Source organism: Pseudoalteromonas rubra (assembly GCF_000238295.3).
GTDB classification, from domain to species: domain Bacteria; phylum Pseudomonadota; class Gammaproteobacteria; order Enterobacterales; family Alteromonadaceae; genus Pseudoalteromonas; species Pseudoalteromonas rubra.
The window spans coordinates 57,672-288,357 of sequence record NZ_AHCD03000027.1 but is presented as its reverse complement, the minus strand read 5'-3'; the positions used below and the strand labels follow the sequence as shown (position 1 = coordinate 288,357).

General features: G+C 49.7%; 183 protein-coding genes, 2 tRNA genes and 1 pseudogene (2 of these 186 only partly in view). 86 read left to right on the top strand and 100 right to left on the bottom strand.

The features are described from left to right. The 5 genes from PRUB_RS26405 to PRUB_RS05620 all read left to right on the top strand — a co-directional run. Positions 1-1,546 carry the 3' portion of a dockerin type I domain-containing protein gene (locus PRUB_RS26405; protein WP_242065217.1) on the top strand. The gene continues 554 nt to the left of window position 1, outside the view, so only the last 1,546 of its 2,100 coding nucleotides appear in the window; its start codon lies off the left edge, out of view; its stop codon occupies positions 1,544-1,546. 142 nt (positions 1,547-1,688) lie between these two features. Beyond that, positions 1,689-5,009 (top strand): dockerin type I domain-containing protein, encoded by a 3,321-nt coding sequence (locus PRUB_RS05635; RefSeq protein ID WP_198452316.1) that lies wholly within the window; start codon positions 1,689-1,691, stop codon positions 5,007-5,009. A gap of 62 nt (positions 5,010-5,071) precedes the next feature. Next, positions 5,072-5,731, top strand: a complete 660-nt coding sequence (locus PRUB_RS05630; protein WP_010384213.1) for a cohesin domain-containing protein — start codon at positions 5,072-5,074, stop codon at positions 5,729-5,731. Positions 5,732-6,024: 293 nt separating this feature from the next. Further along, a complete protein-coding gene (locus tag PRUB_RS05625) occupies positions 6,025-8,124 on the top strand; it encodes a hypothetical protein (RefSeq protein WP_010384212.1) in 2,100 nt (699 codons plus the stop codon). Between the two features lie 57 nt (positions 8,125-8,181). Further along, positions 8,182-8,826, top strand: coding sequence for a cohesin domain-containing protein (locus tag PRUB_RS05620; RefSeq protein ID WP_162144658.1), 645 nt, complete (start codon positions 8,182-8,184; stop codon positions 8,824-8,826). Between the two features lie 28 nt (positions 8,827-8,854). Here PRUB_RS05620 and PRUB_RS05615 read toward each other — a convergent pair whose 3' ends face one another. The 4 genes and pseudogenes from PRUB_RS05615 to ctlX form a co-directional block, all read right to left on the bottom strand. Beyond that, positions 8,855-9,118: a TIGR03643 family protein gene (locus PRUB_RS05615; RefSeq protein ID WP_021032905.1), complete on the bottom strand. Its 264-nt coding sequence runs from the start codon at positions 9,116-9,118 to the stop codon at positions 8,855-8,857. Positions 9,119-10,980: 1,862 nt separating this feature from the next. Then, positions 10,981-11,367, bottom strand: a pseudogene (locus PRUB_RS05610) (alanine:cation symporter family protein); the annotation flags it as partial. 1,538 nt (positions 11,368-12,905) lie between these two features. After that, positions 12,906-14,327: an alanine/glycine:cation symporter family protein gene (locus tag PRUB_RS05605; protein WP_040645430.1), complete on the bottom strand. Its 1,422-nt coding sequence runs from the start codon at positions 14,325-14,327 to the stop codon at positions 12,906-12,908. Positions 14,328-14,369: 42 nt separating this feature from the next. Next, positions 14,370-15,284 carry a citrulline utilization hydrolase CtlX gene (ctlX, locus tag PRUB_RS05600; RefSeq protein WP_010384209.1) on the bottom strand — a complete coding sequence of 305 codons (915 nt, stop codon included), beginning with the start codon at positions 15,282-15,284 and terminating at the stop codon, positions 14,370-14,372. A 245-nt stretch (positions 15,285-15,529) separates the two neighbouring features. On the opposite strand from ctlX, the gene PRUB_RS05595 reads away from it, so the two are divergent. Together PRUB_RS05595 and PRUB_RS05590 are read left to right on the top strand one after the other, a co-directional pair. After that, positions 15,530-17,221, top strand: a complete 1,692-nt coding sequence (locus tag PRUB_RS05595; RefSeq protein WP_010384207.1) for a molecular chaperone HscC — start codon at positions 15,530-15,532, stop codon at positions 17,219-17,221. Further along, the gene (locus PRUB_RS05590) at positions 17,214-17,966 is read left to right on the top strand and encodes a J domain-containing protein (RefSeq protein WP_010384206.1); all 753 of its coding nucleotides are present in this window, start codon (positions 17,214-17,216) and stop codon (positions 17,964-17,966) included. The genes PRUB_RS05595 and PRUB_RS05590 overlap by 8 nt, the downstream gene beginning before the upstream one ends. Positions 17,967-17,977: 11 nt before the next feature. On the opposite strand, the gene PRUB_RS05585 is transcribed toward PRUB_RS05590, so the two are convergent. After that, entirely contained in the window at positions 17,978-18,919 is a 942-nt protein-coding gene (locus PRUB_RS05585) for a bile acid:sodium symporter family protein (RefSeq protein ID WP_010384204.1), read from the bottom strand. Between the two features lie 142 nt (positions 18,920-19,061). On the opposite strand from PRUB_RS05585, the gene PRUB_RS05580 reads away from it, so the two are divergent. From PRUB_RS05580 to PRUB_RS05570, 3 genes are all read left to right on the top strand, one after another. Further along, positions 19,062-20,054 carry a winged helix-turn-helix domain-containing protein gene (locus tag PRUB_RS05580; protein WP_010384203.1) on the top strand — a complete coding sequence of 331 codons (993 nt, stop codon included), beginning with the start codon at positions 19,062-19,064 and terminating at the stop codon, positions 20,052-20,054. Positions 20,055-20,172: 118 nt separating this feature from the next. Continuing rightward, positions 20,173-20,934 (top strand): DsbC family protein, encoded by a 762-nt coding sequence (locus PRUB_RS05575; protein ID WP_010384202.1) that lies wholly within the window; start codon positions 20,173-20,175, stop codon positions 20,932-20,934. Positions 20,935-21,059: 125 nt separating this feature from the next. Further along, positions 21,060-23,291, top strand: coding sequence for a tetratricopeptide repeat protein (locus tag PRUB_RS05570; RefSeq protein WP_010384201.1), 2,232 nt, complete (start codon positions 21,060-21,062; stop codon positions 23,289-23,291). Positions 23,292-23,316: 25 nt separating this feature from the next. On the opposite strand, the gene PRUB_RS05565 is transcribed toward PRUB_RS05570, so the two are convergent. After that, positions 23,317-23,637: an antibiotic biosynthesis monooxygenase family protein gene (locus PRUB_RS05565; RefSeq protein ID WP_040645427.1), complete on the bottom strand. Its 321-nt coding sequence runs from the start codon at positions 23,635-23,637 to the stop codon at positions 23,317-23,319. Further along, the gene (locus tag PRUB_RS05560; protein WP_010384199.1) at positions 23,634-23,966 is read right to left on the bottom strand and encodes an NIPSNAP family protein; all 333 of its coding nucleotides are present in this window, start codon (positions 23,964-23,966) and stop codon (positions 23,634-23,636) included. The genes PRUB_RS05565 and PRUB_RS05560 overlap by 4 nt, the downstream gene beginning before the upstream one ends. Positions 23,967-24,046: 80 nt before the next feature. On the opposite strand from PRUB_RS05560, the gene PRUB_RS05555 reads away from it, so the two are divergent. Further along, positions 24,047-24,748, top strand: coding sequence for an ArsR/SmtB family transcription factor (locus PRUB_RS05555; RefSeq protein ID WP_010384198.1), 702 nt, complete (start codon positions 24,047-24,049; stop codon positions 24,746-24,748). Here PRUB_RS05555 and PRUB_RS05550 read toward each other — a convergent pair. Next, positions 24,726-25,100, bottom strand: coding sequence for a PH domain-containing protein (locus PRUB_RS05550; protein ID WP_010384197.1), 375 nt, complete (start codon positions 25,098-25,100; stop codon positions 24,726-24,728). The genes PRUB_RS05555 and PRUB_RS05550 overlap by 23 nt on opposite strands. An 80-nt stretch (positions 25,101-25,180) precedes the next feature. Continuing rightward, positions 25,181-25,363: an alternative ribosome-rescue factor A gene (locus tag PRUB_RS05545; protein WP_010384195.1), complete on the bottom strand. Its 183-nt coding sequence runs from the start codon at positions 25,361-25,363 to the stop codon at positions 25,181-25,183. 200 nt (positions 25,364-25,563) lie between these two features. Here PRUB_RS05545 and PRUB_RS05540 point away from each other — a divergent pair, with 200 nt between their 5' ends. The 3 genes from PRUB_RS05540 (at position 25,564) to PRUB_RS05530 (ending at position 28,606) form a co-directional block, all read left to right on the top strand. After that, entirely contained in the window at positions 25,564-26,550 is a 987-nt protein-coding gene (locus tag PRUB_RS05540) for an alpha/beta fold hydrolase (protein WP_010384194.1), read from the top strand. Between the two features lie 82 nt (positions 26,551-26,632). After that, on the top strand, positions 26,633-27,670 hold the full coding sequence (locus PRUB_RS05535; RefSeq protein ID WP_021032904.1) for an NAD(P)H-dependent flavin oxidoreductase: 1,038 nt from the start codon (positions 26,633-26,635) through the stop codon (positions 27,668-27,670). A 126-nt stretch (positions 27,671-27,796) separates the two neighbouring features. After that, complete coding sequence (locus PRUB_RS05530) at positions 27,797-28,606, top strand: ABC transporter permease (RefSeq protein WP_010384192.1); 810 nt, start codon at positions 27,797-27,799, stop codon at positions 28,604-28,606. Positions 28,607-28,939: 333 nt separating this feature from the next. Here the strand turns inward: PRUB_RS05530 and PRUB_RS05525 are convergent, their stop codons facing one another. Further along, complete coding sequence (locus tag PRUB_RS05525) at positions 28,940-30,016, bottom strand: ChaN family lipoprotein (RefSeq protein WP_010384191.1); 1,077 nt, start codon at positions 30,014-30,016, stop codon at positions 28,940-28,942. A gap of 287 nt (positions 30,017-30,303) precedes the next feature. Between PRUB_RS05525 and PRUB_RS26715 the strand changes: the two genes are divergently transcribed. The 6 genes from PRUB_RS26715 (at position 30,304) to PRUB_RS05500 (ending at position 39,045) form a co-directional block, all read left to right on the top strand. Beyond that, complete coding sequence (locus tag PRUB_RS26715; protein WP_052026466.1) at positions 30,304-30,588, top strand: DUF6482 family protein; 285 nt, start codon at positions 30,304-30,306, stop codon at positions 30,586-30,588. Positions 30,589-30,997: 409 nt separating this feature from the next. Beyond that, complete coding sequence (locus PRUB_RS05520) at positions 30,998-31,297, top strand: DUF3088 family protein (protein ID WP_010384188.1); 300 nt, start codon at positions 30,998-31,000, stop codon at positions 31,295-31,297. 120 nt (positions 31,298-31,417) lie between these two features. Then, a complete protein-coding gene (locus PRUB_RS05515; protein WP_010384187.1) occupies positions 31,418-31,906 on the top strand; it encodes a 2-thiouracil desulfurase family protein in 489 nt (162 codons plus the stop codon). 536 nt (positions 31,907-32,442) lie between these two features. After that, a complete protein-coding gene (locus tag PRUB_RS05510; RefSeq protein WP_010384186.1) occupies positions 32,443-32,877 on the top strand; it encodes a hypothetical protein in 435 nt (144 codons plus the stop codon). A 372-nt stretch (positions 32,878-33,249) separates the two neighbouring features. After that, entirely contained in the window at positions 33,250-36,633 is a 3,384-nt protein-coding gene (locus PRUB_RS05505) for a leucine-rich repeat domain-containing protein (RefSeq protein WP_010384185.1), read from the top strand. 603 nt (positions 36,634-37,236) lie between these two features. Next, entirely contained in the window at positions 37,237-39,045 is a 1,809-nt protein-coding gene (locus tag PRUB_RS05500) for a cytochrome c peroxidase (protein ID WP_010384184.1), read from the top strand. Positions 39,046-39,198: 153 nt separating this feature from the next. On the opposite strand, the gene PRUB_RS05495 is transcribed toward PRUB_RS05500, so the two are convergent. Together PRUB_RS05495 and PRUB_RS05490 are read right to left on the bottom strand one after the other, a co-directional pair. Continuing rightward, a complete protein-coding gene (locus PRUB_RS05495; protein ID WP_010384182.1) occupies positions 39,199-39,855 on the bottom strand; it encodes a hypothetical protein in 657 nt (218 codons plus the stop codon). A gap of 226 nt (positions 39,856-40,081) precedes the next feature. Next, positions 40,082-40,651, bottom strand: a complete 570-nt coding sequence (locus PRUB_RS05490; RefSeq protein WP_010384181.1) for a hypothetical protein — start codon at positions 40,649-40,651, stop codon at positions 40,082-40,084. 265 nt (positions 40,652-40,916) lie between these two features. Here PRUB_RS05490 and PRUB_RS05485 point away from each other — a divergent pair, with 265 nt between their 5' ends. The 5 genes from PRUB_RS05485 to ykgO all read left to right on the top strand — a co-directional run bounded on the left by PRUB_RS05485 (position 40,917) and on the right by ykgO (position 45,167). After that, a complete protein-coding gene (locus PRUB_RS05485) occupies positions 40,917-41,147 on the top strand; it encodes a helix-turn-helix domain-containing protein (protein WP_010384180.1) in 231 nt (76 codons plus the stop codon). Between the two features lie 122 nt (positions 41,148-41,269). After that, positions 41,270-42,613 (top strand): DEAD/DEAH box helicase, encoded by a 1,344-nt coding sequence (locus PRUB_RS05480; protein ID WP_010384179.1) that lies wholly within the window; start codon positions 41,270-41,272, stop codon positions 42,611-42,613. 553 nt (positions 42,614-43,166) lie between these two features. Next, positions 43,167-44,597, top strand: coding sequence for an ATP-dependent RNA helicase DbpA (gene dbpA, locus PRUB_RS05475; protein ID WP_422623846.1), 1,431 nt, complete (start codon positions 43,167-43,169; stop codon positions 44,595-44,597). A 163-nt stretch (positions 44,598-44,760) separates the two neighbouring features. After that, a complete protein-coding gene (locus PRUB_RS05470; RefSeq protein ID WP_010384175.1) occupies positions 44,761-45,018 on the top strand; it encodes a type B 50S ribosomal protein L31 in 258 nt (85 codons plus the stop codon). A 5-nt stretch (positions 45,019-45,023) separates the two neighbouring features. Next, entirely contained in the window at positions 45,024-45,167 is a 144-nt protein-coding gene (gene ykgO / locus PRUB_RS05465) for a type B 50S ribosomal protein L36 (RefSeq protein ID WP_010384174.1), read from the top strand. 149 nt (positions 45,168-45,316) lie between these two features. Here ykgO and PRUB_RS05460 read toward each other — a convergent pair whose 3' ends face one another. Further along, positions 45,317-46,294, bottom strand: a complete 978-nt coding sequence (locus PRUB_RS05460) for a hypothetical protein (protein ID WP_010384173.1) — start codon at positions 46,292-46,294, stop codon at positions 45,317-45,319. A gap of 306 nt (positions 46,295-46,600) precedes the next feature. Here PRUB_RS05460 and PRUB_RS05455 point away from each other — a divergent pair, with 306 nt between their 5' ends. Continuing rightward, positions 46,601-47,005: an ExbD/TolR family protein gene (locus PRUB_RS05455; protein ID WP_010384172.1), complete on the top strand. Its 405-nt coding sequence runs from the start codon at positions 46,601-46,603 to the stop codon at positions 47,003-47,005. A gap of 35 nt (positions 47,006-47,040) precedes the next feature. Here PRUB_RS05455 and PRUB_RS05450 read toward each other — a convergent pair whose 3' ends face one another. After that, a complete protein-coding gene (locus PRUB_RS05450; protein WP_081694366.1) occupies positions 47,041-47,799 on the bottom strand; it encodes a substrate-binding periplasmic protein in 759 nt (252 codons plus the stop codon). Positions 47,800-47,901: 102 nt separating this feature from the next. Then, positions 47,902-48,288 (bottom strand): hypothetical protein, encoded by a 387-nt coding sequence (locus PRUB_RS05445; protein WP_010384169.1) that lies wholly within the window; start codon positions 48,286-48,288, stop codon positions 47,902-47,904. A 225-nt stretch (positions 48,289-48,513) separates the two neighbouring features. Between PRUB_RS05445 and PRUB_RS05440 the strand changes: the two genes are divergently transcribed. Together PRUB_RS05440 and PRUB_RS05435 are read left to right on the top strand one after the other, a co-directional pair. Beyond that, positions 48,514-49,356: a spondin domain-containing protein gene (locus tag PRUB_RS05440; protein ID WP_021032903.1), complete on the top strand. Its 843-nt coding sequence runs from the start codon at positions 48,514-48,516 to the stop codon at positions 49,354-49,356. Between the two features lie 227 nt (positions 49,357-49,583). Next, positions 49,584-50,798, top strand: a complete 1,215-nt coding sequence (locus tag PRUB_RS05435; RefSeq protein WP_010384167.1) for a serine hydrolase domain-containing protein — start codon at positions 49,584-49,586, stop codon at positions 50,796-50,798. Positions 50,799-50,854: 56 nt separating this feature from the next. On the opposite strand, the gene PRUB_RS05430 is transcribed toward PRUB_RS05435, so the two are convergent. Next, positions 50,855-51,940 (bottom strand): linear amide C-N hydrolase, encoded by a 1,086-nt coding sequence (locus PRUB_RS05430; protein WP_010384166.1) that lies wholly within the window; start codon positions 51,938-51,940, stop codon positions 50,855-50,857. A 217-nt stretch (positions 51,941-52,157) separates the two neighbouring features. On the opposite strand from PRUB_RS05430, the gene PRUB_RS05425 reads away from it, so the two are divergent. After that, complete coding sequence (locus PRUB_RS05425) at positions 52,158-54,641, top strand: family 20 glycosylhydrolase (protein ID WP_010384164.1); 2,484 nt, start codon at positions 52,158-52,160, stop codon at positions 54,639-54,641. On the opposite strand, the gene PRUB_RS05420 is transcribed toward PRUB_RS05425, so the two are convergent. Next, positions 54,638-55,576 (bottom strand): LysR family transcriptional regulator, encoded by a 939-nt coding sequence (locus PRUB_RS05420; protein ID WP_010384163.1) that lies wholly within the window; start codon positions 55,574-55,576, stop codon positions 54,638-54,640. The two genes, PRUB_RS05425 and PRUB_RS05420, sit on opposite strands and share 4 nt — an antisense overlap. Before the next feature lie 106 nt (positions 55,577-55,682). On the opposite strand from PRUB_RS05420, the gene chrA reads away from it, so the two are divergent. The 3 genes from chrA to PRUB_RS05405 all read left to right on the top strand — a co-directional run bounded on the left by chrA (position 55,683) and on the right by PRUB_RS05405 (position 60,680). Continuing rightward, positions 55,683-56,831, top strand: a complete 1,149-nt coding sequence (gene chrA / locus PRUB_RS05415) for a chromate efflux transporter (RefSeq protein WP_010384162.1) — start codon at positions 55,683-55,685, stop codon at positions 56,829-56,831. 163 nt (positions 56,832-56,994) lie between these two features. Continuing rightward, on the top strand, positions 56,995-57,828 hold the full coding sequence (locus PRUB_RS05410) for a mechanosensitive ion channel family protein (RefSeq protein WP_010384161.1): 834 nt from the start codon (positions 56,995-56,997) through the stop codon (positions 57,826-57,828). 131 nt (positions 57,829-57,959) lie between these two features. After that, positions 57,960-60,680 carry a methyl-accepting chemotaxis protein gene (locus PRUB_RS05405; RefSeq protein WP_010384160.1) on the top strand — a complete coding sequence of 907 codons (2,721 nt, stop codon included), beginning with the start codon at positions 57,960-57,962 and terminating at the stop codon, positions 60,678-60,680. On the opposite strand, the gene PRUB_RS05400 is transcribed toward PRUB_RS05405, so the two are convergent. The 3 genes from PRUB_RS05400 to PRUB_RS05390 form a co-directional block, all read right to left on the bottom strand. After that, a complete protein-coding gene (locus PRUB_RS05400; protein ID WP_010384158.1) occupies positions 60,677-61,762 on the bottom strand; it encodes a hypothetical protein in 1,086 nt (361 codons plus the stop codon). The two genes, PRUB_RS05405 and PRUB_RS05400, sit on opposite strands and share 4 nt — an antisense overlap. 147 nt (positions 61,763-61,909) lie before the next feature. Next, positions 61,910-62,158: a hypothetical protein gene (locus tag PRUB_RS05395; protein ID WP_010384156.1), complete on the bottom strand. Its 249-nt coding sequence runs from the start codon at positions 62,156-62,158 to the stop codon at positions 61,910-61,912. Between the two features lie 82 nt (positions 62,159-62,240). Further along, positions 62,241-64,121 carry a monovalent cation:proton antiporter-2 (CPA2) family protein gene (locus PRUB_RS05390; protein ID WP_010384154.1) on the bottom strand — a complete coding sequence of 627 codons (1,881 nt, stop codon included), beginning with the start codon at positions 64,119-64,121 and terminating at the stop codon, positions 62,241-62,243. Positions 64,122-64,454: 333 nt separating this feature from the next. Between PRUB_RS05390 and PRUB_RS05385 the strand changes: the two genes are divergently transcribed. Beyond that, entirely contained in the window at positions 64,455-65,636 is a 1,182-nt protein-coding gene (locus PRUB_RS05385) for an acyltransferase family protein (RefSeq protein WP_010384153.1), read from the top strand. A gap of 431 nt (positions 65,637-66,067) precedes the next feature. After that, the gene (locus PRUB_RS05380) at positions 66,068-66,958 is read left to right on the top strand and encodes a DUF2306 domain-containing protein (protein ID WP_010384152.1); all 891 of its coding nucleotides are present in this window, start codon (positions 66,068-66,070) and stop codon (positions 66,956-66,958) included. 84 nt (positions 66,959-67,042) lie between these two features. Here PRUB_RS05380 and PRUB_RS05375 read toward each other — a convergent pair whose 3' ends face one another. Next, the gene (locus PRUB_RS05375; RefSeq protein WP_242065216.1) at positions 67,043-69,112 is read right to left on the bottom strand and encodes a S9 family peptidase; all 2,070 of its coding nucleotides are present in this window, start codon (positions 69,110-69,112) and stop codon (positions 67,043-67,045) included. A 138-nt stretch (positions 69,113-69,250) separates the two neighbouring features. Between PRUB_RS05375 and PRUB_RS05370 the strand changes: the two genes are divergently transcribed. Both PRUB_RS05370 and PRUB_RS05365 read left to right on the top strand, forming a co-directional pair. After that, positions 69,251-69,766 carry a hypothetical protein gene (locus tag PRUB_RS05370; RefSeq protein WP_010384150.1) on the top strand — a complete coding sequence of 172 codons (516 nt, stop codon included), beginning with the start codon at positions 69,251-69,253 and terminating at the stop codon, positions 69,764-69,766. A gap of 3 nt (positions 69,767-69,769) precedes the next feature. Continuing rightward, positions 69,770-69,982, top strand: a complete 213-nt coding sequence (locus PRUB_RS05365) for a helix-turn-helix domain-containing protein (protein WP_010384149.1) — start codon at positions 69,770-69,772, stop codon at positions 69,980-69,982. Positions 69,983-70,031: 49 nt separating this feature from the next. On the opposite strand, the gene PRUB_RS05360 is transcribed toward PRUB_RS05365, so the two are convergent. Continuing rightward, a complete protein-coding gene (locus tag PRUB_RS05360; RefSeq protein ID WP_010384148.1) occupies positions 70,032-70,826 on the bottom strand; it encodes a putative porin in 795 nt (264 codons plus the stop codon). Positions 70,827-70,995: 169 nt separating this feature from the next. On the opposite strand from PRUB_RS05360, the gene PRUB_RS05355 reads away from it, so the two are divergent. The 7 genes from PRUB_RS05355 to PRUB_RS05325 all read left to right on the top strand — a co-directional run bounded on the left by PRUB_RS05355 (position 70,996) and on the right by PRUB_RS05325 (position 79,471). Beyond that, the gene (locus tag PRUB_RS05355) at positions 70,996-71,667 is read left to right on the top strand and encodes a response regulator (RefSeq protein ID WP_010384147.1); all 672 of its coding nucleotides are present in this window, start codon (positions 70,996-70,998) and stop codon (positions 71,665-71,667) included. After that, the gene (gene creC / locus PRUB_RS05350) at positions 71,664-73,112 is read left to right on the top strand and encodes a two-component system sensor histidine kinase CreC (RefSeq protein ID WP_010384146.1); all 1,449 of its coding nucleotides are present in this window, start codon (positions 71,664-71,666) and stop codon (positions 73,110-73,112) included. The genes PRUB_RS05355 and creC overlap by 4 nt, the downstream gene beginning before the upstream one ends. A 77-nt stretch (positions 73,113-73,189) precedes the next feature. Beyond that, positions 73,190-74,533 carry a cell envelope integrity protein CreD gene (creD, locus tag PRUB_RS05345; RefSeq protein ID WP_010384145.1) on the top strand — a complete coding sequence of 448 codons (1,344 nt, stop codon included), beginning with the start codon at positions 73,190-73,192 and terminating at the stop codon, positions 74,531-74,533. A gap of 290 nt (positions 74,534-74,823) precedes the next feature. Next, positions 74,824-75,141 (top strand): hypothetical protein, encoded by a 318-nt coding sequence (locus tag PRUB_RS05340; RefSeq protein WP_010384143.1) that lies wholly within the window; start codon positions 74,824-74,826, stop codon positions 75,139-75,141. 139 nt (positions 75,142-75,280) lie between these two features. Continuing rightward, positions 75,281-77,158 carry a hypothetical protein gene (locus PRUB_RS05335; protein ID WP_010384142.1) on the top strand — a complete coding sequence of 626 codons (1,878 nt, stop codon included), beginning with the start codon at positions 75,281-75,283 and terminating at the stop codon, positions 77,156-77,158. Then, positions 77,155-78,852, top strand: coding sequence for a HEAT repeat domain-containing protein (locus PRUB_RS05330; protein WP_010384141.1), 1,698 nt, complete (start codon positions 77,155-77,157; stop codon positions 78,850-78,852). The genes PRUB_RS05335 and PRUB_RS05330 overlap by 4 nt, the downstream gene beginning before the upstream one ends. Positions 78,853-79,084: 232 nt before the next feature. Continuing rightward, positions 79,085-79,471, top strand: coding sequence for a winged helix-turn-helix transcriptional regulator (locus PRUB_RS05325; RefSeq protein ID WP_010384140.1), 387 nt, complete (start codon positions 79,085-79,087; stop codon positions 79,469-79,471). 3 nt (positions 79,472-79,474) lie between these two features. Here the strand turns inward: PRUB_RS05325 and PRUB_RS05320 are convergent, their stop codons facing one another. From PRUB_RS05320 to PRUB_RS05310, 3 genes are read right to left on the bottom strand one after another with little or no spacing between them, the layout of a single operon-like run. Further along, positions 79,475-79,678 (bottom strand): tautomerase family protein, encoded by a 204-nt coding sequence (locus PRUB_RS05320; RefSeq protein ID WP_010384139.1) that lies wholly within the window; start codon positions 79,676-79,678, stop codon positions 79,475-79,477. Between the two features lie 2 nt (positions 79,679-79,680). Then, on the bottom strand, positions 79,681-80,064 hold the full coding sequence (locus PRUB_RS05315; protein ID WP_010384138.1) for a nuclear transport factor 2 family protein: 384 nt from the start codon (positions 80,062-80,064) through the stop codon (positions 79,681-79,683). Continuing rightward, positions 80,064-80,678, bottom strand: a complete 615-nt coding sequence (locus PRUB_RS05310; protein WP_242065215.1) for a glutathione S-transferase family protein — start codon at positions 80,676-80,678, stop codon at positions 80,064-80,066. The genes PRUB_RS05315 and PRUB_RS05310 overlap by 1 nt, the downstream gene beginning before the upstream one ends. Positions 80,679-80,860: 182 nt before the next feature. Here PRUB_RS05310 and PRUB_RS05305 point away from each other — a divergent pair, with 182 nt between their 5' ends. Next, entirely contained in the window at positions 80,861-81,760 is a 900-nt protein-coding gene (locus tag PRUB_RS05305; protein ID WP_010384135.1) for a LysR family transcriptional regulator, read from the top strand. A 21-nt stretch (positions 81,761-81,781) separates the two neighbouring features. Here PRUB_RS05305 and PRUB_RS05300 read toward each other — a convergent pair whose 3' ends face one another. Continuing rightward, the gene (locus tag PRUB_RS05300; RefSeq protein WP_010384134.1) at positions 81,782-82,492 is read right to left on the bottom strand and encodes a nitrilase-related carbon-nitrogen hydrolase; all 711 of its coding nucleotides are present in this window, start codon (positions 82,490-82,492) and stop codon (positions 81,782-81,784) included. A gap of 17 nt (positions 82,493-82,509) precedes the next feature. After that, positions 82,510-83,097 carry an alpha-ketoglutarate-dependent dioxygenase AlkB gene (locus PRUB_RS05295; protein WP_010384133.1) on the bottom strand — a complete coding sequence of 196 codons (588 nt, stop codon included), beginning with the start codon at positions 83,095-83,097 and terminating at the stop codon, positions 82,510-82,512. Positions 83,098-83,247: 150 nt separating this feature from the next. Here PRUB_RS05295 and rluA point away from each other — a divergent pair, with 150 nt between their 5' ends. Beyond that, positions 83,248-83,901: a bifunctional tRNA pseudouridine(32) synthase/23S rRNA pseudouridine(746) synthase RluA gene (gene rluA / locus PRUB_RS05290; protein ID WP_040645474.1), complete on the top strand. Its 654-nt coding sequence runs from the start codon at positions 83,248-83,250 to the stop codon at positions 83,899-83,901. On the opposite strand, the gene PRUB_RS05285 is transcribed toward rluA, so the two are convergent. Continuing rightward, complete coding sequence (locus PRUB_RS05285; protein WP_010384130.1) at positions 83,879-85,201, bottom strand: M20 metallopeptidase family protein; 1,323 nt, start codon at positions 85,199-85,201, stop codon at positions 83,879-83,881. The two genes, rluA and PRUB_RS05285, sit on opposite strands and share 23 nt — an antisense overlap. A gap of 174 nt (positions 85,202-85,375) precedes the next feature. Between PRUB_RS05285 and PRUB_RS05280 the strand changes: the two genes are divergently transcribed. Then, complete coding sequence (locus PRUB_RS05280; RefSeq protein ID WP_010384129.1) at positions 85,376-86,578, top strand: cyclic di-GMP phosphodiesterase; 1,203 nt, start codon at positions 85,376-85,378, stop codon at positions 86,576-86,578. 7 nt (positions 86,579-86,585) lie between these two features. Here the strand turns inward: PRUB_RS05280 and PRUB_RS05275 are convergent, their stop codons facing one another. Next, complete coding sequence (locus tag PRUB_RS05275; RefSeq protein ID WP_010384128.1) at positions 86,586-87,689, bottom strand: general secretion pathway protein GspB; 1,104 nt, start codon at positions 87,687-87,689, stop codon at positions 86,586-86,588. Between the two features lie 9 nt (positions 87,690-87,698). Further along, positions 87,699-88,613 carry an ExeA family protein gene (locus tag PRUB_RS05270; RefSeq protein WP_010384127.1) on the bottom strand — a complete coding sequence of 305 codons (915 nt, stop codon included), beginning with the start codon at positions 88,611-88,613 and terminating at the stop codon, positions 87,699-87,701. Between the two features lie 92 nt (positions 88,614-88,705). Between PRUB_RS05270 and PRUB_RS05265 the strand changes: the two genes are divergently transcribed. From PRUB_RS05265 to PRUB_RS05255, 3 genes are all read left to right on the top strand, one after another. Beyond that, the gene (locus PRUB_RS05265; protein ID WP_010384126.1) at positions 88,706-89,821 is read left to right on the top strand and encodes a tRNA nucleotidyltransferase/poly(A) polymerase-related protein; all 1,116 of its coding nucleotides are present in this window, start codon (positions 88,706-88,708) and stop codon (positions 89,819-89,821) included. Positions 89,822-90,149: 328 nt separating this feature from the next. After that, positions 90,150-90,995 (top strand): alpha/beta hydrolase, encoded by an 846-nt coding sequence (locus PRUB_RS05260; protein ID WP_010384125.1) that lies wholly within the window; start codon positions 90,150-90,152, stop codon positions 90,993-90,995. Further along, positions 90,992-91,879, top strand: a complete 888-nt coding sequence (locus PRUB_RS05255) for a TolB-like translocation protein (RefSeq protein WP_010384124.1) — start codon at positions 90,992-90,994, stop codon at positions 91,877-91,879. The genes PRUB_RS05260 and PRUB_RS05255 overlap by 4 nt, the downstream gene beginning before the upstream one ends. 18 nt (positions 91,880-91,897) lie before the next feature. Here PRUB_RS05255 and PRUB_RS05250 read toward each other — a convergent pair whose 3' ends face one another. The 5 genes from PRUB_RS05250 to PRUB_RS05230 form a co-directional block, all read right to left on the bottom strand. Further along, entirely contained in the window at positions 91,898-92,830 is a 933-nt protein-coding gene (locus tag PRUB_RS05250; protein WP_010384122.1) for a glycosyltransferase family 2 protein, read from the bottom strand. Next, positions 92,787-93,926 (bottom strand): polysaccharide pyruvyl transferase family protein, encoded by a 1,140-nt coding sequence (locus PRUB_RS05245; RefSeq protein ID WP_010384119.1) that lies wholly within the window; start codon positions 93,924-93,926, stop codon positions 92,787-92,789. The genes PRUB_RS05250 and PRUB_RS05245 overlap by 44 nt, the downstream gene beginning before the upstream one ends. A 246-nt stretch (positions 93,927-94,172) precedes the next feature. Continuing rightward, entirely contained in the window at positions 94,173-94,856 is a 684-nt protein-coding gene (locus tag PRUB_RS05240) for a sugar transferase (protein WP_021032901.1), read from the bottom strand. A 2-nt stretch (positions 94,857-94,858) separates the two neighbouring features. Next, positions 94,859-96,115 (bottom strand): WecB/TagA/CpsF family glycosyltransferase, encoded by a 1,257-nt coding sequence (locus tag PRUB_RS05235; RefSeq protein ID WP_010384117.1) that lies wholly within the window; start codon positions 96,113-96,115, stop codon positions 94,859-94,861. Positions 96,116-96,282: 167 nt separating this feature from the next. Next, complete coding sequence (locus tag PRUB_RS05230) at positions 96,283-97,032, bottom strand: hypothetical protein (protein ID WP_010384116.1); 750 nt, start codon at positions 97,030-97,032, stop codon at positions 96,283-96,285. Between the two features lie 267 nt (positions 97,033-97,299). Between PRUB_RS05230 and PRUB_RS05225 the strand changes: the two genes are divergently transcribed. The 8 genes from PRUB_RS05225 to PRUB_RS05190 all read left to right on the top strand — a co-directional run bounded on the left by PRUB_RS05225 (position 97,300) and on the right by PRUB_RS05190 (position 107,956). Further along, complete coding sequence (locus PRUB_RS05225) at positions 97,300-98,925, top strand: LruC domain-containing protein (protein ID WP_155946382.1); 1,626 nt, start codon at positions 97,300-97,302, stop codon at positions 98,923-98,925. 12 nt (positions 98,926-98,937) lie between these two features. Next, entirely contained in the window at positions 98,938-99,558 is a 621-nt protein-coding gene (locus PRUB_RS05220) for a hypothetical protein (RefSeq protein WP_010384114.1), read from the top strand. 147 nt (positions 99,559-99,705) lie between these two features. Beyond that, the gene (locus PRUB_RS05215; protein WP_010384113.1) at positions 99,706-101,205 is read left to right on the top strand and encodes a sigma-54-dependent transcriptional regulator; all 1,500 of its coding nucleotides are present in this window, start codon (positions 99,706-99,708) and stop codon (positions 101,203-101,205) included. Positions 101,206-101,457: 252 nt separating this feature from the next. Next, positions 101,458-102,711 (top strand): lipopolysaccharide biosynthesis protein, encoded by a 1,254-nt coding sequence (locus tag PRUB_RS05210; RefSeq protein ID WP_010384112.1) that lies wholly within the window; start codon positions 101,458-101,460, stop codon positions 102,709-102,711. Positions 102,712-102,724: 13 nt separating this feature from the next. Then, positions 102,725-103,747, top strand: a complete 1,023-nt coding sequence (locus tag PRUB_RS05205; RefSeq protein WP_010384111.1) for a glycosyltransferase family 2 protein — start codon at positions 102,725-102,727, stop codon at positions 103,745-103,747. 256 nt (positions 103,748-104,003) lie between these two features. Continuing rightward, complete coding sequence (locus tag PRUB_RS05200; protein ID WP_010384109.1) at positions 104,004-105,272, top strand: polysaccharide biosynthesis/export family protein; 1,269 nt, start codon at positions 104,004-104,006, stop codon at positions 105,270-105,272. Beyond that, positions 105,269-106,660 carry a GumC family protein gene (locus tag PRUB_RS05195; protein WP_010384107.1) on the top strand — a complete coding sequence of 464 codons (1,392 nt, stop codon included), beginning with the start codon at positions 105,269-105,271 and terminating at the stop codon, positions 106,658-106,660. The genes PRUB_RS05200 and PRUB_RS05195 overlap by 4 nt, the downstream gene beginning before the upstream one ends. Before the next feature lie 12 nt (positions 106,661-106,672). After that, the gene (locus tag PRUB_RS05190; protein ID WP_010384105.1) at positions 106,673-107,956 is read left to right on the top strand and encodes an O-antigen ligase family protein; all 1,284 of its coding nucleotides are present in this window, start codon (positions 106,673-106,675) and stop codon (positions 107,954-107,956) included. On the opposite strand, the gene PRUB_RS05185 is transcribed toward PRUB_RS05190, so the two are convergent. Further along, positions 107,890-108,396, bottom strand: a complete 507-nt coding sequence (locus tag PRUB_RS05185; RefSeq protein WP_010384104.1) for a LabA-like NYN domain-containing protein — start codon at positions 108,394-108,396, stop codon at positions 107,890-107,892. The genes PRUB_RS05190 and PRUB_RS05185 overlap by 67 nt on opposite strands. A gap of 25 nt (positions 108,397-108,421) precedes the next feature. Next, a complete protein-coding gene (locus PRUB_RS05180; RefSeq protein ID WP_021032900.1) occupies positions 108,422-108,760 on the bottom strand; it encodes a hypothetical protein in 339 nt (112 codons plus the stop codon). A 172-nt stretch (positions 108,761-108,932) separates the two neighbouring features. Between PRUB_RS05180 and PRUB_RS05175 the strand changes: the two genes are divergently transcribed. Continuing rightward, complete coding sequence (locus tag PRUB_RS05175) at positions 108,933-111,581, top strand: purple acid phosphatase family protein (protein ID WP_010384102.1); 2,649 nt, start codon at positions 108,933-108,935, stop codon at positions 111,579-111,581. Positions 111,582-111,748: 167 nt separating this feature from the next. Beyond that, on the top strand, positions 111,749-113,368 hold the full coding sequence (locus PRUB_RS05170) for an FAD-binding protein (protein ID WP_010384101.1): 1,620 nt from the start codon (positions 111,749-111,751) through the stop codon (positions 113,366-113,368). 45 nt (positions 113,369-113,413) lie between these two features. On the opposite strand, the gene PRUB_RS05165 is transcribed toward PRUB_RS05170, so the two are convergent. Continuing rightward, the gene (locus tag PRUB_RS05165; RefSeq protein WP_010384100.1) at positions 113,414-114,709 is read right to left on the bottom strand and encodes an amidohydrolase; all 1,296 of its coding nucleotides are present in this window, start codon (positions 114,707-114,709) and stop codon (positions 113,414-113,416) included. Positions 114,710-115,032: 323 nt separating this feature from the next. On the opposite strand from PRUB_RS05165, the gene PRUB_RS05160 reads away from it, so the two are divergent. Continuing rightward, the gene (locus PRUB_RS05160) at positions 115,033-116,214 is read left to right on the top strand and encodes an ATP-binding protein (protein WP_010384099.1); all 1,182 of its coding nucleotides are present in this window, start codon (positions 115,033-115,035) and stop codon (positions 116,212-116,214) included. Continuing rightward, on the top strand, positions 116,195-118,657 hold the full coding sequence (locus PRUB_RS05155) for an ATP-binding protein (RefSeq protein ID WP_010384098.1): 2,463 nt from the start codon (positions 116,195-116,197) through the stop codon (positions 118,655-118,657). The genes PRUB_RS05160 and PRUB_RS05155 overlap by 20 nt, the downstream gene beginning before the upstream one ends. 241 nt (positions 118,658-118,898) lie before the next feature. Here the strand turns inward: PRUB_RS05155 and PRUB_RS05150 are convergent, their stop codons facing one another. The 7 genes from PRUB_RS05150 to PRUB_RS05120 all read right to left on the bottom strand — a co-directional run bounded on the left by PRUB_RS05150 (position 118,899) and on the right by PRUB_RS05120 (position 129,854). Then, positions 118,899-120,245 carry a serine hydrolase domain-containing protein gene (locus PRUB_RS05150; protein WP_010384095.1) on the bottom strand — a complete coding sequence of 449 codons (1,347 nt, stop codon included), beginning with the start codon at positions 120,243-120,245 and terminating at the stop codon, positions 118,899-118,901. A 127-nt stretch (positions 120,246-120,372) separates the two neighbouring features. After that, positions 120,373-121,614: a serine hydrolase domain-containing protein gene (locus PRUB_RS05145; protein ID WP_198452315.1), complete on the bottom strand. Its 1,242-nt coding sequence runs from the start codon at positions 121,612-121,614 to the stop codon at positions 120,373-120,375. A 405-nt stretch (positions 121,615-122,019) separates the two neighbouring features. Next, positions 122,020-123,444, bottom strand: a complete 1,425-nt coding sequence (gene lpdA / locus PRUB_RS05140) for a dihydrolipoyl dehydrogenase (RefSeq protein WP_010384093.1) — start codon at positions 123,442-123,444, stop codon at positions 122,020-122,022. Positions 123,445-123,666: 222 nt separating this feature from the next. Next, positions 123,667-125,574: a pyruvate dehydrogenase complex dihydrolipoyllysine-residue acetyltransferase gene (aceF, locus tag PRUB_RS05135; RefSeq protein ID WP_010384091.1), complete on the bottom strand. Its 1,908-nt coding sequence runs from the start codon at positions 125,572-125,574 to the stop codon at positions 123,667-123,669. Between the two features lie 11 nt (positions 125,575-125,585). Next, the gene (aceE, locus tag PRUB_RS05130; RefSeq protein ID WP_010384089.1) at positions 125,586-128,252 is read right to left on the bottom strand and encodes a pyruvate dehydrogenase (acetyl-transferring), homodimeric type; all 2,667 of its coding nucleotides are present in this window, start codon (positions 128,250-128,252) and stop codon (positions 125,586-125,588) included. Between the two features lie 66 nt (positions 128,253-128,318). Continuing rightward, on the bottom strand, positions 128,319-129,068 hold the full coding sequence (gene pdhR / locus PRUB_RS05125) for a pyruvate dehydrogenase complex transcriptional repressor PdhR (RefSeq protein ID WP_010384087.1): 750 nt from the start codon (positions 129,066-129,068) through the stop codon (positions 128,319-128,321). 477 nt (positions 129,069-129,545) lie between these two features. Further along, positions 129,546-129,854 (bottom strand): hypothetical protein, encoded by a 309-nt coding sequence (locus tag PRUB_RS05120; RefSeq protein ID WP_010384085.1) that lies wholly within the window; start codon positions 129,852-129,854, stop codon positions 129,546-129,548. Positions 129,855-130,084: 230 nt separating this feature from the next. On the opposite strand from PRUB_RS05120, the gene PRUB_RS05115 reads away from it, so the two are divergent. Together PRUB_RS05115 and PRUB_RS05110 are read left to right on the top strand one after the other, a co-directional pair. Next, a complete protein-coding gene (locus PRUB_RS05115) occupies positions 130,085-130,414 on the top strand; it encodes a hypothetical protein (protein ID WP_010384082.1) in 330 nt (109 codons plus the stop codon). 397 nt (positions 130,415-130,811) lie between these two features. Further along, positions 130,812-132,461 carry an alpha/beta fold hydrolase gene (locus PRUB_RS05110; RefSeq protein ID WP_010384080.1) on the top strand — a complete coding sequence of 550 codons (1,650 nt, stop codon included), beginning with the start codon at positions 130,812-130,814 and terminating at the stop codon, positions 132,459-132,461. 39 nt (positions 132,462-132,500) lie between these two features. Here PRUB_RS05110 and PRUB_RS05105 read toward each other — a convergent pair whose 3' ends face one another. After that, positions 132,501-133,193 carry a penicillin-insensitive murein endopeptidase gene (locus tag PRUB_RS05105; RefSeq protein WP_010384079.1) on the bottom strand — a complete coding sequence of 231 codons (693 nt, stop codon included), beginning with the start codon at positions 133,191-133,193 and terminating at the stop codon, positions 132,501-132,503. Between the two features lie 313 nt (positions 133,194-133,506). Here PRUB_RS05105 and PRUB_RS05100 point away from each other — a divergent pair, with 313 nt between their 5' ends. From PRUB_RS05100 to PRUB_RS05080, 5 genes are all read left to right on the top strand, one after another. Then, positions 133,507-133,953: a hypothetical protein gene (locus PRUB_RS05100; protein WP_010384077.1), complete on the top strand. Its 447-nt coding sequence runs from the start codon at positions 133,507-133,509 to the stop codon at positions 133,951-133,953. Between the two features lie 370 nt (positions 133,954-134,323). Beyond that, positions 134,324-135,739, top strand: a complete 1,416-nt coding sequence (locus tag PRUB_RS05095) for a PfaD family polyunsaturated fatty acid/polyketide biosynthesis protein (protein ID WP_010384074.1) — start codon at positions 134,324-134,326, stop codon at positions 135,737-135,739. 19 nt (positions 135,740-135,758) lie between these two features. Further along, complete coding sequence (gene fabD / locus PRUB_RS05090) at positions 135,759-136,835, top strand: ACP S-malonyltransferase (RefSeq protein WP_010384072.1); 1,077 nt, start codon at positions 135,759-135,761, stop codon at positions 136,833-136,835. Positions 136,836-136,903: 68 nt separating this feature from the next. After that, positions 136,904-138,643, top strand: a complete 1,740-nt coding sequence (locus PRUB_RS05085; RefSeq protein ID WP_010384070.1) for a carbamoyltransferase family protein — start codon at positions 136,904-136,906, stop codon at positions 138,641-138,643. A 108-nt stretch (positions 138,644-138,751) separates the two neighbouring features. Next, positions 138,752-158,554 carry a non-ribosomal peptide synthetase gene (locus PRUB_RS05080; protein WP_010384068.1) on the top strand — a complete coding sequence of 6,601 codons (19,803 nt, stop codon included), beginning with the start codon at positions 138,752-138,754 and terminating at the stop codon, positions 158,552-158,554. Between the two features lie 128 nt (positions 158,555-158,682). On the opposite strand, the gene PRUB_RS05075 is transcribed toward PRUB_RS05080, so the two are convergent. Together PRUB_RS05075 and serB are read right to left on the bottom strand one after the other, a co-directional pair. Next, positions 158,683-159,018 (bottom strand): hypothetical protein, encoded by a 336-nt coding sequence (locus PRUB_RS05075; RefSeq protein ID WP_010384066.1) that lies wholly within the window; start codon positions 159,016-159,018, stop codon positions 158,683-158,685. A 66-nt stretch (positions 159,019-159,084) separates the two neighbouring features. Continuing rightward, positions 159,085-160,098, bottom strand: coding sequence for a phosphoserine phosphatase SerB (gene serB, locus PRUB_RS05070; protein WP_010384064.1), 1,014 nt, complete (start codon positions 160,096-160,098; stop codon positions 159,085-159,087). Positions 160,099-160,219: 121 nt separating this feature from the next. On the opposite strand from serB, the gene PRUB_RS05065 reads away from it, so the two are divergent. Both PRUB_RS05065 and PRUB_RS05060 read left to right on the top strand, forming a co-directional pair. Further along, entirely contained in the window at positions 160,220-160,840 is a 621-nt protein-coding gene (locus PRUB_RS05065) for an AhpA/YtjB family protein (protein ID WP_010384063.1), read from the top strand. Positions 160,841-161,029: 189 nt separating this feature from the next. Next, positions 161,030-161,221, top strand: coding sequence for a hypothetical protein (locus PRUB_RS05060; protein WP_010384061.1), 192 nt, complete (start codon positions 161,030-161,032; stop codon positions 161,219-161,221). 89 nt (positions 161,222-161,310) lie between these two features. On the opposite strand, the gene PRUB_RS05055 is transcribed toward PRUB_RS05060, so the two are convergent. The 4 genes from PRUB_RS05055 to prfC form a co-directional block, all read right to left on the bottom strand. Beyond that, a complete protein-coding gene (locus PRUB_RS05055) occupies positions 161,311-162,075 on the bottom strand; it encodes a TatD family hydrolase (protein WP_010384058.1) in 765 nt (254 codons plus the stop codon). A gap of 11 nt (positions 162,076-162,086) precedes the next feature. Further along, entirely contained in the window at positions 162,087-162,725 is a 639-nt protein-coding gene (gene pdxH / locus PRUB_RS05050) for a pyridoxamine 5'-phosphate oxidase (RefSeq protein WP_010384057.1), read from the bottom strand. A 93-nt stretch (positions 162,726-162,818) separates the two neighbouring features. Beyond that, the gene (gene argS, locus PRUB_RS05045) at positions 162,819-164,561 is read right to left on the bottom strand and encodes an arginine--tRNA ligase (RefSeq protein WP_010384055.1); all 1,743 of its coding nucleotides are present in this window, start codon (positions 164,559-164,561) and stop codon (positions 162,819-162,821) included. A 197-nt stretch (positions 164,562-164,758) separates the two neighbouring features. Next, on the bottom strand, positions 164,759-166,348 hold the full coding sequence (prfC, locus tag PRUB_RS05040) for a peptide chain release factor 3 (RefSeq protein WP_010384053.1): 1,590 nt from the start codon (positions 166,346-166,348) through the stop codon (positions 164,759-164,761). A 294-nt stretch (positions 166,349-166,642) separates the two neighbouring features. Between prfC and PRUB_RS05035 the strand changes: the two genes are divergently transcribed. After that, positions 166,643-167,383 (top strand): thioesterase II family protein, encoded by a 741-nt coding sequence (locus tag PRUB_RS05035; protein WP_010384051.1) that lies wholly within the window; start codon positions 166,643-166,645, stop codon positions 167,381-167,383. 65 nt (positions 167,384-167,448) lie between these two features. Beyond that, the gene (locus PRUB_RS05030; protein WP_010384048.1) at positions 167,449-168,408 is read left to right on the top strand and encodes a zinc transporter ZntB; all 960 of its coding nucleotides are present in this window, start codon (positions 167,449-167,451) and stop codon (positions 168,406-168,408) included. A 34-nt stretch (positions 168,409-168,442) separates the two neighbouring features. On the opposite strand, the gene PRUB_RS05025 is transcribed toward PRUB_RS05030, so the two are convergent. Then, positions 168,443-168,517, bottom strand: a tRNA-Arg gene (locus PRUB_RS05025). Positions 168,518-168,738: 221 nt separating this feature from the next. Here PRUB_RS05025 and PRUB_RS05020 point away from each other — a divergent pair. After that, entirely contained in the window at positions 168,739-168,921 is a 183-nt protein-coding gene (locus PRUB_RS05020; protein ID WP_010384046.1) for a helix-turn-helix domain-containing protein, read from the top strand. A 96-nt stretch (positions 168,922-169,017) separates the two neighbouring features. Here the strand turns inward: PRUB_RS05020 and PRUB_RS05015 are convergent, their stop codons facing one another. The 16 genes from PRUB_RS05015 to trmJ all read right to left on the bottom strand — a co-directional run bounded on the left by PRUB_RS05015 (position 169,018) and on the right by trmJ (position 182,938). Next, on the bottom strand, positions 169,018-169,806 hold the full coding sequence (locus PRUB_RS05015) for a phosphotransferase (RefSeq protein WP_010384044.1): 789 nt from the start codon (positions 169,804-169,806) through the stop codon (positions 169,018-169,020). Beyond that, the gene (gene pnuC / locus PRUB_RS05010) at positions 169,793-170,413 is read right to left on the bottom strand and encodes a nicotinamide riboside transporter PnuC (protein ID WP_010384042.1); all 621 of its coding nucleotides are present in this window, start codon (positions 170,411-170,413) and stop codon (positions 169,793-169,795) included. Before pnuC ends, PRUB_RS05015 begins: the two co-directional genes overlap by 14 nt. Then, a complete protein-coding gene (locus PRUB_RS05005; protein WP_010384040.1) occupies positions 170,413-170,667 on the bottom strand; it encodes a YkoF family thiamine/hydroxymethylpyrimidine-binding protein in 255 nt (84 codons plus the stop codon). Before PRUB_RS05005 ends, pnuC begins: the two co-directional genes overlap by 1 nt. A gap of 30 nt (positions 170,668-170,697) precedes the next feature. Then, positions 170,698-171,159, bottom strand: a complete 462-nt coding sequence (locus PRUB_RS05000) for a nuclear transport factor 2 family protein (RefSeq protein ID WP_010384038.1) — start codon at positions 171,157-171,159, stop codon at positions 170,698-170,700. A gap of 173 nt (positions 171,160-171,332) precedes the next feature. Next, entirely contained in the window at positions 171,333-172,709 is a 1,377-nt protein-coding gene (locus PRUB_RS04995; protein WP_010384035.1) for a Gfo/Idh/MocA family protein, read from the bottom strand. Between the two features lie 154 nt (positions 172,710-172,863). Next, on the bottom strand, positions 172,864-173,937 hold the full coding sequence (locus tag PRUB_RS04990) for a phosphotransferase enzyme family protein (protein ID WP_040645448.1): 1,074 nt from the start codon (positions 173,935-173,937) through the stop codon (positions 172,864-172,866). Between the two features lie 43 nt (positions 173,938-173,980). After that, positions 173,981-174,865 (bottom strand): NTP transferase domain-containing protein, encoded by an 885-nt coding sequence (locus PRUB_RS04985; protein WP_010384030.1) that lies wholly within the window; start codon positions 174,863-174,865, stop codon positions 173,981-173,983. Between the two features lie 239 nt (positions 174,866-175,104). Continuing rightward, complete coding sequence (locus tag PRUB_RS04980) at positions 175,105-176,541, bottom strand: NAD-dependent succinate-semialdehyde dehydrogenase (RefSeq protein WP_010384028.1); 1,437 nt, start codon at positions 176,539-176,541, stop codon at positions 175,105-175,107. 59 nt (positions 176,542-176,600) lie between these two features. After that, entirely contained in the window at positions 176,601-176,939 is a 339-nt protein-coding gene (gene fdx, locus PRUB_RS04975) for an ISC system 2Fe-2S type ferredoxin (protein ID WP_010384025.1), read from the bottom strand. Position 176,940: 1 nt separating this feature from the next. Next, the gene (gene hscA, locus PRUB_RS04970; RefSeq protein WP_010384024.1) at positions 176,941-178,803 is read right to left on the bottom strand and encodes a Fe-S protein assembly chaperone HscA; all 1,863 of its coding nucleotides are present in this window, start codon (positions 178,801-178,803) and stop codon (positions 176,941-176,943) included. A 57-nt stretch (positions 178,804-178,860) separates the two neighbouring features. Then, the gene (gene hscB / locus PRUB_RS04965; RefSeq protein WP_010384022.1) at positions 178,861-179,385 is read right to left on the bottom strand and encodes a co-chaperone HscB; all 525 of its coding nucleotides are present in this window, start codon (positions 179,383-179,385) and stop codon (positions 178,861-178,863) included. 63 nt (positions 179,386-179,448) lie between these two features. Next, positions 179,449-179,772 (bottom strand): iron-sulfur cluster assembly protein IscA, encoded by a 324-nt coding sequence (iscA, locus tag PRUB_RS04960; protein ID WP_010384020.1) that lies wholly within the window; start codon positions 179,770-179,772, stop codon positions 179,449-179,451. A gap of 9 nt (positions 179,773-179,781) precedes the next feature. Then, complete coding sequence (gene iscU / locus PRUB_RS04955; protein ID WP_010384017.1) at positions 179,782-180,165, bottom strand: Fe-S cluster assembly scaffold IscU; 384 nt, start codon at positions 180,163-180,165, stop codon at positions 179,782-179,784. Positions 180,166-180,218: 53 nt separating this feature from the next. Then, a complete protein-coding gene (locus tag PRUB_RS04950) occupies positions 180,219-181,433 on the bottom strand; it encodes an IscS subfamily cysteine desulfurase (protein WP_010384016.1) in 1,215 nt (404 codons plus the stop codon). 23 nt (positions 181,434-181,456) lie between these two features. Further along, entirely contained in the window at positions 181,457-181,948 is a 492-nt protein-coding gene (iscR, locus tag PRUB_RS04945; protein WP_010384014.1) for a Fe-S cluster assembly transcriptional regulator IscR, read from the bottom strand. A 267-nt stretch (positions 181,949-182,215) separates the two neighbouring features. After that, on the bottom strand, positions 182,216-182,938 hold the full coding sequence (trmJ, locus tag PRUB_RS04940; RefSeq protein WP_010384012.1) for a tRNA (cytosine(32)/uridine(32)-2'-O)-methyltransferase TrmJ: 723 nt from the start codon (positions 182,936-182,938) through the stop codon (positions 182,216-182,218). Between the two features lie 282 nt (positions 182,939-183,220). Here trmJ and suhB point away from each other — a divergent pair, with 282 nt between their 5' ends. Beyond that, positions 183,221-184,024 (top strand): inositol-1-monophosphatase, encoded by an 804-nt coding sequence (gene suhB, locus PRUB_RS04935; RefSeq protein WP_010384011.1) that lies wholly within the window; start codon positions 183,221-183,223, stop codon positions 184,022-184,024. Between the two features lie 68 nt (positions 184,025-184,092). Here suhB and PRUB_RS04930 read toward each other — a convergent pair whose 3' ends face one another. The 4 genes from PRUB_RS04930 to PRUB_RS04915 form a co-directional block, all read right to left on the bottom strand. After that, positions 184,093-185,268, bottom strand: coding sequence for a mandelate racemase/muconate lactonizing enzyme family protein (locus PRUB_RS04930; protein ID WP_010384009.1), 1,176 nt, complete (start codon positions 185,266-185,268; stop codon positions 184,093-184,095). Positions 185,269-185,276: 8 nt separating this feature from the next. Beyond that, a complete protein-coding gene (locus PRUB_RS04925) occupies positions 185,277-186,044 on the bottom strand; it encodes a class II aldolase/adducin family protein (RefSeq protein WP_010384007.1) in 768 nt (255 codons plus the stop codon). Positions 186,045-186,205: 161 nt separating this feature from the next. Beyond that, a complete protein-coding gene (locus PRUB_RS04920) occupies positions 186,206-186,526 on the bottom strand; it encodes a c-type cytochrome (RefSeq protein ID WP_010384005.1) in 321 nt (106 codons plus the stop codon). 101 nt (positions 186,527-186,627) lie between these two features. Next, positions 186,628-187,170 (bottom strand): DUF2058 domain-containing protein, encoded by a 543-nt coding sequence (locus PRUB_RS04915; protein WP_010384004.1) that lies wholly within the window; start codon positions 187,168-187,170, stop codon positions 186,628-186,630. 217 nt (positions 187,171-187,387) lie between these two features. Here PRUB_RS04915 and PRUB_RS04910 point away from each other — a divergent pair, with 217 nt between their 5' ends. After that, on the top strand, positions 187,388-188,551 hold the full coding sequence (locus tag PRUB_RS04910; RefSeq protein WP_010384002.1) for an MFS transporter: 1,164 nt from the start codon (positions 187,388-187,390) through the stop codon (positions 188,549-188,551). A 6-nt stretch (positions 188,552-188,557) separates the two neighbouring features. On the opposite strand, the gene PRUB_RS04905 is transcribed toward PRUB_RS04910, so the two are convergent. Together PRUB_RS04905 and PRUB_RS04900 are read right to left on the bottom strand one after the other, a co-directional pair. Next, positions 188,558-189,073, bottom strand: coding sequence for a prolyl-tRNA synthetase associated domain-containing protein (locus PRUB_RS04905; RefSeq protein WP_010383999.1), 516 nt, complete (start codon positions 189,071-189,073; stop codon positions 188,558-188,560). After that, complete coding sequence (locus PRUB_RS04900) at positions 189,070-189,462, bottom strand: hypothetical protein (RefSeq protein WP_010383997.1); 393 nt, start codon at positions 189,460-189,462, stop codon at positions 189,070-189,072. The genes PRUB_RS04905 and PRUB_RS04900 overlap by 4 nt, the downstream gene beginning before the upstream one ends. Before the next feature lie 128 nt (positions 189,463-189,590). On the opposite strand from PRUB_RS04900, the gene PRUB_RS04895 reads away from it, so the two are divergent. Further along, positions 189,591-189,666, top strand: a tRNA-Ala gene (locus tag PRUB_RS04895). 94 nt (positions 189,667-189,760) lie between these two features. Here PRUB_RS04895 and PRUB_RS04890 read toward each other — a convergent pair. Both PRUB_RS04890 and proB read right to left on the bottom strand, forming a co-directional pair. After that, positions 189,761-191,008, bottom strand: coding sequence for a glutamate-5-semialdehyde dehydrogenase (locus tag PRUB_RS04890; RefSeq protein WP_010383994.1), 1,248 nt, complete (start codon positions 191,006-191,008; stop codon positions 189,761-189,763). Continuing rightward, positions 191,005-192,096, bottom strand: coding sequence for a glutamate 5-kinase (proB, locus tag PRUB_RS04885; protein WP_010383992.1), 1,092 nt, complete (start codon positions 192,094-192,096; stop codon positions 191,005-191,007). The genes PRUB_RS04890 and proB overlap by 4 nt, the downstream gene beginning before the upstream one ends. A 641-nt stretch (positions 192,097-192,737) precedes the next feature. Here proB and PRUB_RS04880 point away from each other — a divergent pair. Beyond that, a complete protein-coding gene (locus PRUB_RS04880; RefSeq protein ID WP_010383990.1) occupies positions 192,738-194,594 on the top strand; it encodes a cation:proton antiporter in 1,857 nt (618 codons plus the stop codon). Positions 194,595-194,606: 12 nt separating this feature from the next. Here the strand turns inward: PRUB_RS04880 and PRUB_RS04875 are convergent, their stop codons facing one another. From PRUB_RS04875 to PRUB_RS04825, 11 genes are all read right to left on the bottom strand, one after another. Further along, entirely contained in the window at positions 194,607-195,221 is a 615-nt protein-coding gene (locus PRUB_RS04875; protein ID WP_010383988.1) for a tetratricopeptide repeat protein, read from the bottom strand. 149 nt (positions 195,222-195,370) lie between these two features. Next, positions 195,371-196,687 (bottom strand): adenylosuccinate synthase, encoded by a 1,317-nt coding sequence (locus PRUB_RS04870; RefSeq protein ID WP_010383986.1) that lies wholly within the window; start codon positions 196,685-196,687, stop codon positions 195,371-195,373. A 248-nt stretch (positions 196,688-196,935) separates the two neighbouring features. Beyond that, positions 196,936-197,814, bottom strand: a complete 879-nt coding sequence (gene hflC, locus PRUB_RS04865) for a protease modulator HflC (protein WP_010383983.1) — start codon at positions 197,812-197,814, stop codon at positions 196,936-196,938. A 5-nt stretch (positions 197,815-197,819) separates the two neighbouring features. Next, the gene (gene hflK / locus PRUB_RS04860; RefSeq protein WP_010383980.1) at positions 197,820-198,983 is read right to left on the bottom strand and encodes an FtsH protease activity modulator HflK; all 1,164 of its coding nucleotides are present in this window, start codon (positions 198,981-198,983) and stop codon (positions 197,820-197,822) included. Between the two features lie 91 nt (positions 198,984-199,074). Then, entirely contained in the window at positions 199,075-200,364 is a 1,290-nt protein-coding gene (hflX, locus tag PRUB_RS04855; protein ID WP_010383979.1) for a ribosome rescue GTPase HflX, read from the bottom strand. A 31-nt stretch (positions 200,365-200,395) separates the two neighbouring features. Beyond that, a complete protein-coding gene (gene hfq, locus PRUB_RS04850) occupies positions 200,396-200,659 on the bottom strand; it encodes an RNA chaperone Hfq (RefSeq protein ID WP_010383977.1) in 264 nt (87 codons plus the stop codon). Positions 200,660-200,737: 78 nt separating this feature from the next. Beyond that, the gene (gene miaA, locus PRUB_RS04845) at positions 200,738-201,628 is read right to left on the bottom strand and encodes a tRNA (adenosine(37)-N6)-dimethylallyltransferase MiaA (protein ID WP_010383976.1); all 891 of its coding nucleotides are present in this window, start codon (positions 201,626-201,628) and stop codon (positions 200,738-200,740) included. 87 nt (positions 201,629-201,715) lie between these two features. Next, positions 201,716-203,608: a DNA mismatch repair endonuclease MutL gene (mutL, locus tag PRUB_RS04840; RefSeq protein WP_010383974.1), complete on the bottom strand. Its 1,893-nt coding sequence runs from the start codon at positions 203,606-203,608 to the stop codon at positions 201,716-201,718. Positions 203,609-203,611: 3 nt separating this feature from the next. Continuing rightward, positions 203,612-204,958 carry an N-acetylmuramoyl-L-alanine amidase gene (locus PRUB_RS04835; RefSeq protein ID WP_010383972.1) on the bottom strand — a complete coding sequence of 449 codons (1,347 nt, stop codon included), beginning with the start codon at positions 204,956-204,958 and terminating at the stop codon, positions 203,612-203,614. Further along, complete coding sequence (gene tsaE, locus PRUB_RS04830; RefSeq protein WP_010383971.1) at positions 204,951-205,427, bottom strand: tRNA (adenosine(37)-N6)-threonylcarbamoyltransferase complex ATPase subunit type 1 TsaE; 477 nt, start codon at positions 205,425-205,427, stop codon at positions 204,951-204,953. Before tsaE ends, PRUB_RS04835 begins: the two co-directional genes overlap by 8 nt. Continuing rightward, positions 205,424-206,917 (bottom strand): bifunctional ADP-dependent NAD(P)H-hydrate dehydratase/NAD(P)H-hydrate epimerase, encoded by a 1,494-nt coding sequence (locus PRUB_RS04825; RefSeq protein ID WP_010383969.1) that lies wholly within the window; start codon positions 206,915-206,917, stop codon positions 205,424-205,426. The genes tsaE and PRUB_RS04825 overlap by 4 nt, the downstream gene beginning before the upstream one ends. A gap of 3 nt (positions 206,918-206,920) precedes the next feature. On the opposite strand from PRUB_RS04825, the gene queG reads away from it, so the two are divergent. Further along, on the top strand, positions 206,921-208,069 hold the full coding sequence (gene queG, locus PRUB_RS04820) for a tRNA epoxyqueuosine(34) reductase QueG (protein ID WP_010383967.1): 1,149 nt from the start codon (positions 206,921-206,923) through the stop codon (positions 208,067-208,069). 81 nt (positions 208,070-208,150) lie between these two features. On the opposite strand, the gene PRUB_RS04815 is transcribed toward queG, so the two are convergent. Both PRUB_RS04815 and PRUB_RS04810 read right to left on the bottom strand, forming a co-directional pair. After that, a complete protein-coding gene (locus PRUB_RS04815; protein WP_010383965.1) occupies positions 208,151-209,293 on the bottom strand; it encodes a response regulator in 1,143 nt (380 codons plus the stop codon). Positions 209,294-209,422: 129 nt separating this feature from the next. After that, positions 209,423-211,366, bottom strand: a complete 1,944-nt coding sequence (locus PRUB_RS04810; RefSeq protein ID WP_010383963.1) for an ATP-binding protein — start codon at positions 211,364-211,366, stop codon at positions 209,423-209,425. Positions 211,367-211,560: 194 nt separating this feature from the next. Between PRUB_RS04810 and PRUB_RS04805 the strand changes: the two genes are divergently transcribed. The 4 genes from PRUB_RS04805 (at position 211,561) to PRUB_RS04790 (ending at position 214,115) form a co-directional block, all read left to right on the top strand. Continuing rightward, positions 211,561-212,127: a glutathione peroxidase gene (locus PRUB_RS04805; RefSeq protein ID WP_010383962.1), complete on the top strand. Its 567-nt coding sequence runs from the start codon at positions 211,561-211,563 to the stop codon at positions 212,125-212,127. A gap of 66 nt (positions 212,128-212,193) precedes the next feature. Beyond that, on the top strand, positions 212,194-212,475 hold the full coding sequence (locus PRUB_RS04800; protein WP_010383960.1) for a peptidylprolyl isomerase: 282 nt from the start codon (positions 212,194-212,196) through the stop codon (positions 212,473-212,475). A 512-nt stretch (positions 212,476-212,987) separates the two neighbouring features. After that, the gene (locus tag PRUB_RS04795; RefSeq protein ID WP_010383958.1) at positions 212,988-213,566 is read left to right on the top strand and encodes a glutathione S-transferase family protein; all 579 of its coding nucleotides are present in this window, start codon (positions 212,988-212,990) and stop codon (positions 213,564-213,566) included. A 198-nt stretch (positions 213,567-213,764) separates the two neighbouring features. Then, on the top strand, positions 213,765-214,115 hold the full coding sequence (locus PRUB_RS04790; protein ID WP_010383956.1) for a DUF2750 domain-containing protein: 351 nt from the start codon (positions 213,765-213,767) through the stop codon (positions 214,113-214,115). Positions 214,116-214,121: 6 nt separating this feature from the next. On the opposite strand, the gene PRUB_RS04785 is transcribed toward PRUB_RS04790, so the two are convergent. From PRUB_RS04785 to ndk, 10 genes are all read right to left on the bottom strand, one after another. Then, positions 214,122-214,505: a VOC family protein gene (locus PRUB_RS04785; RefSeq protein ID WP_010383955.1), complete on the bottom strand. Its 384-nt coding sequence runs from the start codon at positions 214,503-214,505 to the stop codon at positions 214,122-214,124. Between the two features lie 127 nt (positions 214,506-214,632). After that, entirely contained in the window at positions 214,633-216,105 is a 1,473-nt protein-coding gene (der, locus tag PRUB_RS04780; RefSeq protein WP_010383954.1) for a ribosome biogenesis GTPase Der, read from the bottom strand. 74 nt (positions 216,106-216,179) lie between these two features. Continuing rightward, the gene (bamB, locus tag PRUB_RS04775; protein ID WP_010383952.1) at positions 216,180-217,355 is read right to left on the bottom strand and encodes an outer membrane protein assembly factor BamB; all 1,176 of its coding nucleotides are present in this window, start codon (positions 217,353-217,355) and stop codon (positions 216,180-216,182) included. A 9-nt stretch (positions 217,356-217,364) separates the two neighbouring features. Next, complete coding sequence (locus tag PRUB_RS04770) at positions 217,365-217,982, bottom strand: YfgM family protein (RefSeq protein WP_010383949.1); 618 nt, start codon at positions 217,980-217,982, stop codon at positions 217,365-217,367. 74 nt (positions 217,983-218,056) lie between these two features. Continuing rightward, positions 218,057-219,334: a histidine--tRNA ligase gene (gene hisS / locus PRUB_RS04765; protein ID WP_010383947.1), complete on the bottom strand. Its 1,278-nt coding sequence runs from the start codon at positions 219,332-219,334 to the stop codon at positions 218,057-218,059. 133 nt (positions 219,335-219,467) lie between these two features. After that, positions 219,468-220,586, bottom strand: coding sequence for a flavodoxin-dependent (E)-4-hydroxy-3-methylbut-2-enyl-diphosphate synthase (gene ispG, locus PRUB_RS04760; RefSeq protein ID WP_010383945.1), 1,119 nt, complete (start codon positions 220,584-220,586; stop codon positions 219,468-219,470). 5 nt (positions 220,587-220,591) lie between these two features. Beyond that, positions 220,592-221,578: a RodZ domain-containing protein gene (locus tag PRUB_RS04755; RefSeq protein ID WP_010383943.1), complete on the bottom strand. Its 987-nt coding sequence runs from the start codon at positions 221,576-221,578 to the stop codon at positions 220,592-220,594. After that, on the bottom strand, positions 221,575-223,227 hold the full coding sequence (gene pilW / locus PRUB_RS04750) for a type IV pilus biogenesis/stability protein PilW (protein ID WP_010383941.1): 1,653 nt from the start codon (positions 223,225-223,227) through the stop codon (positions 221,575-221,577). Before pilW ends, PRUB_RS04755 begins: the two co-directional genes overlap by 4 nt. 135 nt (positions 223,228-223,362) lie before the next feature. Beyond that, positions 223,363-224,493 (bottom strand): dual-specificity RNA methyltransferase RlmN, encoded by a 1,131-nt coding sequence (gene rlmN, locus PRUB_RS04745; protein ID WP_010383939.1) that lies wholly within the window; start codon positions 224,491-224,493, stop codon positions 223,363-223,365. A 188-nt stretch (positions 224,494-224,681) separates the two neighbouring features. Further along, the gene (gene ndk / locus PRUB_RS04740) at positions 224,682-225,113 is read right to left on the bottom strand and encodes a nucleoside-diphosphate kinase (protein WP_010383936.1); all 432 of its coding nucleotides are present in this window, start codon (positions 225,111-225,113) and stop codon (positions 224,682-224,684) included. 321 nt (positions 225,114-225,434) lie between these two features. On the opposite strand from ndk, the gene trhP reads away from it, so the two are divergent. The 4 genes from trhP to PRUB_RS04720 all read left to right on the top strand — a co-directional run. Next, on the top strand, positions 225,435-226,793 hold the full coding sequence (trhP, locus tag PRUB_RS04735) for a prephenate-dependent tRNA uridine(34) hydroxylase TrhP (RefSeq protein ID WP_010383935.1): 1,359 nt from the start codon (positions 225,435-225,437) through the stop codon (positions 226,791-226,793). 24 nt (positions 226,794-226,817) lie between these two features. Beyond that, complete coding sequence (locus PRUB_RS04730) at positions 226,818-227,069, top strand: YfhL family 4Fe-4S dicluster ferredoxin (protein ID WP_010383933.1); 252 nt, start codon at positions 226,818-226,820, stop codon at positions 227,067-227,069. 183 nt (positions 227,070-227,252) lie between these two features. After that, the gene (locus PRUB_RS04725) at positions 227,253-227,996 is read left to right on the top strand and encodes an EAL domain-containing protein (RefSeq protein WP_010383931.1); all 744 of its coding nucleotides are present in this window, start codon (positions 227,253-227,255) and stop codon (positions 227,994-227,996) included. A 25-nt stretch (positions 227,997-228,021) separates the two neighbouring features. Further along, positions 228,022-230,686, top strand: partial view of a PAS domain-containing protein gene (locus tag PRUB_RS04720; RefSeq protein ID WP_010383930.1) — the 5' portion only. Its footprint extends 17 nt past the window's final position; only the first 2,665 of its 2,682 coding nucleotides appear in the window; it begins with the start codon at positions 228,022-228,024; its stop codon lies beyond the right edge, outside the window.

Sequence of the window (230,686 nt, the reverse complement as noted above, 5' to 3'; positions counted from 1 at the left end):
CGTCGGCTGGTCTGAATACTCATCAGCTGATTCAGATTCATATTCCTTTGCGAGCGTATTTAACAGCAGTGGCGTACTACAAATATCTCAACCCATGCAGAAGTCGGGCGCCTCTTTCCCTGCCATTGCACAAACCAATGACAATGGATTTTTGATGGTCGCAAAGTCCACGCGCAACAATCGCATTATTGGCCAACAGTTTGATGCCAACGGAGACATCAAAGGCGCAGAGTTTTTCGTCAGTACAGCGAGTGGTTTTCCTGAGGGCTCCCCCTCTGTTAACCAGTTAAGCAATGGCGAATTCGTCGTTGTTTGGTCCAGCCTGGATAGAGATGGTCATGCTTCCGGGGTATATGCAAGACATTTTAATTCAAACGCCGTTGCGAAAGGCGCTGACTTTTTGGTCAATACACATACGCAAGATGACCAGACAAGCGCCACCAGCACAGCGCTTGATAACGGCGGCTATCTGATTAGCTGGCAAAGTTGGCAACAAGACGGCAGCCAGGATGGTATTTACGTACAAGCCTTTAACAACGATGGTAGCCGTAATGGGGAAGAGTTTTTAGCCAATACAACCACTGATGACACCCAATTTTTGCCTGCGATTAACGCCGTCAGTGACAATGATTTTGTTGTTAGCTGGACGAGCCTGGTCAACTCAAATGATTACAACATTTATGCGCAACGATTCCAGCTTGAAGCCGTTCAGGCTAATATAATGACAATCACGCCGCCACAAACCACAGTGTTAGAAGGTGACGTGGTCACGCTGCCCCTGCAAGTATCTGGTGCTGACATTTACGGCCTCGATGCCATCGTCAGTCTCAGCGACACCACCAAAGCCCGCGTCTCCGGTGGGGAGTATGGCGAGTTCCTGCCCTCCGATGAGCGTCTATCCGTGCCCATGGGTATCAATGACAATCAATGGGATGGTGCACTGGCCCTGATGGCCCCGGCCACCGCCAAATCGGGCGAAGGTAACTTTGCCACTGTCACCCTGATTGCCGAGCAAGCCGGTACGGTGAACCTCACCTTGCAAGCGCAAATGACCGACCAACAGGGCAATTACCTGAACCAAAGCAATACCGACTATGCGTTTACCATCGAAGAGTCCGTGACTTTAACCGGCAATGTTGCTGACTTAGGCATTGCTGGCGACTTTGTTTACGTCACCCTCTACATCAATGGACAACGCGTCACCATTAACCCGGATGGCAGTTTCTCCGTGCGTGTCGGTCTGGGCGAGGTCACTATGTCCTTAGCTGCCCCCGGCCACCTCACTGCCGAGAAGCAAATCACACTGGCTGCGGGTCAGGCTGATATCGACTTCGGTCAGATTAACCTCGTCGGCGGTGACAGCAATGGCGATAACCTCATCGACATTGCCGACCTGACCCAGTTACTGGGTGCCTACCGCTCTGTCGATGGCCAACAAAACGGTTATGTGATGGCCGCTGACTTTAACCGTGACGGTGCCATTAACCTGCAGGATTTAACCCTGCTGGGTGCCAACTTTGGTAAACAAGGTCCACAAAGCTGGTAGTGAACAGGGGGGCATTTCCCCCCCTCATAATCTAACAAGCCTGATACAACACACACCCAAATAGGGAATTTGTAATTTATCCAGGCTTTTAAACTAAGTGTACTTTTAATTTTTCATACCCATTATATTCAAGGAACCGATAATGAAAATCGTATCTCAAAAAGCAAAACGGGTTGCCCCAGTCCGCTCACTTACTCTCGGAGCGCGTATTGTTCGAGCGACCTTGCCTGTTTTTTTATGTAGCTTGCCTTTTCTCAGCCAGGCACAAACACCACTTAAAGTTGGCGATGAATTTCAGATCAATACTTATACACAAAGCAGCCAGGTTTCATCACAGTTGAGCAGACTCAATGATGGAAACTTTGTTGCTGTGTGGCAAAGCGCAGGCCAGGACGGCAGCGGCACTGGTATTTACGCTCAGCTGTATGACATGTCAGGGACTCCGAGTGGTATAGAGTTCCGTGTAAATACAACCACCTATGAGTCTCAGTCATCACCGAGCCTCGCCACGCTCAATGATGGCAGCTTCGTCGTTGCATGGATAAACAGTTCAGATGGCGGCCCTGGAGGGGAGACCATTTCTGCACAACGCTTTGACGGAAACGGAACCAAATTAGGCAGTGAAATACGTGTGCAATCTAGCCCCACAGAATTTATTGAGGGTCTGTCAGTCACCCCCTTAAACAATGGTGGCTTTGTAGTGGGCTGGGGCGAAATGCAGTTTGGTTATCGCACCAATGCACAAGTTTACAATGCAGATGGCACTACAGCTGGCTCAAAAATCACCGGTAAATCCGGGTCCCGTGAAGTGCAGGTTATGGGCACTCTGGATGGTGGTTTTATGCTTGTTGCCCTTGATTCCAATCGTTTATTTGGGCAACGCTATCTGGCAAATGGAGAAACAAATGGCGCTGAGTTCTTCATCAGTGAGAGCAGTGCCCATTCACAGTCAGGCGCCACAATCAGTCGATTGAGCAACAATGACCTGCTCGTTGTTTGGGAGAGCTTAGGCGAGGATGGCAGCAGCTTTGGTGTCAGTGCCAGACGATTCAATGCAGATGCAACAGCCAAAGGCGCTGAATTCCGCGTAAACACGCATACTCTTAACGGTCAATTCAACCCTGCCAGTACGCCACTGGACAATGGCGGTTACCTAATTAGCTGGCAAAGCACGGATCAAGACGGCAGCCAGGAAGGCATCTATGCACAGGCTTATAACAGCAATGACAGTCGCGATGGCGATGAGTTCTTGGTCAACACGACGACTGAAAACCGTCAGATCACACCCGCTATCAGTGCAATCAGTAACAACGATTTTGTAGTTAGCTGGAGCGGCAGGCTGGCATCCGGTAGTTTCAACATTTATGCGCAACGATTCCAGCTTGAAGCCGTTCAGGCTAATACAATGACAATAACGCTGCCACAAACCACAGTGTTAGAAGGTGACGTGGTCACGCTGCCCCTGCAAGTATCTGGTGCTGACATTTATGGCCTCGACGCCATCGTCAGTCTCAGCGACACCACCAAAGCCCGCGTCTCCGGCGGGGAGTATGGCGAGTTCCTGCCCTCCGATGAGCGTCTATCCGTGCCCATGGGTATCAATGACAATCAATGGGATGGTGCACTGGCCCTGATGGCCCCGGCCACCGCCAAATCGGGCGAAGGTAACTTTGCCACTGTCACCCTGATTGCCGAGCAAGCCGGTACGGTGAACCTCACCTTACAAGCGCAAATGACCGACCAACAGGGCAATTACCTGAACCAGAGCAATACCGACTATGCGTTTACCATCGGAGAGTCCGTAACTTTGACTGGCAATGTCGCCGACTTAGGCATTGCTGGTGACTTTGTTTACGTCACTCTCTATCAATCAGTCTCTGGTGTGTCCATTTCCCCGTTGGCAACCGGTGGATATCTCGTCGGCTGGTCTGAATACTCATCAGCTGATTCAGATTCATATTCCTTTGCGAGCGTATTTAACAGCAGTGGCGTACTACAAATATCTCAACCCATGCAGAAGTCGGGCGCCTCTTTCCCTGCCATTGCACAAACCAATGACAATGGATTTTTGATGGTCGCAAAGTCCACGCGCAACAATCGCATTATTGGCCAACAGTTTGATGCCAACGGAGACATCAAAGGCGCAGAGTTTTTCGTCAGTACAGCGAGTGGTTTTCCTGAGGGCTCCCCCTCTGTTAACCAGTTAAGCAATGGCGAATTCGTCGTTGTTTGGTCCAGCCTGGATAGAGATGGTCATGCTTCCGGGGTATATGCAAGACATTTTAATTCAAACGCCGTTGCGAAAGGCGCTGACTTTTTGGTCAATACACATACGCAAGATGACCAGACAAGCGCCACCAGCACAGCGCTTGATAACGGCGGCTATCTGATTAGCTGGCAAAGTTGGCAACAAGACGGCAGCCAGGATGGTATTTACGTACAAGCCTTTAACAACGATGGTAGCCGTAATGGGGAAGAGTTTTTAGCCAATACAACCACTGATGACACCCAATTTTTGCCTGCGATTAACGCCGTCAGTGACAATGATTTTGTTGTTAGCTGGACGAGCCTGGTCAACTCAAATGATTACAACATTTATGCGCAACGATTCCAGCTTGAAGCCGTTCAGGCTAATACAATGACAATAACGCTGCCACAAACCACAGTGTTAGAAGGTGACGTGGTCACGCTGCCCCTGCAAGTATCTGGTGCTGACATTTATGGCCTCGACGCCATCGTCAGTCTCAGCGACACCACCAAAGCCCGCGTCTCCGGTGGGGAGTATGGCGAGTTCCTGCCCTCCGATGAGCGTCTATCCGTGCCCATGGGTATCAATGACAATCAATGGGATGGTGCACTGGCCCTGATGGCCCCGGCCACCGCCAAATCGGGCGAAGGTAACTTTGCCACTGTCACCCTGATTGCCGAGCAAGCCGGTACGGTGAACCTCACCTTACAAGCGCAAATGACCGACCAACAGGGCAATTACCTGAACCAGAGCAATACCGACTATGCGTTTACCATCGGAGAGTCCGTAACTTTGACTGGCAATGTCGCCGACTTAGGCATTGCTGGTGACTTTGTTTACGTCACTCTCTATATCAATGGACAACGCGTCACCATTAACCCGGATGGCAGTTTCTCCGTGCGTGTCGGTCTGGGCGAGGTCACTATGTCCTTAGCTGCCCCCGGCCACCTCACTGCCGAGAAGCAAATCACACTGGCTGCGGGTCAGGCTGATATCGACTTCGGTCAGATTAACCTCGTCGGCGGTGACAGCAATGGCGATAACCTCATCGACATTGCCGACCTGACCCAGTTACTGGGTGCCTACCGCTCTGTCGATGGCCAACAAAACGGTTATGTGATGGCCGCTGACTTTAACCGTGACGGTGCCATTAACCTGCAGGATTTAACCCTGCTGGGTGCCAACTTTGGTAAACAAGGCCCACAAAGCTGGTAACAAAAACGACAGGGGTTAGGGTCTTACGCTAACCCCTGTCTTGATTTTCAAGGAACCAAAAAATGAAATATATGCTGTACATTGCCACATTGCTGGCAAGTCTTACCACGTTCGCAGATCAAGGGCGAATTTACCTCGAAACTTCTAACCCGCAAATAAAGACCGGCAGTGAATTTTATGTAGATGTGATGGTGGCAGATCTGCCAGATGTGTACGGCACACAGCTTACCCTGAACTATGACAGTCAATCCATCACCTTCATAGATCAAGACACCAAAACTAAAGGTGCTCAGCTAGAGCATGGTAATTTTCTTAACGCTAAAAATCTGTATGTATTGCGAAATCAAGCAAATACGCAACACGGAACAATACAATATATTGTAAGCCAGGTTGCACCGGCAAAAAGCGCATCCGGAGATGGCCGTCTCGCCAGACTCTATTTTACGGCACCAGATAACGCAGCCAGAAACACTATCTCAATTGAAATCGCAGAGTTTGGCACCCGTAACGGAGAAAAATATACGTACAAAACAGATACGCCTCTGAGCTTGCAGTTCGATAGTGGCTATCAAGTTCAGGCTAGCCCGGGTATTGACATACAGGTCTGGACGATAGGCTTGGCAATGGTACTGTCATTGATTGCGCTGACAGTATTCTTCCTGAGATCCAGGGCATTAAAATTAAAGACGAAAAACATCACTGCACGCCAGGCACTCCAGTAAAATCTTATGCCCCCGCACGGGGGCAGGCTCAAATCGCAGTATTCACGCTCCTCCTCACATTGCCAGGCCTGCGCTGCTTCAGTTTTTCCAATTGTCCGTATGAAAAACTGACTTAATGTGTGTGTTAAAATCGTACTGCCTAGTATGCAAGGTTAAAACACCACCATTTGTACTTATTCAATTTAAATCCCCCCCTCTCTTTTCATTAATTTTATGATCAATTATTCTAGCCGGGTGCATACGAACTGGGTCCAAAAAACGGGCCCAACATAATAATGTAAGGAAATAGTACTATGACACTTTTAAATACCCGCTCAAATACGGCTCGCCCCACTTCATCAATCAAAAAGTTTACTCGCAATGCAGTCATGCTCGGCTTACTGGGTCTGCCGTTACTCAGTAACGCGCAAGCCCCTGTGCAAGTTGGTGACCCGTTTGTCGTCAATGATTGGAAAACTCAAAAACAACGCTTCAACGAGACCGTCGTATTAAAAGACGGCAGTTATGTTGCAATTTGGACAGGCAATGACCCAATGTTTGGACAAGACCCGGTGTTTGCTCAACGCTTTAATGCAGATGGCACACTGGCTGGCGGAGAAACTTATTTGAGCTACTCACCATCGCATCGCCACAACTCTGCTGCTATCAGCCCACTCAATGACGGTGGCTATGCTACAGCCTGGGCGCGTTATAAAGACAATTCAACTGATTTGGTTATCCGCACCTTTGATGCGGACGGCACCCCAAGAATCGACGAATTAGTGATTAAATCTGTCCAGATGGACTTACTTGGCAGTCCGACAGTAACCACACTTAGCAACGGTGAGTTTGTTGTGGCCTGGGCCCATGCCAACCCGATCGCAGCCGATAGCGACATCTATGCACAACGTTTTCTCGCCAATGGTACACCAGCCGGTGATGCATTTATTGTTTCCAATACCGTTGAATATGAACAAAAACTTGTTTCGCTAACCGCATTAAACGACGGCAAATTTATGGCCTCCTGGCATGGTCAAGGAATAGGTGATGACCACGGTGTGTTTATTCGTACATTCGCTGCTGATGGCACACCACTTACTGATGAAACCCTGGTCAATGACAATAGCGACGGCCAGCAACAAACCGCAGCAATCGATACGCTGCCAGATGGTAGCGTTGTCGTGACCTGGGTAAGCTTAACAGCTGACAGCACAGACATTATGGTCAAACGTATGAATGCCAATGGTACTGCGGCTGGACAACAAACTTTGGTAGATCAATCGACAGTTAACCTGTTCACCATCCCTTCTGTAGCTGCTCTGAGCGATGGCCGCTATGTGCTGTCCTGGCAGGGAGAAGACGATATTGCCAGCCCCGCTTATCTATATACCCGAGCGTATAATGCCAACGACACCGCGACCGGCGACAAAGTGGCAATATTGAGTACGCACTATGCTGGTGTGCAAAATCAGGTAATCGCACTCTCTGATAAGGACTATATTGTCCACTGGTCAGATGAAAATGTATTTACTGACATGGACGTATTCGGTCAGCACATGACATTAAGTGGTGGACCGGCAACTGCACTGACACTCGAATTACCGCAAACTACAGTCCTTGAGGGAGATACAATTACCCTGCCAATCACCGTATCAGGCAGCGATATCTATGGTATTGATGCGTCAGTCCGTGTCAGTGCGATGTTTGATATAGCCCGTATCACCAGCGGTGAATATGGCGAGTTTTTACCGTCTGATGAACGCCTGTCAGTGCCCATGGGGATCAGTGACAAGCTTTGGGATGGTGCATTGGCTTTAATGGCCCCTGCCACAGCGAAAACAGGTGAAGGCCAGTTTGCCTCTATCCAGTTACTTGCAGAGCAAGCCGGATCGATCGACCTGGTTGTCAACGCTAAAATGACTGACCAAGAGTCTAACTATTTACTGAACAATGAAACCACTTACTCTTTGACTATCAAAGAATCAGTGACCCTAACTGGAAACGTTGCAAGCCTTGGCGTCACAGGTGACTACAGCAATGTTGTGCTTCGCATCAATGGTCAGCTTGTCACCATTAATCCAGATGGTAGTTTCTCGGTACGCTCACCACTGGGTAACGTAACACTGTCACTAGAAGCGCCAGGATATCTGAGTGCCGAGAAGCAACTCAACTTCTCAGCGGGTCAGGAAGATATCGACTTTGGACAGATTGAGCTCGTCGGCGGAGACAGTAACGGTGATAACCTCATTGATATTGCTGACTTGACGCAACTTCTGGGCGCTTATCGTACTAAAAAATCGGACAATAACGGCTACGTTGCTGATGCCGATTTCAATGGAGACAATGAAATCAACATCCAGGACTTAACCTTAATGGGTGCCAACTTTGGCAAACAAGGGCCGCAAAGCTGGTAATACTCTTAAAAAGACCATAGCAATGCTATGGTCTTTGATGCTTATTGGGACAAAAAAATGATAAAGATTTTGATGTTAACCACCTCACTGCTGCTGAGCTTTGTCACCCAGGCAACTGAAGGAAAGGTATTTCTTGAAACCTCCAATACACAAATCAAGACAGCCAGCGAGTTCTATGTTGATGTGATGGTCAAAGACCTGCCTGAAGTATATGGCGTTCAGCTATCGGTCACCTATGATCCACAGACACTAACACTCATTGACCAAAACCCTAAAACCGCAGGGGCACAACTTGAGCATGGCGATTTTCTGGATACCAAGCGCTTGTACACTTTGCGCAACCAGGCAAACCCCAAACTAAGAGAAGTACAGTATATCGTCAGCCAGGTGGCCCCCGCTGAAAGTGTGTCAGGCGATGGACGACTGGCAAGGCTTTACTTTTCTGCGCCAGCAGGCGCAAGCAACACCGATGTTTCAATCAAGCGTGTTGAATTTGGCACCCGAAATGGTGAAAAGCATCGATATCACGCAAGTAAGCCACTCAACCTGAGTTTCAATGCACAGTACCAGGAACAAGAAAAACCCAGCTCAGATATGCCAGACTGGCTTGTGATGCTATCGGCTTTGCTGCCTGCCAGCATCATTGCCATGCTTTTCTGGCGCAAGATGAAAGCACGAGGAAGAACAGAGCAGAGCGCGTAAACAACACCGCTGAAAATGCGTTAAGTACTCATCTGTGCTTGTACTGCGTCGGACAGTACCCTCTCGATACTGAGGCCGGTCGCAGCTTACTGTGCTTGGTTACTCGTGCACTGACACGCTGACGCCATAACCGAAAACTGGTTGGTTTTAGGTTATGGCGCATCAATCGGATAAGTGCTGGTTCACTTAACCCAAATTGATGTTCAATTGCTTCAAACGGCGTTCTGTCCTCCCAGGCCATCTCGATGACTCGGGATAGGTCATAGCTACTTAACTGTATTGTTTTTCCCACGGCATTTTCTCTTGTTATATTGCTGAGCAATACGCACTACAGAGCACCGCGGTTTAATTAAGCCTGCTTTTTTTGCAATGGCCTTGATTAAGATTCTTGCTCTTTTGCGTCACGGCCAATCAATGTAAGCACTCACCATCAATCAATTTCATATTACCAAAGTGACCAGCGCATGGATCTCTCAAATAGCTCATTTCACCTTGCGTAAAGACAGCGCTAAAGCACGACTTTACACGATGGCTGCGAAGCTTTGCTTCGGTCTTGAATAAGCGACGAGTGGATACACGTCCGTGTGGAGGGCTTCCGGCTTAACCTACTCAGCAGTAGTCAAAATGGCTCATTTCACCTTGCGCAAAGACCAAGCTAAAGCTTGACTTTGCACCACAATTCGCAAAAAAAGAGATACTTAATCTCTGGTACGAGTGGACACACGTCCGTGTGGGGGGCTTCCGGCTGCCAAAGTGACCAGTGCATGGATCTCTAAAATGACTCATTTCACCTTGCGTAAAGACCGCGCTAAAGCACGACTTTACACGATGGCTGCGAAGCTTTGCTTCGGTCTTGAATAAGCGACGAGTGGTCACACGTCCGTGTGGGGGGCTTCCGGCTGCCAAAGTGACCAGTGCATGGATCTCTAAAATGACTCATTTCACCTTGCGTAAAGACCGCGCTAAAGCACGACTTTACACGATGGCTGCGAAGCTTTGCTTCGGTCTTGAATAAGCGACGAGTGGTCACACGTCCGTGTGGGGGGCTTCCGGCTGCCAAAGTGACCAGTGCATGGATCTCTAAAATGACTCATTTCACCTTGCGTAAAGACCGCGCTAAAGCACGACTTTACACGATGGCTGCGAAGCTTTGCTTCGGTCTTGAATAAGCGACGAGTGGTCACACGTCCGTGTGGGGGGCTTCCGGCTGCCAAAGTGACCAGTGCATGGATCTCTAAAATGACTCATTTCACCTTGCGTAAAGACCGCGCTAAAGCACGACTTTACACGATGGCTGCGAAGCTTTGCTTCGGTCTTGAATAAGCGACGAGTGGTCACACGTCCGTGTGGGGGGCTTCCGGCTGCCAAAGTGACCAGTGCATGGATCTCTAAAATGACTCATTTCACCTTGCGTAAAGACCGCGCTAAAGCACGACTTTACACGATGGCTGCGAAGCTTTGCTTCGGTCTTGAATAAGCGACGAGTGGTCACACGTCCGTGTGGGGGGCTTCCGGCTGCCAAAGTGACCAGTGCATGGATCTCTAAAATGACTCATTTCACCTTGCGTAAAGACCGCGCTAAAGCACGACTTTACACGATGGCTGCGAAGCTTTGCTTCGGTCTTGAATAAGCGACGAGTGGATACACGTCCGTGTGGAGGGCTTCCGGCTTAACCTACTCAGCAGTAGTCAAAATGGCTCATTTCACCTTGCGCAAAGACCAAGCTAAAGCTTGACTTTGCACCACAATTCGCAAAAAAAGAGATACTTAATTTCTGGTACGAGTGGACACACGTCCGTGTGGGGGGCTTCCGGCTTAACCTACTCAGCAGTAGTCAAAATGGCTCATTTCACCTTGCGCAAAGACCAAGCTAAAGCTTGACTTTGCACCACAATTCGCAAAAAAAGAGATACTTAATCTCTGGTACGAGTGGACACACGTCCGTGTGGGGGGCTTCCGGCTGCCAAAGTGACCAGTGCATGGATCTCTAAAATGACTCATTTCACCTTGCGTAAAGACCGCGCTAAAGCACGACTTTACACGATGGCTGCGAAGCTTTGCTTCGGTCTTGAATAAGCGACGAGTGGTCACACGTCCGTGTGGGGGGCTTCCGGCTCGACGTCCATGTCTCGCGTTCGCAAAAAAAGAGATACTTAATCTCTTTTTTTGCTCACCCAAACATCTTCGTGGAGGGTGCCTTGATAGTTGACTTTAGTGGGGTCGAAGTGGATTTTTTCGGTCGATTTTTTCTGGCTTTGGTAGTCTTTCGTCAAATTCATGATGGTTGGCGTGAGCTGCACAATCGCGTAGATGTTCACCAGTGTCATCAAACCCAATGCCATGTCAGCAAGGCTCCAGACTTGCTGTAAAGTGGCACTGGCGCCCCACAACACCATCGCCAAATATACGGCGGTGTAACCCAGCCGCCCGGCTTTATTATCGAGTTTGAATAAGTGTAAATTGCTCTCCGCGTAGGCGTAATTGGCCACGACAGAGGTAAAAGCAAATAAAGTAATTGCGGCAGCGATCAGGTAATCACCTATTTCACCAAAGTTCACCTTGCGCAAAGACCAAGCTAAAGCTTGACTTTGCACCACAATTCGCAAAAAAAGAGATACTTAATTTCTGGTACGAGTGGACACACGTCCGTGTGGGGGGCTTCCGGCTTAACCTACTCAGCAGTAGTCAAAATGGCTCATTTCACCTTGCGCAAAGACCAAGCTAAAGCTTGACTTTGCACCACAATTCGCAAAAAAAGAGATACTTAATTTCTGGTACGAGTGGACACACGTCCGTGTGGGGGGCTTCCGGCTTAACCTACTCAGCAGTAGTCAAAATGGCTCATTTCACCTTGCGCAAAGACCAAGCTAAAGCTTGACTTTGCACCACAATTCGCAAAAAAAGAGATACTTAATTTCTGGTACGAGTGGACACACGTCCGTGTGGGGGGCTTCCGGCTTAACCTACTCAGCAGTAGTCAAAATGGCTCATTTCACCTTGCGCAAAGACCAAGCTAAAGCTTGACTTTGCACCACAATTCGCAAAAAAAGAGATACTTAATTTCTGGTACGAGTGGACACACGTCCGTGTGGGGGGCTTCCGGCTTAACCTACTCAGCAGTAGTCAAAATGGCTCATTTCACCTTGCGCAAAGACCAAGCTAAAGCTTGACTTTGCACCACAATTCGCAAAAAAAGAGATACTTAATTTCTGGTACGAGTGGACACACGTCCGTGTGGGGGGCTTCCGGCTTAACCTACTCAGCAGTAGTCAAAATGGCTCATTTCACCTTGCGCAAAGACCAAGCTAAAGCTTGACTTTGCACCACAATTCGCAAAAAAAGAGATACTTAATTTCTGGTACGAGTGGACACACGTCCGTGTGGGGGGCTTCCGGCTTAACCTACTCAGCAGTAGTCAAAATGGCTCATTTCACCTTGCGCAAAGACCAAGCTAAAGCTTGACTTTGCACCACAATTCGCAAAAAAAGAGATACTTAATTTCTGGTACGAGTGGACACACGTCCGTGTGGGGGGCTTCCGGCTTAACCTACTCAGCAGTAGTCAAAATGGCTCATTTCACCTTGCGCAAAGACCAAGCTAAAGCTTGACTTTGCACCACAATTCGCAAAAAAAGAGATACTTAATCTCTGGTACGAGTGGACACACGTCCGTGTGGGGGGCTTCCGGCTTAACCTACTCAGCAGTAGTCAAAATGGCTCATTTCACCTTGCGCAAAGACCAAGCTAAAGCTTGACTTTGCACCACAATTCGCAAAAAAAGAGATACTTAATCTCTGGTACGAGTGGACACACGTCCGTGTGGGGGGCTTCCGGCTTAACCTACTCAGCAGTAGTCAAAATGGCTCATTTCACCTTGCGCAAAGACCAAGCTAAAGCTTGACTTTGCACCACAATTCGCAAAAAAAGAGATACTTAATCTCTGGTACGAGTGGACACACGTCCGTGTGGGGGGCTTCCGGCTTAACCTACTCAGCAGTAGTCAAAATGGCTCATTTCACCTTGCGCAAAGACCAAGCTAAAGCTTGACTTTGCACCACAATTCGCAAAAAAAGAGATACTTAATCTCTTTTTTTGCTCACCCAAACATCTTCGTGGAGGGTGCCTTGATAGTTGACTTTAGTGGGGTCGAAGTGGATTTTTTCGGTCGATTTTTTCTGGCTTTGGTAGTCTTTCGTCAAATTCATGATGGTTGGCGTGAGCTGCACAATCGCGTAGATGTTCACCAGTGTCATCAAACCCAATGCCATGTCAGCAAGGCTCCAGACTTGCTGTAAAGTGGCACTGGCGCCCCACAACACCATCGCCAAATATACGGCGGTGTAACCCAGCCGCCCGGCTTTATTATCGAGTTTGAATAAGTGTAAATTGCTCTCCGCGTAGGCGTAATTGGCCACGACAGAGGTAAAAGCAAATAAAGTAATTGCGGCAGCGATCAGGTAATCACCTATTTCACCAAAGTGTGCTTGCATCGCATTTTGAGTCAGGCTGATACCTGCCATCTCTCCACTGACAGATACACCCGACAGTAACACCACCACAGCTGTGCAGCTACATAACACCAGGGTATCAATAAACACGCCCAACATTTGGACATAACCTTGTGCAACCGGATGGTTAGGCACAGGTGTTGCCCCAGCCGCGGCATGGGGCACACTGCCGGCCCCCGCTTCATTGGAATACAAACCTCGTTGAATGCCATTTTTAATCGCAGCGCCCAAAGCACCCGCACCGGCTTCAGTCAGGCCAAATGCCGACTGAAGAATATCCAGCAACATGGCCGGCACCTGAGCAATATTGATGAGCAAAATGAGTAAAGCCGTTGCAACAAACGCCAGACCCATAAAGGGCACAATCAACTCAGCGAAACGGGCAATGCTGCGCAGGCCGCCATACACAATCGAGCCAGCCAGTACTGCAATCACCAACCCAGTATATAAAGGATTAATAGAAAAAGTGTTATTGAGCGCTTCGGCAATGGTATTGGCTTGCATGGCGCTAAAACTAAAGCCGTAGCCAAGGAATAAACACAGGGCAAACACCACTGCCAGCTTGGGTTTTCCAAGCCCTGCCCGAATATAATAGGCAGGACCACCACGAAACTCCCGATGCTCATCGCGGACTTTATAAAGCTGGCCCAGCACACTCTCTGCGAACCCAGTCGCCATGCCAAGCAAGGCAATCACCCACATCCAGAATACCGCGCCGCTGCCACCCAGAGAAATGGCCATCGCAACACCGGCCAGATTACCCGTGCCGACCCGGGCAGACAGACCGGTACACAAGGCAGCAAAGGAACTGATCCCAGAGCTGTCACCACTCATGCTGCCCTTCATCACACTGAACATATGGCCAAAGTGACGAAACTGGACCCACTTCAATCGCCAGGTAAACCAGCATCCGGCAATCAGTAACAGATAGATGAGTATCTGGCCCTGCCCCCACAGAAGGTTATTAATTGGGTCAACGATAAATGCCATCATACTCACCTGCCTGTTGTTATTGTTTTGTTGTTGTTATTTATTTTAGCGCCGAGATAAATGCACACCAGCCAGCATGCAACGTACCGAGCCCCCCGCCAATTCAATGGCAGAAACGTCCAGCGGTAATAAGGTAACGCATGATTCGAGTACCGCGATTTGCTCGTCTGTCAGCGCATCATACGCGGTTTGTGACAATGCCAGTATGCGCCCGCAGTCTCCGTGTAGCTCCAGCGCATTGCCACAAAACCCATTGATCTGAGCCTCACTCAACTCTATCAGCTTTTTACCTGCAAGCTGCAACCTGTGTTTAATTTCTGCACGCCGCTCAGGCTCAACTATCATCTCAAAGCCGCCCAGTGCGTAGTCGCTTCCCACGCACAACAGCACGTTAGTATGGTAGACAGGCACTCCCTCTTCACTGAGCGCATCAAACACCATAGGCTCAAAGTTGAAATGACTACAAAAGCGTTCCAGCACATGCGAATCGGTGCGTTTTGAGCGCGCGGTGTAAGCAACCCGCTCAATGTGATCCAGCACCATGGCACCGGTGCCTTCCAGAAACAAATCGTCATATTCCAGGCCAGAATAATCAATCACATCCTGCACCCGGTATTCGCGCTTCAATAGCTCAATAATGTCTGTGCGTCGCTCACGACGACGGTTTTTGGCATACATGGGATAAATGGCGATTTGCCCACCCGCATGGGTTGAAAACCAGTTATTGGGAAACACTGAATCAGGCGTATCGGTGCCCAAATCTTCAAACAAGTGCACCCGCACCCCCGCCTGCTCAAGCTGCTCAGCCACCCGTGATACCTGCTCATAGGCCAGCTGGCTGATACTCCCATCAAATTGCGGAGCCTGAGATTGAAAACTGTTATCGGCCCGGGTTTCTTCATTGGGCGAAAAGCAATGTGGCCGGATCATCACAACGGCACGGGGGGCTTGTGGGAACATAACTAAATACCTCTAATACTGATATTAAAAATGTGCGCCGCTTTTATCTTCGAAAAAAGCAGGCCAATGGCTTAAACACACCAGCAAAACAAACCGGGTGCATCACCTAGACGTATGAACAACAGAATACTTTTTCACCAATTAACGTCCATAAAGAAAACAGCCGCAAAAACTATAGCAGTGATTTACTCCCTTACCCAAAGCACATACACTAGGCGCTGGCTTTACGAATTCAGGAAGTAGTTATGATCACGGTAGGTATCGACTTAGGCACAACCAATAGTGCTGTCAGTTATTGGGATGGTGAACAAAGTGTATTAATTCCCAACTCTCTGGGTGACTACCTAACCCCTTCGGTGGTTGGAGTGGACAATAGCGGCGAGGTATTAGTGGGTAAAGCGGCCAAAGAGCGGCTGATCTCACACCCATTAAAAACCACGGCATTATTCAAACGCTATATGGGCACACAACGTACAGTGACGCTTGGAAAGCAACATTATACCGCTGCTGAGTTATCATCACTGGTGCTTAAATCACTGAAAGCCGATGCCGAAGCCCAATTATCGCAACCCGTTACACAGGCGGTGATCAGTGTACCCGCTTACTTCAATGACTATCAGCGGAAAGCAACCAAGCTGGCCGCAGAGCTAGCCGGCCTGGAGGTGCTGAGACTGATCAACGAGCCCACAGCCGCAGCACTGGCATACGGTTTACAATCGCAAGAAGATGACACCCATTATTTGATCCTGGATTTAGGCGGCGGTACCTTTGATGTCACCATTCTTGAGTACTTCGATCGCGTCATGGAAGTCAAAGCATCGGCCGGTGACAATCATCTGGGCGGCGAAGACTTTACCGGGTTACTGATCTCGGACTTTTTACGTCAGCATCAGTTAGAGCCACAACAACTGAATGAACACCAACAACAAAATCTGACCCGGCTTATCGACGAGTGTAAATGCGGTTTAAGTGGCGAAAAGCAAACCCAGTTTGACATAGAAATCAGCAACCAGACCTTTCGCTATGAATTAACCGAAGAGAAGATGCGCGAGATCTGCCAGCCACTGCTCAATCGCTTGCTGACCCCTATTGAGCGCGCGTTTAACGATGCCGGATTGTCTCCCTCAGACATAGATCATATTGTCATGGTGGGCGGTGCATCGCGTATGAATATCTATAAACAATGCCTGATCAAAGCACTCAAGTGCTTCCCCACAACTCAGCTCGACCCAGATCTGGTGGTGGCGCTTGGTGCTGGCATACAGGCCGGCCTGGTTGATAAATATCAAGCACTGGATGATGTGGTACTGACGGACGTCTCCGCCTTTAGCCTGGGCACCGGAACTCACAATGAGCACGACCATGATGGCAAGGTGGGCAACTACTTTACCCCCATTATTGAACGCAATACGGTATTACCATGCAGTAAAGAAAATACCTTTTTCCCTGTCCATAAATCCCAGGAACACCTGTTGATCACGGTTTATCAGGGTGAAAGCCGGTATGTTAAAAACAACATCAAACTCGGCGAAATTGACGTGCCACTGCCCAAGGCAGATAACATCGAAGACAAACTAGTCCGGGTACGCTTTACGTATGATGTAAGCGGCCTGCTGGAAGTGGATATTACCGTAGAGCGGACTCAGCAAACCATTAGCCAGACCTTTGAACAATCATCCTCTGTGTTGTCGGACAAAGAAAAAGCCCAGCTGAAAGAAAAAATGCAAAAGCTCAAAGTCCATCCGAGAGATCAGCAGCGTAACCGCTTGCTAATGGCTAAACTGGAACGTATCTATGAACAAAGCCGCGCTCAGTACCGTGAACAAATTGCTGAGCTGATCACATTCTGGGAAGCCGCGCTGAGCGCTCAGGACAGCCAGAAAATTGATCAGGCTTATGAAGAAATTACTCAGTTTTTAAAAGAGTTAGGTGAATAAAGTGACAGAAAATCCCTGGCAAGTACTGGGCATCGACCCCAGTGCAGACAAAAAAGCCATAAAACGTGCTTATACAAGTAAGCTCAAGTTGTGTAAACCCGATGAAGATCCAGAAGGGTTTCAGCAACTGCGTGCCGCCTATGACGCAGCACTGGCACATTTGGAGGCACAACCCCAGCAGCGTGTAAAGTTAAGCTCAGCAGATGAACAACCATCAGCACATGCAGAACCCGAAACCGTCACGCCGGAGATTTTGCCAGATACAACCCCGACGGCTCAGTTTGAACCACCCCAGGTACAATCCAGTGCGCCGCCTCAGCTCGATTCAGAGATGCAGGAGTTTGACACTGAGTTAGCACAGCTGCTGGACAATTCTTATCGCCGCAATCAACAAGGGGCCTGGCAGTTGCTAATTGAGCACCCTGCCTGTGTCAATGTACAAAGCCGCCGGGCCGCCTCCCACCGAATATTCCATAGTGTGCTGAACTATCAAAAGTCAGAACGCGCAGAAGTCACCCCGCTGGATATAGAAGTGCTGGTATTTCTCAATCAGCATTTTGACTGGGCGGAAGATCAGGAACTGGAACAGCAGGTGGGTCATCCCGACTTTTACAACATGACCCATAAAGAAATGCCGGAGCCAGAGATACGCGTCGAGCCAGTGGGTGATACCAGCAACATTGCCAATCTGTTTATTGGCCTGACCATACTCTGTGCCCTTGGCCTGATCATGATTTCTATCTAAGCGTCTGACACCTATGCGGGCTGTTTAGCTGACGGAGGTGACATGCCGCGGCTACGTTTGCGCCACCAGGTGGCCAGCACAGCGCCGCTGACATTGTGCCAGATCGAAAACAAAGTACCCGCCAGAGCGCTGGCGGGGGCAAAAAACTTCATTGCCAGCGCAACCGCCAGTCCGGAGTTTTGCAACCCCACTTCCAGTGCTATCGTGCGACAACTCGTTTCAGGCAAACCCAACTGCTTCGCCACCAGATATCCCAGCGACAGACCTGTCGTATTATGCAACACCACCGCCAGCGCAACAATCGGCCCGATGGCAGGCAAGGTTGCCGCATTTAATGCCACCACAATCGCGATGATCAACACAATTGCCGCCACAGAGAATAGCGGTAGAAGCGGTGCAAGCCGCTGAATAGATGCGCTAAAAAAATAATTAAGAAGCACACCAGTCAGCACAGGGAACAGCACAATTTTGAGTAAATTCAGCATCATGCCTGTCAGTGGAATATCAACCACCTGACCGGCCAGTAACTCAACCAATAGCGGAGTCAACACCACACCCGCAAGGGTGCTCATGGCCGTCATCGAAATAGACAGAGCCACATCACCTTTGGCCAAAAAACACATCACATTGCTGGCTGTACCGCCTGCGACACAGCCCACCAGTACCATACCTAAAGTCAGATCGGCATCAAACTGAAACAACATAGCAATCAGTAATGCGACCAGTGGCATCACGCTAAACTGCAACACCAGGCCTATCAGCACCGCTTTAGGCTGACTCAGTACATGACGAAAGTCTGCCGGTGTCAGGGTTAACCCCATCGTCAGCATAATAAACGCAAGTAATGGAATGATGGTGGCTTTTAAAGCGACAAAAGGTTCAGGTGTATAAAATGCAAAGACACTGAGCAAAATCGCCCAGAGTGGAAACAGTTGGATGATAAAACGCAGCATATAAGGCGCTCAGTCTGGTAATCAAGATGCCTCAGTTATACCGTAATTAATCGGGAAAACAAATCCTGCCTCTGCGGCTCGTTTTTTATCACCTATATGATAAGGTTAGGTCCTGTATCGTGGATTTATGCGAAGGACTGACATGGCCGAGTACCGCTTTTTATCTTATCGTTTTGATTGCCAGACTCATACACTAAAACAAGGCAAACAACTTCTGGAACTGCGCCCCAAAGCTGCCAAAGTGCTGAGTTATTTGCTGCAACATGCCAATACCGTGGTCTCCAAACAGGAGATAATCGAAGCCGTGTGGGGGCATGCTCATGTGCAGGAGCATCGCCTGTTTCAACTGATCAGTGAACTTAGAAAACTGGCCCCCGAACAAGACCTGATCCGCACCTACCCTAATCAGGGCTACAGCTGGCAGGCAAAAACCAAAGTGGTTTTACCACCCTCGCGTCAGCGGATCGCCCTGGCGGCATCATTGCTCCTGTCTGTTGGCGTCGCCAGCGGCGCTTATCTGAACAATCAGCCTGCGCCCACCAGCACACCGGCGCTACTGCCAGCCTTATCGGCATACCACAAAGCCATTGTGGCCTTTGAGCACCAGAATTACCCGCAGGCGCAGCAGTGGCTGACTTTCAGTTTACAAGAAAACCCTGAGTCAATTGAGGCGCAATTGCTGCTGGCCGAAACCTTATTACAAATGAATGAAACAGCGCAGGCACAACACTATGCCAGTCAGGTGGTTCAGCACACGGCGGTTAATAGCTATTATTTTTCACAAGCGTCAGATCTGCTCAGCCGCCTCTCAGTCAGCCAGGCGCGCTTCTCCGAGGCGCTAAACTTTGCCATTCAGGGACAGCAGGCCATAGATCAGCAAGCAATTTGCAGCGCGGTGGTCATGCGACAGCGCATCGCTGATTTGATCGTCGTGCAACCGGAGCCCGTAAACGCTGCTGCATTACATAATGCCACAGCACAACTCGCTCACAGTTCTGCGCCAGCGAACACAGCACAACACATCGGCGCACAGCAGTCCGAGCTGTGCAAGCAGCTCACCCAGCCGGGGCCAACTTCAATGCGGCTTTGCGCACCGTCTGAACGCGTTCACATAGGTCGGGAGAAAATCGCCTAACCAATTGATTTAATTAATTTGATAGAAATTTATAGGTCATTTTAAGGCGAATTTAAAAGCCATTCTCTGGTAGCTTAGTTATAACCGGGGCATCTTTCATGCTACCTGGATTTTTACTATGACCTTGTCTACCTCTATTTCAACATTGCTACTTGGCACGGCATTACTGAGTGCCTCTCCTTTGGCTGCTGAGCCAAGCAGCCCAAAGACCGCCGAAGTGAACACCTCACAAGAAAAAGCAAAAAATAAATTGCGCGCGCTGGTTGGGACAGACATCGACTTTAAACTGCACCCCTACTCAGATGACTTCTTCCGCCTGACACTCGGCAATGAGCACTTACTGCTGTCAAAAGATGGCAATTACCTGTTCAGTGGCCGTGTTATTGATGTACGCAATCGGGTTGATCACATCGCTAAGATACAGCAAATTGTCAATCAACAACGCATGGCTGACATCCCCTACCAGCAACTGCTGACCTACCCGGCACAGGATGAAAAATACCGCATCACAGTGTTCACCGACATCGACTGCCCCTACTGCCGTAAATTCCATAAGGAACTGCCAGCGCTTAATCAACAGGGCGTCACGGTCCATTATGTAATGATTCCCAGAGGCCGAGCGGGCAGCCCCGCCTACCAAAAAACGGCAGCTACGCTGTGCGCTGAGCGACCTAACCAGGCCATGGATGCTGCGATGCGCAGCACGCCAGCGCCTGTAGAAAACACAGAGTGTGGACACTCACTGGATACCCAGGTTTCACTGGCGCAACAGTTTGGATTTCAGTCGACCCCCACTATCTTACTGCCCAATGGCGAAGCTGTTCCAGGATACTTACCAGCCAGAGAACTGGTCGCGCGACTGACGCAGGGCAAGCTCTAAATCTGCCACTCTGAAAGGTGGTGTAATTGGCATTCTGGCACAGACGGGTTATTATTCAATCATTCATAATGACCCTTGCCTGATCCAAATGGCGCGAAAATGCGGGTAGTACGATCGGAAGTTCGATGTTAATGATGCGCTTACAGAGCCTGTTCAGGCCAGGATATCAAGGCTTAATTCGCTACACCCTACTGGCGTTGCTATTGTGCTCCTCAGTCGCTCAGGCGTTTTCCATCACAGAGGCAAAACGCCAGCTAGACGACGCGCAAGACCTCAGAAGCAGCTCACCTCAATCTGCGATCCGGTTGCTGGCCCAACTCGCAGATGAACCGGATCTGAAATCGTATCCGGAAGAGTATTACGAAACGCTAATGGCACTGGCTCATACCCTGATCAGTCAGGGCGACTACGATAAAGCGCAGCAGCGCAGTGAGCAGCTACAGCAATTTGCCATCGCGCAAAGCAACCCCTACCACCACGCCTATTCCTTTTTGCTATTGGGTTTTATCGCGGACAACCAAAGTCGGTTTGATCAGGCGCAGGCCTATTACAACGATGCGCTCGACACCGCAATTGATGCCAATGATAACGAAATGATTGCACAATCCTATGAACGCATTTCTGCGGTACTACGGCGCCAGGACAAGTACATAGAAGCCCTGAAGGTGGCTCAGAAATCCATCAATGTACTCAGCATTTTGGGAGAGACTGAAGTCTACGCCAGAGCGCTGGTTAACCTGGGGATTATTCAGACCGCACTGGGTGATCATGAGAGTGCGCTGGAAACCTTCACCCGCTCTTTTGAACTCAGCCGGGAGCTGAGTTTTGACAAAGGCATCGCAGACTCCATTTATGAATCTGGCGTGGTGTATCAGCGCATGGAAAACTACCCGGCCGCGCTGAAACATTTTAAGATGGCACATGAACTCGATGAAAAATCAGGCAACCTGATGGACATAGGCAACAGTGCTATGCGCAGCGGGTTTATGGCTCTCGAAACCGGCGACCTGAAAGAAGCAGAATACTTCGCCACCAAGTCACAAAGGCTTTATACACAGATTGACTCTAAAAGTGGCCTGACTCGCAGTTACAACCTGCAAGCCCGGATAGCACTCAAATCGGAGCAAACAGCACTAGCAAAAGAGTATGTGGAACAATCGCTAGAAATTGCCAATAACTATAACCTGACCGGCTATTTAGTTGCTTCTCAGCTGACTCAGGCACACATTGCCGCGGCCTCACAAGACCACGAAACAACGCTTGAACGGGCGCATCAAGCCCTTGCCACAGCAACACTGATCAATGATAAAGACGGCCAAATCAAATCCTATCAGCTGCTGGCAGACACCTATCAGGCTATTAAAGACCCGCAAAATGCCCTCGACGCGCATCTAAAATTTACCCAGCTCAGAGATGACCTGGGCAACAGTCAGCACAACCTGACGCTGGCCGCTTTGCAAAGCCGGGTTGAATTTATTCGCAAACAACAAGAAATCGAAACCCTCAATCTCGACCGGGCACTAAAGGACACCCAACTCAGAGAGCGAGAGTGGCAACTCAAGGCTTGGTGGTTCGGCACAGCCGGGGTGTTTATGCTGGTGCTCGCCATTGGTTATCGGCAAGTCAAAAAACGCAAATTGGCTGCCGAGCGCGCGGCTCTGCTACAAGAAGTGGTCGACAAGAAAAATGCGATGCTGGCAGATGTCTCTCATGAGATCCGCACCCCGCTCACGGCACTGCAACTGCAAGTTGAAGCGTTACAATTTAATATCGCCCAGGATGTCGATGCCTCCTACAATACGATCAATCGTAAATTGTCAGATATTAACCGCCTGATCTCAGACATTCACCAGCTGGCCATGGCAGATTCACAAAGCCTGTATCTCAACCTGGTGCAATGTAACCTCACCGAAGTCATGACACTCTGGGAGCAGGAGTTTGCTCAGTTCTCGCACGGAAAAGGCTTTGACTGGGAAGCCAACATTCAGCTAACCGGCGCAGTGACGGTGAGTTGGGATATGGATCGTATTAAGCAAGTACTCACAAACTTAATCGCCAACAGCACCTTGTATACCGACAAGCCCGGTAAACAGCGGCTCAAGGTCTGGCAACAACATAAAAAAATACACATTACCCTGGAAGACACTGCTCCGGGCGTGATTGATGAACACCTGAGCGAGATATTCGAGCGATTGTTCCGGGTAGAAAAGTCCCGGAGCCGGCGTACCGGCGGCTCGGGTCTGGGGCTGGCCATCTGTAAAAGTCTGATAGAAGCACATCATGGTAAAATAGTGGCCCAGCATAGTGAGCTGGGCGGATTGAAAATCGTAATAGTGCTCCCGACAGAGGTTAACTAAGGCGCTTGCTCCCGACAGAGGTTAACTAAGGCGCTTGCTCCCGGTCCTGACTGCCATAATCGCGCATTACTCCGGCGACACGAATACGATAGTGCTGAAACATGCGCTGTCTACCCTGTTGCTGCGCCGCCCTGTGCTCCTCCTGCATTCGCCACTGCTGCACAGCAGCTTCATCCCGCCAGAATGACAGTGAGAGCAACCGTTCAGGGTCATTCAGGCTTTGATACCGCTCAATTGATATAAACCCGTCGATGTTTTGCAGTATGGGCTTAAGATCTGCCGCGATATCCAGATAGGCCTGTCGCATAGTCCGGTGAGGCGTTACCTCAAAGATAACGGCTATCACAATGCCTTCACTCCCTGCAGATAAGTTTGTTCAATACAGGATAAGAAGCTGCGCTTTTCCTGCAAAATAAAACCCGCTTCTAAGGCAAAACTAAAGTTAGCCCGCCCTTGTTGATCTGCTTTCAGGCGCACGCGATACGCCTCATATTCTGCCAGGCTGATAAAGCTGATCAGGCCATACGCGACAAAATTAGTGCCCTCATGGGGCGCAAAATAGCCAATCAGTTCACCACCACATCTCGGGATGATCTCACCCCAATTTCGGGCATATTGCTCAAACAAGTCCAGCTTACCCGGGTCAATCCGATACTCAATAAAACACGTGATCATAATGCGTTGTCTCCTCTTGCGTTTTTCGGCACTATATCGACCACTCAATCTCTATGCTTCGGCCTATATCGAACTATCTAATGCACGATCCCGACATCACAGTAATTGCCAGCTTGATTGGTGAACCGACCAGGGCACGTATGCTCCTTGCCTTAATGTCGGGTAAAGCCCTGACAGCAACAGAGTTGGCACTTGAAGCAGACATCACTGCGCAGACGGCAAGCAGCCACCTGTCAAAACTGCTGGACAGATCACTCATTACGGTCAGAAAACAAGGTAGACACAAGTACTTTCAACTTAAAGGTCAGGCTGTTGCAGAATTGATTGAACAGCTACTCACACTCAGTAGCAGTACAGTACTGAAAACCAACACCGGGCCAGACGATCCTTATCTTCGACAAGCTCGCGTGTGTTATGACCATATTGCGGGTGAACTGGGCGTTCAGCTCTATGATGCACTGGTCGAGGCAAACTACCTAGAAGATAAACAGGCACAGACATTGTTGACTCCCTCAGGCGTTGCATTTTTTGAGCAGCTGGGCGTCTGTTTTAGCACCTTTAGAGAGAAACGGCGCTCGATCTGTAAATCATGTTTGGATTGGAGTGAAAGGCGCAATCATCTGGCTGGTAGCCTGGGAAACTGGGTCCTAAATGATGCACTTGAACGAGGCTGGCTACAAAGAGTGCCTGATTCTCGGGCACTCGTTTTCAGTTGTGAAGCGCACCAGAGACGCTTTGCTAAAACCTATGGTTTAAAACTCACAAACAATACTGAGAAATAATTTTATAGACCTGATTAATGTTGTCACCAGCTTTAAATTCTTTGGTCAGTGGCTCAGGCTCAGAGCCTATCCAGATTTTCAGTTCAGCATCCAAATCAAAATGACCAGCCGACTCCTTACTGAACTTAGTGATTTTGCCGTAGGGAATGCTGAGCATTTCCACTTTAGAGCCGGTAACGCCTTGCTTATCTACCAGAATAAGTCGTCTGTTAGTAAACACAAACATATCCCGAATGACTTTATAAGCTTGCTCAACGCTTTCCCCGTCAATCAGGGTATCGTTTAATAGCTTGTCCAGCTCATCGCTGTCGACTTCACTGGCATTGCCCAATAATCCACTTAATAGTCCCATCTGATTGCTCCTTTTATTTAATCAGCCACAAGCTTAGTAACATAACACTCGTTTGTCGAAAGCCTTATCTTATTGCTCGCCTACGCTGCCATAAGATAAGGCTCTCGGCCTTGATGCTTGTCTTTTCGACGATAGCTGCCTTTGCCTTTTTTACTTTTCTCAACTTTGCTTTTGAACAATGGACTGGTCACCAATGCTTTCAAAGCATTGTCTTTAATGTCGCCACGCTGATGGTCGTGGGACTGGCTGCGTTTGCTTGCCATACTTTGTGTGCTCCTGAATATAAGATGAAATATTAGCCAGTTGTGGCCGCGCTGATTATTGATGTATTTAGGCCGCTATGCAAGCTTATTTTAATGCCTAAACGTAAAAAATTATTGCTTCCTTTGCGCTGCAAATCAAGATTGTAACTCTCTATGAGCTATACTTTTTTCTTCAAAGTTGACTAACTCTGTTAAACCCTATGCGTAGCATTAAAACCTCAAACGGCCTCACCCTGAGTTACCAGGACTGTGGTAACCGACATGCACCAGCCATTATCCTGATCATGGGGCTGGGTGCACAAATGACCGTCTGGCCCGATGAGCTGTATTTTGGTCTGGTCGACAGAGGGTTCAGAGTGATCCGCTTCGATAATCGTGATACCGGATTATCGAGTCATCTGGACGAACAAGGCACCCCTAATCTGTTTAAAACCTGGTTACGTCGTAAGGTGCCCTTTGGCAAACAGGCACCCTACTCACTGGAGGATATGGCCGATGATGTGCTGGCGCTGATGAAGGCATTAAAAATTAAGAAAGCGCACCTGGTCGGCGCATCTATGGGCGGTATGATTGCGCAGATCCTGGCGGCCAAACAGCGCAAAAAAGTACTCAGCCTGACTTCGATTATGTCTAGCGCTAACAACCAGTTAATCTCTGGGAAAAGCCTGGGGATATTGTTAAAACTGGCTCGGCTGACACCGCGCAATAACAATCCTCAGGCCGCGATCTCTTACAATGTCAGACTTAACCAACTAATTGGGAGTCCGGCCTACCCGCGAGACGAACAAACTCTGCGTGAACAGGCGACTATGCACATCAGCCGAGCCCATAACCCGGCCGGGTTTAAACGCCAGCTTGCTGCCATCACGGCCAGCGGTGACAGGCGCCATTTGCTCACCCGGATTAAAGCGCCCACTTTGGTGATCCACGGCACTCATGACCCCATTTTTCCGCTGACAGCAGGTCAACAAACCGCCGCCGAAATTCGCAAGGCAAGGCTCAAAATCGTTGAAGGTCTGGGCCATGACTTTCCGCCTGTGCTGATGGGTAAAATGGCAAAGTGGATTGCCAAGCACGTGAAAAAAGCCGAACTCAAACGACTAAAAAAGAAACGTAAGAAAAAGGCAACGACTGAGCAAGTAGAGCGACTATCAACACAAACGAACAAGCCCGACCCGACGAATTAAGCCCGGCATGAAATATTCGCTTTTCTTATATGTCACTTTCCCGGTATGCTTACAACACATCAGACCAGTTCAGATCATCAACATGAAAACACGTATTACCGACTTGCTCGGCATAGAAAAACCCATTGTTTTACCCGGCATGAGCTGGATCTCGGTTCCTGAACTTATGGCGGCTGTGTGCAACGCCGGTGGACTGGGGATTTTGGCCACCGGACCATTGACACAAGAACAAACACGCCAGGCCATCAACAAAATTCGCACCCTGACCGACAAACCCTTTGGCGTTGGGATCACCTTGCTGATGCCCGGCGCAAAAGAAAATGCCAAAGTCGCTTTGGCTGAGCAGGTGCCGGTTATTAATTTTTCACTGGGCAAAGGTGACTGGATAGTAGAAGGCGTAAAACGCTACGGCGGTAAAACCATTGCCACTGTGGTCACCGAAAAGCACGCACTGGCTGCACAAAAAAGTGGTGCCGATGCCCTGCTGGTCACCGGTCATGAAGCCGCTGCCCATGGCGGTGAAGTCACGTCGCTGTGCTTAGTGCCAAACATTGTTGAACTAGTCGATATTCCGGTGATAGCTGCTGGCGGGTTTGCCGATGGCAAAGGCTTACTGGCTGCATTGGCATTGGGCGCTGATGCCGTAGCCATGGGCTCTCGCCTGGCTACCAGCACGCAAAGCCCGGTCCATCAGAATGTCAAACAAACGGTGGTCGACAAAAAGGTGGCGGACACCATTTACTCTAAAAACTTCGATGGCCTGTATGCCCGGGTCATGAAAACCCCGATGGCAGAAAAAGCCACCCGCCGTCCAATGAGCCCCATAATAGCGGTCTTTAAATCCTTCAAAGCGTCAAAAATGGTCGATATGCCACTGTGGAAATTGCTACTGGGATTACTGGCCCAGTTCGACAAAATCCGCATGCTGACTCTGTTTGGTGCCGCCACAGAAAAACTGGAGGCCGCCACTGTAGCAGGCGACCTGGAAAACGGCGTACAGTTTATTGGCCAGTCTCAGGGGATGATCCGCGATATCGAACCCGTTGAAGTACTGATGGAACGCATTATGGTTGAAGCAGAAGCCGAGCATGCCCGGATCAACAAACTCCTGATGCAATGACCTTAAGTTCAAACTCGCTCACGCTAAACAGCGATGCATGTTAGCCAAGCGATGGGGTGCGCTTAAAGGGTTGTCTGTGTAATAATTGACTGTAATTAAAACACTTAACCTTATCCAGACACCCAGATGCAACAGGTAATCGACATCCAGTGGTGGCAGCTGGGCTTATTCAGCCTGACCTTGTTGCTGCCCTTTACCATTAACGCGCTGTACCAACTCAAGATTGGCAAAGAAGCCGTTATCGGACTCATCCGCATGGTCGTGCAGTTATTACTGGTCGGTCTGTATCTGGAGTACCTGTTTACCCTCAACAACTTGTGGGTAAACCTGGCCTGGTTATTAGTGATGCTGCTGATCGGTTGCAGCGCAATTATCAGTAAAGCCCGCCTCCCCAGGCGACCCTTATTTCTGGCCGTCTTTACAGGTTTGTGTGCAGGACTGTTACCTTTGCTGGGCTTCATCACTGCTGTGGTTATCCAGCCAACCCCGTATTACCATGCTCAGTACCTGATCCCGCTGGCAGGCATGTTGCTGGGTAACAGCCTCAATGCCAATATCGTTTGCCTGCAACATTTCTTCGACGCCTTTAAAACTCGCTGGTCTGAGTATGAAGCCGCACTCTCACTGGGCGCCCCGGTGCGCGCAGCCACCCAGCCCTTTGTACAAAACGCCTTGCAAAAAGCACTGGCGCCCATTCTGGCTACTATGGCTACTACCGGACTGGTTTCACTACCCGGCATGATGACCGGTCAGATCCTTGGCGGCGCCAGCCCCATGGTCGCTATCAAATATCAGGTGATGATTATGATAGCCGTCTGGGTCATGATGAGTGTGTCTATCACCACGTGTCTGTTTATCACTGTACGCAACGTGATCAGTCCGCAGGGCAGGTTAAATTCTGAGTGCCTGGGACAGAAAGCAAACAAACAATGCTGAGGTTGAAAGTTGTAATGCTATGTATAGCTCACTGCTGGTTGCGAAGGCGCAAAACAAAAAAATGAGCATGGCATTCAACCCCGATATTGGATCTTGTTCAGAGCCAGACTCTTGGAGATATGCACCAAATATCAATTGGGTGATTTCTGAATAACATAACCTGAGACTCTGCGCCAATGGCTCACTTGTCACTGTTAGCGCTTCCCACCTTCGTTTAGTGCAGCGTTTATATTAAATGGCCATCTGGCCCTAGAGAGCCAGAAAGCAGCAATAAACCAGTTTAGTGCTCACATTGCCTTCTATGGAATCAATAAGCCGCTTTGTTACGTCTCCCTAATTCCAGGCATGGTTATTCCCAAAGCCGCAATCTTGCCTGGAGCGTTTAAATACACTTTTCATCCAAACTTTCCTGTTTTTTGCCGTTTTTACCTGCTCAGGTAAAGGATGAATCAACAGTAGATAGTCACCGGTTGCCATATCTTTGTCATTAAACGAGGGCAAGTTAGCATCTGACACCATAACAGGTTGAACAACGCCTATCCTACTATCGCTGCGTAATTTCAGCCTCTCAACGGTGCCCAAGCCCGATGCCGAGTGGAAGTGGCCGTTCAAATGAACCAGTTTATGCTCCGGATGAGCAGCCAATGCCTTATCAATTGACTCAGCCATCGTATCATCGCGTACCACCTGAGCATGGTAAGTATTCAGATTAGGTTTAGCCCGCTTTGAGTGCTTGTCAGTGCTTTTGCCGCCAAGCTTGTTACCCATTAACCCGGTGAATTTTTCAAAATAAGCACCTTCCTCGGGCATATAAAACGAAGCAGCGATTTGACTTTTTCGTTGGGCTGGCACTTTATCCAGCACACTGAGACCTTCTCTGCCGGTACACACAACGATGTCTTTTGGTGCATTGGCAGCAATGACTGGCAAACCACGTTGTTTTGCCATTTCTAGCAATGGACGATAACTGCTTTTATAGTTTTCCCAGGCGCGACCAAAATGACGAAGAGACCACTCACCTATCTTGCCAGCCATATAATCATCAACAATTGGCTGCACATCACGTTCAAATTGTTCCATAGATAAAATTACTTTCTCACCGCTGTCCAGCATACTTTGATAAATCACAGCCTGAGCCAGGTGATTACCGGGGTGGCCATGGTTTTCCCCAATAAAGACAACATCATAGTCAAGAAGCCCGTCATTACTGAGGCTGAGATCGACTACAATGGGCTTGCCACTTCTTACATCAATGAGCTCATAGTCATACAAATTAACCAACGGTCGGGTAAGCTGCCACCCTGCTTGCGTAGCAACGAGTTTTTGTGAGGGTAACGAATTGTGTTTAATTGAACACGCACTTAAAAAAGTAAAGATGATGACAATACAAGCCGTACGAAGTTTGTTCACGAGACACTTTCCTCTTGAAAAATAATGCCAAAATATTTGCCGTAACAGCATGACTGATGCCTGACAGCCAATAAAAGCACCAAGCGCTTGATCTTAGCCTTTCTATCGCTCGTATCGATTTTTGTTCGTAAATTGCATAAGCAAGTTATTCTGGTTCACTACGCACAAGTTTACGCGTATATCACAGAGCGTAGCCGGAACTAATCCATTGCTCTGGCGCTAACCCAGACATCCATATACGGTGACGAAGACATGAAGATATTCTATAAAGACTTGGCAACAAAAAAATTGACAAGCTGGTCATAAACTCGCTGGATCAGGCGCTATATCAGGCAATGGTCATCATAAACGGGGCTGAGCACATCGTCTGGAAAAATGAAAAAACAACCTTACTAACCAGAAACTTAACGGAAATGCGAGAGCACTTCGAGCATTTTGATATTCCTGAAATAGTGCTCAGGCACGAAAGTGCTTACGACGAAATGATAGGGTCAGAGCCAAAAAAGAACAGCAACAGATTAGAGGTACCTCTCGGCAAAAACCCCTATGCTTTACCAAAACATTTACACTGAAGCTCTGGGTGAGACAAGCACACGTTTCTCGTTACTACAGCATCTTTGAGTGTCCCCGATGCTCCACCATGTATCTGCTCGAAGCGCTTTATTCCTGAAAACACCATGTTTTTTATTCATCAATCAGTTCATCTAAAAGTAAAACCAGCGTGAGTATTAAAGTGAGTAATGAGAACGCCACTGGTGGTGGCGGTGACTAAGCAAACTAATAAGTAACCGCTACATCACCGATTAGGCTGCTAAATTACCACGCTCCGGACGCTATTAATTAAAAACAAATACCGACCTCCCCCCACAGCCGTTCAGGGTATATAAAAAGCGTTCGGCGTTTACTAAAAGTCTATTTTAGACGCCCTTTCAGTATGTTAGGATTAACTAACTAATCAGTTATGCGAGTGTAGCGCAGCCCATGAAACCAAAATTATTTGTTCTGAAAATGCCGTTTGAAGATGGTCCCGGGAAAATGTGGATTTGTTCACATTGTGCATTAATAGAAGGGGCGTTGTCGGCCAACCCGCATTGGCTTGAGGCTGTGGATGTTAGTCGTATCGACTTTCCAAAACCACGCAGTGAAGTTGTTGCGCTTTTAGGTGAAGACAACCAGTGGCTACCTGTTCTCGTTATAAATAAGCACAATACGATGACTGATCCAGTGGAGATAATTAATTATCTGGCAGCAGAATTTGGTGGTGCCAGCGTGCACCCCTAATTAAGTGGTGATGACCTAAAAGCCTGGTCCAGGTTAGTTATGGTTATTGCTTATACCGAATATAAGACTGACCACACAAATCGACTTCCCAGACTTGGGCTGTTTAGAAAGGAGTTTCTGTTGGAAAAAGTGCTAGTAAGTGCCTGCTTGCTTGGTAGCAAAGTTCGCTACAATGCCAGCTGTTTGTCGATCCCCGAGGCTGATTTACACTGGCTTCAATCAAGTGTGACACTGGTTGCGCTTTGCCCTGAAGTATCGGCAGGGTTACCCACGCCCAGAGCGCCTGCCGAAATCATCGCGGGGCAAGGTCTGGATGTGCTCAAAGGCTCTGCCAGGGTAGTTGAAAACAATGGGACTGATGTCACTGCCCCCTTTATTAAAGGCGCACAGAACGCTCTGACACTGTGTCAGCAGCAGCGAATAAAATACGCAATACTGGCACAGGGGAGCCCTTCCTGTGGCAGTGCAAAGATTTACGATGGCACATTTAATGGTGTCAAAGTCGATGGTTCAGGCGTCACTGCGGCGTTACTGGTCAGCAATGGTGTTAGAGTTTACAGCCAACATACCATATCCCAGCTACGAGAGTTGCTGCAAAGGCAGAACTAGCAACTGAGATAACATGGGATTTTGATCAATGCCTCAGAACCATATGATGAGACGTTTACCTAATCTACACCGGGAGGCGCTTTGTTTCGGTATTTATTCTTAACTTTAACTTTTGGCCTAATCGGTTGCAGTTCCTACGGTCCAATTCAGGGTTCTCCTGAGAACGGTGCAAGCGGGTATTCTGAACAACAACTGGATAAGGAGCTGTATCTTGTTCGCGTTGACGGTAAGAGTAACGAGTCATATGAACAATTAAGGCTGAAGTTGTTACGAAGGGCAGCTGAACTATGCCCCGGCTCATTTGCATTATCTGATTATACATTGCAGCAAGGGTTTGTTATTCATGCCATAAGGACTCACTGGCCATATGTCATGGCACGCCTGACATGTACTGGCCTTGCGATAGATAAGTCCGTATTATTTCACAATGATGTATAAACCAGACATCAAATGAGAGAGTAAGACGCCCGGCTAAAGCTGGTTATCTGATAACTTTAGCGAGCCAATGCGTCGATTTGATAAGAGGAACATGATTTATGAAAAAAGCGCTCAGTATTTTACTGTTATTACCTTGTTTGTCTTTTGCGAAGGCCCCAGAGGTACTCGAAAATGCAATGAATGGATACTTAAAAGATGGCAATACGGCTTTCATTACTCACCTTATAAAAGGGTCAGCGCTGGAAGATGAGAAGTCAGTCCTAACTCAAAGCAATATGATCAGCCAAATCGAGGCTTATTACGGTGCACTTGAATCATGGGAAGTCTTAGCTGATTGTCCGCTCACAGATAGGATCAGAACAACGTACTACACCATGTATTATGAAAATGGCCCTGTTTATGGTTACCTCACTACGTATAAGAAAAAGCAGGGTAATGAGGTAACAACCAAATTTTTATTCCACACAGAAGCAGAACGAATCCTGCCTTATACACCCATTCAAAAAGATCAAATATGTGATTCAAACAGCTGATATGGTGCCATAAACGCAAGCAATGAGCATCTGCCAATAGACTCTGAATGACTCAGCGACCGCGAGGCCTGTCCAGTTACGGCCTCATTAAACAAGCACCCAAATATACAGAGCAATTCTGCACACCGTACGTTTACTTTTTGCGTTATGCTGCGTCATAGCTGTGCGGATTAAAGCAACTCCCCAAACCAATGCGCAACATCAAAACACCTAAGATTAACAATGAATCTATTAATAACTTCATAGTTTTCTACATTTACTATATAGTTTTTTCAGGTACACGCTTACAATAGGCAAAAAACACTGCTAACCCAGTGCCTTTCGGGCCACTGTGAAACAGCAATCTAACCACAAAGCCTTTGGAGTACCCAAGTGACACACAAACCCATTTTCCCTGCAGCAGTCCTGCTCTCTCTTTTATTGAGTGGCTGTGGCGGTGGCAGTGATAACACGAGTGATACAAGTCAATCTACTTCGGTCGAAACCTTTTCCCTGAACACCAATATTAGCGGCTCTGGTAGCGCTACGCCAGCAACGCGAGACGTGCCCAAGGGAGGCACAGTTCATTTAGCGTTAGAACCAGACGAAGGTTATTACACGGACTCTGTTACCGGGTGTGGCGGTACACTCAATGGTGACCTGTATGTCATTGAAAACATGCAGGCGGCCTGTACTGTTAATATTGAATTTAAGCCTCGTGTTGCGATCAGTGAGCTTGAACTCGACCCCACACTTGCACAATGTTTGGGCGAAAATAACACCTATCAGTATGCCGACGAAGTCATTTTCTTATACTGTGATCAACCTATCAGTAACGCTGACACCATCAAGCACTTTAGAAAGCTCGAGTATTTAGACCTGCATAATCAAAACTTAGCAAGTCTGGACATCTCAGAAAACCTGGCGCTAAGCTCATTGATCATTTCAAGCCCACAGCTTTCGGCGCTTGATGTATCAAACAACACAAAACTCCACTCCCTGAGCGTGTATGACAGCCAAGTCCAGTCATTGGATGTATCTAAAAACACAGACCTGAACGACCTTAGACTAGGCAGTGTACAACTTAAAGCTCTGGATATCACACAGAACAAGCAACTCACTAACCTATCGGTAGATGCTGCTCAGTTAGCAGCGCTGGATGTGTCCAACAACCACGACCTGGTCTCTCTACGAATAAGCAGTCAGGCGCTATCCAATCTCGATCTCAGCACTAACCCAAACCTTGAAGGGCTGAGTCTTGAAAATACGGCAATAGCAGCCCTGGATCTATCGCACAATTCAGCACTCACTCGTTTATATCTTTTAGAAGCCCCGCTGAGCAGCCTGAGCTTAGCAAATCTGCCGCAGTTGAACAGTCTGGAAATATATGGCAGCCAGCTTACCAATCTGGACCTGACTAACGCGACACAATTGGAATATTTGGCGATATCCGGAAATCAACTTACCAAGGTTGATCTCAGCAAGAATAGCGCCCTGACAACGGTCAATCTATCCAGTAATGCCTTAACCACGATTGACCTGTCCAACAACCCTGTCCTGACCAATTTAAATCTGGCATACAATACGCTCACCGCTCTGGACTTGTCTGGGTTGCCTAACCTGACTGAACTCGATGTACAAAACAACCAACTGAGTATATTGGATATCTCGCACAACCCCTTGCTAAGCGCACTTCACTTATCGAACAACCAGCTAACGCAACTGAACTTCCCAGTGAATTCGACACTCACTGAACTGGCAGTTTCTGGTGACGATTTGACCGAACTGGATTTTTCAAACTTCAAAGCACTTACAAAGCTATCTGCTTCAGGCTCCCAGCTGAAAACAATTACACTAAACCAAAACACAGACCTGGAAGAACTCACGGTATTCGCAAATAGTTTGCAACAGTTAGATGTTTCCAACAATACCAGACTCACCAGACTACAAATCGAAAGTAATGCACTCGATACACTGGACATAAGCGAAAACACGTCACTGCAAACACTGCAAATATATGACTCGCAACTCACTGCACTGGATACTTCTAAGAATACTTCGCTGACGGAGTTGTATGTCTTGGCGTGGGGTATGCAAAACCTAATTACTCGTAATAACCCATTACTTGAGAAGTTGACAATTAAAAGTGATCAGATCACCACGCTCGACCTATCCAACAACACACAGCTAGAACAGCTGACAGTGTATGCCACACAGCTAACTCAGCTGGATGTTTCTGCTACTCCCGACTTAAAAGGGCTCAGAGTAAACAGTGCTTATCTGGACGACCTGGCATTCTCTCACTTAAAGCAACTTGAACATCTGGAGCTAGGCTCTATGCCTGTGAGCACATTAGATTTATCCGCTCACCCTAAGCTCATTGAACTCGACCTTCAAAGTTTACCCCTTAACAGTCTTGATCTGTCTAAAGCTCCTCAACTTGAGCTTCTGACTATCTTGTGGTCACCACTTACCAGCCTGGATCTTTCGCACAATGCCAAACTGACGTACCTCTCAGTCAATAACAATGCACTGGAAACATTGGATATCTCCAATAACACAGCGTTAACTAACCTATCGGTAAGCGGCAATACTCTTGAGCACATCGACTTATCTCACAATACACAACTAGAGTTTGTGAATTTGTCTTATAATCAACTTACACAATTGGACATTGCCAGCAACGAGGCTCTGTTTTACCTGGATGCCGATAGCAACCAACTGACTTCAATGCATATTACAGACCTGCCCGCGTTAGAAGTCTTGTATCTGAGCGACAATGCACTAGACACATTACACATCACTGATACGCCTTCTCTGTATTACCTGTATGCCGATCACAACCTATTGACGTCATCGCATATTGCGGATCAATCCGCGTTAGAAGCGGTATATCTGAGCTACAACGCATTAGACACATTGAAGTTCACTAATACGCCTTCTCTGACCCATCTCTATGCCAATGATAACTCACTCAGTTCAGTTGACCTATCAGGCATCGGCGCGCTCAAAACACTGAAGCTTGCTCGCAACCAATTGACGGAGCTGGAGCTATCAGCTACCTCAATACTGGACACTTTAGATGCCAGTTCGAATCAACTCACTAATCTGGACCTGAGCAACAACCCTGCGCTTACTTCCCTGAATGTGGAAGACAATCAACTGGCCTCTTTGACTTTGAGCAGCCAGGATTCTCTCACTGAATTAAGGGCAACAAACAACCAGCTGACAGAACTCAACCTATCGTCCAGCCCGTCTCTCGTTACCCTGGAAGCAGACAACAACCTGTTGACGCGCCTGGATACCACCGCAAACACGAAACTCTCGTCAATTAATGCAAACTTCAACCAGTTGACCCAGCTTGACCTCGCATCCAGCTCAGCTTTGGCGAACCTGTCTGTCTATGGTAACCAGCTAAGTATGTTAGATGTATCTGGTCAAACTGAGCTTGTCTATGTTGATGCAAGAAGTAACAATATCGCTCAGCTAAACATCAAAAATAGTGCCGCATTGCAGTACTTACTGGCAGAGAGCAACCAGCTAACTGCGCTAGATACATCGGATAATAGTGCGCTGATAGAGCTAAACCTGGTCGATAATCAGATCACATCACTCGATGTAACCAATAACAGCCAGCTAAACTATCTCTTTTTGCATTACAACGCTTTGTCACACATAGACGTCAGTGCAATTGATCAACTGTACCACTTGACACTCGACTCAGGTGTAACTTGTACGGGCGACATGTGTTCAGCAGCCTATTATTACTATTACTAATCTGCTCAGCAGTGACTGGCACACAATGTGTGCCAGTTACTTAACTAACAAATAGCCAACCAGCAACCGCAGTCCATTGCACACAGCGTGTCGCTTAACTTCATCCACAACTATTCCGCAGATAAGCAAATTAAACGTATGATTGCGCTCAATCTGTCGGGCTAAAAATCGCTACCGGGCGAGCTAGTCAATCAGAAAGCACCACTTTTTGTTACTTAACCTGGCCCTACGTGCCATCACTAAAGAGTGATTCCCCCCCTTCTGATCCGTCTGGTTGTATTATTCAGCTGTTATTCCAAATGGATGGAGCTAGTTACCTGATCTCATTACCATTTATGGCTTGTAATACAGCACCCGATTTGGAATAAATGCTCTAGTAAAAATTGACAAAAAGCAGAAAAAAGGATGGTTAAAAATAAAAAATCTACACATTTCTTCCTTATTTCATTCCTACACTAATGTTGGAATGGCAATTTTTTATTCCACACAATAATGACCTTTCTGACCGAATGTGAGGAAGGCGATACACACTCTCAATTACGTTATTTGCACAGCCATACCAGAGCGCTACCCAAGCAGGTTTGGCTGTTAAGGAACCTATCCATGAAATCAAGACAATTTTGGCGATGGTTACTGCCCTTGTGCTTATGCTCTGCACTGGCCCAGGCGGATACCAACACACTGCCCACGCCACAGCAGTTAACTGCAAAAGTGCACAGTAGTAATCAGGTTGCACTGAGCTGGCAGGCCCCCGAAGACACCAGCAATATTAAAGGCTACCGTATTTATCGTGATGGCAAGCGTATTGCCCGTACCACACTGACTTTTTATCAGGATAACAGTGCAATGGCAGGCACTGAATACAGCTATTTTGTTCAGGCTTTTGCCAAAGGCAAAGACAAAAACAAGCTCATCAGTGATCCGTCAAATACCGAGACGGTCACCACCCTGTCGACCGACAGCAATGATGGCATGCGTAACGGCTCAGTGATCAATATTGGCATTGCTCGTCTGGTCGATTTGTGTGGCACCAATGATCTCAATGCCGTCCCCGATGACCAGCTTGACACCTGTATGGACAAAGTCATTGCGCACTATGAGTTGCAGCAGGGACTGGAAGATATGCAGGCATATGTTGCACGCTATCGTCGCCAGGAAGATCCGCAATTAATTGCCCTGGGCAAACGGCTGTTTTTCAGTAAAGCCTTGAGTCAGGACTACGATACCTCCTGTGCTTCATGCCATCACCCGGCGCAAGGCTGTGGCAGTGATGGTTTATCCTTATCCATTGGCGTCAATGCCGAAAACCCGGATGTGATGGGACTGGGACGTACCGATGGTAGTACGATCCCTTCTGTTGGACGCAGTTCACCTCAAATCTGTAACACCGCCTTATGGGTCAACAGCATGTTCTGGGACCAACGCGTTAAATTACGCCAGAGCAACCGGGAAAGCGAAGTCGGCCTGGTATCAACCGCACCGATTATGACACCTGAAGATGAGGTGACCCGACTGATGAACAGTCAGGTTGCAAATACCGATCCCTTGCGTCTGCTGATGGCACAAGCACATTTCCCGGTGACAGCCGCTGCTGAAATGGGCGACCCAGGCAGTTTTGAATCGCCGCAAGTCTACCGTGAATTTATCGCCTCTCGTTTATCCGATGAATGGAAAAGCCACTTTTCAGCAGCCTATGGTGATGAACAGGTAAACTTTTTGCGCATCGCCAGAGCCCTTGCCGCCTATCAGGCATCATTCCTGTTTATCGACAACCCGTTCTTCAACTATATAGAGGGCGATCTGGCCGGCCTGAATAATACCGAGAAACGCGGTGCCTTATTGTTTTACACCTCCGCAGGCTGCGCAAACTGCCATGATGGCGTGATGTTTACACCCGAAAAAACCCGCGGACCACTGTACCCGCAAATTGGCCCGAACGCCGTGGCAGATGGCAATGCTAAAAACCAGTTCCGTATGCCCAGTCTGTTGAACGTCGGGATCACAGCCCCTTATGGTGACAAAGGTGTCTTCCAGACACTGGAACGCGTTATTGAGCACTATAATGATGTAACTGGCTCTCTGGAAAGTTTCTATCACAATGTAGAAACCTGTCAGCTACCTCAATTTCAACATCTGACGACAGAACAATGCCGCCAGATTGTAGGCGGTGGCGAGGACTTTGTGCTGACACTGAATGCTCAGAATCGGGCCACCTCCGATCGCGGCGACGAAGCAATCATCAAACACTTCACCAGTGATGAAATTCATTATCTGGCGACTTTCCTGCGCTCACTGACCGATCCTAATGCGATGGCTGGCAGCAATGCCATAGAAGTCCTTATTCCACCTCGGGATGGAGGACCTGATGGCCATCAATTTGATGCCATAGATAAAAACGGCAATTCACTTTAACCTCCCAACCAAAAGGGCTGCACATCGCAGCCCTTTTTTAATACCAATTTCGCCTAAGACCTGTTCAATTTGAGAAGCAAAAATGACGCTAACAGCGTTAAAAATTTCTCATTTAGAACAATATAAAATCACATTAACCCGTCCTGCTAAGCCCTACATATAACTCTCGGCATCATAGAAAAGCGGCTTCAGCGTCCCGCAATTTATAAACTTGTAAGTTAACTCACCTTCGCTGGGCACCCGCTTGGAGGTACGGAACTTTTGCAGACAAGCGCCAGTTAAATCAACGAAAATCAGATGATTGAAACTGGGCTTTTGCTGGATCTTATGCACATATATCCGCTCCGTTTTATTGATTTCTATGACGTCATATTCATGCCATTGTGAAGCAGGTTCCAGTTTACTGAGCTTGCGGGCAAACAGTTTATCACTCAATACCAGTTGTCGCTCGGGATACACCAAACGACCCCCACGAGCATAATGACCCTCGTATACATCGGCCATAATCGTCACTTCTTCGCCGCGCTCAAGTCGCTGTAAATTAAACGGCTCTGGCTTAATGGTGATGAGTTTTGAGTCACGAACCAGGCTCAGAAAAGCCACATCCGGATTTTCCAAACGATATACCACATGTATGTCGCTGGGTAAGCTGTATGATGGAAAGTTCGTAGCGTAAATACGGGAGCCTCTGTTCATCAAAGCCATCCCATGCTCCCCCTTATATGCAGGGTTAAGCGGCGGGGCTTGTTTTTCATCGGCTAAGGCCATGGCAGTAAAAAATAACGTCGCTAATAACAGAATCACGTGCATTGTCAGTGTCCTTGTGGTGTTTTCACTCAGTATAGCAAGCAATCACAAACACACTCGGGACGGAACCGCCATAATCCCTCTGTAGCCTGGAATATTTACACATTGCACAAGGCAACCTGTGTACAAATCCAGTTCCAATCACCCGTTCAAGCAAAGCAACACACAAAAAAGCCGCTCAGACTCAGTCTGAACGGCCCATTATCAACGTTGCCAAAAAGTGTATCGGTTATGGCTTAACCGGGATAAGGTTAAAGTTCTCTAGTCGGCCTTCCAGGTTGCGGTGCGCTTCAATCTCAGCAAAGAACGCCTGGCCATTGCGTGTCGCAGGCTTAACGACTGAGTAAAATACAAAGTTCAGACCTGCAACAACCTGTTGCTGTGCAGCCAGGATGTCATAATGTACGCCAACCAGCGACTCTATCTGCTCTGCAGCCGCTTGCTCAGCCTCAGTGAAATCATCACGCAGTGCAACACCGTCGAATGAACCAATAGGTGGCACAAGTACAGGGCGGCTTAATACGCGCTCTGCTGTTTCTGTGTACTTGTCATCCAACGCGTGGATCACGATAACTTCAAGTTTGTTTACTTTTGCCACATCCGGTGCAACAACCGGCTCAACCAAACAATAAAACGCATAGTTAGTGCCATTCACCAATTGCGACTGACCAGCCAATGGGGTGATTTTAACACCGTCACGCTGATTGATGTGCTCAAACGCATTGATAAAGTCTTTGCTGAAATCTTTCGCCAGTACAACTGCACCATAGGCGCCCAGGTTATGAACTGTTTGAGACATAATAGTTTCCTTATTATTTCCAGTAATCCCGCACCATGCGGGGCTTATTCAACTGGCCCTCAGTGTAGATGCGAATGAACCGCTTTGTGGTATCAGTTCAGTATCAGTTTGGTATCAGTTACCCAACCTTGAAACCTAAGCCATTAGGGTGAAAAAAAGCTGACAGCCTGTAGCATAATCTGAACACCTGAAGTGTTAATGGTATGTGGTAAAAGGCGCCAATGGCTGCTAGCCTTTGATCCCAAATTCAGTCAGGAGCACCTCAATGGACGGCAGAGTGAAACTCAATTGTCATCGGCTCAAGGAACTTAGAAAAAGCCTGGGCCTGAGTCAGGAAAAATTGGCCTGTGCTTGCCAGGATCAGGCTCTGTGTGTGTCTATAGCCACACTGAAACGTGCCGAATGTGGCAGCCGCGTCTATTACCGCACCGCTGGTGACCTGGCGCGCTTTTATCAAATCCCGGTTGCAGAGTTGCTCAGTGAGCAATCCAGTTAACCCTCTGCAAGCCCACAGTCGCCTGCAATAACGGCCTCGGCAAACAACAAAGGGTGACAAAAATTGCTATGTTGGGGTAAATCTTGTACTCTTCCGGCCCGCATTCTTCAGAGTACACTATCATGAGCTTCAGCAGTCTCGGCTTATCTCCAGAAATCAATCAAGCCGTAGCCGATCAGGGCTACTCAACGCCAACCCCCATTCAGGAGCAAGCGATCCCCGCTATCCTGCAAGGGCGAGACATCATGGCGGCAGCCCAAACCGGCACAGGTAAAACCGCAGGCTTTACCCTGCCAATGCTGGAACTACTCAGTAAAAAACCAAAGGTCCAGGCCAATCAGGTCAGAGCGTTAATCCTGACACCCACACGCGAGCTGGCCGATCAGGTCTGGCAAAGTGTTGAGCTGTACAGCAAACATCTGACCTTATCTTGTCAGGTTGTCTATGGCGGGGTCAAAATCAACCCACAAATGATGAAGTTGCGCAAAGGCGCCGACGTGCTGGTTGCAACGCCTGGCCGACTGCTCGATTTGTACCAGCAAAACGCTGTGAAATTTGATCAACTGGAGATGTTTGTACTCGACGAAGCTGACAGAATGCTGGATATGGGGTTTATTCATGATATCAAACGTCTGATCAAACTACTGCCACAGCGTCGCCAGAACCTGCTGTTTTCAGCCACCTTTTCGGATGAGATCCGCAATCTGGCAAAAGGCCTGATCCAGGATCCGGTTGAGATATCCGTGGCACCGGCAAACAGCACCGCCAAAAGCGTGACCCAGTGGGTTTACCCCGTTGATAAAAGTCGCCGAACGGCACTGCTCAAACACCTGCTAACGACCCATGACTGGCAACAGGTACTGGTCTTTACGCGCACCAAACATGGGGCCAATCGCCTGGTACGGGATCTGGAGAAAAGCAAAATTAACGCGGCGGCCATTCATGGTAACAAGAGCCAGAGTGCACGTATGAAAGCACTGGCGGGCTTTAAGAGTGGTGAGTTGCGTGTGCTGGTGGCCACCGACATCGTCGCGCGAGGCCTGGATATCCAGGAGCTGCCACACGTTGTCAACTTTGACTTGCCAAATGTGTACGAAGATTACGTGCATCGAATTGGTCGTACTGGCCGTGCTGGCGCGACGGGCGAAGCCGTTTCCTTTGTCAGCGAAGACGTCGCCAGTGACTTGTTTGGCATTGAGAGACTGATCCAACAACTGATCCCACGGGTTGTTGAACCGGGCTTCGAGCCACAAAACCCGGTACCTGAGTCGAAGTTGGACACGCGCCCCATTAAACCCAAAAAACCTAAAAAGCCCAAGAAGCCGAAAACCGACAAGGCTCAGCAAGGAGGGCAAAACGGCCAGGCCAACAAACCAAAAAGCAATCAAAAGCCGCACTCAGGAAATGACAAACAAGGCGCGCCAAAACGTCGCAGAAGACGCCTGGCTCCTCGCAAAGCACAATAAAAGTAAGACACTGTGGGCTGGTAATGTTACACAGCCGCCCACAACTTGTTTCATTTCGCTAACCCGACCCTACAAGTTGACAACCCCCTTTGCTTGCTATACGTTGAAATTCCCTTTTTGGGGGAAATTGAGTATCAAATATGTATACAAAACCAAAGGACTAACCATGAAACTGAAGATACAAAAAACCAAACTAAAAAACCTGTCTAAAGACAAAAACACCCTCGATGCAAAACGAACAGCCCAAGTTGCAGGTGGCTGGTTTGAACCAGAAACAGACAACTGTCAAAGTGACCCTTACTTTTGCCAATCGAAAGGACATTGCACTGCTTTAGGCTGCCCTACGTATCAATGCCCCACCAGACAAGGCGGTCCTATGTGCGGGTAGTGTGAGAACTAATATCACCAATAATACCTAGTAACAGCGGGGCCCTTGGCGTGTGGCAGGGCCTCTTCTTACACTTTATAAGCGTATCAAGTACATATACCGTTCCTGCCGAGTGGCAACAGATACCCAACTAAAAAACACCTTGAGACGCCGTATCGTGATAAAATGAGTTTTTATCCAGATATGAAGTGTGCCATGACCAGCAGCCCCAATTCGACCCCTTTTTCTGATACTCAGCTATCTAGTGCTTTACTTGAGAATCTCAGCTCACTTGGCTACCACACCATGACCGACATCCAGGCACAGACACTGCCACAGATCCTGGCCGGTAAAGACGTCATCGGCCAGGGAAAAACCGGCTCGGGAAAAACGGCAGCATTTGCCCTTGGCCTGCTACATAACCTCAAAGTTAAGCGCTTTCGGGTGCAGGCTCTGGTTGTTTGTCCCACCCGGGAGCTGGCAGATCAGGTCGCCGTGGAGATCCGTAAACTGGCACGTGCTATTCATAATATTAAAGTGCTGACCTTGTGCGGCGGCGCCCCGATGGGACCGCAAATAGGCTCTCTGGAGCACGGTGCGCACATTGTGGTTGGCACACCCGGACGTATTGAAGAGCATTTACGCAAAGGTCGCCTGAATTTAGATGAGGTCAATACCTTTGTGCTGGATGAAGCCGACCGCATGCTGGAAATGGGCTTTGAAGAAGCCCTGGATTGTATCGTGTCGCACTGCCCACAACAGCGCCAGAATTTGTTGTTTAGTGCCACTTACCCGGCGAAAATCGAACAGCTGGTAGGCCACATTATGCGTGACCCGGTCAAGGTTGAAGTCGTCGCACAACACGATCATAGTACCATAGAGCAGCATTTCTATGAGGTGGCCGACAACAACGAGCGTGACACTACGCTGCATAAATTGTTAAGACAATTTCAACCCAAGGCTGCAGTGGTGTTTTGTAATACCAAAGCCCAGTGTCAGGACATCAGCGAGCTGCTTCAAAGCTATGGTTTTGACTGCGCGGCCCTGCATGGCGACCTGGATCAGAAAGACCGGGATAAAACCCTGGTACGCTTTGCTAACCGCAGCTTAACTGTGCTCGTTGCGACCGATGTTGCAGCTCGAGGCATAGATGTGGATCATGTCGACATGGTAATTAACTACCACATTGCCCACGACCCTGAGGTCCATGTACATCGCATTGGCCGTACAGGTCGCGCCGGAAAAACCGGGGTAGCCTGCTCGCTGATGAGCTACAAAGAATCCCACAAAGTGAATATGCTGGAGGACTACCTCGACTTGCGTATTGAACCCACTGCACTGCCGGGCGAGCAGGTACTCTCAGCTCAGATTAATCGCGCGCCTATGATCACGATACAAATTGATGGCGGCAAAAAAGCCAAGTTACGCCCGGGCGACATTCTTGGGGCACTGACTGCCAACCAGGCCCTACAAGGCGATCAAATCGGTAAAATCAAAGTCACCGCCATGTCCTCCTATGTTGCGGTGAAGCGCAAATACGCCAATCAGGCAGTCAAAATGATCAGTGAAGGGAAAATGAAAGGCCGTAATTTCCGTGCCCGTAAGCTCACTCGCTAACGATCCTAGTTCTTTTAAGTGGTGGCGGCTTATCCATTAAAGCCGCCACACGCACTCTCATTTGGCCCAACCGCAAAGACACGATTGCGAATTATTTTCATTTACTGTTTTCATTACAGTTTTGTTATGATATAACACACGCACTGAATGATTGGAGAAGAAAATGAAGCCAGATATCCACCCTGATTACCACTTAGTTGCCTTTCACGATACCTCGGTAGACAAGTATTTCATTGTTGGTTCTACTATCAAAACCGACCGCACAGTAGAAGTAGATGGAGTGACTTATCCCTATGTGCCTATCGATGTGTCGAGCGAGTCTCACCCTTTCTACACAGGTAAACAAAAGCTGGTTGCCAGCGATGGCCGTGTTGCACAGTTTAACCGCCGCTTTAAGAATCTGGCTGGTAAAAAAGGATAATCACCATGAAAGTACTCAGCTCGCTAAAAAGTGCCAAGTCTCGTCCAGGCTGTCAGGTAGTTAAGCGTCGTGGTCGTGTGTATGTGATCTGCAAAGATAACCCGCGCTTTAAAGCAGTACAGGGCAAGAAGAAAAAACGTAAAGGATAGGCTTAGCGTTTTATCGCCGGCAACACAACGCTGTGTTGCCGGCGATTAAATATTTCACAGAAAAGTCAGATAAAAAAGACCGGCTCTCATTATTCCAACAGGCCTTGTTTTAAACAATATTAAATTCCTGCATTATCAGAATAATCTAATTACCAATGCGTTGGTGGCAAAGGACATGTAGTCGACAAACAGCGCCACTGCGGCTGATATTTATCCTCAACGGTCAATATAACTTTATTAGAAATATTAAGCTGCACAGTCCCTTCATGCCATATCTCCGGGTTATTATATAAATCCAACTCCTCGCCACTGACCGATAGTTCAATAAACTTACCAGACAAGCTAGATACAGCTTGCTTGATATATTTACCTAAGTCTTTGTATGGGACACCGGTATCTACTCCACTGAGAATAAGCGTGCCGTCCTCAAGGTAATCATCCAGCGCGAAAATCTTACGGTTGTATTTATTAATATTAGAATTTATCGAATTATTAATGTAGTGCTTCAGTTGGTTTTCTAAATCATCTTCCAGCTTGTTTGTGACCCAGGAATTAAACAGTGGGATAAAGTCAAAAAATGAGTCTACATCAACACTGACACGGATCGAATCACGAATACTCTGGCTGAACCTTGGGGTCAGTTGACCATTGTAGGGATCATAATCGGCATCAACAAAGATGGTGCCTGAGGTAATTTCAACCGTTGCTTTGGCAAATATAGATTTACTCGCTTTTGCCTTTGCATACACCTTAAAGCCACCAATCTGAGCTGAAAACGTCCCGTTAGAGTTGCCAACCACCTTTACTTTCATAGGACCATTGATATTAAAGGTAAACTGGTCCAAACTTGCTTTCCCTCGGAGCTCATTCGCAATCGCCGCTCTCATTTGTCCACGTAACTGATCTTTCATACGCGCATACTTGCGCCCATATTCACTCAATGACTCCATAGAGTCTAAACCGCGTTTCGTATCCTGCACCATATATTGTCTGTTACCATCCTGATATACCGCACTACGCTTAGTAATAAAACTAAACTCAGGATGCATATACTGAGTCCAGTGCCCATACGCAAAAGCGCAGGGGATATTCAATAAGAAAAGAGCTAAAGCAATAAATCTGTACATATTAAAAACCTCCTAGTAACGAAAAAAGACACTCATTTTTAACACAAAAAATACACATGTAAAGAAAAATCAATTTGCTAGTCACAAAAGTTACAAGTAATTAGACGTTGGTTCCATGAAGAGATTTAGAACGACTCATAGCAAAAGAAGGGAGGCTGATATAAAAACGAAGAAAGCAATATCAGAAAAGAATTAATACTCGCCAAAACTGGCATGTAAAAGTTTGTAAACATTAACGGTACATTAAATCAAAACTAACAACCGGGGTCTACGCTGAAAGAGAAACAACAAAAAGGACCTGTAATTATGGTAAAAACTGCACATCAACGTACTCCTTCTGACGTCACCGTAGACATGAACCCGATGCTGGATATCGTATTTATTCTGCTGATTTTCTTTATTGTCACCGCCAGTTTTGTCAGAGAAAGTGCTCTGCCACTCAACCGGACGGAGCAAGCGGTCACCTCTGTGGTACCAAACCTGACGCCAGTATTTTCAATCGATGCTAAGAATCAGATCTACCTGAACAATCGGCAAATCGACCTCGACAGTGTCAGTATTAACATTGCCCGCCTCGGCGCAAAAGGGGATATCACCAGCATCAGTTTGCGAGCACACCCTGACAGCCAGCATGCTACGCTGGTTGCTGTACTCGATGCCATCAAAGACCAAACCAGTGCGCCAGTCTCTTTAGGCGAAACACTGAAATAAACTCAACGGAGGCCCGGCAGACATGTCGGGTCAACTCACTGTTTTGCGACCTGCACATACTTAAACCACTTTTGCTGTATGCCTGCCAGCTTGCCGTTACTACTGATCGCAGCAAAGCCATCCCGATAGCGGGCCACCAGGTTGGGATCAGAGTCAATATTGAAGGCAATACTGAGATTGGTATTAAGCTCTGTCAGCTCTGCAACTTTGTTTAGGGTGCTGAAATCCATACCCGCCTTGTTCGCTCGCTGCCAGATGGTTTCTTCGGTGCCAACCACCAAGTCCAGGCGATCTTTTTCCAGCATTTGTAGTAATTGCTCTTCATAACTGAGCGGTTTGAGATTTGAAAACTGTTGTTTTGCGAGGTATTGAGCGACATTAGAGCCCCGCAGTACTGCCACCCGATGCTGTTTAAGCAACATCAGAGCGTCTGATTGCACGGGAAAGCGACGTTTCAGGCCCCATAAATAAATTGGATCTGTCTGCACTTCCCCTATCCAGTGAAACAATGGACTACGTGCCTGAGTATGAACAATGGAGTAAATGAGCACATTTTCAGTCGTAACCGCTATCTGGTAGGCCCGCGCCCAGGGCATGACAGTAATGTCTGGCACATCACCCACCTGCTGGCACAAAGCATGCAGGACCTCGGTCATGAAACCGCCTAACGAGCCATCTTCATTTTTGATTTGATAAGGGTACAGGTACTCAGTGACCACCTGAACGGTTGCGCCGCTGGCTGGTTGCCCGGCGCTGAGACACAACGCCAGACACATGAAAAACATCCACTTCATAACGCCCCCGGTACAACAATGACCTTACTGTTAGTCTAGGGGCTCAGATTATTATTGCAAATTACGCACCATTAAATACCAGATGTGCTCATGTGGCCTGGGTTACTGCACCTTCTTCCAGATTTCCCGCTCCACAAACTTGCCATTTTCGTACAGCTCATGGTGCCACAAATCGCCTTCCACTTTGTAACTGAAGGCCATGGTCCTGCCCAGCAAAGAGGTGACGTTGCCGTACTCATAGGTCTCAATAAACCTGTCTCCCTTCAGCACATAAGTACCACCGCCAGCGTATTTGAACTTTCCCTGGCTCTGGGTGATATAGCTATGATGCGTAGGCGTGATTAACTTCACCGAGGTTAATTCCGGGGCTTTGGCGGAGACAATGCCCTCTTCCGTGGCATAGTGCCCTTCAACAAACTCCCAGCTACCCAGTAATGGATTAGCCAATGCCGAGCCGCTCAGCAGCGCCGTTAAGATCAGAGATTTCATACTAGTTCCTTGAATAACATAATGTACTTATGAGTTTTACATACCTGAGCCGGAAAAACAGTTGAGGATCTCTCAAGGCGGTACACGCAGCATATGGCCTGCCTACAGCATCAAGCGCCCAGATGCACCAGGCTTAAAATGCACATTTTTTACTCACCCCATGAAATAGACCAGACGGTGTTCAGGTCTTGTTATCAGACCCTGACTCACACACACGAGGCTGATATGAGCACAGCAAACACATCTCTATGCGCCCTAATTCTGTTCACCCTGACTGCATGCGGTGGAGGCGGCGGCGGTGACACAACCCAAACCAACGTCAGCAATAATACGAGCACTGAAACAAGTACAGATACATCAAACGATACAACCACCAATACGTCAGACAATAATGCAGGGAATTCAGGCGACAACACGAGCACAGATACAAGTACAGACACCACTGACACTGTGCAAGCCGAAGATACGGTAACGTATCAGCTTACCTTTACCAGAACCTGGGAAGCCGACAACTTTCCGACCAACTTCCCGGGGAATTCACACTTCTCCCCCCTCGTCGGCCTGACACACAATGCTGACGGCTTCATCTTTAAGCCCGACACCTCGGCGTCAGCAGGCATGGTAAGCATGGCTGAAACCGGTTCCAAATTTCAGCTTAAAGAGGAAATTAGCGCTATCCAGAATGCCGGGAATTCCAACTACCTGATTGACGAGTCGGGCGTTTCGGGCAGTGCCAAAAGCGTGACCTTTACGTTTGAAGCGAGTCAGGCGTTTTCGTTGCTCAGTGTGGTGTCTATGGTTGCCCCCAGTCCCGACTGGTTTATCGGCCTGGAAAGTTTGCCCTTGTTTACAGACAACCAATGGCTTGAAAGCCAAACGATCCAGCTGAAGGTCTACGATGCCGGCAGCGACAGTGGCACACGTTTTGGGTCAGCCAATCAGGCTACCAACCCTGCCGACCCCATAATGCTACTGACTAGTGACCCCGCGGACAGCGATTTTTCTGCCGGTGTGCACAGTGACTCAGGCGCCTATATTGGCATGATCGAAATAAAACTCATGCAATAATATCACCCCTGTGTTTTTCTCAGACGGGCAAGTTGTGATCTTGAAAAGCTGCCCGTTCCACGCCTCCCACAGTAAAAGTAAGTTTATTTTTCATTTGGTTAACTAAAAACCGAGTTCTTATTTTCTCACCTTCCTTGTTTGTCCTTATCGATCAGGACACCTTTTTGCGAATGCGTTGTTATAACCGGGCTAAAACAACAAATGGCAACGCACTAAGGGGCAATATTATGAAACTCTCCTCTTTTATACTCTGTACCACCTGTCTGGCACTTACTGGGTGTGGCAGTGATAACACCGTAACTCACACCTCACAACCTAAATCAGCAGCAATGCCCGTGTCGCTGAGCGAAACAAAGGAAACCATCCGCTTTGATATTAATACCGACTATCAAAGCTTACTTGATCAGGTCGTCGCGGCCGGGTTAACGGGCGTATCTGTCTATATTGCCACACCCGGCTGGTCTGCAACCTATACCAGCGGCCTGGCCAATCAGGACACTCAGGCCGCGCTTAACCCACAACATCTGTTCCGCATTGCCAGTAATACCAAGAGCTTTGTTGCTACACTCACCCATCTGATGGCTGCACAGGGGCAAATTGACCTGGATAGCAGTATCAACGCCTATCTGCCAGGCGACATTACTGCCCGACTCCCCAATACCAGCACTATCACAGTGCGCCACTTACTGCGACACACCAGTGGCCTGAAGGATTATCTGAGCGTGCCGCAGTTCTGGCATAAGACAAAAGCAGAGCCCGACCACGAATGGCAAGTGACTGAAATGCTGAGTTATGTTTACGATGAACCCGCACAGTTTGAGGTCGATAGCCGCTTTGACTACTCCAACACAAACTACCTGCTACTCGGGATCATACTGGATGACTTGCTGGGCTATGATCTGGCGATTGCAATCCGGCAACAGATACTCGAACCACTGGGCATGACTGAAACCTATTACTATCAGCGGGAACCTCTGGGCGCAGAGCTGGTTCACGGCTATGAACTGGAGGAAGGTACATTAAAAAGTTATCGACACATTAAACTGGGGTATCGGGCGGCAGATGGGGGTATGGTCAGTACACCCAAAGATCTCAGCCGGTTTTTCAGCGCCTTTGGCAAAACCCTGGCTCCGTTTACGGCTGCGATTAAAGCGCAAATGCTCAACAACCTGAGTACCATGGATGCAACCCGGGAGTATGGGGCCGGCATTGTGCGCAAAACAGAGCACAGTACTTTTGCGTCGTTATCAGGCAAAGTGGCCTACATGCATGGCGGCTACAATAACGGTTATATATCCAGAAGCTATTATTACCCACAAGAAGACGTGAGCGTCAGTGTGTTCTACAACCGCGTATTTGACCGCCACACAGAGCAGGACAAACATAAGATGGTCGAGAACTTTCGTGAAGCATTGCGCGCCAAAGTCTTCGCAGAACTATAAACACGCTAGCAGCCGGTGCTCAAACCGGCTGCTCCCTCACGCCTGACAGAGCCAGATTAGCAGATGACCTCAAGGGACACATCGCTGTGGCGCTCCAGATTCAGGTAAGGATCAATTGCCGCAGTCATGAGCGCGTTAATCTTGCCATCATAATGATGGTTTTCAACCGCCCCACTTTTTGACATTGTGATCAGATCCAGTTTTTGTACCGGCGCTTCGAAGTCGGCATTCGCTAGGTCAAACCAGACAACATTCAGCGTCCGGGCATTACTGAAATAGTAAGCCGGTTCACTGTGACTGGCATAAGTGGACCACAGCGTATTAGAGATATTTGGACTGTCACTGACCGTAAAGTTGTAACCCAGCGGTACAGACGTATTTGCAGCCACCGTTCTGGCCTGAGCCAGTGCGTCATCGATATGCGTAGGCGCGTCCATATGGTGCAGATAAAACGTTGCACGTTCAAATCGATCTGTTGAAAAAGCGCCCCCCGGGATGGTGTGGCTTGGGTTGCTGTTTTCCGCGGACCATTGCCAAGCCCAGTAATCATTGATTTTTAACTGCTTATCAAAGCTCGGCTCATTGGTCATTACCTGATAAGCGCTGCTTTCATAACAAACAAACTCCCCGTCTACCACTTCAATGATGGCTGAATTGCCAGTGACATCTGACACAGACAGGTGTAATTGCGCCGGTTTACCATCGCTGTTGGGGACCGCAGCGCCCACCAGCAAGATATCCTGTTTGCGAAACGTCTTCACAACGTCTTTTACAAAAACAAAGTTATCCAGCACATACTGTACCCACCGCAATACACTCAGTTGCTTTTTATGCGCACTGAAGGATACCTGACCATAGCTGGCACCAGAGTCATACAGCACATTCGCCACTAACCCCATTGAGTTCAGGCCATCTGACGCGGCCCAGCCACTGCGATCATCCCCAACCATGGCTACGATGCTGCTATACGCCGAGCACCATTTGAGCGCCTCATCCATACAGCCATCCGCTCCCGCCAGGCCGGTTTTACTCAGCCCCTTATCAAACGCAAAAAAGCTGGTTGGGAGTGGATACATCCAATCCATATTACGGGCCGTCGCCAGATAGTCACGCTGGCTATTATTAAATACTCGGGTACACATCTCACACCTCATTGTGTGCCATGGCTATCGTTTGATAGCAGGCTCTGTAGTTCTTTTCGCAGATACTAATCTGAGTTCACTCGTAAAAACATTACGCAGGATTACAGCCTGGATCTGAGCATTTACCCGCCAGATTGAAAATCTCTCATTTGCACTGTTCCCATAAACACGATTTTATAGACCTCTTTTTGATCGGTATTTCAGGGAAATGATCGCTATGATAGTTCGATTCAAGACTTTGCTGTGTGGTGTGATGTTAAGCATGCTGATGCTATCTGCCGACATCGCCAGGGCGAAGGACCAGGCAGCCATTTTGATGCCTGCGCCCACTTCACTGGTACAGTCAGGACAATCGCTTACGATAGATCGTCCGCTGGTGTTGTCGCTCACCGGTCTGTCTTCGCAGCGCAGTGCCTTTGTAAAAACTTACTATCAACAGCAGTTCTCTGATTTTGGTTATCAGGTTACGTCTGTCACCTCTAGATCAGCACTCCCCATTAGTGTCACTGTGCAAACTCCGCAAACCGGTACCAGTCAATATCCCCAGCTCAACCAGAATGAAGACTATCAATTGCGTATCAACCACACAGGTATTGATATCAGTGCCGTCTCTGATTTTGGCGCGCTGCAGGCACTGGCAACCCTCAGCCAGTTACTCTATTTTGCCCGTGACAGCCGTGAACTGGCCCTGTTGCAAATAGGCGACAGCCCCCGTTTTCCCTGGCGTGGACTGCTGCTCGACAGCGTCCGCCATTTTCTTTCTATTCCGGCGATTGAACGGCAGCTTCGCGGCATGGCTGCCGCCAAGTTGAATATATTTCACTGGCACCTGACAGATGATCAGGGCTGGCGATATGCCTCAACAGCTTATCCAAAATTGCATCAACTCGCGTCCGATGGTCAGTACTATACGCAGGCCGAAATCAAGCACATCGTAGAGTACGCCAGCAACCTTGGGATCCGTGTGGTGCCAGAGTTTGATGTCCCCGGTCACGCCTCCGCCATTGCGGTTGCCTACCCTGAACTGATGACACAGGTGAAGCCCTATCAAATGGAAGATGGCTGGGGCGTATTTGAGCCTTTATTGGATCCCAGCAAGCCTGAGGTATACGTCTTCATTGATGCAATCGTTGCAGAGCTGGCTGAACTCTTCCCGGACCCCTACATACATATTGGTGGCGATGAAGTACACCCAAAGCAGTGGCAAGAAAGCAAGCGGGTCCAGGCATATATGCGCACACATAAACTCAACACCTCCGCCGACCTGCAAGCGCATTTCAACACCAAAGTGCAGGCTATCTTACGCAGGCATAACAAAAAAATGATGGGCTGGGACGAAATATTTCACCCCGCACTGGACCAGGATGTGATGATCCAGTCCTGGCGTGGCAAAGCGAGCCTGAGCCAGATTGCCGCACAGGGGTATCCGGCGCTGTTATCCGCCGGATTTTACATCGATCAGCCTCAGCCAACTGCTTACCACTATCGCAATGAGCCGTTTGATACCGATCTGCACACAGCACATCCGCTCAACGACAACGAAGCCATTCAGGCCTGGGACTTCATAATGCCCAGGCTCAAAGGCAGTGCCGTACGTGGCAAACTGGTGCTGGTGTCCTCTCAGCAAACACTGAGTCATGTATACCTGCAGCTCAATGATCGTCCCTTTAAACAAGCCCGTCTGGATAGCCACCTAATTCCGCCCGGAGCGGGTTTATCACGACTCAACGCCACCATCGACAGCTGGATGGGCCCAACTCGTGCGGAGCTCACACTGAACCCGGGAGCAGGTTTAGCGGGCCGGATACTGATTGGCAATGCTGTCTATCCGGTAACGGGGAAATTAGATACACAGTTTACCCGGGCAGACTTTACCAACATGCCTTTCCAAAGTGCGATGAGCGCGCAAGCACAAGGTAATATTCTGGGTGGAGAAGCAACCCTCTGGAGTGAACTGGTTACCGAGCACAACCTGGATGTGCGCAGCTGGCCACGTCTATTTGCCATCGCAGAGCGCCTGTGGTCTGCACGTCGGTACTCCGACCCCGAAAACATGTACCACAGGTTGTTGCCCATCTCTGACTTTGCCGATGCCATCGGCCTGCATCATCAAAAGCAGTTCAGACAAGGACTTAAAAGGCTACTGGCAAAACACGATAGTCCGCACAACCTGGCTTTGCTGATGCGCTTTGCGGAGCAGCTTGAACCAGCCAGCTACTACACACGTCATCATATTAAGTATCAGCAAGGCTTGTATCACCAAAACGCACCATTAACACACTTAGTCGACTTTCTGCCGGTAGAAAGCCCGGCTCTGATCCGGCTCTATCAACAACTAACCCAATTCAGACAGGGCGACAGCAACGCATTGCAACACATCACCGAGACGCTAATAGCCTGGCAAGCAGACTATCGACTGCTTGCGCCTTTGCTCAGCAGCGCACCAGCTCTGAAGGCGCTCACCAAATTGCTGGAACAGGCCAGCGACATCAATAAAATTAGTCTCTCAGTGCTACGCAGTTGTAAAGCTGGTACGTCAATATCAGCCACCAGGGTTGAGCAATTTTCGACGCAATTGCGGGACATTCAAAGTCAGGCCTCGGAGATTGTCGTCGCGGCCGGGTTGTTCAGCGAGCATTTATTGGCAGCTTGCCAGGGCCCCGTCCGAGCTGAAATAGCAACGATTGATAGCCTTCATTAAGGCTCTATCAGATCATCTGGTGCAGTTAATACAGTCTGCACCAGCGCTCTGAGCCAGGTATTTTTTTCATCACCCGTTCGCTTACTCAACCACAACATTGCAATATCAAAATCCGGCACACGCAGCGGCGGCTCAAAGTATGTCAGCCCGGCATCCTCACACGCTAATTGAGCCATTTTTAGCGGTACAATGGCCACCAAGCGTCGCTGGCTGAGCAAGCGCTGTATGGTCAGGAAGTTGCGACTGGCGACCGTCACCCGGCGTGTCAGACCCGCCCTGGCAAGCAACTGATCGACCTGAGTTGTTAAACGGCCATCCGGACTCACGAGGGCATGCTCCGTCTGTGCAAAAGTAGTCATGCACATGGGCAGCTCTGTGGTAAATACAGCCGGATCCACCAGACAAACGTGACGCTCGGTGTACAGAACCTGACTGCTAAATGCCTGATCTGGTTCAGTGATACTGCCAATAACCAGATCCAGTTTTTCCTGTTCGGTCAGTGTCATGTAGTTACTACGATTCACGTTTACAAAACTGACTTGTGCATGAGGCGCGGTGGTGCGAATATGGTCGTATATCAAAGGCGCAAAATTCAGCTCAGCATAATCCGTCAGACCAATGCGACATACGCCTTCATACTGATCCGGAACAAAGTGTTTTTTGTGCAGCAAGCCATCTGACACCGTATCCAGCAGCTGCTCAATTAAAGGCGCTATCTGATGCGCATACTCTGTCGGCTCCATGGTATGCCCTTTACGCTCAAACAACTCGTCATCCAGAAGACGTCTAAGCCGTGCCAAAGCATGGCTCATCGCTGACTGGCTGACACAGCCCTGTTCAGCCGCCATACTGACGCTGCGGCAGCGGTATAAATAAGCGAAGGCAACCAGTAAGTTTAAATCTACCTGCCGCCATGGCACATCACTAAAGCGCATAACCCAATCCCATATTATTCATAGTCGCAATCAAAACTATTAATTTGAATCATTCTACGTCATTTTTTACTCTAGCGGCAGTTGTGATAACAGAGCGCGCATTGTTATGTTTGCTATTTTTAAAACCTTCTTTTTACTTGGCTGGGTAAGCTTTGGTGGTCCGGCAGCACACATAGGTTACTTCCGCCAAACCTTTGTGGAGAAACGCAAATGGCTGGATGACGCCGATTATGCTCAGCTGGTTGCGCTGAGTCAGTTTTTGCCCGGCCCCGGATCAAGCCAGGTCGGATTCGCTCTGGGCTACAAACGCGGTGGACTAAGTGGTGCCTGCGCGGCCTTCATCGGCTTTACGCTACCGTCAGTCATTATCATGGTTCTGCTGGCACTCATGGCCAGCCAGGTGACCGACACCAGTGTGTTTCAAAACCTGGTGCACGGGCTTAAGCTGCTTGCCATTGTGGTTGTTGCCGACGCCGCCTGGGGGATGTATAAGAACTTTTGTAAAAGCACCCTCACTGTCAGCGTGTGCGTTATTACGGCCATCGCCCTGCTGTTACTCCCGGGTATCTTTACACAAATGGCGGTGCTGTTGCTGGCAGCCCTGATTGGCGTCTTTTACCTGCGCGGCAATACCCAAAAGGCGCATTCCAGTGCCACTTTCAAAGCAAGCTGGCTGCCTTTGGTGGCGTTTGCGGGCTTATTTATTGGTCTGCCTTTTATCGCCCACCTGAACCCCTCAGCGGCCCTGCTTAATGACTTTTATCAGGCTGGCAGTCTGGTGTTTGGCGGCGGTCACGTGGTACTGCCACTGCTGCAAAACATTGTCGGTGACGCCCTCAGTCAGGATACCTTTTTGGCAGGATATGCCGCTGCTCAGGCAGTGCCCGGCCCAATGTTTACGTTTGCCACTTATCTTGGCTACGCATTGATGCCAGCAAATCCTGTCACAGGCGCACTGGTGGCGACTTTAGCCGTGTTTTTGCCTGGCTTTTTGCTATTACTGGGCGTGCTCAAAAATTGGCAACTACTCGCCAATCGACCCGCAGTGGCAGGCGCGCTGAGTGGTGTCAATGCCGCTGTGGTTGGATTACTGGTGGCTGCGCTTTATCAACCCGTCTTTACCAGTGCAGTGCATTCAGCACAGGATATTGCCCTGGTCCTGGTCGGCTTTTACCTGTTAAAACACCTCAAGTTACACATTGTCTGGCTGGTCGTCACCTTTATGGTGGCCGGAGTCGCTCAGGGGTTCCTCTGATATCATTTAACGTGGTGGTCTGTGGACCACCCGTATCGCTTATCACCCAATCTTGGCAAGATCACCCTCTTCAGGTTGAACTATCTCGTGTCTGCAACTAGCTTTTAAACGCATGATTGCAAACGCTCTGTGACTCTCTCAATTATTTTACCGAGGTAGGTGTATGGAAAGCTTCTTAGAAAAAATCGATATCAATCAATATTTACCTGTCGCCGTTGACTGGGCAACCAACCTGGTACTGGCATTATTAATACTGATCATTGGCATCTGGCTGGCGGGCAAAGCTTATAAAGCGGTTGTCTCTGTGGCGAATCGCTATGACAAGCTCGATGATACTCTGTTTAAATTTTTTGGCAGTGTTGCCAAGTACACAGTATTGGCCTTTGTCGGCATCGCAGTGCTCAATCGGTTTGGTGTACAAACCGCCTCTATCATTGCTTTGCTCGGTGCCGCCGGACTTGCGGTAGGCCTGGCACTGCAAGGCACCCTATCCAACCTCGCGGCGGGCGTTATGCTGTTAATTTTCCGCCCCTACAAAGTCAACGACTTTATCGACACAGCAGGACAATTTGGCAAAGTGACTGAAATTGATATGTTTACGACCATATTGCAAACCTTCGACAACCAACAAATCGTGATCCCCAATAGTCATATCTGGGGCAGTAAAATCGTTAACCACTCACACCATGCAATTCGCGGTGTCGATATGCGTTTTGGCGTTGCTTACAATGAAAACACAGATGAGGCCAGGGCTGTGATCCAATCCGTTTTGCAGGCGCACCCCCATATTTTGTCAGATCCGGCCCCATTTGTAGAAGTGGAGTCGCTCAATAACAGCTCAGTGGACTTTTTAGTCAGACCGTTTTGCGACGGCGCACATTATTTTGATGTGCTTTATTCCGTACCTGAGCAAGTGAAAAAAGCCCTCGATGAAGCCAATATAGAGATCCCCTTCCCTCATCGTAAAGTGATTCTGGTGAACGAAAGCGACGCCTGATCTTGCTATAAATGGTGCAGCCTGTTGATGGGCTGCTCCGTATAAAACCTTATCTCACGCACAAACTTGGGTGCGCTGTTATTCCTTGTCTATAGTGTGTATAGATAATCCACTACATACCAGGATGTGATATGGCGCTCTTCGGCTTTTCAAGAACAAAAACAACAGAACCACAAATCACCCTTCCGCAAACATTGCCTTGGCTAAAGCTCGACCGGCACGGTAATATTCTCGCCACCAGCGAGGCTTTTAATACCGCACTGGCTTTTTCGAGCAGCGCCCCACCCAAGACATTATCAGCACTGTGCAATCGTCACAGCGACTACCAGACGTTACAAAATGCACTGCAAAAACGTCAACATAACAACGCGCAGATCTGCACCATGCACAATATCGAGGGCACAGAGTTTCACGTCTCAGTACAACTGTGCCCGCTGGATGAGTCACACAGCTTTGCGGTGATCCAGGATGTAACAGCACAGTATCAACCTTTGGTGGACGCCACTTCAGCCACACAAGCGTTAACAAACGCACAACCCTGGGCAGAGCTGGACCTGCGAGGCACGGTATTGCATGCCAACGAGCACTTCTTATCCCTTGTGGATGCCACAAGACAGCAGTTGATTAATCAACACTATCAGCAATTTGTGGTCAATGAACAGCTCAATGCCGCTTGCTGGGAAGCCCTTTGTGAAGGCCAGACAATTGAGTGTGACCTTAAATGGCAGACCTCGGAGCAAACATTTCCCTGGCTGCATGCCAAACTGGTTCCGGTGCCGGATCCACACCAACGCACAGCGAAAGTCCTATTGTTAGCCAGCGATATCTCAAAGCAAAAACACACAATAATCAATCTTAACAGTCAAATTGACGGGATCCGCAACGCCCAGGCAGTCATTGAGTTTACCCTCGATGGCACCATAGTAACGGCCAATCAAAATTTTCTTGATGTAATGGGTTATCAGCTTGAAGAGATCCAGGGTCAGCACCACCGCCAGTTTGTCAGCGCAAAAGAAGCAGCCAGTGATGCGTATGCGGCATTCTGGCAAGCTCTGGGCAGAGGCGAGCTTCAGTCAGGAGAGTTTAAACGAGTCAACAAACGTGGAGAAGCGGTATGGATCCAGGCGCACTATACCCCTTTATATGATGAGAATGGGCGACTCTGGAAAATCATGAAGTTCGCCTCTGACATTACCGCAGACAAACTGAATGCCTTTGAGGCACAAGGGCAAATAGAAGCTATCAATCGCTCTCAGGCGGTGATCCAATTCAATTTAGACGGGACCATTTTAGACGCCAACGACAACTTTTTGAGTGCCATGGGTTATAGCAAAGAGGAAATCATCGGCCAGCACCACAGGCTGTTTGTTGAGCCCAAGTATGCTCAAAGTGAGGAATATCAGCAGTTTTGGCAAGACCTGAAGAATGGCCATTTCCATTCTGGTGAATTTTTTCGACTGGGCAAACATGCCAAACCTATCTGGATCAGTGCAACTTATAACCTGATCCGTGATGATGAGGGCAACCCGCTGAAAGTGGTTAAATACGCCATGGATATTACCCATCAGAAGCAAGTCACAGCGGATCTGGAAGGGCAAGTACAGGCCATTCATAAATCTCAGGCGGTTATTGAGTTTGAAATGGACGGTACCATACTGTGGGCCAATGACCTGTTTTTAGCAACCATGGGCTACACTCTCGACGAGGTCAAAGGCCAGCATCACCGCATGTTTGCCACCCCGGAGCAGGCGCAAAGCAACGAATATCAACAATTCTGGGCACAGCTCAATCGCGGTGAGTTTGACGCAGGGCAGTATATGCGGATAGCCAAAAATGGCCAGGAAATCTGGATCCAGGCAACCTATAACCCCATTCTTGATCAACACGGTCGTCCCGTGAAAGTGGTGAAATATGCCACAGACATCACTGCGCAAAAGCAGGCTGTGCAGCATATCAAAAACGCCATTTTTGCACTTGAGCAAGGCGATTTAACCCACCGGATCACCGCTGAACTGGGAGAGGACTTCTCTGTGCTGACGCAGGCAATGAATGGTCTGTTCGACAAGCTCAGCGAGCTGGTTCAGACCATCAATAACGGGGCGGCTCAGGTGTTTGATATCGCCCGGCAAATCGCCTCCAATAATGAAGAGCTCAATAGCCGGGTAGAAAGTCAGGCAGCCAGTTTGGAAGAAACCGCCGCCACAATGGAGCAACTTACAGCGACGGTGAAAAATAACGCGATCAGCGCAACCACAGCGTCAGAACGGGCAGCGGATGTCCGTGAAAAAGCACTCAGTGGTAAACAAACCATTGAAGATGCCATCAATGCGGTTGGTAATATTGAAAGCTACAGCAGAAAAATCTCCGACATCGTTGGCGTGATTGATGAAATTGCCTTTCAAACGAACCTGCTGGCACTCAATGCCTCGGTTGAGGCCGCCAGAGCAGGCGAAGCTGGCAGAGGGTTTGCCGTGGTCGCCAGTGAAGTGCGTAACCTGGCACAACGCAGTGCCAGCGCAGCCAAAGAGATTAAAGCGCTCATCAAGAACAGTGTTGACGCCGTTACCGAAGGAAGCAAACTGGTTTATGATTCTGGCACAACTTTCGATGAGTTGACGCAGTCGATTACACAAGTCAGTGACATGGTCTCGAACATTGACGATGCCAGCAAAGAGCAAGCATCAGGTATTGCCGCGGTATGCTCTACCATTGCACAAATGGATGGCATTACTCAGCAAAATGTCTCCCTGGTCGAAACTACGTCAAAGTCAGGCAAAACCATGGAGAGTCAGGCCCGGGTGTTGACCGATCAGGTTGCCTTTTTCAACCTGGAGGACAGCCGCTTATCTTAGCGGCTGTTCGGTTGATACTCACGAATAAAACTGTATTCAAATTTGCCCGTATTGAGTTCAGCGCAAACGGGCTCAAAGCCGTAGCTACGAATGCTGTCAATTTCTGCGCTGATGGGAGACTCATCGGTCAGCTGAGACAAGCCGTTGATTAGCATCAATGCCTGGTTTTTATCATAGCGACAACCAAACTCAATGGTTTTAAACAGCTTAGCATAGTCATCGCCAAGCTCTGCCGCTTCCTCAACTTGCTGACTTCCCTGACTCCCCCCGTTGATGATGCCCAGAATAAACAAAGCTCGGGGTTCAGCCCGTTGCTCCGTCAAATGGATCAGGATGGTTTTCGCTTTGAACTCAGAGTGTACAAACTGGCCCTTATTTCTGCCATATTCGTCTATCCGATAACCGCTAAAATAGGCGTAGGCATAATGCAACGCTTGTCTGGTTGAGAGGGCTTTAAGACCCTGAGGTGTGACGTCAATTTCGTTTTTCTGAGCGCGCAGTAATCGCTGTTGCTGCTGTTCATCTAGCTCCTGATCAATCAATAACTGCTCCGCTGTCGTAACACCATATATTGCCATCAGGCCGGTGGCCAGCGAAGTGCTCATTAAAACGGGTAACACAATGAACCAACGGTTTTTCAACTTTTTCCGACTTGCATGCTGCTGTTTTTCCGCGAGCTCAAAAAAAGCCCGGTGTTCAGAAAATGGTACCTTTTTACGCGCCAGATACACACTGGACCAAACACCAATGACATATAAAATACCCAATATCATCAGCCAGGTATCGTTACTGACAATTAATTCCAGTGCCAGGGCCAGAAAAACCAACCAGGCATGCACTACAACGGCGATAACACCAAATACTTTCTGATAGCCCCGACCGTGAAACCGGATCACTAAGCCGACCAGCACACCACTGACGGCCAGCATTAAGGGACCAAAGTCTGCGTTTAATGTAAAAGCACCAAACCAGGCAAATAAAATGGGAAACACCCACAATCCACCAGCAATCGCTGCACCCAGCGCGTTTTGTTTATTGAGCCGATGTTCAACTTTAGCTAACTCTTCACAAGGAACCTGCATCTGACTTTCCTGTTTTTATTGTTGTTTTGTTTTTTATTATCATATCAGCATAAAGCATAGGCCTGTGTGGGCACTTCCCACTGTGGGCCCAGAGGGAGGCAGATGTATACAAATCAAAACGACCCGATACATCTGACCAGCACTTGATTAGTGTGCTTTCTTCGGCCCCTGACGCACAAGGTCCTTGCCATTATCAAACACCTCTTGCGTCACCCAGCGACCCAGGATCAACTGATGATTATCATCCAGCACAGCAACAAATGGCCGGCCGTTGCTATTATTCGTCGCCAACGCCACACCTGCTGCGTTATTCAGACCTAACCCACCACTTTCTACCAGCTGTAAAAACGCTTCCAGTTCGTCCAGTGTGCTGATCAATTCTTTATCGTCAATCATGTTTCGTACTCAGTTGTCGCTCAAAGCGTGTAGCATATCAGGTCTGTCACTGTCTGCACCAGCATTGGCATGGTGATCTTCGTCAGTCCTGTTTCGTGACGTCATCGCTCCCCTGTCCACCCCTGTGTTCGGCTTGCATCGCTGCTTTGATGGCTTCCTCAGTCTGAATGAATAGCTTACGAAAATCATGGTCGTATTGCTGGCCATCGCTACCATGTTGCCAGGTGTCGTAGAGCTGTTCGGATGCAGCCTGCTCGGTTTCCCAAAAGGCTTGCTTTTTCTGCGCCGCAGTGTCTGGCGCAAACCCCAGACAGGTAAGCGCCTGTGCCCCCAGATTAAGCGCTGAATGATACGTTTCACTGACAATCACATCCGCGCCGGCATGTTTCAATTCGTAGTGATGGCCTCGGTCAAAAGCTCTGGCCAACACTGTCACCCCGGGATGACTATGCTTGACCGCCTGCACCAGTGCCTTCGCACTTTCTCTGTCATCAATGGCAACAACCAGTAAGGCAGCTTGCTCAATGCCCGCGGTATGCAGCAATTCAGGCCGTGTGGCATCGCCAAAGTAAGCCTTGACCTGAATGCGGCGCATTGACTCCACCTGAGCTGCATCCAGGTCCATCACCACAGTGTGAACGCCATTGGCGATGAGTAAACGATTAACAATTTGCCCAAAACGACCGATCCCTGCGATGATCACCTGCCCGTGTTCATCAATCTCATCATACCCCTGCTGATTAGTCGTATGTTGATATCGGGGTAAAATCACTTTGTCGTAGAGAATAAACAAAGTCGGTGTCAAAAACATGGACAGAGCCACAACCAGCTGCAGCAAGCTCACTGTTTCGGGTGGGATGACATGGTTTTGCAGTGCGTAACTTAACAGCACAAAACCAAATTCTCCGGCCTGAGATAAACTCAGCGCAAACAACCAGCGATCGCTATTATGGATTTTAAACACCATAGCGAGCCCCCACAGTACTGCGGCTTTTACCAGCATCACGGTTAGCGTCAGGCTCAGGATCAAAAGTAAGTGCTCAGAGAGTATGGCAAAATTGATCCCTGCCCCCACTGTAATGAAAAACAGCCCCAGCAACAGACCTTTAAAGGGCTCAATATTTGATTCAAGCTCATGACGGAATTCGCTGTTCGCCAGCACCACGCCAGCCAGAAAAGTCCCCAGTGCCGGAGACAGCCCGACCAGACTCATCAAAGTCGCGATGCCAATCACAAGCAACAACGCGGTTGCGACAAAGATTTCCCGTAACCCGGAGTTAGCAACATAATGGAACAAGGGACGACTCAGATAATGACCTATCACAACCACACCGGCGATACTGGCAAAAATAGCACCCGCGTAGGCCCAGGTCGGTAAACCTGCAACCAGACTCAATGTTTCATGATGTTCCGCTGTGGTTTGCAGCGCTTGCGCTGCACTCATTAACTCAGGTAAGGCCAAGACAGGGATAAATGCCAGTATCGGTATCACAGCAATGTCCTGCATCAGTAACACAGAAAACGCATTTTGCCCGCCCTCAGTTTTCGTCAGACCTTTCTCATTCAATGTTTGCAACACAATGGCGGTCGACGACAAAGAAAAGACCAGACCGATTGCCACCGCAATGGAAAGTGGCTGACCCAGTAGCCAGGCAATGCAGGCAAGCAACAGAGCACTCGCAACCACCTGCAAGCCACCGAGCCCGAGCAGCCGGTGACGCATTTTCCACAGCATCTGAGGGTGTAACTCCAGCCCCACCAGAAACAACATCATCACCACGCCGAACTCAGCAAAGTGTTGTATAGTCACCGTCTCCTTGCCGACGACACCTGCTACAGGGCCGATCAGCACACCCGCTATCAGGTAACCCAATACGGAGCCAAGCCCCAGGCGTTTTGCCAGTGGCACCATCACCACCGCCGCGGCCAGATAGATAAAGGCCTGAATAAAATAGCCGGTCATGCGAGGACGTCCTCCATGGTTAAACGCTTTATCACCGAGCAACGACCGGGACCATTACCGGGTGACTGCTGTTGAAATGGTTTCATACTCAAACATCTCTATTTTGCGCGCAAATCTTTTACACTTTAGTACGAAACGAATGACTGTGCCGACGGCACACTGCATTTGCACGTGTCCATACATTCACAACCAAGTCTGATTTTTGCAATCGCCCACTAAATCATGGACAAGCATCCAGGCGTATACTTTTTAGCCCCCACCCTGCTACATCAGTATTCTCCCGAACTGTTTGGTGATAATCTGTTCATAGTCGCAGCTTTAAGGATAAACGTTATGCACTCTTCCCCTCGTTTTCACTACATAGATAACTTGCGTAGCCTGGCACTTTTGCTGGGCGTGGTGTTCCATGCAGCGCTGGCCTATGGCCCTTACTTCTCAAATATCTGGTTTACCGCCGATCCGAGCAAGCATGTCGCTTTTGAGTACTTTGCTATCTGGTCGCACTTATTCAGAATGCCGCTGTTTTTCGCCATCGCCGGGTTTTGCGCCGCATTGCTGATCAGTAAACGCGGGGGTAATGCCTTTATCAGCAATCGCCTCAAACGCGTTTTTTTGCCCTTTATGATATTTTTTCCGCTGACCATGCTGGTACTCGTTCATGCGCTCGGCTGGGGCGCAGAAATCGTTCATGAAAAGCCGGGCCTGTTTACCATTTTTCAGTCCGTTGACGAACCGCTCATCTCCACCATGCACTTGTGGTTTCTATGGAATCTAACCCAGTTCTGCTGCATCATCTGGTTATTGCAAAGATATACTCAGGTCTATCAATCCATACTCGCCTTTGTCGTGCGCCCCCTGTTTTTGGGAGTAGCTTTGCCAGTACTGCTCACGCTTGCCATGCACCAGCAGCTGGTGCCATTCCCGGCGCCTGATAAGCTATATCCGCAACTCTGGTCCTACGGGTTTTATGGCATCCTGTTTTTAATCGGTGCCGGACTCTATCATCACCATACCCGGGTAGAACAATACACCAGATACTTTACGCCTTTACTGATACTGGCTTGTGTGTCATTACTGCCTTACTTTTACCTGATGGACCCACCCCCCTCCATAGAGACCATCATTCGGGCAGCGAATACCGGAGACATGACACCTGAACACATCAATCTCTACGCCGTGCTCGCACAATCGGTCGCCATCGTTAGCTGGACCGGTGTTGCCTTTCTGGCCGGATATAAATGGCTCAATCAATACAGTCAGCTGAACAAATATATGTCCGACGCGTCATACTGGATTTACCTCATCCATGTACCGGTACTGATGTACATCCAGTTTCCACTGAGCAATACCACGCTGCCATTATTGCTCAAGCTTGTCATTTCGGTCACCGCGACCCTTACAATCGGTTTGGCAAGTTATCAGTTATTGGTCAGACACACCTGGATAGGCGTTTTGTTAAATGGCAAAAAAGCAAAACCAAGCACCTCACCTCAACATGTGGAATCTGCTTCTTAGGTGTATTTTGGGTCGGTATCCTGAAAACGGGCTGTCTGTTTACTCCATCGCTCCGTTAGCAAAAGAGACATCGGGCCCAAACAATTAGGAGGGGTCGCTCCCCCTCCTCCATACTCACAAATGCAAATAGACGAGTTCATTATCGGGTCCTTCTCACTTTGCAAGTCAATACACAAGTTGCAACGAATGAAGCGTTGGGTACCCAGAGTACATCTATTCTCCTCCATGTAGATAATAAAAGACCTTGTTTAGACAATACCTAGCAAACCCATGGCATACAGGCCACCCCCGAACCATAAAAATAAATCATTGATTAAATTACTTATTTTATATATTCAAACGCTATTTGGTATGAGCAGGCCCATTCGAACGACTGAACATCCTCTTCACGGCACACTTGAAAGCATATTCACAGTTACGAGGCCGTCATAATGGACAAAACACTTAATACGACTTCAGGGTCAGAAGCAATAAAAGAGGCTAGCGCCGCCAAATCGAACAAAGGTATATCATCACGCACTGCTGGCAAGACACTCAGTTACACTGCCATATTCTGGTTTATTTCCGTGTTACTCGGGCAATGGTTTTTCTTTTACTACATCATTAAGTTCTACGGATTTTCTGTGATCAATGACAACATGGAAATCTGGAACCGCTGGGAGGTTATGGGTGCAACCCCTTATCATGTGGGAGACTTTGCCGGTAACCTGGCATTTGCAGCGCACACAATCGGCGCAGGCATCGTCGCGTTCGGTGGCGTATTTCAACTTATTCCTAAGATGCGCAACCGCTTCCCCACTTTCCACAAAATCAATGGCTACGTCTATCTGCTTACCGTCATTCTGTTGGCTTTCTCAGGGTATTACCTGGTGTGGTTCAGAGACGCAAGCCCGATAGAACTTGGCGATATTGGCACCAGCATCAATGGTTCTTTGATCCTACTGTTCTCTTATTTAACGGTACGCAGCGCAATTAAAAAAGACATCGCGAGCCACAGAAAATGGGCTATCTACTTGTTTCTTGTATCAAATGCGCAGTGGTTCCTGAGAGTGGGTGTGTTTAGCTATCTGGTCACCGGTACCACCCTGGGTCTTAATCCCGCATTTGGAGACCCCTTCTTCCCTATGTGGACCTTTGGCTGCTTTTTAATCCCGCTACTGACCGCTACGCTCTACTTTTATGCACAACAAAGCCGCAATGCACAGGTCAAGCTGGCGATCAGCGTCATCTTATGTGCACTCACACTGCTTATGCTGATCGGTATTATGGGGTATACGCCATTTCTGCTATCCGTTATGTCTGAAGATCCCATCTCCTTCTGATACCTCAGCACTGACCCAATCACAAAAAGCAGGGCGATGATACCATCGCCCTGTTTTAGTTTAATAAAGCCTGCTTAACCGAGGTTATAACTGATTGACATCGACACGCAAAGTATCCAAATGTGCGCTGATGGCTGGATTAACCGTGTTAGAGGTGCCGCCACCCAAGTGTTTGGCGAAGAAGCGCTCCATTGCCACGATAGAGGCCAGTTTATTGTTTTGCTTCATAAACCCATGCCCTTCGTCTTTTGCCAGAATATATTCGAGAGGGTGATTTTTAGCGGCCAGCGCTCTGGCAATATTATCCGATTCAACCTGTGTCACACGCGGATCGTTTGCCCCCTGTACCAGCATCAAAGGCGCTTTGATTTGGTCAACAAAGTTAATCGGTGAACGTGATTCCATATCTGCTCTGTCCTTTGCAATCTCAGGGTCGCCTACAGAGACATACCAGGTCCCCAGATAAGGGCGATAGTGTGCCGGGAAAGACTCCATCAAAGTCACCAGGCTGGATGGACCAACATAAGAAATCACGGCTTTGTATACGTCTGGTGTAAATGTCGCACCAGCAAGTGCAGCATACCCGCCGTAGGAAGCCCCCATAATACCCACGCGTTGTTTATCAGCAATGCCCTGCTCTATCAGGTAATTTACACCATCTGTTAAGTCATGCTGCATAGTGCCTGTGCCCCAGTTTTTCTCGCCCAGCTGAATAAAGCGCTTACCGAATCCCAATGAGCCACGGAAGTTAGGTTGCAGCACCGCATAGCCGCGGTTGGCAAAATAATGCGCCACAGGAACAAAATAACCGCTGCTGTAGCCCCACTGATCTCGCGCCCAGGGACCACCATGTGGCAACACTATGGTTGGCAGGTTCTTATTCAGGTTTTTAGGTAAAGTCAGATATGCCTGGATTTCAACACCATCTGATGCCGTATAAGTAATAGACTTTCGGTCTCCCAACAACTCAGGATCAAACCCAGGAGCCTCATTCAACAGACCTGTCAGCTTATCCTGAGTCGGATAATACGCATATTTTTGATCCGGGCGGTCAGCAAAAGACACCGTCAGTAACCACTGATCTTCCTTATGGTTTATTTTATCGACTTTTAATTCAATATCTTGTGAGAAGCGACTCTGTATTTGTTGTAACGCTTTAGCCGCACTATCGGTCAGTGGGTAATTACGCAACTTACCGCCATAATAAGATACTATCAGTGGTTGCCCTTGCTCATCGAACACAACATGGTGCAGATCCGAGCTTTGCTGGGGGTCAAGGTGAACCGTCTCTGTCGACTTAGTCGCTAAATCCACTTTGATCAGTTCCTGTTTATCGCGCCCTTCAATGCTGCCTGCGATAAAAGCGGTATTGGTTTGCTCATCAAAGCTGATGATCTCCAGGATCTCTCCCGGTTCAGTGGTCATCACCTTGAGCCAGCGCCCGTCTGTGAATGTGTACATGCTTCTGGAGTTATCAGCGTTGAGCGCCAGCCCCAACGCCACCTGACCCGATTTATTCAGCTGTGTCTCAAACAGACTCACGCTGTTAGTCTGAGTTTGCGTCAATTCGCCCTTATCCACCGTCAGGTGAAAGTAATCAATGCGCTCCGGTGTTACGTGATTGGCAGCGACAGCCAAAATATTTGCATCCTGCTCAGACTGTCCCAACAGCATGTAATCGACCGCATCATTATGCGTGAGTCTCGTCATAGTGCTGGCTGTCAGATCTGTGCTGTTCAGCGCCAGTTTATAAATCTGGCTATTTTCATTGCCCTGATGATCCTTAGAAAACAAGATCTCGTTGCGATTGGCAGACCAGATAAAACTGTCAACCGAATCGATGAGGTTAGTCACAGGTACAGGTATCGCATCAGACTTATCGGCAGCCACCACAAACAGGTTATGTGCGCCGTTGTGCATTTTCAGAAATGCGATCCACTGGCCATCCTTTGACATCGCAATCGACTTTTTCTCACTGGTGCTGAATAAACTCTCCACATCCACAAATGCCGAAACATGCTGAACCGACTCTGCCTCACTCACTGGCTGCTTGTCGCTCAGCGTACAGCCTGACAACACAGCCGTAGTACCCAGTACGGTACTCAGTGCAACACTCAACGCTAATCTGGTTACGGTGCTTTTATTTTTCATCATGTCACTCCTTCTCTTTGTTGAAAATATCATTACACGGATTTTTATTATTGTAAAACGATAATTTATTTTCTTTTTTCAGAAATTAGTTTCTGTGTGATATGATTCTCATCAAGAACAACATAGAAACAAGGGATCTTTATGGTCAAATCGACAGACAAAATTCAGCGCTGGTGCGGCACCTTCCGCGCTGTGGTGCTGGGTATCAGTGGCTTGGTATTTTCGTTTCTTATTTATCACCTGATCATCAATGGTCAGGTACGGTATATCGAAAGCGAGTCATTCAATTTATTGTGGGAAAGTGAGCAAGTCAGTCACGGCATGTTGTTTAGTCTCACTCTCCCCTTGCTGGCTGGGATGCTACTTAGTGTGTACTGGATAATCAGGCTATTAAAACTCTTTAGTGGCGGACAGTTTTTTCATAACAACTGTTACACCTGCTATCAGGGATTTATCTGGACAAAAATTGCATTGGTCCTCTATTCGTGTGGCCTGAATTTTTTTCTGGATTACTGGTATCACACGCTCTACCATTCAAACCAGGTGGTGCTGAAAATCCCTTTTGGTGAGCTCACGACGCTCGGACTCTTCGCTGTGGTGGCCTATCTGCTTAAAGCAGCAAAAGAAATCGAAGATGAAAACAAGGAGTTCGTTTAAGCTATGGAGATTGTTGTGAACTTAGATGTGGTGATGGCAATGCGCAAAGTGTCATCCAAAGAGCTGGCCAAAGCCATAGGGATCACCGAAGCAAATTTGTCTTTGCTCAAACGCGGTAAGGTGAAGGGGGTGCGCTTTGAAACACTGGCACAGATCTGTCGATATTTAGACTGTCAGCCCGGCGATCTGTTGGCCTTTAAACCAGACGAAGCGTGATTATTTAACAGGGTTGCAGGCCGCTGCAACCCCATTTTATCCGTGGGCCTTAGAATTGCGCCACAAACTGCAAACTGGTTTCTTCACCAGCATCACGATCTATGTATTCAGCTCTCAGGTAGTAGCTGTCGTTAAAGAAGTACTTACCTTCCAGTGCTAAATCAGAGTCATAAGAGCCTACGCCCACAGCAATATTACGGTTAAAGTAATAGTTTACCAAAGCATTGGTATACGACTCATCGGTGTATCCTAGATCGACCTCATGATGAGATACATCCACGCTGATATAGCGCTCTGCATCCAGATGCATAAAGTAACGACCAGAGACCGTGTAATTGTCCATCTCATCATCTGTATCAATGGTTACACCCAAATAGTCGGTGTCATTGAGTTGATGATTGTACTCGGCTTTTAGCCAGGTGCTGTCAGCGCCCAGATCAGACTCATTGCGACGAACACTCAGTTTCAGCTTGTCGTTATACAGATATCCAATCCCGTAAGTGTAGTGGTCATCCATTTCACCCAGGTCACTCACCCGACCAATCACAAACACTTCTTTGTTGAAGTAACCTTCGCCCGCAAAAGCGAAACGGTCCACATATTCGTCGTTGTAATAACCCAGTGCAACATTACTATCCGTATCCAGATAGCCATAGTCATCCCAAACGCCTGAGCTTTGCTGCGGAGCAAAGAAATAACGGCTGCTAATCATCAACGCATCGTTATCATACGCACGGTCCTGATCGGTATACGTGACGCTGTTAAACCATTGCTTAGTCTCGGTAGCGTGGGCTGATGTGGCGGTGATGACGGCAAGTGCCGCAAGTGTGAATAGCTTTTTCATAAAAAACCTTTATTTCCATATAGTAAAGCGGTATCGCTCACCACTGTAGTGAGCGCGGCGCATCATATAGAAGCGAAACTGAATGCGCAATGACTTTCTCAGATTTTACCGAATTTCGCTTTACAGGTAATATGTTAGCCCGACGCGCTGAACAAACTGAATTTAATATATGACGATAGTAATCATTGAGGACGAGCCTGCCATTGCCGATACGCTGGTCCATATTCTTGAAATGGACGGGTTCGACGTACACTGGTTTACAACCGCAGGGGCTGGCTGCGAGTACTTACAGCAACACCCTGCCGATCTGTTGATCCTGGATGTTGGCCTGCCGGATGGAAACGGCTTTGACGTGTGCAAACAGCTACGCCAGTTTTCTGCTATTCCGATCATCTTCCTCACAGCGCGCAGCGATGAAATTGACCGTGTGGTTGGCTTAGAAATTGGCGCAGACGATTATGTCACCAAACCCTTCAGCCCCAGAGAAATGCTCGCCCGGGTCAAACTCAGACTCAAAAAACTACATCCGCCTCTGACAAGTGTGGCGACGGAGCAAGCACCTAAGTGGCAGGCCAAAAACTTTGATTATTACTACAAAGGGGCAGCACTTGGACTGACAGCATTGGAATTCAAGCTGCTTGACGTACTTATCACCCATACACCGCGCGTTCTGAGCAGAGCCCAGCTACTGGATGCAACCCAAGCGCCGGCTGACTGTGGTTATGAGCGCAACATCGACAGTCATATCAAAGCCATTCGGGTCAAAATGAAGCGCTATAACTGTGCAGAGTCGTTAAAAACTAAGCGAGGGTTTGGCTACTATTTCGAGGATATGGCGTGACAGCACGACACTGGCCACGTATTCCTCTGGGGCTGAGATTTTTCATGCTCTATCTGATATTGGTTTTGCTAACGACTTACGTGATCAGCAATACGATGCTCAGAGAGATTAAGCCAACCATACGTCAGGCAACCGAAGAAACCCTGGTCGATATGGCCAACCTGCTCGCCGTTGTCGTAGCAGAAGATCTGGCTCAGGGTACCACCAGCAACAGCCGTCTGGTTGAACTGATGAAAGTATATGGACAGCGAGAAGTCGATGCCGCAATTTGGGGAATTGAAAAGACCAACATGTCACACCGCATTTATCTCACGGATAATCGCGGTATTGTGGTTGCTGATTCCTGGCAGCAAGATGTCGGTACTGACTTTTCACAATGGAACGACGTATACCTGACTTTGCGCGGAGAATACGGTGCCCGCTCCAGTGCCACCGACCCTGATGATCCCCTGTCAACGGTTATGCATGTCGCCGCCCCGGTGATTTACCAGGATCAGATCATCGGCAGTCTCACCGTTGCCAAAGCAAACCGCTCGGTTCAGCCATTTATCGAGCACAGCCAGCAACGCATAGTGAAATGGCTCGCTCTGCTGAGCTTACTTGCGCTTCTTATAGGCGCACTCATCGCCTGGCGGATCAATTCAGCGGTGAGTAAACTCGCTGACTACGCAAGAAAAATGGGCCAGGGCGAGCAAGCTGATAAACCCCAATTCAGGGTCTTTTACGAGTATCGTCAACTCAGTGATGCCGTAGAACAAATGCGTAATCAACTCGATGGCAAAGTTTATATAGAACAATATGTTGAAACTTTAACGCATGAATTAAAAAGCCCACTGTCTGGGATCAAAGGGGCCAGCGAACTATTACAGATGCCGTTGAGTGATGATAAACGTCATCAGTTTGCACACAATATTGAGCGTGAAACCCAGCGAATGCAGCAGCTGATCGACAGGCTTCTGGAACTGGCCCGGCTGGAACAATTGCCCACGCTGAATACCCGACAATCCGTGTCAGTGGCACCTCTGCTTCACCAATGTGAGCAAATACTGGCCCATCGGGTACTGCAAAAATCGGTTACCTTCACCACGACACAGGCGCAGATATCAACGATCTACGGCGATCCCTTTTTGTTACAACAAGCGCTCCTTAATTTGCTGGAAAATGCCCTGGACTTTGTTCCCTCACACGGAGAGATCGGCTTGTCTGTCACCTCTGCCGGCGACACAGTTTCGTTCAGCATTTACAACACCGGCCCGGCAATCCCCGACTATGCGCTACCCAGATTATGTGAACGATTTTACTCCCTGCCTCGTGCCAACGGCGCAAAGAGCACCGGACTGGGTCTCAATTTTGTGGAGCGGGTTGCCAAACTGCACCAAGGTAAGTTGACCATCGACAACCGCGCGCAAGGCGTGGAAGCCACACTCACCATGAAAATTCCATAGAGTCTCCACATATCCCCCATTCTGACACCAATTATCTCGGTTAACCTGTCGGCAAATCAGGCCTAACCGAGATACTTATGACACAACAAATTACCGAAAAGACAGGGATAAAATTAGCCATCATCGCCGCAATCATTTTATTGCTGATGATCCCCATCGCCATGATCACCGACTTGATCGACGAGCGCTCCGCCACTGAGCACACTGTACAACAGGAAATTGCCCGCAGCACCAGCGGTACCCAATCTCTGATTGCCCCCTTTATCTATGCTGAGTATGAGGTATCCACAGAAGTCGATGGCGTACATACGCGCATAAAGCACCAACGCACCTTTCTTCCCAAGCAATTGACAGTAAAGGGATCGCTCGACACGTTCGAAAAGTACCGCAGCATATACAAGGCACAGCTATATCGTGCAGACTTGGCGCTCACCGGTCACTTTGACCCCCAACAACTGAGTGACTTGGCTGACCTCGCACCAACCCGGGTCGCCATGGTGTTAGGCGTCAGCGATATTCGGGGCATTGGCCTGAACACCCAGATTTCACTCAACGGACAAACCCACTCACTGGTTCCCGGCACCACATTAAGTTCTATAGAAGAAGGCGTGCACATTGCGCTGCCAATCGCAACATTGCGCGATAACGCTTTGGCGTTTGATATTCAATTAGATTTGCAGGGGATGACTTCATTGTCGATCGCCCCCCTGGGCGCTCGAACTGAGGTATCATTAGACGCCAATTGGCCACACCCCAGCTTTCAGGGAGAATATCTGCCCGTTCACTCTGAGATCACTGACACACACTTTAGCGCCAGCTGGCAGACCAGCTACTTTGCCACCAATATGAAAGAGCTATTTTCGCGTTGTATTTTTAAGCATCAGTGCGAGCAGTTAGAAGCACGCAATATGGGCGTGCGCCTCGTGGAGCCGGTTGACCATTACCTGAAAAGTCATCGTGCCACAAACTATGCACTGTTGGTGATTATTTTAGTGATATCGAGTTTCTTTCTGCTGGAACTCAGTAAAACCAAAGCCATCCACCCGGTACAATACGGGTTTGTCGGGCTGTCGCTAGCGGTCTTTTATCTGTTGCTGATTTCTCTGAGCGAGCACCTGGGCTTTGCCTGGGCCTATGCCCTATCGGCACTGGCAGCCATCCTGCTGTTGGTCAGCTACATTTGGGGGATACTGCAAAGCGCAAAGCTCAGTGCTGCTTACCTCATTGCTTTGAGTGCCCTGTATGCCATGCTCTACGCCATGTTGAGTGCCGAACATTATGCATTACTGCTGGGTAGCCTGTTGTGCTTCACGGTACTCGCGGCAGTTATGCTGGCGACCCGACACGTCAACTGGTATGGCACAACGCAGGCTGCTAGTGGACACCCCGCAGCTCAACACAGCAACTCACCGACTCAATAATCACCAAGGCATGTTGCAGATTTAGTCCGACATCACTGGCTTGCCATCCGTTAACACCACCGTTATCTGATGGCACGCATACATGAGAGCGCAATCAAAGCGCTTATACATAAGCTAACTTGGCGATAATAACGGCAAATGCCACAAATATACGTGACTTTCCCGTAAAAACTCATAGGTCCATAAAGTACAGTAGCTTGATCACGCCACGGCAGATAAAAATAGAGCAAACACCTATTGGTGACACCATATAAAAGACACACTTACACTTTATCTAAAAAGGACTAACCATGTTAAAAAAAGCAACAACCTTAGCACTTGCCCTGGCAACGTTTAGCTCAGTGGCTGTAACAAATCACAATGGTGAGATAGCCAATATGAGAACCTGGGTGTCCGGTTCGAATACGTATGGAGTCTGGGTTAGTTTGAAAAGTAACCCGAGTCTTTGTCCCGGTGGCTTTTACCTGCCTCACACATCTGACAATAAACAACTGGTTTACAGCACCTTACTCGCAGCACGCCTGTCTGGCAAACCCATTATGATCCAGGCTGCAGACAGCTCCTATAAAATTGGCGATCGATGCCGCATCAACTACGTTATGCTTTAAAAATCGCCAACCAGGGTGTTTAAACTGAACACCCTCATACTTCTCGATGACCCAAATAGAACAACCCCGTCCAAACTCATTATTCCTCCACATTTTTGCGATATACTAAACACTGGGTAAGAATAGATTAGGAAATACAATGCGCCATTTAACACGTGCCATTTTAGCGAGCGCTATGCTCACCACACTATCCGGGTGTGATCTTGGGGGGGACGATAAACTCCCTATCGTGATCCCGGTTGAACAGAGCAAAAGCAATATTGCCATTACCAAGATATCCACAGGTCCATTAGAAACACTGGAACCCAATACCGCTGTGCAGGTCTTCTATGACGTAGACATCAGTGGCTTTAAGGATATCGACGTTGATGTGCACTTCTATCTGGTACATGCGGCAGAATTAGACACCTCTGATGGTGAAGAAGCTGAAATCGAAGAAGTCCATAAAGTGGGCGCATTGGAGTTAACTCAGGTCACTGAAGGCAGTCACAGCTTTGAAACGGAAATCACCATTCCGGATACCCTACTGGGTGGTCATTATCACTTAATCGCACAGATTGACCCGCATGATGATCATGCCGAGGACATTGAAGAAGACAACCACCCATCGGTTGATCACGCGCCTTTCTCTGAAGGCGAGTTTCCTTTCGCTGACATACAGGTACGGGTACCAGAAAGCCATGATTACAAACTGCTGAACGCAGAATTTGGTCAACAAGCGTTGATCCTGGATGTACCAAATAATACCGACGGTACCAGCGAGCACCATTCTGACCTGGTCGGTTATCTGACTGCGGACTACGAAGGGGGCAATCTGGGCAGCACCGCGATTACAGCGGAAATTTTGGTAGACGGTAACTGGCAACCGACCCACTTCTGGAATACTGAAAACACCGCTTATGAGGCGCAGCTAACGCATAATTTCACTGCGGGCTTGCACGATGAGCACATTGGTTTTGACATTGCACTGGACGACGCGCTGCTCACTCAGATTTATCAGGGTTACGACGCGACTCAGGAGCAGTCTTTACAGGTTCGCTTCACGCTGACGGATTTGGCTCAGGATGCCGAAACCATCACAGACAACAATGTGATCGAAACTGAAATCCCACTGTACTTCTTTACCGGTGACGACGCAGACACCGAGCAAAGTCTGGCAAAACGCGATGCGCAATACGCAGTGGGACTGGCTAACATCAAGCTTGAGAAAGAGTTTGATAAGTCTTATGGCAACAAGTCTAAGTTCAGTGTCGGTGTTGATTTAAGCGGCCAGTTGTTTATTGTGCCAACTGGAGACCCGGGCGGTCGGATCACAGGTGAAGGCATCGTGGAAGCTTACTTCTTCAATGCTCAAAACACCTTGTTCAGTATTTCATATGATGGCAGTGCCTATATCAGCGGACAGAACACGGGCTATGCGTCTGAAATGATCATCTTCAATAACGTTGCGTTTGAAGATGAGAAATACACCACCAAATACGAAAAGTCCTGGGAAAAATCCTGGGAAGAAGAAAAAGTCCTGGCACAGGCGCGCTTTACCATAGGTCCGGTGCCTATGAGTGTTGAAGCAGGTGTCACCGGCAGCCTGGGCTTTGAGCTGACCGTAGGGTATAACGCCGAGCTATATGCTGAGGGCGACTTGTTCCATGTTGACTTTAACGCCTTTGGTCGTGGTGGTGTGAATCTTGGCTTAGTGTCAGCCGGTATCCAGGCAATTTTGACCTTGATCGACAATACTTTTGCCATGGAGTCCAATGCAGGCTTTGCCCTGGTTTCTAACGGTAACAAAGCACCACACATTTATTATGGTATTGAGCTGAAGAATGACCTGGATGTGATTTCAGGTAAATTTGGTTTATACGCCGAGACCATTGGCGTGAAATGGTGTAAGAAATGGGGGATCCCTTATCCATGTGGTAAGAAAACCCACCGCTACGACCTGTGGCTATACCAGACACCAAGCGTGTATAACAAATCCTGGACTTTGTACTCCAAAGAGGACGAAATCGAACTATGACCTTGTGTCGATTGACTCTGCTTGCAGCGCCCTGGGTGGCGCTGACAAGCGCACAGGTAACGGCTGGCACACTCTGCCAGCCGCAATACCAGTTTGACATCAAAAGCCAAACCTCCTTTGACTACATTAAGCTGCAAAGTGCCCCGCAAACTTCTATGGTGCATTTACAGGGTAAGCTGTCGCTCAAACCGGCGCAAAAAGGAGAAGAGCACAACTGGTGGGCAATTAAAGCCGATCAGGTCGCTGCGGTACAGGGCAAAGAACGTATGCCGCTGCCCAGTTATGAACACCCGTTTGCTTTTAAACTCACGGACAAAGGCCTGATCAGTGACTTTCACTTTGCAGGTCAGCTCGACCAGCAAACTCGGGACAAGCTGAAAGGGTTAGCTTATTATCTTCAATATCAAAGAGATATTAGTGAGGTAAGTAAAGAGCCCGACACCCTGGGCCAGTATCAACCCGCTTACCAGCAGGTCGATAAGCAGTTAAAAATGGTCAAACGACATTACAGCGACTTTGACCGCACTCAGCTGACGACCTTTAACCGTATCGACGTACTCGATTCTGCGCACCTGATCACCCCAGACAGCTGTTTTTTGGTGCACCGTGAAGGTCAGGAGGCCCTGGTCCTGTCAGGCACCGATCTGCGATTTGGCTCGCAACAAAGCTATACCCTGACACAGCTTAGCCAGCCTTTTAACAGTGCCTTGTACGAATTGGGCACCGATCTGACCACCTGGCAACGTACAACAGCCGAGCTCAGCGAAGCAGAAAAGGCACGTCTGGCAGCCGAGTTACAGCAGCTGATCACTGGTCAGGATATCACCCAGATAGATGCCCATACGCTGTCTATTCTGCTGAAAAAATACGACGCTGTCATTGGCACTTTGGCTCCGTTGATGCTTTCAGGCACACTCAAAGACAAAGCTCAGATGCGCCTGTTCAATGCATTGGGCCAACTAGACTCGGCCACCAGCCAACAGTTACTCAGCCAGCTGCTACAGGCTGAGAAGCAACCACTCACTCAGTTCCGTGCGCTGCGCGCACTGACCCAGGGCAGTGCACCATTGTCACAACAAGCCACGGATATGCTGCTGGAAATGCTGGCAAATGGATTCAACACCTTAGACTCAGAAGTTGAATCCAGTTTCTATATGTCACTCGGCACCTTACTCAACAACCGCCGTGCATCAGATACCGCGATGCAGTTAAGCCAGGCAATCACTGAACAGATCACGCTGGGCGAAAACGAGGGTAAAACTGCCAACCTCATCACCGCTTTAGGGAACAGTCGTGATCCACAGCATGAGCCACTGCTCAATGCATACCTGTCTGACAACAGTGCCCGTATTGAGAAAGCCTCCATCCGTGCGCTGGGCATGATGCAAACCGACACGGCTTATCAGAATCTGGAACAGCACTTTTTTAACGCGCCAGCGCGCAATAAAAAGGCGCTGATCAGTGCATTAGGGAATTACCAGATGAGTGCTAAAACCAGTGACACTGTGCTTAATATGGCGGTGAATGATCAGGACGATGCGATCCGTCTGGCAGCCATCAATGCGTTAGCCAGCCAGCAGCAAAAAGAGGGGATCAAGCCAGTGTTACGTCAGGCGCTGCAAAGCGAAACCTCGCGACGTAATTTTAAGGCCATCATAAAACTGTTACACAGCAAAGAGCAACAGGCGCAATAGCGCCTTTTGTTCATCACCCCAGCCAAACCGCGATGCAATGTCGCCCCACCGTACGGGTTTTCTGACCTTTCACTTCCCAAAGTCGCCTTTTTAAGACTCCGACATACACATGCATAGTAAGCACTTTCACAACCCTGGTTACTTATGTATACTAAAGTGCATTAATGAATATAGTAGGCATTATCATACGCTTCGATGTCTGAGCCACTTTTTAACGAAAGGAAACCACATTATGACCAACACAAGCGCCCCTGCTCGCCGGGTATTTGAACAGAACGAGCGCTGCCCAATCCGCAATGTGGTAGCACAAATAGGCGATAAGTGGTCGATTTTAATCCTGTTTGCTTTGGTCGATGGGCCCGAACGGTTCAATGCCTTAAAATCAAGAATTCAGGGTATATCACAGCGCATGCTGACGCAGACCTTGCGCGATATGGAACGCGATGGCTATGTCAAACGCACCGTTTATGCAGAAGTCCCGGTTAAGGTTGAGTATGAACTCACCGAGCTGGGACGCGGGCTGGCTAAGTCGGCCTGGCAACTGGTGTCGTGGGCCGACGATCACTTTGATGAAATAACCGCAGCCCGCGCCCGTTACGATGAAGCCAGCCAGTCATGATCGTTAAGTCTGTCGCTGCCTGATCGCGGTAACTTGTTCATAGCCAATGCCCCAGTTGTCAGTCGAGACTTCATCAATGACCACAAAGGTGGTCTCCGGGCTTTTCCCTAATACATCGACCATCAACTGGGTCGTGCCTTTGATCAATGACTGCTTCTGTGCGTTTGTCACCCCTTCATCGGTGACGCGAATATGAATATAAGGCATAGCTACTCCTGGTAAGTGTGTGGTAAATCCGCATACATTTTGTTGACTATCCGCCACTGGCTCTGTTCTTTCAGCAAGCCCAGAAAGTCGATGTAAGTATGTTCAAACAATGGGCATAACACTTTGACCATGGCCTGTTGTCCAAGCAAGTCTACCGCCAGCACCTGATAGGCAAATTCATCGCCTTTGTCTGCTGGTGAGGTGCGATGACTGACCAGCTCAAGCCACTCATCCAGACTGCGCCTCAAACCCGGCGCTTTTAGCCAGCAGTCAGGATGAAACAAGGGCCGCAATGCCTCACTATTCCCGTCATGTAACCCCTTGAAATAACATTGTACTAAGGCCAGGATCTGGCTCAGATCCGCTTTCATTTCGGCGTGCTCCATTATGCCCCCTGCGCTTGCTCAGCTTGCAGTGCTGCCACAAAGCCTGGCATGCGCTTTACTGCTTCAATCATCTGTGCGGTGCGCGGCGGGATTACAATGTCGACCTCGAATGCAGCCCCCCAGCGCGAATAGACTGCCAGCAAAATATCAGCAACTGACGCGTGCTGCCCCCCCAAAAAGGGCTGAGATTGCAACTGAGATTCGACCTGCTGCCATAGTTGATTGATCGCCTTTGCGGCTGCTTCAAACAGCTGCTGGCGCAAAGCGCCATGCTCCATAACACGCGCGATAAAAAACAACCTGGAATAGGCCGGGTGCATAGTGGCATTGGCAAACAGCAATTGCTCAATCGCTCGGCGACGAGCAGGCCCCGGCTCAGTGGGAAACAAATGGCTGGGATGCTTACTGGTGAGATGCAACATAATCGCAGCCCCTTCAACGAGCTTTTCGTCTCCATCTATGAGTACCGGGACCTGTTGGGCTGGGTTCACAGTCGAAAAGTCACTGTGGGTATCAGCACGAATGAGCGTTACATCCTGCTCCAGCTCACGTAATACGGTGTTCACGGCAAGTGAACAGGCTTCCTGAATGTAGTAAAGGGTATACATAGTCATTGTCCTTCTTATCGGATAAGGCAGGCGAATTTGACGCGCTTCGTCTGCGGTTATTTTCAATACCTTTAGTCTATGACTTGCTCTTTGTTTGATATATAACTACAAAAGAAACCAAGTGTTCACACACAGGAAACAGTGTACGCTTAACTCAATACAATCTTCGGCCATTCAGGACAATTTATATGAACAAGCTACGTGCCATTGAGCTCTTCGTGAAACTGGCGGAGGTGGGTAGCTTTACCCAGATTGCTGAACAATTCAGCACATCAAAATCTATGGTCAGCAAAGAAATAAGCCGTCTGGAAGATCAACTTGGCGCACGTTTGTTACATCGCACCACCCGCAATATCCAGCTGACTCAGGTCGGAGAGGGTTATTTGCAACGTGCCAGGGATATCCTCGGTAAACTGGAAGAAGCAGACACCTTTGTTCAGTCAACACAGCAGGCTCCCAGGGGTAAGCTAAAAGTGAACTTGCCTATGGTGCTGGGGATCACCGATCTGGGGAAAATGTTTGCAGACTTTATGCAGGCTTACCCGAATATTGAGCTCGACATTCATCTTGGTGATGAGGATATTGACCTGGTTGAGCAAGGATTTGATCTGGGTTTGCGGGCCACCAGCCGACCCATTGACAGCAATTACATCGGCCGTGAAATCACCCGGTTTGACTATCACATTTGCGCCAGTCCGGCATACTTGGCGACCCACCCGGACATTGCTCACCCTCGCGATTTGGCTCAGCATAACTGCTTTGAATACCGTTATTTTAAAGGAAAAAATATCTGGCCGCTGGCTGAAGGCGTCAAAATTACTGGCACATTAAAAGCGAACAATGTTCTGTTTATGCTGGAAGCCATTAAAGCTGGCCTGGGGATAGGTATATTGCCGGAATTTGCCTGTCGGCATGCCATTGATGCCAAAGAAGTGGTGAGTATTCTGCCGGATAGCAAGAAACCACAACTCACCCTGCTCGCCCTCTACCCAGCCCGTCACCACGTACCGGCCAGCGTGTTACAATGCATCCAGTTTTTACAGCACTGGTTTACACACCAGTACCCAAACAACCAGCGCATCATTTGAGCTCAGCACCACTCACCAGAATCACACCGGGATATCAATTATCCGCAATTGTTGAGACTCGTCCCCCTGCGCCAGCACAGTCCCTTGCGGGTCAACAATGAGGCTGTTGCCAATGAAACGCACCCCGGTACTACAGTCATGATCCATACCCAGACGATTAGCGGCTATCACGTAGACACCATGGTCTTTAGCCGCTTTTTTGATGACATCCAGGCTGTCCTCCCCGCAAAAGTTAGACGGATTAAGAATGATCTGCACGCCCTGTTGTTTGAGCACCTCCAGCCCATCTTCAAACCAGATGTCGTAACACAATAAAACACCGATTTTGACCCCCTGAACGTCATACACGCGGAAATCCTTACCAGGCACAAATCGTAACTGATCCGTTGACGCAAGATGCACTTTGCGATGAATGCCAAGTACACCGTCTGGACCTGTGAGCAGTGTACTATTGTAGAGCTGCCCGTCATGGCACTCAGCCAGGCCAGCAACAATGCAGGCCGACTTTTCCTGCGCCAGGGTTTGCAGTAACAATGAGGATGCCCCCTGATACAAATCTTCTGCCAGCTCAATCACTTGCTGGCGATCGAAGAAGATGCTTCCCGTGGTACACAGCTCTGGGAGCAACAAGAGATCAAACTCATGAGACATCATCAACGCCTGCCTGATGGCATCACGGTTTTGCTCAGGCTCAGCAAACGCCACATCGAACTGAAAAAACCCTACTTTCATCACTACTTCCTTACTTATCAGGCCTGATCAAACTGACGAAACGTCAGATTAAAGCGGGGACCAGCCCCTTCTGGAGCCCGCGCTACCGCATGTTGGTAGCGTGACTGAAAGCCATCCCCCATGACAAATAAGGAGCCATTTTCCAACTCAACCGAGTGCACCTCCTGATGATCTTGTGTATTGCGTATCAGGAACGTCCGTTTTGCACCTATGCTCACAGAGGGAATGACATTGGTGGAGCCAAACGCTGGTAAATCACAGTGAAAATCCATCCACTCTTCTCCGTCTGGATAATACAGGCATACACACACAGGAAAAACTAACCCGGTCAGCGCTGTCAGACGCTGATGGATCTGCTCGATTAACGGAAACCAGGGTTGTTGCCTGCCATGGAACAAACCAAACTGCCCAGAATGGGCAAGTTCAGGCTCTAACAGATTGACTTTCCATGGTAAAATTTCGGATTCTGACCCGTCCCCCATGGTAATGGTTTCAGGCTGTGACAGGTCAAAGTGCTCTGTCAGCCACTGAAACAAAGCCTGGCTTTGCGCGTCAGTTAAAAAGTCGGGATCATAGCTAGAGTCGCATTGTAATGACAGCGTCATGGCGTATTCCTTTTGGTGTTTCTGTGTTGACTTTCACTGATCCTGCCGGTGCTGTCAATAACAGAGGATTACATCTTTTGTGATTGGCCTTTTGCACGCACGCTAGGTAAAATGTCGGCCCTTGAAATAAATGCCAGTCGCAGGTTATCCGTGTTAGTGAATTACGCTCCCCCTACCAACCCTTATCTTGATATTCTCCATCAGGACGAGCACATGCTGGTATTGAATAAACCCAGTGGCCTGCTGAGCGTACCGGGGAAAGATCCGAAACACTGGGACAGTGTGATCAGCCGGGTTAATCTTGTCTACCCAAATGCAAAAATTGTGCATCGTCTGGATATGGCTACATCCGGGGTACTGTGCCTGGCAATGAACAAAGCCGCACATCGCTTTCTCAGCATTCAATTTCAGGACCGCCTCACTGCCAAGCGCTATATTGCGAGGGTGCATGGCCACCTGCAACAAACCAGTGGTTCAGTGGATCTGCCGCTGATCTGTGATTGGCCGAACCGCCCGAAACAAATGGTTTGTCATGAGACAGGCAAGCCCTCATTGACACATTTTGAAGTGTTGTCACACGAACCGCACGCCACCCGGGTTGAGCTAACACCTATCACCGGGCGCTCGCATCAGCTACGTGTGCACATGCTCTCGCTGGGCCATCCAATTTTAGGCGATCGCCTCTACGCTCAGGGCGAGGCACTTGCTGCGGCCCCAAGGCTTCAGCTTCATGCCGAGATGCTCCAGATCCGTCACCCCGACAGTGAAGACATGATGACCTTTATTGCCCCGGTGCCGTTTTAAACAAATCCAGCGCACTGGCTGTCATGGCGCGCACGCCGGTTTTAATGGTCAACGGGTAGTCCGGTGCAAACTTGCTGGAATGCAAAGACGGCAAAGACTCGCCTGAGAATTGAGCCTGTCGGTAGGCTTCGGGCTCCACACCTCCGAGCCAGAATATCGTTGCCGGTATGTTTTCCGGCGTACGGCCGTACAAACCAAAATCTTCCCCCGCCATCACGGGTTCTGCTTTGACGACTTGCGCATCGCCCAGTGCCGCACGAATGCTTTGCTCCACCCGTACTGCCAGTTCAGGCGTGTTATAGGTTGACGGAATGCTTTCCTCTTCATGCACATACACGATAGGGGCAAGCTCGGGGGGTAAGCCTGCACTTTGCGCTATGCCCTTCGTCATGCGTTCCAGCGCTGCAACTTGTTGCTCACGCACCGCCGGATCATAAGAGCGTAAAGTCAGTTGAAGCTTCACTTCGTTAGAGATGATGTTATGTTTAGAGCCTCCGTGGATCGAGCCCACCGTAATCACCGAAGGCTTTAATGGTGATATCTCACGGCTGGAAATGGTTTGCGCGGCCAGCACAATACGTGATGCCAGCACCACAGGGTCGATTGTGGTGTGTGGATAAGCACCATGACCGCCTTTACCACGTACAGTAATGTCTACCGAGTCGACATTGGCCAATGCATAGCCTGGCGCAATGGCTACCTGACCCGCAGGTAATGAGGCACTCACATGCAGGCCAAGTACATGATCAGGCTTCGCAAAACGGCTAAACAAACCTTCTTTAAGCATGGCTTTTGCCCCTGCCCCGACTTCTTCTGCCGGTTGTGCCACCATCATCAAGGTCCCCTGCCATTGATCACGGTTATTCGCCAGTTGCTGTGCCGTACCGATAAAGCTGGTCATGTGAATATCATGACCACACCCGTGCATCACACCCACCTCATTATTGCTGGCATCTTTTACTCTTACTTTTGAAGCATAGGACTTGCCGGTTTGCTCTACGATGGGCAGACCATCGGTATCAGCACGGATCATCACAGTGGGCCCTTCGCCATTGCGCAGCAGGGCCACAACGCCATGTCCGCCAATGTTTTCGGTCACCTCAAAACCCAACTGTTTGAGCTCTTTAGCCAGGCGTTTGGCGGTTTTCGCTTCCTGATAAGACAGTTCGGGATTCTGATGCAAGTGCAAATACAGCGCTTCAAGCTCAGGTAACGCCCGGGCGACTTCAGTGTCCAGTTGATACGCCACTGCGCTGTGACTCGCCAGCGCCAGCGATAATGCAGATAGTAGTGTTTTCATCATTGTTATTCTTACTGTTTTTTTGGATTTATCAGCTTGCGAAGAAATCGCACGAATTGCAACCACTTTGCGTTATCAGACTCAGTGTGATGTTAATAAACTACCCGATCCGGCCTTTCTTTATGCCTAACCTTTGCTAAGCTTAAAGTCTGAGCAACCATTCTCAACAAAGCCGTGAAAACTATTACTATCAACGACTTAAAACCAGGTATGTTTGTTGTTGGTGTCACCCAGCAAGCGGGCAATGTGCGGGTTAAAAGCCAGGGCTGGGTACGCACCAAAGGGGCAATTGGTGCATTACAAAAAGCTGGCGTACTGGAAGTGGAAATCGATCCAGACAAAACCCTGCAGGCCAAGCAGCAAAAGCAAGCGCAGTCGGATGAGGGCCCTCATGAGGCAGATGTTACCGTGCATGATCCGTGGCATAAAACCACCAGTGTCGAGGCCGAGCTGGATCTGGCCACCACTTTATACGAAGAAGCCAAAGGGTTGCAGGAAAAAGCCTTTGCGGATGTCAAAGCGGGTAAAGCCATCGCCGTTGACGAGTTTAAACAAACCGCATCGGGCTTTATTGACTCCATATTTCGTAATCAGGATGCCCTGGCCTGTATTGCCCGGATCCGTGAAAAAGACAGCTATTTGCTGGAACATTCACTGAATGTGTCCATTTTAATGAGCATTTTTGCCAAACACCTTGATCTGGAACGTGACATCATAGAGCAGCTGGCCACTGGTGCCTTATTACATGATATCGGCAAAATTAAAATTTCCAGTCAGATCCTCAACAAACCCGGAAAACTCAGTGACGATGAGTACCGCTTAATGATGGAGCATGCCAGATACAGTTATGAAATAGTCGGGGAAAGTGGCTTAGGTCAGATAGCCACTGAAATTGCAGGCTTTCATCATGAGCGCCTGGACGGCAGCGGCTACCCCTATGGCAAAAAGGCTGACGCGCTCTCTCAGTATGTGCGCATGGCTGCCATTGTTGACGTATACGATGCCTTGACTGCGGAGCGCGTGTATAAGGTAGGCCTGACACCCATCCGTGCCTTTCGTATTTTAAAAGACGGCACCCCCGAGCATTATGATGCCGATCTACTGGCGCACTTTATCAATTGTATTGGCGTATACCCGGTCGGCACCCTGGTGAAACTGAAAAGTGAACGCATTGGCATTGTTGCCTCAAGCAATCCGCAAGAACCGCTCAAGCCTGTAGTGAAAGTGTTTTATCATGCCAAAAACATGCTGTATACCGAAGTAAAAGACATAGACCTGGCTGATAAGCGGGTGACAGATGAGCTGGAAGCGGCGATAAAACCGGAAGAGTTCAGCATTGACCTGATCCGATTTTTCCGCCACACCATGATGCCCTGAGTGGCAACTACTCCGTAGGCCAATCCTGCATAGCCTGCAGCGTAAACTCTATGCCATCAAAGTCAAACATGGCCTGCTCCGGTGTGATCTCAACCAGTTGCAGCGCCCCCATATTATCGCCTTCATATAACTCACGGTTATTCAGCTTGATCCAGCGCTTTTCAGCGTCGGTGGCATAAATATGTGCCTGATAACGTAACCTTGGCAAACTATTTTGCAGCTGCACAGGCAACAACTCGACCGGCGTCGCACGTGCCGACCCTCTGGTGCTGGATAACACCTCAGAGGCAATCTGTTCAGACTGTGGTGCGGTATCTTCCACTGCCTGTTCAAACGCTTTTTTCAGCTCATCCGGTACACCCGCCAGTGCCTGAGCTTCCTGACGCTCCGCTTCTTGACGGGCCGCGTTCGCACGGGCTTGCTCCAGGGGGACCCCAAGCACTCGATAGCCACTCAGATCTTCCAGCGGTTGTTGTACTGGTTGCCCCTGATTGGCCGTGAACATCGCGGCATTATTGGGCTGATAAGCCTGTTGTGTCGCCGCATACTGATTCCCGACAGGTTGCTGCACAATCTGGCCATTGGCCGAAACGGGCACCAACTGCTGTGAATACACCGGCTGTCCCTGAGAATCAAAGCCCACCTGAACAGACATCCACTGATAGTGGATTTGGCGCTGCGCGCTATGCATCACAGGGTTAGCCGCCTGATTAACCGGTTGGCTGATAATTTGTCCGGGCTGCATGACAACCTGGTTGCTAACTGGCACCTGAGTCACCGGTGCAGGTGTCATGACAGGTACTGCCGCCTGAGTTTGTGTTGTCTGAGCCGGTGGACTGCTTTGCGGATTGGCTTGCTTATCCTCAGCCGCCACACTTGCATCATCACCTTCATCTGCGGTACTTGCCAGCACTTCAGTTTGGGGAGCACTCTGAACCGCTTCTCCCACAAAGTAACCGGCACTCAGCGAACACACACTGATCAGCGCCCCACCCAAAGTAAGGCTCAAACGGCGATAAAAACGGACCTGTTGCTCATGACGTGATTGTTGATAATCCTGCTCAGAGTCGATTTGTTGAGATTGTTTTAATGCATTGATTAGGTACGACATATCACACCACTAAAAAATATAAGAAAGACCGATGCCACAAATAAACATGGCAGCTACCCAACCAGACACCAGCACCGGCATATTCACCGACTTCTTACTGGACTGTGGCACCAGATCCAACGGCAGGGCCTCTTTGGCAGCCTGCACTGCAATCGCTTTGGTGACCAGTTGCTGTTGTGCGGAATACGCTCCCAGTAAACAGCGGTCTGCCAGTAAGTTAATTAGCCTTGGGATCCCGGCAGTAACCTGATGCATGTAAGCAATGGCCTGAGGCTCAAACAGGCTGGTCTGACAGCCAGCCTTATTAAGGCGATGCTTCACGTAAGCAAAGACCTGAGATTCCGTCAGCGGCAATAAGTGATAGCGTGCAGTGATCCGTTGTGCCAGCTGGCGCAATTCATTACGCTTTAGCAGCTGCTGTAATTCCGGCTGGCCCACCAGCACAATCTGCAACAGTTTTTTATGGTCGGTCTCCAGATTAGTAAGTAATCGCAACTGCTCCAGCACCTCAGCGGCCAGGTGTTGCGCTTCATCAATGATCAGCATGGTGTGACCACCCTGATGATGGTTATCCAGCAACCGCGCCTTAATCACATCGGTGAGAGATTTGAGAGTGGCATTATCCGCATCATAGTCAATATTCAGCTCGTCACAGATGCTTGCCAGCAATTCCATTTCCGACAACGCCGGGTTCAGAATAAATGCCACCTGCGTGGAATCAGGCAATTGCGCCAGCATGCTGCGGGTTACGGTTGTTTTACCTGTGCCAACTTCACCGGTCAGCAACACAAAGCCTCCGGCATCACCCAGGCCATAAGTTAGATGAGCAAGCGCTTCCTTATGGCGTTCGCTTAAGAACAAAAACTCCGGGTTTGGTGCTATCGAAAACGGCTTTTCGGTCAGACCAAAATAACGTAAATACACGGCTCGTCTCTTTCTTGTTAGAATGGGGCCTATAATGGCAAAAAAACAGCACAAGTGAAAACCTTGTTTGCATTTTCAATACGGAATTTACCATGAAAATTTACCTGGTCGGCGGCGCAGTACGCGATGAACTCCTCGGACGCCCTATTCTGGAACGCGATTACGTGGTCGTTGGCAGCACACCTGAGCAAATGGAAGCACTTGGTTATCAGCAGGTTGGCAAAGACTTCCCGGTATTCTTACACCCTGAGAGTAAAGATGAACACGCACTCGCCCGGACTGAACGAAAGCAAGGCCAGGGCTATACCGGGTTTATCTGTGATTTCGCGCCCAACATTACGCTGGAGGAAGATTTGATGCGTCGCGACCTCACAGTCAATGCCATTGCCCGGGATCAGGACGGCAGTCTGATTGACCCATACCAAGGCCAGCAAGACTTGGAAGCTCGGGTGCTACGCCATGTCAGTGATGCATTTGGAGAGGATCCGTTGCGGGTATTACGGGTTGCCCGCTTCGCCGCCCGCTACCATCACCTGGGTTTCACTATTGCCCCTGAAACACAGGCGCTGATGCAGCGCATGGTGGATGATGGCGAACTGGCGACACTCACCAAAGAGCGAGTGTGGCAGGAAGTTGAAAAATCTCTCAAAGACGGTGCCATTGACGTTTTTTCTGAGGTACTGGCCAGCCTCAGCGCACTTCCCCTGGTCATGCCATGGCTGAACGATTGGACAAGTGCCGATGGCCAATGCCTCAAAGCCCGCATTGCTCAGCTTAATCCACAAGATACTGACTTCCTGTTGATGAGTTTTGCCTTATGGCAATGTCAGGCGCAACTGGACGGTTACAATCTGGAGCAGGACTTTAAGATCCCTAAAGCTTACTGCGAGGCCCTGCGCGACTTGCAGGCGGCACTGCCGGTGTTGCAAGGTGCCCAGTGGCAACCACACACCATAATGCAGATTTTTAACCTGCTGGATGCGTCACGCCGCCCACAGCGACTGACTTTGCTCTGTAAAGTCGCCAGAACGTTCAGTGATGAGCTGGCCAGCCGTTGCGACACGTTATCGCACGCACTTTCGCTTGCAGCAAATGTAAAAGCACAGGATGTCATTGCGTTGGGCTTTAAGGGTCCGCAAATCAAAACCGAAATGGACAAGTTAAAAGTACAAGCCATACAAGCTTTGTTTGACGGACAACAGCCTTAGCCACGACAGGAAGCTAAGCCCTAAGCCCCTTGTACAGTCATAACTTTCGGCCATCGTTATGACTGTAACCAAACACCAAACTCTCACTTAACAACCCACTCAGTCGCTGTATTACACCCACAATAACGGCCCAGCTGACAAGCTGCCTTAAACTGTTCTGCTCAGATAAAAACCCACAGGTGCATGATATATATACTTTTAAAATAAAAGAGCCTAAATTCAGCCTAACATCAAGATAACGTCATGCCTTTTATCTCAGCCTGGATACAGTGTGATTTCAGCACATCTGCTGTCGTAACCAAGCACCAGAACATCAAGAGGAATTCGCATGATAAAACGCGCCCTGACACTATCCCTGTTACTGCTGTCTTTTAATCTACTAGCCAGCATGAAAACGATGCCCTATGAAATACCGCGAACTCAGGTTGTGCCGCTGACTCAAGCTGATACTAACCACCAATATCAACTCATCATCCAGCTTCCGGAAAATTACACTGCGGAAAAACACCATCCCGTACTGTATTACACCGATGCCGCCTGGCACATCGAAATGCTGGCATCTGCCGCCTATTTTCTGATGGAAGACGCCATCCTGGTCGGGATTTCCTGGCAAACCAATATGCCAGCTCCCCTGATGAAAGAAGAGGGAGCCCATATCAGCCGCTTTAGAGATTACTCTTTTGCACCGTCGAGCAACCCCGAGAATCAGGCAAAATACCAGTTTGGCGGGGCCAACGCACACATCGACTTTATCCGCAGTCAGGTCAAGCCCTACATTGAACAGCACTATCGCGTTAAACCCGACAGCGACAGTTACTTTGGATACTCCATGGGTGGGCTATTTGGCGCTTACACACTCCTGACACAGCCAGATACTTTTGATAATTATCTGCTGGGCAGCCCTTCAGTATGGCGGCTGGCGCAACTCATCAAAACCCGCAAAAAAGCCTTGAGCAAAGCGAAAGCCAATGTTTACCTCTCCCACGGTACTGAGGAAGCCAAGCTGAGCCCGCACATTAATGACTTTTATACATTTTTAAATCAGCAGAATAACCCTTCTATGCATGTAGAACTGGCCGTCATAGAAGGTACACACCAAACTGCCGCGCCATTGACCGGCGTCCGTGCCGTCAAATGGCTATCAGAGCGCACTGCCGCAGGAGTATCGCTATGAAATCCAATGCATTCAAAATCGCCATCGCCAGCATGCTGTTTGCGAGCGGTCAATCTCACGCAGAAGCGGAATTCGCCCCCGTCACGGGGCCTCTGATGGGCCAGACACCACCCGGCATGATTGCCGAGCCCTTTGCGCCGGGTCTGATCTCCAGAGGTGACTGGGAAATTGAAGGGGTGTTTGCACCGGGCATGCAGGAGTTTTACTTTACCCTTGACCGGGGCGTCTATGCGGGCCCAGATAAAACGGGCTTTCGTCCAACCGTGATTGGCTTCAGGCAGCAAAACAACCAATGGGTCAAGTTCACTGAGTTTTTACGCACCGGCGAGGTCAGCTTCTCACCCGATGGTCAGCGTATGCATATGGCAGAAGACTACCGGGAACGTCAGGGCAACGGCTGGTCAGAGCCCCAGAGTCTGGGCCCGATGTTTGACCGCGAAGACTGGGGCATTATGCGCTTGTCCGCTTCCAGCAAAGGCACTTATGTCTTTGATGATTATAAAAGCAAGGTAGTGCGCATTTCTGAGCTTGTAAACGGCCAGCGACAAGCACCTCGGATCATGAACAAAGTAGTCAACTCGGGTGAAATGACCGCCCACCCTTTTATCGCCCCCGATGAAAGCTATCTGATCTGGGACAGTAAACGCAAAGACGGATTTGGGGATTCCGACCTCTATATCAGCTTTAAACAAAAAGACGGCAACTGGGGGCGCGCTATCAATATGGGCCCTGCCGTCAACTCAGATAAATGGGATGCCTATGCCACTGTCACACCTGATGGTAAGTATCTGTTATTTAACCGAGGTGTCAGTGACGACAACAAGAATGTTGATATCTATTGGGTGGATGCCAGCATCATTGACACCCTCAGAGCACGACAATAAATAGCACATGCGCCGTTATCACCGTATCAAACCCAGTGACACGCGTGATAACGCGCCTTTTGTCAGGCTCAGCAACAGATAAGCACTCCAGTGCAATGGCTTAGCACGTGCTACCGGGTTGGCCAGCAAACGTAGTGCATGACCATACAACCGATGCCTGATATTACGCTTGGCCAAATCACAGATGTGCGTGGCAACGTATTTATGTGCCATGGCTATGTGCGTGACCTCGCCATTTTTAACGGCTGTCAGCAAACGCTCTGCAAAAGGGCACAGCTGCGTCGGTGGTGCTTTATCGCAGGCACTGCCTGGCGCTCCGAGAAAATAAAAACTCTCAATAGCCGGAGAATACGCAATGCGCGATTTCAAGGCTGCCTGGACATAAAAGCTCTGATCTTCACCCATCCATTCCCCTACCGGGAAGCCGCCTAATTGATGAAAGGCCCCCTTCTCAACCACCAGACTCGACATGGTAAAAGGCAAATCCCCATTGGCCGCTACCTCAAAATAATTATCCATCTCATACCCTTCTGGCGTCCAGTCGGTCAGAGCGATTTTGGCGTCAATGTATTCGCCATTGTCGAGCACTTTCTGATAGCGAGAAGCGAACAGTCCGGCCGCGGGAAAACGTTGGATCAATTCTGCCATACGTGCCAAAAAGAACGGACTCCAGGTATCGTCGGCATCAAGAAACGCCACATAATCTGAGGAGGCCACTTTAACGCCTTTATTGCGCGCAACAGAGACGCCCTGATTGGCCTGACGTACCAGTCGCAGGTTGGGCAAACCCAGATCAATCACTTTTTGCGGACTGTCATCGGTAGAGCCATCGTCCACCACAATGATTTCCGCAGCCTGATAATGCTGTGCATGAACACTTTGCAGTGCCCGGATAATGCACTCGCTCTTATTGTACAGTGGAATAACGACTGTGAATTGAATAGTGTTCATAGTTTTCGCTCCAGTTAGAAAGAGATAAAGTGATAGCCTGATTGAGGGCCAGACTGGGGGCATCGAAACCGCGCTCCAGGCCGCGATACATCACCCGAAATAACGTATCCGGACTAAATTCATTGGCGTCAAACGCATACTGCAGCGGCAAGCCAATTTGTTCACACCACTGTGTGCATTTGGCGTGATATTGCAGACTGATAAACGGCGTTTGTGTCATATAGGCGTATATTTGCGCATGCAGTCGCATGCCGACCATCACCCGGAACATCGCCATACACTGTAAAATACTGGCAGGGTTCGGCACATAGCTGACCCGCTTCACATTCACATACTCAGGCAGGCGAGCAACTATTTTGTCGTGAATGGCTCTGTCGCTGCCTTGTGTTTGATCATTCAAATCAACCAGGTAAATGTCTTCGTTAGTAAAGCTCCACACAGTCGTGATCAGATCAACCGCTTTCGCAATACGACGCAACTCGTTGTGCTCATTCACATTGCCAAACGCATCGATAGATTGTGGGCAAAAATTAAATGCAATCCCCTGGCGCTTAACCGGATTCAATTTACCTTGCAGGTGATGCAATAAAGAAGGCGCAAGATCAAACGTGTGCTTCAGGTTCGCATGAGGTGCCAGCGCCTCGGCAATGTCATAGCTTTGTTTGTCACGTAAGGTAACCAGTCCACATTCGTACAGAAACTTTTTACACTGGTTTTCATCATCCAGTGTTTTGAATGGCTCAATGCCAACGCCCAGTGCCATGGACTGCTTACGACCACTCAGTGCCATCATATGACGCTTAAGCGCAATGTCGCGGCTACTATGTAGCACAGAGCCACCACCAAAAATAACGTGCTGTGCCCCATACGCATGACGGTAGTGCCATAACCGCTGGTGACCACGAAACAGCAGTGGCTGCTGTCCAACACAGCCAATCTGATTCACCAGTGCGTCATCGTCAGGCGCGCTGACAGTGATCTGTTCACTGCCCAGAAAATGCCGGGCTCCCATTGCTGATGCCAGCATGAGCGCATCGTCACCGCTGTTGCGCATGCCGTAGTAGCCGACAATATATGCTTTGTTTTTTGCTGCCATTGTGCTGCCTCGTTAAGTTAATATACTTAGGTATTGCAGCTCTCGTGCCAGAATTTAAATCACTGTTTTTAAATGATTTACTGTAAAATTAAGCAGATTGTGAATGCTTAATTTGCAAAAGGCGATGCGTTGTCTGGAGTGAATTACCAAAATAAAAAAGCGGGTTTGCAAAAAGAAAGCCACCGACTAAGCGGTGGCTCTACATGAAAAGACAGGTGTGATCCACAATGTGCTCCCTCAATGAATTTAGTAGGCTCCTTTGGCACCAATGACGCAAGGGATGGTCTTAAGCAAAATGGTGACATCATTCAGCGCACTTTGCTCGCTGATGTAGCGCTTGTCCAGTTGCACCTGCTGTGCAAAAGTCGTGTCGGCGCGGCCGGTGACCTGCCATAAGCCAGTCAGTCCCTGCTCACTGTTAAGGCGACCTAACTCATGTGGCTGGTATGCGTGTACTTCTTTTTCCAGCGCTGGGCGCGGACCTATTAGCAACATATCTCCCCGTACCACATTCATCAGCTGGGGTAACTCGTCGATTGAGTACTTGCGAATGAAAGCACCAATACGGGTAATACGCGGATCATTACGATATTTAGCACACACACCTTCACGGTCGCTTTGTGCCGGGTCTGGATTACGAAAGCGCGGATCCTCCGGCATGTACATAGAACGAAACTTATACATGGTAAAACGGCGGCCCAGTTTACCTACCCGAACCTGTTTGTATACACATGGCCCCTGACTTTCCAGCTTGATCAGTGCTATAAGTACCAGTAAAAACGGGCTGAGTAAAAGTAATCCAGTAATCGCAGCCAGGCGCTGTAAACAGGCTGGAATACCATGGTGACGACCATCTGTTTTGGTTTGCTCAGAAGCAGATGATGACATTGTATTGTACTGAGTTGCAGTGGTTTTTTTGATGCTATACATGATTAAAGTCCTCGCAAAGCTTGTTGTAAAACATAAACACGGAATAGGAAAATCGGGTTACCGAGTACATAGCGGTTAAACTTGGCTTTGGGCTCCTGGATCAGACGCCAAACCCATTCAAGGCCCAGCTCTCTCATCCACATGGGGGCACGCGCTATATTGCCGGAGAAAAAATCGAATAAGCCGCCGACCGCCAGCGCACACTGCGCCTGGAGTTTATGCTTGTTGTTATCTATCCAGAGTTCCTGGCGAGGCGAACCCAAGGCGACCAGTACAATGTCGGCACCACTTTGATTAATACAGTCGACAACCTGATCATCATCATCGAAGTAGCCGTGGTGCACACCCGCAATGCGCAACCCCGGGTATTGTTGACTCAAGTTGGCAGCGGCTTTGTGTGCGACACCGGGCTGTGCACCGAGTAAAAACAGAGAACGTTGATTTTCAGCGGCAGCCTGACAAAGCCCGGGCAGCATGTCGGTACCATTATTGTTGTCGGCCAGGTTCATGCCCGCTTTTCGGGCCGCGATCCGCATACCCGACCCATCAATAAAGTTCCGGTCACTGTTTTGCAGTACCTGATAGAGCTGTGCGTTACCAGCCGATAAATTAACCGAGTTGACGTTGATGTAGTAAGCCGAACGGCACCCCTGTGTATCTGTTTCCGCCGAGTCTTTTACAACCCAATCCACTGCAACCTGCATACGCGTGTTACTAAACGGAATACCAAACAATTCACTGCTCGACGGGGTACTTGCCGATTTGCGATACAAGCCCAGACACAAGAGCACCTTAAATACTAATAAAATATCTGCTAACAAAGACTGGTTGTGCTGCGCATGGAGCAAAGCAAGCGGCTTATCCACACTGAGCCCGGTCAGGCTATGTAACCAGAGACAATCGAATAGTCCAGGCTGACCACAGGGTGAGTGTAAACGCGCCACCCGAGGCATGCTCACGCCGTCACGTAGCAGCGGGTTACCAACAAACCGAATACGACCACTCACAACATTTAACAGCGCTGCGCTGCGCTTGAATATGCCGACCTGCCAGCCGAGCAACAACACTGGCTGAGCGCTCACGTCTATCCAGGTCTGGCGTCTCAGTGGTGCTTTGAAACAGATTAGCGCAGCCAGAGAATTGAAACAGAACAACGGCACTAAAGCAGTGACTAACACCAATGCAGCGCTGACTCTGAGTGCTTTACGTGCACCTGACTCACTTGCGTGTGATGAGTGTGTGGTTAAGTAAGTAGACATCGCTTCCTCCGCTGTTAAGTTGATTACACCGAATAGATAGCGAAGACCATGCCAAAATTTAAACCTTTGATTTAAGTTGAATTTTAAGTTTTTATGGGGTTCTATTCTCAGCTAAATTGCATTGCATTTTGAGAATTTTCTTATTTTGAAAAGCGTCGATGCGACGCTTATAAGGAGGAAAAATAACCCGGATACAAAGTCTGGATCTGGCTCAGTGCCGCAGGAATGCGCAGCTGCACCACGGCGAGCTTATCCGCTTGCTCGTCCGGGCGGGACAGACTATGCCCGAGCAACAGACGTGAACATTTGAAAATCAATGTATGGAAGCATTTGTCCAATATTGAGCACTTCAGCGGCCCGTAATTAAAGTGACGAATATAGTCATCCAGGTGTGGCTCACAGGTGTTATTCCAGCGCCGTTCCAGCTCACCGACGCCCTCGCAATCCTGTGCATAATGGATCACATGGCCATTTTCTCCCCAGCCAATTCCCCGGGATTCAGCCACCGGCTCGGTCATCGCCGCTATCAGTGTATCCAGCCACTCAATTGCCTGTGGGCAGTTGCGCATCAGCATCACGCCTGAGTTAAACGCCCCACTGTAACCCCGAGCCAGAAAAAGGAACTTATCGGCGTCATCCAGTTTATCCAGTGCCGGGCACGCAGGCTGGATACAGGCATCCGCATCAACAAACATCACCTGTTGATAACCCGCCTGTAACGCCGCTTTCAACAAAAACAACTTCAGCCAGCAGCACTCAGCGCCCAGCCGATTCAACCAGGGCCGTGTGACCACCACATAATCATAGCCCATGCGCCTGGCATAGTGACGTTGACTGTTCAGATAACGTCGGTAACGCCACTGATACCCATTCAATGCCAGGCTAAATATCAAAGTGTCTGTTTGAGACGATTGCATGCCGACCTCCTTTATCTTCCATCTCTCATGAAGCAAGTATTGCACCGTTTATAGAAAACACCGCATAGGCTGACTTTTCATGCTGACGGATAATCTCTGTCGGTCAGCATTTTTTGTTTGCAAAGCGCAATGCAGTGCAATTTGCAAAAAACCTCACCACCACAGAACAAAAAAACATAAGCAACTGATAAATAACAACTAAATTCTTGGCACACTTCATGAAATAACCAGTACAGAAGTACAAGATTGAATTTAACTGGAGCGAATATGATGAAACTGCTTAACCCACTTTACCCTTTGATGACCTGCGGACTGCTGTCTTTTGCAGCCTCTGCAGTCGAACAGATAGAGGGTCAATATGTCTGGCAATTCCAATCTGGTGAAGCCTGGCCAACAGGCTACAACCAGTCTACCGGCAAGCCCGACTCACTGATTTATGCACGTGACGAATACAGTCCGGAGTTCTTCCAGCGCATTCAAAACGCACTGCCTGAAGCGAGAATTAACGAGGCCTTCATTACAGGTGACGAAGGGTCTACCATACACCTGGTTGAAGATGCTGAAGTGTTTGTAACGTTTATCCACGAAGGCGCGGGCTACAAAAACTCCTTTGGTTACTTTACCTTCGACCCGGAGAATCCGCCACAATCACCTGAAGAGGTGCAGGAGACTATCGTGTTTCCAAATCTCAGCTACCCACATCTGACCAATGGCCACCGGGTTAGTATTGGCGAGTTTCCGGCAGGCACCAGCATTGGCTTCTTTATTGCGGCAAACGGCTTTTGGTATTACACCGGCGTAAAACCATTTCAGATCCCTTATTACTATTCATTGTCTGATCTCAACCCGGAAAGTAACGAGACCTTGCGTCAGCACTGCGTGTTATTGCTGGATGAAGAAGAGCAGGAAGTGGTCATCGGCTTCGAAGACTTACCCCGCACCTGGGGAGACAACGACTTTAATGATGCGGTATTCAGCGTAAAAAGCTCACCCGCGACTGCCATATCCGCCCTCAACCTGACGGTCATGCCAGAGCAAAACGACAGCGATGCCGACGGCATTGAAGACGAACAAGATGAATTTCCTAACGACTTTAACCGGGCCTACAGCCAATATTATCCGAGCGCAGAAGGGGTCACGACACTCGCATTCGAAGATAACTGGCCTGCCCGCGGTGACCATGACATGAACGACCTGGTAGTTAAACAACGCATTCGCTTTACCTACAATGCGGATAACCAGATCAGCGGTTTCATCATCAATGGTTGGATCACGGCACGCGGTGCAGCTTACCAGAATGGTTTCGGTCTGCGTCTTATGAACAGTAACCCTGCACTGATTGAACAAGCCACACTCACGGTTGACGGTCAAAGCTATGACAAAACGGCAGAAGACGGACAAACCAACGCCGTGTTGTCATTGTGGAGCAATACCCATGTCTTCACCACCACAGGTCAGTCTGGCCAGTGCCAGCACTTTAATACGGTGATGACCTGCGATTACTTTGAACCTGTACCATACACCTTCGATGTCAGCTTTGAACAAACCCTGGATGCACTGAGCATCAACGATTTCGATTTCTTCCTGTACAGAACCCAAGATCGTTCACTGGAAATCCACATGGCAGATTTCCCGCCAACCGACAAGTTTGATGCTAACCGCTTTGGTACAGCCGATGATACCTCAGATGCACAAGCGGGCCGCTACTTCAGAACAGCCGAGAACCTGCCCTGGGCCTTAATGATCAGTAATGACTGGCACTATCCCAGAGAATATCTCGACGTAATCTGGGCGTATCCTGCCTACGAAACCTGGGTGGAAAGCAATGGCGAACAGGCTCAGGACTGGTTTATGACCAACGAACGCACCACCCATACGTTCAGCGCACACTAAGAGGATATGACCATGAATACATTAACTAAATTTTCAGCTTTAACCCTGGTTTGTTTCACTTTGAGTGGCTGCGGAGGCGGTGGTGGTGAAGGTGGCTCAACGGGCACCTCAACCAGCAGCGGTAATACGGCCACAGCACCGGCAAATAACACCAGCACACCTGCATCAACTGGGACCACACAAGATCAAAGTCAGGCGCAGAACGATGGCGCGGCAGCACCTGTGGAGCCGACAGAACCTGCACCAAGTTACGAGCCTGACCCGACATTGCTGGACAGCCCGGCTGAAACCTCTAACGACTTGCATGTCAAAGCGGATTTTAACTTCAGTACCAGTAAAACAGTGACCTTAGATCTGGGCGGCCAGGATGTGCTGGGAGACAGCCTGGCCAATAAAATGGTGAAAGTCTATGCCATGCATGAGGTGGTTGAAAGCTATGAGGATGAGGCAATGGCGGACAAAGCCCTGCTGGCAACGGCACGCTTTAATAATGCCGGACAGATCACCATGACACTGGATATTCCGGTTAATTACAAAACCCTGCTGATCAGCGTAGATGGTATGTTACAGAGCAATCATTTGCTCACCGAGCTGAATATGCAGGCCACCACAGTGGCACATCAGTTCAATTAAACAATGATAGTTCCTCGCAAAACCGCCTGCTCCTCTCTCATCGCAGGCGGTTTTATTTAGCACCATAAACTCCTGTATATTAATGCTTCAAATTGTCAAAGACTGTGTAATACTTCTATTAACACGCGTTAACTCAGGCAGGATTACATGGAACCGGTTACTAACATTACCTTGCTGTTCGTCGATGACGAACCCCTTATTCTACGCTCCCTCACCCGCGCGCTTAAAAATGAGCCCTATACAGTGTTCACTGCGTCAAGTGGAGAAGAAGGCCTGGCCTTGTTAGAACAACACCCTATCGACGTCGTTGTCTCAGATAAAATGATGCCCAATATGTCCGGCATTGAGTTTCTGGCTCAGGTCGCCGAGCGCTTTCCGGACACCATTCGCATGATGCTCACCGCCTTCACCGAAGTGGAAGACCTCATTGATGCCATTAACCAGGGCAAGGTATGGGGCTATATGCAAAAGCCCTTCGACATCGGCAATATCAAACTCACACTCGAGCAGGCCGTTCAGACCAAAATGTTGGTCGCTGAACGGAATATGTTGCGGGCCAGCCTGCAGCGCTATCATAGCTCAATCAAATCGCAGTTTTATCGCTTTGTAGGGGGCTCCATTGCCATGCAAATGGTGTATAAAGCCATCGAAAAAGCCGGCCCCAGTCAGGCCAATGTATTTATCACCGGGCCCAGTGGAACCGGTAAAGAGCTGGCCGCCGATGCCATTCACCGCGCCAGTACGCGCAAAGATAAGCCGCTGGTGTGTATCAACTGTGCTGCGATCCCCAGTGAACTGATGGAATCAGAAATCTTTGGTCACATTAAAGGCGCATTCTCGGGGGCCGTCACGAACCGCGATGGCGCTGCCACACAAGCCGACGGCGGCACCCTGTTTTTAGATGAAATCGGCGAAATGGACATGAACCTGCAGGCTAAGATCTTGCGTTTTGTCCAGTCAGGTACTTTCCAGAAGGTCGGCAGCGGCAAAGAAGAAAAGGTCGATGTGCGTTTTATCTGTGCGACCAACCGTGAACCGCATCAGGCCATTGCCGATCAGCGGTTACGTGAAGACTTGTTTTACCGTCTGAACGTCATTGCCATTGATTTGCCCGCATTGCATGAACGAGATCACGATGCCTTGCAAATTGCGCAGCACTTTTTGAGCAAGTTCAGTGAAATCGAGAACAAAGTCTTTGTTGGTTTTTCATCTGCCGCCGAACAACTCATCGTAAATTATGACTGGCCGGGTAATGTACGTCAGCTCGAAAACCTGATCCACAGCTGTGTGGTAATGTCCGATGGTCCCCTCATCACCGAAGACACGTTACAAATGCAGCTTAAGCTCAAGCCGAGCGATGCCCAGGCTTTACTCAATGGTCAATCAGGCAACGCCTCTGTAACTCAGAGCACACCAATGCCGCAACCGGTGGCAGTGCAGGAAAGTGGCTATGCAGCCCCACAGTCATCAGATGTCCCCTCTGCCAATCAGATTTGTTCTCTCGCCGAGGTTGAACGTATCGCCATAGAAAAGGCCATTGCAGCATGCGATGACAATGTGGTGAAAGCAGCCAGTTTACTAGAAGTCAGCCCGTCAACGCTGTATCGCAAAATACAGCAATGGGGAGACAATAAAACCGGCGCCTGATCCAATCAAACATGCTGTCTGTGCAGATTGCAAATTGCAAAATCGCCATTGCAAAATGCGATCTGCACACCTCCTCCGTTACTAAATTTGTCCAGCTTATAGCCTTCGAACTGGGCGTCACCATCTCAACCAATCTGTTAAAGCCATATAAAACAAACGATTAAAATCAATTCTCAGTTTGTTTTTTGTACTTACCCGTCTTGGTACGAATTTTGGTTAGTAAAGGTATCTGATAAAAAAGAGCGCGATACCATGACTCACTCATCCAGCACAATGCGGACCCTGCTCAGCAACACTTCGTACCTGATTGGTGCAGAAGTGGTTGCCAAGGCTTCGCGGCTGATCAGCATCATGGCCATGGCGGCCTGCTTGTCTGCGACCGAATATGGTACAGCCATGCTTGCGCTGACACTGCATGAAGTGCTGAGACTCCTGCTTCGCTCAGGCGCGGGGGCACAGGTGATCCGTGCCAGCGATGATGAATTGCCCGCATTTTTAAAAAATGGTCTATTACTTCAATGGCTGCTTTGTGGCGCTTTGTGTGTGGTGCAAATACTTGTTGCACTGGCGAGTACCTGGCTATTTCCTGGCCAGGACATGATGCACCTGGTCGCCCTGATGGCTCTGACTTATCTAGTCTTCCCATTGGTGTGTAATCAGGTCTTTCTGATGCAACGCCGAAACCAGATGGGTTTGTTTGGCCTGATCAGCAGCGTTTGTATCATCACCGAAAACCTGGCCCTGGCCGCTGCACTTTATCTTGATGCAGGCCTGTTGGCCGTCGTGATTGGTAAATGGGCGTTTACGTTACTGTGGCTTGGCTGCTTTGCCTTCATGCAGTCTTCGCCCCTGGCTGGCGCGTACAGTCGGGCCGTTTTTTCCCGGCTGCTGCGGGCATCAACACAACTGGCTGGCAGTGAGATCCTGCGCTCACTGCGTGTCAACATGGACATGTTTGTGGCGGCTCGCCTGCTAACCCCAGAGCTGTTCGGTTTATATAGTTTTGCTAAAAGTGTGGGCGTCGGGCTGGCGATATCCGTGGCCCAAGCCTACACCACTGCGCTCTACCCGTTTGTCTGCAAGCTTAAAAATGCAGGCAGCTTTGAGCGCAGACATCGTCACCTGTTGCTGGCCATCACGGCCGCAGTCTCTGCCATTTTCATCTTTCAGGCGTTACTGGTGCCCTGGTACGTACCGGTGTTATTCAGCGACAACTGGCAAGGCAGCTTTACCACCAGCGCACTGCTGTGCCTGATAGCGACAACGACCGTGTGGGTAGATAGCTACGCGATGATGCTTCGCGCCAATGGTCATTATGCACGAGAGTGCCAGCTTAACGCATATTGTTTACTGATTTCTCTGACAGGGCTGTTAATGATACAGCCAGGTCAGCCCGTTTTACTTGCTGCTGTTTTGGTCAGTTGCAGTGCTTTGTGGCTGCTCTTCCCGGCGGCAGACATTGCACTGAAACGCTGTCACGTCAGCGCAGCAAAATCTTCTTCATGATCCGGAGCCCATTATGACTAACTATGTAATTAACTCAAAACCCGTTGTCAGTATCATCATCCCTATGTACAACGTTGAAAAGTATATCGATAAATGTATCTGCTCGGTCCTTAACCAGACCTATCAAAATTTTGAAGTGATCTGTGTTGATGATGGCTGCAGTGACAACACACTCAGCTATCTGCGAGACTATAAAGATCATCGCATCAACATCATTCGCCAGCAAAACCGCGGCTTATCCGGGGCCCGTAATACAGGGATCCGTAATGCACGAGGCGTTTATATCGCTTTGCTGGATGCCGACGATTATTGGGCAGTTGATAAGCTAGAAAAACACATTGCTCATTTAAATCGAAACCCCCAGGTTGATGTCAGCTACTGTCCTTCGCTGTTTGTTGATGATGACAATAAACAACTGGGCATTGGTCAGTTCCCCAAGTTGAACAACATAGATGCCAAGACCATTTTTTGTCGTAACCCTATTGGTAATGGCTCTGCACCGGTGATCCGCGCTTCTGCGCTGGAAAAAGTGGCGTTTCACGATGAGACCCGCAGCTGGAGACAGTACTTTGATGAAAACCTGAGACAGTCTGAGGACATTGAGATGTGGCTGCGCCTGGCACTATACACTCAGGCGACCTTCGCCGGGATCCCTGAGCCGTTGACATATTATCGCGTCAACGCCAGTGGCCTGTCCGCCAACTTGCAAAAGCAATATCAGAGCTGGGAAACGGCGGTCAATAAACATCGCCGCAGCCATGCGCAATTTTTCAAGCAGTGTGGGTCGCTTGCGCGCGCTTATCAGCTCAGATATCTGAGTCGTCGTGCCGTGCAGTCGCGTAACACTTCAGCCGCAATAAAGCTGATACATCAGGCATTATTCACCGATATTCGCATTTTGTTCGAAGAGCCTGGTCGCACAGCACTCACCTGGTGTTGTGCCCTGACCAGTCTGTTGCCGAAGTCGCTTTACAATCGCGCAGAAAAACTGGCGATGCGCACTGTGGGCCAGTCGAATAAACACCCTGCGGGCTAACCCTTCGCTCCCGGGCCTGCGATTATCAGCATGTCGTAATGATAAGCTGATAGCGCACCTCGTACCTGAGGCCCTTAAGCCAGCTTTTGCTGGCTTCTTTTCATTTTGAAACTGCTTTGCAAAATACAAAAAGCCACGTAAAAACCCGCCTAAAAAACATTAACAGATTGATTATTATAAACTTTAAAAGTTGGCTCAAATTATGCTCCTCTCTTATTAAGACCACTTAGAGAGACAGACCTCCAAGGAGCACATTATGAAACCAGCCACTTCAATCACAGCCCTGATGACCCGCACTTGTGCGCTCGTACTGTGTGTGCTTGGTTCAGGGTGCACACTCAGCCCGGACTATAATGACGAGGACTTTTATGGCATGCCACATGCGGTTGGTACGCAATTCGGTCAGTCTAACTCCGTGTTTGCCTCTCGCCTGACTTGCACCGACGCGGACAACTTTGCAGCCGCAGCGAATTATCGCATCGACCAGCCTATTCCGCTTGCCGCACCTGGCCTGAATCCCTATGAGTCCAGTCACAGTGGGGTATTCGGCGCTGCACCACTGAGCCCGGGTGACCTGATCCAGGTCAGAATGGAATACGGTGAGGGCTTCAACGGCGACTATGTACTGGACAGCTCTGGCGCACTGACACTGCCCGTTATCGACCCCATTTACGCCGCGGGCCTGACCACCAAAGCGCTGGCACAAAAAGTTGAACTGGCGCTGATCCGGGCCAAAATTTTCCGTGCTCAAACGTTAGATGTCACAGTAAAAGTAAAAACCTGGGCAGCCATTGAAGTCCCGGTTTCTGGCGCAGTGTTTTCACCGGGCCGGGTCACCATCAATGCAAAATTACCCGAGCAACTATTAGATCAACAAGTCGCCGCGTCTGGCGATCACTCTAAGCAACGTCTGCTGTCCGAAGCGATACGTGCTGCTGCCGGGGTGCGTCCTGATGCCAAGCTGGACCAAGTGATTTTGGTGCGCCAAGGCTGGCGCATTGAAGCAGATTTGACCGGCATCATGACCGGACAGCCCGTTTCTGACCACGTACTGATTGCCGGCGATCAGGTCATTGTACCGAGCACCGGGTGTTTTCAGCCAAACCTGGTGAAACCGTCGCAGATCACGCCAAAAGGGTTTCGGGTCTTTATGTCTAACCTGATTGACTCATCAATGAGTAACGCCAATGCGGCAATCGGTCGTTTTTCCAGTAATCTGCCGTATGGCACCCGGTTATTGCAGGCCGCGATTTCAGCGAACTGTGTGGGCGGTAAAGAATACACCAATGCGCCACGTCGCGTCGTGCTGGTCAGCAACCACCCATTGACAGGCCAAACCCAGGTCGTCGAGCGCTCCGTAGAGGAGCTGATGCGGATGTCTTATCGCGACCATGTTAACCCTTATGTCATGCCGAATGATGCGATAGCCTGCTATGATTCAGATATCACTAACTTGCGTGATATCGCAAAGACGCTACTCGATATTGTGGCACCCTTCTCTTTGTTGAGTAAGGAGGACTCATGAACACGCAACTTCAAGTAACAACACCGTACTCACGGTTCAGGGCGGCGGTTTACCGCACCCTGCACAAACCTTATCTGGTGACCTGTCTGGTCAGCTATGCTGTGATTTTACTACTGGTTTTTGCTTACCTGCAACAACCCGCGAAATATCGCAGCGACCTGGACATGGTGTTACCTGGCACAGGCGCAAACAGTAATGTATCGCTTGATGAAGTTGGCCAGGTAGTGTCATCCACCAGCGCACCGTTTGGCAAGGGATATAATCCCAGAGTGAATTACAAAGAAATGCTGATGAGCAAAAACCTGCTGGAGAATGCAGCTAACTCTATGGGCATGTCGGCCAAAGCATTTGGCCGTCCCAAAGTGCGTCTGACTGAGCAAACCTCAATCCTGAAAATAGAAATCACCGGGGCCAGCCCGCGTATCGCAGAGAAAAAAGCCTGGGCTTTATACAACGCATTACAGGACCAGCTTGATCATCTGCGTGCCGATGAAGTCCAGCGTCGTGATGCCAGCATCAAGTCAGTATTAGATCAGTACAGAGAGCGACTTAATCTTACACGCAGCAACATTACTGACTTTCAGCAACGCTCTTTGCTGATCAGCCGGGACCAGCTAGACCAGCAAATGCGTACGTTGTCCAATTTGAAGGAACAGGTTGCCATCGTCAAAGCCGAAATCGGCCGTGCTGAGTATTTTGTCGGCCAGCTCAGTGTTGATTTAGGCGTATCCCCTTCCATGGCGGGCCAGGCCTTTGTCCTGCAATCTGATGGTGAGTTCAGAGCCTATTTGTCTGAACTGGATAAAAGTGCAGCTCAGTTAAGCGAATACCGCTCTCGCTGGGACGATGGTCATCCCATGGTAAAAGCGGAGCTGGCGCGTTTTGAGCAGTCAAAACTGGCGCTCAGAACCCGCTCGGAAGGTCTGGTCGGGATCAATGCAGCCCATGCGTTTCACACCACAGATCTGGCGTCTAACCCGAATCGCGCGCAACTGTTTGCTGATCTGATCAGTGCGTTTGCCGCCAAAAAAGGCTCTGAAGCAAAATTGATTGAGCTGGAAAATGAAGTGCAGTTACTCAATGAAAAGCTCAAAGTGTACGCCAGAGAAGCAGCCGAACTGGAACGTCTGGAGCGTGAGTTTGATTTGGCAAAAGCGGTGTTCACCTCAGCGGTCGCGCGCCTCGAAGCCGGTAAAGCGGATATTTTCGCATCGTATCCGGTGATCCAGCTGATGTCTCCACCGTCATTGCCTGTGAACTCGTTCTCACCGAAAAAGTCCATTGCCGTTGCCGCAGCACTGGCCGCAATGATCTTCTTATCAATGGGTGTGTTAATGATCAACAAACGCCGGGTGATCATTTCCGCTGTGATGAAACAGCCAGACTAGCCGGAGGCAAGCATGCTATTCACCGCCTATTTACCCTTCAAGGAAAAGCGCTTTATCAGCACAGAAGAAAAATTGGTCTGGGCGGGTCTGGTGCTTACCTACCCCACTTTTATGCTGGGCATGCTGTATGTGATGGGCTCCATCATCGGCTGGTTGATTTTTATGGTGGTCTTAATGCGCTGCTATCTGGACCTGCGTGCTAAGCCTCGCCCACTGTCACCGATGATCTGGATGTGGATCATCGCCATGTTGCTGATGCTCGTGGCTTTGCTGGTCGCGCACAGCGAATGGTCCTTGGGCACCGGGCAAACCATTAAGTCCACCATTGGCTGGATGAAAGGCTGGGCACTGCTGGCTATTTTTCCTGTCATTGCGGCACTTGCAAAGATCCGCAAAGAAGTGGTGATCCGCGGGGTCTGTATTGTCGCTATTCACACGCTGATCTTCTCTTTTATTTCAGTGGCATTTTATGTCGTCAAGTTACCCGGTGATATTTTCCTGTCGCCATTGAAGGTCATCGGCGGACCAGGGGAAAGCTTTTTCATGGTCAGCTTTTACGGCATTAACCCCGAGACGGGTGCCGGGCGCTGGCGCTTCTTTACACCTTGGGCACCAGCGGCCGGATTTATGGCTTGCATTTACTTAGTCTTTTGTCTGCAAGAAACAAACAACCGCATTCGTCGCTGGGCCATTGCGGGCTGCTGGGCCATGCTGCTGTTGTCGCAATCCCGCGCTGGTATCGCCATTTTCATTATGCTGTTTCCTCTGGTGCTGTTCAGCGATAAATTTAAAGAGCCCTGGATGCTGCTGCTACTTGGGATTACCGTGCCCATCATATTGCTACTCGGTGAACCCATCTACAATTCAATCATGGATTCTTACGAGGCCGTGAAACAACAGCGCCCGGGCTCTACCAGAGTACGAAAAGCGCTGGCCAACATTGCCATTCAACGCTGGCAGGCAGAAGCGCCTATCTGGGGCCATGGCATTGTTGAGCGCGGGCCCAAAATGGTGGAATTTATGCCAATTGGCTCGCACCACAGCTGGTATGGGCTGTTATTTGTCAAAGGCATGGTTGGCGCGGTTGCGCTGGCAGTCCCTATGCTGGTTTCGAGTGTCTATTTACTGTGGGCGTCGCAAGATTCAAAAACCGCACAGACTGCGCTGTGTCTGATGGCAGTGTTGGTCTGCTACAGCTTCTTTGAGAATTTGGAGATCCTATCGTATCTCTACTGGCCTGCCCTGTTGTGGTTTGGTTTTGCATTTAGCAACAAACGCTCATCAATGGCAATGTAACGGGTGGCTGCGCGCTTCAGCGAGTTAGCGGTGAGCTGAGGCACGCCGTACACTTCGACCTCACAGTTATGACGGCTGCGAATACGCTCGGCGAGTAAGTCAAAGTCTCCATCCCCGGTCAGCAATACCACCACATCACAATGTGGCGCACACTCCATGGCATCCAGGGTGATCCCCACATCCCAATCACATTTGGCCGAGCCATCGGCGCGCTGAATATAGGGTTTTTGTTTAACCTCAAAGCCGATGGCTCTGAGAATATTCTGAAACTGTTGCTGCTTGGGTGCATTAGGCTCGCTGGAATAGGCCAAAGCACGATACAAAGTGCGGTCTTTTAATACCGTCTCCCAGAAGCCGTTATAATCAAAGCTTCTGCCATAAGCCTGCCTGGTGGTGTAGTAAATGTTCTGGACATCGACCAGAATGGCGATTTTTTTCATGGTGTTACGGACCTTTTAGGTTCATTCATGATGACGGTCGTGCACCACACTGAGTGTCAATGAATGCATATATGCCCTCGTAATAAAATTGCTTGCCAAGCTCGGGCTGTTGCTTAATTGCCTTACCCAATGCAGCCAGCAAAGTATCCGGGTTCCAGGCGTGCAGACACTGGCCATCAACCCCATGCGGTGGATTCAGTTTGAGCGCATCAAGAAAGCCAAATAAATAACCCTGGCAACCCTGCCTGAGTGCACTGTGCTGCTCGGAACGACAGTCATCAACAAAGTGCATAAGCCGACTTGGCTGATAAGCCTCACTATGAAAACTTAACCAGGCCAACGTAAAGATCACTCTTACCCGCACATTAGACTCCCGCTCATCTGACTGCGTATCGGCTGCATAATGGCCCTACTATATCACAGACCCCTGCCAGTGGGGTCATAAATAAGACGTTAAAAATTCACAACGTTTACATTCCCAATACACTTGTTCCCCGGATAATCCCGCGTTTCGTTTAATTACCAAGGAAACTACTATGACCTATTCTCTGCGAATACTGTCTTTGGGCCTGGTGCTGGCGCTCGGTCAGGCACACGCCCACACCGAAGGACTGGCCGTCCACCCCTATTTGCAATCTGCAACCCCGACCAGCATCTGGATCAAATGGGAAACCAGCAGTGGTGATGAGTCCATTGTAGAATGGGGCACCACCGCTGAGCTGGGCCAGCAAGCCAGCGGCACCAGTGAAACCGGTTATCTGCTGAGTCGTATCCATGAGGCCCAATTAACAAACCTTGCACCGGATAGCGTGTATTTCTACCGGGTCAGAACCGGTGATACTTACAGTCATATTCACCAGTTCAGAACCCCACCGCTGGCCTCTGCCGAGAAGAGCAGCCGTATTCTGGCAGTCAGTGACATGCAGCGAGACTCGGGGAACCCGGGCAAATTTGGCGAGATCATTAATCAGGGTGTATTGCCTTATGTGCAACAGGCATTGGGACTTGCGTTACACAATGGCCTGAATATGACCCTGATCCCCGGCGATTTAGTCGACAATGGCCAGGATTACAACAGCTGGCGCACCAGCTTCTTTTCCCCCATTGCAGCGCTGGCCAGCTCAGTGCCGCTGTATCCTGCCCCCGGCAATCACGAGCGTGATACTCCAACCTACTTTAAATACTTCCGGCTGCCAGAAAACGGCACACCCGGCTATGAGGAACACTGGTGGTATCAGGACCATTCCAATATCCGAGTGCTGTCACTCGACACCAATACCAATTACCGTATTGATGAACAGCTCATCTGGCTGGACAAAGTGCTGGCCGAAACCTGTCTGCGAGCACAAACCGATTTTGTCTTCGCGCAGATGCACCACCCGCATAAATCAGAAATGTGGATTGCCGGTGAGACCGATTACAGCGGTAAAATTGTTGAACGTCTTGAGGCCTTTTCAACACGCTGCAACAAACCGAGCATTCACTTTTTTGGCCACACTCACGCCTATTCTCGCGGCACCAGCCGGGATCACAATCACACTATGGTGAATGTGGCTTCCGCCGGTGGCAACCTGGATTACTTTGGCGAGTTTGCCCAGCGCGACTACACGGAATTCTCAGTTAGTGAAGACGAATATGGCTTTGTGGTGGTAGATGTTACCGCCGGTGACGACCCGGCTTTCGAACTCAAACGCATTTCAATGGGCGATGAGCAAGTGCCACTAAACAGCCAGATCAAGGACACGCTGACTGTACGGTTAAACAACACTGCACCGTTTACGCCTGAAATATTGGCCCCCACAGGACAAGTCCCGGCCAGTTGTGCCAACGCAGTCGCAACCTTATTTGCAGATCCCGATAAAGATCTGTTTGGTGCTGCTCACTGGCAATTGAGCAGTCACTGCGATGACTTCAGCCAACCACTGATCGATACCTGGTATCAGCATGAAAATATCTGGGATGGGGTTGATACCCGTGCAGGCCTTGCACCTAACCGCTTTGCACTGGGTCAGCTCACGCCTGGTGCGCAGTATTGCGTTCGCATGCGCATGCGAGACCGTTCGCTAGCCTGGAGTGACTGGTCACAACCGCAGTCATTTACCACCACTGATAGCACACAACTGACCGACAACCTGCTACAAAACCCGGGCGCAGAACTGGGCACCGACAGCTGGCTAGGTGACGGGCCGTTGGAAAGCCTGACAGATAAAGCCTGTGGCTCCGTTTCCCCTTATCAGGGTGAACGCTTCTTTGCCGTCGGTGGTGTCTGTGATAATGAACGCCAAAGCGGACGCGCATATCAGCGTGTTGATGTCAGCAACTGGGCTGCCAGTATTGACAATGGCACCCTAAAAGCCCTGTACTCGGGCATGCTACGTAGCTGGGGTGGCAGCGATATTCCCGCTTTTGCCCTTGAATTTCGTGATGCAGATCTGGCGCTGTTGAGCAGCACACCCGAAGTTAAAGGCGGGACTGCCAACTGGCAGGCCTATGTTCAGGAAGCGCCGCTGCCCGCCAATACCCGTTATATCGATTTCGTCCTGACGGGCCAGCGTACCAGTGGTACCGACAATGACAGCTATTTTGACAACTTAGCGCTCAAGCTGGCCGAACAAAGTGACTGTGCAACAGTGTCGGATCAGGGGCCTGCTGGCGTGGCGGAAGAATACATTACCCAGCAACCTGGCAACTCAGCCAATCTGCTGCAAAACCCGGGTGCTGAAGCCGGTATTCAGGGCTGGAGCGGCGCCGGTCCGGTGGAATCTCTGACAGCTCAACAATGTGACTCTATTCCCCCTGCGACTGGCGAGCGTTTTTTTGCCGTGGGTGGCGTGTGTACAGGGGAGTCGGCTCAGGGTCAGATCAGTCAGACACTGTCTGTACAGCACTACAGTCGATTAATCGAAGCAGGCCGGGTCAGCGTCAGTTATGGCGGTCAACTTCGCAATTACAGTGGTAAGGATGTGCCCGCCATTCAACTGCATTTTCTCGACAACCGTAGTCAAAGGGTGAGTGACAGTGAAAAACTCAGCACCACAGCTGCACAATGGACAACCCTATCCGGGCAAACACTACTACCCAAAGGGACAGCCTATATTGAGTTTGTCCTGCAAGGAACACGTAATCAGGGCAGCGACAATGACAGCTACTTTGATGATTTGATCTTGCAAATACGTGTTGATTAAGCCATCCGCCGCCGATCCACATCGGCGGCACCTTGAACTTTTCGCATCATGACACTTTTTTGATTGTTTTTTACACTTTCCCGGTCCGGTATCTGATACATTCAATTTGCGTAAAAATCATCCCATTTACGTCCCCTCATTTTATACAACATAAAAAGGAAGTGTTTATGGAACACAATAAAAAGCAATCAGGCGAACATATCGCCACCTCACGACGTCAATTTCTCAAATCATCACTGGCTATGGGCGGTGCCGTCGGTGCAGCCCCTCTCATGCTCAGCAATCCCGCTGCCGCCAGTCCTCAATATGGTCAGTATCACAAAGTGTATGCCGACGACCCCAGATATCTCTCTATGCTCACCGGTTCTAACCTGAGGTTTCCCAATCAGCCTGGCTATATCGCAGCATGCAGCTCTGCCCATGAAGTGTACATGGCTGCCACAGAGGCAGTGGCAAATAACCTCAGGCTCACTGTGCGCTCTGGGGGACATTGCTATGAAGGCTTTGTGGTAAATGATCAGGGTGTGGTTATTGACCTCAGCAATATGGATCGAGTCTATCGCAGCGATGATCACTATGTCGTTGAAGCAGGCGCTTCTTTAGGACATACCTATAAAACCCTGTTTAAGGAATTTGGCGTGATCATTCCTGGCGGCTCCTGCTTTGGCGTCGGTGTTGGTGGTCACGTTTGCGGTGGCGGATTCGGCATTCATTCCAGACAATACGGACTCAGTAGTGACTACCTGGTGGGAGTGGAATTAATCACCTTTGATCAATGGGGCGGACAGGCCAACTATCCGCGCAGCTATTTTAAAGGTCAATCAGCAAAAGCTGACGAAATTGTCTGGGCACATCAGGGTGGTGGGGGAGGCAACTTCGGCATAGTGACTAAGTATTTCTTCAAAGACCTGCCCCCTGTGCCGGCATATATCCACCTACAGGAAATTGCCCTGCCCTGGCACTTGTTCGATTATGACCAGTTCGCCCAACTACTGCGCAATTATGGCGAATTCTGGTACACACATAACGGCCCCGATAGCCGATTTAATGCATTACACACTTCTATGGCACTAACCAACTCAGTGGCTGGCAGCGGCGACATTCGACTATCCCTGTATTGTAGTGGCGATCCAGCCCTGATTGATGAATTTATCGATGCCTTGTTTACCCCAGAACAACTCACGGAGGCAAAAAAGGGACTACGTACCACCAATCATATGGGCTTGCAGGAACAGGAAAACGCCCCTCAACGTCCGGTGCCGCCAGGCAGTTATTTTAGTATGCCCTGGTGGTATGGCACTCAATATGGCGCTGGGACACTGGTTGGCGCACGGGGTAAGAATAAATCGGCTTATATGAAACAGCCTTTTCCCGACGCACAAATTCAAACACTCTGGCAAACATTGCGCCATGGCGACTACCTGAGCCCAGGCGGCATGTTGCAGCTATCTTCTTATGGCGGCCAGATAAACGCGTTATCAGACACCGACACTGCCGTTTCCCACCGCGATTCCATTATGAAACTTCAGTATCAGACCTACTGGTTTGATGCCGCTCAGGACCCCTACCACATTGGCTGGATCAATGGCTTTTATCATGCCATGTACGGCGCGAAAGGGCCGCTGCCTGACGAAGTGATGGATGGCTGTTATGTGAATTATGCCGATGTCGATATCCCGAACTGGCAGCATTTATATTACAAACACAACTATGCCAAACTTCAACAAGTTAAACGCAAATTAGATCCCCATAACAAGCTCAACCATGCTCAGTCTATAGAAGTTTAGCGGATTATTTTTGAGGCCTTTCCATGGCCTCTTTCTGCCACTGCTCTACTTAGCTTGTGTCATATAGTCCAGAGTAAACTGGGTGAGCGCCCGCGTGCCCAATTTAAATGCCGATTCATCGGCCATGAAATAAGGGGAATGATTACTGGCAGCATTTCGGGGGTCGATGTCTTTTGCCGTTCCGCCCAGAAAAACGAACAACCCGGGTACTTCCATTGCATAAAATGAGAAGTCTTCAGCCCCCGTCACCTTAGGCATTTCAATCATGCCCTGTGCACCAAACACCTTCTCCAATGTTGGTAACATTTGCTCTGTCAGAGCCGGATCGTTCACGGTTACCGGATAACCTTCGATGATGTTCACTTCTGCGGTGTTTCCAGAAGCCTGTGCGATATGCTCCGCAGTGTGGGTAATTTTATCGAAGATCTGTGCCCGGTTGTCCATGTCAAAGTTACGAATCGTCCCCACCATATTCACTTCTTCGGGAATAATGTTATTGCGCACCCCACCGGCGATTTTGCCAAATGACACAATGGCTGGCTCTTTGGTGATATTGATCTGACGGCTGACAATATGATTCACCCCGGAGACGATTTGCGCAGCGGCGGCAATGGGATCGGCACCTGCCCAGGGGGTGGAGCCATGGGTTTGCTCTCCTTTCACACTGATCTCAAAGCGATCGGCACTGGCCATAGTCGGACCACTGCGATACCCCAGCTGACCGACATTGAGCTTAGAAGTAATGTGCAAACCAAACGCCACTTCCGGCTGATACTTTTTAAAGATCCCCTCTTTAAGCATTAGCTCTGCCCCGCCTTCTTCCCCTTCTGGTGCCCCCTCTTCAGCAGGCTGAAAGACAAACATCACGTTACCTGCCAGCTCATCACGCATCCCCGCGAGCACCTCAGCCGCGCCCATTAACATGGCGACATGGGTATCATGCCCACACGCATGCATGATGCCGACATCCACCCCACGATAATTGGTCGTCTTAGTTGATTTAAACGCCAGATCGTTCTTCTCGGTCACCGGCAGCGCATCCATATCGGCACGCAACATCACAGTGGGCCCGGGCTGAGTGCCTTTCAATATCCCTACCACACCGGTATAAGCAATCCCGGTTTCCACTTCCATGCCCAGTGCTTTTAGGTGCTTGGCCACCTTGGCTGCGGTTCGCACCTCACGGTTACCCAGCTCTGGGTTCTGGTGAATATCCCGACGCCATTCAATCACTTTAGGTTCAACCTGTTGCAGTAATCTGGCATGATCCGATGCCAAGGCGGGCATGCTCAAGGCACCGAAAATCGACGCCACACTCAAGCTCATAATAGATTTGTTCATTTCCCTTCCTTTTGTATTTTTTATTAGTCAAAAACCAAAATAACAGACAAAGTTATTAGAGAAAGGGATTTGCGACAGAGGCTGGATGAGTGCGGTGAGATAAACAGGGTAAGCTAAACTGCAACCGAGCTTTGATGCTTTTGAAGCTGTATTCAGTGCTACCCAGGCGCAGTTGACGGCATAGGAGTGGATACTGCCAAGGCCATTCGGGCAATTTTGACCATTCCTCATATTCGAGGTGACAAAAATTTTATTGCCAAAGTTTTTGACAATGTTTTTATTGTCACTATATTTTAGCTATAAATATTTTGTCAGGAGACATTATGGCGGGTCAGGTGGTTCGGGGTGATAAATATTTCCCCAGAGAAAAAGATCAAAATAAGCTGTTGCGGCGTCTCAGAGACGGAAGCCACTTGCTGGTCCTTGCCCCGCGACGTGTCGGTAAAACGTCTATGCTGTTTTACCTGCAAGACAACCCGCCAGATGGCTACGTGTTTCTCTACAGTATTGTACAATCCTGTGCAACCGAGCACGAATACTACAAACAGATCATAGATAACCTGTTCCGCTCCGAGTTTACCGACCAACTGAGTAGCCTTTTTAAGTGGGGCAAAGATCAAATTGACAAGTTTCGCAGCAGCATTACCGGCGTAACAGTCGGCGCCACGGGTATCGAGTTTGACCATCAGGACCGTCAGCTCACTCACCGAGATCTCAACGCCGCCCTCAATGCACTGACACTAGACAAAAAGCTGGTGCTAATCATTGATGAATTCCCGGATGTTGTTGAGAAAATCTATAATCAGCAAGATCACAAAAGCGCGGAGTCATTTTTATCTGGCTGTCGTGAATTGTGGTCAGAGCAGGGCCTCAACCAAAACGTGCAGTTTGTGCTGACGGGTTCAATTGGGCTGGACACGCTGGTGAGCAAAATGGCACTGTCAGATCTCATCAATGTGCTCATCCCGGTGTCTATTACACCACTTAGCCAGGTTCAGGGCCGCGAGTTTATCAACACATTGAATCGTCGTGAGCAAGCGCCCATCCAGATTGATGCCACAGCACAGGATTATCTGCTCGACAAGGTTGGCTGGCTGATGCCCTACTACATCGAGATCCTGTGGATGCAGCTGGTTGATGTGTATTTTGATGAAGCACTGACTTCTGTCAGCCCGGCAAATATTGACGCCGCCTACAACACGCTGTTCTCGATACAGTATCAATCTCACTTTAGTCACTGGGCAGAACGGCTAAGCCGTTTTTCGGACGGCGAAAAAGCACTGGCAAGTGACGTATTAACAGCGATGTGTGAGCATGCGGAGCTGCCGGGTTCCCACTTGTTTAACCTCTCGCAGGCAAGCCGATATCAGCAAATCAATTGCCAATACGTGATAGACTGTCTGATCCACGATGGTTATATTTTTATCAATCAGGCGCAGTGTTATCAGTTCACCTCGCCCATGCTCAAAGAATGGTGGGGGCGCTATGCAACTCGACGACTATAAAGAAGGCGTAAAGCTATACAACGCACAAAATGCATCAGACCAGTTCATTAAAACGCACTTTGTGATCCGCCTGAAAGAATACAAAAAAATCTGGCGTGCCATTGCCAGCACCAACAAAGAGGTGCCCGAACAAAATTACCTGATCCAGGGCGTGCGCGGCGCCGGTAAAACCACCTTGCTGCGACGCCTTGCCATAGAGCTTACACAAAGTGACGCGCTGAACACCTGGCTGCTGCCTGTCACCTTTAAAGAAGAAGAATACGGGATCAGCTCTTTGTTTACGCTCTGGGAGCGCGTCGCTGAAGAGCTGGAAGAGCATTATCACGACCAGTTTGCCGGGCTGCTGGATGGGCTGGATGCCATTGCAGGTCAGGATCCAGACCCCAAGGCAGCCATTCAGTTGCTGAGTGACCGGCTCAAAAAGCAAGACAAACGGGTTGTGTTATTTATTGATAACCTGGTGGAACTATTCGAAAACTTTAATCGCAAAGAAACAGAAATACTCAGGGAAGTGCTCACCACCAATCCTTATTTCAGGCTGATAGGTGGCTCGGCGGTCAGCCTGGAAGCCTTTTACGATCACCAGGCCCCGTTTTACCAGTTCTTTGAAGTGATCAATTTAGCCGGATTAGACAAGCCAGATACCGAGGCGCTGTTGCGGGCACTGGCCAGTCACAGTGGTGAACGTGAAGAACAAAGGTTGCTGGCTATCCTTGAGCAAGAGCCGCAGCGTATTGAATCTATCCGGCGCTTAACGGGCGGTATTCCGCGCACACTGGTTATTTTGTTTAATATTCTGATGGAAGGGGCCAATGGCCAGACCTATGCGCTACTGGAAGAAACCATAGATCGGACCACGCCGCTGTATAAACACCGTATGGACGACCTGGCACCACAGCAAAAACCCATAGTCAATGCCATCGCACTGCATTGGGATGCCATCTCAGCCAAGGAGATAGCCGAAAAAACTCGCCTGCCCAGCAAAAATATTTCAGCCCAGCTCAGCCAACTGGAGAAAAACTGGGTCATCGAGAAGATCAAAACTGATAGCAAAAATAACCTGTATCGCATCAAAGAGCGCTTTTTTAATATCTGGTATCTGATGCGCTACGGCAGACGCCGGGACAAAAACCGGGTCCTCTGGCTGACGCGCTTTATGGAAGTCTGGTGCGTTGGCGACGAGCTAAAGCAGCGCAGCAAGTCTTTTCTTGAGCAACTCACAGGCCCGTGCCATCCTCAAGCGACACTGACGTTTGCCAATGCACTGCTGTGCAGTGACCAGCTTGCGCACACAGACAAACAACAAATCCTTGAGCAAAGCCAGCAGTATCTGAGCGGTGCGGGACATACTGCGCTGAGTAAAGAGCTAATTGATATCACAGATGTAGAAGGTGATAAAAACAAACAGATCCTGATTGAGTGGCTGAAAAGTAACGAACCGGCAGATATGACAGAGGCTGTTAAAAAGGCTGTTAGTGCACTTTCTGTGCTGAGCATTTTCCAGATCGCCATGGCCAAGGATAAAGACAATAAACCAAGTAAACTACTCACACTCGCTGGAGCGTTACAAGAAAGAGACAGCGTTAAAGCCCTCATCATCAAAGGCTTTGCCTACTTGAAATCGGGTCAAGATGCTGATGCAGAGATGGTATTGCGGCAAATCACAGATAGTGAACCTGAAAACACCAGTGCAGCAATAGGGTTGCATTGGATTTATCAAGATTCAGCTCGCTGGGATAAGGCCCGAATGGCTCTGCAAGCCGCACAATCTGAACTGCAAAACAGTTTCCCAGGCTACTATCACAGATGCATGGGAGAAATATATTATCAGCAAGGCGAATATGTCCTTTCAGAACAACATTATCTGTCTGCTCTGGGCGCTGGAGAATCGGTATTGGGCACATTAGGCTTTATAAACATGAACAAAGCAAACTTCTTACAGGCAATTGATTATTTTGAGCAATACCTGAGCAATGAGAAGAATCATATAATTTCTTCGATGCTGGCACTGTGCTACTACTATCAGGCAGATGCAAAGAACAAGTTTACGGCTCTGCAATGCGTCAGGCAGGGAATGGAAAATAGCTCACCATTAGATTTCACTTACATTTTAATTAAAATTCTGCTGTGGAATAACCTCTTTCAGGACGCAACCCAAGCCATGGATGCATTACTCAGCCAGAATGACGGGCTTGACAGTGCTGATGAATCCCTGCTCACAGATCTCTTCGTAGCCTTTCTTGCCAAAGGCCAGACGAACCTGGTCGAGCGCTGGTTTGAACAGCATGAACTGAAAGAACGTTTTAAGCCCATCTACTATGCCCTGATGACCTTAATGCGGGATAAATACCCTAATGAAGTATTAAAAATGGGCGACGAACTTAAAGAAACCGTTGATGAAGTGCTCAACGAAATAGAAGATTGGTCGGTGAAATATGCTTAGGTGCAGGCATCAAGAAAGTGAATGATTGGGTACCACGCATTTTCTGATCGCTCAACGGCACTTTTCTTTATGGCTATGTGACCCTGGCGGCGCGAAGTCAATTTGACAACCGCCATACCGCCCCACACCTTCGTTATACCGGCCTTGAGCCGATATCTACTCACAGTCCAAAAGCGGGCCATCTAAGTCTCTGTAGTCAACCACAAGGCTCAAACATGCGTTCTCAATAAACAGCAACCACTTACAACTTAAACAAGGGCTTGCCCTTACCGCGATAGAGCCCAACTGGCGTCAGGCTGGTTTTGCCTTCTGCTTCACTGAGCTGATAGTAATTCTGGGTACATTCAAAGGAAAACGCATTGTTGGCCCTGGCGATAAGTTTGCGCTTTTCACTTTGCCTTTTTTGCCCATACAGAACCCCTTCCTCAAACGTCACTGTCAGGGACTGCTGACCGGCCGACTGATACTCGCCGACTAAGGTTTTGGCAAAACGGCTCAGCTCTGTATCCGGCAAGGGTTTTGGTGTTATGTTCAGATATTGCGCAACCATATCCAGCAGTGCCGGCCCCGGATGCAGGGTATCCCGATTACTCAGACTAATTGCGTATACATCTGCTTCTGGGAAATACACTGACATGGCTAAAAACCCGGGGACTCCCCCTTCATGGAAGTAGCTTGGCTGTCCGGCCAACGGGCGAAGATAAAGCCCATAACCATAAGTGGCCAGCGTGCCATCGTTAAGCATCGCGCTGGTGGTCATCGACCGATAAGAAGATGGCGTAACCACTTTGCCGGCTTTCAGGCCATGATGCCAACGGCTCATATCAGCCAGAGTCGTTTCTATGCCGCCGGCAGAATAAATCCAGCTGCGATCAACATGAAAAGGAGCAACCAGTGTGCCTTCACGACCCACTGAGCTATAACCCTTCACCTCAGCATCGCCTGTGCCTTTGGTAAGTACCTGACTGCCTGTCATACCCAGCGGCGTAAAAATACGCTGTTGCAGATAGGCTTTGTAGCTTAGCCCGGAGACCTGCTCAATGATCTTACCAAGCAGCAAATAGCCCGTATTGGAATAGGTATGCCCTTCACCAGATGGATAGAGTACAGGAGATTGTACAATCTCTTTGAGGATATTATCTAAAGTGCGAAAGTGCGCCATCTTAGCGCCGATTTCAGGACCCTCATTGTAGTTCGGCAACCCTGAGGTATGCGACAGCACCCTCTCGATGGTCAACCTGGCATAGTCCTCACTCAGTGAAGGGATATACTTACCGAGCGTGTCCTGGAGCGACAGCTGATTGCGCTCAGCCAGCTGCAAAATGGCCGCAGCCGTAAATTGCTTGGTGATCGAGCCAATCTGAAATCTCTGTTTTGTATTCAGTGGCAGCGCGCGCTTGATATCAGCGACGCCAGCGGCCCCGCTATAGATCAGCTTTTTGCCCTGCTCGATGCGTACCGCAATGCCCGGCTGATCAGCCTCTGTATAACAGGCCAGCGTGGCATCAAAGTCAATGCTGGTATTTGCCTGTACGCCACTGCTCAGCGCGCATAAAACAAGCCCACTTTGGAGCAATCGAATTGTCATAACCCATTCCTTGTAATTATTTTTATTATTGATCCTCGCCGACGTTAGCACAGTGTCTAAATGTTAACAATGCCACTTCCTTTCTCATCACCTGGACTCAAACGCACCAAAGGTGCTTATACCAATTTCACTTAATACCTGATCTATTTGAAGGAGCAAATAGAACGCTAACAGCGTTAAAAATTTCTCCATACAGAACCCCTTCCTCAAACGTCACTGTCAGGGACTGCTGACCGGCCGACTGATACTCGCCGACTAAGGTTTTGGCAAAACGGCTCAGCTCTGTATCCGGCAAGGGTTTTGGTGTTATGTTCAGATATTGCGCAACCATATCCAGCAGTGCCGGCCCCGGATGCAGGGTATCCCGATTACTCAGACTAATTGCGTATACATCTGCTTCTGGGAAATACACTGACATGGCTAAAAACCCGGGGACTCCCCCTTCATGGAAGTAGCTTGGCTGTCCGGCCAACGGGCGAAGATAAAGCCCATAACCATAAGTGGCCAGCGTGCCATCGTTAAGCATCGCGCTGGTGGTCATCGACCGATAAGAAGATGGCGTAACCACTTTGCCGGCTTTCAGGCCATGATGCCAACGGCTCATATCAGCCAGAGTCGTTTCTATGCCGCCGGCAGAATAAATCCAGCTGCGATCAACATGAAAAGGAGCAACCAGTGTGCCTTCACGACCCACTGAGCTATAACCCTTCACCTCAGCATCGCCTGTGCCTTTGGTAAGTACCTGACTGCCTGTCATACCCAGCGGCGTAAAAATACGCTGTTGCAGATAGGCTTTGTAGCTTAGCCCGGAGACCTGCTCAATGATCTTACCAAGCAGCAAATAGCCCGTATTGGAATAGGTATGCCCTTCACCAGATGGATAGAGTACAGGAGATTGTACAATCTCTTTGAGGATATTATCTAAAGTGCGAAAGTGCGCCATCTTAGCGCCGATTTCAGGACCCTCATTGTAGTTCGGCAACCCTGAGGTATGCGACAGCACCCTCTCGATGGTCAACCTGGCATAGTCCTCACTCAGTGAAGGGATATACTTACCGAGCGTGTCCTGGAGCGACAGCTGATTGCGCTCAGCCAGCTGCAAAATGGCCGCAGCCGTAAATTGCTTGGTGATCGAGCCAATCTGAAATCTCTGTTTTGTATTCAGTGGCAGCGCGCGCTTGATATCAGCGACGCCAGCGGCCCCGCTATAGATCAGCTTTTTGCCCTGCTCGATGCGTACCGCAATGCCCGGCTGATCAGCCTCTGTATAACAGGCCAGCGTGGCATCAAAGTCAATGCTGGTATTTGCCTGTACGCCACTGCTCAGCGCGCATAAAACAAGCCCACTTTGGAGCAATCGAATTGTCATAACCCATTCCTTGTAATTATTTTTATTATTGATCCTCGCCGACGTTAGCACAGTGTCTAAATGTTAACAATGCCACTTCCTTTCTCATCACCTGGACTCAAACGCACCAAAGGTGCTTATACCAATTTCACTTAATACCTGATCTATTTGAAGGAGCAAATAGAACGCTAACAGCGTTAAAAATTTCTCATTTAGAACAACTAAATAGCAAAATTTTTGCCTCGCCTATATGGATGTAGGTGCCTCAGCGATAGCAGGACGCGGGAGCGGTGTTATCGACCCTATTTTCTCGCCTCAAAATAGGTCACTTAATTAAGCAAATTGGTATTATCCTGCACGACATACCAGACACAAAAAAACCCGGTCTCTGTGAGCCGGGTTTTTTAGTTCAGTCAGAAGTAGCGATTACTTCTTCTTCACTGCCTTTTTGTTAGGCAGGTCAGTGATTGAACCTTCAAAGATCTCAGCCGCCAGGCCGATTGACTCGTTCAGCGTTGGGTGTGCGTGGATAGTCAGTGCCACGTCTTCTGCGTCTGCACCCATCTCTACTGCCAGGCCGATCTCGCCCAGCATTTCACCGGCGTTGATACCAACCATAGCACCACCGATCACGCGACCAGTCTCTTTGTCAAAGATCATCTTAGTCTGACCTTCAGTACGTGCAGAAGCAATTGCACGACCAGATGCAGCCCACGGGAATACCGCAGTTTCAATGCTCAGGCCTTGCTCTTTTGCTTCTTTCTCAGTTACACCCACCCATGCGATTTCTGGGTCTGTGTAGGCGATTGAAGGAATGCACTTAGGATCGAAGTAGTGTTTCTTACCAGAGATCACTTCAGCAGCAACGTGTGCTTCGTGAACCGCTTTGTGCGCAAGCATAGGCTGACCTACGATGTCACCAATCGCGTAGATGTGGTTTACGTTCGTCTTCATTTGCTTGTCAGTGTTGATGAAGCCACGCTCATCAACCGCAACGCCCGCTTTGTCTGCATCAAGCAGTTTACCGTTAGGCGTACGACCAACAGCAACCAGTACTTTGTCGTAACGTACCTGGCCTTCTGGTGCTTGCTTGCCTTCAAACGATACATAGATACCGTCTTCTTTCGCTTCAACTGCAACAACCTTAGTAGACAGCATCACGTTGAACTTGTCTTTCACGTACTTCTGGTAGATCTTGATAACGTCTTTGTCAGCCGCAGGTACCAGCTGATCTGCAAACTCAACCACGTCGATTTGCGAGCCCAGTGCACGGTACACAGTACCCATCTCAAGACCGATGATACCACCACCCAGAACAAGTAGCTTTTCTGGTACGTCTTTCAGCTCAAGTGCGCCAGTTGAATCAATGATACGCTCATCTTGTGGGATGAAAGGCAGGTTTACAGGCTGAGAACCCGCAGCGATGATGGCGTTATCGAAGTTGACTGTTGTTGTGCCGTCTGCACCTTCAACCGCGATAGAGTTAGAGCCGGTGAATTTACCGTAGCCGCTAACCACTTTAACTTTACGCATTTTCGCCATGCCAGACAGACCGCCTGTCAGCTGACCAATTACAGACTCTTTCCAGCTACGGATTTTGTCCAGGTCGATTTGAGGAGCACCGAAAGTCACACCGTGTGAAGCCATTTCAGCCGCGTCGTCGATTACCTTAGCAACGTGTAAAAGTGCTTTTGAAGGAATACAACCTACGTTCAAGCACACACCACCCAGGGTATCGCGAGATTCGATCAATGTAACTTCTAAACCTAGGTCTGCTGCACGGAATGCTGCAGAGTAACCACCAGGACCACCGCCTAGTACAACAACTTGAGTTTTGATTTCGTTGCTCATGTTATTACCTTAACTATTATTCGAACGGGACTCTACTCGAGTGAGTATCCGCACCCAATTGTGCCTGATCATCGGCAAGCGCTGCCACCAACAACCAGAGAGAGTTTTTTGTTGCGCGAAAGTGTATCATTCGCACCCACAGATGTCCCGCCCAAATATCAGACAGGACAGTAAAAATATGACAAAACCGCACAACCTGGGGTCATGCGGTTTTGCTTTGGCTTACATTACCAGCTGACGAATGTCACTCAGGTAATTGGCCAGAGTCACAGTAAAGCGGGCTGCCAGCGCACCGTCAATAACACGGTGGTCGTATGAGCAGCTTAGCGGCACCATCAGGCGCGGCTCAAACTCTTTACCATTCCACTTCGGCTTCATCTCAGACTTAGACACACCTAAGATTGCCACTTCCGGTGCATTCACGATTGGCGTAAACGCCGTACCGCCAATACCACCCAGGCTTGAGATGGTGAAGCAACCGCCCTGCATGTCAGCAGCCGTCAGCTTACCTTCACGGGCCTTCTTAGAGACGTCCATTAGCTCGCGAGACAGCTCGATGATGCCTTTCTTGTTTACGTCTTTGAAGACAGGCACAACCAGGCCATTTGGCGTATCAACCGCCACACCGATGTTCACATACTTCTTCAGGATCAGGCTTTCACCATCTTCTGACAGCGATGAGTTAAAGGTTGGGAACTCTTCCAACGCTTTCGCTGCGGCTTTCATCACGAATACCAACGGGGTGATCTTAACGCCCATTTTCTTCTTCTCAGCCAGTACATTCTGCTCTTTACGGAATGCTTCCAGCGTGGTGATGTCGGCTTCATCGAACTGAGTCACGTGCGGGATCTGAACCCAGTTACGGTGCAGGTTAGCGCCTGAGATCTTCTGGATACGAGACAGTTTCTTCTCTTCGACTTCACCAAATTTGCTGAAGTCGACTTTTGGCCAAGGGATCAGACCCAGTTCACCGCCACCTGAGTTGCCGCCTTTGCTGATTTCGCCAGACTCAACCTTACGAACCAGTTCTTTCACATAGTTCTGAACGTCTTCTTTCAGAACACGGTTCTTACGACCCGTGCCTTTAACGCGTGCCAGGTTAACGCCAAACTCGCGCGCCAGACGACGTACCACAGGAGAGGCATGGGCATAATCATCATTGGCCACAAACTCGTCTTTCGCTGCACTTGGCGCAGGCGCTGCTGCCGGAGCCGCTTTTGCCGCTGGAGCCGTTGCAGGAGCAGACGCAGCAGGAGCAGGAGCAGACGCAGCAGGTGCTGCCTGAGCCGGCGCTGCCGCCGCAACGGTTTCGAATACAAAGATCAGCGAACCGGTTGACACTTTGTCGCCAGCCGCCACTTTGATTTCTTTGACTGTACCGGCAAATGGCGCAGGTACTTCCATTGACGCTTTGTCGCCTTCAACGGTGATCAAAGACTGTTCTTCTTCAACGTTGTCGCCGACTGCCACCATGATTTCAGTGACTTCAACTTCGTCACCACCGATATCCGGTACCTGTACTTCCTGCAAAGAAGGCGTCGCTTCAACAGGGGCTGCCGCTGGCGCAGTTTCTGCTGTAGCCGGTGCTGCTGCACCCACTGTTTCAAAGACAAAAACTAAGCTGCCGGTGGCCACTTTGCCGCCAATCTCAACTTTGATTTCTTTAACTATACCGGCAAATGGTGCTGGTACTTCCATTGACGCTTTGTCGCCTTCAACGGTGATCAAAGACTGCTCAGCTTCAACGCTGTCGCCAACCGCAACCAGGATTTCAGTGACTTCAACTTCGTCGCCGCCAATGTCTGGTACGTGTACTTCTTTCACTTCAGCAGTTGCCGGGGCAGGCGCCGCAGCAGCCGGAGCCGCCGCTGGTGCTGCCTCAGCAGCAGGCGCATCGCCCGCTGCTTCGAAGACCATGATCAGTGAACCAGTCGACACTTTGTCGCCTTCACTGATTTTGATTTCTTTAACCGTACCCGCTTGCGCAGCAGGTACTTCCATTGACGCTTTGTCGCCTTCAACGGTGATCAGCGACTGCTCTTCTTCTACCGTGTCGCCAACGCTGACCAAAATCTCGGTTACTTCAACCTCATCGGCGCCAATATCTGGTACATGAATTTCGATTGCCATCACTTAGCCTCTTATGCGTAAAGTGGGTTGGTTTTGGTTGTGTCGATATCAAATTTCTTGATAGCGTCTGTTACTACTGATTTTTCAACTTTGCCTTGCTTAACCAGCTCGCTCAGTGCTGCAACAACCACATAGCCTGCATTTACTTCGAAGTGACGACGCAGGTTTTCACGGCTGTCTGAACGACCATAACCGTCGGTGCCCAGCACTTTGTACGACTCGCTTGGCATGAAGGCGCGAACCTGATCGGCATAGCTCTTCATGTAGTCAGTGGCCGCAATTGCAGGTGCTTCGCTCAATACCGTTGTGATGTAAGGTACTTTTTGCTCTGCATCCGGGTTCAGCATGTTGAAACGCTCAGCGTCCTGACCGTCACGTGCAAGCTCGTTGAATGACGTGACAGAGAATACGTCTGACGCAATGCCGTAATCGTCGCTCAGGATCTGCGCCGCTTTACGAACTTCGTTCAGAATAGTACCTGAGCCCATCAGTTGTACCTGAGCCTTATCGCCAGCGTAGCTTTCCAGCTTGTAGATACCCTTACGAATACCCTCTTCGGCGCCTTCTGGCATCGCTGGCTGATGGTAGTTTTCGTTCATCAGTGTCAGGTAGTAGAACACGTTTTCCTGATCAGGACCGTACATACGACGGATACCGTCTTGCAGAATCACTGCCACTTCAAACGCAAACGTCGGGTCGTAAGAAATACAGTTAGGGATCGTACCCGCCTGAATGTGCGAGTGACCATCTTCGTGCTGCAGACCTTCACCGTTCAGCGTTGTACGACCAGCTGTTGCACCTAGCAAGAAGCCACGCGCCTGCTGGTCGCCCGCCATCCACGCCATGTCGCCAACACGTTGGAAACCGAACATAGAGTAGTAGATGTAGAACGGGATCATTGGCAGGTCATTGGTGCTGTAAGACGTTGCTGCAGCCACCCATGAAGACATTGCACCCAGTTCGTTGATACCTTCTTGCAGTACCTGACCAGACGTGGCTTCTTTGTAGTAAGAAACGATGTCGCGATCCTGAGGTGTGTAGTTCTGACCGTGCGGGTTATAAATACCAATCTGACGGAACAGACCTTCCATACCGAAAGTACGCGCTTCGTCGGCAATGATAGGCACGATGTTTTTGCCTACGCCTTTGTCTTTCAGCAGGATATTCAACGCACGGACATACGCCATAGTGGTTGAGATATCACGCTTTTGCTCTTCCAGTAACGGCTTGAATGCATCCAGCTCTGGCAGCGTCAGTGCTTCTGTGAAGTTAGGCAAACGCTGTGGCGTGTAACCATGCAATGATTTACGACGTGCATGCAGGTATTCGTACTCTGCAGACCCTGCTTCCAGTGTCAGGTAAGGCAGGTCTTTAATTTGCTCGTCAGATACCAGGTCTTCCAGGCCCAGACGTGAACGCAGGTGCTCAACGTGCGTCATGTCCATTTTCTTCACCTGGTGGGCGATGTTTTTACCTTCCGCCGCTTCACCCATGCCGTAACCTTTTACAGTCTTAGCCAGGATCACTGTAGGACGACCTTTGGTGTCTTGTGCTGCTTTGAATGCAGCAAACAGTTTAGAAGGCTCATGACCACCACGCTTCAGCGCGAAGATCTCTTCATCTGTCATGTCTGCAACCAGTGCCGCAGTCTCTGGGTAACGACCGAAGAAGTGCTCACGTACGTATGCGCCATCTTTGGCTTTATACGTCTGGTAGTCACCATCGATGGTTTCGTTCATCAGCTGTAGTAGCTTACCAGTGGTGTCTTTTGCCAGTAGCTTGTCCCAGCCTGAACCCCATACAACTTTGATGACGTTCCAGCCAGCACCTTTAAACAGGCCTTCCAGTTCCTGGATGATCTTACCATTACCCATTACCGGGCCATCCAGACGTTGAAGGTTACAGTTGATCAGGTAACACAGGTTATCCAACTTCTCACGGGCTGCAAAAGAAATCGCACCACGAGATTCTGGCTCATCCATTTCACCGTCGCCCAGGAAGGCGTAAACACGCTGCTCGGCAGTGTCTTTCAGACCACGACCGTCAAGGTATTTCAGGAAACGAGCCTGATAAATAGACGCGATTGGACCCAGACCCATAGATACGGTCGGGAACTGCCAGAATTCAGGCATCAGTTTAGGGTGCGGGTAAGAAGACAGACCTTTACCGTCTACTTCCTGACGGAAGTTATCCAGCTGTTCTGCAGTCAGACGACCTTCAACGAATGCACGAGCATAGATACCTGGTGAAATGTGACCCTGATAGTAAACCAGGTCGCCACCGTCTTTTTCGTTCGGTGCGCGGAAGAAATGGTTAAAACACATTTCATAAAACGCTGCTGACGACTGGTAAGACGCCATATGTCCGCCCAGCTCCAGATCTTTCTTGGAAGCGCGCAGTACGATCATGATCGCATTCCAGCGGATGATAGAGCGAATACGACGCTCCAGATTTACATCCCCCGGATAGGCAGGTTCCTGATCTGCCGGGATAGTGTTGACATAGTTAGTCGTAATGCCAGTTGGCATATCAACGCCATCCAGACGCGCCTGCTCAAGTACCTGCTCAAGCAAGTATTGCGCGCGCTCTACGCCTTCTTCTTTTACAACCGACTCAAGCGCCTGCAACCACTCTTGGGTTTCTAGCGCGTCTACGTCAAATTTATTGACTTCAGACATATGGAGTGTTCCTTATGTTTAAAATACGAATTTATTCTATAGCGTTAGCTTATGGCTCTGTTTATATTACTGCGCTTTAGTGCGACGCAAGCTGCGCTCAATACGCGACCGCTCTCGCCCAGCTTCCAGCAACGCCTCTTCGATAAAGGCTAAGTGTGCGTTACTGGCCAGTCGTGCCTGCTCTGGCTTGCCCTCGATCACAGCGTTTTTTAACACCTCACGATGGTGAGCAAGCTGTTCACTGGCATCCGGCTTTTGCACCAGCACTGTTAAGTTCTGCAATACATTTTGTTCCAGTAAAGATTGCATACCACGCATCAGATGCAGCAACACCACGTTATGTGATGCTTCTGCTACGGTAAAATGGAAGGTGTTGATGGCTCTGGCTTTTTGCACCAGATCATCACCAACACTGGCAATGTCATCAAAGCTCTGTTCCACTTTATCGAGATCGGTTTGCGTGCCACGCATGGCCGCATAATAAGCTGCGATGCCCTCCAGGGCATGACGAAACTCCAGCAAATCAAATTGTGACTCGGGATGTTTACTGATCAACTCAAATAAGGGATCAGTCAGACCTTCCTCAAGCTGATTTTTCACATAAGTGCCGCCACCCTGACGTCGGGTAACCAGCCCTTTTGCTTCAAGCTTTTGAATTGCCTCGCGCAGTGATGGCCGCGACACTTCAAATTGCTTGGCCAGCTCACGCTCCGGCGGCAGCTTTTCACCTGGCATCAACGACCCTTCAAGGATCATGTTTTCCAGTTGTTCCAGAATCACATCTGATAGTTTCGCTGCTTTTATCTTTAAAGACATTGATTAAACGCCGAGTTTATTGGTGAAACCCCAAGCCAGCTGTACTTGCACAACCCGTCAAAACACAGGCAAAGCGCTGATCCAGCTCACTCTTTACTTAAACAGATCCGGTAAGCCAACCCTAAAGGTAAATTGGTCATACCAAATTTGTGCACTACGTTATCAAAATCAAGCGCAACTGTCAAAATTCGGCGCTTTGCGGCTAAAAGTAATACAGAAAAGCCATCACAAAGTGTCTAAACTTTATACAAGTTAAATGATTTAAAAAAGGAAAATAAAATGGTCAGACCAGATAGAAAAACCAATCATGGGGTTACGTCATACTGCCCCGGGTGACAAACGTGTAAGGCTATGCAAGTAGAGGAAGACGCTATCAGGTATGAACAGGATCCGCGTGAGGAAGGCGTAAACTATCAGAACGCCAGAAGGGTGAGGCACTGGCAAGCTGACATTTTCAGCAGCCAGTGCGTTATTTGGTTAAGCGCTAATGCTCAAAACGGACACTCTGGGATAACCGGATGTGCTCGGATAATAACGGATCCAGGTTTTTTTCCCGGACAGAGCCGCAGCCAGTGCAATCGACACCCATGCATCCGTCTTTGCATCACCTACTTTACCCAGTTCAAGCCAGTTATCATGGGACTCGATACGGATCAAAGCAAGGCCGCCCGAGTTAACATACACTTTTGTCACTTTGGGATAGGTATCTACGTAGCTATTTGCCTGTACTTTAAAACCAGTCACAGATAAAAAGAGAAGTGCGAGTACTAAAACTATATTTTTCATTATTAGATTTCCTTGTTTGTTACAATGTGCACCACGTTATTATGTGCACCGCGACTATACTGAGCCGTGCCTATTAAATCAACAAAAAAATAAAGTAAACCACTTATATATCAAACGCTTGAATTTTTAGACCATGTAAAGTGCTATACCTCATAGCAGCCACAAAACAATGTCCGTTTAGCTTTGTGTGTGATAAAGTCCGTCCCGAAGCTAATAACAAAGGAAATACAATGAAAAAGCTATCAACAGTAACAGCAGCTTGTGCGCTACTTCTTTCTGGTCAGGTGTATGCTGCTGGGGCAACATCCATTGGTAAGATAGATATTATGTATGTTAACAATGGCTGGACCATGGTTCATGGCGAAAAAATTAAAGGTAATCCGAGTAACTGTTCTGACTCTACCTATTATGCAATTGTCCCCTCTCACCCCAATTATGACGCATTGCATTCGACATTGCTTGCCGCTAAGTTAGCCGGTACTAATGTCAACTTTTATGTCAGTGGCTGCTCAGGTCAAAACAATAAATACCCCAGAATTACCAGTATTTGGGTACGCTAAGCCGACTTACAGGACTGGTCTAAGAATCGACTTTCAAGCATTCACAGCACCTGCATATACTCAGCTCAATACAGCGGGAGTGTCTCTAGCTCCCCATTCTTAATAATGCAACAACCGATACCAGCCCCCAGACTCTAAGTCCATTCATGTTTCATCAGCTTTAGCGGCATTGACAGTCAGTTCCTGAACATTCATTTAACCAGATCACATTCATAGTTCATGCCCCGAGGTAACGACTAACAACACGAGCAGGCAGGTAAGCGAACTCACCCACCCTAACAACACAACATGAACCTTTTTCAGGTAAAACGTATTTCAAACTCACCTCGCGATGGGATAATGTAATCAACACACCAAAAAATTAACAATAAATATTCAACAACTGAAAAGGAATACCATGAAAGGCCCACTAATCGCCGTAACTGCACTCACCCTGGCCAGTACCAGCCAGGCCACTGAGCTTGCCCAATCTGACTTTAACCGCTATCTGGATTTTAACTGGGGCGAATGCCCGGCACAGTTTCAATCCACAGATGGCAAAAACACCTGTACGCAGGCCGACGTACCGCTCAACTGGCAGGCGCCCGACGGTAAAAAAATCTCCGTGCTGGTCTCTAAATACCCTGCAAAATCGGCAAACAGTAAAGGGCAAATTTGGCTGTTACAGGGCGGACCCGGTGGATCAGGGAGCTTTTTTGTTCAGCAGTTAAACACCACCCTGGCGCCTTTTACCGAACACTATGATTTATTCGTACTGGAACATCGCGGTGTGGGCTGGTCGACTCACCTGGCCTGCAGTAACCCGGTTGTCAGCGATTATGCTCAGTATGCCCAAACTTGTTTTGATGATCTCCATCAGCAATGGGGCGATGACCTGTATGAGTTTAATACCACAGCAGCGGCGCGAGATCTGGAGTATGTGATCGGCAAAAGTAAAGTGCGAGACTGGCAACCCAGCTATGTGTATGGTGTCTCTTATGGCACGCTGTGGGCACAAAGATTCAGCCAAGTTGCCCCAACCGGTGCTCAGGCCATTATCCTCGACTCAGTGCTGCCACCAGCCGAATTTGGTAATGACCTGTGGGATGAAAACTTTAACGCGACACTGGACGATTTGTTAGCCTACTGCCAGCTTGATACGGAGTGTCAGTCGCGGTTAAATTTCAGCTCGCTGCCGCAGCTCAAAGCGCGTCTTAATGACATTTTTACCGCCCAGAGTTGCCCGGGACTGGACTTTGACCGCCAGGCACTGCAAATGCTCTCGATCCTCGGCTTGTCACGCTCGGTAGAACAAATACTCATACCCACACTACATCGTCTTAATCGTTGCAACAGCGACGATGTAATGGCACTGAATAACCTGCATAATTTTATCTTTAAAGGCCTGGGCAGGCAGCTCTTGCAACTCCCGGCAAAAGACCCGTTCGGTTTTTCACAGGTAGTCTCAAAGCTCATTACACACAACGAAATTAATCATGTGCAACGCGATTTGCACAGCAAGCTGGCTTATTGCCAGGACGCCATTGCCTGTTACCCGGACTTTATGAACTACCGGATACACCTAGACAAGCAGGTTTGGGGTAATCGTTACACTGACCCCTATGTGTATCAACCCATGCACCATTACATGCCCACACTCGCACTCAATGGCGATTTAGACCCGCAAACGCCGCATACCTATATATCACTGATCCAAGACGCATTTACTAACATTAATCAGCGTTATGTTGAGCTTCCACAAACCCATCATGGGGTACTTTTTGTCAGCCAGACCCATGACGCCAGTACCAGCACCTGTGGCGCAGAGATCATGAAAAATTTTATTGAAGATATCTGGAGCCAACCGGATACCGGCTGTATCGCGAATTTGCAGGGCCTCAACTTTACCGCTTCCGCTATGGCAAGCCATGTACTGTTCGGTACTCCAGATGCCTTTGATGGCCAGCCTGAGATCATGTCAGAGGCAGACATTATGCAATTAAAGCAATCTGATCCAGCCGCGTTTGTGCAGGCCTACGCCACCTTTATGCCGTTGATAGACTTCTGATTAAATTTATTTGCTATTAACACCATGGCTGAAACCGCGTTATTCGGTTTCAGCCATGGGCTCGCAGGGTATATCAAAATCAACATGATAGTGTTCATCATGACGAACCCAGGACGGTTTTTTAGAAAACTGAATATGGGTTTTCAGATATTCCCCATACTGTGTACTGAACAAATTTGGCTGTAGTTTAGGATCAAAAATAACGCGCCACAGATCGTGACCACGACGCTTGGCCTGTTTGTGCAATGCGACAATATGCGCCGCCATCGCTGCATAATCTATCTCCAGGCCGTCAAACTGATCATGCTCATCAAACTCAATGAGATAACCAAACTTGTTGAACGGATGCGTGGGTAAATGCACTGACTGACCAGCTTCATCAATGACAGGCGTCATAAAATCTACTGATAAACCATTGCGATGGGTTTTGTGTGGCCTGAACCTCCCCCCTTCGGCAAAGCCTGTCTCTGCGTACTTATAAACTTTATCTGGGTGTGTTTTTTCCAGCGCCTGATAAGAAGCCGTCACGATTTCATACACCTCTGAATGCACATAGGTGCGCCCTGCCAGCCGCGCAAGCGTGCTATAGCCGACAAAGTTATTGCCAGCCTTAGGTAATTCCACGGCCCCCTTCAGCGACCCCTGCCCGGTTGTACCGTAGCAGGTGCTGCTTTTTGAGTGCGCGACCGCAGGGACAAAACCGGCAACGAATAATAAATAACAAAGTTTCATACCCAAAACATACACAGACTAGGCTGAATATGCTCTGACTGATGAGGTCATCACCTCAGTGGTAAGCGCTTTGATGTGCCTTGCTTTGCGGTGACCACGCAATAAAGCAGGACGATAAGGTCGTCGGATAACCATCACCAGAGCAGACAAGCTGATTAAGCCACAAGTACAATAAATGAACAACCGCCACATATTAACGCAAAGAACGCATCAATTCGCTCCTGGCTCGTAATGGCTACGTAATAACCAAACTGAGATATTTTTCTACCATTTATATCGAACGTTAGAACAACCCTAAACTAAGGACAATACAATGATCACTAAAAAAGCCACCCTTTATATTTTTCACTCAAACAGCGGTCAAAAGGCGTTCCTGACGGCCAACTATGACAGGACAGCATCCGCCAAAGAGACGCTAAAGTATGAGCTGATTGGCCCCAATGCCACCACCTGGTCCTATGATTACCCCGAGTGCCAGAAGATTTATGCCCAGGACGATATCTCTGTAAAACCTGCTAATCAGGATAAATATCGCGGCCAGGCACTGTTTTCAATTGATCACCATCACAACTGGCTGTACACCAAATCACTCTTCACCGATCAGGATGACTCTGGCGCCAAGTTCAAAGCACTGGTGCGAGCATTAATCGGGTATGCATTAACGGGCAACGACGCCCCTCTGTTGGAAGCTGCTCAGGCTGCGCTGGTCGATATCAAAGATCTGGTTTTAACCGAAGCAAACACTGAAGTTGAAGCCTGATTAGGCTTCCCATTGCAGGCGGTAAGAAACCGTCTGCCGCGGAGCTCAAGCATGAGCCGGGGAAAAGCACGGCCCTGGTTCATCTCTTACCAATCGTCCAATTCAGTCGCTAGCCCGGTTAGCAAAAGTGCTGCCGCTAAGTTCGTCGAGTGATAGCAAAGTCAGATAAGAGCTCATAGTTAACCCATTAACTTATAATGAAAATGCACTTTAAAGTCATTTGTTTCACTATTCACTACAATTAGACAATGGTAAATACTCTATTCTTTAGGCGATAATTTAGACTCCTCCAACCTCTCCTGCTTCTCCATTATGTTTTCATAATTATGTATTACGGTTCGATGTAATTATCATGACTAGGCATTGACTCTTGATACACACACTCTCAGGCGACACCAGCCCGGACCCGTTTCCAGCCATTACCCCTCAGCAGCTGGGCGCCACCTCGTTCAGAGCTGACTATGGCGTTAAATATGCGTATGTCAGCGGCGGTATGTATCGGGGAATAGCCTCATCAAGACTGGTGATTGCCATGGCACAAGCGGGCTTATTAAGCTTTTTTGGCTCAGGTGGCTTGTCTGTTGATGTCGTTGAGCATGCGCTAAATGAAATACAAAACACGCTCACAGAGGGACAGAGGTTTGGTCTCAACCTGGTCTGCAACCTGACTCGCCCAGAGCAAGAACTGGCCCTGGTAGAACTGTGTCTGAAACGCCAGGTTCGTTGTCTGGAAGCCGCGGCCTTTATTCGCATTACCCCGGCATTGGTACTGTATCGTCTGCGCGGCCTGACGCGAAATGAGCAGGGCCAAGTGGTGTCGGCCAATAAGCTGATGGCCAAAGTGTCACGCCCCGAAGTCGCCAGTATGTTTTTAAGCCCGGCTCCGGACAATATCGTTACCCAATTGCTGGCAGAGAAACACATCACTTTAGAGCAGGCCGAGTTGAGTAAACACATTGCCATGTGTGACGACCTGTGTGTAGAGGCTGACTCCGGCGGTCATACCGATCAAGGGATGCCAGCGGTGCTGTTGCCTGCCATGCAACAGCTGCGCGACACACTCAGTGCGCAGTATCAATTCAACACTGCGCCCCGGGTCGGACTGGCCGGTGGCATTGGTACGCCGACCTCCGCCGCAGCCGCGTTTATGATGGGAGCGGACTTTATCCTGACCGGCTCAATTAACCAATGCACGGTCGAAGCCGACACCTCTGCGGCAGTAAAAACCCTGTTGCAGGACATTAATGTTCAGGACACCGACTATGCCCCAGCCGGAGATATGTTTGAACTGGGTGCCAAAGTACAGGTACTGAAAAAAGGCGTATTTTTTCCAGCCCGGGCCCAAAAGCTGTATCAGCTTTATCAGCACTATCCCTCTCTGGATGCCATCCCCGCAGCGCAGCGTAGTCAACTTGAAAACAAGGTGTTTAAAAAGACCTTTAATCAAATCTGGCAAGAGACCAGTCAGTACTTACATCAGCAAGGACGCAGTGCGGAAGTAACGCGCGCAGAGCAGGAACCTAAATACAAGATGGCGCGCGTATTTCGCTGGTATTTTGCCCACTCAATGAAGCTGGCATTTGCAGGAGAGACGCAGGAGCGGGTCAATTTTCAGGTTCATACAGGACCTGCACTGGGGGCATTTAATCAGTGGGTCAAAGGCACAGCACTTGAATCCTGGCAGCAGCGCCATGTTGCCGATATTGCCCAGCAGCTCATGACGGCTACCGCCGCCCTGCTGACGACCCGGACCCGCCTCTGGCTGGCCCCTGAACACGTCGATTAACCACACTGGCGAGGCAAAAATGAAAAGTTATTTATTTCCAGGACAGGGCGCACAATACGTTGGCATGGGCAAAGCCTGGTTTGATTTGTTTCCCGAGCAAACCCAGACAGCCAGTGACATTCTGGGTTACTGCATTAAAACCCTGTGTCTTGACGACCCACATAAACAACTGAACCAGACCGAGTACACCCAGCCTGCCCTGTATGTGGTCAGTGCCCTGGCGTTTTTGGCCCATCAGCAGCGCGACCCGATCCCCGCAGATTTTATGGCCGGGCACAGTTTGGGCGAATACACCGCGCTGTTTGCTGCCGGTGCAGTGTCTTTTGAAGATGGCCTGCGGCTGGTACAACAACGGGGTGCCCTGATGAGCCAGGTAAACGGTGGCGCGATGGCCGCGGTGCTGGAGTTAGACGAAGCCGCTATCAGAGCCTGTCTGACAGAGCATCACCTGGAAACACTGGACATTGCCAACCTGAACAGCCCTCAGCAAAGCGTACTGTCAGGCCTGAAGGACGACATCAGTCGTGCGCAACAGGCTATTGAGCAGGCCGGAGGACGGTTTATTCGGCTTAACACCAGCGGCGCATTCCATTCTCGCTACATGGCTGATGTACAGCCTGACTTTGCACGCTGCGTGGCAGAGGTTGAGTTCAAAGCGCCCAGCATGCCGGTGATTGCCAATGTCAGTGCACGGCCCTACCATGAGCACACTATCCAGGCGCAGCTGATCGCCCAGCTTACCGGATCCGTGCGCTGGACTGACAGCATTGCCTACCTGCTGGCTCAGGGTGACATGACTTTTGTTGAACTGGGACCGAAAAAAATCCTCTCCAAGTTAGTGGCTGAGATTAAGCAGCAAGTAAGCAGTCAGCCTGTATGTCATGCAGCGAAGACCACGACCTTGACGAACCCAATAGCACAACAGATTGAGCGCTGGAACCAGTCCCATGATGTCGGCACCCAGATCCGAGTCGCCCATCTTGGCGAGCCCTTGCGCACACGAACCCCAGCCATGCTGTTGTTCGGCCACCGACCTGCAGTGTATGTCGAAGGTGTTCAGGGTTATATCGCACTCGACGAAGCCACACCACTGTAACTAAAGACAAGATTATGCCCCGGCACAGGCCGGACACAGAATAACGACCCAACTTTTGGACTGAAACGATGAAATACTATATTGGCCTTGCCACCTCCTTTCATGATCCTGCCATTGCGATTGTCAATCAGCAGGGCGACGTGATTTTTGCCGAAGACGCCGAGCGTTTTCTGGGCTACAAACGGGGCCTGTACTGCCTGCCGGATAACCCCTATTACATCGAGGAAGTCCTGAAGACCTATTGCAGTGACTGTACTGAACTGGTGATCGCAAAAACCTGGAGCAAAGGCCGCGAGAAAAGTACCAACATCCTTGAAAACGTGGTGCTGAGCATACTCGAGACTTTCTCGTTTAATATCGACGTGAACACCCGCGACATCAAGGACCAGTTCTACTTTGCCAGAGCCTCACAGGCAGCTGCAGGGCGTACCCTGTCACGCTTTTTTGAAGCCTCATGCCGCAACTTTATCGTGGGTAACTACCGCAATAAAAAGCCCACTGAAGTACGCTATTTTGACCACCACCTCACGCATGCCGCCAATGCCTGTTTTAACAGCCCATTCAGTGAAGCTTCCTGTCTGGTGGTAGACGGTATGGGCGAGAAAAGCAGTATTGACTACTTCACTTATAAAGACGGTAAAATCACCCCGGCGCCCATCAAGGTGAAGCGCTCATTCAAAAGTCTGGGCCTGTTTTACACCATTATTTGTGAAAACCTGGGCTTTGATCCGCTCAAAGGCGAAGAATGGAAAGTAATGGGTCTGGCACCTTATGGTAAAAAAGACCAGAAAATCTACGATCTGCTCCGCGCCTCTTTGCAGGTGAAAAACGGTAATTTCGTGGTACCGAAAAACCTCAATGCCATCATGAAAGAGATCAAAGCCATGGCACGCGAGCCGGGTGAGTCCATTGAAGCCTACAAAGATTTTGCCTACACCGGACAACTGGTATTCAGTGAAATCTTTATGGATCTGATCGATGCCATCTACGAGCATGCACCGTCGAAAAACCTCGCAATATCCGGCGGCTGTGCACTGAACTCCTCCTTCATGGGCACCGCGCTGGCGAAATCCAAATTTGACAACATCTTTGTGCCTTCAGCCCCGGCAGATGATGGCAATGCCATTGGTGCCGCCTTGTTGTGCTACCAGCAGGATAATCCAAGCTGGCAACCTTCTACGCAAATTCAGAGCCCCTATACCGGCTCCGAGGTGAAGCAAAAATCACTGGATAAACTGCACCGTTACAGCCACCTTAAGGCCACCGATTACGGCGAAGACGTATACAAGAAAACCGCAGAGTTCCTGGCTCAAGGCAAGATCATCGGCTGGGCGCAAGGTCGCGCTGAGTTTGGTCCACGCTCTTTGGGCAACCGCTCAATCCTCGCTAACCCGTGTCTGGTGGACATCAAAGACACCGTGAACGCCCGGGTTAAGTTCCGCGAAGAGTTCCGCCCCTTCGCGCCGTCTATCCTGCATGAATATGGCGACGAGTATTTTGAGGATTACCAGGAATCCCCTTACATGGAGCGTACTTTGGTGTTTAAAGAAGCGGTGCGCGACAAAGTCCCGGGCGTGGTGCATGTCGACAACACAGGTCGCCTGCAAAGCGTGAAAAAGGAATGGAACGCGCCATACTACAAACTGATCGACAGTTTCCGTGAAATCACAGGCGTGCCGGTGCTGCTGAACACCAGCTTTAACATCATGGGTAAGCCCATTGTCCATTCCGTTGAGGACATGCTGGCGGTGTTCCTGATGTCCGGCATTGATGTGCTGGTGATCAACAACACCATTTACGAGAAGTAACCCAGTGGCAGTCACAGTATTGATGTGGCTGCCCGATTGAGAAAGACTCGCGCGACGCATAGACAACAGCGTCAGCGCAGCCCGACTAGACGTTTATCGAGACAGACCATGACAAGCAAACACAACCCGCAGACCCCCTCTTTGCCAGACAAGACACCGGATATTGCCATCGTCGGCCTGTCTCTGCGTTTTCCGGGCGCCGATAACAAACATCAGTTCTGGCATAATCTCAGTCATAAAATCAGCAGCATCAGCGAAGTGCCCGTTGAGCGTTGGGACTGGAAAAAATACTACGACCCAAAGCCTGATAAACAAGCACAAAAGAGCATCAGCAAATGGGGGGGATTTATTGGCGATATCGCCGGATTTGATGCCGGTTTTTTTGCTATCTCACCCAAAGAAGCGCAGAGTATGGACCCCCAGCAGCGCCTGAGTATGGAGCTGGCCTGGGCCTGCTTTGAAGATGCGGGCCTCACGCCATCGCAGTTTAAAAATACCGCCACCGGCGTCTATCTGGGGTGCAGCAATACCGACTACCAGGAGTTTTCGACCGGAAATATCGACCCGCACTTTCTGACCGGCATGTCGACCGGCGTGTTTGCCAACCGCATCTCGCACTATTTCAATTTTCAGGGACCCAGTGAAACCGTCGATACCGCCTGCTCTTCGTCTTTGGTGGCCATTCACAAAGCCATGAATGACTTTCGCTCAGGCGAGATCAGTGCGGCACTGGTTGGTGGCGTCAACTTACTGATCACCAAAAACCGCTATGTCAGCTTTAGTAAGCTGGGCGTGCTGTCACCTCAGGGGCGCTGTAAAACCCTGGATGCCGAAGCCGATGGCTATGTCCGTGGCGAAGGCGTGGGCATGGTGTTGTTGCTGCCAGTAGAGACCGCCAAAGCGCTGAATGCGACCATCTATGGCATCATCAAAGGCAGCGCTGTAGGGCACTCAGGTAAAACCAATACTCTAACCTCACCGAGTCCGTTTTCGCAGTCCCGGGTGATCCAGCAGGCCATCGACAATGCCCTGGTTGGCTCTGATCAGATTGGCTTTGTCGAATTACATGGCACCGGCACCGTACTAGGCGATCCGCTGGAGATCCAGGGCCTGAAACGCGCCTTTCGCGCCAGTAAACAGCAAACGCCCGATGCGCCTTGCTATCTCAGCACCGTGAAAACCAACATCGGCCATTTAGAGTCGGCTGCAGGTATTGCCGGGGTGATCAAAACTTTGCTGGCCTTTGAGCATGAACAGGTACCGCCGCTGCAAAACTTCGAGACGCTGAATCCAAAAATCTCTCTGGAGAAATCGCCGTTTAAGTTAGCCACCGAATGTGTGCCCTGGCCGGGCGAGCAGCGCCTTGCCGGCATATCTTCATTTGGCTTTGCCGGTGTGAACGCTCATGTGATCTTAGAATCACCGCAACGCTTCAACCCAGAGCACCCAGCGTTAGACACCGCCCTGCCGATCGTGCTGTCGGCCAGGACCCGAACCGCCCTCACGCAGCGTGCCGCAGATTTACTTGCCTATCTTGGATCGGACGAATCTGTTGAGCTGCAGAATTTAAGTTATACGCTCACGGTGGGCCGGGAGTCGATGAAACATCGAATGGGATTTGCAGCGGACTCGCTGGCCTCCCTCAAAGCGCAACTGAGCAAGTTTGTTTCAGGTGAGGCTGGCGACTGGCACTATAGCAAAGTTGCCGCCAATACAGATCAGCACGAGGTCGCACACGATACACTTGATGCGTGCATAACCGGCTGGGTACAGGGTGATATCATCGACTGGCAAACCAACTATAGCGACCTCTGTCCACAAAGGATCAGTTTGCCTGCCTATCCGTTTGAGCATAAACCTTACTGGCTCGATGCAGAAGGTGAAGCGCAGCCCTCACACCTGCACCCACTGCTGCATCGCAGTATGCCGGCACTGGGCGAGCTGCTCTTTGCCAGTGACTTTACGGGGAATGAATCCTTTTTACGTGACCATCAGGTGCAGGGGCAGGCTGTTCTGCCCGGCGTCTGTACACTTGAAATGGTGCATGCAGCCATGACCATGTCAGGTCAACTAACGGATAGCCAGTCACTGCGCCTGAGTCAGGTGAACTGGCTCAGACCTGTGATAATCGACGCGCAGAGCGGCCCCGTTTATTTGTCGCTAAAACAAAGCGGTGATCGGGTGACATTTGAGTTATGGCGCGAAGCACACGATGCTCGCCAGGTCTATGCCTGCGGTCAGGCCGAGGTCACAGAGCACGGCGTCACAACACAAGACATTGCCGCGCTATCTGCCCCCCGCACAGTCTCAACCTCCGAACTATATCAACAATTTAGCACAGCGGGCGTGAACTATGGCCCGGCATTTCAGCGCCTGACGACATTATCTGTGGCAGGTCAAAAGGCACAAGGCGAACTCAACCCGGTTATTGCCCCCGACTTTGCCTTTGCCCCTGAGCTACTAGACAGTGCCCTGCATACCCTGCTGGGCTTTGCAGAGGAAGCTCGCCCGGGACTGCCCTTTGCACTGGAACAGGCTGAACTACTCGCGCCACTCCCGTCTGGTAAAACCTTGATAGTCTGTGCGACCCAACATACCCATGCAGATGCCAGCAGCCAAAGATTTGATGTGGATCTGTGCGATGAACAAGGTGCGGTGTATGTCCGTCTGCGTGGCTTTTCGACCCGCTCTGCAACGCAAGATACCGATGCGACTCGGCTGTTTACCGTACTCCCTGGCTGGCAGCATCTGACAGCACTGCCGTCTGCTGAAACGACTCAAAGCAGCTTTGATTATCAGGGGCCTGCGTCACTTAAGCCAGCCTGGTGTTCAGACTCGGCGGAGCCCGCTGATCACCTGCTGTGGGTCGCCAAAGACGAATACGCAGATCCACTTACGCTGTTTACTCATCTCAAAGCCCTGATCGAACAAGGTAAAGGTACAGAGCCGCTGGCCATCACTTTGCTCACCTTCCAGACGCAGCAAGTGCATGACGAAACGGTTGAGGCACATGGCGCCGGGCTGATTGGATTGCTGCAAAGCGTGGCCCAGGAATACCCGCGCTGGAATGTGCGCATTGTCGATTTAAGTGCTGAATGCAAAGAAGAGACAAACCACTGGCAACAGGCTACTTGCTTACCAGCGGGCTTCTATGCGCACCGCGACGATATTTGGCATCGCTTCAGCGCCTGCGAGCACACCTACCTGGATGCAGATGAGTCAGCCTATCGCCAGGATGGCGTTTATCTGGTGCTGGGCGGCGCAGGGGGTCTGGGTCAGGTCTGGAGTGAATGGATGATCCGCCAATTCCGGGCACAAGTCGTCTGGGTTGGCCGTCGCGCGCTGAATGAAGACATAGAGCAGGCCATCAACCGACTGGGTGAATTGGGCCCTGCACCGCAGTATATTCAGGCCGATGCCTGCGATGAAGCGGCAATGCGAGATGTAATGTACACCATTGAGCAAAGCTATGGGCAGCTCCATGGCGTGGTGCATTCTGTCTTACACCTGGAAGATCAGAGCCTGGCCAACATGGACGACGCTCAGTTTCTGAGAGCTTATCAGGCCAAACAGGCCAGTGGTGAAACCCTGCTTAGCGTGTGTAAAGACCAGTCGCTCGACTTTGTACTACTGTTCTCTTCAATGCAGTCTTTCTCGCCTGCCCCTGGCCAAAGTAACTATGCTGCGGGCTGTCAGTATCTGGATAGTCTGGCTCGCTCGGCCAGTGCAGAGCTGCCCATCAAGGTGGTTAACTGGGGTTACTGGGGCGACGTTGGCCGGGTCAGCGACCCGTATTATAAGCGTAAAATGCGCCAGGCCGGGATTGGCTCTATCGATGCGCAAGCAGGCATGGCGGCGCTGGCAAAGTTCATGTCCTCTTCGCTGACTCAGGTGGGCGTGGTGAAAATGACACCAGAGCGAGCACAGGCGGCGCTGGTACGCAGCAGTTATTCTTCAGAGTGCAGCTATAACGCATTTCAGTCTGAGCAAGCTGCTCCTGCGCTGGCACTCAATACTCAACCCGCAGACGAAGAGATCCTTTATGCGCTGTGTCAGGCGCTCACTAATGCAGGCTGGCAGCATCCGGCTGAGCGCACCAAGGCGCTATCAGCCTTGCCGGATTACTTTGAATTATGGTGGCAGGAAACCGCGCGCTACCTGAGCGAGGCCGGTTTACTACAAGACGATGTGCTGGCTCTGCCCGAGCCACCAGCCAATCTGACCGTACTGGAACAGGATGACTATGCGCTGCTCAACGCGGCACTGACGACGCTGCCCGAAATTTTATCCGGCCAGCGTAAAGCCACTGATGTGCTGTTTCCTGGCGGATCACTTACACTGGTTGAATCGGTATATCGGGATAACCCGGTGGCCATGCATGCCAATCAGGCGCTGGTTACCCAACTTACCCACTATCTGGCAAATTTAGGTAAGCAGTCCATTAGGATCCTGGAAATTGGCGCTGGCACCGGCGGCACCACGCGCACAGTGCTGCCCGAACTGCGCGATTTTAATGTCACTGAATACGCTTACACCGACTTGTCGCAGGCCTTTTTCAGCCATGCCAAGGCACAATTTCAGCCAGACTATCCTTTTGTACAGACCGCCTATTTTGACGTCAGCAAGCCACTTGTTGAGCAACAAATTGACTTAGCCAGCTATGACGTAGTGATTGCCACCAATGTGCTGCACGCCACCGCAGACATGCTAAGTACACTGAATAACGCCAAGGCCTGCCTGAAGCGCGGTGGCCTGCTGTTGATCAACGAAGTGACTCAGCCGTCACTGTTTACTCAGCTGACCTTTGGCCTGCTCGAGGGTTGGTGGCTGAGCAAAGACACCACGCTGCGCCTGCCAGGCTCACCTTTGTTGTCGCAGCCGCGCTGGCAGCAGTTACTAAGCAGCAATGGCTTTGCGCTGGCAGCATCAGCCACAGACGCTCAATCGCCGCAGCAAGTGCTGTGCGCGCAAAGTAATGGCCACCTGGTGCAACAACGCTCAAAACCGGCTCAACAGACGATACAAATTTCAAACCACGATACAGCAATGCAACAACCCGAACAAACACAGACCGACTCGCAGCCTGCAGCAGCCAGCGCAACCCTGAGCGACTTCGTTGCCCAAACCCTCTCGGGGATCGCCAGCCAGGCGCTGAGCATGACAGCGGATGAATTAGACCCGGATGACTCATTTGCCGATTACGGCGTTGATTCAATCCTGGCTATTCAGATCCTCGATGAGATCAATGCCCGCTTTACTCTGAGCCTGCCGCCAACCTTACTGTTCGACTTTCCGTCCATCGCGACGCTGAGCGCACACATAGTGGCTGAGCACAGCGATAGGGCCATAGCCCTGATGCACAAAGCGCAGCCTGCCATGGCGACTGCGCAACAGGCTGCACCTGTATCGGTGCAACCCGCTACAGATGAAGTAAAACCGGCTCACCAAACCAGTCATAACAACGCAGACAAAATTGCCATTGTAGGCATGAGTGGTCAGTTTGGTGATGCCAGCAATGTCGACGAATTCTGGGAAATGCTGAGCAACAAGCGTACCTCGGTGCGTGCGCAGCAGCGCTGGGATTTAAGCGACTTGTCACCCGAGGCACAATACTGGTGTCGCTACGCCAGCCTGCTGGATGACATTGCCAGCTTTGACGCGCCGTTTTTCTCCATCACACCACAAGAAGCTGAGGTGATGGACCCGCAGCAGCGACTGTTTTTGCAAGAAGCCTACCGGGCGCTGGAAGACGCTAACATGATCACCCGGGCTGCCGGCAGCAATACCGGCGTTTATCTGGGCTGCGCGCAGGGCGATTATGCCTCGCTGGCATCCCAGGATGCTCCGGCGCAGTTGTTCTGGGGCAATGCGGGCTCGGTGATCCCGGCACGGGTTTCTTATTATCTGAACCTCAAGGGGCCGGCGCTGGCCATAGATACCGCCTGCTCGTCGTCATTGGTGGCCATGCACAGTGCCTGTCAGGCGCTGAAAAACGGCGAAATAGACGCAGCACTGGCCGGGGGCGTTGCCACCTTATGCACACCGCAGTTCTCACAACATGCGGGTAAGGCAGGCATGCTCAGTGCCGACGGCACCTGCTATACCTTTGATGACAGAGCCAATGGCTTTGTGCCTGGCGAAGGCGTCGGTGTGGTGGTGTTAAAACGCCTGAGCGATGCCGAGCGTGATGGCGATCATATTCTGGGGGTTATTTTAGCCTCAGCCACCAACCAGGACGGCACCACCAGTGGGATCACGGCACCCAGTTCGGTTTCTCAGCAGCAGTTACATAGCCGTATATATGAGCAATTTGATATCGCCCCGGACTCTCTGAGTCTGATTGAGGCCCATGGCACCGGGACCAAGCTCGGTGACCCCATTGAATTTCAGGCCCTGACCCGGGCATTTCGTGCAGCGACCCAGCACAGCCAGTTCTGTGCACTGGGATCGGTCAAAACCAATATCGGCCACTGCCTGACCGCCGCAGGCGTCGCCGGTGTGATCAAAACCGTGCTGGCCATGCAGCACAAAACCATTCCTGCTTCGCTGCATTATCAGCAGGGCAACAGCCATATCGACTGGCAGGATACGCCGTTTTATGTCGCGCAGGAAACACAACCCTGGAGCGTGACAGATGGCCAACCACGTCGCGCTGGTGTCAGCTCATTTGGTTTCAGCGGCACCAATGCACATCTGATCCTTGAAGAATATCAGCCGACAGAAACCACTGTGCGAGCAGGCAGCGCTAAGCCGGTGATCATTGCACTATCAGCCAAATCTCCCGAAGTGCTGCGTGACAAAGCCCGCAAACTGGCGGACTGGCTCGCGCAGGCGCAACTGGATGACAATGCACTTGAGGCCCTGGCGTATACGCTGCAAAGCGCGCGCGAAGCCATGGACTGTCGTCTGGCCTTTGTTGCCCACAACCTGGCCCAGGTGCACACCCAGCTCAGTGACTTTGCTAATCAACAAGCTGGCACCTACAAACAGGGCAACAGTAAACAAGGCAAAGCCATTCTGGCAGCGCTGGATAAAGAGGATTTTAACCGCTGGACGCAAGCCGGTGAGCTCAGCAAACTACTCGCTTTATGGGTAGTCGGTGCCGAACTCAACTGGTCTGCATTTTACCCAGCTCAGCCAACCTTACTGCGCCTGCCGACGTATCCGTTTGCCAGCACTCCATACTGGCTCAGCGGAGCACCCAAACTCACACAAGTGAATCCACAACCGGCCCCGACTGTGGTCACAGCAGACTCGCTGTTGCACCTCATCCCACAATGGCAACCGCTGGACGTGACTTCTCCGGAAAACTGGTCTGGCAAACGCCAGGTCATTACTCTGGCACCGCACAACAAAATACCAGATGCCATTGTGCTGCAAGATACATCAGGTGACACAGCACAGCGTATTGAGACGCTGACCATCGCCCTGATTGCACACCTCAAACAACTTGCCAGCACCACCGAGCCTTTGCTTATCCAGCTACTCGTGCCTGCGAGTGAACCTCTGCTGATGGCGCTGGCAGGGGTGCTGAAAACCGCCGCACTGGAACACCACCTGCTGAGTGTGCAGCTGATACAAAGCGATACACCTGCACAATTTGCGGCGCAACTTGTTCAGGCAAGCCAGTATACCCAGCACAAAGTGCTGCGTTTTACTCAGGGTCAGTGCGAGATACAAACGCTGACGCCACAACACAGCGAGGCGCCCGCTTTGATGCCGTGGAAAGAAAATGGCCTGTATCTGATCACGGGTGGCCTTGGCCAGCTGGGTCAGTGCTTTGCCAAAGAGATCCTCACTCATACCCGCCATGCCCAGGTCATTATCACGGGCCGTCGCACCGCACCAGAGTCGCTCAGCGACCTGGGAGATATAAGCCGAATTCATTATTACCAAACTGATATCAGCACTCAAACCCAGTGTTCTGAGCTGCTTAATCGCATTGGTGCGCAGCACGGTGCCCTGACCGGGATTTTGCAAAGCGCCGGTGTGATTGAAGACCAACTGATTGCGAGCAAGACTCCACAGGCAGTCCAGCGCGTGCTGGCGCCCAAAGTCTGTGGGGTGATGGCACTGGATGAGGCCAGCAAAGGATTACCGCTGGATTTCTTTATCTGCTTTTCATCCATTGCTGCGTGCTTTGGTAACCCGGGTCAGGCCGATTATGCCACCGCCAATGCCTTCCTGGATGCCTATATGATCAAGCGCCAGCAATGGGGTGAACAAGGTCAGCGCCATGGTTTGAGCCTGTCCGTAAACTGGCCGCTGTGGGCACAAGGTGGCATGCAAATGGACGCCGTTAAGCAGAATTTGCTGCGCTCGCAGGGCCTTGCCGCCATGCCTGATGAGCTGGGCCTGAAAGCCTTTTACCAGTTGTTTAGCGAGCCGCATACACAGCAGTGCTTTTTATTCGGTAACCCGGACAAGCTCACACGCTGGATAACCCCACAAGCCAGGACTCAAACTCCGAGCACCGCGCCACAAGGCGTAACCACGCTGAGTGATAGCGCATTAATGGACCACCTTAAAGCCGTGGTTGCACAAGTCAGTAAACTGCCGGTGGAAGAACTCGACAGCGAGCTCGATTTTAGAGACATGGGCTTTGATTCCATTATGCTGATGTCCGTCGTGCAGCAGCTTGAGGCCGATCCTCAACTTGGCCTGGACGCCCTGCCACCTGCATTGTTATTTGAGGTGAAGACCCTCAACCAGTTGCATGCATATCTTGTTAAACAGCAACCCAGTATCGCCACTGTGCAGGTAACAAAAGCGGAACCGGTCACCCAACAAACGCCATTAGGGCAACTGCCACTATCAAAAGCCCAGCAGGGTCTGTGGCTGCTGCACAAGCAAAATCCGGCGCTGAGCAGCTACAACATCCCGCTGGTATTCGAGCTTGCCAGCCTGGACATTGCCCGTATGCAGCAAGCACTGGACAGCCTCTGTCAGCGCCACCCTGCGCTGCGCCTGCGAATTAACGAAACTGACGGTCGCCCCTGGCAACAGATCCAGCCAGACACAATCCAGATTGAGCAAACGTCTCTGGCACCGACCTCTAAGGCAGCCCTGACTGACGCAATACAACAGACCATTGCAGTGCCTTTTGATCTGTCAGGTCCATTGCTGCGCGCAACTGCCTGGCAAGTGGCGTCGGGCGCTCAGTCACGCCATATAATGGTGATAGTGCTTCACCATCTGATCATTGACGGGGTCTCCGCCACCCAGCTGCTGTCTCAGCTGTGGCAGGCATATCATGAAGGCATCCCAACGGCAGCGCCCGACCAGGGCTTTTTCGACTATCTTGACTGGGAACAACAGCTGCTGACCAGTCCAAGCGCAGATACGCTGAGACAATTCTGGCTGCAGTCTCTGACCCCTGCGCACGCACCGCTGACCTTACCCGGTAAGCGCACGACGGAGATCTGCCCTGAAGAGCCAAACAGTGCGCGCGTGACGCTCAACTTGCCAGCTAGCACAGAGCAGCAGCTCAAGCAGTTTTTAACTCGCCACAAGCTTAGCACCTCGGTATTTTTCTTAACTGTGTTCCAGGCATTACTGAGCCGCCTCACTGGTCGCAATGAGCTGATACTGGGTACGCCTGTGATGCAACGACCCAAAGCCAGTATGGCGCAGTCGCTGGGTCTGTTTGTGAATCAATTACCTCTGCCACTGACCCGCAATAGCAGCACAGATTTTGTCGGTCAGGCCCGGGCTAATCAGATACAACTGGACGCCGTGATCAGTCACAGCACCCTGCCCTTGTCTGAGCTACTCAGTGCCGTCAATGCCCCGCGTATACCGGGGGTTCACCCGCTGTTTCAGATTGGCTATGCCTGTCATAACTTTATTCAGGCCGACTGGGTAGAGCACAATCAGGCGCTGCTGGGCGCACTGTGGCAGGAATTCCAGCAAGATGCCGAACTGGACCTGAGCCTGGAGGTCACCCCGCTGAGTGGCAGCTATCAGCTAGCGTTTAAATTTGCGACCCGCGCTTATGAGCGTCATATCGTGCAGGCACTCGCGGATAACTATGTGCAGTTGCTGGAAGACGTGCTGCTGCGTGGAGACTTACCACCTGATGGCCAGCGCCAGCCACAGGCACCGAACGCAACACCTGCCACTTTGGTTGACAGCTTCACCTTACAGGCCGCGCAGCACCCGACTCAGACGGCGGTCTCGTTTGCCGGTGCCACGCTGAGTTATCAGGCACTGGAGCAGCAGGCCAACCAGCTGGCCCATACTTTAATTGCCAGAGGTGCGCGGCCCGACAGCCGGGTTGCCCTGCTGTTACGCCCGGGTCTGGACATGATAGTTGCGATGCTGGCGGTGCTGAAAACCGGCAGCGCCTACGTACCGGTGGACCCCAACTCACCTGAGGACAGAGCGCGCTTTATTCTGGCCGATGCCGATCCGGCATTAGTCCTGACAAGCGACGATCTGGCGCTGCCTGTCGCGCACACTCAGGCGTACCGCCTCAGTGACTGCCTGCAAAGCAGCAAAATGGCCCCCGTCACCCCCCCTGGGATGCCCCTGGCACCGCAGGCGCTGGCCTATATTATTTATACTTCGGGCTCTACGGGTCAGCCCAAAGGCGTGCTGGTTGAACATCACAACATTACCGCATTGCTTAACAACACCCAGCCAGGGTTTGGGTTTAATGCTCAGGATACCTGGTGTTTGTTCCACTCGTTTGCGTTTGATTTCTCTGTGTGGGAGATCTGGGGCGCACTGGCCCATGGCGGCAAACTGGTGATAGTGGATGACGCCTGCAAAAAAGACAGTGCTGCGTTCGCGCGCTTTATTTACGATAACCAGGTAAGCATCTTAAATCAGACACCATCGGCGTTTTATCCGCTGATGACACATTTGCTGGCGCAACCGGCGCTGACACATTCTCTGCGTACCGTGATCTTTGGCGGTGAAGCGCTGGAGCTGAGTAAACTTACTCCCTGGTTTGAGGCAGCACAGCCGCTACCTAAGCTGGTCAACATGTATGGCATCACAGAAACCACTGTGCATGTCACCGAGATGCTTATCACCCGCAACTTGGTCGAGCAAAACCCGGGCAAAAGCATCATAGGCCAGCCACTGCCCGGTTATCGCCTTTATTTACTGGATGAACAACACAATCCTGTCGCTGCGGGTCAGCCCGGGGAGTTGTACGTCGGAGGCTGCGGCGTCAGCCGGGGTTATCATCAAAGAGCGGTGCTGACCGCAGAGCGCTTCATCCCTAATCCGCTTGCCGGGCAGAGCGAGGAACGCCTCTATCGTACCGGCGATCTGGCACGCCTTAATGCACAGGGCCAGTATGAATATCTGGGCCGCTGCGACGATCAGGTTCAGATCCGTGGACACCGTATTGAGCTGGGCGAAGTACAGCATGCCCTGCTGACCAACCCGGCTATTGACGATGCCTGCGTGCTGGCTGCCAGCAAACGCCATGGTGAAGTGCTGGTGGCCTACCTGGTCACCCAGGTGCCGCTTTCCGATGAAACCATTCGTGCCGAGTTATTAAAGGTTGTGCCCGAATACATGGTGCCGGCGTATTTTGTCTCAGTGCCCGCGCTGCCTCTGACCAACAATGGCAAAGTCGATAAACAGGCGCTGCTCAGCCAGTTGCCGTTTAACTCACAAACAGCGCAGGCCGGGCGCTCAGCCATGGAAGTAAGCCTCAGTGCAGCGGCCCCCACAGCTGGCGTATCAGGGCAAGATTTGCAGGCTGAGATCTCAGCCGTCTGGTGTGATGTGCTGGAAGTGGATCAGGTTGCGCCGGATGCGCCCTTTTTCACGGTCGGGGGCAATTCCCTGCTGGCCAATGTACTGGCCACCAAACTGAGCACCAGGTTCAATATCGTTCTGCCGCTGACGGAAGTGTTTCAGTACAGCACCATTAATGCCCAGTGCGATTATTTATCGACCAAAGTCACCAGTCCAATTGCAGCGCCTGTGCGCGCGCCAGAGCCGGTCTATCCTGTAAAGCCGACAACCGCCAATCAGGCCATTGCCATGATAGGTTTGTCCTGTCATTACCCGGACTCTCAGGACGCGCAGACATTCTGGCAAAACCTCATTGAAGGCAAAAACTTTGTTCGCCATAGTCAGCGCGCCGAGTCAGACGCAGCTATGATCTGGCTCGATACCTGGGTAGAGGGTCAGGATGCATTCGATCCCGGCTTTTTTAATCTCTCTGAAAAACAAGCTCGTACCATGAGCTATGCACAGCGACAGCTATTGCTGCATGCCTGGAAAGCGGTTGAAGATGCTGGTTATCGCAACGATCAGATCCCCAATACCGGCGTGTATATTTCCGCCTCTGGCGGCGATCTGACCGCTCTTAACCTGCATGACAAGTTCAGCAACGGGGAATTTGTCCTTAACGCCGAAGACTATGTTGCGTCAACGCTGAATCAGCCAGGCACGCTGCCAACCAGTATTTCCTATCATCTCGGTCTGACCGGCCCGAGCCTGTTTGTGCATTCCAATTGCTCCTCATCCCTGAGCGCACTGGCACTGGCCTGCTCGGCGCTCAAAGCCGGTGAAATTGACTATGCCATTGTCGGCGCTGCCTGTTTATTCCCGCAGCGCACCACAGGATACAAAATAGAAAAAGGCCTCAACTTTGCCCCCGATGCGCGCTGCAAAGTCTTTGATGCCCAAGCCGATGGCATGATAGGCGGCAATGGCGTCTCTGTGGTGGTGCTCAAACGGGCCGATGAGGCAACCCAGGATAGCGATCACATTTACAGCCTGATTAAGGCGGTGAAGGTGAACAACGATGGTAAAAACAAGGCGGGTTTCTTTGCCCCGGGCACCGAAGGCCAGATGCAGGTGATCACCCAGGCACTACAAAGCGCCGATGTTTCACCGGCAAGTATCAGTTATGTCGAAGCCCATGGCACTGGCACTGCACTGGGTGACCCCATTGAATTTGCTGCGCTGCAACAGGTTTATCAGCAGCATAGCGATGATAAACAATACTGTGGGCTGGGTGCCGTAAAATCGAATCTGGGCCACACAGACACCCTGGCAGGGCTTACCGGACTGGTGAAAACCAGCTTGTCACTGCACCACAAGCTGCTACCCGGCAGCTTGCACTACAACGAACCGAATCCACACCTCGACCTGGCCAGCTCTCCATTCTACATTGTTGACAGCACTCGCCTGTGGGAAACGCCTCTGTTGCCAAGGCGGGCTGCGGTCAGCTCATTCGGTATTGGTGGCACCAATGCCCACGCCATTTTGGAAGAAGCACCGGTGCAACCTAGTCAAAGCACGTTGAGCAACTTGCCTTCCATCGTCGTGCTATCAGCTGCGACCCTTGAGGTACTGCAACGTCAGGTCAGTGAGCTGCTGAACTGGCTTGAGGGTACCCTGTGCGATGATGCACTGAGAGTCAGCCTAGCCTACACCTTGCAAACCGGTCGCCAGGTGATGGCGCATCGCGCAGGCTTTGTGGTGTCTTCTCTGAACGAGCTTAAGACTCAGTTAAGTGCTTACCTTACCAGAGGCACGCAAACCACATTAAACCCGCTTCCCACTGGCACACCGGCCAGCTGGCTGGCACAGGGCAACTATCAGGCTATTCTGAGCCACTGGCTGGACACTGGCTTTCAAAACTGGGACTTTCTGTATCAGGGAGAGCAAGTAAGCAAGCTAAGTCTGCCGACTTATCCTTTTGATCTGAAGCCTTATACGCTCGGCCTGAGTCAGACTCAAACAGAAGAGCTGGTCGCGTGCACGCTGAGTGTGCCAAAGTGGCGCACTCAGCCGGTGAACACAGATAGTAGTACCGCAGCGCCAGACAGCACGGCGTCACACTGTGTGGTGCTGTGTGACCTGCCTGACTTTGAGGTCGCAGGCGCCATCACTCAATCACTTAGCTCAAGTCATTACGCACCAGAGCAGCAGCTCAATGATTATGCGACCCAGCTGCTCAACATAGTGCAGCCACTCGCTAAAACCAGGCAACCGACCCTGCTACAGCTAGTGATAGGCAACACCCAAACCGAGCCGCTGGCTAACCTCAACAGCTGCCTGCATGGCTTGCTGAAAACCGCCAGCATTGAACACCCGATGCTGCGCGCACAACTGCTGCTGGTCGATCCAACGCTGACCGTTGATGCGTTGCAAACCCTGCTGATCGATAACCGCAATGCGCCCGACTCCGTCATTGCTTATCAGGGTAGCACCCGTACAGTACTGGACTATCAGCCGGTGAGCGATGTGGATCCGGTCAGTCCGTGGCAACCCGATGGCGTGTATCTGATCACTGGCGGGCTCGGGGGCATTGGTCGTCACTTTATCGCCGAACTGGCCGCTTTACCGTTTGCCACCACCGTGATAATCACAGGTCGCAGAGCCACTGACGACGCTCAGGTACAGGCACAACTGCACGCTCTCAGACAAGGTCGGGTTAAACTGGTTTATCGACAGCTGGATGTTGCACAAAAGATGAATGCCCTGCTGCTGGTACGGGACATAGTACGCGAATTTGGCACACTCCATGGTGTGATCCATGCGGCCGGCATCGTGCAGGATACTTTGCTGTGCAATAAAACCCCGACCTCCTTTGCACAGGTGCTCGCTCCTAAAGTCACGGGTGTGGTTGCGCTGGATGAAGCCACAGCGGATCTGCCGCTGCGCTTCTTTGCCTGCTTTGCTGGGCTCAGTGGCGTGCACGGCGCAGCCTCTCAATGTGACTATGCCACGGCCAATGCGTTTCTCGACAGCTATATGCAGCAACGTCATATCCGGGTTGCCCGTGGTGAACGTCACGGTCAGAGCGCCAGTATTGACTGGCCTTTCTGGCAAGAGGGCGGTATGCAGCGCAGTGCGCAGTTTACCCATACGGATACGGCGATGCCTACCAACAGTGGCATCGACGCATTTTACCGGGCACTGCACCAACCTCAGACGCTGGTGCAATACATCCCGACAGAGCCGGTCATTGAGCAGCAAAACGCTTCCGCCATCACAACACCAGCGGCCCAGTTTACCAGTGAAGCCGCGCTGGACGCTGCGCTGACAGAGCAGCTGAGCACTATGGTGGCAGCTTTACTCGGCGTGCAACCGGGTACACTGGACGGAGATACTGATCTTGGCGAATTTGGCGCGGATTCCATCGCCTTCATTACCTTTATCAATCAGCTCAACAGTCGCTATCAGCTTGAGCTGTCACCCAGTGTGCTGTTTATGCACTCGACTCTGAACAGCCTCAGAGCCCATATTATCGCCGAATATGGCGATATGTTGATCGCCACGAACAACGAGACGCAAACTAGATCAACCGAAACAGAAGCAGAACAGATCCCAGTGAATGCATCATGCGATGAAGCAATTGCCATTGTCGGGATCAGTGCGGCTTTCCCCGAAGCCAGTAACCTCGACGCATTCTGGCACAATCTGAACACAGGCAAAGACTGTGTAACCCGCCACGACTGGCCACAGCCGCAAGACAGCGAGCTCAGCTGGCCCGGCGAAATTAACTGGCTGGGCCGTCTGCGACGCGACACCGAATTCGATCCCCTATTCTTCAATATTGCCCCGGCAGAGTGTGAGCGCATTCAGTTGCAGGAAAGCCTGCTGATGATGCATGTCTGGCAGTGTATTGAGAATGCCGGATACGACCCCAAATCGCTGGCAGGCACCAGCACCGGGTTGTTTATTGGGTGTCAGTCCGGGTATCACGAAGGGCTGATCACCTCCCCCGCATTCGCGCCGAACCGCATGAGCTACTTCCTCGACCTGCACGGTCCGAGCGAAGGGGTAGATACCACCTGTTCATCATCGCTGGTTGCTGTACATAAAGCCATGGCGGCGATCCGTATGGGTGAGTGTGAGCAGGCCATTGTCGGTGGCGTCAATATCATAGACACCCCCACCGCCTCAGTGGCCATGCAGGAGATAGGTGCACTGTCACCAGATGGGCGATGCAAAACCTTTGCTGCCGATGCGGATGGCATAGTACGGGGTGAAGGCGTTGGCATGATCATGCTGAAAAAGCGCTCGGCAGCCGAGCGCGATCAGGACGCCATTTACGCCACTTTGCTGGGGTCGGCGGTTAACCATGGCGGAAAATCACAGGGCTTTACCGTACCCAACGCCCGGGCACAAACTCAGCTGCTGGACAAAGCCTGGCGCAACGCCAACATCGACCCGGCTACACTCAGCTACATCGAATGCCATGGCACCGGCACCACGCTCGGCGATCCAGTTGAACTGGATGCACTCAAAGCGGCCTTTAATGCGCATCAGTGGCCAGCCCACTGTGCGCTGGGTTCAGTGAAAAGCAACATAGGTCATACCGAAATTGCCGCCGGTATCGCAGGTCTCATTAAGGTTGTTTTGCAACTTAAGCATCAGACTCTGGTGCCGTCGCTCCATGCGCAGGCACTTAATCCCTATCTGGCACTCGAGGGGACGCCGCTCACGGTACAAACTCAGGCGCAGCCCTGGGAGCACGGCGATACACCAAGGCGGGCAGCCGTCAGTGCCTTTGGGATCAGTGGCGTCAATGCCCATGTGGTGCTCGAAGAGTATCAGGCGAACATCACAGCGCAACACACAGCTCAGCCAGACACCCCAGCTATAGTGGTGCTCTCAGCCACCAGCAAAGCGGCGCTGGGGCACAAAGTCGCGGAGCTCGCCAATCACATCGCGACTTTACCTGACACGCCTGAGGTACTGGCACAGCTGGCCGCGACCTTAGCATTGGGCCGCACCGCTCAGGCGTACAGACTCGGCTGGGTGGTGTCCTCACTGAGCGAGCTGTGCACAGCCCTGAGTGAGGCCATGCCAGAACAAGCCCAAAAAGTTAGCCATAACATCAGCGAGCAGCTAGCAGCAGAGCAGTTGCTGACTTTGCATCAAACCAAAGAATATGCCGCCATAGTACGTCTGTGGCAATCCGGCAAAGTCGCGAGCTGGCAACCACTTTACCCAACTTCTTTGCCAAAACTGCACCTGCCTGGTACGTCTTTTATCAGTAAAAAAGCGGTTGAGACTGAACAAACAAATCCCTGGCTGCTGCTCGACAACCAATTTCACCCGGCTGCACTCAATCTGCCAGAGGACTGGCAGGCATCACTGAGTGCACAGCTGGCACACAGGCATATTTTGCTGGTGTCAGACACCCTTGCCGAGCTTGAAACCCTCAGTAAGCCGCTGCAAGCAAGCGGGTGTACGGTAACTTCGCTGTGCTTTGATCAGCTAAACAACTCAGTGCTGGATCCGGAAAATCTGCCGGATACCACTTTTGTGCTGGGCTCAGGCTCGTTGTCTGACCCTGAGCAACAAATAAAACCCCTGTTTGAGCTGATGCAACTGACCGCCTGCTATGATCATCACGCAATGCAGCTGTTTTATGGCACCCAAACCGACCCGCAAACAGAGACCCGGGATGACCTGAGTGCCCTGCTACGTTGTTACAACCTGCGCAATCCACAACATAGCTGGACTTTGCTAGAACAGCTTGATGAGAATGCTTGCCTGAGCGAACTATTGCTACAGGAGTTTGCCAGCACACTACTGAGCACGGCTGAGCAACAGCCGAATCAGGTGCAATACCGCGCTGGTGCGCGATTTGCGCTACAACTGACGCAACTGTCAGACGCAAACGACACGGCTAAATCTGAGTATGAAATACGTCGCGGTGGCACCTATTTGCTCGCCGGCGCGCTGGGCGAACTGGGCATGGCACTGAGCCAGCGTTTGCTGGAAGACTTTGATGCGACCCTCATCTTACTGGGCAGGCGCGATGAGCAAGCAGTGCAGCCACAGCTGACCCAACTCAGAGAGACGGGCAATGGCACAGTGCATTACCTGGCGTGTGATATTGCCGACGCCCAACAGCTGGAACAACTCAGTGCCTTACTGAGCGACAAGGCATTACAGCTCAACGGCGTGTTCCACCTGGGCACCACCTACACGGAAGAAGAAAACGACTGGGCCGACTTCGCCCGCTCAATGCAGGTCAAAGTGCAAGGCACTCAGCAGCTGGATGCCCTGTTAAGTAGCTACGAGCTGGACTTTTTTGTGCTGTTCTCTTCCATGGCCGTGTTTGGCAGCCTGAATCATCTGTCGTATTCATACGCCAATGGCTTTCAGAATGCCTTTGCCCGAGCCCGGAACCAAATGGTTGAGGTGCAGCAACGTCATGGCCAAACCCTGGCAATTAACTGGGGCTACTGGCATTCAGATGACCCGCTGAAAAGCATCGAGAACAGCTTTGCCGAGAAAAAAGGCTACCAGCTGATCCAGATGTCGGATGCCTTTGCGCAGCTGCCTAAATTACTGAACGCCGGGCGCAGTACCTTGGCTGCCATCTGCACCACAGAGCCGGAGCGTATTATGCATAACACTGCGGCACTGTTACAGCGTAAACGCCTGACGCAACCCCGCCTTGAGCACGGAACAGATGAGGTAACTGACGCGTCTGGGGATATCGCCGCTACCGTAGTGAGCATTGTTGGTCAGGTGCTGGGGATCGCCCCCGACGAGCTGGATCTGAATTGCGATCTGTATGATTATGGCTTTGATTCCATCTCATTGCTGAAAACCTTTCAGCAGCTCAAGGCCCGGCTCAATATTGATATTCAGGCCGATGCCTTTAAGAATATGAATACCATCCAGGCGCTGATCGACGAAATCGACAAGGCCCATGGCCAGACTCAATCTGATGACGATGCGTCATTGCCTGAGTTTATCGTCGATGCGGGCATTGATCTGCCGACACTGCCCGATGAAATCACGCATGCCTATAAGGGTGATGTCCGTCATGTGCTGCTCACTGGTGCAACGGGCTTTTTAGGCAGTCACCTGCTGGCAGAGCTGCTGGCCACCACCGAAGCAAAGATATACTGCCTGGTGCGTGCCAGCTCCGTTGAGCAGGCACGCAGCCGGATTGCCGATAATGCCAAACAGTATGCGCTGACTCTGGATCTGGATCTGGATCTGGATCGTATTGTGCCTATCCCGGGTGATATGGAGCAATCCCGCTTGGGCGTATCCGACGAGCACTGGACACGACTGTGCCGGGACATCCAGCATGTGGTGCATACGGCGTCATATGTGAACCATATCCAGCCCTACTTTGCCTTTAAAAAGTCGGTGGCTGGTACCAATGCCTTGCTAAAATTGTGCTGCACAGACACGCTGAAGATGATCCACTTTGTCTCCAGCACCACCGCCAGCACCCAGATCAAAGACTCGCACTTTTCAGTCAACCCACGAGAGTCCTTTATTCCAACTGACGAAGCAGCCTTGCTGTGCAGTGGGTACGGACAGTCGAAATGGGTGCAGGAAGAAAACATTCGTCAGGCATCACTCATCGGTGTGCCCTACACGGTTTACCGCTTTTCGGAAATTTCGGGCTCATCAACAAGTGGCATTGGCAATACGGATGATGTCTTCCACCGCATCCTGAAAATGATGCTCAGCGTAGAAGTACGCCCAGCTGAAAGCCCCTACATGCTGGATATCATTCCGGTTGACCGCGCGGCTACGTGTATCGTTGCAGGCATGAACGACCCGCAAAAACGCAATCAGGTCTATCACGTGGCAAACCCAGCACCACTGAGCATTGCAACCTTTTATGACTTTGCCGCTGAGCGGGGCCTGCGCTTTACCCACACGGATAAAGCGGAGTTCATTCGTGCCTGTGAAGCCTACGCGGCGCAGCGAGAAGGCAAAGATCAGGTCATTATGCAGGGCTTATTGTCATCACGCCCCGGTTACGACGAATACCTGTTTGAAGCGTATTTTATGCCGATGGACCCCTATGATAAGGACAACTTTATCGCACTGACAGAGCGCTATGACATCACGCTGGGCGACTGGGAGAGTTTGTTTGATACTTACTTTATCCAGTGGCTAGAAGACAGACACTATCGGGAGATCTGGCAGGAGAGTTAAGCACACTTATAACTGAGCGCTAATGATCTCCATATCGATCTAGTTCAGCCATAGCGACTTCATTAAGTCGCTATGGCTGCTATTTAAAATGCGCTTCAAAGCCAAACCTAGTGGGGTTAACCAATAACCTAACGGATATATATCCCAGTAATTTTTGGCATATCCCACACGGAACAATCGTCTTCTAAGAAAAAGCGCACTTCCTTCTGTGCCACAAGCGCCGTTAGCAAAGTACTGTAAACCCGCTCATCACGACTATCCTGGATATCAAACAAAAACTTGTCCTTCACGGCACATTTGGTGCTATTACTCGCAATATCCGCAACAACCACAATATCAGTGGGCGCGTTTTTAGGTTGTTGTCCTAACTCCTTCACCTTGCCGTATCCAGTCCAGCCTGCAGCAAACGAGGCCGACGAAAAAGATAACAAAACAGCGGAAAACACCAGTAAAACTGCTCTCATATCACGTATTTCCTACACTATCTTATGATGTACCAAAAAGCATACCAACCTAACAATTTGGACAGATTACACCGGTACGGCCACTAAGTATAGCAGCTGAGTCAACGACCCTTGGGTAATGGCGGCATCCGCCTGCTCGACCACTTTAGGTTTGCCATGCACAGCCACGCCTAAGCCCGCAGCGGCCATCATAATTAAATCGTTGGCACCATCGCCCATGGCCACGGTTTGTCTGGGCGCAATGCCAAACTGTGTAGTCAGGGATTTAAGCACCTCGGCTTTCTTGCTGCCATCAACGACCTCGCCCAGCACTTTACCGGTGAGCTTATCGTCGGCAATTTCCAGTGTGTTAGCAAAGACGGCGTCTAGCTGCAACGGCGCTTTGAGCGCCTCGGCAAACCAGGTAAAGCCACCGGAGGCAATCGCCAGATGCCAATGATGTGCTTTGAGTACCGCACACAGCTGGGCAACGCCCTCCATCAGCGGCAGGTTGTCTTTGAGTTGCTGAATAAGCGGTAATTCGACTCCGGACAGCTTGGCAACACGCTGATACAGGCTGTCGTTAAATGCCAGCTGACCAGCCATCGCTTGTGCGGTGACGGCAGCAACCTCATCATAGACTCCGGCCAGTCTGGCAATTTCATCAATGCACTCAATTTTGATTGCCGTGGAGTCCATATCCATCACCAGTAAACCGGGCTTTTGCAAGCTTGGCGGCTGGCTGATGGCGGCGCCTTGCAGACCACACTGGGCCGCTAACGCACGAATGGCCGCGCGCACATCGCGTGTCGACTGGGTATATAAAACCAGTCCGGGTACCATGTCAGCTGTGGGTTGATACAGCGCTAACCTGGTGACTTCAATATCGGCACGCTGGCACAGGCCTAAAATCTTCAGGACAGTCTCCTCGCTGAGCTGTTCACCAAAGAAGCACAAGTACTGACCGCCTTCTGACAATGGACAAGCGCCAGGCTTAAGGTGATCTTCGTTTTCAATCTGGTACCACTTTGCTAAGGTAAGAAGCTGCTGAGCAGGCTCAGCGATGGCACGCAACTGGATTGACGCGAGTGACTTTGACATGGATACTCCTGATTGGGGTCATATCCGGTTCTTCTGAACCGATGTATTTGTACTTGTTTGGTAACGGTATGCGCCCTTTGTAACATCTTAATCATGGCATGTCAGCAGGCAAACAAGATCTATGAAAAATACACAAGCCCTTGAATATCTCTCCTCGTCACGCAACCGCCGTTTACTGCGTCTGCTGGTCGCGGCAATGTGCTTTTTAACCGTTACCTGGCTGGCCTTTAATACCAGCTTTCGCTCCCATCAACTGTTGCACACCAACGCAGATCACACAGGTCGTAGCCTGACTAAACAACTGGCGCTGAATGCTGCTTTGCCACTCAGCCGCATGGATACGCCACAGCTCAGGGCTTTGTGTAACCACCTCGCCAGTGACGAATTTGTACTGTCAGTCAGGCTCTACAATCAACAAGGCCAATTTATTATCGGCAACGATGGCCAGGATGCACCACCAGAAATAACCGACTTGCCCCGCCATTTAGCCGGGCTGACTCAGTCTAAGCAGCCGATTGTTGAGCCCATTTATGATACGGAGCAACAACCCATAGGTTTTGTCAGCGTCGAGTATTTAACCGAATCTGCCATGGCAGAAAGTCACCGCCATTTCCACGAGCTGGGTCGCGTGGTGCTGCTGATGCTGGTTATTGCTTGTATTTTTACCTGGCAGATTGGCCGGGCCTTAAAGCGCTGGGAAGTAAAACGTCAGATCCGCAATAGCGTTGCTGATGAACAGTAGCATTGCCAGTAACCCTAAAAACCGGCATGGGCTATAAACTATTCAAAAGAAACAAAAAGTTAAAACTATTGACGTCAGGTAGAAATTAAAATAATGTTTTAACTGTGAGTTACCAGAATGGGTAATTAGCATACCGCGCCGAGCAATTAAACTCGGCGTTGGCACAATTTCAAGTTTAAGGAAAATAAAATGAAATTACAGATCAAAAAGAAAAATATGAAGACGCTGTCTAATCTACGTAATTTAGATGCTCAGGCAACGCCAAATGTGGCAGGCGGAACGATTCAAACTCGTCCTGTTTCTTGTCAATACTGGTGCGGTAACAGACAGTCTGACTTTAACTGTAATACTGAGCCAGGCAGACACTGTGTAACAGACTAAGGCAACACATAAAGTCTCACAAGAGGGGTGAGCCCCTCTTTGCAGCAATTATACCTATCATCCCAGTGCTAACGTATTCATCCAGGGCGTTATAAGCTTAATATTTCCTGCGACGTCTTGAAAATTACCTCTGCAATGTCTTGAGGGGATTCTTCGCGAATGGCACACAAATGCTCAAACACCTCCACAACTCTTTTTGGCACATTCACCTGCCCCTGGTAGCCCGATAGCGGCATAGAAGGCGCATCGGTTTCCAACACTAACGACTCTAACGGCACTTGAGCCAGCGTAGTGCGGGTTTTTGCTGCCCGCGGATAGCTGATGGTGCCACCCACACCGAGTTTAAACCCGAGCTTCAGATAACTCTGCGCATCTTGCAATGAGCCAGAGAAGGCATGAATAACGCCTCCGTTTTGAGGGGGACACTGTTTAAAGGCTTTCGCCAACAGGTGATGACTTTTGCGGTGATGCACAATCAGCGGCAAACTCAGCGCATTAGCCAGCGCTATGTGCTCTATAAACAGGTGTTGCTGCGCGTCAATATCCGCCACCATGGCATCAATACCACACTCACCAATCGCCACCAGCTGCGAACGATGCAGATGGGCAAGCGCCGCTAAATCAGACATATCCGCGGCGTTGTGCTGTGCCATAAAGTAAGGATGAAGACCAAAGGCGATGTGCACGCCCGGGTACTGCTGCGCGAAAGCTGGCAAAGTGCGGCACTGTGCCAGCGTGACCCCAGGTACCACCCATTGCCCGATACCCAGCGCCTGCGCCTCTGTCAGGTGTTGAGGCAAACTGTCTCTGAATTCTTCAAAGTCAAGATGGCAATGGGTATCAATGAAGCGCATGGGGTGTGACACTATGGGTTAAGACGTTCAACCTGCCACTGTCCGCTAACGTCTTTACGATACATAAAGCGGTCATGCAAACGATGCTCTCCCCCTTGCCAGAATTCAATCTGATGGGGTTTAACACAATACCCGCCCCAAAAGTCCGGCAACGGAATATCGCCTTTCGCAAACTTACTTTTCATGCTGTTGAAGGTCTGCATCAGGGCCTGACGAGAGGAGACCGGACGCGACTGGGCTGAAGCCCAGGCAGCAAGCTGGCTTTCTTTTGGACGGGAGAGAAAGTACTTAGCAACCGCAGCTGTCGGTAGCGGTTCGGCTTCACCGTACACGATCACCTGACGCTCCAGATTGTGCCAGGGAAAGTGTAATGAAATCTTGTTATTACCTTTGAGCTCTTGTGCCTTACGCGACCCGGTATTAGTGAAAAAGACAAAGCCGTTATCGTCCACTTGTTTGAGTAACACAATCCGCTGTGACGGCTGACCCTGCTCATCCACCGTGGCCACTACCATGGCGGTCGGATCGCTGAGATTTGCATCCACGGCCTGCTGCAGCCAGTGTTCAAACTGCACGATGGGGTTATCATCGAGCTTCTCGCGGGAGAGGCCATCTTTAGTATATTCGCGACGAATATCATCAAGTTTCATAGTGGTCATTCCTTACATAACACAAAAGGCCGCAATAGTGCGGCCTCAGTCTAACATAACGTGATGCATGCATTGCATGATCTCACGCAGGACTTACATCTGCTCCATCACCTCGATGCCCAGCAGCTCCAGACCGGTGTTGAGTGTTCTGGCAACCAGGTTACACAGCAACAGACGACTTTCACGTACTTCAGCAGACACATCGTCTTTGAGGATTGGACAAGCTTCGTAGAAGGTCATGTACAGACTCGCCAGCTCATACAGATACCCACATAATACGTGTGGTGTGGCTTCGCCGATCATCAGATCCAGGACTTCTTCAAGCTGCAGGAGTTTCAGCGCCAGCGCCTTTTCCTGTGGCTCGACGATGTTGATGCTGCCACTGAGCGCCGCACTGTCTACACCGGCTTTGCGGAAAATACTGCGCACACGGGTGTACGCGTACTGTAAGTAAGGTGCCGTGGCGCCTTCGAAGCTCAGCATGGTATCCCAGTTGAAGATGTAATCACTGGTCCGGTGCTTCGACAGATCGGCATATTTCACCGCGCCAATACCCACTTTACGGGCGATTTCAGCACGGGCTTCTGCACTCAGCTCAGACGCACGGTCGGCCAGTTTTTCGCTGGCACGGCTCACCGCTTCATCCAACAGTTCAGCCAGCTTGACTGTGCCGCCTGTACGGGTCTTGAACGGCTTGCCGTCGCTGCCCATCATAGTGCCAAACGGACAGAACTCATAGCTGGTTTCGTCGCGCAGCAGACCCGCTTTGCGTGCAGTCAGCTCAACCTGGTTAAAATGCAGGCTTTGACGAGCATCCACGAAAATCAGAATACGCTCAGCGCCCAGCTCGTTAGAGCGGTAGTCACACGCAGCCAGATCGGTCGTGGCATACAAGAAACCACCACCTGATTTTTGTACGATAAACACCGATGGCTCACCATCTTTGTTTGCCAGCTCATCGAGGAACACCACCTGTGCGCCCTGATCTTCAACCGCAATGTTTTTATCTTTTAACAGCGTGATGATACCGGCCAGACGATCGTTATAGGCACTTTCAGCCATAATGTCATCGCGCGTGAGCGTCACATTCAGCTTTTTGTATACTTCTTCAGAGTGCTTCACCGACGTGTCGATGAACAACTGCCACAGTTTCTGGCAATGTGCATCACCGCCTTGTAATTTAACCACGTAATCACGGGCCTTATCCGAGAAACCTTCTTCATCGTCGAAGCGCTTCTTAGCGTCACGATAGAAAGTTTCTAAGTCCGCCAGTGCCACGTTTTCCAGGTCAATGCCTTGCGCCAGCATATCTTCCAGGTGTGCGATCAGCATACCAAACTGCGTGCCCCAGTCGCCCACGTGGTTCTGACGCGTGACTTTGTCACCACGGAACTCAAGCGCACGTACCACGGCATCACCAATGATGGTAGAACGCAGGTGACCCACGTGCATTTCTTTGGCCAGGTTAGGCGACGAGAAATCGACGACCACGTTTTGCGCCTGAGCATGTTCTGCCACGCCTAGCTTGGCATCCTGATTGGCCGCTTCCAGGCTCGCAGCCAGAAACTCCGGCTTAAGGTGAATATTGATAAAGCCCGGACCAGCAATTTCAGTTTTTGCAGCCACATCGCTGACATCCAGATTATCAATGATCTTCTGTGCCAGCTCACGCGGGTTGGTTTTTAGTGCTTTCGCAGCGCCCATTGCGCCATTAATTTGATAGTCACCAAACTGCGCACGGGTGCTTTGCGTTACCGCCGGATTGGTGCCTTCAGGGATCCCTGCCGCGGCCATCGCAGACAGAGCTTTTTCAATTAGAATACTTTTAATGTTCATTGTGTTTCCTTTGGGTCAGTGCCAGCCTGGGCACTGAGCAAACATCATCGGCGCCTCGGGGCGCCGGAATAAAACGCAGCTTTAAACAGTCAGCGAACAATCGGGTCGAATACACCAGCTTATAGGAAGCGCCGGAGTCAAATCAACCCGCAGCATGACTTTTGGGGCCACCAGACAAACGGATGCCCCAGTTTAATTTAGTGTTCGCGCGTCTGATGGAACTGCACGTCCGGATAACGTTCCATAGACAGGTTCAGATTCACACGGCTTGGCGCGATATACGTCAGGTTATCGCCTCCGTCGAGTGCCAGGTTCTGCTCACACTTACGGCGGAATTCAGCCAGTTTTTTCTCGTCTTCACAATTAACCCAGCGCGCCGTCTGAACGTTAACGCTTTCGTAAATCGCATCCACGTTGTACTCAGACTTCAGTCGTGCCACTACCACGTCAAACTGCAGTACACCGACCGCGCCCACGATCAGGTCGTTGTTGATCAGCGGACGGAACACCTGCACGGCCCCTTCTTCTGATAACTGCACCAGGCCTTTTAGCAGCTGCTTTTGCTTGAGTGGATCTTTAAGACGAATACGACGGAACAGCTCAGGGGCAAAGTTCGGAATACCACTGAACTTAAGTTTTTCACCTTGAGTGAAGGTGTCACCAATCTGGATGGTGCCGTGGTTGTGCAAACCAATGATGTCACCGGCAAAAGCTTCCTGGGCACGCTCACGATCACCGGCCATAAAGGTCACGGCATCAGAAATGCTCACCTGCTTGCCCAGGCGAACATGGTTCATCTTCATACCCTGAGTGTATTTACCTGATACGATACGCATAAAGGCGATACGGTCGCGGTGTTTCGGGTCCATGTTGGCCTGAATTTTAAATACGAAGCCGGTGAACTTCTCGTCGTCGGCACTCACTTCACGTTCGTCCGTCTGACGCGGCAACGGCGACGGCGCCCACTCAGTCAGGCCATCCAGCATATGATCCACACCAAAGTTACCAAGCGCGGTACCAAAATACACCGGCGTCAGTTCGCCACTGAGGAATAACTCTTTATCGAATTCGTGCGATGCGCCAATGACCAGTTCCAGCTCTTCACGTAGTTGCTCCGCCAGACTCTCACCGATAGCGGCATCCAAGTCAGCGTTATCTAGCCCCTTAATGGTGCGCACTTCCTGAATAGTATGACCCTGACCCGTTTGATACAAAATGGTCTCATCGCGGTGAATGTGGTAAACCCCTTTGAACTCTTTACCACAGCCAATCGGCCAGGTAACTGGCGCACACATGATATTCAGCTCAGTCTCAACTTCGTCCAACAGCTCCATCGGATCGCGGATATCACGGTCCAGCTTGTTCATGAAGGTCACGATAGGCGTATCACGTAAACGGGTGACTTCCATCAGCTTACGGGTTCGATCCTCAACACCTTTGGCCGCGTCGATGACCATCAGACAGGAGTCCACGGCAGTCAGCGTACGATACGTATCTTCCGAGAAATCCTCGTGTCCCGGGGTATCCAGCAGGTTAACCAGGCTGTCATTGAACGGGAACTGCATCACAGACGTGGTTACTGAGATACCACGCTCTTTTTCCATGTCCATCCAGTCTGATTTTGCGTGCTGGTTAGAGCCTCGGCCTTTTACTGTACCAGCCTGTTGCAAGGCCTTACCGAACAAGAGTACTTTTTCTGTGATGGTGGTCTTACCCGCATCCGGGTGCGAGATGATAGCGAAGGTACGTCGCTTGTTTATTTCATTGAGGAAAGTCTGGTCTGCCATTAGTCAATTCTTTAGGTTATACGCGGATCCACACATGCTACGCAAAGTGTGCGCATGACACTTTGCAGGGTCATCCGGCGGGTTCATTTTTAATCATGCACTATTTTCGCCGATCTTGGCGCTTTTAACAATCAGTGAAGGTCAGTTACATCATGATTTCGTTCAATATCGGGTTAATTCTCCCATGCAACAGTCAAAGCCAAAAAAGGGATATGAATATTTATTGAATAAAATGACTTGCTTGGAGCTCGTCTGGTAGGATAGTTCCCAATTTCAGATAAAAGATATAACAACATGAACAACAAGCTTTTTGTAATACCGAAACCAAACCCCAATGCCAAACTCAGACTGTTTTGTTTTCCTTATGCCGGCGGCTCTCCGGCTATGTACATGCCCTGGAACAGTGAGTTGCACCCCGACGTAGAGCTGGTGCTACTGCAATTTCCGGGTCGTGGTGCACGCATGGGGGAACCTGCACATGTGACCATGCAACATAAAGTCGATGAACTATTGGCTCACCAGGCATTTCTGACTGAAAAGCCCTATGTGCTCATGGGGCACAGTTTGGGCAGCCGGGTGATTTTTGAAGTCACAAAACACCTAGTCGAACAGAATGCGCCGTTACCACGCCACCTTATCGCATCAGGCAGCCGCGCCCCACACACCAGCTCGGACAAAAAACGCATTTACGACTTACCTCATGATGCCTTTGTCGAAGAACTTTATAAACTTAACGGCACACCCAAAGAGTTGCTGGAGCACAAGGAGCTGATGGAGTTACTACTGCCCTTACTAAGAGCCGATTTTCAGATTGCCGAGTGCTATCAGGCTCAGCCTCTCAGCCTGCCCTGCCCTATCACCGTGTTTCATGGCTATGATGACATCGAAATCAATGCCGAGCAGCTGCACGGCTGGCAGGATTTGAGTGAACACAAAATTGACATTCATTACTTTAATGGTGGCCACTTCTTCATCAATCAATGCAGTGATGAAGTGATCGGTCAGGTCAATCAGGTACTTCGCACAATCCTGTAATTTGATTTGCCTAAGCGAGTAAGTTGGCCAAAGATAAACATATCTATGTGAATACAGGTAATAAAATGGAAGGCTTACTGCATGCGCTCATGCTGGACGGCCAGGGTGGCGCAACCCCGGTATCAGACTTAACGCAGGCGCTCAAAGACGAAGTGCCTCTTTGGCTGCACTTTGATTACACCAATGACGCGGTTCACCACTTCTTGAGCCAGCTGGATTTTCTGCAAGAGTGGGAGTGGCAGGCATTACTTGCAGAGGAAACCCGGCCTCGTGTGACCCGTGCAAGTCACGGATTGCTGTTATTTTTACGCGGCGTCAACCTCAACCCCAGACAAAACCCGGAAGATATGGTCTCAGTGCGCTGTTTTATTAATAAAAACGTACTGATCACCTGTCGCAAGCGCGTGTTGATATCTATCGAAGAACTACACAGCGCATTACTGGACGGTCAGGGGGCTCAGTCTATCAGCGACCTTATCTGTGCGCTGATAGATCGCCTGACACACCATATGCAGGACACATTGTGGCAGGTCGAAGAACAACTGGATGAATTTGAAGAGCAGTTGGATAAAGAGGAATGCCAGCCCGACTACCATCAGATCACCTTGCTGCGGCGTCAGGTCATTGCCTTAAAGCGCTATATCAAACCGCAACGTCAGGCTATCTATGATTTGATTGATACAAAGGTGAACTTTCTGAGTCTCGATCAGCGCCGCTTGCTTGGCGAGGCAAATAATACCCTCAGCCGCTATATTGAAGAGCTAGAAGCCAGCATTGAGCGGGCACAAGTCCTTCAGCAAAGCATCACCAACCAACTTAATGAGCAGCTGAATCAGCGCATGTACATTATGTCCGTGGTCGCAGCCCTGTTTCTGCCGTTGGGCTTTTTAACTGGTCTGTTGGGAGTCAATATTGGCGGCATTCCAGGCACAGAGAATCCCTGGGCTTTTACGATTTTCATACTGGCGTTGGTAATATTAACTGTTGCTGTAGCCGTTTTATTTAAACGCCGAAAATGGATATAAGTGTGGGGTTTAGACGTATCTGTGTGACGTAAAATGGCGCTCTCGCTAGGGATCGAACCTAGAACTTGGCCTCCGGAGGGCCACGTGATATCCATTTCACCACGAGAGCAGCATCTTAGTGGTGCCAATAATAATCATATCCAGCCACAAATACTAGTCATTGTTGTCTATATGCTTAATTTATGGTCTAAAACTCGAAAAAAGACTTCACACAGAGCGAAATTCACGATATTTAACTATGCTTAGAACAATAACAATAATGACGACCTGTTAATACACGGAAAATTGGTCTCCTGTATTAACACGACATCATCCTGAGAGGACCGTATTATGACTCCAATGACCACTGAACAAGTTGCTGAATTTTTAGATGTTAAAGTGGAGCGCGTCAGGCGACTGGCACGCGAAAACCTGTTAGTTGCCAAACAACAGGATGAGCAGGGCGAACCCATTTTTGACAAAGATGACGTAGAAAAATACAAAGAACTGGCAAAACGACTGGGCGGCATTTAAGCGCAACAGAAGCGAGGCCCCTGCCCTATATTGCTTCGTAATCAGGCTAACTCAATGCCCGACTGATGTTCGGGCCAACTGGCCTGTTCGAAGCGACTAGCGGCGCCATGCCTGCAATAGTACCTGTAAAGGTTTAAGATACGAGACCAGCCCGCGCTGCTGATACCAGGCAAGACAAAGCAGCAGGTAAACCTCCACATAACAATTTAGCTTATCCTCGGCATACTCAGGTAACGGCACCTCTGCCAGGCTGAAATAACGCTTCAGCATCTGATTGCCTTCACGTACAGACAACGAAAAAGAGACACATAAGGCCGCCAAATCAAAATATCGGTCGTTGTATTGCGCGTATTCAAAGTCGATAAACACGGGTCCCTGTGCTGTTACCAGCATATTGTCTTTGACCAAATCATTGTGACAAAAGCAGATATCAGGTTCAAACTGTGCCAGCCTTTGGCTTAAAGCAAACACATCAGATGCCCCTTCGAGCACCTGAGCGGCCTCAGACAGTGCCACACTCAGATCAAGCTGCCCGATCTGGGGGTGCACCAAACCATGTAACGTATGCAGCTTCGTTAATAAACTATCGCTCAGGCACAGTGGATCATCTCGCTGTGGTAAGAATTCAAACAACGCCAGCCGGGTCTGAACATGATAGCCAGCCAGAGGCTGTGCTACGCCAAGTTGAGCCAGCAGTGCCTGCGCTTGCAGTGCATGAACGGGTATTGCGTCTGAATAATGCTTTAACAAAAACCCCTGTTGCACCTGCTCCAGGTAGTAATTTTTATTACTTAACCCTTTGTTAAGTGGGCGCAGTGCACTGATAGTAATATCGGGAAAAGCCTGCCTGATCAGCGCACTTAGCTCGGCATCACAGTGCGGCAAGCGGTTTACCCTCTTTTTGCTGATACACTTCGTACCAGCGCACATACCCCCAGCAGACCATAATGGTGTAAAAACCAAATAACACCAGAGTGGGGTAATAGCCTTTGAGATAGTATAGATACATGGACGCCGCATCGATCACGACCCAATACAGCCAGTTTTCCAGCACTTTGCGGGCAACCAGGTAAGTGGTTACCACCGCAAAGCAGGTCGTCAGGCTGTCCAGATACGCCAGCTCAGCATGTGTGTACTTATCCATGACGTAGCCGATACCCAGTGCCACAAGCAAGGTGCCCAAAATAATGGCGCTATGTCGATACAAGGACCAGGAAACGATTTCCAGGGACTTATCCTGTCTGCCACTGCGCCACATCCACCAGCCTACAACCGCCATGAACATGTAGTAAAAGTTCAGCAATGACTCCATCAGTAATGCACCATTCCAGTACATCACGGTATAGATAAAGGTACTGACAAACGCCGCAGGCCAGCACCACGAGTTTTCCCTTATTGCCAGCAGCAGGTAGGCAGCGGATAAGACCACGGCCAGATACTCCCACACCGACATGGCGGTAAATCCAGCCAGGGTTTCAGCTAGCCACTGCATCATGACTGAGGCGACAGGTCGCCACTGATGAATTTGCAAACAAACACAATTTTGCCATATTGCTCAAACGAACGCTTCATTTCTGCGGATAAGGTGTCCATCAGCACATCATAGTCACCAAACACCTGAGTCGACATAGTATTGGTCAGTACTTTTAGCTCCGGGTGCTGATTCAGGCGCTCGATAAAGTCTTTGATGAAAGGAATATAGTCAGCATGTAATGGATATTTGCTGATCTCGACAGAGAGTTGCATCACAGTGTCCTCGTCAGAGTTATAAAGGAATTAGTTTTCGGAATAATTTAAATTGCTGCCACCGTCCGTTACCGAGCGAGGCCTGTAATTGATCCAATCCTGTTGATAGATGATCTTGTTGTCCGGGTTAAAGTGTAATACGGTCGTAAAACGCCAGGGACCCATTTCCCGACCTTCATACTCAAAGCGGGCAAAGGTGCCACGAATAACGGCACGACGTTGCTGTTCGTCTAAGATCACCTCGCTGAGTGTATACGTCAGCTCACCATCCTGAATTTCAACGTTCCCGGCAGACCAATTAAAAAACTCAGCCAATGCCTGTTTATCCTTGACGGCAAAGCCATAAATCATATCTTCCAGCTGAACATCATCGGCATAAAATGACAAAAATAAGGCAAAATCCTGACGCGCCTGATAGGTCGCAATATAATCATTGAGTACTTGTCTGAGCGCACTCGATTCGCGCGCTGACGCTCGGGTATTATCTGTCATGCTACAGCCAGTAACGACTATGGTTACGAGCAATACAAGACAGAGGGTGAGCTGTGTGGTGAATGTGCCGCGCAAATCTGCCTCCGGATATGAGTATTAATCTGAAATGGCCCTCGGATAAGGGCCCCAACATTATATCATACCCGGATAGGATGATCTGTGCCGGCACACAACTAGGCGCCAACTATGCCCAATGGCTGAGCATTTTGCCAGGCTCCGCGGGTAAAGTCAGGAATGGTAACTGACTCACTGCGGTTTGCCACCGACAATGCCGACAAAGGCGAAATCACCGACCAGGCCGCACCATCATAGACATCCTGATCCAGAGGTTCGCCATTTCTCAGACAGTAAATCATCCGCCAGAACATCAAAAAGTCCATGCCACCATGGCCGCCATTGCGTTCGGCTTCTGCGCCCATTTTCAGCCACAGAGGATGATCATACTTAGCGTACCAGGTGCTCATATCCTCGTCCCAGTCATGAAACGATCCGGTGCCACCATGCTCCAGCGCAATACGATTCGGGAAGCCGGCAAATACACCATTGGTCCCCTGGATCAGATTGTGCCGGGAGTACGGGCGCGGCGTTGTGGTATCGTGCTGGATCATAATAGAACGCCCTTTGACAGTTTTAACCAAAGTTGTATTCATATCGCCAGCAACATATCGCCATTGATTACGCTGATGATCCGGTGCAAATTCACGCTGAGCATAGGCAGCCCGGCCTAGTGCAGGAGAACTCATGGAAGTCAGAAAATCGAACCGATCACCCCGGTTAATGTTCATATACTGAGAAACCGGCCCTAAACCATGAGTGGGATAGAGGTTGCCATTACGTTTAGTATGCCACTCTGTGCGCCAGGAGCCGGTTTTATGTTCCAGCTCTTTCATTTGCCAGCGCAACTCATGAATATAGGCGGCTTCACCGTGCAATAGTTCCCCAAACACCCCCTGTCGCACCATATTCAGTACCATCAACTCATCGCGACCATAGTTGACGTTTTCCATCATCATGCAATTTTTCTGGGTCCGCTCTGCGGTATCAACCAGCTGCCACATTTCTTCCACCGTCAGGGCCAGTGGCACTTCAACAAAGGCATGTTTACCACTTTCCATGGTGTCGACTGCCATCGGCGCATGCCAACGCCACGGTGTCGAAATGATAACGATGTCAATATCATCCCGGGCAAGCATTTCCCGATACGCAAACTCGGACCCCTGATATAAAGCCGGGGCCTTCCCCCCTCGCTCTGCCAGATAACTCGCTGAGCGCTGCAGGACTTCTTCGTGCGTATCACATAAGGCAACGATTTCGGCACCTTCAATATGACTCATGCGCTTTACATGGCCATAGCCACGTTGACCCACACCGATAAAACCAACACGAACAAGGTCCATTTTTGGTGCAATCAGTCCAATGACTGATTTCCCCTGGCGTTCGGGCGTGGCCTGAGTCGGGTCTACTTTACTTTGCGCGCAACCTGAAACAACTCCGGCAGCCGCTGCGACACCTGCCGCCTTAAGAAAATCCCGGCGATTTAAATTTGTCATTATTATTGTCCTCGAAGATACTTCTTGTGCACGCTAACGGATTGTATCCGGGGTTGCAAAAGCGTTGCGACAAACAGAGATTTAATCGGTACAAGTGTGTGTCTGGTACAAAAAAAGCGCCTTAAGGCGCTTTTTTTGTGTGAATCTAAAACGATTATAATTCGGCAATAATGGCGTTCAGTTGAGCTTCTTTTGCGACTATATCCTGATAAAGGGCAAATTGGTTTTGCGCACGCTGTAAATTATGCTCTGAATGCTTAGTGGCGAAGTAATTGTCACCATCGAGATAATCGGTCAAAAAACGCAAACCAATCATAAATGGCATCACTTTCGCGCCAAGAATAAAGCTGTGCTTTTCAGTCTCTGTCAGACTGGCCGACAACGGGTCTTTATATCCTTTCACCAGTGCCGCGAAAATTTCTTCACGCACACGCACATTTGCCAGGTTAGTAGAATCTTCCGCTTCAGGAGAGCAGAACGTTCTCACCATGTCGCCAAAGTCATACAACCAATAACCAGGCATACAGGTATCCAGGTCTATCACAGCGCGTGCATCATTTGACTCCGAGCAGAACAACATATTGTTGATCTTGGTATCATTGTGGCAGGCGCGTAGCGGTAATTGCGCCTCAACGTCAAGTACTTCCTGAGCAAGCGAAAATTGCGCTCGGCAAAATGCAATCTCCTCCTCACACAAGGCTGCACGACCCTGAGGGTCCTGGCGGAGTGTTTCTTCAAACTTTTCTATGCGCATCGCTAGGTTGTGGAAATTCGGGATCACATGGTGCAGCTGAGTCGCATCAAAATCATCCAGGGCCGCAGCAAATTGACCAAATGCATTCGCCGCGACTTTCGCCTTCACTTCACTGTCAACCACATCTTCGCTGTAACTGCCACCAATAAACTCCAGTGCACGCCAGACTTCATCTTCAAAGTGAACAAGGTACTCACCGTGAATGGTCGGCACATGGCGAATAATCGCTAACTCATAGCCACCGTCTTTGGCTTTACGTGCTAAGTGCTGCTCAATTTTTCTGGCGTTGGTGACGAGTTGCTCAGGCTCTGGAAAAACACAGGTATTGAGTTTTTGCACAACCAAAGCACGCTGCTTGTTTTTCAGCAACATCGTTGTATTAATATGTCCATTACCGATCGGACGTAGAGAAACAGACTCTCCCTGCAGGCCAAATTGCTGCGATAAGACCTCTGCAATTGCACGATTTTTCATTGTTACCTCATTGCCGCTCTCAATACGATGGCAGGTGATAGGCTCATCCGTGACGTAATTCATATAATAATCCTGAGACACTCTTTAATTCTTCTTTGTAGGTGATACCAAACCAGCGATCAGATGCACTCTGTACTCTGACCTGAAGCAGGCCTTGTTGAATACAACTTTGAATACAATCAGGCAAATAATACTCGCTTTTGACATCGCTGTCATAATTTTCTAGAAACAGGGAAAATCCGGTCTCTAGTTGCGTCAAGAGCGGTTGCGTTATACCCCAACACGTCATCGACGCCAGCGCGGTTTGTGCTAAAGTTGCACGTTTGCCATCCGGAGCTATCCCGGATAACACACCGCTATTTTGTTGAATATCCAGATATTCAACAACTTCAAGCAACTGGCCTTTATGAGTTTGGCATATTCCGCGATTTACGCCACCTTGTTGTGATAAAGTATGCCCCAAAGGATAGCCAACAATCGCCATGTCTTGATGTGTCGACTCAGCGAAATGGCCTACGAGCTGCGTATAAGCGCTTGGCCCATAATAATCATCCGCGGTAATCACAATGGCGTCACCCGGTATCACGGGCTTGGCACATAATAATGCATGCCCCGTTCCCCACGGTTTTTCTCGTAATAACGCTTTGCTGGCAAAACACGATGGTACATTGTCGACGGCTTGCTCAACTAAGTCGACCTCTAGTCCCTTAGGCAGCCGCGGCAAGATCTGTTGCTCAATCAAAGGACGAACCTGGCGGTTAATCACCAGTACAACATGGCGCACGCCAGCTGCATACGCATCCTGAATGCTCAACTCCATAATGGTACAGTTAAAGTCCGGCAGTATCGCTATCTGCTTATTTCCACCAAACCGGGTACCCAAGCCTGCGGCCAGAATCACCAGCGTTGGACTTTTCCCTTGATACATAAACAATGTCCAGCCACTCAAAAATTAAACGGCTAGTGTACATAGCTTCAGCAGAAATTAAAAGCCGTTGTAAAAAGTGAGATAACAGGTACATGATGGGCATGCTGATTCAAGTCAAATAAATGGACTGTAGGGAGTTGATATAATTAATAAAATTAAATTTCTTTTGCGAATAAAGCTGTCGCTCTATTCGCATCATACTCACGTCGACACGGTAAAAGTTCCATATAACGGAACAATTAGCCCTGAAATTTCTGGCACAGGTATTTGCTTTCCAGGAATTCCTGTAAGCCGTCTTTGGCTCCCTCTCTTCCCAGTCCGGATTGCTTCACACCTCCGAATGGCGCAACCGGGTTTGAAATCGCCCCTTCGTTGATCCCAATCATGCCATATTCAAGTGCCATAGACACCCGATGGATTTGCGACACATCCTGAGAGTAAAAGTAAGCCGCCAGCCCTTCATTGACGCTATTTGCCTGACGCACCACGGTGTGTTCATCCGAGAACGCTATGATACTCACAACGGGTGCAAAGATTTCCTGATGATAAATATCCATCTCCTCAGTGATCCCCTGTAGCACGGTTGGAGCCATAAAATGGCCAACACAAGGTGCCCCCTGATAGATCTGTTTAGCACCTCGAGCGAGCGCATCATCAACCAATCGCTGTGCTTTGTCTTTGGCCTTGCGATTGATCAACGGGCCAATATCGGTGTCCTGCGTTAAGCCGTCACCCACAACCAACTGAGCAACTTCATCAACCAATGCTGCTGTAAACGCATCGTGGACATCACGGTGGACAAACACTCGGTTGGCCGCCACGCAGGTCTGCCCGCCATTTCTGAATTTAGCCACCATCAAGCCCGCTACGGCCTCTCGCACGTCAGCACTGGAAAAAACAATGAAAGGCGCATTCCCACCCAGCTCCATGGAGGTACGTTTAACTGTATCCGCACTGAGCGCGAGGAGCTTTTTACCTACCGCAGTCGACCCAGTGAAGGTCAGTTTTCGTACCACCGGACTGGCCAGCAAAGGGGCAACCAGGGCCTTGGCATCATCGGTCACGAGCACCTGAAACGCCGCGTTTTCAAACCCGGCTTCCAATGCCAGTTTTGCCAGTGCAATCGCACTCAATGGGGTTTCTTCAGACGGTTTTAGGATGAACGGACAACCCGCAGCATAAGCTGGCGCCACCTTGCGCGTGATCATGGCCAGGGGGAAGTTCCAGGGTGTGATCCCAAGTACCACACCAACTGGCTGTTTAATGGTCGTGAGCTGGTGAGCCGGGCTATGTGATGGGATCACTTCACCATAGGCGCGCCGAGCTTCCTCAGCAAACCACTGCACAAACCCTGCGGCATATCTGACCTCTGCGACGGCTTCTTTGCGCGGTTTGCCCTGCTCTTTACTCATCAGCTCCGCAAGCGCAGCTTCATTATCCAGAATAAGCTGATACCAACGCATCAGTACCGCAGCACGCTGCTGTGCCGTGCGCTGCTTGAGGATGTCAAAACAGGCCTGCGCCGCATTCAATGCTTGTTCGGCCGCTGTATGATCTGCCATTGAAACCATGGCAATAGGCAACGCATTGGCAGGGTTAATCACCGTTAACTGTTGCTCCGACTGCCAGGGACTGCCATTAATCCAGCTATGCGCTTGTTCAGTGTTATGCGTCATACCTGCGCTCCTTACATAACTGAACAGGGCCGCATTATGCGGCCCTGTGATAACAACGATTAGTGTTCTTCGTTGACGATATTGAGGTTGTATTTGGGTATTTCCACAACCAGATCTTCATCGGCAATTACTGCCTGACAGCCCAGTCGGGATTCCGCTTCCAGACCCCAGGCCTTATCCAGCATGTCATCTTCCAGTTCATCACTCTCTTCAAGCGAATCAAACCCTTCACGAATTACCACGTGGCAAGTTGTACAGGCACATGATTTTTCACAGGCATGAGGAATACTGATGCCATTTTTCAGTGCCACATCCAGTACCGTTTTGCCAGATTCAGCCTCGATGGCTGCGCCTTCCGGACAAAGTTCTTCGTGGGGTAAAAAGATAATCTGTGGCATATTACACCTCGTCTACCGACTGACCTTGCAGTGCGTGTTTAATTGATACATCCATACGGCGTGATGCAAACTCACTGCTTGCCTCGTCCACCTGTTCGATTGCCGCTTTGATCGCTTGTGGATCAGTGGCAGTTAGTCGTGCGTTATCGAGCTCAGCCATCGCATCGCGCAATGCGCTCAGCTCTTGCTCATTGAGTAAGCCACTGTCGGTCGCCAGCGACGCTTCCAGGGCTTCGAGTACGCGCAATGCTTCAACCTGCTGCTCTTTAAGCATACGCGCCTGCATGTCTTCTTTGGCATTACTCATAGAATCTTTCAGCATTTGTGCAACCTGGTCATCGCTCAGGCCAAACGACGGCTTGACCTGGATCTCAGCCTGTACTTCTGTTGATTTTTCCATGGCTGAAACGCTCAGCAGGCCATCCGCATCCACTTTAAATGTGACACGAATATGAGCCGCACCTGCAGCCATAGGGGGAATACCTTTAAGGCTGAACTTAGCCAAAGAGCGACAATCATCAACCAGCTCACGCTCACCCTGCAACACATGCAAAGACATGGCTGTCTGACCATCCTTAAACGTCGTAAACTCCTGTGCACGAGCAACCGGGATAGTGGTATTGCGCGGAATGATCTTCTCAACCAACCCACCCATGGTTTCAAGGCCTAATGACAATGGTAAAACGTCCAGCAATAGCATATCTGAATCAGGTTTATTCCCCACCAGAATATCCGCCTGGATTGCCGCACCTAAGGCCACAACTCGATCCGGGTCAATGGACGTCAATGGCGGCTTAGTAAAGAAGACTTCAACGGCATCGCGGATCACCGGCATACGAGTTGAACCGCCGACCATTACCACTTCCAGTACTTCCTCTTTTTCAACACCGGCGTCTTTCAATGCACGACGACATGAACGCAACGTCTTCTTAACCAGAGCATCTGCCAGTTCGGCAAACTGATCACGGGTAATGGTTACGGTAAATTCCTGATCACGAACAGGAAGCTTCACGTTCACCGTTTCATAGCTGGTCAGTGCTTCTTTGCAGGCCTTCGCTTTGTTCATAAACAAACGCAGTTCTTTAGCAGACAGGTCTGTCAGCCCGGTTTGCTGTTGAAAAACAGTGACCAAAAGCGCATCAAAATCATCGCCGCCCAGGCTTGAATCACCGCCCGTTGCCAGCACTTCAAAGACCCCTTTGTTCAGGCGCAAAATGGAAATATCAAAGGTACCGCCACCTAAATCATAAACCGCAATGATCCCTTCCTGGCCTGAGTCCAGACCATACGCCACAGCCGCTGCCGTGGGCTCATTAAGCAAACGCAGTACTTTCAAACCGGCAATTTCTGCAGCGTCTTTGGTACTTTGACGCTGCGCATCATCGAAGTAGGCAGGCACAGTGATCACTGCACCCATTACGTCTTCCCCAGCGAAACTCTCAACGGCGCGCTGATGAAGGGATTTTAGTATCTCAGCTGATGCCTGCACCGGGCTGATTGGCCCTGCACTGGTCTGAACCGCCAGACTGCCCTGATGCTCAACAAAGGTGTAAGGCAGCTGACCATAACTGTTAGTAATGTCTTGCGCCGTTTTACCTAAAAAGCGTTTCACTGAGATCAGGGTGTTTTCCGGGTCCAGAGCAGCTTCCTGCTGTGCCGTCTGGCCGACGCTGATCTGCTCACCATGGTAACGAACGACCGATGGCAACATCGCATCGCCGTTGAGGTCACTAAGGGTTCTGGCCTCGCCACTTTGAACCGTAGCAACCAAAGAGTTAGTGGTGCCCAGGTCGATCCCGATGGCCAGTTTATGTTCATGAGGTGCCGCGCTCTGCCCCGGCTCAGCAATTTGCAATAATGCCATAATGCTCTTTCACTTTGGTGAAGCTGGTTGTTGCTGTACTAAGCAACAACGCATGAATCAGTCGAATAGGCTGTCTTCTATCCGAGATAGCTCGTCTTTCAACTTATAAACAAACTTGAGTTTGCGAATATGATCCGCCGCGCGCTGCAAGGCCGCTTCGTCTTGACTAACCAACAGCTCACCCAGACCTGCACTGTATTGCTGCTCCAATTGTCTGGCTTGCGCTTCAAAGGACTCGATTTCTGCTTCTGGGTCGGTACTGTGTGCAATATCCTCCAGTGCCTCACGCAGCTCCATTTGCTGCATCAAAAACGCCGGATCTTGCAAGGTTTGTTGCTCAGCACGAATATCCACACCACGCTCGCTCAACATGTATTCAGCGCGCTTTACTGGGTGTTTCAGTACCGCCAGAGCATCATTGATCTCAGCCGTTTTTTGCACCGCCAACAGTTTTTCTCGTTCACCCAGGTGGGCAAACTTATCGGGGTGAACGGCACGTTGCAGATCTAAATAACGCTGGTTTAAAGCTGCCAGGTCAACCTGATAGCTGACCGGTAAATCGAATAAGTCAAAATATCGCATACGCATCCAATACAGCAAAGCCCTACCAAGGCAGGGCTTTAGAGTTGTTAGTCACAAAAGAGATTATACGGTGAAACTTTCGCCGCAGCCACACTCGTCCTTTTGATTCGGGTTAATGAACTTAAACCCTTCGTTCAAACCTTCTTTCGTGTAGTCCAGCTCAGTGCCGTCGATATAAACCAGACTCTTAGCATCGACGATGATTTTGACGCCCCTTTCTTCAAAAACCTCATCGCCTTCGTCCAGTTCATCCACAAACTCAAGTACATAGGCAAGACCTGAACAGCCGGTCGTTTTAATGCCGACTCTCAGCCCAATGCCTTTACCACGGTTGGCCAAAAAAGTCTGTACTCGGCCTGCTGCCGACTCTGTCAGTGTCACTGCCATAGTTATCTCTTACTTCGCCTGTTTACTCTTGTAGTCTGCAATTGCAGCCTGAATTGCGTCTTCTGCCAGAATTGAGCAGTGGATTTTCACTGGCGGTAATTCTAGTTCAGCACTGATATCGGTGTTTTTGATTTCACCTGCTTCATCAAGTGTTTTACCTTTCACCCACTCAGTAACCAGCGACGATGATGCGATAGCACTACCACAGCCGTACGTTTTGAACTTTGCATCTTCGATGATACCTTCACCTGATACTTTGATCTGTAGCTTCATCACGTCGCCACATGCTGGTGCGCCAACCATACCCGTTGCGACACTCGGATCATTCTTGTCTAATGAACCAACGTTACGTGGGTTTTCCACGTGATCAATTACTTTGTTACTGTACGCCATAATTCTTTCCTCACTACCTGCCTATAGTATTAACTTGCTATACACGGATTTGCTTAATGGTGTGCCCATTCAACTGCATCTAAGTCAACGCCATCTTTGAACATTTCCCACAGCGGTGACATCTCACGCAAACGACCAATCGAGTCTTTGATGAGCTTAACGGTATAATCGATTTCTTCTTCAGTGGTAAAACGACCGATGCTGAAGCGGATTGAGCTGTGTGCCAGTTCATCGTTGCGGCCCAGTGCACGCAATACGTAAGACGGCTCCAGGCTCGCTGATGTACATGCTGAACCCGATGACACGGCAATGTCTTTAACCGCCATCAACAGTGACTCACCTTCAACAAAGTTGAAGCTCAGGTTGACAATACCTGGCACTGACTGGTCAATAGCACCATTGAAATACACTTCTTCCATATCCATCACGCCGTCCAGCAGACGCTTGCGCAGCGTGCTGATGTGGGCATGATCTTTTTCGAAATCTTCTTTGGCCACACGGAAAGCAGAGCCCATGCCCACGATTTGGTGGGTTGCCAGTGTACCTGAACGCATACCACGCTCATGACCACCACCGTGCATTTGCGCTTCAAGGCGTGCACGCGGCTTACGGCGGACATACAGTGCGCCAATCCCTTTAGGGCCATATACTTTGTGGCCAGAGAAAGACATAAAGTCGACTTTCAGCTGTTGCAGGTCGATCTGTACTTTACCGGCACTTTGCGCAGCATCCACATGGAACATAATTTTGCGCTCACGACACATCTCACCGATGGTGGCGATATCCTGAATCACACCCAGCTCATTGTTTACGTGCATAATGCTGATCAAAATGGTGTCTTCGCGAATTGCGGCTTCCAGCTTTTTCAGATCCAGCAAACCGTTTTCTTCGACTTCCATATACGTAACTTCGAAGCCCTGACGCTCTAATTCACGACAGGTATCCAGCACAGCTTTGTGCTCGGTTTTTACGGTAATTACGTGCTTGCCTTTCTTTTGATAGAAATTAGCCGCGCCTTTGATTGCCAGGTTGTTTGATTCGGTAGCCCCTGAAGTGAAAACAATTTCACGCGGATCAGCGTTGATCAAATCAGCGATATCGTTACGCGCCTGGTCAATCAGCTCTTCTGCCTGCCACCCAAAACGGTGCGAACGTGAGGCTGGATTACCAAAATTACCATCCATAGTCAGGCACTGCATCATCTCGTCTGCAACACGCTGATCAACCGGAGTGGTCGCTGCATAATCTAAATATATCGGTAATTTCATTTCTTTCTCCGCTAGACGCCAGTTTACAGCTGGCAACTCACTTGAATATTCTCTAATTGCTTCATTGCACTGTTAACCCCATTATCCTGACGCGTTGCAACAGACTGCACGTCGGAATTAGCGACTAACTCGGCGAGGGAAATACTGTTTAAAAACTCTTCAATGCGCATACTTAAGTCTGACCACAATGTATGAGTAAGACAGCGCATACCACTTTGGCAGCCGCCACCTTCACCATGACATCGAGTCGCATCTACGGATTCATCGACCGCGGCGATCACATCGCCAACGGAAATAGTATGCGCGTCGCGGCCCAGCAAGTAGCCGCCACCCGGTCCGCGAACAGAGCTCACTAAGCCATGTTTACGCAAACGGGCAAATAATTGTTCCAGGTATGACAGAGATATTTCCTGACGTTCGGAAATATCCGCCAGAGGCACGGGCCCAATATTTGCGTGTAGTGCGACGTCCAGCATCGCTGTCACTGCATATCTGCCTTTTGAAGTCAGTTTCATGCGTGCCCCCAGAAAAGTTATCAAGGCGCAAATTGTAATTACCTGACTAAGATAGTCAAGTATTAACCAACAACCAATCGCCCTGTGCTATGCGGATAACACGTAGGTAGGTACTTACCTAGCGTGTTCAATCTGCGCTTATCATAATACCCGACTAATTTCCTCAGGTATTATGGACATTGTAATTACCTGAGTATTTTAGTCAAGTATTTACGTATGAGATTATTTCAGCGCTTTGGTATATCTCATACCAAAACGCTAACCCCATCATTTTATTGATTTATTAATTGAGCTTAAAATACCGCGCAGGATGTTGAGCTCCTGATCTTCCGGACGAGCACGGTTAAACAGGCGTTTTAGCTTGGTCATGACCATGCCCGGGTGCTGCTTTATGATAAAACCGGTGTCGTTCAGAGTGGACTCAAGATGCTCATAGAACAGTTCCATTTGCTGCGAAGTGGGATATTGCGCGTCGTCCAGCTCAACTGGCTGCTCCTGACGATCCAGATAGGTCATACGGGTTTCATAGGCCAGCGTTTGCACCGCCATAGCCAGATTCAGCGAGCTGTACTCCGGGTTTGCAGGAATACACACGTGGTAATTACACAATTGCAGCTCTTCGTTGGTAAGACCGCTGTTTTCACGGCCAAACACCAATGCAACCGGGGTTTGCTCAGCACCATCTACCAGCTTTTGAGCACACTCACGCGGGCCAACCATAGGCCAGGATAAAGTACGAGAACGCGCACTGGTACCTATGGTTAAGGCACAATCAGCAATGGCGTCTTCGAGCTTCTCAACCTGAACCGCATTGCCCAGCACGTCAGTTGCACCGGCCGCCAGAGCGCTGGCATGGCTGTCTACCTCACACGCTGGATCCACCAAATAGAGTTTCGATAACCCCATGGTTTTCATCGCGCGTGCAACCGAGCCGATATTGCCTGAATGGGAGGTATTTACCAATACAATGCGAATGTCTTCTAATGCCATGTCTTATGCCTCAGGAAAAAATAATGGCGGAGTTTAGCACAAACGCGAATTCGCCAGATAGTAAAATCCGGACCAGACGCACCTGAATAGCAAAGAGCCAGCCTAAGTGAAAACCCCGGCACACTGTCTACCTCACCTAAACTGGCTGAATTTAAATCACTTTCTCAATCTGGTTAAAAAAAGCACACTTTTTTTGACTAAGGGTTATTTACTTTGCAGCAAAAATCGCTAGAATACGCCGGCTCGAAATTTTTAGTTCTTTTACAATTCAAAGGTAATGCTATGCATCCAATGTTAAACATTGCGGTACGCGCTGCGCGTAACGCGGGTAAGGTGATTCTACGTGCTTGTGAAAACATGTCTCAGGTTGAGACTTCACAAAAAGGTTCAAACGACTTCGTAACAAACGTAGATAAAGAAGCGGAACTGGTTATCCGCGACACAATTTTGAAAGCCTACCCGGAGCATGCAATTGTCGGTGAAGAGCTTGGCCACACAGATGGCAAGCAAGCCGATTACCTTTGGGTTATTGACCCGCTTGATGGCACCACTAACTTCATCAAGGGCATTCCACACTTTGCTATTTCTATCGCGCTGAAAGTAAAAGGCCGCGTTGAACAAGCTGTTGTATACGATCCAATCCGTGATGAGCTGTTTACAGCATCTCGCGGTCAGGGTGCACAATTGAACAGCAAACGTATTCGCGTTACTAAGAGTACTGAACTAGCAGGTTCTGTGCTGGCAACAGGCTTTCCGTTCAAACAAAAGCATCACCTGGACGCTTACACTGAAACCTTTAAAGCGCTGTTTATTCAAACCACCGATATCCGTCGCGCTGGCTCTGCGGCGTTGGACATGGCCTATGTTGCTGCGGGTCGTATCGATGGTTTCTACGAGATCGGTCTTAAGCCTTGGGACACAGCTGCGGGTGAACTACTGGTTAAAGAAGCCGGCGGCATGCTGATGGACTTCGCTGGCGGTGCCAACTATAACAACAGTGGAAACATTGTGTGTGGTGCCCCTAAACTGTGCCAGGCGATTGTAAAAGAAATTCGTCCAGTCCTGACTGAGTCACTACTTAAGTAAGCTGGACGAAAAAATTAAAAAACCCAAACATGTGTTTGGGTTTTTTTATGTCTGAAATTAAACCTGAATTACTTAATTTCAACGCGGGCTGAGCGCATCACCACTTCATCATTCAGTTCAATGCCGATCCCCGGCGCTTCAGACACCTTAAACACGCCTTTTTCTGGCTGAGGGTCCTGAAGACACAACTCACGATTCCACTTTTTAATCGCATAAGTATGATGTTCATGGATCAGGAAGTTAGGAATGGCCGTTTCCAGATGTAATGAGGCAGCCGTTGCGACGGGTCCGCCACAAACGTGCGCCTGAATGCGAATATCAAAAATATCGGCGTAATCACAAACCTTTTTGGTCTCAGTAAAACCACCACATAAACCAATATCCGGCTGCAATACATCAATACTCTGATCTTCAAAGTAAGGACGAACATCCCAGCGATTATACAAACGCTCACCACCGGCAATCGGTACTGCAGTTTTGTTGGCAACCTTGGCATGCAGAGAGTGGTTCAGGTAATTGACTGGTTCTTCGTAATACATACAGTCAAATTCTTCTGCAATTTCTGCAATTTGAATTGCGGACGTGGCACCAGGCAGACTGTGGCATTCGAAAATGATATCCACTTCATCGCCCACGGCCTCGCGGATCGCCTGCATACGTGCCCGATACAGCTTCATTTCGCCGCGCGAGATCAATTTAGTACGGTCGTAATATGTATTGCCGTCTTTGTCGTACATAATAGGGTCGACTTTGACTGCATCATAACCCTCAGCCAGCGCTTTGTGTGCTGCCTCAGCATATTCGTGAGGCTGTACCAATGCTTTAAATTCACTGTCCCAGTCAAACTGCAATTGCGACGCGTAAGTACGCAGCTCATCATTCACTTTACCGCCCAGCAGCTGATATACCGGCAGGTTCAATGCTTTGCCTTTAATGTCCCACAAGGCAGTATCAATGGCACTCATGGCTGCATACACCACAGGTCCACCACCTAAGCCCCAGAAGCTCTCACGCAACATGCGAGCCCACAACATTTCGGTCTGGAATGGGTCATGACCAATTAAAAATGCTTCTGCCATTTCTTTGATCATGGCTGCAGCGGCACTGTGTCCCAGGTCGTAGGCCAGGCCCGCTTCACCCACACCAGAAATTCCTTCATCCGTATGGATGCGAACAAAAACCGGGGTCCAGGCAGGTCTGTCCGGACAGTGAATATCAAACACTTCGACGCGATTAACTTTCATTTTGACTCCTATTCGGCAAAGCCAGGATCCAGGCGGTATGCCTTTCTCAACATGGCGGGCCAGGCTAATTGGCCACCGGTGCTACCACTGTGCACCACTTTTGCCTGATTATAAATATTGTCCTGAATGGGCTGCGGTACTTCAATCGCCGGACGACCCGTTGCCTGGATCGCGACCTGGATCTCACAGGCACGTTGCAGATCATAAAAACGCATGAAGGCATCACCGACCGTCGGTCCCACCGTTAACCCCCCATGGTTAACCAAGAGCATGTGGTTGGTGGTGCCCAGGTCATTCTGCAACCGCGCTTTTTCAGCCTCATTCACGGCCAGGCCTTCATATTCGTGATAAGACAACGAAGGCAGCGAAAACATGCTGTGCTGACTGAGTGGCAACAGGCCCCCTTCCAGACTCGCAACGGCAATGGTTTCTTTGGTGTGCAGATGGATCACACAATGGGCATCTTCTCGTACTTCATGAATGGCACTGTGAATGGTAAAGCCGGCCGGGTTTATTTCAAAAGGCGTGTCGTCCAGAATGGTGCCTTGCAGGTCCACTTTCACCAGATTAGAAGCGGTAACCTCATCAAAACTCAGCCCAAATGCATTAACCAGATAGTGATCTGTGCCTGGTAAACGGGCAGACATGTGTGTATAGATCAAGTCGCCCCAGCGAAAATGCTCCACAAGACGATAGCACGCCGCCAGATCAACACGCAGTCGCCACTCTTGCTCACTGACTTTGTCTTTAAGATTGAGTTTCGGCAATTCAAACATGGCTGTTCCTTTTGTTATAAAGCCCAATGTAATTTGGATGTATAGAAGTCTAAAACACTCACCTCCGGGATGCAATGATTCAATCCGGGAGAAAGCATAATCGTCGATGTGGATCAAAAAACCACCGGCAAGCGGTGGTTTTTTTTAATGTTGCCAGCCTACTATAGTTTAGACAGGTAATCGGCAATGGCTTCCAGCTCTGCATCAGACACGTTCGCAGTCATGGCTTTCATGGCTGCTGACATGCCATTGCTACGCGCGCCAGATTTAATGTCTTTCATCTGAGCCAGCAAATATTCTTTATTCTGCCCGGCCAGTTTAGGATACAAAGGCATGATAGGTGCTTTACCTTCTGCGCCATGACAGGTCTGACACATCTTCGCCGTGTACAAAGCCTTACCATCGGCAGCACTGGCTGTACCGGCAGAAAGCGCAGCAACGGCCAGGCCACTGGCTAACATTAATTGTTTCATCTTGCTCATATCTTTTCTCTTCTAATATAACGGATCAATTCAAGTGTAGTCTATGCCGCACTGTTATCCATACGCCGATGACGGTGAGCATATGGGTGCAGCCAGGGTACCTACCAAATCAGATCATCAGGCACTTCGAAGTCTGCATAAGGATCGTCTTCGTCCTTATCACTCTGGCCATCTTCCACGTGGAAGACAATGTACTTTTCATCGACTTCGGCAATCTTACGAGCCGGTTCATCCTGTAACACGTAGAACTGGCCTTCAAGTACGCATATCGCCAGTCGGCCTTTCGCCAAAGCTTGCTGCGTCTGGGCATTCACGTCCAGCTCTTTAACTTTGCTTTCATAAGTAAAGTTAAAGGTCACGTTGCCACGAATTTCTTCCTGGTTATGGTGTTCCAGAATTTGCTTAACCCGGGCTACCTGTTCACGCTCTTTTAGCTCAGCCTGCTTAGCCTTATTCTGCTCTTCGGCTTTTTGCTGTTGTGCCTGTTTGGTTTGCTCAATGTGTTTTTGCAGATCGCTGACGTCGCTGGTTGCACCTTTCTTTTTCTTTTTCTTCTGAGATTTGCGCTTTTCACTCTTCGCAATTTTCGCTTTGTGCTCGGTGGTCAGGCCCGCTTTCAAAAGTTGATCTTGTAGAGATCCCATAATGCCACTCCATAAATCTAGACTGACGCTATTTTAACGCAGTAGACGAATTTGACCACTGCTGCTGGCCGATACGGAAGAAAAATTTTATTAGCCAAAAATCTAGCAGAGTCTGAACTAAAAAATATGATTTACCGCAAGTTTTCTCTAATTGGCTTCGCAATTCCATTGTCTGACAGGCATAATTTGAGCGCTATTTGGTCATTGTGGATGCGTTATGTCTCTGCCGCACTTGTTGTTGTGCTCCGTCGCCATTTTTTGCGTTTTGTACGCACCCCAGCCGTTATTGTCGGTGTTTGCACACCAGTATCAGATAACACCAGCAAAATCTGGCATGCTTATGTCAGTGACTATGCTGCCGCTGGCGATTGCGCCCATATGCTACGGGTTATTATTTACGAAACGTAATCCACTGAAGATCATCAAAGTCGTGATGTTGCTGCTGGCACTGTGTTGCGTTGGGTTTGCGCTCAGCGGGCACTTTCAGTGGATGCTTGCAATACGCTTTGCTGAAGGGTTGCTACTCCCGGCTGCACTGACCGCCATGACAGGATACCTGGGACGTACCTATCAACACACCCAGCTCAAACGCACGATGAGCTGGTACATTGGCAGCACCATAGTTGGCGGCTATCTGGGTCGTACACTGGCTGCCAACTTTGCCGTGTGGTTCAACTGGCAAAGCTTTTATCTGCTCAATGCTGTGATGCTTGTGTTGCTGGCATGGAGGATCAATCCAACGCGTGCTCAGGCGGTGAGTAGTCAGGCAAATCATCCACTGGCTTATCTCAAGCCCTTGAAACAGGCAAATCTGTTGAGCCTCTATGGCGCGGTATTTTGTATGTTTTTTTGCTTTGCAGCGCTGCTCAACTATCTGCCTTTCATTCTCAGCAATGACTATCAGATAAGCGACCCTCGCCTGATTGGATGGGTTTATACGGGGTATCTGATCGGCGCGTGTTTGTCTTTGTCGACCCCACTGCTCAGTAAGTTATCGACCAGTATGTGGCAGATCCTCAGTGGCCTGTTTGCTTTGTACTGCCTGACCATTTTGGGCATGCTGTGGCATCACTTTTGGCTGTTTCTAGTGCTGTTTACTGTGTTTTGCGCCTGCATGTTTATGATCCATGCCAGTGCAGCTCCCCTGGCTAATCAACTCAGTAAAGCCGAAGCCACGGTAACCAATGGTGCCTACGTGTCTTTTTACTATTGTGGCGGCGCGCTGGGCTCTTATCTGCCAGGCATCATTTACCAGCGCTGGGGGCTGGTTTATTTTCTGCTTACGTTGCTGTTTGTGTGTAGCGGCGGTTTGCTGCTGGTGTGGCGGAATTACTGCCAAACAGAGCCGGAAAAAGCGAGCCTGATACACAAATCGTCGTAGCCTGGGTCACACTGTCACGACTCGCTCTGGCACGGTCAGCCACACAGGTTGATGACCAGTATGCTGCCAGAAACGCGTTAAATCAGCTAAAGACAGCACCCAGGTTTTGTCATTTTCGAAAGGATGACATTGCCACAGTACCGCGTCACTCAGCGCCTCATCCAGCCATAGCTGGACTTGCTGCTCTGGGTCATTGGCAACCGCCAGCGCAGAGACACAGCCTGGTTTTATCCCTAAATATTGCTGCAGCCGACTATCAGAAGCAAACCCGATCCGGGATAAATCTTGTTGTTTAGACAAAGCCTTAAGGTCAATTTGTTTATCTGCTGTGGTGATCAACAAAATATGTTGTCGGCCATAATTGTCGCGTAAAAAGAGGTTTTTCAGGCGTGTGCCGCTGCGTTCAAGGGCCAATTTATCAGCATCCTGACAGGTTGCCAGAGGGGGATGCTGATAAGCCTGGTAAATGATGTCCAACTTATGAAGCAACGCCGCCAATTGAGAGACTGTCAGCGTGCTCATTGACAAATACCACGTAACTGCACGCTGCGGTCGCGCCAAAACACCTGCTCTATCTTGTAGCCGGACTCACAGTAACGGGCATCACTGAGTGCTTTTTTAAGCCTGACAACCGCTTCGTCTTCCAGTTTGAGTTTCATCTCAGACGAGTCTTCGACTCTTTGCTGATCCGCGAAGCGCTTTAAATCACGTCGGGATACCGGCTTACTGGTATCCAAATTCATTTGCGGGGTGGCTTTAACAGTGACGACAAACGCAAACTCGTCCTGCCCTTTCGCATTAACGCGTTGATGTAGTTGTTGACTTTCGACTTCCAGAAGTGGCCCCTCTGGCTTACTGCTACAAGCACTGAGCAGTAGTACGGCGCCAAGCAGTAGACTCGCACGTATCATAAATTTCTCTGTATTTTTTGCCCAGTGTATCAAAGCAACGCGGTTATTTGGCAAGTTTTTTATGACCAAGACTTGACGCTGAGTAGCGAAATGTTTTAAATTCTCACCGTCAAATCGACACCGGAAGTGGGGCTATAGCTCAGCTGGGAGAGCGCCTGCCTTGCACGCAGGAGGTCAGCAGTTCGATCCTGCTTAGCTCCACCACTTTCCGCCTTTCTTTTATGTCTCTCTTTATCTTTAATCTGTTTGTTATCAGCAAATTAAACTGTGTACTGGGTCATCCTTGAACCCATAAAAATCAATTTCTGATCTGGCCGTCGCCATTCACCAGGTATTTTTCAGTCGTCAGTGATTCCAGTCCCATCGGACCATAGGCATGCAATTTTGTTGTTGCAATACCGATTTCAGCGCCCAACCCAAGCTGACCGCCATCGCTGAACCGTGATGAAGCATTCACCATGACCACCGAAGCATCAACGCTGCGCTGAAATAAGTCCGCAGTCTGCCTATCCTGCGTACAGATCACTTCGGTGTGATGACTGCCAAAGCGGTCGATGTGTGCCACAGCCGCCCTGAAATCAGCCACTTGTTTAATGGCAATCTCCAGGCTCAGGTACTCTTCACCAAACTCATCATCCGCTAGCACTGTAGCATTGTCGAAGTAGCCGGCACTCGCCTGATCAGCATTGATCTTAACACCGCGCTGCTGCAAAGCCTCTGCGGCTTGTGGTAAAAACTGCTCAGCAATGTCCTGATGGACAATCAGCCCCTCAAGTGCGTTACACACGCCGGTGCGCTGGGTTTTACCGTTAAGTAGCAATTGCAGCGCCTTATCAAGATCCGCATCCTTATCGACATACAAATGACATACCCCTTTAAAATGCTGGATCACTGGCACAGTACTGTTTTGAGTCACAAACTGGATCAGGCCTTCACCACCGCGTGGGATGATCAGGTCAATGTAGTCTTTTTGCTGCATCAGCTCCATCATCAGGCTGCGGTCCGGATCGGGTATCACACTAATCAAAGCCTTAGGCAGATCATGAGCCTCCAGCACGGTATGTAACACAGAGGCAATGGCAAGCGAGCTTTGCAGTGCCTCTTTACCACCACGTAGGATCACCCCATTGCCCGATTTAAAGCACAAAGCACCGGCATCTGCTGTCACGTTTGGACGAGCTTCATAAATCATACAAACGACGCCAAGAGGCACCCGCATTTTCCTGATCTCAATGCCATTGGGTCGTGAGCCTAAATCACGCACTGTACCAACCGGATCGGGTAACTCAATAATGGTTTCAATTCCCTGTGCCATATCTTCAATACGCTCTGGCGTGAGTGTCAGGCGATCAACCATGGCAGCTGGCAACTGATTATCACGTGCCGCCGCCAAGTCCTGTTGGTTAGCATCAATGATTGCATCCATATTGGCTCTGAGCGCGCCCGCCATACCACGCAATACCGCGTCTTTTTGGGTGCTGGATAATAGCGCCAGAGTTTTCGCCGCCTGTGCGGCATTATGTGCAATGTCTGTAATTAAGCTCATGAATTTCTTTCCTCAAATACGGCAATATCATTTTGTGAGATAACAGGCCCGATACTATTCTGAACCTGTTCGGTCACTATGTCTTTATCCTGCTGGGCAATAAAATTAAGCAAACAGCTGCTGTAATTACAGTTTGCTTTTGCCAGCTTCTGACCATCTTCGCTCCTGACCAGTACGGTTTCTCCCGCTGAAAAGTCACCATTGACAGCAACGATATCATCACAGCTCAGTGCATCAAACTGGCCGGATTCAACAATCAATTCTCCCTGCTCTGACGCGGTGTGTGTCATCCAATGCAGCGCTTCTTGCATCGGTGTGTCATAAGGCAGAAAACGCGTTCCCGGATTAGCACCATTGAGTAATTCGGTGAAGGTATCTTCGTTAAACCCGTTTACGATATAAGTGACAATACCGTGAGAGGTGGCTTTTTCCGCCGCCTGTAACTTAGTTTTCATGCCTCCGGTGCCAACACTGCTGGTCGGGCCGCCCGTCATTGCATAGATCTCCGGGGTGAGTTCACCCACCGTATCTAACAACCTGGCATCCGCGTTTTTATTCGGATCTTTGTCATACAAGCCATTCACATCTGAACAAATGATCAGGCAGTCTGCATCTGCTGCCGCTGCAACCATGGCTGACAAATTGTCGTTATCACCAACCTTTAAATCATCTGTTGTCACCGCATCATTCTCGTTGATAATAGGCAAGATCCCTTGCTCCAGTAAAGTGAACAATGTTTCACGAATACTGTTGTATCGGTCACGGTCTCGTAAATCACCATGGGTTAGCAATAACTGGGCTGAAGGAAAGTCAAAAAAACGCTCCCAGGTCGAGATCATTTCAGTCTGCCCCGCTGCTGCCATGGCCTTTTTTACCGCCACCGAACTTTTATCTTTGTTCTTAAACAAATGCGACCCTGCGGCCACGGCGCCGGATGACACCAGTAGCACTTCTTTGCCTTTGGCACGGCACTGAACGATGAACTGAGCAATGTTCAGCAGGTAACGAGAGCGACAGCCATCCTGCTCTGGCGCAATTAACGCACTGCCGATTTTTATCACGATGCGTTGAGATGTTTCAATTGACATGTTTTTTCCGTTTTACATTATCCTCATGCGCGCAGCACCCTGGTTGATACTACAACACCTCTTTGTCAGCTTACGCGACCACAAAAGATAAGATAACAACGGCTTCGAAATACCCACTCACACAAATACAGCATACATTTCGAAACGGCAAACAGACAGACCTCTGACATGCACGCACTGAACTATTCAGTACTAACAAGCAACTGTGGCTGCGAAAACTAAGAAAGATTGATTGTGACCTGAGAGACATGCTCTGCTGGTCGAGCCGTTTTTTGCAGGCTCACCATGGTTTGGTGTGGCAAAAAAGGCCTGATCGCAATGAATAATTGCGCACATGGGTAGATAGATTGATGATGGGCACGCAGCCCGCTCGAATAAACGCTTATTACCATAACGCGGATCCAGTTCAAATTGCAACCCTAGCAGATATAGGCGGTTTATAGTCGCCATAAGTACAATTGATAGTCTATAAATATCACCATATTATGACCAAAAATCAGCATCATTTATTGAATGGACACACTGTAAAAAAGTCATGCTTGTTGCTAGTTCGAGCAGAACTAACACTTTATTTGTTGTTTGACTGTGCTATAACCAAGCAAACACTATAATTACATTTACCCCAACTTGTGGGAGCAGCTATGTCAGCTATTTATATTGCCGGGATTGCATTATTTTCTGTTTTAGCCCAATGGCTTGCCTGGGTTTGTCGGGTACCGGCTATTTTGTTTTTACTACTTACGGGTCTGTTACTTGGCCCTATATCTGGTCAGCTTCAACCGGATCAACTGCTGGGCGATCTACTGTTTCCTGTGGTCTCCCTGTCTGTTGCCATTATCTTATTTGAAGGGGCATTGACGTTACACTTTCACGAGCTTAAAGGAATTGGCAAAGTCGTCAGAAATTTATGCTCGATAGGGATGCTCACCACATTTATCATTCTCACCGCCAGCGCTATCTGGCTGTTAGAACTGGACTGGCGAGTGGCAGCAGTACTGGGCGCGGTATTGGTGGTTACAGGCCCAACAGTAATAGCCCCCATGCTCAACGCCATGCGGCCACAAAAAGACATTGATCGGATCCTGCGCTGGGAAGGCATTGTTATCGACCCCATAGGCGCATTGTTCGCCGTTTTGGTGTTCGAGGCGGTGAACCAGGTGGGAGAAGCTGCCGTGTTCAGCCATACCATACTGGCGCTGTTTTCAACGCTGGGTGTGGGGACCTCTGTGGGGATTGTGGCAGGCTGGCTTACGACGACTATCATTCGGCGCGAGTGGCTCCCCTATGAGCTGCATAAGTTTGGTATTCTGGCATTGGTGCTGTTCAGCTTTACCCTGGCCAATCACCTGAGCCACGAATCCGGCCTGCTGGCCGTGACCATTTTTGGCATTTGGCTTGCCAATCAGGACGACCTGGAAATCGATTCGGTGCTTGAGTTCAAAGAAGATTTATCCATGATCCTAATCTCGAGTCTGTTCATTCTGCTCGCTGCACGGCTGCAACTGGAAGACCTCATGCTGCTTGATAGCGACGTGTTCATCTTTCTGGCTATTGTGCTGTTTGTCGCCCGCCCCCTGAGTATTGCTGTATCAACCTTTGGTAGTGATCTGCCACTGCGTTCCCGACTGATACTTGCCTGGATCGCGCCACGCGGCATTGTTGCTGCGGCGGTCGGCTCCGTATTCGCATTGAGTATGATGCAATCAGGTTATCCCGACGCCAACAAAATGGTGCCATTGATCTTTATGGTGATCATTGTCACGGTGATCTTACAAAGCCTGACAGCGACCCCTCTGGCACGCCTGCTCAAAGTTCGCCAGCCCGCGCCCAACACCTTATTACTCATAGGTGCGAATCACGTATCACGCGCCATCGCCAAAGGGCTCACAGAGCAAAATGTCGATGTTTACCTGTCAGATCCGGCGTGGGAAAACTGTAAAATGGCACGGATGGACGGACTGCCCTGTTACTACGGTAACCCGCAATCCGAGCACGCGGAGCGTTACCTGCCCTTAACCAGCCTGAAATCAGTGATGGCGCTTTCTCCCAACCGACATCATAATGCGCTTGGTGTGCAATATTTCTCGCATCTGCTGGGCGAGCAGAATGTATTTTCTCTCAAATCCTCAACCAACCATGCCAAAGCAAATAAAGACAGTGCCACTTTCTTATCGCGTCAATTGCTGTTTGGCGATGAAGGTAACTATGCCAAATTAAGCAGCATGATGGCCAAAGGCGGCAAAGTCAGCGCAACCAGGCTGTCAGAAGAGTTCACCTGGTCGCAATATCAGGAAGTAAACAAAGAAGCCATTCCCCTGTTTATCATTGGAGAAGCCGGCAAAAACGACGATGGTTTGCCCGTGCGGCCATTTACACCAGATATGAAAAACGCACCAGGCAGCGGGGAGCGCGTTCTGGCACTGCAACCGCCTAAGCTGTCAGTACTCAGAGATCCGGCGCAAAAAGAAGCGCCTATAGGAGAAAAACTCGGCGACTAAGGCGCTTCAGCTTTACATAGGTAGCCGGGCACGCTTTACCACGCTGTCCGGCATTTTCTGCGCCAGCAACGCCAGGGCGGTTTCAATGCGCTTATGCAGCTTTTTATCGGCAACGGCCGCATGGAATAGCCAGCGATAAGCATCCTCATAATCCCTTGGGCTGCCATAGCCTTTATTAAACAAGTCGACCAGACGTAACTGGGCTTTCAAATTGCCCAACACGGACGCTTCACGCAAATAAGTGACAGCCATACGCTTATCCATCTGCACCAGTTTGCCCAGGTCATAATAGCGGCCAAGTTGCTCCAGCGCCGGTGCTAACCCCTGTTCAGCAGCCTTACGCATATAATATAAGCCAAGTTCCACATTGCGCTCTACACAGACCGCGTAGGCCAGCATATCGCCATACAGAAACTGGTAGGAGGGCAGCGCCATTATTTCGGCGCGGGCTTCAATATCCTGAACCAGCTGACATTCATCGTCTTTCACGCGCTTCAGATGGGCATTACGGCCGATCAATTCCAGTAACTCTGCCTGACTGTATAAGGGGACAGCCTCTATCGCCTCTTCACTTTTAGAGCCTGGGCTAACAAGTAAGCAAGTGCTTACAATTAGCGCAGATATCATGCTTAGTTGCTTGTTCATATTCAATACGTACCAATGACACATTGAGATTAATTATACAATAAATGTGCCACAGCGCAGGCTTGGAAGATATGATGTGGTATTGCAGACATAAAAAAAGCTGCCGTAGCAGCTTTTTTTATTTTTAATGCTTATTCGCCGAATGGGTTGCGAACAATCATAGTTTCAACGCGGTCCGGGCCGGTTGAAATGATGTCGATTGGTACACCAGTCAGTTCCTCAAGGCGCTTGATGTAGTTAACAGCGGCTTCTGGCAGCGCTTCAACCGTCGTTGCACCAAAGGTGTTTTCTGACCAGCCAGGCATCTCTTCGTAGACTGGCGTGACTTTCTCGTAGCCTTCAGCAGCCAGAGGTGTCACGTTCGTTACCGTGCCATCTTCCAACTGGTAACCAGTACAGATCTTGATAGTTTCAAGACCATCCAGTACATCCAGTTTAGTCAGACAGAAACCTGAAATGCTGTTGATCTGGATTGCACGACGCATTGCAACGGCATCAAACCAACCAGTGCGACGCAGGCGACCTGTGGTAGCACCAAACTCGTGGCCTTTCTCACCAAGGTGTTTACCAACTGGATCTTGCTTGTCCTGACCGTCGTAAAGCTCTGTCGGGAACGGGCCTGAACCAACACGTGTGGTGTAAGCTTTTACGATACCCAGTACATAGTCCAAGTGCAAAGGACCAAAACCAGCACCAGTCGCAACACCACCGGCTGTGGTATTAGACGAGGTTACATAAGGGTATGTACCATGGTCAATATCAAGCAGGGTACCCTGAGCGCCTTCAAACAGGATGTTATCGCCCTTCAGACGCGTTTGGTCCAACAGCTCGGTTACGTCGACAACCATAGACTTCAGGATTTGAGCAATTTCCATTGCTTCATCATAGGTCTTCTGGAAGTCAACTGGGTCTACTTTGTAGTAGTTAACCAGGCTGAAGTTATGGTACTCAAGCACTTCTTTGAGCTTAGCTGCAAACTGTTCAGGGTTGAACAAATCGCCAACACGCAGGCCACGACGCGCTACTTTATCTTCATAAGCAGGGCCGATACCACGTCCTGTTGTACCGATTGCTTTGTTACCACGTGCCAATTCACGTGCCTGATCCAAAGCAACATGGTAAGGCAAGATCAACGGACAAGCTTCACTGATCAACAAACGTTCACGAACTGGTACGCCACGCTCTTCCAGCATGCGTACTTCTTTCATTAGCGCGTCTGGTGCCAATACCACACCGTTACCGATAATACATTTTACGTTATCACGCAGAATGCCAGACGGGATAAGGTGCAGAACGGTTTTTTCACCGTTGATCACCAGTGTGTGGCCCGCATTATGTCCGCCCTGATAGCGAACAACCAAAGAAGCCTTATCTGTCAGCAGGTCTACAACCTTACCTTTACCTTCGTCACCCCACTGGGTGCCCAATACAACGACGTTTTTACCCATTGCAAAATCACTTAGAAAAAATTAGGCGCAGATTTTATCAGAAAAGCCCGTTCAAAACACCCCATTACGGCTATTTTTTCCGCACTCGCCGGGATCCTGATGAATTTAGGCGGTTTTCTTTATCTTATCTGATCAAGGGGTGTCGTCAGCGACAGAGAATAGCCATCACTAAAATGTAAAAAACCCCGCTACTGCGAGGTTTTTTATACCAATTGACACCATGTTATTGATGTCAATCGAAGATGGGATTATTCACCTTTCTTGTTCTTCATGTAATCGAAGAACTCGCTGTCTGGTGACAATACCATGACATCACCTTTGCTGGTGAAGGTATTTTTATATGCTTCCAGCGAGCGAACAAAACCGAAGAACTCCGGATCTTTGTTGTAGGCGTCAGCATAAATTTTCGCAGCCTGGGCATCACCCTGACCACGTACGGCACGTGCATTACGTTCCGCATCTGCCAGCATAACCGTTACTCGGCGGTCAACTTCAGCACGAATGATCTCAGCCTTTTCCTGACCTTCTGAACGGTGCTCTTTGGCCACAGCAGTACGCTCAGCACGCATCCGCTGGAAGATAGAGTTACTAACTTCGTTCGGCAGGTTAATTTGCTTCACGCGCACGTCCAGTACTTCAATACCCAGTTCCTGGGCACTTTCAGATGCCTGTACCAGTGCTTCTTCCATCAGCTCACTACGCTCACCCGAAACGATTTCCTTAATGGTACGCGAACCGAAGTTGGTTCTCAGACCATTGTTCACTTTCTGCTTCAACAGAGTTTCAGCATACTGTTTATCACCTCTGGCACGCAGATAGTAAGCAGAGAAATCGTTCACACGCCATTTCACGAATGAATCAACGATCAGGTCTTTTTTCTCACTGGTCACGAAACGGTCTGGCGCACCATCCAGCGTCTGAATACGTGCATCAATACGACGTACCTGACTAAAGAATGGCACCTTCAGGTGCAGACCCGGCTCATAGACTACCGCGTTATCCTGGCTGTCTTTTTGTACTTTACTGAATAGTAAAACAATGGCGCGCTGACCTTCTGTGACAACAAACACCGATGAGAAAGCCAAAAATGCGGCAATGATCAATCCTACAACAGTCATGTTTTTCATATCAGTTACCTCCCACCATTGTTAAAACGGTCACGTGAAAAACGATCATCACTGCTATTAACTGTGCTGTTGCGTGACTGACCTAGTGACTGACGTAGCTGATTGATGTCATTCTGGCTCGGTAAGGTGACCTGAGAGCCAGGCTTGCCTTGTTGCATAATTTTATCTAGCGGCAGATACATCATATTATTACCGCCTTTTACATCAACCAGTACTTTAGAGCTGTTACCCAGCACTTGTTCCATGGTTTCGATGTATAGACGTTCACGGGTAACCTGCTTGGCAGCCTGATACTCCGGCAGCAGCTTTTCAAAGCGCTCAACCTCACCCTGTGCTTCCAGTGTGATACGCTCTTTATAACCTTCGGCTTCCTGAGTCATACGCGTTACCTGACCACGAGCACGAGGCTCAATTTCTCTTGCATAGGCTTCTGCTTCACGGATGAAACGTTCTTCATCTTCTTGTGCTGCGATGGCGTCATCGAACGCATCTTTAACTTCCGCAGGCGGACGCGAATCTTTAAAGTTCACATCGGTGACTATGATGCCCAGGTTATAAGGTTCGATGATTTTAGTTAACTCATCCCAGGTGCGCTGACGCACTAACTCACGACCTGTGGTTAAGACCTGGTCCATGCGAGAGTGACCCACAACATAGCGCAATGCACTATCAAGCGCTTGCTGCAAGCTGTGATCGGCATCGGTTACGCTGAAGCGATACAAAGTTGGATCAACCACGCGATACTGTACTTCAAACTCAACACTTACCACGTTTTCGTCTTCGGTCAGCATAAAACCGGATGCCGACAGTGAGCGAACCGCTTCAATATCAATGGGGATAACACGCTCAATGAAAGTCATTTTCCAGCGCAGGCCCGGCTCGGCGATACGGTTAAATTCGCCGAATTGCAGCACGATGCCACGTTCGGCTTCTTTCACTGTGTAAATACCGCTCAGTGCCCAAACAACAAACGCAATCAGCAGCACAAACACCGTACCGGCACCGCCGATACCACCGCCTTTGCCTGGCTTACCGCCAAACATACCGCCAAACTTGTTGTTGAATTTGCGGAATACCTCGTCTAAGTCAGGTGGCCCCTGATCACGACCGCCGCGGTTCTTCCACGGGTCGTTATCATTGCCATTATTACCCGGTTCGTTCCAGGCCATAGCTATACTCCATTGTTATAAAATGAATTAATCTAAATCTAACAAAAAACACAGAGATCTAATAGAGAAATGCGTGCGATATGCGGCTTTTTCAATCCCCAACCACAAATTGCTCTATTTCTTGCCCCTGTTCTTTCTTTAATCTTTCCCAGTCAGCCTGCGGCAGTCTGATATCCAATAACCAGTTTCCGGCCTCATCATAAGATTCGCCATTGACCGCATTGAGGTTGAACAAAGCGCCACGTAACTTGCCGAATGCCGGCGGTATAATGAGCTGGTGCGCAAAAATCTTCTTCGCCAACAACTCAGAAATCGCTTGTTCAAGCAACTCACTGCCTTCACCAGTATGGGCCGATAACCAAACGCGTATCGGAGCGCCCTGCTCGTCTCTGTCTATTTTAGGGTTGATCTCGTCAACCAGATCAATTTTGTTGTAAACCAACAGTTGAGGAATTTCATCTGCCTCAATTTCTTTGAGGACCGATTGTACCTCTTCTATGTTTTCTTTTCTTCTCTGATCTGCTACATCTACCACATGCAGCTGCAAATCTGCTTCTCGCGTTTCTGTCAGGGTAGCTTTAAATGCAGCAACCAAATCATGAGGCAAATGGCGTATAAACCCAACCGTATCAGCAAAGATAACTGGCCCAACATCTGCTATCTCCAGCTTGCGCAGGGTCGGGTCTAAGGTCGCAAAAAGCTGATCAGCTGCATACACATCTGCGTGTGTCACATGGTTAAATAAGGTCGACTTTCCTGCGTTGGTATAACCAACCAACGACACCGTCGGAATTTCATTGCGACTACGAGCACGACGCCCTTGCTCGCGCACCGTTGCTACCTTTTCAAGTCGTTTACGGATACTTTTGATCCGCTCTCTGAGTAACCGCCGGTCGGTTTCCAGCTGAGTTTCACCCGGCCCACGCAAGCCTATCCCGCCTTTTTGTCTTTCAAGGTGAGTCCAGCCGCGGATCAGGCGAGTTGAAATATGCCGTAGCTGCGCCAATTCAACCTGCAATTTACCTTCGTGGGTACGTGCACGTTGAGCAAAAATATCTAAAATTAAGGTCGTTCTATCTAATACACGACAACGGCAGACACGCTCTAAGTTGCGCTCTTGAGAGGGACTGAGTTGATGATTAAAGATGATGACATCTGCATTGTGAGTTCTGACAATCTCAGCGATTTCTTCTGCTTTCCCCGTCCCGACAAATAATTTCGGGTGAGGCGCCTGACGGCTGCCTTGCACAACCGTCAAACAACTAACACCAGCAGAAGACACTAGCATTTCCAGCTCGCGAAGATCTTCTCGATCTCCTTCATTCGGAAACTCTATATGTACTAAGACTGCCTGTTCGCCGGCTTCATAACGGTCAAACAAGCATTACGCTCCTACTATCGACTAAAAACGATTAAAAGTTACCATCTTCGCCATGATCTGCACTGTCACTACCTTGAGTGTTCTGGAAATTTACAGCACGAGCAGGCACCACAGTGGAAATGGCATGTTTGTAAACCATTTGATTTACAGTGTTTTCAAGCAAGATGACGAACTGATCAAAGGACTGGATCTTGCCTTGTAATTTGATACCGTTAACTAAAAAGATGGAAACGGGAATGCGCTCACGACGTAAGACATTCAAAAATGGGTCTTGTAACGATTGGCCTTTTGCCATGTTCTTATCCTTCGTTCTAGGTGTTATTATGTTGAGATAGTTGAAATAATCTGAATAAAAAGATTCCCTCAACCTCTATTAGCTTAGCGAACTTAATACACGTTGCAAGTTTTCTTGCCCGTCGGTTTCAAGCCAGGTGACATCTGGCCAACTACGTAACCAGGTTAATTGTCGCTTCGCTAACTGCCTGGTTGCTGCGATCCCTTTGAAGAGCATTTCTTCATAATCGCACTCACCAGCCAAATGCTCCCACATCTGCCGATACCCCACACAACGAATGGAAGGCAAATCTGGATGCAAATCATCTCGCTGATATAAGGCCAAAACTTCGTTTTTAAAGCCCTGATCCAGCATTATTTTAAATCTTTTTTCTATCCTTTCGTGCAGTATCTTACGATCCTTCGGTGCAATTGCAAACTGGTGAAACTGATATGGCAAAGGCGCTTGTTTGGCTTTTTGCAATTCCGTCATCGTTTTGCCCGTTAGGCGATAGACTTCCAGCGCTCTATTAATCCGCTGTGAATCATTTTCACTGATTTTGCTTGCCGCTTGCGGATCGATCGCCGTCAGCTGCGCATGTAAAGCAGGCCAGCCCAGTACATTTGCCTCTTGTTCCAGTGTTGCGCGCACTTGTGGACAAGCTTCCGGCAAGGGTGATAACCCCTCTATCAACCCTTTGAAGTACATCATAGTACCGCCAACCAACACTGGCACTTTGCCTTGCTGGTGCAGTCGATCGATACAGGCGATGGCATCACGTCGAAAATCCGCCACAGAATAACTCTCGGCCGGATCCAGCATATCGATCAGGTGATGCGGCGCCATGGCCTGCTCAGCAGCATCAGGCTTGGCAGTGCCTATGTCCATACCTTTATAAACCAGTGCAGAGTCCACACTGATAATCTCGCTGTTTAATTGTTGACAGAGCTCAATGGCCAACGCGGTTTTACCGGCGGCGGTTGGCCCCATCAAGGTAATAACGGGTTTTACTTGCACGCTGTTTCTCTACTGCTGTTGGTGCTGCAACCGTTCAGTGGTTGCAGACAGGACAAGAACTCATTGTTCTTGTTGGGACAAGCTTGATAACTTGCTTTGATCTATTGTAACCGCTTTTGCCTCAATTTGAGCACAGCTTCTGGCATTTTTTATGATTTTTTCTGCCACGGCCGCAAAGTGTTGCGAATAAAAATATTCCGCCGGGGTAGTTACTTGCAGCCAATTTAACCAGGCATCCAGTGTTTGCTCCTGCATTACGCAAGCACTCAGCACCTGCTCAAGGCACTGCGGTACGTCAAGGCTATATAAGCTCAACGGCAGCTTTTTAATCATCACGTAGCGTTCATGCGCCTGAATGGCAAAGCCCAATAATGTCAGCCAGGATTCCTGCGCCATTACGCGCGCAATTTCTTCCGCACTGAGATTCACGCGCACCGGCAACAATAAGGCTTTGCCCTGCAAGGTACCATCTTGCTCAATTTGCGCTTGCCAGGTCTCAATCAGACCATCTCGGCAGTGCCCCAGTCGGAGCTCCCCCTCCTGCGTAAACAACACCGCTCCTTCTGCTAATACAAGAAAGCGGGTTACTTCCGTGCGCTGTGGCTGTATCTGCTCGTCTGCCTGCGGTGCCGGCTGCGGCATATCAGCAACCGTGGCCATCCCCTGGTAAAGCTCGTTCACATTAACTTGTCGGGACTTAGCAGCGCCTGAACTGTTGCTGCTTTTCGCACCACTTCGATAACCCGGGTTGGGCGCAAACGCAGCGGAACCCGATCCTGAAACGGAAGTCCGAGCACCATCTTGCACCGACCCATAGTCACTCTGTAATGGTGAACGATATGCCTGGTGTTGACGCGCATCCTGTGAAGAAAACGGTTCAGATACTGGCGGGCTATGGGGTTCTTGTACATCACTCATAACGCTGGTCGCCAGCGGAGGTTCAGCCGCCGGTAAAGGTAACTCCGGGACGTCGCTGAGCACTACCTGTTTGACAGCCTGAACGATGAAGTCATGGATAAGCCGGGCCTGATGAAAACGCACTTCGTGCTTAGCCGGATGTACATTGACATCCACCTGAGTGGGATCCAGTTCAAGATAAATCACAAATCCAGGCGTATCAACGGCCCCTGCAGTCTCTTCAAAGGCTTGTCGAATAGCATGCAAAATTAACTTATCGCGCATCATGCGGCCGTTCACATAGGTGTACTGAGTCTGATTATTGCTGCCCACTGGCAGTACCCAGCCATACAACTTCAAACCATCATGGCCAGACTCAACAAAACTCGCTTGTTGCGCAAAGATTTTACCAGCAACCTGAGCAACGCGCTCAACGCTGTATGGATCGGGTCGGGCACGAAACTGTCTGATCACTTTCTGGTTATGAGTGAGCGTCAGGGCCAGGTCAAAGCGACTCAATGCAATACGCTTGATCAGCTCATCAATGTGACTGAATTCGGTTTTTTCAGTACGTAAAAACTTACGTCTCGCCGGCGTATTAAAGAACAGATCCTTCACTTCAATGGTGGTGCCATTGGGGTGGGCTGTTGGCTGGATCTGAACCGTCATGTCACGGCCCTCGGCAAATGCCTGCCAGGCCGTCTCCTGCTCTGCCGGTTTGGAGCTCAGTGTCAGCCGCGATACCGAACTGATTGAAGCCAGTGCTTCACCACGAAACCCCAGTGACGCAATACACTCCAGATCGTCCAGGGTTTTCAGCTTACTGGTTGCATGACGGGACAATGCCAAAGTCAGTTCATCTTTGACTATCCCAGCGCCGTTGTCCCGGATCCGGATCAGTTTATGACCACCACGCTCTATGTCGATCTGAATGCGTGTTGCACCGGCATCAATGCTGTTTTCAACCAGCTCTTTGACCACTGACGCGGGGCGCTCAACTACCTCCCCCGCGGCTATCTGGTTGGCCAGCCTGGCTGGTAAAATTTCAATGCTCACAGTTTATGCCTTCGGAATGGTCAATACCTGACCAATATACAAGGTGTTCTTGGTCAAGCGATTTGCCTTTTTAAGCGCCGACACCGTTGTGCCATAACGCGCAGCTAGCACACTCAGTGATTCTCCCCGCTGTACTTTATGACGCAGCGGTTTGTTGTTTTTCAGGCTCGCAAACAAGGTGTTGTCCGGCGGATTTTGCTGATAGTAACGCTTAATTGACTTAAATATCGCGTTTGCGAGACGTTGCTGGTGATAGCTGGTTTTGAGCTGCTTTTCTTCCTGTGGGTTGGAAATAAATCCGGTTTCGACCAAAATTGAGGGTATATCCGGTGACTTCAGCACCCCAAAATTTGCCGCCTGAGGGCGTTTTTTATGTAACTTAGTAACCTTCTTCAGCTCACCAACGACCTCCTCGGCCACCTTAAAACCGGTTTTCATCGAATGATCCATCGACATATCTAGCAGTGCTTTCGCCAGGTACTTTTCGTTGGCAGTGTCTTTAATCACATCCGCAGCTCCCCCTAACAACTGAGAGTGCTTTTCTTTGTCTTCCAGCCATTTACCCACTTCTGAATTGGCCCGGCGTAACGACAGGATCCATACCGACGCCCCGCGTGGCTCCGGACGCGAAAACGCATCAGCGTGAATAGACACAAAAAAGTCTGCCTGGCGCTCTCTGGCCCGTGCAGTACGTGTGTTCAGTTTTATGTAGTAATCGCCCGTGCGGGTCAGACGCGCCTGCATGCCCGGTTCTTTATCGATCAGGCGGGCAAGCCGTTTTGCGATTGGCAATGTGACGTTCTTTTCATAGGTGCCAGCAGGCCCAATGGAACCCGGGTCTTCTCCACCATGTCCGGCATCAATGGCAATGATGATATCTCTGTCTTTCGCCAACTCACGCTTCTTACTTTGCGTCGATTTACTCGCGTAGAGGCTCTTTTGCTGACCATACAAGTCCACCACCAGACGGTCTTTATATGGTCCAGTCGGCGCCAGCGCGAAAATAACGGGTTTGGCTGTGCGGCTTAACTCCATCACCACCCGGGTACTGTTACGGCTCTTTGCCTGACTGTAGCGGAGCTTGTGTACAATTTTGTGTTCTTTAGGTAAGGCCGGTAGCTGTTTGAGCTTGCTGGTATTTTCCAGATCGATCACCAGTCGCAGCGGGTTTTTCAGCATAAAGTAGCTGTATTCAGGCTTTTCAGACAAATCAAACACCACGCGCGTGCTTTCGGGTGAAGGCCAGACACGCACACCGTTGATTTTGTTTTTTGCCTGTGCAGCGCTGGCAAGTAATAGCACGCTCAGCGCAAACAGGGTAAAGCTAATTCTTATTATCGCACTACGCATATCGACTTATAGCTTCAGTAAGCTGCTTTCCTCGTTCTGTGTGTGGCCTTAATACTGCACGGCGTCCTGCACCGTGATAGGCCAAATCAATGTCCATATCTGCCGTCGGGATCACGCCTGCACCTTTTTCAGGCCACTCAACAATGCACACGGCGTGTGGTGCAAAATAATCCCGGATCCCCATAAACTCAAGCTCTTCAGGGTCTCCCAGACGATACAAATCAAAGTGATAGATGCTGACCTCACCCAACTCATACGGTTCAACTAAGGTATAGGTCGGGCTTTTCACATTCCCCTGATGACCCAGCCCCTGCACAATACCGCGTGTCAGCGTTGTTTTGCCGGCGCCCAAATCACCATGCAAATAGAATACCGCACCTGATTCAATCAACTTGGCCAGCTGGCTTCCCAGGGCAATGGTTGCAGCTTCATCACCCAGATCAATTTCTAATGTTACATCGACACTCATCCGATAATACCTCTAATATGGACAAATAAATCACTTGCCAGCAGCCCATGTGCACCGCCATGTGCCGCTTTTTCAGCCGCAAGACCATGAATATACACCGCTAACATAGCCGCATCAAATTTACTCAGGCCCTGCGCTAACAAAGCCGCAATTATACCAGATAATACATCGCCCATCCCAGCACTGGCCATGGCTGCACACCCCGAGCGATTGATATTTATCCGCTTTGCCTGCTGAACCAAAGTCCCCGGGCCTTTGAGTACCACGCAGGCCTGATAATGCTGGGCAAGCATATTGCTCATACCGAAGCGACTTGATGTTTCAGCGTCCGCCTTAATAGCGGTGCTCAATCGCCTCGCTTCTCCCCAATGTGGGGTCAAAACCGCATTTTGCCACTGCATTGGCTGGCTCGCCAGTAAATTCAGCCCATCGGCATCGACAACAACGTGTTGCTCACACGAGCGCACAGCGTCGAATAATGCATGCGCCCATTTTGACTGACCTAACCCCGGACCAATCACCAGCGTATCGGCCTTGTCCAGTAAAGGCGCCAGCGCTTGCGCGTCTGCAACACCATGCACCATAAGTTCATACCGCCCTTGCAGGACCATGGCCTGATTGTCCGGGTGCGTCGCCACACTCACCAGTCCTGCCCCGGCGCGTAAACAGGCTTCCGCTGCCAAACGTATTGCACCAGCCATCCCAGGACCGCCACCAATTAACAGAACATGACCACAGCGGTTTTTATAACTATCGATGGGCCGCACAGGGCGCTTTGCCAGTAACGTTTCTTTGCTAAAATAATGACTTGAGGGAGACACCAGCTGAGCAAATTCTCGGCCGACCCCTAACTGTGCCAGATACACGCTGCCGGTATGACGTTTGGCTGAGCCACTCAGCAAGCCCTGCTTCAGCGCAATGAAGGTCATGGTGGCATCCGCAACAAAGGCATCACAAGCCACTTCGCTGGTTGAGCCATTAACACCGCTGGGTATATCCACAGCTAGCCTGTGTGCCGGGCACGATGCAAGTTGGCGAAATACCTCAGCAACATTGTCGGGCAACTGACCACGAAAGCCACTGCCAAATACCGCATCGACTATCAACCCTGGCGTACTGTCATGCTGCATACTACCCAGCATGACACCGCCGCCGCTCAGGTAAACCCGGTACGCCTCGCGCGCATCACCCTGAAGTTGCTGCGGATCAAACAAGGCCAGCACCGCAACCTTCATACCTGCCCGATGACACAAGTGTGCCAGAACATAACCATCGCCCCCGTTATTGCCCTTGCCAGTGAGGATTAATACTGAACCACTCGGTGCCAGGCTATTGACGTAATCAAATAAGGCAGCCCCGGCGCGCTGCATCAAGGCGCTTAACGTGGTTCCCGCAAGACGCGCAGCTTCGGCCTCATTCGTTTGTACCGCTTGGGCCGTATAGGCAACTTGTGGTAAATTAGTCAGGTATTTTGCTTGTGATATAGACATTCCGTGACGACCACTACTCATTCTTCTGTTGATATTAACTATACTGAACTTGCGCAAAAAATTAAGCTTTGGGGCAAAGAACTTGGCTTTGCTGAAGTCGGTATTACCGACATAGACCTTAGCGAGCATGAAGCGCAGCTGCAGCGTTGGCTTGATAATGGCTATCATGGCGAGATGGAATACATGGCAGCACATGGCATGAAACGTGCCCGCCCTGCTGAGCTAGTACCAGGTACACAAAGAGTGATCTCGGTGAAAATGAACTACCTGCCACCCGATGCCAGTTTCGCCCGTGCTCTCAGCAATAAGCAAACCGCCTACATCAGCCGTTATGCACTGGGCCGGGATTATCATAAAGTGATCCGCAACCGATTAAAGAAACTCGGCCAGCGCATTGAACAGGACGTCGGTCAGTTTGGTTTTCGTCCCTTTGTTGATTCAGCGCCAGTGCTGGAACGGCAACTGGCCGAAAAAGCCGGACTCGGCTGGCGTGGCAAAAACAGCTTGCTGATCCACAAACAGGCCGGTTCGTGGTTTTTTCTCGGTGAGCTGTTTGTGGATCTGCCCCTGCCGGTCGATAGTAACCCTCAGGAAGAAGGCTGTGGCAAGTGCAACGCCTGTATCACGCTTTGCCCGACCGGAGCCATTGTGGAACCCTATGTAGTGGATGCCCGCAAGTGTATTTCTTACCTGACAATAGAATTACAGGGTCCGATCCCCGAACAATACCGCCCACTGTTAGGTAACCGGGTATACGGCTGTGACGACTGCCAGCTGGTGTGCCCGTGGAACCGCTACGGCCAGCTCACCGATGAGGAGGATTTTCATCCCCGTCAGCAACTCAAAGATCAGGAGCTGCTGACCCTGTTCCAGTGGGACGAAGCAACTTTTCTGAAAAACACCGAAGGTAGCCCCATTCGTCGCATTGGCCATGAACGCTGGCTACGAAACTTAGCGGTTGGATTAGGCAATGCAGAGCCTGATGAACAAATCATTCAGGTGCTTGAAGCGCGCCTGGAGTCCGCCTCCGACCTGGTCAAAGAACATATTATCTGGGCCCTGGCACAACAACGTGCCAAACACACCGAGCAGCAGCGCAAAAACGCCCGGCTGATCCGGATCATAGAAAAAGGCCTGCCTCGGGACGCTTAACCAGGTGGGTCAGCATTGGCGCCCTGCTGAGGCCGTAACCCGGTTTACACCTCAAAGACTGCGATGACAATGCGTATTCAGCTATTCTGCATGCTTTCCTGCTGAGCTGAGTAATGACAAATCGCTTTCAATTTCAGTAAACGCTTCGCGCACCTGCATGATGGCTTCTTCCCGGGCAATTGACCCCTGAATGGCTTCGTCGACATGCTGATAAATAAATACTTCCTGATCCTCATCCAATCCCATAGTTGGGATCCGCTGCTCAAATACCTCCTGAAGGCGACGAAAAATGGATTCATTCTGAGAGCGGTTGTTGTTGAGTAAAGCCAGCAATCCGGTGAACTTACTGTGGATCATAGAAATGGCATCATTGAGCTCCGCTTGCTGAGACAACAGCTGTTTGCGCGTTAAAATCGCCAGCAATTGCTGCTCGGTGACACTGGCAATAAAACAAATATGATCTCTGAGCCGGCCATGCTTGTCCGCGTCTTCTGAGGGCATATTCAGGATCAGTACACTCACCAGATTGTAGTTCACCAAAATCCGGCTGGTAAACTCATGCAAACGACCCTTCGAACGTAATATTTCAAACAACTCCAGCACAATTGGGGAACACAGTCCCGCAGTGGCAAAATGATGGCGCTGCTCATCGACCCGAAACTCAATATTGCAGCTTAACCCTAAATTACTGAGACACTGGATCAAGGCCTTGGCTAACGCCTGAATGTCATCAATGACACCGATCTGTTCAATGTAACTGACGATAAATCCCATTTCACTGCTGGTCGCCATGGCATTGAACGCCGTGGAAGTTGCGTCTTCGACCTGCTGCTCCAGGATGTCACGCTCCAGCAACATCTGTCCTAAATTAAGCAATTTAGCTTTCAGCTCACTATGGCCAAAAGGCTTAACAATGTAATCCTCCGCGCCAACCGCGTAGCCTTCCATGCGCTCTTCAACCGAGCCCCGTGCCGACACAAACATCACGATGATATTCTGTGTCTCCAGATTGGCTTTGATCTTTTTACACACTTCATACCCATTCATCTGCGGCATGCTGACATCCAGCAAGACAACCTGAGGCGCGAAATCCTCAATAATATCCAGGCATTGCTGCCCGCTGGTTACTGTCAGGAGTTCAAAGTCGAGGTCTTCAAGTATTTCTTCAATGATTTCGAGGTTGAAGGGTTCATCATCCACCGCCAGGATTCGTTGCAATGCCATTTCTCAGTTCCTTTTCCGTTGCCAAAGCACCATCATCTGCAAACACATCTTCAAACGTGAGAAATGCCCTCGCAATGACAGCTTTCATTTAGTTATAGACAGGGATCCCCCATGGCGCTAGTCATCCCTCTAAATTGGCAGCTCAATATGAATACAAGCGCCCTGTTCCGGGTTGTTTTCGGCATAAATACAGCCTTTGTGCAGCAATACAAATTCTTTGCAGATGGCCAACCCCAATCCGGTTCCGCCAGCCCCGCTGTTGGTTTTACTGCTTTGGGCAAATTTATCGAATATATGCTCCAGTTCATCCTCGGGTATGCCCACGCCCCTGTCCCGCACCAAAATATGGACATATCCCGCGTTAAGCGTAACCGTGACGGTCACTTCGCTGTGCTCGGGGCTGAACTTCAGCGCATTACCCAACAAGTTTCTCATCACCTGAGTCAGCTGTTCAGCATCACAACACAGCACAATATTGTCCTCTTGTGCTTGCAACTCGATATGAATATGCCGCGCCATCGCCAGGCCCGACACATCTTCTTTTGCGGTATGTATTAACGTGAGTAAATTGTGCGATGCCGGATTAAAGGGAAAACGGCCAGCATCTAACTTAGACAAGTCGAGCAGATTGTTCAGCAGTAACAGCAGGCGCTCTCCACTGGTCTCAATGCGTGATAAATATTTCTCCAGTTTATTCACCGGTATCTCACCACACGCCAACTTATCAATCCCAAAGCGCGCAAAACTCAAAATGGAGTGCATGGGGGTTCTGAGTTCATGGGACATATTGGCAAGAAACTCTGATTTACTGATATTCGCGGCCTCTGCGGCCTCTTTAGCCGCCTGGAGCTGTGCCGTACGCGCCTGAACTTCCACTTCCAATACTTCCTTGGCCTCCTCAAGTAATTGCTGTTTGCGTTTCAATTGCGCAACGTTCTTAAAAATCGCGGCCAGGGCAATTTCACCGTGATGGTCAATCTCAATAAAGGTCCCCATCAAGGGAATACTTGGCCCATCTTTTTGCGGTAACACCAGCTCACAATTGAAATGCCGCAGCACACCGCCATTGTTGATGGCCTCTTTTAACGCGGTGACAGAAGCAGGTTCAAACAGGTCAAAAATGGAATGTTGTTGAAGCTGATCTCCCGGTAGTCGCAGTAAAGAAGTGCAACCATCATTGGCCTCAATCACAAATCCATCGAGATTAAACAACATGATGGGGTCCGGTGTGTGCTTATAAATCACCCGTAATAAACTGTCTCGCTCAATGAGCGCGTCGACCGTATCCTGCAACCGTTCAACCAACTCTTGGTTATGGCGACGTAACAACTCGCTTTGCCAGAGTTTGTGCAGCGACTGCAACAACGCTCCCTCATCAATGGGTTTGGTTAGCACATCTTCGACGCCCTGACGGATGGCTTCCATCATATCAACCTGATTTTGCCGCGAGGTCATCAACAGGCAACGTGCATCACGGTGGATCTGTCGCACCTTCTTGAAGACATCCAGACCGCTTCCCTGCGCCAGGTTGAAATCACAAATCAATAAGTCAATATCATGGGTGGTTGCCTGTTGCATCGCCTCAGTAATACAGTGTGCAGTCACAACCGTCAGTTGTGCGCCACGCAGGCTTGCCGTCAGGCGCCTCAGACGATCTTCACGATGGTCGACCAGTAATATTTTCGGCAACTCAAGGCGGTCATGATCGCCGGTTTCAAGCACCCGCTCAAGCAGCCCCGTAATTTCTTTATTGCCAAAAAAGGGGTAGATCACAATGGCATTGCACAGCATTCGATTTAAGCGGCTGAATGCGTCAACATGCTCTGAATTCTCCGGTTTGGGGGCCAATAAGATTAAACGGTCGTGATCTTTTAACGCAGACAGGGCATCAAAGGTGCTATCAGGCAGCCCATGGGCAATGGCGACCACATGATACGCAAAGAAATCCTCAACCTTGTGCAGCATCTGAAAATGTAAATGCACCACTTCGCAGCCCAATAATTCAAATAATACCTTCAGTCTCATAGCCAGCACGCTGCTGCTATCGATAATTAATACCTTGTTGTTTTCCATAACTAAACCCTGCCGTGGTAAACTAATTTGCTGCATTACTCGATGCAATCAATAGCATTCAGTTTAGTCAAAAATCGCCGATCCGAAACACACGCCGGTTGAATCACAACGTGCAACCGTTACACTGTGAACTGACCACGTTCGTGCCACGTATACTCAGGCATTGAGTTTAAAACCGTTTCAGGGAGCCCCCGATGATTAAACCACTATTGATATCCATGGCACTGCTTGCCAGCAACGGCGCGTATGCCAGCGAGACACCCGATTTCACCAAAAGTAAGGCCTGTGATGATTTTACCGGCTATGAATTCAGAAAACTCAGATCAAAAGACACAGTCGACTTATGCGCCTTTGAGGGTAAACCATTATTGGTCGTCAATACCGCCAGTAACTGCGGGTTTACAGGTCAATTCGATGGCCTGGAAAAACTGCACAAAGCTTATGCAGACAAAGGCCTGGTGGTACTCGGGTTTCCGTCAGACGACTTCTTTCAGGAAGAAAACGACGAGAAAGATACCGCTGAGGTCTGCTTTATCAACTACGGCGTCACCTTTACTATGATGGCAACAGGTGCCGTGCGCGGCGACGATGCCAACCCGGTTTTTCAACACCTGGGTGAACAAAGCGGTGCGCCCATGTGGAATTTCTACAAGTATCTGATCTCGGCTGATCGCAAGACAATTCAGCAGTTCAACAGCCGCACCAAACCGATGTCGGAACCTATGATAGCGGCCATCGAAAAAGAACTTGATCTTAAATAATGCGCTTTAAATCTAAGTATATTAGAATAATGTATGAGCAATAATTAACCCATCCATGGAGAGATAATGACACTAGCCAGCGCAAGACACATATTAGTCGATAACGAAGCCCAATGCCTTGAACTTAAGCAACGTATTGCAGCAGGTGAAGACTTTGCCGAGATCGCAAAACAATATTCCAGTTGCCCGTCTGGTCAGGATGGGGGGGAGCTGGGTGAGTTTGGTCCTGGCATGATGGTACCTGAGTTCGACAAAGTGGTATTTTCGGCCCCACTCAATGAGGTGCAAGGCCCAGTTCAGACGCAGTTTGGTTATCACTTGCTTGAAGTGACCAACCGGGTCGATTAAACCATGTTTGCTACTGGCAGTGTTTCTCTGTCGGTAGCTTTGCCCGTGACCTCTCGGATCTATCCAGCCCCGTTCCTACCTATTTTTAATACCAATCCACATCATTCTTGAGACGAGTAAATCTCGGCGATAACGAGGTAAAAATTTCGCTATTTAATTGTTCTAAATGAGGAATATTTAACACTGTTATCAGCAGATTTAATACCAATTTGCTTAATTAAGTGATCTATTTTGAGGCGAGAAAATAGGGGCGATAACACCGCTCCCGCGTCCTACTATCGCTGAGGCACCTACATCCCTGTAGGCGAGGCAAAAATTTGTGAACCTATGTCTTAGGTATAAGGTTCTAAATGAGAAATTTTTAACGTTGTTAGCGTCCTATTTGCTCCTTCAAATAGACCAGGTATTAAGTGAAATTGGTATAATCTCTCCAATTGGTTATGTATTAATGTAGATTGGTTTAAGTAATGCTATAGTCATTGCGCATCTAACCACAACATAAGGATTGAGTGATGATATTATATGGCTCGGATACATCTCCGTATGTCAGGCGCATCCGCATTTATTGTCTTCGCCATGACATTACCCTGGACTATCGCAAACTGGACATCTTTAGTGAGGAAGGCAGAGCTATCCTTCACGAGCATAATCCGGCACGTAAACTGCCGTTTCTGCTTGCTGATGATCAGGCCGTCCTGGATTCCAACGTCATTGCCCGTTACCTGCAACAAAAGTTTTCTTTGCCTCATCTCAATTGGGCACAGGAAAACCTGCTCACTATCATCAATGCCTGTAACGATTCATTGGTAGAGCTATTGCTTTGCCAGCGTTCAGAGTTTGATACTCAGGATGACAAGCTGTTTTTTAACCTGCAACGCGGGCGCATCGCAGAAACCTTACGCGTACTGGAGCAAAGCTGTCATGAAACTGTATTTTTAAACTGCGAGTATCTTCAGATCAGTTTATACTGCCTGCTGGATTGGATCCGCTTCAGAAACTTGTTCGACTTAACGCCGTTCACCGCTCTGGAGCAGTTTTATGACCAATGGCAGCCTCAAGACGAGGCACGTCTTACAGATCCCAGAGCATAATACCAATTTGCTTAATTAAGGGTTCTATTTTGAGGCGGGAAAATAGGGTCGATAACAAGGCGAAAATTTGCGAACTTGTACCTTAGGTAAAGGTTCTAAATGAGAAATTTTTAACACCGTTAGCGTCGTATTTGCTCCTTCAAATTGAACAGGTATTAAGTGAAATTGGAATAAGCTCGATAACTATGGAAATACACCATGAGTGACATCGAATTAGAATCGGAAGTAGTCAATTTTGTCGTGACAGCGAAAGAGCAAGAGCAAGTTTGGGCACTGGGCTCAGATGACGGCGGCCTGGTTGTGGTTGACTCAAACCAGTTTGAAGAATCGGACGTATTGCTGCTATGGGATAACGAAGAGAATGCTCAGGCACAGTGCCGTGACGAGTGGGCAGACTTTAAACCGATTGCCATCGCACTGGATGAATTGCTTGACGAGTGGATTGAAGATTTGCGCGACGACAACGCCCTGCTGGGCCTTAACTGGAATGATGACAACGTCTGTACAGAGATCGAGCCGGTTGGTCTGGCCCGTGCCCTGTCGGAATAAGCGCCATTACTCCACGCTGATCAGCGCCACTAAGGTGCCTTCAATTGAGCGCACATACGCCTGTGTGTGCTCACCTTTTAAAGTCGGCGGCGACAACGGCTCTGCCCCCGCTGCCACGGCTTTATCATAGCTCTTCGCGACATTCTCACACCCCAAAGTTAACTCAAAACCCAGCGCGGGCTGCTTAGGTTGGCTACGAATGTAGCTTTGTTTAAACTGTGCCTGTGCAACCGGGTGAGTAGCAAAAGCGAGTAAAACCTGCCCGGTGTCCAGCTCTCCATAGTCTCCGTCCTCGCTGAGGCCACAGGCACTGAGCCCGAAGGCCTGATAGTAAAAGTCCAGTACCTCTTCGACACTGTCGACGTAGATCACGGTTTTCAGAAACTGCATGGCTAAATTTCAAGCTAAATAAATATAAATAAAGCATATTTTTCGTTCAGCGTAAACCGATTTAAGATCCGGGGAGAGTTGCGACGGGCAATAAAAAGGGCACCATTGGCGCCCTCTTATCAAGCAATTACTGCTTATTCTTTTGTTCTTTCGTAAATGCCCTGAGTTTACGCTTCTGCGACAGGGTCATCTTGTTGGTGCGACCAGAATACGGGTTATCCCCTTCACGGAACTCGATCTTAATCGGCGTCCCCATGATATTCAGCGCCTTACGATAGTAGTTCATCAGGTAGCGCTTATAACTGTCAGGCAAGTCATGCACCTGGTTACCATGGATAACAATACGTGGCGGGTTATAACCACCGGCATGAGCATATTTCAGCTTAACCCGGCGACCACGTACCAGAGGAGGCTGGTGATCGGCCTGAGCCATATCCATAATACGTCTCAGCATGGCTGTGCTGACACGTTTAGTCGCCGACTCATAAGCTTCTTCAACAGATTCAAACAGGTGACCAACCCCGGTACCATGCAGCGCCGAAATGAAGTGCAGGCGAGCAAAATCAATAAAGCCAAGGCGACGATCCAGTTCAGACTTAATGCGCTCTTTCACGTAGTCATCCAGACCATCCCACTTGTTCACTGCGATCACCAAAGAGCGACCTGCGTTCAGGGCAAAGCCCAGCAGGCTGAGATCCTGATCTGAAATACCATCTCGTGCGTCGATCACTAACAGAATGACGTTTGCATCTTCTATGGCTTTCAGCGTTTTAATTACTGAGAACTTTTCGACCACATCACTGACTTTCTTACGCTTACGAACACCTGCGGTATCTATCAACACGTAGTCGCGTTCATTGCGCGTCATCGGGATATAAATTGAATCGCGCGTCGTGCCTGGCATATCGTACACGATCACCCGTTCTTCACCCAGAATACGGTTGGTAAGCGTTGACTTACCCACATTAGGACGACCGATGATCGCCAGTTTAATGGGTTTGTCTTCAAAGCCTGTTTTGCCCTCTTCCGGGGCTTCTTCCCCTTCCAGGTAAAGCTCAGTCAGCAGCTCATCATCCTGCTCAATTTCATCTTCTTCTGAGGCCAGCTCCGCAATTACCGGGCCCAGAGTCGCTTCGAGTAGCTGTGTAACACCCCGGCCGTGTGCAGCAGCAATGTGATACACCTCACCCAGCGCTAACTGGTAAAACTCAGCACAGTTAGAGTCGGCATCGATGCCATCTGTTTTATTGGCCACCACAAAGCTTTTCTTCTGCTGCTTACGCAAATGTTGCGCAATGGCCTGATCCGCAGCGGTCATGCCTGCACGGGCGTCAACCAGAAATAGCACCACATCGGCTTCTTCAATGGCCAGCAAAGACTGCTCTGCCATTTCCGTTTCGATGCCTTCTTCACTGCCATCAATACCGCCGGTATCGACCACGATAAACTCATAGCCATCATAATTTGCCTGGCCATATTTACGGTCACGTGTAAGGCCCGGAAAGTCCGCCACTAACGCATCACGCGTGCGGGTCAGACGGTTAAATAAAGTGGATTTCCCCACATTGGGTCGCCCGACGAGAGCGATCACAGGAAGCATAGACTACCTCTTTTAAAAACAACAAAAGGCTTCGCACCGCGAAGCCTTACTTCTATTCATTCAGCATATGGTGGTTACGGAATTTTTACCGCACTGACTTCACCATCGCGGGTGTACAAGATCAAGGTGTCATCGACCACAATAGGCTCGACAAAAAAGCCTGAACTATCAAACTCTTCTCGAGAAACCAGTTGACCTGTTTGTTTATCCAGCCAATGCAGGTTACCTTCCTGATCGCCCACTACCAGATAATTACCAGCTACTGCCGGCGTTGTCAGATACCAACCACGTAACGCAGACTGGCTCCAACGCTCAATGCCCGACTCTCTATCTAGAGCATAGAGTACGCCTTCGCTATCTACCAAATAAATGGTATTCAGCTCAACACTGAGGTCACGGTAACTGCTGTACTCACGATCCCAAAGCACATTGCCGTTACGTACATCCAATGCAGCCAGTTTACCATTGTAGGCGATGGTATACACGGTACTACCAACAACCACAGGCTTAGTATCTACATCAACCAGGCGTTCAAACTCAGAAGCGCCTTTTGCCAGGGCAATGTCAGTACTCCAGGCCATAAAACCATTCTCAGCAATCAGCACCGATAATTTGCCGCTTTCTTCACCAACCAGTACGCCACCATTTGCTGACGTAGGTGAACTCAGGCCACGTAATGTCAGTGCAGGCACTTCCTGCTCAAACTGCCAGCGTTCTTCACCGGTATCCGGGTGTAACGCCAGAAGTTTTCCTGAGCCCAGGTTAACGTAGACCAAACCATCTCCGGCAGCTGGGGTCGAAAGCGCCTCTCCCGGCACCGTCTTACGCCAAACGACTTCACCGGTTTCTCTGTCTAAAGCAATCACTTCACCATGCTCTGAGCCGATATACAGCTTGCCGTAGGCCTGTAAAATACCGCCCGACAGCTTAGCCGAGTCATCGTCTTCCCACGGCCAGAAAGCCGGGTTTTCACGCGTATCAACTTCCCACAACGTATCGCCGCTGCTGCTATCAAGCGCAGCAACCAGACCATTTCGTTCTGCTACGTAAACCGTACTTTGATAAAAGGTGGGTGTCAGACGCGAGAAGTAATGCTCAACGCCATCACCAATAGATTCCTGCCAGACAACGTCGGTTTCAAACTGGTTTACAATTTCAGGTAACACCAGTTCATCTTCATCATCACTTGAGGAGCATCCCAGCAATGACGCCATACATAGCGCCAATGAGGCCATAGTCAACTTCTTCATGGCGACTCCTTACAGTGCTGCTGTGCTAGCCAGATCGTCCAGTTTGATTTGCAGCAGTGGGTTATTATCACTGCCACCGGCAGTCACTGCTTTTTGATACTCATCTCGCGCAGCTTCTTTGTTGCCTTGCGCTAACAGTACATCGCCTTTCACCTCAGCTACCTGAGCAGCAAAGCTCTCTGGCATCGGGTTACCCAGTGTCGCCAGTGCCGCACTGTAATCTTCGCGCGCAGCCTGCACACGGGCCAGACGCAGATAAGCCGTCGCTTTTAGCTCTGGTGATTTAACGGTGTTTGCAGCGAAGTTGAGCTTTTCTTGTGCAACGTCCAGTTTGCCTTGTTCAACGGCTTCTTTTGCTGCCACAAACGCAGCCAGTACCGAATAGCTAGACTCACCATTCGCTGCTAAAAAGTCATCGCTTTTGGTCAGAACGTCACCACTATCAACCAACTGGTTATAGGCTTCAGAACCTGCTTCTGCGGTGTCAATTTGATGCTGGTTATAAGCTTTCCAACCATACAGACCACCCAGGCCCAGCACCGCACCGATGATCAAAGATGTTCCATTTTCACGGAAAAATCGTTTTATTGCTTCGGCTTGTTGTTCTTCTGTTGAATAAATTTCCATTCTGACCTCTTTATTAATAGCGTAAAGCCAGTCCCTTTTCAGATAACTGGCCTGACTTTACTGCGCCTGGGCGCTTAATCCACTAACGCCGACAACAGGCTTTTTGCCTCTGCCAGTGTCAGGGTAACTTGTTCTTTGTGTTCGCGGAGATACTTAACCGTCACCTTACCTTCGGCCAATTCATCTTCGCCAAAAATCAGGGCAACTTGTGCATCGCTCTTATCCGCACGTTTCAGTTGTTTTTTGAAGTTGCCGCCACCGGCATTGACCAGTACGCGCAGGCCTGGGATCTCACTGCGTAGTTGTTGCGCAATAACCGGCGCCTGAATGCCAGCCTGTTCGCCCATCGCTGCAACGAATACATCGGCATTACGGCGTAATGTGCCGATACGCTCAAGCTCTTGTAACATCAGTACAAGACGCTCCATGCCCATTGCAAAGCCCACAGCCGGCGTCGCTTTACCACCAACCTGCTCTACCAGGCCATCATAACGCCCGCCGGCACACACAGTACCTTGAGCACCTAAGCTGTCGGTTACCCATTCAAATACGGTGCGGTTATAATAATCCAGGCCGCGTACCAGTTTTTCATTAACCTGGTATTCGACGCCAGCGGCGTCTAAACGTTCACATAAATTTGCAAAATGTTCGCGCGACTCTTCGTCCAGATATTCTGACAATTTTGGCGCGTTCACCAAAATGGCCTGCACGTCCGGATTTTTGCTGTCCAGCACACGTAACGGATTGCTGTGCATGCGGCGTTTTGAATCCTCATCCAGATCCGCTTCGTGTTGTTCAAGAAACGCAATCAAAGCCTCACGATAGGCTGCACGCGCTTCATTTGAACCCAAAGAGTTGAGTTCCAGGCGAACAAATTCGCTGATCCCAAACTGCTGCCACAGGCGCGCCGTCATCAGGATCACTTCAGCATCCATATCGGCACTTGCCACACCAAAGGTTTCTACACCAAACTGATGGAACTGGCGGTAGCGGCCCTTTTGTGGACGCTCGTGACGAAACATAGGTCCCATGTACCACAAACGCTGCTCCTGATTATACAGTAAGCCATTCTGGTTACCGGCCCGCACACAAACCGCGGTGCCTTCAGGACGCAAGGTCAGGAGATCGCCATTACGATCTTCGAAGGTATACATTTCTTTTTCAACGATGTCGGTGACTTCACCAATTGAGCGCTTGAATAACTCGGTGGATTCCACGATAGGAAAGCGGATCTCCTGATATCCAAAAGATGCCACTGTGTCACGTAAGATAGATTCTACCTTCTGCCAGACTTGCGTATCACCCGGCAGACAATCGTTCATACCTCGAATTGCCTGAATTTGTTTTGCCACTGAAAATCCTAGTAATCTAATTTTTTACACGAAACGGCTGGCTAAGCCCGATGACTTAGCCAGATCTGATAAACCCGCTATTATACCCAGCTCGGCTAAAACGTAAACGCTTAGTTTGCCGGGTCTGCCGCGCTTACTCGACTATCTTGACGTCGATTTTGGGTTCATTTTGTTGTTTTTCAACATAGCTGCGTACCTGCTCTTCCAGCTGTTCAACGATGTGATCGTTGTCGATACGCATTTTTTGACGCTCACCATTGATATAAAGGCCCGAACGGCGGTTTGCCCCTGCCAGACCCAAATCGCTCACCAAAGCCTCACCCGGACCATTTACCACACAGCCGATTACAGAAACCGAAATTGGGGCTGTGATGTCTTCCAGGCGTTCTTCCAGTTGATTCATGGTGTTAACCACATCAAATTCCTGACGGGAGCAACTTGGACAGGCAATAAAGTTAATCCCGCGCGAACGAATACGCAGCGACTTCAAAATATCAAAGCCTACTTTGACTTCCTGAACTGGATCGGCTGCCAGGGATACCCGCAGCGTATCACCAATCCCCTCAGCCAACAGCATACCTAAGCCCACTGCCGACTTGACCGAACCGGCACGCATCCCACCGGCTTCAGTGATCCCCAAATGCAGTGGTTGGTCAATTTCTTTGGCCAACAGGCGATATGCCCCAACCGCTAAGAAAACGTCTGACGCTTTAACCGAGACTTTAAATTGATCAAAGTCGAGCCGCTGTAAGATCTCAACATGACGCATCGCTGACTCAAGCAAAGCTTCTGGCGTAGGTTCGCCATATTTTTCCTGCAGATCCCGCTCCAGCGAGCCGCCATTCACTCCGATACGGATCGGAATGTTCTTATCACGAGCAGCATCAACGACTGCACGAATACGCTCTTCATTGCCGATGTTACCTGGGTTGATGCGTAAGCAATCCACACCATACTCAGCCACTTTCAGGGCGATTCGATAATCAAAATGAATGTCGGCGACCAGCGGTATCTCGGACTGTTCTTTGATGCTCTTAAACGCTTCTGCGGCTTCCATAGTCGGAACAGAGACCCGCACAATGTCCGCGCCGGCATCGGCAATCGCCCGGATCTGAGCCACAGTGGCGTCCACGTCCAGGGTATTGGTATTGGTCATCGACTGCACGGCGATCGGTGCTCCGTCCCCGATGGGCACATTCCCCACATTAATACGCGTGGATTTTCTACGTTTGATCGGTGATTCTGAAAACATGACGATTACTCTGCTAACGGTAAATTAAATTTGGCTAAACGATTGCGCGGCAAGCCGGAAATATCCACAGCTGCGCCATCGAGTGTGATGCTCACGGCAAGGTGTTTGCCCAGTACGACGGAAAACGGGGCCTGCCCACTGACGGTCATGGTGTACCCGGCTTTCTTCACCCCAAAAGCAACGCGCTCCTGACTGGCATCGAAGATCTCTACCCAGCTGTCTTCTTTAAACACCATCACAATGGTGTTCTGCTCAAGCTCTGGCTGAGGATTACGCTCGGTCGCGGGTGCAGCTTGCACCTCTGCAACGGCATCGTTTTGTATGATTGCGCTCGTTTCTGGCGCTGGTTGTGTGGCCTCTTGAGATGGCTCTGATGCAGGCTCTGACGCAGGCTCCTGGGTCATATCTATGGCCGGTTTTTCGGGCTCACTAGCACTGTCAGGCTGATACTCAGGAGTCACTGTATCAGGTTCATCTGCCACAGCTTGCAATGCGCTCTGCTCGTCATTTTGCCCATCGCCTGAAACAACATTGGCCTGAGGTATATCCCGGGCATCACCTGGTGTGATCTCGCTCTGAGAGCTGCTGTTTTGCCAGAACCAAATCGCGGAGCTGCCCACGACCAGGATCAAGACTGCATAGCTGAACCACATCAGGCGGTTGTCGTGCGCTTCTTTCTCCGTACGGCGAGAAAAGCTCTTCATTTTGCCTTTCTGTTCAGGCACAACGGGAGACTGATATAATTTCAGTGTTTCCTGCGCATCCAGGCCCAGTAAATGACAGTAACTCTTGATGTAGCCCCGTACAAAAGTTTCGGGACCCAGGTTCTGATAGTCGTCCTGCTCTAATTTGTTGATCTGGGTTTCACTGAGCTTCAACCGTGTGGTGATCTCTTCATAGCTGACACCCCTGTCATGTCTGGCTTTGGCCAGAGTTTGTCCAAGCGACAATAAATCGCTGCTATTTTCTGTATCTAATTCTGCTTCGTTCATAAGGTATAGTTATCTGGATCCACGATTAAGAGATGTCGCCCTGGTTGTAAGACGATATCCGGGGTCAATTTGTTCCACCGCATCAGGTCGTCAATCTGGAGATTATATTCCATTGCAATGTCGAATAGCGACTGGCCCTGACCTATGGTGTGTACAATCTTAGGATCGTTCAAATACACCACCTGACCAATCGACAGCTGGTCCGACTCACGTAAATTATTCCATGCCATCAGCTTTTCTAACTTCAGGTTGTACTTCACTGAAACACTGAACAGGTTTTCCCCCAACCTGATGATGTGCTGAGGAATACTAGGTAGCATCAGGTCGGTATTCAGCAGGCCTCCAACAGTACGGCCCTGCACAGTTTCTGCCACAGGCTCTGCGGGAAGTTGCGCAAGCCAGCTATCTGTAGGCTTATCGGTTACTACGGCCGCGTCCCTGGTGCGTGCAGAAGGCGCTGAAAAGGCGATATCAGTCGGATCAGGCTCATAAAAGACCACCTGTCCTCTTGTATCTGATGCACCTGGTTTAACGGTGTCTGCGGCTTTATCAGGCACACTCTGAGCCGTTACTGTAGCCTGCGCGGGTGAATTCTGAGTGAACTGCTGTGCACGCAACGAACGTGCTGATGTTGGTACCGGTTGCTGTGCGGGTTCAGATACAACCGGCGCAAGCGCAAGTGTCTGAGGCCGAGGACTGGCCGGTTCGACTTTTCGACGCACCTTGATCTTGGGTTCAGCCACCAAATGCGTTGGCGACTTGTGGGTAATTTTTGTCAACTGGGCCTGACGATATTGCTCTTTCAGACGCTCAAATTCACTGTCTTTCAGACGTTGCTGAAGCACCAGTGCCGCCTGGGGCGACTCCGGATACGTCTGTAGCAGCAAAGTCGCGGTTTCTTCTGCTTGTTGCAAATGGCCTTTGCGTACTTCCAATAAATGAGACAGTAATAACCCACGCGCAGAGACAAACCCACGGTCGCCGTACACCTTCAGTACTTCCTCTGCGCGATGCAACTCACTTTTCGCATAGTGCAAGCCAGCCATCAGTAGCAAAGTCGACTGACGCTGCCCATTGTGTTTTTCAGCGCTGCCCAGATACTCCAGTGCCAGCTCGAAGTTATCCTGGCGCAGTGCACACATCGCAAGGTTTTCATAGCTTTGTGCAACACGGATATAGCTCGGTATGTCAATGGCTTTAAGCAGCTGCTCAGTGGCGGCGTCATATTTGCCGATGCGACACAGGAAAGTGCCATAATTATTAAGCGTGTTTGGGTCTTCCGGGGCAAGTGTGAGGGCTTTTTGATAGGCCTGCTCGGCACGCGCATTCTCCCCAACTTGCTCGTAATAATAAGCCAGTGAGTAGTGTGCTTCGGGCAATTGTGGTGCCAATGTCAGTGCTCGTTCGAGATTAAACTTGGCCTGGGTATTATTGCCATTCGCCAGGTATTGTAGCGCCAGTGAAATACGCGTTTTAGCAGCATCTTCGCGACTCGCCTTACTCTGCACAACCGGCTTGTCGCTGTTGGCATAACGCGTTTCGGTCACACAACCACTGAGTGTCACGCCCAGTATCAACAGCAACCCGGTACGGGCAACCTGAGCACGCTTTGAGACCTCAAAGGAGAAGCTTTTTACCAATGAAAACATAGCTGAACTAAACACTTTAGTTAAAAGCGCGCATTGACAAGTCACAATTGGCGCAAGGCCGCAGGCATAGCTCACCAGAGCGCTGTTGATCTATGCCCATATATTACCCGAATGCGTTCGAGTTTCACCCTTTTTTTAGCCAACCTTCACGGCTATGGCGTTGTCTTCCAGCTGCTTTTTCTTCGCAAGACGTTTGGTTCTGTCGACCACATCACCAACCAGCTGGCCACAAGCGGCGTCGATATCATCACCACGGGTACGACGAACGATACAGGTTAACCCGGCTGCCTGAAGTACTTTAGAGAAACGGTCGATACGGCTGTTACTCGAACGTCCATACTCGTTACCCGGGAACGGGTTGAATGGGATCAGGTTAATTTTAGACGGTGTACCTTTCAATACTTGAACCAATTCATGCGCATGATCGGTGCTGTCGTTCACGCCCTGTAGCATGACGTATTCAATGGTGACGTCTTTATTGGCTTTCGAACCATCAATATAACGACGACAGGCCGCCAGGAACTCTTCAATTGGATACTTTTTATTGATCGGCACCAACTCATCACGTAGCGGGTTATTTGGCGCATGCAGAGAAATTGCCAAGGCCACATCAATTTTTTCTTTCAGAATATCCAGCGCCGGCACCACACCTGAGGTACTCAAGGTCACACGACGTTTGGACAAGCCAAATGCCCAGTCATCCATCATCAGTTCCATTGCTGGCACTACGTTGTTGATGTTGAGCAGCGGCTCACCCATACCCATCATGACCACATTGGTGATCGGGCGTTTAGTGCTATCGCCATCGTGCAAGCCGATATCTTTGGCCACGCGCCACACCTGGCCAATGATCTCACTGACCTTGAGGTTACGGTTAAAGCCCTGTTGCGCGGTTGAGCAGAAGGTACACTCCAGTGCACAGCCAACCTGAGACGAGACACACAAAGTGGCACGGTCTTTTTCCGGGATCCACACAGTTTCCACTTCCTGTCCGCCATCCAGTACAAGCGCGTACTTAATGGTGCCATCACTGGCTTGCTGGCGCACTGAGATCTCAGGTGCGCGGATCTCACATTCTGCCTGCAACTTGGCACGCAGCTTTTTGTTAATATTGCTCATGTCATCGAAGTTATCGATGCCGAAGTGGTAAATCCATTTCATGACCTGATCGGCGCGAAACGGTTTTTCACCGTATGATGCAAACAACTCGCGCATCCCCTCGCGATTTAAATCAAGTAAGTTAATTTTTTTCTCAGTCGTAGTCATGAAACAACCCCAGATCAGATGACGGCCAGTGCAAATTTAATAAAGCGCCAAATTGTACAAAATTCAACCAGCGCTTTCAAATCTGAATACTTTGCTAAGCCCGCTGCATGTTGCATTCAGGCTTAGTAAAATACATCAGGGACGAAAAAAGGGCGCTAAGGCCCTTCTTTCATGTCACAGTGCTCGAATTAACGAGTACGTGCGCACAGCTCTTCTTCAGTGAAGAAGTAAGCGATTTCACGTGCAGCAGACTCTGGAGCGTCTGAACCGTGTACCGCATTTTCGTCGATGCTGTCAGCGTAATCAGCACGTAGCGTACCCGCTAGCGCTTCAGCTGGGTTAGTTGCACCCATGATTTCACGGTTTTTACGGATTGCATCTTCACCTTCAAGTACCTGAACCATTACTGGACCAGATGTCATGAACTCAACCAAAGCACCGAAGAAAGGACGCTCTTTGTGCTCAGCGTAGAAACCTTCCGCTTTCTCTTGAGAAAGGTGGATCATTTTAGCTGCAACGATCTTCAGACCAGCAGACTCGAAACGGTTGTAGATTGCACCGATGTGGTTTTTAGCTACCGCATCAGGCTTAACGATTGAAAAAGTACGCTCTAAAGCCATCTTTTTTGCTCCAAAATGAAATTAATGAATTTATACGGGCGCGAATTATACGCGTTTTAGATGTAAAAACCTACTATTTCCGTCCCGCTTTGATTTTGTGTGAAACGCAACCTGCCGTTACAGCATTGGAGTCGGCTATCCCGCAGATCCGGAAAAACCTGATCCAGGTCAAATCATCCCAGTAAACCTTGCCCTATACTGCGCCGCTTTTTGATTTAACCCAATTGCCCAAGCCCTTGTACTGTATGAAGTACGGGCCAAACAGGCGATTGATTTACCCCAACAGCTGACCCGTAATCAGTTCAATGTATGAGGTTTGAGATGTTTGTACCTGAGCTCCTTTCACCCGCAGGTAGTTTAAAGAATATGCGTTACGCTTTTGCGTATGGTGCCGATGCCGTTTATGCCGGCCAGCCACGCTACAGCCTGCGCGTGCGTAACAATGAATTCGACCTGGCCAATCTCGAAATTGGCATCAACGAAGCCCACCAGCAGAATAAAAAGCTGTATGTGGTGTCTAACATTGCTCCGCATAACGGCAAGGTGAAAACCTACCTGCGCGATATCGAGCCAGTCATTGCCATGCAACCGGATGCCCTGATCATGTCAGATCCGGGCCTCATCATGCTAGTACGTGAAAAATGGCCTGACATGCCCATCCATTTGTCGGTCCAAGCCAACGCTGTCAACTATGCTGCCGTGCAATTCTGGGCAAAACAAGGGATCGAGCGCGTGATCCTGTCACGGGAACTGTCACTGGAAGAAATTGCCGAAATCCGCACTCTGTGCCCGAATACCGAACTGGAAGTATTCGTACATGGTGCACTGTGCATGGCTTACTCCGGGCGTTGCCTGCTGTCAGGCTACATCAACAAACGAGACCCAAATCAGGGGACCTGTACCAATGCGTGTCGCTGGAGCTACGATGTTAAGTCAGGACAGGAAACGGCAACGGGCGATGTGGTGCACAAAATCGACCCGCAACAGGTGATCCCGACCCTGGGAGACGGACAGCCGACTGATCAGGTGTTTATGCTCGAAGAGCAAGGGCGCCCGGGAGAATATATGCCTGCATTTGAAGATGAGCATGGCACTTACATTATGAACTCCAAAGATCTGCGTGCCGTGCAATATGTTGACCAACTGACCAAGATGGGTGTACACAGCCTGAAAATAGAAGGCCGCACTAAATCCTTCTACTACGTCGCCAGAACCGCGCAGGTGTATCGTCGTGCCATTGACGATGCCGTCGCTGGCAAACCTTTCGATCCTTCCTTGATGCGTACACTGGAAAACCTGGCACATCGGGGTTATACCGAAGGCTTCCTTAAACGCCACGCTCACCAGGAATACCAAAACTACGACTATGGCCACTCCGTATCGGATCAACAGCAGTTTGTTGGTGAGATTTTGGGCCGTCACGACAACGGTCTGGTGGAAATTGACGTCAAAAACAAGTTCTGTACCGGTCACAGCCTGGAGCTGATGACACCCCAGGGCAATATCAGCTTTACTCTGGAACACATGGAAAACAAAAAAGGTGAGCTGATCAGCGATGCCAAAGGTTCTGGCCATATAGTTAAAATTCCGCTGCCTGAAGACATTGACCTTAATCATGCCATTTTGATGCGTAACCTGGGTGCTCAGGAAGACACCCGTAACCCGTTTAAAAAAGCCTAAGCTAGCCAAAACGGAGTGTGAACAATGGCGTTACTGATCAACAGTAAATGTATTAACTGCGATATGTGTGACCCGGAATGTCCTAACCAGGCCATTTATATGGGTGAAAAAATCTACCAGATAGACCCGGAAAAATGTACGGAGTGTGTCGGGCACTACGACCAGCCAACCTGTGTGAGTGTCTGCCCGATAGATTGTATTAAGCCCGATCCTGCACATCGCGAAAGCCTCGACACCCTGGCCGAAAAGTACCTCAAACTGACCGGCCAGAGTTGATCCCAGAAAAGCGCCTGACGGCGCTTTTTCTTTTACCAATCCCCAGTTATTAGTCGCAGAAAGTAAACTAATACAGCAATATCCACCGTATTACAGTGTGATTAATCGAGTACAGTTTGATTGCAAAACCCAAGGGCTGTGCCAGACTTGCTTAGATATCTGACTCTTAAACAGGGAGCTTTTATGGCTGGCTGCAAAACATGTCGTTGCCATACCGATTATCGCATGGACATTACCATGGCGATGCAACCAATCGTGGACCTGCGCAACCGACAAGTTTATGCCTATGAAGCTCTGGTCAGAGGGACACAGGGACAATCAGCCGGGCAAGTGCTGTCCCAGGTAACAAAGGATAGCAAGTATTATTTCGATCAATTGTGTCGCACAACCGCCATTGAAATGATGGCCAAACTCAGCGACACCGCGAAACTGTCTATCAACTTTTTACCCAACGCCATTTACGACCCCCAAACCTGCTTGCGTAAAACGCTTGAAGCCGCCGACCAATTCAATCTGGCCAAAGAGCGCATTATTTTCGAAGTCTCGGAGCAGGAGCATCTTACCGATCCTGACAAACTCATCGACATTGCCAACACCTACAACAAAAACGGCTTTAAAGTTGCGCTGGACGATTTTGGTGCCGGTTACGCCGGCATTGAAGTACTACATCGTTTTCAACCCGATATCATCAAACTCGATATTGCGCTGATCAATGGGATAGCACAGGACCCGGTTAAGCAGGCCATTGTAGACGGTGTGTGCCTGATGGCGCGCCGGTTGAATATCGATTTAGTGGTAGAAGGCGTTGAAACCGAAGACGATTATAGGTGCCTGTGCGATTTAGGCGTTTATCTGATGCAAGGTTATTTATTTGCCAAGCCAGTGGTTGCCACTTTGCCCCAACCGAGCTTTCCCACATCGCCGTAATACGCTCCAGGTAAGGATTACTCACATGGAAACCAACAGCTTTGAATCTTTTTTTCATGATGCCTACATGCCACACGGGCATTGCTACTTGTGGCAACCTCATTTGCTATGGGGTAATGTCATCTCAGATTTACTGATTGCCACCGCTTACTTCTCTATCCCCATCGCAATCATGATTTTTGCCAAAAAGCGGCCGGATGTTGGCGGGCACTGGCTGTTTGTGTTGTTTTCAAGCTTTATCCTGCTGTGTGGACTGACCCACCTGATAGGTATTTATACCGTCTGGCAAGGCGCATATGGCATGCATGCCATTGCCAAAATGGCCACTGCGCTGGTCTCTATCACCACCGCAGTGTACATGTTTCGACTGATCCCCAGTGCAATTGCCATTCCGACCCCGAATCAATTTCAGGGTGTGTCCCGTAAGCTCGATAAGGTCACTCAGGAAAAGTATCAGCTGGACTCCAAGCTGGCTGAGCACGAGTTGACCCACTTTATTCTCAATACCCTGCCCGCAAGTATCGTGGTACTCGATGACACATTTAGGATCACTCAGTGTAACCCTCACTTTCTCAAGACCTTAGGCCTCAAGGACAATCAGCCAAACGGGCAGTCTCTGAGTGAATTAATCGAGTTCAGTGACCCCTTTACCACCATAGACACATTGACCCATAAATTAAACAATGCTGACACGGCTGAGCTGGCGACTTTATGCCACATTAAAGTGGAAAACAAACCCGCTATTCCGATGGAAATGAAACTCGTGAAAGCACAGTTTGAAAGACAAAGTGTGGTGCTGGCGCTGTTTAATAACCTGAGTACCCTGAAAAATACCGAACGGGCACTAAAAGAATCGGACAAGAAAATGCGCCGGGCCGTCAATGCCACCGCCGATGGTATCTGGGAATGGAATGTGGTGACTGGCGAGGTCAGTTATTCGCCCCGACTGATGGCGATGATAGGCAAAGCAGATATCGAACACCCAAGCTATGAAGACTGGTTTGAGCATATTCACCCGGAGTACCGTGTGCGTGTGGAGCAGGCCATTGAACAGCATTTCCAAAGCAAAGAACAATATCAGGTGGAATATCAGGGCCGCAACGAACATGGTGAATATAGCTGGTTTTTGGCCGTGGGCAACAGCCAGTTTGATGAGCAAGGCAAACCCCTGTTGATGTCTGGTGCACTACGCAACATCGAGTCCAGCAAAATACTAGAGCGCCAGATCAGTGAAAAAACCAACATTTTAAACGCCATTTATAATGGTGCCAGTCAGGCCATTTGGCTGTTACAGATCGAATCGGATGGCGACTTTACCTTTTTAGAGTTTAATCCGACTGCCTGTCAGCGGGCCTCCATTAAGCTTGAGGACATTCAATTCAAACGCCTGTCAGAGCTGCGCGGTAAAATGTTTGATGATCAAATCCTTGATCACATTCAGGATAACTACCAGACCTGTTGCGAACTCAAAAAGCCGTTGGAATATATTGAGATGTTACCCACTCATGATCAGGAACTTTGGTATCAAACAACACTTTACCCGTTACTCAATAGCGAGGGGAAAGTCACCAAACTGGTTGGCACCGCCATTGACATCACAGCACGTAAATATGCCGAAACCGAGCTAAGGGACAGCCAGCAGTTTTTGCAGCGTATCATAGACTCCGCCGTATGCGGTTTATACCTATATGATTTGAAGCAGCAGGCCAATGTGAAAATTAATCGCAGATATACACATCTGCTTGGCTATACACTTCAGGAGTTGGAAAACTGTCAATTCATGAATCTGTTTCACCCACAAGAACATGCACTGCTGGATGCACACATGAAAGAAGTCAGTGCCAGTCAGAATGGAGATTTGATCCCGCTCACCTATCGCTTTAAACACAAGCAAGGCCACTGGGTTTGGTGCTATTCACTGGATACCATAGTGTCCCGCGATGAACAGGGCGAACCTGAGCTCATGCTGGGTACTTTTGTGGACATTACAGAACAAACCAATTTGCAGAGCGACTTACAGGAGTCTGCTGCAAACCTGACACATTGTGCGTCTATTGTGTCGCGCGACCTCCAGGCGCCACTGAGCAAAGTTTCTACGCTTTGCGATAGCTTGTCACACAGTCTGGCAACGGCGCTGAAAGAAAACGATCAAGCCGCCTCTGAAATGGACCAGCTCCTGGGTGAGACTGAGCGCATGTGTGCCATGGCCCAGGATCTGCTTATATTGTCCCGACTACATACACACCCGCTAACACTAAACCGAGTTTCCCTGAATAGCCTGATCTCACAAGCCTGTGACCAGCTGAGTCGTACAATTGCAAAAAGTCAGGCACAAATCATCTGCGACACTCCAGATTGCGAGCTGCAAGTTGATAACGCTTTGTTTATTCAGGTCTGGCAAAAATTAATTGCCACCAGCATTCAATGTTGTGAGGTCAATCATACACCCTGTGTGCGGATCAGTGCCGAACATGAAGGCGAAGCTGTCATGCTGCGCTACCAGGATAATGGTAGCGGGATACCACAGCAGCTCAGACAACACATCTTTGCTCCCGGCCACAACCTCAATGGTGACAGTTATGAAGGCAGCTGGATTGGTCTGTCCTTGTGTAAAAAGCTAGTCGATATGCACGACGGGCAAATTACCTATACCGATAACACACAGGGCGGCGCCCATTTCTTGATAGCGC

Excerpts from the sequence above, each read along its gene's own strand:
- proB (WP_010383992.1), bottom strand. The coding sequence starts at position 192,096 with ATGTCAATTGAAACATCTCAACGCATCGTGATAAAAATCGGCAGTGCG.
- PRUB_RS05195 (WP_010384107.1), top strand. The coding sequence starts at position 105,269 with ATGAACACGCAACTTCAAGTAACAACACCGTACTCACGGTTCAGGGCG.
- PRUB_RS05580 (WP_010384203.1), top strand. The coding sequence starts at position 19,062 with ATGGCCGAGTACCGCTTTTTATCTTATCGTTTTGATTGCCAGACTCAT.
- PRUB_RS05230 (WP_010384116.1), bottom strand. The coding sequence starts at position 97,032 with ATGCAATCGTCTCAAACAGACACTTTGATATTTAGCCTGGCATTGAAT.
- PRUB_RS05145 (WP_198452315.1), bottom strand. The coding sequence starts at position 121,614 with ATGACAATTCGATTGCTCCAAAGTGGGCTTGTTTTATGCGCGCTGAGC.
- pilW (WP_010383941.1), bottom strand. The coding sequence starts at position 223,227 with ATGTTTTCATTGGTAAAAAGCTTCTCCTTTGAGGTCTCAAAGCGTGCT.
- iscR (WP_010384014.1), bottom strand. The coding sequence starts at position 181,948 with ATGAAACTGACTTCAAAAGGCAGATATGCAGTGACAGCGATGCTGGAC.
- PRUB_RS05165 (WP_010384100.1), bottom strand. The coding sequence starts at position 114,709 with ATGAACAAATCTATTATGAGCTTGAGTGTGGCGTCGATTTTCGGTGCC.
- trhP (WP_010383935.1), top strand. The coding sequence starts at position 225,435 with ATGTTTGTACCTGAGCTCCTTTCACCCGCAGGTAGTTTAAAGAATATG.
- PRUB_RS05535 (WP_021032904.1), top strand. The coding sequence starts at position 26,633 with ATGAAAACACGTATTACCGACTTGCTCGGCATAGAAAAACCCATTGTT.
- PRUB_RS05530 (WP_010384192.1), top strand. The coding sequence starts at position 27,797 with ATGCAACAGGTAATCGACATCCAGTGGTGGCAGCTGGGCTTATTCAGC.
- PRUB_RS05065 (WP_010384063.1), top strand. The coding sequence starts at position 160,220 with ATGAAAAATACACAAGCCCTTGAATATCTCTCCTCGTCACGCAACCGC.
- hscB (WP_010384022.1), bottom strand. The coding sequence starts at position 179,385 with ATGCGATATTTTGACTTATTCGATTTACCGGTCAGCTATCAGGTTGAC.
- suhB (WP_010384011.1), top strand. The coding sequence starts at position 183,221 with ATGCATCCAATGTTAAACATTGCGGTACGCGCTGCGCGTAACGCGGGT.
- PRUB_RS05255 (WP_010384124.1), top strand. The coding sequence starts at position 90,992 with ATGAAATCCAATGCATTCAAAATCGCCATCGCCAGCATGCTGTTTGCG.
- PRUB_RS05220 (WP_010384114.1), top strand. The coding sequence starts at position 98,938 with ATGAATACATTAACTAAATTTTCAGCTTTAACCCTGGTTTGTTTCACT.
- PRUB_RS05100 (WP_010384077.1), top strand. The coding sequence starts at position 133,507 with ATGATCACTAAAAAAGCCACCCTTTATATTTTTCACTCAAACAGCGGT.
- PRUB_RS05435 (WP_010384167.1), top strand. The coding sequence starts at position 49,584 with ATGAAACTCTCCTCTTTTATACTCTGTACCACCTGTCTGGCACTTACT.
- hfq (WP_010383977.1), bottom strand. The coding sequence starts at position 200,659 with ATGGCAAAAGGCCAATCGTTACAAGACCCATTTTTGAATGTCTTACGT.
- PRUB_RS05170 (WP_010384101.1), top strand. The coding sequence starts at position 111,749 with ATGGAACACAATAAAAAGCAATCAGGCGAACATATCGCCACCTCACGA.
- PRUB_RS04725 (WP_010383931.1), top strand. The coding sequence starts at position 227,253 with ATGGCTGGCTGCAAAACATGTCGTTGCCATACCGATTATCGCATGGAC.
- PRUB_RS05225 (WP_155946382.1), top strand. The coding sequence starts at position 97,300 with ATGATGAAACTGCTTAACCCACTTTACCCTTTGATGACCTGCGGACTG.
- PRUB_RS04980 (WP_010384028.1), bottom strand. The coding sequence starts at position 176,541 with ATGACGCATAACACTGAACAAGCGCATAGCTGGATTAATGGCAGTCCC.
- PRUB_RS05445 (WP_010384169.1), bottom strand. The coding sequence starts at position 48,288 with ATGAAATCTCTGATCTTAACGGCGCTGCTGAGCGGCTCGGCATTGGCT.
- PRUB_RS04915 (WP_010384004.1), bottom strand. The coding sequence starts at position 187,170 with ATGGGATCTCTACAAGATCAACTTTTGAAAGCGGGCCTGACCACCGAG.
- PRUB_RS05260 (WP_010384125.1), top strand. The coding sequence starts at position 90,150 with ATGATAAAACGCGCCCTGACACTATCCCTGTTACTGCTGTCTTTTAAT.
- PRUB_RS05365 (WP_010384149.1), top strand. The coding sequence starts at position 69,770 with ATGGAGATTGTTGTGAACTTAGATGTGGTGATGGCAATGCGCAAAGTG.
- PRUB_RS05340 (WP_010384143.1), top strand. The coding sequence starts at position 74,824 with ATGTTAAAAAAAGCAACAACCTTAGCACTTGCCCTGGCAACGTTTAGC.
- iscU (WP_010384017.1), bottom strand. The coding sequence starts at position 180,165 with ATGGCGTACAGTAACAAAGTAATTGATCACGTGGAAAACCCACGTAAC.
- PRUB_RS04810 (WP_010383963.1), bottom strand. The coding sequence starts at position 211,366 with ATGGAAAACAACAAGGTATTAATTATCGATAGCAGCAGCGTGCTGGCT.
- PRUB_RS04755 (WP_010383943.1), bottom strand. The coding sequence starts at position 221,578 with ATGAACGAAGCAGAATTAGATACAGAAAATAGCAGCGATTTATTGTCG.
- PRUB_RS05240 (WP_021032901.1), bottom strand. The coding sequence starts at position 94,856 with ATGTATAGCATCAAAAAAACCACTGCAACTCAGTACAATACAATGTCA.
- PRUB_RS05265 (WP_010384126.1), top strand. The coding sequence starts at position 88,706 with ATGAAAATTTACCTGGTCGGCGGCGCAGTACGCGATGAACTCCTCGGA.
- PRUB_RS05205 (WP_010384111.1), top strand. The coding sequence starts at position 102,725 with ATGACTAACTATGTAATTAACTCAAAACCCGTTGTCAGTATCATCATC.
- PRUB_RS05595 (WP_010384207.1), top strand. The coding sequence starts at position 15,530 with ATGATCACGGTAGGTATCGACTTAGGCACAACCAATAGTGCTGTCAGT.
- PRUB_RS05080 (WP_010384068.1), top strand. The coding sequence starts at position 138,752 with ATGACAAGCAAACACAACCCGCAGACCCCCTCTTTGCCAGACAAGACA.
- pdhR (WP_010384087.1), bottom strand. The coding sequence starts at position 129,068 with ATGTCTTTAAAGATAAAAGCAGCGAAACTATCAGATGTGATTCTGGAA.
- PRUB_RS05055 (WP_010384058.1), bottom strand. The coding sequence starts at position 162,075 with ATGCGCTTCATTGATACCCATTGCCATCTTGACTTTGAAGAATTCAGA.
- pdxH (WP_010384057.1), bottom strand. The coding sequence starts at position 162,725 with ATGAAACTTGATGATATTCGTCGCGAATATACTAAAGATGGCCTCTCC.
- PRUB_RS05320 (WP_010384139.1), bottom strand. The coding sequence starts at position 79,678 with ATGCCTTATATTCATATTCGCGTCACCGATGAAGGGGTGACAAACGCA.
- PRUB_RS05425 (WP_010384164.1), top strand. The coding sequence starts at position 52,158 with ATGATAGTTCGATTCAAGACTTTGCTGTGTGGTGTGATGTTAAGCATG.
- PRUB_RS05310 (WP_242065215.1), bottom strand. The coding sequence starts at position 80,678 with ATGACTATGTATACCCTTTACTACATTCAGGAAGCCTGTTCACTTGCC.
- PRUB_RS05005 (WP_010384040.1), bottom strand. The coding sequence starts at position 170,667 with ATGCAACTCTCTGTCGAGATCAGCAAATATCCATTACATGCTGACTAT.
- aceF (WP_010384091.1), bottom strand. The coding sequence starts at position 125,574 with ATGGCAATCGAAATTCATGTACCAGATATTGGCGCCGATGAGGTTGAA.
- PRUB_RS05035 (WP_010384051.1), top strand. The coding sequence starts at position 166,643 with ATGAACAACAAGCTTTTTGTAATACCGAAACCAAACCCCAATGCCAAA.
- PRUB_RS04800 (WP_010383960.1), top strand. The coding sequence starts at position 212,194 with ATGACACTAGCCAGCGCAAGACACATATTAGTCGATAACGAAGCCCAA.
- PRUB_RS04875 (WP_010383988.1), bottom strand. The coding sequence starts at position 195,221 with ATGATATCTGCGCTAATTGTAAGCACTTGCTTACTTGTTAGCCCAGGC.
- PRUB_RS05395 (WP_010384156.1), bottom strand. The coding sequence starts at position 62,158 with ATGATTGACGATAAAGAATTGATCAGCACACTGGACGAACTGGAAGCG.
- PRUB_RS05155 (WP_010384098.1), top strand. The coding sequence starts at position 116,195 with ATGCAACTCGACGACTATAAAGAAGGCGTAAAGCTATACAACGCACAA.
- iscA (WP_010384020.1), bottom strand. The coding sequence starts at position 179,772 with ATGGCAGTGACACTGACAGAGTCGGCAGCAGGCCGAGTACAGACTTTT.
- PRUB_RS05235 (WP_010384117.1), bottom strand. The coding sequence starts at position 96,115 with ATGTCTACTTACTTAACCACACACTCATCACACGCAAGTGAGTCAGGT.
- PRUB_RS05360 (WP_010384148.1), bottom strand. The coding sequence starts at position 70,826 with ATGAAAAAGCTATTCACACTTGCGGCACTTGCCGTCATCACCGCCACA.
- PRUB_RS05215 (WP_010384113.1), top strand. The coding sequence starts at position 99,706 with ATGGAACCGGTTACTAACATTACCTTGCTGTTCGTCGATGACGAACCC.
- PRUB_RS05560 (WP_010384199.1), bottom strand. The coding sequence starts at position 23,966 with ATGATCACGTGTTTTATTGAGTATCGGATTGACCCGGGTAAGCTGGAC.
- hflC (WP_010383983.1), bottom strand. The coding sequence starts at position 197,814 with ATGAAAAACATGACTGTTGTAGGATTGATCATTGCCGCATTTTTGGCT.
- PRUB_RS05480 (WP_010384179.1), top strand. The coding sequence starts at position 41,270 with ATGAGCTTCAGCAGTCTCGGCTTATCTCCAGAAATCAATCAAGCCGTA.
- PRUB_RS04930 (WP_010384009.1), bottom strand. The coding sequence starts at position 185,268 with ATGAAAGTTAATCGCGTCGAAGTGTTTGATATTCACTGTCCGGACAGA.
- PRUB_RS05585 (WP_010384204.1), bottom strand. The coding sequence starts at position 18,919 with ATGCTGCGTTTTATCATCCAACTGTTTCCACTCTGGGCGATTTTGCTC.
- PRUB_RS04950 (WP_010384016.1), bottom strand. The coding sequence starts at position 181,433 with ATGAAATTACCGATATATTTAGATTATGCAGCGACCACTCCGGTTGAT.
- PRUB_RS05030 (WP_010384048.1), top strand. The coding sequence starts at position 167,449 with ATGGAAGGCTTACTGCATGCGCTCATGCTGGACGGCCAGGGTGGCGCA.
- PRUB_RS05330 (WP_010384141.1), top strand. The coding sequence starts at position 77,155 with ATGACCTTGTGTCGATTGACTCTGCTTGCAGCGCCCTGGGTGGCGCTG.
- ctlX (WP_010384209.1), bottom strand. The coding sequence starts at position 15,284 with ATGTTCCCACAAGCCCCCCGTGCCGTTGTGATGATCCGGCCACATTGC.
- PRUB_RS05390 (WP_010384154.1), bottom strand. The coding sequence starts at position 64,121 with ATGACCGGCTATTTTATTCAGGCCTTTATCTATCTGGCCGCGGCGGTG.
- PRUB_RS05385 (WP_010384153.1), top strand. The coding sequence starts at position 64,455 with ATGCACTCTTCCCCTCGTTTTCACTACATAGATAACTTGCGTAGCCTG.
- aceE (WP_010384089.1), bottom strand. The coding sequence starts at position 128,252 with ATGTCTGAAGTCAATAAATTTGACGTAGACGCGCTAGAAACCCAAGAG.
- PRUB_RS05085 (WP_010384070.1), top strand. The coding sequence starts at position 136,904 with ATGAAATACTATATTGGCCTTGCCACCTCCTTTCATGATCCTGCCATT.
- PRUB_RS05410 (WP_010384161.1), top strand. The coding sequence starts at position 56,995 with ATGGAAAGCTTCTTAGAAAAAATCGATATCAATCAATATTTACCTGTC.
- PRUB_RS05150 (WP_010384095.1), bottom strand. The coding sequence starts at position 120,245 with ATGACAATTCGATTGCTCCAAAGTGGGCTTGTTTTATGCGCGCTGAGC.
- dbpA (WP_422623846.1), top strand. The coding sequence starts at position 43,167 with ATGAGTTTTTATCCAGATATGAAGTGTGCCATGACCAGCAGCCCCAAT.
- PRUB_RS05455 (WP_010384172.1), top strand. The coding sequence starts at position 46,601 with ATGGTAAAAACTGCACATCAACGTACTCCTTCTGACGTCACCGTAGAC.
- PRUB_RS05245 (WP_010384119.1), bottom strand. The coding sequence starts at position 93,926 with ATGGCAGCAAAAAACAAAGCATATATTGTCGGCTACTACGGCATGCGC.
- PRUB_RS05545 (WP_010384195.1), bottom strand. The coding sequence starts at position 25,363 with ATGGCAAGCAAACGCAGCCAGTCCCACGACCATCAGCGTGGCGACATT.
- PRUB_RS05570 (WP_010384201.1), top strand. The coding sequence starts at position 21,060 with ATGTTAATGATGCGCTTACAGAGCCTGTTCAGGCCAGGATATCAAGGC.
- PRUB_RS04905 (WP_010383999.1), bottom strand. The coding sequence starts at position 189,073 with ATGAGCACGCTGACAGTCTCTCAATTGGCGGCGTTGCTTCATAAGTTG.
- ispG (WP_010383945.1), bottom strand. The coding sequence starts at position 220,586 with ATGTTTTCAGAATCACCGATCAAACGTAGAAAATCCACGCGTATTAAT.
- PRUB_RS04825 (WP_010383969.1), bottom strand. The coding sequence starts at position 206,917 with ATGTCTATATCACAAGCAAAATACCTGACTAATTTACCACAAGTTGCC.
- trmJ (WP_010384012.1), bottom strand. The coding sequence starts at position 182,938 with ATGGCATTAGAAGACATTCGCATTGTATTGGTAAATACCTCCCATTCA.
- PRUB_RS05635 (WP_198452316.1), top strand. The coding sequence starts at position 1,689 with ATGAAAATCGTATCTCAAAAAGCAAAACGGGTTGCCCCAGTCCGCTCA.
- PRUB_RS04805 (WP_010383962.1), top strand. The coding sequence starts at position 211,561 with ATGATTAAACCACTATTGATATCCATGGCACTGCTTGCCAGCAACGGC.
- PRUB_RS05380 (WP_010384152.1), top strand. The coding sequence starts at position 66,068 with ATGGACAAAACACTTAATACGACTTCAGGGTCAGAAGCAATAAAAGAG.
- PRUB_RS05495 (WP_010384182.1), bottom strand. The coding sequence starts at position 39,855 with ATGCACGTGATTCTGTTATTAGCGACGTTATTTTTTACTGCCATGGCC.
- rlmN (WP_010383939.1), bottom strand. The coding sequence starts at position 224,493 with ATGACTACGACTGAGAAAAAAATTAACTTACTTGATTTAAATCGCGAG.
- PRUB_RS04910 (WP_010384002.1), top strand. The coding sequence starts at position 187,388 with ATGTCTCTGCCGCACTTGTTGTTGTGCTCCGTCGCCATTTTTTGCGTT.
- miaA (WP_010383976.1), bottom strand. The coding sequence starts at position 201,628 with ATGGGGCCAACCGCCGCCGGTAAAACCGCGTTGGCCATTGAGCTCTGT.
- PRUB_RS05000 (WP_010384038.1), bottom strand. The coding sequence starts at position 171,159 with ATGACAGATAATACCCGAGCGTCAGCGCGCGAATCGAGTGCGCTCAGA.
- PRUB_RS04925 (WP_010384007.1), bottom strand. The coding sequence starts at position 186,044 with ATGTTTGAATTGCCGAAACTCAATCTTAAAGACAAAGTCAGTGAGCAA.
- PRUB_RS05285 (WP_010384130.1), bottom strand. The coding sequence starts at position 85,201 with ATGAAAACACTACTATCTGCATTATCGCTGGCGCTGGCGAGTCACAGC.
- PRUB_RS04985 (WP_010384030.1), bottom strand. The coding sequence starts at position 174,865 with ATGTATCAAGGGAAAAGTCCAACGCTGGTGATTCTGGCCGCAGGCTTG.
- PRUB_RS05470 (WP_010384175.1), top strand. The coding sequence starts at position 44,761 with ATGAAGCCAGATATCCACCCTGATTACCACTTAGTTGCCTTTCACGAT.
- PRUB_RS05555 (WP_010384198.1), top strand. The coding sequence starts at position 24,047 with ATGCACGATCCCGACATCACAGTAATTGCCAGCTTGATTGGTGAACCG.
- PRUB_RS05540 (WP_010384194.1), top strand. The coding sequence starts at position 25,564 with ATGCGTAGCATTAAAACCTCAAACGGCCTCACCCTGAGTTACCAGGAC.
- PRUB_RS05275 (WP_010384128.1), bottom strand. The coding sequence starts at position 87,689 with ATGTCGTACCTAATCAATGCATTAAAACAATCTCAACAAATCGACTCT.
- PRUB_RS04900 (WP_010383997.1), bottom strand. The coding sequence starts at position 189,462 with ATGATACGTGCGAGTCTACTGCTTGGCGCCGTACTACTGCTCAGTGCT.
- PRUB_RS05250 (WP_010384122.1), bottom strand. The coding sequence starts at position 92,830 with ATGAACACTATTCAATTCACAGTCGTTATTCCACTGTACAATAAGAGC.
- ykgO (WP_010384174.1), top strand. The coding sequence starts at position 45,024 with ATGAAAGTACTCAGCTCGCTAAAAAGTGCCAAGTCTCGTCCAGGCTGT.
- PRUB_RS05185 (WP_010384104.1), bottom strand. The coding sequence starts at position 108,396 with ATGAAAAAAATCGCCATTCTGGTCGATGTCCAGAACATTTACTACACC.
- PRUB_RS05500 (WP_010384184.1), top strand. The coding sequence starts at position 37,237 with ATGAAATCAAGACAATTTTGGCGATGGTTACTGCCCTTGTGCTTATGC.
- PRUB_RS04790 (WP_010383956.1), top strand. The coding sequence starts at position 213,765 with ATGAGTGACATCGAATTAGAATCGGAAGTAGTCAATTTTGTCGTGACA.
- der (WP_010383954.1), bottom strand. The coding sequence starts at position 216,105 with ATGCTTCCTGTGATCGCTCTCGTCGGGCGACCCAATGTGGGGAAATCC.
- creD (WP_010384145.1), top strand. The coding sequence starts at position 73,190 with ATGACACAACAAATTACCGAAAAGACAGGGATAAAATTAGCCATCATC.
- fdx (WP_010384025.1), bottom strand. The coding sequence starts at position 176,939 with ATGCCACAGATTATCTTTTTACCCCACGAAGAACTTTGTCCGGAAGGC.
- PRUB_RS04890 (WP_010383994.1), bottom strand. The coding sequence starts at position 191,008 with ATGAGCTTAATTACAGACATTGCACATAATGCCGCACAGGCGGCGAAA.
- PRUB_RS04880 (WP_010383990.1), top strand. The coding sequence starts at position 192,738 with ATGTCAGCTATTTATATTGCCGGGATTGCATTATTTTCTGTTTTAGCC.
- lpdA (WP_010384093.1), bottom strand. The coding sequence starts at position 123,444 with ATGAGCAACGAAATCAAAACTCAAGTTGTTGTACTAGGCGGTGGTCCT.
- bamB (WP_010383952.1), bottom strand. The coding sequence starts at position 217,355 with ATGAAGAAGTTGACTATGGCCTCATTGGCGCTATGTATGGCGTCATTG.
- chrA (WP_010384162.1), top strand. The coding sequence starts at position 55,683 with ATGTTTGCTATTTTTAAAACCTTCTTTTTACTTGGCTGGGTAAGCTTT.
- PRUB_RS05160 (WP_010384099.1), top strand. The coding sequence starts at position 115,033 with ATGGCGGGTCAGGTGGTTCGGGGTGATAAATATTTCCCCAGAGAAAAA.
- hflK (WP_010383980.1), bottom strand. The coding sequence starts at position 198,983 with ATGGCCTGGAACGAACCGGGTAATAATGGCAATGATAACGACCCGTGG.
- tsaE (WP_010383971.1), bottom strand. The coding sequence starts at position 205,427 with ATGAGTGTCGATGTAACATTAGAAATTGATCTGGGTGATGAAGCTGCA.
- hscA (WP_010384024.1), bottom strand. The coding sequence starts at position 178,803 with ATGGCATTATTGCAAATTGCTGAGCCGGGGCAGAGCGCGGCACCTCAT.
- PRUB_RS05440 (WP_021032903.1), top strand. The coding sequence starts at position 48,514 with ATGAGCACAGCAAACACATCTCTATGCGCCCTAATTCTGTTCACCCTG.
- PRUB_RS05405 (WP_010384160.1), top strand. The coding sequence starts at position 57,960 with ATGGCGCTCTTCGGCTTTTCAAGAACAAAAACAACAGAACCACAAATC.
- serB (WP_010384064.1), bottom strand. The coding sequence starts at position 160,098 with ATGTCAAAGTCACTCGCGTCAATCCAGTTGCGTGCCATCGCTGAGCCT.
- PRUB_RS04785 (WP_010383955.1), bottom strand. The coding sequence starts at position 214,505 with ATGCAGTTTCTGAAAACCGTGATCTACGTCGACAGTGTCGAAGAGGTA.
- PRUB_RS05295 (WP_010384133.1), bottom strand. The coding sequence starts at position 83,097 with ATGACGCTGTCATTACAATGCGACTCTAGCTATGATCCCGACTTTTTA.
- fabD (WP_010384072.1), top strand. The coding sequence starts at position 135,759 with ATGAAAAGTTATTTATTTCCAGGACAGGGCGCACAATACGTTGGCATG.
- PRUB_RS05550 (WP_010384197.1), bottom strand. The coding sequence starts at position 25,100 with ATGGGACTATTAAGTGGATTATTGGGCAATGCCAGTGAAGTCGACAGC.
- PRUB_RS05335 (WP_010384142.1), top strand. The coding sequence starts at position 75,281 with ATGCGCCATTTAACACGTGCCATTTTAGCGAGCGCTATGCTCACCACA.
- pnuC (WP_010384042.1), bottom strand. The coding sequence starts at position 170,413 with ATGCAGTGGCTAGCTGAAACCCTGGCTGGATTTACCGCCATGTCGGTG.
- PRUB_RS05105 (WP_010384079.1), bottom strand. The coding sequence starts at position 133,193 with ATGAAACTTTGTTATTTATTATTCGTTGCCGGTTTTGTCCCTGCGGTC.
- PRUB_RS05210 (WP_010384112.1), top strand. The coding sequence starts at position 101,458 with ATGACTCACTCATCCAGCACAATGCGGACCCTGCTCAGCAACACTTCG.
- PRUB_RS05460 (WP_010384173.1), bottom strand. The coding sequence starts at position 46,294 with ATGTACAGATTTATTGCTTTAGCTCTTTTCTTATTGAATATCCCCTGC.
- PRUB_RS05305 (WP_010384135.1), top strand. The coding sequence starts at position 80,861 with ATGAACAAGCTACGTGCCATTGAGCTCTTCGTGAAACTGGCGGAGGTG.
- prfC (WP_010384053.1), bottom strand. The coding sequence starts at position 166,348 with ATGGCAGACCAGACTTTCCTCAATGAAATAAACAAGCGACGTACCTTC.
- PRUB_RS05430 (WP_010384166.1), bottom strand. The coding sequence starts at position 51,940 with ATGTGTACCCGAGTATTTAATAATAGCCAGCGTGACTATCTGGCGACG.
- PRUB_RS05110 (WP_010384080.1), top strand. The coding sequence starts at position 130,812 with ATGAAAGGCCCACTAATCGCCGTAACTGCACTCACCCTGGCCAGTACC.
- PRUB_RS05620 (WP_162144658.1), top strand. The coding sequence starts at position 8,182 with ATGATAAAGATTTTGATGTTAACCACCTCACTGCTGCTGAGCTTTGTC.
- PRUB_RS05200 (WP_010384109.1), top strand. The coding sequence starts at position 104,004 with ATGAAACCAGCCACTTCAATCACAGCCCTGATGACCCGCACTTGTGCG.
- PRUB_RS04770 (WP_010383949.1), bottom strand. The coding sequence starts at position 217,982 with ATGGAAATTTATTCAACAGAAGAACAACAAGCCGAAGCAATAAAACGA.
- PRUB_RS05510 (WP_010384186.1), top strand. The coding sequence starts at position 32,443 with ATGAAAAAAGCGCTCAGTATTTTACTGTTATTACCTTGTTTGTCTTTT.
- PRUB_RS05020 (WP_010384046.1), top strand. The coding sequence starts at position 168,739 with ATGACTCCAATGACCACTGAACAAGTTGCTGAATTTTTAGATGTTAAA.
- PRUB_RS05075 (WP_010384066.1), bottom strand. The coding sequence starts at position 159,018 with ATGAGAGCAGTTTTACTGGTGTTTTCCGCTGTTTTGTTATCTTTTTCG.
- PRUB_RS05175 (WP_010384102.1), top strand. The coding sequence starts at position 108,933 with ATGACCTATTCTCTGCGAATACTGTCTTTGGGCCTGGTGCTGGCGCTC.
- PRUB_RS05120 (WP_010384085.1), bottom strand. The coding sequence starts at position 129,854 with ATGAAAAATATAGTTTTAGTACTCGCACTTCTCTTTTTATCTGTGACT.
- PRUB_RS04990 (WP_040645448.1), bottom strand. The coding sequence starts at position 173,937 with ATGAAAAATCGTGCAATTGCAGAGGTCTTATCGCAGCAATTTGGCCTG.
- PRUB_RS05115 (WP_010384082.1), top strand. The coding sequence starts at position 130,085 with ATGAAAAAGCTATCAACAGTAACAGCAGCTTGTGCGCTACTTCTTTCT.
- PRUB_RS04835 (WP_010383972.1), bottom strand. The coding sequence starts at position 204,958 with ATGCGTAGTGCGATAATAAGAATTAGCTTTACCCTGTTTGCGCTGAGC.
- PRUB_RS05370 (WP_010384150.1), top strand. The coding sequence starts at position 69,251 with ATGGTCAAATCGACAGACAAAATTCAGCGCTGGTGCGGCACCTTCCGC.
- PRUB_RS05605 (WP_040645430.1), bottom strand. The coding sequence starts at position 14,327 with ATGATGGCATTTATCGTTGACCCAATTAATAACCTTCTGTGGGGGCAG.
- PRUB_RS05325 (WP_010384140.1), top strand. The coding sequence starts at position 79,085 with ATGACCAACACAAGCGCCCCTGCTCGCCGGGTATTTGAACAGAACGAG.
- ndk (WP_010383936.1), bottom strand. The coding sequence starts at position 225,113 with ATGGCTTTAGAGCGTACTTTTTCAATCGTTAAGCCTGATGCGGTAGCT.
- PRUB_RS04795 (WP_010383958.1), top strand. The coding sequence starts at position 212,988 with ATGATATTATATGGCTCGGATACATCTCCGTATGTCAGGCGCATCCGC.
- PRUB_RS05300 (WP_010384134.1), bottom strand. The coding sequence starts at position 82,492 with ATGAAAGTAGGGTTTTTTCAGTTCGATGTGGCGTTTGCTGAGCCTGAG.
- PRUB_RS05450 (WP_081694366.1), bottom strand. The coding sequence starts at position 47,799 with ATGAAGTGGATGTTTTTCATGTGTCTGGCGTTGTGTCTCAGCGCCGGG.
- PRUB_RS05625 (WP_010384212.1), top strand. The coding sequence starts at position 6,025 with ATGACACTTTTAAATACCCGCTCAAATACGGCTCGCCCCACTTCATCA.
- PRUB_RS05060 (WP_010384061.1), top strand. The coding sequence starts at position 161,030 with ATGAAATTACAGATCAAAAAGAAAAATATGAAGACGCTGTCTAATCTA.
- PRUB_RS05315 (WP_010384138.1), bottom strand. The coding sequence starts at position 80,064 with ATGGAGCACGCCGAAATGAAAGCGGATCTGAGCCAGATCCTGGCCTTA.
- PRUB_RS04995 (WP_010384035.1), bottom strand. The coding sequence starts at position 172,709 with ATGACAAATTTAAATCGCCGGGATTTTCTTAAGGCGGCAGGTGTCGCA.
- PRUB_RS05400 (WP_010384158.1), bottom strand. The coding sequence starts at position 61,762 with ATGCAGGTTCCTTGTGAAGAGTTAGCTAAAGTTGAACATCGGCTCAAT.
- PRUB_RS05630 (WP_010384213.1), top strand. The coding sequence starts at position 5,072 with ATGAAATATATGCTGTACATTGCCACATTGCTGGCAAGTCTTACCACG.
- PRUB_RS04920 (WP_010384005.1), bottom strand. The coding sequence starts at position 186,526 with ATGAGCAAGATGAAACAATTAATGTTAGCCAGTGGCCTGGCCGTTGCT.
- PRUB_RS05420 (WP_010384163.1), bottom strand. The coding sequence starts at position 55,576 with ATGCGCTTTAGTGATGTGCCATGGCGGCAGGTAGATTTAAACTTACTG.
- PRUB_RS05375 (WP_242065216.1), bottom strand. The coding sequence starts at position 69,112 with ATGATGAAAAATAAAAGCACCGTAACCAGATTAGCGTTGAGTGTTGCA.
- PRUB_RS05490 (WP_010384181.1), bottom strand. The coding sequence starts at position 40,651 with ATGTCTCAAACAGTTCATAACCTGGGCGCCTATGGTGCAGTTGTACTG.
- PRUB_RS05485 (WP_010384180.1), top strand. The coding sequence starts at position 40,917 with ATGGACGGCAGAGTGAAACTCAATTGTCATCGGCTCAAGGAACTTAGA.
- argS (WP_010384055.1), bottom strand. The coding sequence starts at position 164,561 with ATGAACATTAAAAGTATTCTAATTGAAAAAGCTCTGTCTGCGATGGCC.
- PRUB_RS05190 (WP_010384105.1), top strand. The coding sequence starts at position 106,673 with ATGCTATTCACCGCCTATTTACCCTTCAAGGAAAAGCGCTTTATCAGC.
- PRUB_RS04870 (WP_010383986.1), bottom strand. The coding sequence starts at position 196,687 with ATGGGTAAAAACGTCGTTGTATTGGGCACCCAGTGGGGTGACGAAGGT.
- PRUB_RS04730 (WP_010383933.1), top strand. The coding sequence starts at position 226,818 with ATGGCGTTACTGATCAACAGTAAATGTATTAACTGCGATATGTGTGAC.
- PRUB_RS05355 (WP_010384147.1), top strand. The coding sequence starts at position 70,996 with ATGACGATAGTAATCATTGAGGACGAGCCTGCCATTGCCGATACGCTG.
- PRUB_RS04815 (WP_010383965.1), bottom strand. The coding sequence starts at position 209,293 with ATGGCATTGCAACGAATCCTGGCGGTGGATGATGAACCCTTCAACCTC.
- PRUB_RS05575 (WP_010384202.1), top strand. The coding sequence starts at position 20,173 with ATGACCTTGTCTACCTCTATTTCAACATTGCTACTTGGCACGGCATTA.
- PRUB_RS05520 (WP_010384188.1), top strand. The coding sequence starts at position 30,998 with ATGAAACCAAAATTATTTGTTCTGAAAATGCCGTTTGAAGATGGTCCC.